The sequence below is a fragment of the Allorhizobium sp. GW101-3B10 genome, from assembly GCF_059424725.1.
This window is the reverse complement of sequence record NZ_JBWKZR010000001.1, coordinates 3,246,889-3,475,837: the sequence shown is the minus strand read 5'-3', so window position 1 is coordinate 3,475,837 and position 228,949 is coordinate 3,246,889. Positions and strand designations below refer to the sequence as shown.

The 228,949-nt window shown below is 63.4% G+C and carries 204 protein-coding genes, 5 tRNA genes, 3 pseudogenes and 1 riboswitch (2 of these 213 running past the window's edge); of the genes and pseudogenes, 121 read left to right on the top strand and 91 right to left on the bottom strand.

Translation table 11 applies throughout. The annotated features are described in order from the left end of the window. The 7 genes from AC07Y0_RS17260 to trmB all read left to right on the top strand — a co-directional run. A protein-coding gene (locus AC07Y0_RS17260; protein ID WP_498678946.1) for a PhoH family protein crosses the window boundary here: on the top strand, positions 1–468 show its final stretch. Its footprint begins 588 nt before the window's first position; the window shows 468 of its 1,056 coding nt (coding positions 589–1,056); its start codon lies beyond the left edge, outside the window; it ends in the stop codon at positions 466–468. Between the two features lie 15 nt (positions 469–483). Further along, on the top strand, positions 484–990 hold the full coding sequence (ybeY, locus tag AC07Y0_RS17255) for an rRNA maturation RNase YbeY (protein WP_498678945.1): 507 nt from the start codon (positions 484–486) through the stop codon (positions 988–990). A 12-nt stretch (positions 991–1,002) separates the two neighbouring features. Beyond that, positions 1,003–2,181, top strand: coding sequence for a transporter associated domain-containing protein (locus AC07Y0_RS17250; protein WP_498678944.1), 1,179 nt, complete (start codon positions 1,003–1,005; stop codon positions 2,179–2,181). A 102-nt stretch (positions 2,182–2,283) separates the two neighbouring features. Then, complete coding sequence (gene lnt / locus AC07Y0_RS17245) at positions 2,284–3,873, top strand: apolipoprotein N-acyltransferase (RefSeq protein WP_498678943.1); 1,590 nt, start codon at positions 2,284–2,286, stop codon at positions 3,871–3,873. 147 nt (positions 3,874–4,020) lie between these two features. Continuing rightward, on the top strand, positions 4,021–4,440 hold the full coding sequence (locus tag AC07Y0_RS17240; protein ID WP_028738798.1) for a helix-turn-helix domain-containing protein: 420 nt from the start codon (positions 4,021–4,023) through the stop codon (positions 4,438–4,440). Positions 4,441–4,607: 167 nt separating this feature from the next. Then, positions 4,608–5,846: a methionine adenosyltransferase gene (metK, locus tag AC07Y0_RS17235; protein WP_498678942.1), complete on the top strand. Its 1,239-nt coding sequence runs from the start codon at positions 4,608–4,610 to the stop codon at positions 5,844–5,846. 6 nt (positions 5,847–5,852) lie between these two features. Beyond that, the gene (gene trmB / locus AC07Y0_RS17230; protein ID WP_498678941.1) at positions 5,853–6,554 is read left to right on the top strand and encodes a tRNA (guanosine(46)-N7)-methyltransferase TrmB; all 702 of its coding nucleotides are present in this window, start codon (positions 5,853–5,855) and stop codon (positions 6,552–6,554) included. A 9-nt stretch (positions 6,555–6,563) separates the two neighbouring features. On the opposite strand, the gene AC07Y0_RS17225 is transcribed toward trmB, so the two are convergent. Beyond that, positions 6,564–6,821 carry a BQ00720 family protein gene (locus tag AC07Y0_RS17225; protein WP_028738801.1) on the bottom strand — a complete coding sequence of 86 codons (258 nt, stop codon included), beginning with the start codon at positions 6,819–6,821 and terminating at the stop codon, positions 6,564–6,566. Between the two features lie 49 nt (positions 6,822–6,870). Further along, entirely contained in the window at positions 6,871–7,296 is a 426-nt protein-coding gene (locus AC07Y0_RS17220; RefSeq protein WP_498678940.1) for an Hsp20 family protein, read from the bottom strand. Positions 7,297–7,450: 154 nt separating this feature from the next. Between AC07Y0_RS17220 and AC07Y0_RS17215 the strand changes: the two genes are divergently transcribed. Further along, positions 7,451–8,395 carry a nucleoside hydrolase gene (locus AC07Y0_RS17215; protein WP_498678939.1) on the top strand — a complete coding sequence of 315 codons (945 nt, stop codon included), beginning with the start codon at positions 7,451–7,453 and terminating at the stop codon, positions 8,393–8,395. 90 nt (positions 8,396–8,485) lie between these two features. On the opposite strand, the gene AC07Y0_RS17210 is transcribed toward AC07Y0_RS17215, so the two are convergent. The 3 genes from AC07Y0_RS17210 to AC07Y0_RS17200 form a co-directional block, all read right to left on the bottom strand. After that, positions 8,486–10,840, bottom strand: coding sequence for a methyl-accepting chemotaxis protein (locus AC07Y0_RS17210; protein ID WP_498678938.1), 2,355 nt, complete (start codon positions 10,838–10,840; stop codon positions 8,486–8,488). A 220-nt stretch (positions 10,841–11,060) separates the two neighbouring features. Next, positions 11,061–11,960, bottom strand: a complete 900-nt coding sequence (locus tag AC07Y0_RS17205) for a ribokinase (RefSeq protein ID WP_498678937.1) — start codon at positions 11,958–11,960, stop codon at positions 11,061–11,063. A 42-nt stretch (positions 11,961–12,002) separates the two neighbouring features. Next, complete coding sequence (locus AC07Y0_RS17200) at positions 12,003–13,220, bottom strand: DNA recombination protein RmuC (protein ID WP_498678936.1); 1,218 nt, start codon at positions 13,218–13,220, stop codon at positions 12,003–12,005. Between the two features lie 315 nt (positions 13,221–13,535). Between AC07Y0_RS17200 and AC07Y0_RS17195 the strand changes: the two genes are divergently transcribed. From AC07Y0_RS17195 to arsH, 8 genes are all read left to right on the top strand, one after another. Then, positions 13,536–15,068, top strand: coding sequence for a methyl-accepting chemotaxis protein (locus tag AC07Y0_RS17195; RefSeq protein ID WP_498678935.1), 1,533 nt, complete (start codon positions 13,536–13,538; stop codon positions 15,066–15,068). Between the two features lie 172 nt (positions 15,069–15,240). Beyond that, positions 15,241–16,356 carry an IS110 family RNA-guided transposase gene (locus tag AC07Y0_RS17190; RefSeq protein ID WP_498675509.1) on the top strand — a complete coding sequence of 372 codons (1,116 nt, stop codon included), beginning with the start codon at positions 15,241–15,243 and terminating at the stop codon, positions 16,354–16,356. Between the two features lie 381 nt (positions 16,357–16,737). Further along, a complete protein-coding gene (locus AC07Y0_RS17185) occupies positions 16,738–18,252 on the top strand; it encodes a methyl-accepting chemotaxis protein (protein WP_498678934.1) in 1,515 nt (504 codons plus the stop codon). Between the two features lie 90 nt (positions 18,253–18,342). After that, complete coding sequence (def, locus tag AC07Y0_RS17180) at positions 18,343–18,858, top strand: peptide deformylase (RefSeq protein WP_454744296.1); 516 nt, start codon at positions 18,343–18,345, stop codon at positions 18,856–18,858. 63 nt (positions 18,859–18,921) lie between these two features. Next, complete coding sequence (gene fmt / locus AC07Y0_RS17175; protein ID WP_498678933.1) at positions 18,922–19,857, top strand: methionyl-tRNA formyltransferase; 936 nt, start codon at positions 18,922–18,924, stop codon at positions 19,855–19,857. Further along, on the top strand, positions 19,857–20,618 hold the full coding sequence (gene truA / locus AC07Y0_RS17170; RefSeq protein ID WP_498678932.1) for a tRNA pseudouridine(38-40) synthase TruA: 762 nt from the start codon (positions 19,857–19,859) through the stop codon (positions 20,616–20,618). The genes fmt and truA overlap by 1 nt, the downstream gene beginning before the upstream one ends. 81 nt (positions 20,619–20,699) lie before the next feature. Then, on the top strand, positions 20,700–21,113 hold the full coding sequence (arsC, locus tag AC07Y0_RS17165; protein WP_498680263.1) for an arsenate reductase (glutaredoxin): 414 nt from the start codon (positions 20,700–20,702) through the stop codon (positions 21,111–21,113). A 2-nt stretch (positions 21,114–21,115) separates the two neighbouring features. Continuing rightward, positions 21,116–21,832 carry an arsenical resistance protein ArsH gene (gene arsH, locus AC07Y0_RS17160; RefSeq protein ID WP_498678931.1) on the top strand — a complete coding sequence of 239 codons (717 nt, stop codon included), beginning with the start codon at positions 21,116–21,118 and terminating at the stop codon, positions 21,830–21,832. 6 nt (positions 21,833–21,838) lie between these two features. On the opposite strand, the gene AC07Y0_RS17155 is transcribed toward arsH, so the two are convergent. From AC07Y0_RS17155 to dapD, 4 genes are all read right to left on the bottom strand, one after another. Next, a complete protein-coding gene (locus tag AC07Y0_RS17155) occupies positions 21,839–22,435 on the bottom strand; it encodes a hypothetical protein (RefSeq protein ID WP_498678930.1) in 597 nt (198 codons plus the stop codon). Next, entirely contained in the window at positions 22,422–23,615 is a 1,194-nt protein-coding gene (gene dapE, locus AC07Y0_RS17150) for a succinyl-diaminopimelate desuccinylase (protein ID WP_498678929.1), read from the bottom strand. Before dapE ends, AC07Y0_RS17155 begins: the two co-directional genes overlap by 14 nt. Positions 23,616–23,722: 107 nt before the next feature. Next, on the bottom strand, positions 23,723–24,106 hold the full coding sequence (locus tag AC07Y0_RS17145) for a DUF805 domain-containing protein (RefSeq protein WP_498678928.1): 384 nt from the start codon (positions 24,104–24,106) through the stop codon (positions 23,723–23,725). Positions 24,107–24,111: 5 nt separating this feature from the next. Beyond that, positions 24,112–24,969 (bottom strand): 2,3,4,5-tetrahydropyridine-2,6-dicarboxylate N-succinyltransferase, encoded by an 858-nt coding sequence (dapD, locus tag AC07Y0_RS17140; protein WP_498678927.1) that lies wholly within the window; start codon positions 24,967–24,969, stop codon positions 24,112–24,114. A 154-nt stretch (positions 24,970–25,123) separates the two neighbouring features. On the opposite strand from dapD, the gene AC07Y0_RS17135 reads away from it, so the two are divergent. Further along, on the top strand, positions 25,124–25,984 hold the full coding sequence (locus AC07Y0_RS17135) for an LOG family protein (protein ID WP_498678926.1): 861 nt from the start codon (positions 25,124–25,126) through the stop codon (positions 25,982–25,984). 71 nt (positions 25,985–26,055) lie between these two features. Here AC07Y0_RS17135 and AC07Y0_RS17130 read toward each other — a convergent pair whose 3' ends face one another. The 3 genes from AC07Y0_RS17130 to AC07Y0_RS17120 form a co-directional block, all read right to left on the bottom strand. After that, a complete protein-coding gene (locus tag AC07Y0_RS17130) occupies positions 26,056–26,874 on the bottom strand; it encodes an EF-hand domain-containing protein (protein WP_498678925.1) in 819 nt (272 codons plus the stop codon). A gap of 110 nt (positions 26,875–26,984) precedes the next feature. Next, positions 26,985–27,704, bottom strand: a complete 720-nt coding sequence (locus tag AC07Y0_RS17125; RefSeq protein WP_498678924.1) for a pyrimidine 5'-nucleotidase — start codon at positions 27,702–27,704, stop codon at positions 26,985–26,987. Positions 27,705–27,849: 145 nt separating this feature from the next. Further along, positions 27,850–28,620, bottom strand: a complete 771-nt coding sequence (locus AC07Y0_RS17120) for an ABC transporter substrate-binding protein (protein ID WP_498678923.1) — start codon at positions 28,618–28,620, stop codon at positions 27,850–27,852. 141 nt (positions 28,621–28,761) lie between these two features. On the opposite strand from AC07Y0_RS17120, the gene AC07Y0_RS17115 reads away from it, so the two are divergent. The 4 genes from AC07Y0_RS17115 to AC07Y0_RS17100 all read left to right on the top strand — a co-directional run bounded on the left by AC07Y0_RS17115 (position 28,762) and on the right by AC07Y0_RS17100 (position 32,525). Further along, positions 28,762–29,718, top strand: coding sequence for a LysR family transcriptional regulator (locus AC07Y0_RS17115; protein ID WP_498678922.1), 957 nt, complete (start codon positions 28,762–28,764; stop codon positions 29,716–29,718). Positions 29,719–29,795: 77 nt separating this feature from the next. Next, positions 29,796–30,917, top strand: coding sequence for an NAD(P)/FAD-dependent oxidoreductase (locus tag AC07Y0_RS17110; RefSeq protein ID WP_498678921.1), 1,122 nt, complete (start codon positions 29,796–29,798; stop codon positions 30,915–30,917). A 66-nt stretch (positions 30,918–30,983) separates the two neighbouring features. Beyond that, positions 30,984–31,898: an EamA family transporter gene (locus AC07Y0_RS17105; protein ID WP_498678920.1), complete on the top strand. Its 915-nt coding sequence runs from the start codon at positions 30,984–30,986 to the stop codon at positions 31,896–31,898. Positions 31,899–31,991: 93 nt separating this feature from the next. Next, positions 31,992–32,525, top strand: a complete 534-nt coding sequence (locus tag AC07Y0_RS17100; RefSeq protein WP_498680262.1) for a methylated-DNA--[protein]-cysteine S-methyltransferase — start codon at positions 31,992–31,994, stop codon at positions 32,523–32,525. Between the two features lie 30 nt (positions 32,526–32,555). On the opposite strand, the gene argB is transcribed toward AC07Y0_RS17100, so the two are convergent. After that, a complete protein-coding gene (argB, locus tag AC07Y0_RS17095; RefSeq protein ID WP_498678919.1) occupies positions 32,556–33,443 on the bottom strand; it encodes an acetylglutamate kinase in 888 nt (295 codons plus the stop codon). 179 nt (positions 33,444–33,622) lie between these two features. On the opposite strand from argB, the gene AC07Y0_RS17090 reads away from it, so the two are divergent. The 3 genes from AC07Y0_RS17090 to AC07Y0_RS17080 all read left to right on the top strand — a co-directional run bounded on the left by AC07Y0_RS17090 (position 33,623) and on the right by AC07Y0_RS17080 (position 35,647). Beyond that, a complete protein-coding gene (locus tag AC07Y0_RS17090) occupies positions 33,623–34,183 on the top strand; it encodes a sigma-70 family RNA polymerase sigma factor (RefSeq protein ID WP_498678918.1) in 561 nt (186 codons plus the stop codon). Continuing rightward, positions 34,155–34,877 (top strand): anti-sigma factor, encoded by a 723-nt coding sequence (locus AC07Y0_RS17085; RefSeq protein WP_498678917.1) that lies wholly within the window; start codon positions 34,155–34,157, stop codon positions 34,875–34,877. Before AC07Y0_RS17090 ends, AC07Y0_RS17085 begins: the two co-directional genes overlap by 29 nt. A gap of 212 nt (positions 34,878–35,089) precedes the next feature. Then, positions 35,090–35,647, top strand: coding sequence for a fasciclin domain-containing protein (locus AC07Y0_RS17080; RefSeq protein WP_498678916.1), 558 nt, complete (start codon positions 35,090–35,092; stop codon positions 35,645–35,647). A gap of 54 nt (positions 35,648–35,701) precedes the next feature. Here the strand turns inward: AC07Y0_RS17080 and yihA are convergent, their stop codons facing one another. From yihA to rpmH, 5 genes are all read right to left on the bottom strand, one after another. Next, positions 35,702–36,361, bottom strand: coding sequence for a ribosome biogenesis GTP-binding protein YihA/YsxC (gene yihA / locus AC07Y0_RS17075; RefSeq protein ID WP_498678915.1), 660 nt, complete (start codon positions 36,359–36,361; stop codon positions 35,702–35,704). Between the two features lie 49 nt (positions 36,362–36,410). After that, complete coding sequence (locus AC07Y0_RS17070; protein WP_498678914.1) at positions 36,411–37,328, bottom strand: DMT family transporter; 918 nt, start codon at positions 37,326–37,328, stop codon at positions 36,411–36,413. Between the two features lie 61 nt (positions 37,329–37,389). Then, positions 37,390–39,255: a membrane protein insertase YidC gene (gene yidC / locus AC07Y0_RS17065; protein ID WP_498678913.1), complete on the bottom strand. Its 1,866-nt coding sequence runs from the start codon at positions 39,253–39,255 to the stop codon at positions 37,390–37,392. Further along, positions 39,255–39,644, bottom strand: a complete 390-nt coding sequence (rnpA, locus tag AC07Y0_RS17060; protein ID WP_454744317.1) for a ribonuclease P protein component — start codon at positions 39,642–39,644, stop codon at positions 39,255–39,257. The genes yidC and rnpA overlap by 1 nt, the downstream gene beginning before the upstream one ends. A gap of 27 nt (positions 39,645–39,671) precedes the next feature. Further along, positions 39,672–39,806 (bottom strand): 50S ribosomal protein L34, encoded by a 135-nt coding sequence (gene rpmH / locus AC07Y0_RS17055; RefSeq protein ID WP_028738831.1) that lies wholly within the window; start codon positions 39,804–39,806, stop codon positions 39,672–39,674. A 211-nt stretch (positions 39,807–40,017) separates the two neighbouring features. Between rpmH and AC07Y0_RS17050 the strand changes: the two genes are divergently transcribed. The 5 genes from AC07Y0_RS17050 to scpC all read left to right on the top strand — a co-directional run bounded on the left by AC07Y0_RS17050 (position 40,018) and on the right by scpC (position 45,899). Next, positions 40,018–40,152 carry a hypothetical protein gene (locus AC07Y0_RS17050; RefSeq protein ID WP_498678912.1) on the top strand — a complete coding sequence of 45 codons (135 nt, stop codon included), beginning with the start codon at positions 40,018–40,020 and terminating at the stop codon, positions 40,150–40,152. Between the two features lie 87 nt (positions 40,153–40,239). After that, positions 40,240–42,264 (top strand): methyl-accepting chemotaxis protein, encoded by a 2,025-nt coding sequence (locus AC07Y0_RS17045; protein WP_498678911.1) that lies wholly within the window; start codon positions 40,240–40,242, stop codon positions 42,262–42,264. A 220-nt stretch (positions 42,265–42,484) separates the two neighbouring features. After that, positions 42,485–43,969, top strand: coding sequence for an ATP-binding protein (locus AC07Y0_RS17040; protein ID WP_498678910.1), 1,485 nt, complete (start codon positions 42,485–42,487; stop codon positions 43,967–43,969). A gap of 136 nt (positions 43,970–44,105) precedes the next feature. After that, positions 44,106–44,182: transfer RNA gene (locus tag AC07Y0_RS17035), tRNA-Arg, on the top strand. Positions 44,183–44,405: 223 nt separating this feature from the next. Then, positions 44,406–45,899 (top strand): succinyl-CoA:acetate CoA-transferase ScpC, encoded by a 1,494-nt coding sequence (gene scpC / locus AC07Y0_RS17030; RefSeq protein ID WP_498678909.1) that lies wholly within the window; start codon positions 44,406–44,408, stop codon positions 45,897–45,899. 57 nt (positions 45,900–45,956) lie between these two features. On the opposite strand, the gene AC07Y0_RS17025 is transcribed toward scpC, so the two are convergent. Beyond that, positions 45,957–46,259 carry an ArsR/SmtB family transcription factor gene (locus AC07Y0_RS17025; protein WP_498678908.1) on the bottom strand — a complete coding sequence of 101 codons (303 nt, stop codon included), beginning with the start codon at positions 46,257–46,259 and terminating at the stop codon, positions 45,957–45,959. A gap of 83 nt (positions 46,260–46,342) precedes the next feature. Between AC07Y0_RS17025 and trxC the strand changes: the two genes are divergently transcribed. Further along, positions 46,343–46,786 carry a thioredoxin TrxC gene (gene trxC, locus AC07Y0_RS17020; RefSeq protein WP_498678906.1) on the top strand — a complete coding sequence of 148 codons (444 nt, stop codon included), beginning with the start codon at positions 46,343–46,345 and terminating at the stop codon, positions 46,784–46,786. A gap of 154 nt (positions 46,787–46,940) precedes the next feature. Beyond that, the gene (locus tag AC07Y0_RS17015) at positions 46,941–48,197 is read left to right on the top strand and encodes an alpha/beta hydrolase (RefSeq protein WP_498680261.1); all 1,257 of its coding nucleotides are present in this window, start codon (positions 46,941–46,943) and stop codon (positions 48,195–48,197) included. A gap of 45 nt (positions 48,198–48,242) precedes the next feature. Here AC07Y0_RS17015 and AC07Y0_RS17010 read toward each other — a convergent pair whose 3' ends face one another. From AC07Y0_RS17010 to AC07Y0_RS16995, 4 genes are read right to left on the bottom strand one after another with little or no spacing between them, the layout of a single operon-like run. Next, positions 48,243–48,647 (bottom strand): acetyl-CoA carboxylase, encoded by a 405-nt coding sequence (locus tag AC07Y0_RS17010; RefSeq protein ID WP_498678905.1) that lies wholly within the window; start codon positions 48,645–48,647, stop codon positions 48,243–48,245. Next, entirely contained in the window at positions 48,644–50,002 is a 1,359-nt protein-coding gene (gene accC, locus AC07Y0_RS17005) for an acetyl-CoA carboxylase biotin carboxylase subunit (RefSeq protein ID WP_498678904.1), read from the bottom strand. Before accC ends, AC07Y0_RS17010 begins: the two co-directional genes overlap by 4 nt. Positions 50,003–50,007: 5 nt before the next feature. Further along, positions 50,008–50,469 (bottom strand): acetyl-CoA carboxylase biotin carboxyl carrier protein, encoded by a 462-nt coding sequence (locus AC07Y0_RS17000; protein WP_498678903.1) that lies wholly within the window; start codon positions 50,467–50,469, stop codon positions 50,008–50,010. Between the two features lie 10 nt (positions 50,470–50,479). Beyond that, positions 50,480–51,244: a LamB/YcsF family protein gene (locus AC07Y0_RS16995; protein ID WP_498678902.1), complete on the bottom strand. Its 765-nt coding sequence runs from the start codon at positions 51,242–51,244 to the stop codon at positions 50,480–50,482. Between the two features lie 128 nt (positions 51,245–51,372). Here AC07Y0_RS16995 and pxpB point away from each other — a divergent pair, with 128 nt between their 5' ends. The 10 genes from pxpB (at position 51,373) to AC07Y0_RS16945 (ending at position 61,070) form a co-directional block, all read left to right on the top strand. Next, a complete protein-coding gene (gene pxpB, locus AC07Y0_RS16990; RefSeq protein WP_498678901.1) occupies positions 51,373–52,050 on the top strand; it encodes a 5-oxoprolinase subunit PxpB in 678 nt (225 codons plus the stop codon). Beyond that, the gene (locus AC07Y0_RS16985; RefSeq protein ID WP_498678900.1) at positions 52,047–53,066 is read left to right on the top strand and encodes a 5-oxoprolinase subunit C family protein; all 1,020 of its coding nucleotides are present in this window, start codon (positions 52,047–52,049) and stop codon (positions 53,064–53,066) included. The genes pxpB and AC07Y0_RS16985 overlap by 4 nt, the downstream gene beginning before the upstream one ends. A gap of 24 nt (positions 53,067–53,090) precedes the next feature. Next, positions 53,091–54,131: a 4-hydroxyproline epimerase gene (locus AC07Y0_RS16980; protein ID WP_498678899.1), complete on the top strand. Its 1,041-nt coding sequence runs from the start codon at positions 53,091–53,093 to the stop codon at positions 54,129–54,131. A gap of 160 nt (positions 54,132–54,291) precedes the next feature. Continuing rightward, on the top strand, positions 54,292–55,008 hold the full coding sequence (locus tag AC07Y0_RS16975) for a Crp/Fnr family transcriptional regulator (RefSeq protein ID WP_498678898.1): 717 nt from the start codon (positions 54,292–54,294) through the stop codon (positions 55,006–55,008). A 199-nt stretch (positions 55,009–55,207) separates the two neighbouring features. Next, complete coding sequence (locus tag AC07Y0_RS16970; RefSeq protein ID WP_498678897.1) at positions 55,208–55,600, top strand: response regulator; 393 nt, start codon at positions 55,208–55,210, stop codon at positions 55,598–55,600. Between the two features lie 27 nt (positions 55,601–55,627). Beyond that, on the top strand, positions 55,628–56,125 hold the full coding sequence (locus AC07Y0_RS16965) for a putative pterin-binding protein (RefSeq protein ID WP_498678896.1): 498 nt from the start codon (positions 55,628–55,630) through the stop codon (positions 56,123–56,125). Next, positions 56,125–58,362 carry an ATP-binding protein gene (locus tag AC07Y0_RS16960; protein WP_498678895.1) on the top strand — a complete coding sequence of 746 codons (2,238 nt, stop codon included), beginning with the start codon at positions 56,125–56,127 and terminating at the stop codon, positions 58,360–58,362. Before AC07Y0_RS16965 ends, AC07Y0_RS16960 begins: the two co-directional genes overlap by 1 nt. Before the next feature lie 17 nt (positions 58,363–58,379). Continuing rightward, positions 58,380–59,465 (top strand): HD-GYP domain-containing protein, encoded by a 1,086-nt coding sequence (locus tag AC07Y0_RS16955; protein ID WP_498678894.1) that lies wholly within the window; start codon positions 58,380–58,382, stop codon positions 59,463–59,465. 87 nt (positions 59,466–59,552) lie between these two features. Next, positions 59,553–60,590, top strand: a complete 1,038-nt coding sequence (gene pyrC, locus AC07Y0_RS16950; RefSeq protein WP_498678893.1) for a dihydroorotase — start codon at positions 59,553–59,555, stop codon at positions 60,588–60,590. Positions 60,591–60,716: 126 nt separating this feature from the next. Next, positions 60,717–61,070, top strand: coding sequence for a DUF805 domain-containing protein (locus AC07Y0_RS16945; protein ID WP_498678892.1), 354 nt, complete (start codon positions 60,717–60,719; stop codon positions 61,068–61,070). Positions 61,071–61,151: 81 nt separating this feature from the next. Here AC07Y0_RS16945 and AC07Y0_RS16940 read toward each other — a convergent pair whose 3' ends face one another. The 3 genes from AC07Y0_RS16940 to AC07Y0_RS16930 all read right to left on the bottom strand — a co-directional run bounded on the left by AC07Y0_RS16940 (position 61,152) and on the right by AC07Y0_RS16930 (position 62,718). Beyond that, positions 61,152–61,304: a DUF3096 domain-containing protein gene (locus tag AC07Y0_RS16940; RefSeq protein ID WP_498678891.1), complete on the bottom strand. Its 153-nt coding sequence runs from the start codon at positions 61,302–61,304 to the stop codon at positions 61,152–61,154. A gap of 16 nt (positions 61,305–61,320) precedes the next feature. Further along, positions 61,321–61,845, bottom strand: coding sequence for a DUF1269 domain-containing protein (locus AC07Y0_RS16935; RefSeq protein WP_498678890.1), 525 nt, complete (start codon positions 61,843–61,845; stop codon positions 61,321–61,323). Positions 61,846–62,154: 309 nt separating this feature from the next. Further along, on the bottom strand, positions 62,155–62,718 hold the full coding sequence (locus tag AC07Y0_RS16930; RefSeq protein ID WP_498678889.1) for a ferritin-like domain-containing protein: 564 nt from the start codon (positions 62,716–62,718) through the stop codon (positions 62,155–62,157). Between the two features lie 517 nt (positions 62,719–63,235). Here AC07Y0_RS16930 and AC07Y0_RS16925 point away from each other — a divergent pair. Beyond that, on the top strand, positions 63,236–63,928 hold the full coding sequence (locus AC07Y0_RS16925) for an orotate phosphoribosyltransferase (RefSeq protein WP_498678888.1): 693 nt from the start codon (positions 63,236–63,238) through the stop codon (positions 63,926–63,928). Between the two features lie 83 nt (positions 63,929–64,011). Continuing rightward, on the top strand, positions 64,012–64,938 hold the full coding sequence (locus AC07Y0_RS16920) for a carbohydrate kinase family protein (RefSeq protein WP_498678887.1): 927 nt from the start codon (positions 64,012–64,014) through the stop codon (positions 64,936–64,938). 27 nt (positions 64,939–64,965) lie between these two features. Here AC07Y0_RS16920 and AC07Y0_RS16915 read toward each other — a convergent pair whose 3' ends face one another. Beyond that, on the bottom strand, positions 64,966–65,175 hold the full coding sequence (locus AC07Y0_RS16915) for a helix-turn-helix domain-containing protein (RefSeq protein ID WP_498678886.1): 210 nt from the start codon (positions 65,173–65,175) through the stop codon (positions 64,966–64,968). Positions 65,176–65,178: 3 nt separating this feature from the next. Continuing rightward, positions 65,179–65,688 (bottom strand): DUF2975 domain-containing protein, encoded by a 510-nt coding sequence (locus tag AC07Y0_RS16910; RefSeq protein ID WP_498678885.1) that lies wholly within the window; start codon positions 65,686–65,688, stop codon positions 65,179–65,181. Between the two features lie 127 nt (positions 65,689–65,815). On the opposite strand from AC07Y0_RS16910, the gene AC07Y0_RS16905 reads away from it, so the two are divergent. Beyond that, positions 65,816–66,418: a hypothetical protein gene (locus tag AC07Y0_RS16905; RefSeq protein ID WP_498678884.1), complete on the top strand. Its 603-nt coding sequence runs from the start codon at positions 65,816–65,818 to the stop codon at positions 66,416–66,418. 3 nt (positions 66,419–66,421) lie between these two features. On the opposite strand, the gene pgi is transcribed toward AC07Y0_RS16905, so the two are convergent. Further along, complete coding sequence (pgi, locus tag AC07Y0_RS16900) at positions 66,422–68,050, bottom strand: glucose-6-phosphate isomerase (protein ID WP_498678883.1); 1,629 nt, start codon at positions 68,048–68,050, stop codon at positions 66,422–66,424. 131 nt (positions 68,051–68,181) lie between these two features. Continuing rightward, positions 68,182–69,897: a long-chain fatty acid--CoA ligase gene (locus AC07Y0_RS16895; RefSeq protein WP_498678882.1), complete on the bottom strand. Its 1,716-nt coding sequence runs from the start codon at positions 69,895–69,897 to the stop codon at positions 68,182–68,184. 316 nt (positions 69,898–70,213) lie between these two features. Between AC07Y0_RS16895 and AC07Y0_RS16890 the strand changes: the two genes are divergently transcribed. The 11 genes from AC07Y0_RS16890 (at position 70,214) to cysG (ending at position 85,323) form a co-directional block, all read left to right on the top strand. Continuing rightward, on the top strand, positions 70,214–70,603 hold the full coding sequence (locus AC07Y0_RS16890) for a PRC-barrel domain-containing protein (RefSeq protein ID WP_498678881.1): 390 nt from the start codon (positions 70,214–70,216) through the stop codon (positions 70,601–70,603). Between the two features lie 283 nt (positions 70,604–70,886). After that, on the top strand, positions 70,887–72,194 hold the full coding sequence (locus tag AC07Y0_RS16885; RefSeq protein WP_498678880.1) for a UDP-glucose dehydrogenase family protein: 1,308 nt from the start codon (positions 70,887–70,889) through the stop codon (positions 72,192–72,194). Between the two features lie 195 nt (positions 72,195–72,389). Then, positions 72,390–72,977, top strand: coding sequence for an ANTAR domain-containing response regulator (locus tag AC07Y0_RS16880; protein ID WP_498678879.1), 588 nt, complete (start codon positions 72,390–72,392; stop codon positions 72,975–72,977). 39 nt (positions 72,978–73,016) lie between these two features. Beyond that, entirely contained in the window at positions 73,017–74,300 is a 1,284-nt protein-coding gene (locus AC07Y0_RS16875) for a CmpA/NrtA family ABC transporter substrate-binding protein (RefSeq protein WP_498678878.1), read from the top strand. Positions 74,301–74,656: 356 nt separating this feature from the next. Next, positions 74,657–75,955 (top strand): CmpA/NrtA family ABC transporter substrate-binding protein, encoded by a 1,299-nt coding sequence (locus tag AC07Y0_RS16870; RefSeq protein WP_498678877.1) that lies wholly within the window; start codon positions 74,657–74,659, stop codon positions 75,953–75,955. A 201-nt stretch (positions 75,956–76,156) separates the two neighbouring features. Beyond that, the gene (gene ntrB, locus AC07Y0_RS16865) at positions 76,157–77,050 is read left to right on the top strand and encodes a nitrate ABC transporter permease (protein WP_498678876.1); all 894 of its coding nucleotides are present in this window, start codon (positions 76,157–76,159) and stop codon (positions 77,048–77,050) included. 13 nt (positions 77,051–77,063) lie between these two features. Then, entirely contained in the window at positions 77,064–77,861 is a 798-nt protein-coding gene (locus AC07Y0_RS16860) for an ABC transporter ATP-binding protein (protein WP_498678875.1), read from the top strand. 5 nt (positions 77,862–77,866) lie between these two features. Next, positions 77,867–80,317, top strand: coding sequence for a nitrite reductase large subunit NirB (gene nirB, locus AC07Y0_RS16855; protein WP_498678874.1), 2,451 nt, complete (start codon positions 77,867–77,869; stop codon positions 80,315–80,317). 128 nt (positions 80,318–80,445) lie between these two features. Beyond that, positions 80,446–80,775 (top strand): nitrite reductase small subunit NirD, encoded by a 330-nt coding sequence (gene nirD / locus AC07Y0_RS16850; RefSeq protein ID WP_454744354.1) that lies wholly within the window; start codon positions 80,446–80,448, stop codon positions 80,773–80,775. A 188-nt stretch (positions 80,776–80,963) separates the two neighbouring features. After that, positions 80,964–83,621 carry a nitrate reductase gene (locus tag AC07Y0_RS16845; RefSeq protein WP_498678873.1) on the top strand — a complete coding sequence of 886 codons (2,658 nt, stop codon included), beginning with the start codon at positions 80,964–80,966 and terminating at the stop codon, positions 83,619–83,621. Positions 83,622–83,649: 28 nt separating this feature from the next. Beyond that, entirely contained in the window at positions 83,650–85,323 is a 1,674-nt protein-coding gene (cysG, locus tag AC07Y0_RS16840) for a siroheme synthase CysG (RefSeq protein ID WP_498680260.1), read from the top strand. A 49-nt stretch (positions 85,324–85,372) separates the two neighbouring features. On the opposite strand, the gene AC07Y0_RS16835 is transcribed toward cysG, so the two are convergent. Further along, positions 85,373–85,448, bottom strand: a tRNA-Thr gene (locus AC07Y0_RS16835). A 134-nt stretch (positions 85,449–85,582) separates the two neighbouring features. After that, a complete protein-coding gene (locus AC07Y0_RS16830; protein WP_498678871.1) occupies positions 85,583–86,542 on the bottom strand; it encodes an NAD(P)H-dependent flavin oxidoreductase in 960 nt (319 codons plus the stop codon). Positions 86,543–86,838: 296 nt separating this feature from the next. Here AC07Y0_RS16830 and AC07Y0_RS16825 point away from each other — a divergent pair, with 296 nt between their 5' ends. After that, positions 86,839–88,065, top strand: a complete 1,227-nt coding sequence (locus tag AC07Y0_RS16825; RefSeq protein WP_498678869.1) for a hypothetical protein — start codon at positions 86,839–86,841, stop codon at positions 88,063–88,065. Positions 88,066–88,082: 17 nt separating this feature from the next. Here the strand turns inward: AC07Y0_RS16825 and ppk2 are convergent, their stop codons facing one another. Beyond that, a complete protein-coding gene (ppk2, locus tag AC07Y0_RS16820) occupies positions 88,083–88,970 on the bottom strand; it encodes a polyphosphate kinase 2 (protein WP_498678868.1) in 888 nt (295 codons plus the stop codon). Between the two features lie 212 nt (positions 88,971–89,182). Here ppk2 and phoR point away from each other — a divergent pair, with 212 nt between their 5' ends. The 7 genes from phoR to phoB all read left to right on the top strand — a co-directional run bounded on the left by phoR (position 89,183) and on the right by phoB (position 96,695). Continuing rightward, on the top strand, positions 89,183–90,436 hold the full coding sequence (phoR, locus tag AC07Y0_RS16815) for a phosphate regulon sensor histidine kinase PhoR (protein ID WP_498678867.1): 1,254 nt from the start codon (positions 89,183–89,185) through the stop codon (positions 90,434–90,436). 193 nt (positions 90,437–90,629) lie between these two features. Next, complete coding sequence (locus AC07Y0_RS16810; RefSeq protein ID WP_498678866.1) at positions 90,630–91,667, top strand: substrate-binding domain-containing protein; 1,038 nt, start codon at positions 90,630–90,632, stop codon at positions 91,665–91,667. A gap of 60 nt (positions 91,668–91,727) precedes the next feature. Next, on the top strand, positions 91,728–93,101 hold the full coding sequence (gene pstC, locus AC07Y0_RS16805; protein ID WP_498678865.1) for a phosphate ABC transporter permease subunit PstC: 1,374 nt from the start codon (positions 91,728–91,730) through the stop codon (positions 93,099–93,101). Beyond that, positions 93,101–94,390 (top strand): phosphate ABC transporter permease PstA, encoded by a 1,290-nt coding sequence (pstA, locus tag AC07Y0_RS16800; RefSeq protein WP_498678863.1) that lies wholly within the window; start codon positions 93,101–93,103, stop codon positions 94,388–94,390. Before pstC ends, pstA begins: the two co-directional genes overlap by 1 nt. Positions 94,391–94,405: 15 nt before the next feature. Continuing rightward, complete coding sequence (pstB, locus tag AC07Y0_RS16795; RefSeq protein WP_498678862.1) at positions 94,406–95,221, top strand: phosphate ABC transporter ATP-binding protein PstB; 816 nt, start codon at positions 94,406–94,408, stop codon at positions 95,219–95,221. Positions 95,222–95,267: 46 nt separating this feature from the next. Beyond that, positions 95,268–95,981 (top strand): phosphate signaling complex protein PhoU, encoded by a 714-nt coding sequence (phoU, locus tag AC07Y0_RS16790; protein ID WP_454744365.1) that lies wholly within the window; start codon positions 95,268–95,270, stop codon positions 95,979–95,981. A 30-nt stretch (positions 95,982–96,011) separates the two neighbouring features. Then, a complete protein-coding gene (gene phoB, locus AC07Y0_RS16785; protein WP_028738869.1) occupies positions 96,012–96,695 on the top strand; it encodes a phosphate regulon transcriptional regulator PhoB in 684 nt (227 codons plus the stop codon). 153 nt (positions 96,696–96,848) lie between these two features. Here phoB and AC07Y0_RS16780 read toward each other — a convergent pair whose 3' ends face one another. Beyond that, positions 96,849–97,385, bottom strand: coding sequence for a GcrA family cell cycle regulator (locus tag AC07Y0_RS16780; protein WP_498678861.1), 537 nt, complete (start codon positions 97,383–97,385; stop codon positions 96,849–96,851). Between the two features lie 437 nt (positions 97,386–97,822). On the opposite strand from AC07Y0_RS16780, the gene AC07Y0_RS16775 reads away from it, so the two are divergent. The 3 genes from AC07Y0_RS16775 (at position 97,823) to AC07Y0_RS16765 (ending at position 101,106) form a co-directional block, all read left to right on the top strand. After that, complete coding sequence (locus AC07Y0_RS16775) at positions 97,823–99,034, top strand: aspartate aminotransferase family protein (protein ID WP_498678860.1); 1,212 nt, start codon at positions 97,823–97,825, stop codon at positions 99,032–99,034. A gap of 8 nt (positions 99,035–99,042) precedes the next feature. Beyond that, the gene (argF, locus tag AC07Y0_RS16770) at positions 99,043–99,960 is read left to right on the top strand and encodes an ornithine carbamoyltransferase (RefSeq protein WP_498678859.1); all 918 of its coding nucleotides are present in this window, start codon (positions 99,043–99,045) and stop codon (positions 99,958–99,960) included. A gap of 147 nt (positions 99,961–100,107) precedes the next feature. After that, complete coding sequence (locus tag AC07Y0_RS16765) at positions 100,108–101,106, top strand: Hsp33 family molecular chaperone (protein WP_498678858.1); 999 nt, start codon at positions 100,108–100,110, stop codon at positions 101,104–101,106. Between the two features lie 52 nt (positions 101,107–101,158). Here AC07Y0_RS16765 and apaG read toward each other — a convergent pair whose 3' ends face one another. Continuing rightward, entirely contained in the window at positions 101,159–101,551 is a 393-nt protein-coding gene (apaG, locus tag AC07Y0_RS16760; RefSeq protein ID WP_454744370.1) for a Co2+/Mg2+ efflux facilitator ApaG/CorD, read from the bottom strand. A gap of 203 nt (positions 101,552–101,754) precedes the next feature. Next, entirely contained in the window at positions 101,755–102,939 is a 1,185-nt protein-coding gene (locus tag AC07Y0_RS16755; RefSeq protein ID WP_498678857.1) for an O-succinylhomoserine sulfhydrylase, read from the bottom strand. A gap of 47 nt (positions 102,940–102,986) precedes the next feature. Then, positions 102,987–103,065, bottom strand: a riboswitch (SAM riboswitch). Positions 103,066–103,139: 74 nt separating this feature from the next. Here AC07Y0_RS16755 and AC07Y0_RS16750 point away from each other — a divergent pair. Further along, on the top strand, positions 103,140–104,237 hold the full coding sequence (locus tag AC07Y0_RS16750; protein ID WP_498678856.1) for a 2'-deoxycytidine 5'-triphosphate deaminase: 1,098 nt from the start codon (positions 103,140–103,142) through the stop codon (positions 104,235–104,237). Positions 104,238–104,304: 67 nt separating this feature from the next. Continuing rightward, positions 104,305–104,378: transfer RNA gene (locus AC07Y0_RS16745), tRNA-Gly, on the top strand. 28 nt (positions 104,379–104,406) lie between these two features. Here the strand turns inward: AC07Y0_RS16745 and AC07Y0_RS16740 are convergent. Both AC07Y0_RS16740 and AC07Y0_RS16735 read right to left on the bottom strand, forming a co-directional pair. Beyond that, entirely contained in the window at positions 104,407–105,630 is a 1,224-nt protein-coding gene (locus tag AC07Y0_RS16740) for an MFS transporter (RefSeq protein WP_498678855.1), read from the bottom strand. Positions 105,631–105,728: 98 nt separating this feature from the next. Next, the gene (locus AC07Y0_RS16735) at positions 105,729–107,618 is read right to left on the bottom strand and encodes a glycosyltransferase family 2 protein (RefSeq protein WP_498680259.1); all 1,890 of its coding nucleotides are present in this window, start codon (positions 107,616–107,618) and stop codon (positions 105,729–105,731) included. Positions 107,619–107,815: 197 nt separating this feature from the next. Between AC07Y0_RS16735 and AC07Y0_RS16730 the strand changes: the two genes are divergently transcribed. Then, positions 107,816–108,691, top strand: a complete 876-nt coding sequence (locus AC07Y0_RS16730; RefSeq protein WP_498678854.1) for a transporter substrate-binding domain-containing protein — start codon at positions 107,816–107,818, stop codon at positions 108,689–108,691. A gap of 120 nt (positions 108,692–108,811) precedes the next feature. Here the strand turns inward: AC07Y0_RS16730 and AC07Y0_RS16725 are convergent, their stop codons facing one another. From AC07Y0_RS16725 to AC07Y0_RS16705, 5 genes are all read right to left on the bottom strand, one after another. Further along, on the bottom strand, positions 108,812–109,225 hold the full coding sequence (locus AC07Y0_RS16725; protein WP_498678853.1) for a tellurite resistance TerB family protein: 414 nt from the start codon (positions 109,223–109,225) through the stop codon (positions 108,812–108,814). Positions 109,226–109,297: 72 nt separating this feature from the next. Then, a complete protein-coding gene (locus tag AC07Y0_RS16720) occupies positions 109,298–110,080 on the bottom strand; it encodes a thermonuclease family protein (protein ID WP_498678852.1) in 783 nt (260 codons plus the stop codon). A gap of 12 nt (positions 110,081–110,092) precedes the next feature. Then, entirely contained in the window at positions 110,093–110,755 is a 663-nt protein-coding gene (locus AC07Y0_RS16715) for a S24 family peptidase (protein WP_498678851.1), read from the bottom strand. A 143-nt stretch (positions 110,756–110,898) separates the two neighbouring features. Next, positions 110,899–111,546, bottom strand: coding sequence for a response regulator (locus AC07Y0_RS16710; RefSeq protein WP_498678850.1), 648 nt, complete (start codon positions 111,544–111,546; stop codon positions 110,899–110,901). An 89-nt stretch (positions 111,547–111,635) separates the two neighbouring features. Further along, a complete protein-coding gene (locus tag AC07Y0_RS16705) occupies positions 111,636–112,055 on the bottom strand; it encodes a hypothetical protein (RefSeq protein ID WP_498680258.1) in 420 nt (139 codons plus the stop codon). Positions 112,056–112,181: 126 nt separating this feature from the next. Between AC07Y0_RS16705 and AC07Y0_RS16700 the strand changes: the two genes are divergently transcribed. Next, positions 112,182–112,529, top strand: coding sequence for a DUF952 domain-containing protein (locus AC07Y0_RS16700; RefSeq protein ID WP_498678849.1), 348 nt, complete (start codon positions 112,182–112,184; stop codon positions 112,527–112,529). Continuing rightward, positions 112,526–113,614, top strand: coding sequence for a quinone-dependent dihydroorotate dehydrogenase (locus AC07Y0_RS16695; protein ID WP_498678848.1), 1,089 nt, complete (start codon positions 112,526–112,528; stop codon positions 113,612–113,614). Before AC07Y0_RS16700 ends, AC07Y0_RS16695 begins: the two co-directional genes overlap by 4 nt. On the opposite strand, the gene AC07Y0_RS16690 is transcribed toward AC07Y0_RS16695, so the two are convergent. From AC07Y0_RS16690 to AC07Y0_RS16680, 3 genes are read right to left on the bottom strand one after another with little or no spacing between them, the layout of a single operon-like run. Continuing rightward, positions 113,590–114,933: an MATE family efflux transporter gene (locus AC07Y0_RS16690; RefSeq protein WP_498678847.1), complete on the bottom strand. Its 1,344-nt coding sequence runs from the start codon at positions 114,931–114,933 to the stop codon at positions 113,590–113,592. The two genes, AC07Y0_RS16695 and AC07Y0_RS16690, sit on opposite strands and share 25 nt — an antisense overlap. A gap of 38 nt (positions 114,934–114,971) precedes the next feature. Beyond that, a complete protein-coding gene (locus AC07Y0_RS16685) occupies positions 114,972–115,478 on the bottom strand; it encodes a CAP domain-containing protein (protein ID WP_498678846.1) in 507 nt (168 codons plus the stop codon). A gap of 1 nt (position 115,479) precedes the next feature. Continuing rightward, positions 115,480–115,746 (bottom strand): DUF6460 domain-containing protein, encoded by a 267-nt coding sequence (locus tag AC07Y0_RS16680; RefSeq protein WP_028738887.1) that lies wholly within the window; start codon positions 115,744–115,746, stop codon positions 115,480–115,482. A gap of 146 nt (positions 115,747–115,892) precedes the next feature. Between AC07Y0_RS16680 and AC07Y0_RS16675 the strand changes: the two genes are divergently transcribed. The 3 genes from AC07Y0_RS16675 to AC07Y0_RS16665 all read left to right on the top strand — a co-directional run bounded on the left by AC07Y0_RS16675 (position 115,893) and on the right by AC07Y0_RS16665 (position 118,323). Beyond that, positions 115,893–116,837, top strand: a complete 945-nt coding sequence (locus AC07Y0_RS16675) for a class I SAM-dependent DNA methyltransferase (protein ID WP_498678845.1) — start codon at positions 115,893–115,895, stop codon at positions 116,835–116,837. A gap of 116 nt (positions 116,838–116,953) precedes the next feature. Beyond that, on the top strand, positions 116,954–117,592 hold the full coding sequence (locus AC07Y0_RS16670) for a DUF6198 family protein (RefSeq protein WP_454744385.1): 639 nt from the start codon (positions 116,954–116,956) through the stop codon (positions 117,590–117,592). Positions 117,593–117,678: 86 nt separating this feature from the next. Continuing rightward, complete coding sequence (locus tag AC07Y0_RS16665) at positions 117,679–118,323, top strand: YitT family protein (protein ID WP_498678844.1); 645 nt, start codon at positions 117,679–117,681, stop codon at positions 118,321–118,323. Positions 118,324–118,356: 33 nt separating this feature from the next. Here AC07Y0_RS16665 and AC07Y0_RS16660 read toward each other — a convergent pair whose 3' ends face one another. Then, entirely contained in the window at positions 118,357–118,818 is a 462-nt protein-coding gene (locus tag AC07Y0_RS16660) for a carboxymuconolactone decarboxylase family protein (protein WP_498678843.1), read from the bottom strand. 24 nt (positions 118,819–118,842) lie between these two features. Continuing rightward, positions 118,843–119,343: an RrF2 family transcriptional regulator gene (locus tag AC07Y0_RS16655; protein ID WP_498678842.1), complete on the bottom strand. Its 501-nt coding sequence runs from the start codon at positions 119,341–119,343 to the stop codon at positions 118,843–118,845. Between the two features lie 91 nt (positions 119,344–119,434). On the opposite strand from AC07Y0_RS16655, the gene AC07Y0_RS16650 reads away from it, so the two are divergent. Both AC07Y0_RS16650 and pdeM read left to right on the top strand, forming a co-directional pair. After that, positions 119,435–121,945 (top strand): ligase-associated DNA damage response DEXH box helicase, encoded by a 2,511-nt coding sequence (locus AC07Y0_RS16650; protein WP_498678841.1) that lies wholly within the window; start codon positions 119,435–119,437, stop codon positions 121,943–121,945. Between the two features lie 228 nt (positions 121,946–122,173). Then, positions 122,174–122,896, top strand: a complete 723-nt coding sequence (pdeM, locus tag AC07Y0_RS16645) for a ligase-associated DNA damage response endonuclease PdeM (protein ID WP_498678840.1) — start codon at positions 122,174–122,176, stop codon at positions 122,894–122,896. 137 nt (positions 122,897–123,033) lie between these two features. Here pdeM and AC07Y0_RS16640 read toward each other — a convergent pair whose 3' ends face one another. Beyond that, positions 123,034–123,471, bottom strand: a complete 438-nt coding sequence (locus AC07Y0_RS16640) for a universal stress protein (RefSeq protein WP_498678839.1) — start codon at positions 123,469–123,471, stop codon at positions 123,034–123,036. Between the two features lie 242 nt (positions 123,472–123,713). Continuing rightward, positions 123,714–124,619 (bottom strand): alpha/beta hydrolase family protein, encoded by a 906-nt coding sequence (locus AC07Y0_RS16635; RefSeq protein ID WP_498678838.1) that lies wholly within the window; start codon positions 124,617–124,619, stop codon positions 123,714–123,716. Positions 124,620–124,761: 142 nt separating this feature from the next. On the opposite strand from AC07Y0_RS16635, the gene AC07Y0_RS16630 reads away from it, so the two are divergent. Beyond that, positions 124,762–125,364: a TetR/AcrR family transcriptional regulator gene (locus AC07Y0_RS16630; protein ID WP_498678837.1), complete on the top strand. Its 603-nt coding sequence runs from the start codon at positions 124,762–124,764 to the stop codon at positions 125,362–125,364. Here the strand turns inward: AC07Y0_RS16630 and AC07Y0_RS16625 are convergent. Next, on the bottom strand, positions 125,340–125,900 hold the full coding sequence (locus AC07Y0_RS16625; protein ID WP_498678836.1) for a dihydrofolate reductase family protein: 561 nt from the start codon (positions 125,898–125,900) through the stop codon (positions 125,340–125,342). The genes AC07Y0_RS16630 and AC07Y0_RS16625 overlap by 25 nt on opposite strands. 99 nt (positions 125,901–125,999) lie before the next feature. On the opposite strand from AC07Y0_RS16625, the gene AC07Y0_RS16620 reads away from it, so the two are divergent. After that, positions 126,000–126,512 carry a winged helix-turn-helix transcriptional regulator gene (locus tag AC07Y0_RS16620; RefSeq protein ID WP_498678835.1) on the top strand — a complete coding sequence of 171 codons (513 nt, stop codon included), beginning with the start codon at positions 126,000–126,002 and terminating at the stop codon, positions 126,510–126,512. Here AC07Y0_RS16620 and AC07Y0_RS16615 read toward each other — a convergent pair. The 3 genes from AC07Y0_RS16615 to AC07Y0_RS16605 form a co-directional block, all read right to left on the bottom strand. Then, positions 126,509–127,312, bottom strand: coding sequence for a TIGR02186 family protein (locus AC07Y0_RS16615; protein WP_498678834.1), 804 nt, complete (start codon positions 127,310–127,312; stop codon positions 126,509–126,511). The two genes, AC07Y0_RS16620 and AC07Y0_RS16615, sit on opposite strands and share 4 nt — an antisense overlap. 2 nt (positions 127,313–127,314) lie before the next feature. After that, positions 127,315–128,232 carry a sulfite exporter TauE/SafE family protein gene (locus AC07Y0_RS16610; RefSeq protein WP_498678833.1) on the bottom strand — a complete coding sequence of 306 codons (918 nt, stop codon included), beginning with the start codon at positions 128,230–128,232 and terminating at the stop codon, positions 127,315–127,317. Between the two features lie 210 nt (positions 128,233–128,442). Continuing rightward, positions 128,443–132,207, bottom strand: a complete 3,765-nt coding sequence (locus AC07Y0_RS16605; RefSeq protein ID WP_498678832.1) for a peptidoglycan-binding protein — start codon at positions 132,205–132,207, stop codon at positions 128,443–128,445. A 412-nt stretch (positions 132,208–132,619) separates the two neighbouring features. Here AC07Y0_RS16605 and AC07Y0_RS16600 point away from each other — a divergent pair, with 412 nt between their 5' ends. The 3 genes from AC07Y0_RS16600 to AC07Y0_RS16590 all read left to right on the top strand — a co-directional run bounded on the left by AC07Y0_RS16600 (position 132,620) and on the right by AC07Y0_RS16590 (position 138,300). Further along, a complete protein-coding gene (locus tag AC07Y0_RS16600) occupies positions 132,620–134,413 on the top strand; it encodes an acyl-CoA dehydrogenase C-terminal domain-containing protein (RefSeq protein WP_498678831.1) in 1,794 nt (597 codons plus the stop codon). 272 nt (positions 134,414–134,685) lie between these two features. Further along, complete coding sequence (locus tag AC07Y0_RS16595; RefSeq protein WP_498678830.1) at positions 134,686–135,894, top strand: acetyl-CoA C-acetyltransferase; 1,209 nt, start codon at positions 134,686–134,688, stop codon at positions 135,892–135,894. 189 nt (positions 135,895–136,083) lie between these two features. Next, entirely contained in the window at positions 136,084–138,300 is a 2,217-nt protein-coding gene (locus AC07Y0_RS16590) for an FAD-dependent oxidoreductase (protein WP_498678829.1), read from the top strand. Between the two features lie 1,001 nt (positions 138,301–139,301). Here the strand turns inward: AC07Y0_RS16590 and AC07Y0_RS16585 are convergent. Continuing rightward, the gene (locus tag AC07Y0_RS16585; RefSeq protein WP_498678828.1) at positions 139,302–139,679 is read right to left on the bottom strand and encodes a VOC family protein; all 378 of its coding nucleotides are present in this window, start codon (positions 139,677–139,679) and stop codon (positions 139,302–139,304) included. 226 nt (positions 139,680–139,905) lie between these two features. Here AC07Y0_RS16585 and AC07Y0_RS16580 point away from each other — a divergent pair, with 226 nt between their 5' ends. The 4 genes from AC07Y0_RS16580 (at position 139,906) to AC07Y0_RS16565 (ending at position 144,917) form a co-directional block, all read left to right on the top strand. Further along, positions 139,906–141,003, top strand: a complete 1,098-nt coding sequence (locus tag AC07Y0_RS16580) for a YncE family protein (protein ID WP_498678827.1) — start codon at positions 139,906–139,908, stop codon at positions 141,001–141,003. Positions 141,004–141,091: 88 nt separating this feature from the next. Continuing rightward, complete coding sequence (locus AC07Y0_RS16575; protein WP_498678826.1) at positions 141,092–142,204, top strand: di-heme oxidoredictase family protein; 1,113 nt, start codon at positions 141,092–141,094, stop codon at positions 142,202–142,204. Positions 142,205–142,221: 17 nt separating this feature from the next. Next, the gene (locus tag AC07Y0_RS16570) at positions 142,222–143,613 is read left to right on the top strand and encodes a M16 family metallopeptidase (RefSeq protein WP_498678825.1); all 1,392 of its coding nucleotides are present in this window, start codon (positions 142,222–142,224) and stop codon (positions 143,611–143,613) included. Then, positions 143,610–144,917: a M16 family metallopeptidase gene (locus tag AC07Y0_RS16565; protein ID WP_498678824.1), complete on the top strand. Its 1,308-nt coding sequence runs from the start codon at positions 143,610–143,612 to the stop codon at positions 144,915–144,917. Before AC07Y0_RS16570 ends, AC07Y0_RS16565 begins: the two co-directional genes overlap by 4 nt. A gap of 125 nt (positions 144,918–145,042) precedes the next feature. On the opposite strand, the gene AC07Y0_RS16560 is transcribed toward AC07Y0_RS16565, so the two are convergent. Further along, positions 145,043–146,142 (bottom strand): IS3 family transposase gene (locus AC07Y0_RS16560; RefSeq protein WP_498673386.1). Its coding sequence is split into 2 segments (ribosomal slippage): positions 145,043–145,890 and positions 145,890–146,142, totalling 1,101 coding nucleotides; the frame shifts between segments, so codons are not numbered across the junction. Between the two features lie 34 nt (positions 146,143–146,176). Between AC07Y0_RS16560 and AC07Y0_RS16555 the strand changes: the two genes are divergently transcribed. Both AC07Y0_RS16555 and AC07Y0_RS16550 read left to right on the top strand, forming a co-directional pair. Next, the gene (locus tag AC07Y0_RS16555) at positions 146,177–146,653 is read left to right on the top strand and encodes a LysR substrate-binding domain-containing protein (RefSeq protein WP_498680257.1); all 477 of its coding nucleotides are present in this window, start codon (positions 146,177–146,179) and stop codon (positions 146,651–146,653) included. A 279-nt stretch (positions 146,654–146,932) separates the two neighbouring features. Further along, positions 146,933–147,820, top strand: coding sequence for a SphA family protein (locus AC07Y0_RS16550; protein WP_498678823.1), 888 nt, complete (start codon positions 146,933–146,935; stop codon positions 147,818–147,820). A gap of 359 nt (positions 147,821–148,179) precedes the next feature. On the opposite strand, the gene AC07Y0_RS16545 is transcribed toward AC07Y0_RS16550, so the two are convergent. Further along, a complete protein-coding gene (locus AC07Y0_RS16545; RefSeq protein WP_498678822.1) occupies positions 148,180–148,848 on the bottom strand; it encodes a TetR/AcrR family transcriptional regulator in 669 nt (222 codons plus the stop codon). A 419-nt stretch (positions 148,849–149,267) separates the two neighbouring features. Here AC07Y0_RS16545 and AC07Y0_RS16540 point away from each other — a divergent pair, with 419 nt between their 5' ends. Further along, the gene (locus AC07Y0_RS16540) at positions 149,268–151,058 is read left to right on the top strand and encodes a methyl-accepting chemotaxis protein (RefSeq protein ID WP_498678821.1); all 1,791 of its coding nucleotides are present in this window, start codon (positions 149,268–149,270) and stop codon (positions 151,056–151,058) included. Between the two features lie 314 nt (positions 151,059–151,372). Here the strand turns inward: AC07Y0_RS16540 and AC07Y0_RS16535 are convergent, their stop codons facing one another. Further along, a complete protein-coding gene (locus tag AC07Y0_RS16535; protein WP_498678820.1) occupies positions 151,373–152,416 on the bottom strand; it encodes a glycerophosphodiester phosphodiesterase family protein in 1,044 nt (347 codons plus the stop codon). 196 nt (positions 152,417–152,612) lie between these two features. On the opposite strand from AC07Y0_RS16535, the gene AC07Y0_RS16530 reads away from it, so the two are divergent. Both AC07Y0_RS16530 and AC07Y0_RS16525 read left to right on the top strand, forming a co-directional pair. After that, on the top strand, positions 152,613–153,728 hold the full coding sequence (locus tag AC07Y0_RS16530; RefSeq protein ID WP_498678819.1) for an MBL fold metallo-hydrolase: 1,116 nt from the start codon (positions 152,613–152,615) through the stop codon (positions 153,726–153,728). Between the two features lie 58 nt (positions 153,729–153,786). Beyond that, positions 153,787–155,547: a glycoside hydrolase family protein gene (locus AC07Y0_RS16525; protein WP_498678818.1), complete on the top strand. Its 1,761-nt coding sequence runs from the start codon at positions 153,787–153,789 to the stop codon at positions 155,545–155,547. A gap of 22 nt (positions 155,548–155,569) precedes the next feature. Here the strand turns inward: AC07Y0_RS16525 and AC07Y0_RS16520 are convergent, their stop codons facing one another. Beyond that, positions 155,570–156,982, bottom strand: coding sequence for a serine/threonine protein kinase (locus AC07Y0_RS16520; RefSeq protein ID WP_498678817.1), 1,413 nt, complete (start codon positions 156,980–156,982; stop codon positions 155,570–155,572). 19 nt (positions 156,983–157,001) lie between these two features. Beyond that, on the bottom strand, positions 157,002–157,742 hold the full coding sequence (locus AC07Y0_RS16515) for a metallophosphoesterase family protein (protein ID WP_498678816.1): 741 nt from the start codon (positions 157,740–157,742) through the stop codon (positions 157,002–157,004). A gap of 235 nt (positions 157,743–157,977) precedes the next feature. On the opposite strand from AC07Y0_RS16515, the gene AC07Y0_RS16510 reads away from it, so the two are divergent. Then, positions 157,978–159,468 (top strand): pyruvate kinase, encoded by a 1,491-nt coding sequence (locus tag AC07Y0_RS16510; RefSeq protein ID WP_498678815.1) that lies wholly within the window; start codon positions 157,978–157,980, stop codon positions 159,466–159,468. Between the two features lie 206 nt (positions 159,469–159,674). Further along, positions 159,675–160,592: a YiiX/YebB-like N1pC/P60 family cysteine hydrolase gene (locus tag AC07Y0_RS16505; RefSeq protein ID WP_498678814.1), complete on the top strand. Its 918-nt coding sequence runs from the start codon at positions 159,675–159,677 to the stop codon at positions 160,590–160,592. A 31-nt stretch (positions 160,593–160,623) separates the two neighbouring features. On the opposite strand, the gene AC07Y0_RS16500 is transcribed toward AC07Y0_RS16505, so the two are convergent. Further along, positions 160,624–164,133 carry a hybrid sensor histidine kinase/response regulator gene (locus AC07Y0_RS16500; protein ID WP_498678813.1) on the bottom strand — a complete coding sequence of 1,170 codons (3,510 nt, stop codon included), beginning with the start codon at positions 164,131–164,133 and terminating at the stop codon, positions 160,624–160,626. Positions 164,134–164,351: 218 nt separating this feature from the next. On the opposite strand from AC07Y0_RS16500, the gene mscL reads away from it, so the two are divergent. From mscL to AC07Y0_RS16460, 8 genes are all read left to right on the top strand, one after another. Beyond that, entirely contained in the window at positions 164,352–164,777 is a 426-nt protein-coding gene (gene mscL, locus AC07Y0_RS16495; protein WP_498678812.1) for a large conductance mechanosensitive channel protein MscL, read from the top strand. A 165-nt stretch (positions 164,778–164,942) separates the two neighbouring features. After that, the gene (locus tag AC07Y0_RS16490) at positions 164,943–166,112 is read left to right on the top strand and encodes a pyridoxal phosphate-dependent aminotransferase (RefSeq protein WP_498678811.1); all 1,170 of its coding nucleotides are present in this window, start codon (positions 164,943–164,945) and stop codon (positions 166,110–166,112) included. A gap of 190 nt (positions 166,113–166,302) precedes the next feature. Beyond that, complete coding sequence (gene galE, locus AC07Y0_RS16485) at positions 166,303–167,337, top strand: UDP-glucose 4-epimerase GalE (protein ID WP_498678810.1); 1,035 nt, start codon at positions 166,303–166,305, stop codon at positions 167,335–167,337. A gap of 185 nt (positions 167,338–167,522) precedes the next feature. After that, a complete protein-coding gene (gene rfbF, locus AC07Y0_RS16480; protein ID WP_498678809.1) occupies positions 167,523–168,293 on the top strand; it encodes a glucose-1-phosphate cytidylyltransferase in 771 nt (256 codons plus the stop codon). Beyond that, positions 168,257–169,372, top strand: coding sequence for a CDP-glucose 4,6-dehydratase (rfbG, locus tag AC07Y0_RS16475; RefSeq protein ID WP_498678808.1), 1,116 nt, complete (start codon positions 168,257–168,259; stop codon positions 169,370–169,372). The genes rfbF and rfbG overlap by 37 nt, the downstream gene beginning before the upstream one ends. After that, positions 169,369–169,932: a dTDP-4-dehydrorhamnose 3,5-epimerase family protein gene (locus tag AC07Y0_RS16470; protein ID WP_498678807.1), complete on the top strand. Its 564-nt coding sequence runs from the start codon at positions 169,369–169,371 to the stop codon at positions 169,930–169,932. Before rfbG ends, AC07Y0_RS16470 begins: the two co-directional genes overlap by 4 nt. Beyond that, positions 169,929–171,158, top strand: a complete 1,230-nt coding sequence (locus AC07Y0_RS16465; protein WP_498678806.1) for a methyltransferase domain-containing protein — start codon at positions 169,929–169,931, stop codon at positions 171,156–171,158. Before AC07Y0_RS16470 ends, AC07Y0_RS16465 begins: the two co-directional genes overlap by 4 nt. A 148-nt stretch (positions 171,159–171,306) precedes the next feature. Next, positions 171,307–172,584, top strand: a complete 1,278-nt coding sequence (locus tag AC07Y0_RS16460) for a glycosyltransferase family 2 protein (protein WP_498678805.1) — start codon at positions 171,307–171,309, stop codon at positions 172,582–172,584. Positions 172,585–172,679: 95 nt separating this feature from the next. Here the strand turns inward: AC07Y0_RS16460 and AC07Y0_RS16455 are convergent, their stop codons facing one another. Genes AC07Y0_RS16455 through AC07Y0_RS16445 form a run of 3 tightly spaced genes read right to left on the bottom strand, consistent with a single transcriptional unit; the run spans position 172,680 to position 175,841 of the window. Continuing rightward, positions 172,680–173,492 (bottom strand): cephalosporin hydroxylase family protein, encoded by an 813-nt coding sequence (locus AC07Y0_RS16455; RefSeq protein ID WP_498678804.1) that lies wholly within the window; start codon positions 173,490–173,492, stop codon positions 172,680–172,682. 25 nt (positions 173,493–173,517) lie between these two features. After that, on the bottom strand, positions 173,518–174,609 hold the full coding sequence (locus AC07Y0_RS16450; RefSeq protein ID WP_498678803.1) for an FkbM family methyltransferase: 1,092 nt from the start codon (positions 174,607–174,609) through the stop codon (positions 173,518–173,520). Continuing rightward, complete coding sequence (locus AC07Y0_RS16445; RefSeq protein WP_498678802.1) at positions 174,606–175,841, bottom strand: FkbM family methyltransferase; 1,236 nt, start codon at positions 175,839–175,841, stop codon at positions 174,606–174,608. The genes AC07Y0_RS16450 and AC07Y0_RS16445 overlap by 4 nt, the downstream gene beginning before the upstream one ends. Positions 175,842–175,957: 116 nt before the next feature. On the opposite strand from AC07Y0_RS16445, the gene AC07Y0_RS16440 reads away from it, so the two are divergent. Genes AC07Y0_RS16440 through AC07Y0_RS16430 form a run of 3 tightly spaced genes read left to right on the top strand, consistent with a single transcriptional unit; the run spans position 175,958 to position 179,134 of the window. After that, positions 175,958–176,854, top strand: coding sequence for an NAD-dependent epimerase/dehydratase family protein (locus tag AC07Y0_RS16440; RefSeq protein WP_498678801.1), 897 nt, complete (start codon positions 175,958–175,960; stop codon positions 176,852–176,854). Beyond that, positions 176,817–177,896: a radical SAM/SPASM domain-containing protein gene (locus tag AC07Y0_RS16435; protein ID WP_028738928.1), complete on the top strand. Its 1,080-nt coding sequence runs from the start codon at positions 176,817–176,819 to the stop codon at positions 177,894–177,896. Before AC07Y0_RS16440 ends, AC07Y0_RS16435 begins: the two co-directional genes overlap by 38 nt. Further along, positions 177,893–179,134 carry a glycosyltransferase gene (locus AC07Y0_RS16430; protein WP_498678800.1) on the top strand — a complete coding sequence of 414 codons (1,242 nt, stop codon included), beginning with the start codon at positions 177,893–177,895 and terminating at the stop codon, positions 179,132–179,134. The genes AC07Y0_RS16435 and AC07Y0_RS16430 overlap by 4 nt, the downstream gene beginning before the upstream one ends. A 20-nt stretch (positions 179,135–179,154) precedes the next feature. Here AC07Y0_RS16430 and AC07Y0_RS16425 read toward each other — a convergent pair whose 3' ends face one another. From AC07Y0_RS16425 to AC07Y0_RS16415, 3 genes are all read right to left on the bottom strand, one after another. Next, positions 179,155–180,282 carry a hypothetical protein gene (locus AC07Y0_RS16425; RefSeq protein WP_498678799.1) on the bottom strand — a complete coding sequence of 376 codons (1,128 nt, stop codon included), beginning with the start codon at positions 180,280–180,282 and terminating at the stop codon, positions 179,155–179,157. A gap of 169 nt (positions 180,283–180,451) precedes the next feature. Then, the gene (locus AC07Y0_RS16420) at positions 180,452–180,790 is read right to left on the bottom strand and encodes a protein tyrosine phosphatase family protein (RefSeq protein ID WP_498678798.1); all 339 of its coding nucleotides are present in this window, start codon (positions 180,788–180,790) and stop codon (positions 180,452–180,454) included. A 137-nt stretch (positions 180,791–180,927) separates the two neighbouring features. Beyond that, the gene (locus AC07Y0_RS16415) at positions 180,928–181,830 is read right to left on the bottom strand and encodes a DUF6030 family protein (RefSeq protein WP_498678797.1); all 903 of its coding nucleotides are present in this window, start codon (positions 181,828–181,830) and stop codon (positions 180,928–180,930) included. A gap of 334 nt (positions 181,831–182,164) precedes the next feature. On the opposite strand from AC07Y0_RS16415, the gene AC07Y0_RS16410 reads away from it, so the two are divergent. From AC07Y0_RS16410 to lepA, 4 genes and pseudogenes are all read left to right on the top strand, one after another. After that, positions 182,165–182,857, top strand: coding sequence for an SH3 domain-containing protein (locus tag AC07Y0_RS16410; RefSeq protein ID WP_498678796.1), 693 nt, complete (start codon positions 182,165–182,167; stop codon positions 182,855–182,857). 96 nt (positions 182,858–182,953) lie between these two features. Next, positions 182,954–183,589: pseudogene (locus AC07Y0_RS16405) on the top strand (integrase core domain-containing protein). A 278-nt stretch (positions 183,590–183,867) separates the two neighbouring features. Next, a complete protein-coding gene (locus tag AC07Y0_RS16400; protein ID WP_498678795.1) occupies positions 183,868–184,389 on the top strand; it encodes a MarR family winged helix-turn-helix transcriptional regulator in 522 nt (173 codons plus the stop codon). Then, the gene (lepA, locus tag AC07Y0_RS16395) at positions 184,343–186,241 is read left to right on the top strand and encodes a translation elongation factor 4 (RefSeq protein WP_498678794.1); all 1,899 of its coding nucleotides are present in this window, start codon (positions 184,343–184,345) and stop codon (positions 186,239–186,241) included. The genes AC07Y0_RS16400 and lepA overlap by 47 nt, the downstream gene beginning before the upstream one ends. A gap of 304 nt (positions 186,242–186,545) precedes the next feature. Here lepA and AC07Y0_RS16390 read toward each other — a convergent pair whose 3' ends face one another. Together AC07Y0_RS16390 and AC07Y0_RS16385 are read right to left on the bottom strand one after the other, a co-directional pair. Beyond that, positions 186,546–186,920, bottom strand: coding sequence for a hypothetical protein (locus tag AC07Y0_RS16390; protein WP_498678793.1), 375 nt, complete (start codon positions 186,918–186,920; stop codon positions 186,546–186,548). Between the two features lie 334 nt (positions 186,921–187,254). Next, positions 187,255–187,329 (bottom strand) — tRNA-Thr (locus AC07Y0_RS16385). Between the two features lie 106 nt (positions 187,330–187,435). Between AC07Y0_RS16385 and AC07Y0_RS16380 the strand changes: the two genes are divergently transcribed. The 10 genes from AC07Y0_RS16380 to AC07Y0_RS16335 all read left to right on the top strand — a co-directional run bounded on the left by AC07Y0_RS16380 (position 187,436) and on the right by AC07Y0_RS16335 (position 193,546). Continuing rightward, a complete protein-coding gene (locus tag AC07Y0_RS16380; protein WP_498678792.1) occupies positions 187,436–187,735 on the top strand; it encodes a hypothetical protein in 300 nt (99 codons plus the stop codon). Between the two features lie 122 nt (positions 187,736–187,857). After that, positions 187,858–189,150, top strand: a complete 1,293-nt coding sequence (murA, locus tag AC07Y0_RS16375; RefSeq protein ID WP_498678791.1) for a UDP-N-acetylglucosamine 1-carboxyvinyltransferase — start codon at positions 187,858–187,860, stop codon at positions 189,148–189,150. Positions 189,151–189,305: 155 nt separating this feature from the next. Then, positions 189,306–189,743, top strand: a complete 438-nt coding sequence (locus AC07Y0_RS16370; protein ID WP_454744430.1) for a DUF2948 family protein — start codon at positions 189,306–189,308, stop codon at positions 189,741–189,743. A 52-nt stretch (positions 189,744–189,795) separates the two neighbouring features. Continuing rightward, positions 189,796–191,094 carry a histidinol dehydrogenase gene (gene hisD, locus AC07Y0_RS16365; protein WP_498678790.1) on the top strand — a complete coding sequence of 433 codons (1,299 nt, stop codon included), beginning with the start codon at positions 189,796–189,798 and terminating at the stop codon, positions 191,092–191,094. A gap of 3 nt (positions 191,095–191,097) precedes the next feature. After that, entirely contained in the window at positions 191,098–191,571 is a 474-nt protein-coding gene (locus tag AC07Y0_RS16360; protein WP_498678789.1) for a UPF0262 family protein, read from the top strand. A gap of 4 nt (positions 191,572–191,575) precedes the next feature. Then, positions 191,576–192,055 (top strand): arsenate-mycothiol transferase ArsC, encoded by a 480-nt coding sequence (locus AC07Y0_RS16355; RefSeq protein WP_498678788.1) that lies wholly within the window; start codon positions 191,576–191,578, stop codon positions 192,053–192,055. A gap of 121 nt (positions 192,056–192,176) precedes the next feature. Beyond that, positions 192,177–192,395, top strand: coding sequence for a translation initiation factor IF-1 (infA, locus tag AC07Y0_RS16350; RefSeq protein ID WP_004435948.1), 219 nt, complete (start codon positions 192,177–192,179; stop codon positions 192,393–192,395). A gap of 34 nt (positions 192,396–192,429) precedes the next feature. Further along, the gene (locus AC07Y0_RS16345) at positions 192,430–193,050 is read left to right on the top strand and encodes a Maf-like protein (RefSeq protein WP_498678787.1); all 621 of its coding nucleotides are present in this window, start codon (positions 192,430–192,432) and stop codon (positions 193,048–193,050) included. 3 nt (positions 193,051–193,053) lie between these two features. Beyond that, a complete protein-coding gene (gene yacG, locus AC07Y0_RS16340; RefSeq protein WP_498678786.1) occupies positions 193,054–193,269 on the top strand; it encodes a DNA gyrase inhibitor YacG in 216 nt (71 codons plus the stop codon). A gap of 201 nt (positions 193,270–193,470) precedes the next feature. Beyond that, a tRNA-Phe gene (locus tag AC07Y0_RS16335) sits at positions 193,471–193,546 on the top strand. A gap of 90 nt (positions 193,547–193,636) precedes the next feature. Here AC07Y0_RS16335 and AC07Y0_RS16330 read toward each other — a convergent pair. The 13 genes and pseudogenes from AC07Y0_RS16330 to AC07Y0_RS16270 form a co-directional block, all read right to left on the bottom strand. Beyond that, a complete protein-coding gene (locus tag AC07Y0_RS16330) occupies positions 193,637–194,572 on the bottom strand; it encodes a tyrosine-type recombinase/integrase (protein ID WP_498678785.1) in 936 nt (311 codons plus the stop codon). 389 nt (positions 194,573–194,961) lie between these two features. After that, a complete protein-coding gene (locus tag AC07Y0_RS16325; protein ID WP_498678784.1) occupies positions 194,962–195,282 on the bottom strand; it encodes a DUF2190 family protein in 321 nt (106 codons plus the stop codon). Positions 195,283–195,284: 2 nt separating this feature from the next. After that, positions 195,285–195,503 (bottom strand): phage head-tail joining protein, encoded by a 219-nt coding sequence (locus AC07Y0_RS16320; RefSeq protein ID WP_498678783.1) that lies wholly within the window; start codon positions 195,501–195,503, stop codon positions 195,285–195,287. Position 195,504: 1 nt separating this feature from the next. Continuing rightward, complete coding sequence (locus tag AC07Y0_RS16315; RefSeq protein ID WP_498678782.1) at positions 195,505–197,265, bottom strand: prohead protease/major capsid protein fusion protein; 1,761 nt, start codon at positions 197,263–197,265, stop codon at positions 195,505–195,507. A 1-nt stretch (position 197,266) separates the two neighbouring features. Next, positions 197,267–198,643, bottom strand: coding sequence for a phage portal protein (locus AC07Y0_RS16310; RefSeq protein WP_498678781.1), 1,377 nt, complete (start codon positions 198,641–198,643; stop codon positions 197,267–197,269). Continuing rightward, positions 198,643–199,182, bottom strand: coding sequence for a hypothetical protein (locus AC07Y0_RS16305; protein WP_498678780.1), 540 nt, complete (start codon positions 199,180–199,182; stop codon positions 198,643–198,645). Before AC07Y0_RS16305 ends, AC07Y0_RS16310 begins: the two co-directional genes overlap by 1 nt. Before the next feature lie 452 nt (positions 199,183–199,634). Beyond that, the gene (locus AC07Y0_RS16300) at positions 199,635–200,597 is read right to left on the bottom strand and encodes a hypothetical protein (protein WP_498678779.1); all 963 of its coding nucleotides are present in this window, start codon (positions 200,595–200,597) and stop codon (positions 199,635–199,637) included. 53 nt (positions 200,598–200,650) lie between these two features. After that, a complete protein-coding gene (locus tag AC07Y0_RS16295) occupies positions 200,651–201,262 on the bottom strand; it encodes a hypothetical protein (protein ID WP_498678778.1) in 612 nt (203 codons plus the stop codon). Between the two features lie 9 nt (positions 201,263–201,271). Further along, complete coding sequence (locus AC07Y0_RS16290; protein ID WP_498678777.1) at positions 201,272–203,041, bottom strand: phage terminase large subunit family protein; 1,770 nt, start codon at positions 203,039–203,041, stop codon at positions 201,272–201,274. After that, complete coding sequence (locus tag AC07Y0_RS16285; RefSeq protein WP_498678776.1) at positions 203,031–203,564, bottom strand: DUF1441 family protein; 534 nt, start codon at positions 203,562–203,564, stop codon at positions 203,031–203,033. The genes AC07Y0_RS16290 and AC07Y0_RS16285 overlap by 11 nt, the downstream gene beginning before the upstream one ends. A 264-nt stretch (positions 203,565–203,828) precedes the next feature. After that, on the bottom strand, positions 203,829–205,907 hold the full coding sequence (locus AC07Y0_RS16280) for an AAA family ATPase (RefSeq protein ID WP_498678775.1): 2,079 nt from the start codon (positions 205,905–205,907) through the stop codon (positions 203,829–203,831). Positions 205,908–206,178: 271 nt separating this feature from the next. Beyond that, positions 206,179–206,409, bottom strand: a pseudogene (locus AC07Y0_RS16275) (hypothetical protein); the annotation flags it as partial. A 60-nt stretch (positions 206,410–206,469) separates the two neighbouring features. Then, a protein-coding gene (locus tag AC07Y0_RS16270) for an IS3 family transposase (protein ID WP_498675171.1) occupies positions 206,470–207,569 on the bottom strand; the annotation gives its coding sequence in 2 pieces (ribosomal slippage) (positions 206,470–207,317 and positions 207,317–207,569; 1,101 coding nt in all). Between the two features lie 671 nt (positions 207,570–208,240). Between AC07Y0_RS16270 and AC07Y0_RS16265 the strand changes: the two genes are divergently transcribed. Then, positions 208,241–209,317, top strand: a complete 1,077-nt coding sequence (locus AC07Y0_RS16265; protein WP_498678774.1) for a glycosyltransferase family protein — start codon at positions 208,241–208,243, stop codon at positions 209,315–209,317. 190 nt (positions 209,318–209,507) lie between these two features. On the opposite strand, the pseudogene AC07Y0_RS16260 reads toward AC07Y0_RS16265, so the two are convergent. The 6 genes and pseudogenes from AC07Y0_RS16260 to AC07Y0_RS16235 form a co-directional block, all read right to left on the bottom strand. Beyond that, a pseudogene (locus AC07Y0_RS16260) lies at positions 209,508–210,639 on the bottom strand (IS3 family transposase). A gap of 163 nt (positions 210,640–210,802) precedes the next feature. Continuing rightward, positions 210,803–211,546, bottom strand: coding sequence for a 4'-phosphopantetheinyl transferase family protein (locus AC07Y0_RS16255; RefSeq protein WP_498678773.1), 744 nt, complete (start codon positions 211,544–211,546; stop codon positions 210,803–210,805). A gap of 35 nt (positions 211,547–211,581) precedes the next feature. Then, positions 211,582–212,337: a 2,3-dihydro-2,3-dihydroxybenzoate dehydrogenase gene (gene dhbA, locus AC07Y0_RS16250; RefSeq protein ID WP_498678772.1), complete on the bottom strand. Its 756-nt coding sequence runs from the start codon at positions 212,335–212,337 to the stop codon at positions 211,582–211,584. Between the two features lie 20 nt (positions 212,338–212,357). Continuing rightward, positions 212,358–213,227 (bottom strand): isochorismatase, encoded by an 870-nt coding sequence (locus tag AC07Y0_RS16245; RefSeq protein ID WP_498678771.1) that lies wholly within the window; start codon positions 213,225–213,227, stop codon positions 212,358–212,360. Between the two features lie 12 nt (positions 213,228–213,239). Then, on the bottom strand, positions 213,240–214,883 hold the full coding sequence (locus tag AC07Y0_RS16240) for a (2,3-dihydroxybenzoyl)adenylate synthase (RefSeq protein WP_498678770.1): 1,644 nt from the start codon (positions 214,881–214,883) through the stop codon (positions 213,240–213,242). A gap of 25 nt (positions 214,884–214,908) precedes the next feature. After that, complete coding sequence (locus tag AC07Y0_RS16235) at positions 214,909–216,084, bottom strand: isochorismate synthase (RefSeq protein ID WP_498678769.1); 1,176 nt, start codon at positions 216,082–216,084, stop codon at positions 214,909–214,911. Positions 216,085–216,165: 81 nt separating this feature from the next. Between AC07Y0_RS16235 and AC07Y0_RS16230 the strand changes: the two genes are divergently transcribed. Together AC07Y0_RS16230 and AC07Y0_RS16225 are read left to right on the top strand one after the other, a co-directional pair. Continuing rightward, on the top strand, positions 216,166–220,626 hold the full coding sequence (locus AC07Y0_RS16230; RefSeq protein WP_498678768.1) for an amino acid adenylation domain-containing protein: 4,461 nt from the start codon (positions 216,166–216,168) through the stop codon (positions 220,624–220,626). A gap of 89 nt (positions 220,627–220,715) precedes the next feature. Continuing rightward, complete coding sequence (locus tag AC07Y0_RS16225) at positions 220,716–222,077, top strand: condensation domain-containing protein (RefSeq protein WP_498678767.1); 1,362 nt, start codon at positions 220,716–220,718, stop codon at positions 222,075–222,077. Positions 222,078–222,162: 85 nt separating this feature from the next. Here the strand turns inward: AC07Y0_RS16225 and AC07Y0_RS16220 are convergent, their stop codons facing one another. The 3 genes from AC07Y0_RS16220 to AC07Y0_RS16210 all read right to left on the bottom strand — a co-directional run bounded on the left by AC07Y0_RS16220 (position 222,163) and on the right by AC07Y0_RS16210 (position 226,314). Continuing rightward, positions 222,163–225,108 (bottom strand): condensation domain-containing protein, encoded by a 2,946-nt coding sequence (locus AC07Y0_RS16220; RefSeq protein ID WP_498678766.1) that lies wholly within the window; start codon positions 225,106–225,108, stop codon positions 222,163–222,165. Positions 225,109–225,203: 95 nt separating this feature from the next. Then, a complete protein-coding gene (locus AC07Y0_RS16215; RefSeq protein WP_498678765.1) occupies positions 225,204–225,461 on the bottom strand; it encodes a phosphopantetheine-binding protein in 258 nt (85 codons plus the stop codon). Between the two features lie 16 nt (positions 225,462–225,477). After that, positions 225,478–226,314 (bottom strand): siderophore-interacting protein, encoded by an 837-nt coding sequence (locus AC07Y0_RS16210; protein WP_498678764.1) that lies wholly within the window; start codon positions 226,312–226,314, stop codon positions 225,478–225,480. Positions 226,315–226,950: 636 nt separating this feature from the next. On the opposite strand from AC07Y0_RS16210, the gene AC07Y0_RS16205 reads away from it, so the two are divergent. Further along, on the top strand, positions 226,951–228,949 hold the 5' portion of the coding sequence (locus AC07Y0_RS16205) for a TonB-dependent receptor (protein ID WP_498678763.1). It continues 71 nt past the right edge of the window; 1,999 of the gene's 2,070 nt are visible here — the first part of the coding sequence; it begins with the start codon at positions 226,951–226,953; its stop codon lies off the right edge, out of view.

The following is a 228,949-nucleotide window of genomic DNA, read 5'->3' as shown; positions in this document are numbered from 1 at the left end:
CTAGGCTTCCTGCCTGGCGACATGAAGGAGAAGGTCGATCCCTATCTTCGCCCGCTCTATGACGCGCTCTACGACATGATCCCCGGGGATAAGGTCGAGCGGGCCATCACCGCCGGCGTCATCGAGATTGCGCCGCTCGCCTTCATGCGCGGCCGCACGCTGGCCAATGCCGCGGTCATCCTCGACGAGGCGCAGAACACCACGTCGATGCAGATGAAGATGTTCCTGACCCGCCTCGGCGAGAACGCCCGCATGATCGTCACCGGCGACCCCAGCCAGATCGACTTGCCGCGTGGTGTCAAATCCGGACTGGTCGAGGCGTTGCAGATCCTCAACGGCGTGGACGGGGTGTCCTTCGTGCGCTTCAAGGACGCCGATGTCGTGCGCCATCCGCTGGTCGGACGCATCGTCCGCGCCTATGACGCGCAATATGCGGTGCAGGACGAAAGCGAGCAGACCGACCGATAGGCCGGATCACGACCCATGCAGCAACTCGACATCCAGATCGCCGTCGAAGCCGATGGCTGGCCGGAAGAAGCGGAACTTGAGACCGTCTCGAGCCATGTGCTCGAGACGGCCGCGGCCTTCCTCAAGGCCGAGGAGAAGCAGCCTTTCCCCGCCGTGCCTCCGGAGGTGTCGCTGGTCTTCTCCGACGATGCGCAGGTGCGGGCGATCAACGCGGAATGGCGCGGTCAGGACAAGCCGACCAACGTGCTCTCCTTCCCGGCCTTCCCGCTCGTCCCCGGTGGAAAGCCGGGGCCGATGCTGGGCGACATCATCATCGCGCGGGAGACGGTGGAGCGCGAGGCGGCCGATCTCGACAAGAGCTTCAACGACCATCTCACCCATCTGATGGTCCACGGTTTCCTGCATCTCTTCGGCTATGACCACATGGATAGCGGAGAGGCGGAAAGAATGGAGAGCATCGAGACTCGCATTTTGGCCACGCTTGGCTTATCTGATCCCTATGCGGGCCAGGACCCGGTTTGACAGTTTGGAATAATGAGCGATTTTTCGACGAGAGTGGCCTCGGAGGCCAATGAGGGATCGGACGGTTCCTCTTCGGAAGAAGGCGGCAGTCCTTCGCGGCCGGAGAGTACCGGCCGAGCACACACTTCCTTTTGGGCGCGAGCCGCCCGCATATTGAGGCCGTCGCAGGCGTCCAGCCTGCGCGAGGACCTGACCGACGCCCTTAGAGCCGATGCCGGCACGGGCGACGTCTTCACGCCCGAGGAACGGGCGATGCTCAACAACATCCTGCGTTTCCGCGAGGTGCGTGTCGAGGACGTGATGGTCCCGCGCGTCGACATCGAGGCGGTCGACCAGAGCATCAGCATCGGCGAGTTGATGGTGATCTTCGAGGAGTCCGGCCGATCGCGCATGCCGGTCTACTGCGACACGCTCGATGATCCGCGCGGCATGGTGCATATCCGCGATCTTTTGTCCTATGTGACGAAGCAGGCCCGCAACAAGCGCCGCAACGGGCCGCGGACGATCCAGGAAAAAGCCGAAAAGTCGGAAAAGCCCGCTCGCGCCGCCAAGACGGATTTCGACCTGGCGCGCGTCGATCTTTCCAAGACCGTCGCGGAATGCGGCATCGTCCGCTCGATCCTCTTCGTTCCGCCGTCCATGCTGGCCTCCGACCTGTTGAGCCGAATGCAGACGGCCCGCACCCAGATCGCCCTGGTGATCGATGAATATGGCGGCACCGACGGACTGGTCTCCCATGAGGACATCGTCGAAATGGTCGTCGGCGACATCGAGGACGAGCACGACGATGAGGAGGCGATGTTCAGCCGCCTGTCGGATGACGTGCTGGTGGCTGATGCGCGCATCGAACTGGAAGAGATTGCCGCGGCGATCGGCTCCGATTTCGACGTTCGCGATCAACTCGACGACGTCGATACGCTCGGTGGCCTGATCTTCGCGGCGCTGGGACGCATTCCCGTGCGCGGTGAGGTCGTCCAGGCCCTGCCGGGCTTCGAGTTCCACATTCTCGACGCCGATCCCCGTCGCATCAAGCGCGTGCGCATCGTGCGCAAGCGCCCGGCGGGCAGGCGACGGGTCTCGAAGGGCGAAGTCGAGGCGCCGGTTCGGTCGGGCAAGACGCGGACCACGACTGCGGCCGATACGGCCGGCATGGACGAGGCCCTTCCGACGGACGCAGACAGCGGCACCTGACGCCCGGATCCCTGCCGTTACCTTCCCTATCCGCACGACAAGCCCGGTGTTTTTTGGAACACTGCGCACGAAACGATTCGCGGATATGGAAGGGGACGAGGCATGGAACGGCTGGCCGGGAGGATCATGCTGCTCGGGGGAGCGAAACGTGCATTTCTGGCGTTTCTCGCCGGAGCGCTCGGCGCACTCGCCCTGCCGCCCTTCGGCTTCTGCGCGGCGATGTTCGTCTCCTTCCCCCTTCTCGTGTGGCTGCTGGACGGCATTTCCGGCAACCCGGACCGCAACCATTCCTTCGGCGTGCGTTCCGCCTTTGTCACCGGCTGGTTGTTCGGCTTCGGCTATTTCACCGCGGGGCTGTGGTGGCTCGGCAATGCGCTGCTGTTCGAGGCCGAGGAATTCGCCTGGGCCCTGCCCCTGGCCGTCCTCGGCCTGCCGGCGGTGCTGGCGATCTTCTACGGATTGGCGACCATGCTTGCCCGACTCGTCTGGTCGGACGGCATGGGGCGGATCGCCGCGCTTGCGGCGGGCTTCGGCCTTGCCGAATGGCTGCGCAGCTTCGTGGCGACCGGGTTCCCCTGGAATGCCATTGGCTATGCGGCGATGCCGATGCCGCTGATGATGCAGTCGGCCGCTCCGCTCGGGTTGTTCGGCGTCAGCACGCTTGCCGTCTTCGTCTTCGCAGCGCCGGCTCTGCTCGGTACCCGAAAGGGGCTGGTTCCGGGGCTCGCGCTGGCGGGGCTGCTCTTTGCCGCCCATCTGGGCTACGGCGCCTTCACGCTGCGGGAGCCTTTGCCGCTCGGCGCAAACAGTGTGACGGTGCGGCTGGTGCAGCCGGTGATCGACCAGGCCAAGAAGCTGGAGAACGCCGATCGCATCGACGTGTTCAACCAGCACCTCGCGCTGTCGGTGCAGCCCGTGGCACCCGGCACGCCGGAGCCGGACATGATCGTCTGGCCGGAAACCTCCATCCCGTTCATCCTGACCGAGCATCCCGACGCCCTGTCGCGGGTCGCCGACATGCTGAAGGACGGCCAGGTGCTCGTGACCGGCGCGGTGCGAGCCGAGGAGCAGGGGGCGGGGCAGGCGCCGCGCTACTACAATTCGGTCTACGTGATCGACGACAAGGGGCAGATCCTCTCCGCTTCCGACAAGGTGCACCTGACCCCGTTCGGCGAATATGTGCCCTATGAGGAGGTCCTGCGCCGGATCGGCTTCGACAATCTGATCAGTCTGCCGGGCGGATTTTCTCCGGCCTCGCAGCGCACGCTTCTCACCCTGCCGTCCGGGATCGGTCTCTATCCGCTGATCTGCTACGAGATCATTTTTCCCGACGAGGTGGACGTCCCCGCAGGCAAGGCCGGCGCCATCGTCAACCTGACGAACGACGCGTGGTTCGGCGCGACGCCGGGGCCCTATCAGCACTTTCTCCAGGCGCGGATACGCGCCGTGGAAGCCGGTTTGACGCTTGTTCGGAGCGCCAACAACGGCATTTCGGCCGTTGTCGATCCCCGCGGGCATATTATTTCTGGGGTGGCGCTGAATGCCAAAGGAGCGCAAGATGCAACCTTCGGTATCATTGCTGTCTCAAATTGGAACAACAGTGATCGCAAATTAAACTTCTGGTTGGTTATGCTTGCCGTCGCATTGGCTGCGGTTATTTCACGCATGGGTTTTATTTTCAGGAAGAATTGACCAAAAACCCCTAAAATTGCATAGTGGATTGAACCATAGGTCCGTACGTATGCTCAAAGTTCATGAATGGCGTGTGCAACGCCACGTTATGGTCCGTTCGGCGCAGAGGGTCATGGTGGAATTGCCAACACTTGTCAGGATCGCAACATGATCGAGAATAAGAAGAAGCCGAACCCGATCGACATTCATGTCGGCAGCCGGATTCGTCTTCGCCGCACCATGCTGGGCATGAGCCAGGAGAAGCTCGGCGAGAGCCTCGGGATCACTTTCCAGCAAATCCAGAAATACGAAAAAGGTACCAACCGGGTCGGGGCCAGCCGCCTTCAGAACATTTCCAACATTCTGAATGTCCCGGTTTCCTTCTTCTTCGAAGATGCGCCGGGCGAGCAGTCGTCGGGTGCCAACGGCATGGCCGAAGCGTCCAGCTCCAACTACGTCGTCGACTTCCTGTCGTCGTCGGAAGGCCTGCAACTGAACCGCGCTTTCGTCAAGATCGCCGATCCCAAGGTTCGCCGCAAGCTGGTCGACCTCGTCAAGGCACTGGCCGCGGAAGCGGATGCTGACTGACCTTAGGGCCAGGCGGGCGTGAAAGAGAGCGGCCTTTGGGTCGCTTTTTTTCTGTCTACGGAGTGTCGAAATGCCGACATAAAGATATATTTATGTCGTTGTGTGCTTGTTTTTCGCGCGTGAACTGACTAACAAGAGCAAGGCCTGTTCTTTGAGGGGAATCCCGAATGCGCGCGAACTATCTTTTCACCAGTGAATCTGTGTCCGAAGGTCACCCGGATAAAGTCTGTGACCGCATCTCCGATGAAATCGTGGATCTGGTATACCGGGAAGCGGCCAAGACCGGCGTCGACCCGTGGGGCGTGCGTATTGCCTGTGAAACCCTGGCAACGACCAATCGCGTTGTCATCGCCGGCGAGGTTCGCCTCCCGCCGAGCCTGATGAAGCTCGACAAGAACGGCAACGAAGTCATCAACCCGTCAAAGTTCAAGTCGGCCGCCCGCAAGGCGATCCGCGACATCGGCTACGAGCAGGACGGCTTCCACTGGAAGACGGCGCGCATCGACGTGCTCCTGCATTCGCAGTCGGCGCATATCGCCCAGGGTGTCGACAAGGCCGCCGATCATAGCAACAGCGAAGGCGCGGGCGACCAGGGCATCATGTTCGGCTATGCCTGCCGCGAGACGCCCGATCTCATGCCGGCGCCGATCTACTACGCGCACCGGATACTCCAGCTGCTCGCCGCCGCCCGCAAGAAAGGCGAGGGCGAGGCTGCCAAGCTCGGCCCCGACGCCAAGAGCCAGGTGACGGTCCGCTACGTTGACGGCAAGCCCTTCGAAGTGGTGTCGATCGTTCTGTCCACCCAGCATCTCGACGAGAGCTGGGACTCGAAGAAGGTCCGCTCTGTCGTCGAACCCTATGTTCGCGAAGCGCTCGGCGACCTGAAGATCGCCGACGACTGCAAATGGTACGTCAACCCGACCGGCAAGTTCGTCATCGGCGGCCCGGACGGCGACGCCGGCCTGACCGGCCGCAAGATCATCGTCGACACCTATGGCGGTGCGGCCCCCCATGGCGGCGGCGCCTTCTCCGGTAAGGACACCACCAAGGTCGACCGTTCGGCTGCCTATGCCGCGCGCTACCTCGCCAAGAACGTCGTGGCCGCCGGCTTTGCCGACCGTTGCACCATCCAGATCTCCTATGCGATCGGCATCGCCCAGCCGCTGTCGATCTATGTCGACCTGCACGGCACCGGCAAGGTGACCGAGGACGAGATCGAGGCTGCGATCCGCAAGGTCATGGATCTGTCCCCCTCGGGCATCCGCCGCCATCTTGACCTGAACAAGCCGATCTATGCTAAGACGTCGGCTTACGGCCATTTCGGCCGCAAGGCTGGCCGTGACGGCTCCTTCTCCTGGGAGAAGCTCGATCTGGTCAAGCCGCTCAAGGATGCTCTCAAGGCTTAAGGCGAAATGACGGAAGCGGAACGCAGGACACGGTCGACCGAAGCCTTCTTCGGTCGACGCAAGGGAAAGCCCTTGCGCGACCAGCAGGTCGAGCGAATGGAAACCCTCCTGCCGGAGCTGAAGATCGACCTGGCGTCCGAGCCGCCGGTCGACATCAAGGCCCTCTTTCCGCACCCCGTGGACAAGGTCCGCCTCGAGATCGGCTTCGGCGGCGGTGAGCATCTCGTCCACCGCGCCCGCACCAATCCCGACACCGGCTTCATCGGCGTCGAGCCTTTCGTCAATTCCATGGCCAAGCTCCTGGCCGTGGTCGAGGCCGAGGGGCTGAGGAACATCCGTGTTCATGACGACGATGCGACCCAGTTGCTCGACTGGCTGCCGGAGGGGTCGGTCGATCAGATCGAGCTGCTCTATCCCGATCCCTGGCCGAAGAAGAAGCACTGGAAACGACGCTTCGTCTCGCAGGTCAATCTCGACCGCTTCCACCGCGTGCTGAAGCCGGGCGGGCTGTTCTGCTTCGCCTCGGACATCGATACCTACGTCAACTGGACGCTGCAGCATTGCCGGCAGCATGGCGGCTTCGATTGGACGGCGCGCAACGCTTCCGACTGGCTCACCCCGTTTTCCGGATGGCCGGGTACGCGCTACGAAGCCAAGGCGAAGCGCGAAGGCCGCGCCTCCGCCTATCTCACATTCCGCAGGATCTGACGGAAACGGTCAGTGAAGGCTGACCGTCTTGAGGTCGTCCTCGGCCGCCTTGTAGAAGGTGCTGGACCGGTTGTCGGTCAGCAGGATCGGCGTGCCGTCCGCGCCGAACAGCGCCCAGAGATCGAGGCTGGGGTCGATATCCGGCGCCTCGGGAAAGCAGCGGGATACTTCTTCCGAGCGCATCTTGCGGATATAGCCGACTTCGCCGGCGCCGAGATGCGCCAGTTCGGATTGGGTCAGGCGCCCGTTTACTTCTCTCATCAACATTCCGATCCTCCGCCACTGAGGGAGCCACGGCACGATCATGCCGTTAACCCTACTGTGCAGCGGAAATGTTAATTTTTCGCACCATCTGTGCCGATTGGGGGCGCACGAGATCGATCGACAGAAGGCCATGGCGCAGCGTCGCGCTGAGCACGTCCATGCCGCTCTCGAGCAGGAATACACGCTGAAACTGGCGGGCAGCGATGCCGCGGAAGAGATAGTTAGGCTCGTCGCGCTCGGCCTGGCGCCCGCGGATCACAAGCTGGTCGGCCTCGACGAGGACCTCCAGTTCGTCTTCGCCGAAGCCGGCGACCGCCAGGGTGATTCGCAAGCGCTCCGCCGCCGTCTCGCCGCTGCCCAGCCGCTCGATATTGAAAGGCGGATATCCATCGCTCGGCCTGATGACGCGCCCGGAAACGGGATCGCCCATTCCAAATCCGATCAGTAGGGGGCGCGCCGATGTCTTGGTGCTTCTCATCGATAGTCCTCGTCCAAGGGGCCGGTTCCGGCCAGGACCGAAATCGTCGCGACCTGAATATGGGTTGGGCGAGACGCCTCCGCAAGCGCTTCGGATCTTGACAAGTGTCGCCGGCGGGCTCAACTGGCGAGCCCTCAAATTCGAGATAGGACGCATGACGGAACGCAGAAAGATCATTATCGACACCGACCCTGGACAGGACGACGCCGCCGCGCTGATGCTCGCCTTCGCAAGCCCGTCGGAACTCGAAGTCCTCGGCATCACCACGGTCGCCGGCAATGTTCCGCTGCGGTGGACCAGCCGCAATGCCCGCATCGTCTGCGAGTTGTGCGGCAGGAGCGATATCCCAGTCTACGAAGGTGCCGACGGGCCGATCGAGCGTCCGCTCGTCACCGCCGAGCATGTCCACGGCAAGACGGGTCTCGACGGCGCCGTGCTCGACGAGCCGACCATGGCGGTGATGCCGCAGCACGCGGTCGACTTCATCATCGAGACCCTACGCCGCGAGCCGGAAGGCAGCGTGACGCTTTGCACGCTCGGGCCGCTCACCAATGTCGCGCTCGCCTTGAAGAAGGCGCCGGACATCGCGCCGCGCATTCGCGAACTGGTGCTGATGGGTGGCGGTTTCTTTGAGGGTGGCAACATCACGCCGGCCGCGGAATTCAACATCTATGTCGACCCGCAGGCTGCCGCGATCGTCTTCGGCTCCGGCATACCGCTCGTCATGATGCCGCTCGACGTGACCCACCAACTGATGACCACCAAGGCGCGTGTGGCGCGTCTTGCAGCGCTCGGCACCCGCCCCGCAAAGGTCATGGTCGAATGGCTGGAATTCTTCGAGCGCTTCGACGAGGAAAAATACGGTTCTGACGGCGGCCCGCTGCACGATCCGACGGTCATCGCCTATCTGCTCAAGCCGGAACTCTTCTCCGGCCGTCACTGCAATGTCGAGATCGAGACGCAGTCCGAGCTGACGGTCGGCATGACGGTCGTCGACTGGTGGCGTGTGTCCGGAAGGGTTGCCAATGCGCAGGTCATGCGCAATGTCGATGCGGACGGCTTCTTCGATCTGCTGGTCGAGCGCTTCGGGCGGCTCTGAATGCCCTGAAACGAAGAAAGGCCGCCGGATCGCTCCGGCGGCCTCTTTTGTTTTCCATCTGCCTGGTCCCGGCTGTCTCCGGTGGACCGCTCAGAATTCCTGCCAGTCTTCGGCCACGGCGGCGGCGGAGCCACCACCGGCAGCGCGCTTCGGCGCGGGGCGGGATGCGGCGGCAGGGGCGCTCGGGGTGGCTGTCCGCATGGTCCGGGCAACCGATGACAGCGACGAGGAGAGGGCCTGCGGCGACGACCGGTAGGTATTCGCACCCGTGACCGTGAAGCGCGAGACGAGGTCTCTCAGGTTCTCGGATTCGCTCCTCAGCGTCATGCTGGCGGCGGTGGTCTCCTCCACCATTGCGGCGTTCTGCTGGGTCACCTGGTCCATCTGGTTGACGGCCGAGTTGATCTCTTTCAGGCCAGAGGCCTGCTCGCTGGCGGAGGCGGAGATCTGGCGGATCAGGTCGTTGATCTGCATGACCTGGCCGGCGATCTTGTGCAGCGTGTGACCGGCCTGGCCGACCAGCTCGACGCCATCCTTGACCTGGGCACCGGAGGTGGTGATCAGCGTCTTGATCTCCTTCGCTGCGCTGGCGGAGCGCTGGGCCAGTTCACGCACTTCCTGGGCGACGACCGCAAAGCCCTTGCCGGCCTCACCGGCGCGGGCGGCTTCGACGCCGGCGTTCAGGGCGAGCAGGTTGGTCTGGAAGGCGATCTCGTCGATCACGCCGATGATGCGCGAGATTTCCTGCGACGACTGGGCAATGCCCTGCATCGAGGTGACGGCCTTCTGCACAACTTCGCCCGAGCGCTCGGCGTCCTCGCAGGCGAGGTTGACGGTCGCCGCGGCCGTGTTGGCGTTGACGGCGCTGGCATTGACCTGCTCGGTCAGTTCGTTGAGGGCTGCTGCGGTCTCTTCGAGGCTAGCGGCCTGCTGTTCGGTGCGCTTCGAAAGATCTGCTGCGCTCTCGGCGATCTCGCCGCTGCCGGCGCCGATGTTGACGACGCTGGAGTTGACCGCCGTGATCGTCGACTCGAGGCTTGCCAGCGCATCGTTGAAGTCGCGCTTGAGGGCAGCGTATTCGCCGGGGAACTCGTCTTCGATGCGGTATCCCAGATTGCCGTGCGACAGCTGCGACAGGCCGGTGCCGAGAACGCTGACGACCTGCTGCTGAACGCCGAGGGAGTCACTGCGTTCCTGTTCCGAGCGGCGGCGTTCGGCATCGGCCGCACTGCGCTGCTGCTCGGCTTCGCCTTCAAGCCTGCGGCTGTCGGCGAGGCGGTGGCGGAAGCCGTCGAGTGCCTTGGCCACCAGGCCGAGTTCGTCGCTGCGTTCCTGGCCCTTGACCGCGGTCTCGTAATTGCCCTGGCCAAGCCGCCCGACATCTTCCAGCAGGGCCTGCAGGGGCTTCTGGGCAAAGGCGCGGACCGCCAGGAAGAGGCTCGCCATAACGGCGCCGAGAACGATGAGGCCGGCGATGATCATGATCGTCGTCTGCGCCTCGACGGCAGCACCGGTGGCGCTGTGGGGAATGTCGACGATGACCGACCAGGTGGTGTTCACGCCGGGAACCTGGAACGGGAAGAGCAGGCGATCGAACGCATCGGCGCCGTTTTCCTCGAGATCCTTCACCAGGCTGCTCTTGCCGGACGACAGGGCGGTCTTCAGCGCGTCGGCGCCGGCCACTTCATAAGGCTTCATCAAGAGGTCGTCGGAGGGGGCGACCAGCCACTGGCTGTTCTGCGCCACCAGCATCACGCGGCCGGTCTCGAAGGGACGAAGGGCCTTGAGCTTTTCCGAAAGCGAGGCGAGTGAGATGTCGACCCCGGTGACGCCGATCATCTTGCCGCCGGAAATGACCGGATACGCGATCGAGCTCATCGTCGTCGGGACATCCGTGCCCTCGGCGAGATAGGGGGCCGTGATCGCGCCCTTGCCGCTCTTTGCGGCCAACGCATACCATTCGGCGGTGTATTCGTTGTTGAAGGTCGAGAACTGGATCGCCCCGTTGCGGTCCTTCGACCAGTAGGGTGTAAAGACGCCGTTGGCATTGGCGCCGAGTTCGGCATTGCCGACCACGTCGTCCTTGCGCCCGTCGAAGGCTTTCTCAGCCTCGGCAAACCAACTGCCGAAGGCAAACGGGTTCTGTTCGAGATTGGCCTTGAGCAGGTTCATCGCGCCCTTGCGGTCGAAGGACTGGCCTTCGTGGCCGCGGCCCAAGACACCCGACATGGTGCGGGCAGCGCTGGCCAGCTCGCCGATGTCGCCGGCGATTTCCTGGGCGATGGCTTCCGCCTCCGCCGTCGCCTGCTGCATGGTCAGCGCCTGGACGCGGTCGCGCGTCTCGTAGATCAGGAAGAGATTGGAGAGCATCAGGACGAAGGCGATCGCCACGCCTGTCACGACGAGCAGCTTCGCCGCGATGGAGCGGGAAATGAACTTCAGCATGGAAACCTCGAAACGCACGGGGAGAGGGCTCAGGGACGCAACCGGGCGGTCCACACCATCATGGTGCGCTAGTACAGCCGTGCCTATTTTGGCCGGATGTACGCCAATCGAAGCCAATAAGAGACCCGAAAGCTTAACGAGATTTGAAGTCGCTCTACATTTTCTTGCCTGTCTTCAGCAGGGAGGAATCATGACTGTCGCGTAATGGAACAAAGTTGTCCTAAACGCGCCCTTCTACCTCGCTTGCTGTCGGAATCGACGGCTGTGCGCCCGGCTTCAGGCAGGCGAGGGAGCCGGCGACGGCGGCGCGGCGCAGGGCCTGCTCGAAAGCGATGCCCTGATCCAGGCTGGCGGCCAGATAGCCGCAAAAGGTGTCGCCTGCGCCCACCGTGTCGACCGGTTCGATGGCCAGACCCATGGTCCGGTAAAGGTTCGAATCCCGGGCGGCGATCACGCCGTCGGCGCCGAGGGTGACGATCAGCGTCTGACCGGTCTCCTTGTGGAGACGCATCAGCGTTTGCTCGCGTTCGGCCGCGTTGAGTTCGTCGCGACCGGCCAGCCGCTCGAACTCCGTCTCGTTGGCGATGACGATGTCGGCCATGCGCCCGAGGCGCGCGGCATCGGCCGTCAGCGGGGCGATGTTGAGAATGGTCGTCACGCCGCGTGCCTTCGCGTCGACCAGCGCACGCTCGACGGAGGCTGCGGGAACCTCCAGCTGGAGCATGAGAAAGTCGCCCCTCTGCAGAGCTGCGACCGCTGCGGCGGCCTCCGGCTCGCCGACCGTGCCGTTGGCGCCGGGAACCACCGTGATCATGTTCTCGCCGTCGCCGCCGACCAGGATGAGGGCGATGCCGGTCGGTCCATCTACATGGCGGACCGCGGAAAGGTCGGTGCCGGCTTCCTCCAGCAGAGCGAGCGCCGGTGCGGCAAACTCGTCGCGTCCCACGGCACCGGCCATGCGCACGGCTGACCCGGCGCGGCGGGCCGCCAGCGCCTGATTGGCGCCCTTGCCCCCGGCCGCCGTCGAAAATCCGGTGCCGGCTACTGTTTCGCCCGGCTTCGGCAGCCGCGGCGTGGTGGCGATGAGGTCCATGTTGATGGAGCCGAATACAGTGATCATGCGTGTTTCCGTCCTTGGTCTCGGTCTTTCGCGGACCCGATCCTATTCTTCGTCGACGATCCTCAGCTTCAAGAGGCCGGTTCGGCTTTCCACCGATCTCTGACTATCCTCGGGCGATGCGGCCGCGGTCGTTTGAAATTCGAGCGCTTCGATCTTCGCGCCCCGTTTCGTCAGTTTGTCGGCCGAGGTGAGAATCATGTCCACATCTTTCTGCGCTGCGAGGAAATGTCCTTGCAGCTTTCTCGTGCGTTCGTCGAGGCGCAGCAAATCTTCCATCAGATGCAGGACCTCGCCCTGGATCAGATGTGCCTGTTCGCGCATGCGCTGATCCTTGAGGACGGCCTGGATCACCTGGATCGACAGCATCAGCAACGAGGGCGATACGATAACCACGCGCAGGCGATGGGCCTTCTGGACGATGGCTTCGAAATGTTCGTGGATCTCGGCAAAGATCGATTCCGACGGCACGAAGAGGAAGGCCATGTCCTGGGTTTCACCCGCAATCAGATACTTCGCCGCGATGTCGCGGATATGCACCTCGATATCGCGGCGGAAATTCTGGCCGGCCAGCTTCTTTTCCTCCGGCGTCTGCGCGTCGCGAATGGCGTTCCACGCCTCCAGCGGAAACTTCGCGTCGATCACCAGCGGTGGCGAGCCGTTCGGCATGCGGATCGTGCAGTCCGGGCGCATGCCGTTCGACAGGGTCGACTGGAAGGCATAGGCGCCCATCGGCAAGCCGTCGGCGACGATCGTCTCCATGCGCGATTGGCCGAAGGCGCCGCGGGTCTGCTTGTTGGACAGGATGGCCTGCAGCCCGACCACGTCCTTGGCCAGCGACTGGATGTTGTTCTGTGCGGCATCGATGACGGCCAGCCGTTCCTGAAGGTGACGCAGGTTCTCATGCGTCGATTTCGTCTGTTCGGTGATGGTCGCGCCGATGCGATGGGTCATGCCGTCCAGCCGCTGGCTGATCGTCTGGTTGAGCTCCGATTGGCGCTTGCCGAACACGTCGGACATCGCGGCGAGTCGTCCATGCATCTCCGCCTGGGCTTTCAGCAGTTCCGAGAGCCGAGCCTCGGCCACCGCCTCGCGTCTCGCCGCCTCCATCTCGAGCGCGATGCGCATGCGGCTGGAGCGGCGGTTTGACACAAGAAGCAGGAGAAGCACGACCAGCAACGCCGCCCCGACGATGCCGGCGAGGACAGTCGGAGGAAGGCCAAGAGTGCCGATGGCAAGCGCGGTAAGGTCGGTGCTGTTCATGGCGGCGGAGACTAGCAGATTCGTGCGGCTGCGACAGATCAAATCAAGAACATTCGTCCGCTGGTCCTGCGCTGGCGGCAGAGCGCGGAGATTTCGTCGTTCGAACGGCCTGTGCCGATCTCGCCTGGCCAAGGACGAACCCCGGCGATCCGTCTCTTCGCCACCCCCGATCCGGGCGCGCGTCGTACGATCTGTTGTCCAGAGGGGTACATTTCGCATTTTAGTTAAATGAAATATTTACCTTTTTTGGTAATCCATAAAAAACTAATTGATACATCGCTGAAATATTCGGCGATCCGGCGCGCGGGGGCGGCTATGACGACACACAATGAGAAAAGCGGTCTTGGTGCCCGCCTCGAGTTCCTCGGGCTTGACGAAAAGGCAAGGCAGACGCTGCGCACGCTCGCGCCCAGCATCGGCAAGAATATCGGCGCAGCGCTCGACGTCTTCTACAAGAAAGTTCGGAGCACCCCGGAAACAGCGGCCTTCTTTCGCAACGAGGATCACCTTCAGGGGGCCAAAAAGCGCCAGGAAAGTCACTGGAGCATCGTCACAGCGGCGCAGTTCGACGACCGCTACGTCGATGGCGTGACGGCCGTCGGGAAGGCGCATGCCCGCATCGGCCTGGAGCCCCGCTGGTACATCGGCGGCTATGCCCTGCTGGTCGAGCAACTCATCCACGCCGTGGTGCGGGAGCGTTGGCCGTCCCGGTTTGCGCGCAAGGAAGGCAAGGTTCTGGGCGAGGAGGTGGGCGTGCTGGTCAAGGCCGCGCTGCTCGACATGGACTACGCCATCACCGTCTATCTCGATATTCTCGCCGCCGAGCGAAAGGCGGCCGAAGATGCGCGCGCCAAGGCCGAGCACGAACAGGCGGTGGCACTCGCCGCCTTGAGCGAAGTCTTGAACAGGCTGTCCGCCGGCGATCTCGAAGCGAAGCTCTCGCCTGCCCAGCCGGAAAACTTTGTCGGCATGGCGCATGACTACAATACTTCGGTCGAGAAGCTCCACGACACGATCGGCACGGTGCGCAGCGCCGCAGAGGAGATTCTGCGCTCAACAACCGCCATTTCGGAGGCGTCCAACCATCTCGCCCAGCGCACGGAACAACAGGCCGCGGGCCTGGAGGAAAGCACAGCCGCGTTGCACGAACTGACCCAGAACGTCACCTTGGCGGCGGATGGCGCGCAGAAGGCGGCGAACGTCGTAGGCATCGCTCTCGACGAGGCGCGGGCTTCGGGCGAAGTGGTGACGCGGGCGGTCAGTGCCATGGGCGCCATCGAGAAGTCCTCCGACGAAATCTCCAAGATCATTGGCGTCATCGACGAAATTGCCTTCCAGACCAACCTGCTGGCGCTGAACGCCGGGGTCGAGGCGGCCCGTGCGGGCGAGGCCGGTCGTGGCTTCGCGGTCGTGGCCCAGGAAGTGCGGGAACTGGCGCAACGCTGTGCCAGTGCGGCACGCGAAATCAAGGGCCTGATTTCCCAGAGTTCCGGACAGGTCGAGACCGGTGTGGGACTTGTCAACAATGCCGGCGAGGCGCTCGACAAGATCATCGTTCGTATCGGCGAGATCAACGGCATCGTCGCCGGTATCGCCAGCGCCGCATCGGACCAGTCCGGCGGACTGCGGGAAGTCAACACGGCGATCGCCAACATGGACACGATCACCCAGCAGAACGCCGCCATGGTCGAGGAGACGTCCGCCCAGACCTTGACGCTGAGAGACGAGGTCGAACGCCTGGTCGCCGCGCTGCGCGGGTTCAAGACGCGGGACGGGGCAGGCGCAACCGCGATGTCTCACGCGCGTGGCGCGCAGGATCGGACGTCGAACTACCGCAATGCCGGCTGACGGCACGGCCGCGCGCCTGGCTGCATGTTCGTGCTGTCAGGCAGGCCCTGCCGTTTGTGATTTCTCGTAAGACCGTATGTCCGTCTTCGCGCCTGAGGTGGCTCGCCCTACACTGGTCTTCCGAGGGTTGCTCGGACGGGCCGAGCCGATCCTCATCACAGGAGGACGAGCCGTGGCAGATTATAGAGAAGCTTTTGTCGGAATCGATGTCGCCAAGCTGAAGAATGCGATTGCTGTTGCCGAATCTGGCCGGGACGGAGAGGTACGCTATTTCGGCGAGGTTGATGCATCCGATGTCAGCATGCGTCGCATAATTCAGCGAATAGCCGCGAAGTTTGATCACGTGCATTTCTGCTATGAAGCCGGCCCGACCGGTTATGGCCTCCATCGGCTGATCAAATCCCTTGGCCATGAATGCATGGTTGTCGCCCCGTCATTGATCCCGAGGAAGCCTGGCGACAGGGTGAAGACGAACCGTCGAGACGCGCTCGCGCTCGCCCGGCTATTGAGGGCCGGCGAGCTCACGGCAGTGTGGGTTCCCGACGAGGGCCATGAGGCTATGCGCGATCTTGTTCGTGCTCGAGCTGCTGCGGTCGAGACATTACGGGTTCATCGGCAACAGGTAAGTGCCTTTATGCTCAAGCATAGTCGCATCTATCCACGCAAGAAGGGCTGGACGATGCGATATCTGTGCTGGCTGCAGGAGCAACAGTTCGATCACCCCGCGCATCAGATCGCTTTGCAGGAAATGGTCGAGGCGGTGCGCCTCTCGAAGGAGCGCGTCGAACGACTGGACAAGGTGATTGAGGAGTTTATCCCCACTTGGTCTCTCGCGCCCGTCGTTCGAGCTCTACAGACGTTACGAGGGGTCGATTTGATCGTCGCCGTCACCTTCGCAACAGAGGTCGGTGACGTCACCCGATTTGAGAGCCCCCGCCAATTGATGGGCTATCTCGGCTTGGTTCCTGGTGAGCGATCAACGGGTGAGATAGTCAGACGGGGTTCAATCACCAAGGCAGGCAATGGGCGTGTTCGGCACATGCTGGTCGAGAGCGCCTGGACATATCGCCATCCGCCGAAGGTTGGCGCGAGGAAGCTGTACCGTATGGAGCAAGCGCCGCCGAAAGTGCGGGAGATAGCATGGAAGGCTCAGAGCCGGTTGACGGCTCGTTATCGAATGCTGACCGGACGAGGAAAGCGAACGACGGTGGTTTGTACCGCCATTGCCCGCGAGTTGAGTGGCTTCATGTGGGCCGTTGCAAGGGAGGCGCAGTCGATCAGATCGTAGATCGCCGCATCGAACTTGCATCTCGCGCATGGGCGGGGGCGGAACAACGGCAGGGGAACACCCGTCAGACGCTTTGTGGCCGGCATTCGACCGACGCCCGCAGTAAGATCGGAATAGCCCCGGACGCACAATCGGGAATGCGGTAGCCAACCCGCGCATCAGAGCTTGATCACCGACGTCCTTGAGTTCCGCCTCCACCCATACGCGATCATCATCATGAACAGCCGTTTCTCCGGAACGGTAGCTTCCTCGCGCCCAACGCATTGACAACGGACATCAGAGCGGTGTTCACGCTCCATTTAGGAATTTCACGAATTGTTGTCGCATATTCCTAAAATTTGGGGTGCACCCTGAGCTCCCCCCGGAAGGCATGGCGATAACATGAGTGTAGAAGCAGACAAGAGTTTGAAGGAACGTCTGGCATTCCTCGAGATTGACCAAAAGACGTCCAAGACACTGAACTCCCTGCGGCCGACACTCGGTGAACTTCTCGGCGGCGTACTCGACAAGTTCTACGCCAAGGTCGGTGCCACGCCGCAGATCGCCCGCTTCTTCAGCGGCAAGGACCATATGGCAGGGGCGAAGAATGCCCAGATGAGCCATTGGGACAAGGTCTCCAAGGGAACCTTCGATCCTGACTACGTCAAGGGCGTGACCGCGATCGGCAAGGCCCATGCGCGTATCGGTCTGGAGCCGCGCTGGTATATCGGCGGCTATTCCATGCTGATGACCGAACTCGTCGCCGGCGTGCTCGTCAAGCATTGGCCCTTCCCGTTCGGCAAACATCATGCGGAGGCGCTGGCCGACAAGCTCGGCGCCCTCATCAAGGCATCGATGCTCGACATGGACTACTCGATCTCGGTCTATCTCGATGCGCTCGAGGATCGGCGCAGGCAACTCGAGGAAGACCGCAAGCAGTTCGAATCGGACCAGCAGCTCGCCATGGAGCATCTGCGCCGTGGTCTCGAAGCGCTCGCCCGCGGCGATTTCGAAAACCGGATGAGCACCGACCTGCCGGATAATTTCAAGCAGATGGCGACGGACTACAACGAGACGATCGTCCGGCTGAGCGAATCCTTCGCCTCCATTCGCCGAGCATCGGAAGAGATTCTCGGCGGCACCGAAACCATCGCAAAGGCCTCCGACGACATTGCCGTCAGCACGGCCAAGCAGGCGGCCGGCGTACAGGAGAGTTCCTCCGCCCTGCAGCAACTGTCCGTGAGCGTTGGCCAGACAGCGACCAATGCAGAACGCGCTTCGATGGCGGTACAGGATACCCAGCAGCAGGCAAGAAACTCCGGCGACGTCGTCGCCCAGGCGATTTCCGCCATGGCGGAGATCGAGAAATCCTCGACCGAAATCTCCAAGATCATCGGTGTCATCGACGAGATCGCTTTCCAGACCAACCTGCTGGCGCTCAATGCCGGCGTCGAGGCGGCGCGTGCCGGTGACGCAGGCAAGGGCTTTGCCGTTGTCGCCCAGGAAGTCCGCCAGCTCGCCCAGCGCAGCGCCGATGCCGCCAAGGAAATCAAGCGCCTCATCTCCCAGAGCAGCAATCAGGTCAACGAGGGCGTCGGGCTGGTCTCCAATACCGGTACGGCACTTGCCGACATGATCAGCCGCATCGACACGATCCATTCCATCGTCTCGGATATCGCCACCGCCGCCAAGGACCAGGCGACCGGCCTCAAGGAGGTCAACCAGGCGACCCAGAGCATGGACAAGCTGACGCACCAGAACTCGACGATGGTGGCCCAGACCTCTGCCGAGACCCAGCGTTTGCGTAGCGAAGTCGTCGGCCTGGTGCAGTTGCTCGCGCAATTGAGCGCGCGTTCGAGCGCCGATGGAGAACATGTCTCCGATCCCCGTCAGGTTTCGCGCAGGCAGGCAGCCTGATCCACGGTACGGCCAAGGTCTTGTCGGAAACGCGGGCGATGTCCGCGTTTTTCGATTCCATCGCCGCAAAAGATGCGTTAAGGGAGCCGCATGACGATCAAGCCCCTCATCATCCTCCCGGATCCCCTGCTGCGCCAGGTTTCCACGTCCATTGAACGTGTCGATGCCGAGCTCCAGAAGCTCGCCGACGACATGCTTGAAACCATGTACGAGGCGCCGGGCATCGGCCTTGCCGCCATCCAGGTCGGCGTGCCGCGCCGCCTTCTGGTGATCGACGTCTCCAAGGAAGGGGAGGACAAGCAGCCGCTGGTCTTCATCAATCCCGAGATCATCAAGTCGTCCGACGAAAGATCCGTCTACGAAGAGGGCTGCCTGTCGATCCCCGACTACTATGCCGAGGTCGAGCGCCCGGCAATGGTGACGGTCAAGTCGATCGACCGCGACGGCAAGGAGCAGATGACCGAGGCCGACGGCCTGCTGGCCACCTGCCTGCAGCACGAAATCGACCATCTGAACGGCGTTCTCTTCATCGACCATATCTCCCGGCTGAAGCGCGAGATGGTGATCAAGAAGTTCACCAAGGCGGCAAAGTCGAAGGCGCTCTGATCATCGGCCGGCGATCCTCGCCGGTGGAGACGGGCGTCGATCGCGGAAGGGGTGGAAACCATCATGGCACTTCGCATCATCTTCATGGGCACGCCCGAATTCTCCGTCGCGACGCTTGAGGCATTGGCTGCGGCCGGCCACCAGATCGTCGCGGTCTATACCCAACCGCCGCGCCCGGGCGGGCGGCGCGGGCTCGACCTGCAGAAATCCCCCGTCCATCTTTGCGCCGAGCGGCTCGGCCTGCCGGTCCTGCATCCGCAGAATTTTCGCGAGGCGGAACAGCGGGACCGCTTCCGTGCCTTCAATGCCGACGTTGCCGTGGTCGTCGCCTATGGTCTGCTGCTGCCGGAAGCGATCCTCACCGGCACGCGGCTTGGCGCCTATAATGGCCATGCCTCGCTCCTGCCGCGCTGGCGCGGAGCCGCCCCCATCCAGCGCGCCATCATGGCGGGCGACGCCGAGACCGGCATGATGGTGATGAAGATGGACAGGGGGCTCGACACCGGCCCCGTGGCGCTCACCCGCACCATTGCGATCGACCCTGACATGACCGCGGGCGAACTGCATGACCGCCTGAGCGTCATCGGTGCCAAAGCCATGGTCGAGGCGATGGCTGCGCTCGAAGCCGGCACGCTGCAGACCGTGCCGCAGGCCGAAGAAGGCGTGCTCTATGCGGCAAAGATCGACAAGGCCGAAACACGCATCGATTTTTCCCGCGACGCCGCGCAGGTGCACGATCACATTCGCGGCCTGTCGCCCTTTCCCGGCGCATGGTTCGAGCTGGAGGTGAACGGCAGGCCCGAGCGGGTCAAGGTTCTCGGCTCGATCCTGGCCGAGGGCGAAGGCGTCGCCGGCACGGTCATCGACCAGGCGCTGACCATCGCCTGCGGAAAGGGCGCCGTGCGGCTAACCCGCCTGCAGAAGGCCGGCGGCAAGCCGCTCGATGCGGCCGATTTCCTGCGCGGAACGCCCGTTTCACCCGGAACGGTGCTTCGCTGATGCCGCGTTTCCGCATGACCGTCGAGTATGACGGTTCCCCCTATGTCGGCTGGCAGCGCCAGGACAACGGCCATTCGGTGCAGACGGCACTCGAAAACGCAGTGCTGTCCCTAACCGGCGAAACCGTGTCGGTCCGCGGCGCCGGCCGCACGGATTCCGGGGTGCATGCCAAGGGGCAGGTGGTACATCTCGACCTGACGCGCGCCTGGGTGCCCTACAAGCTGCGCAATGCGCTCAATGCCTATCTGGGGCTGGCCGGCGAACGGGTGGCCGTGCTGGATGTCCGCGCGGTCGACGACGGTTTCGACGCGCGCTTCTCCGCCATCCGCCGACACTATCTCTATCGCATCATCACCCGCCCCGCCCGTCTCGCGCTCGAAGCTGAGCGGGCCTGGTGGGTGTCGAAGCCGCTCGACCACCAAGCCATGCATGCGGCCGCCCAGCGGCTCGTCGGCCACCACGACTTCACCACGTTCCGCTCCGCCCATTGCCAGGCCAACAGTCCGATGCGGACACTCGATCGGCTGGATGTGACTCGGGAAGGCGATCTGATCGAGATCCGTGCCACGGCGCAAAGCTTCCTGCACAACCAGATCCGCTCCTTCGCCGGCACGCTCAAGCTCGCCGGCGAAGGCAGGATGACGCCCGACGACGTTCAGGCCGCACTCGAAGCGCGCGACCGCGCCGCCTGCGGCCCCGTTGCGCCGCCGGAAGGACTGTTCTTCCTCAAGGTGGATTATCCGGGCGACGAACCCGCCTGAGCGGCGGTCGCGCCGGCGCTTGTCAGGCGCCTGGAAATGACATATCCATATTTCAAGAAATCTCGAAATATGGAGAAACCCGTGGCCGTCACCATCTACCACAATCCCGCCTGCGGCACGTCGCGCAACACGCTCGAAATGATCCGCCAGTCGGGCGAGCAGCCGGTGGTCATCGAATATCTGAAGACCCCGCCGAGCCGCGAGCGGCTGGTCGAGCTGATCGGCAAGATGGGCATTGCGCCGCGCGAGCTGCTGCGCAAGAAGGGCACGCCCTACGAGGAGCTCGGACTCGATGATGCCGGCCTTTCCGATGATCAGCTGATCGATGCGATGATGACGCATCCGATCCTCATCAATCGCCCGATCGTCGAGACGGACAAGGGCACGCGCCTCTGCCGGCCCTCGGAGACCGTTTTGCCGCTCCTGGACAATCCGGTCGACACCTACACCAAGGAAGATGGCGAGATCGTCAAGGCGGGTGGTGCGGCGGAATGAGCATGGACGATACCGATACGCCGAACATCGACGACCGTCAGTTCCGATCCGTCGATGAGTCGCGCCTGTTCCAGCCTGAACGCATGACCCACCCGCCGCGCATCCTGATGCTCTACGGTTCGCTGCGGGAGCGGTCCTATTCGCGGCTCCTGACGGAGGAGGCGGCCCGCATCCTGCGCCGCTATGGCGCCGAAGTCCGCATCTTCGATCCGCACGGCCTGCCGCTCGCCGACGCGGTCGAAGCGTCCCACCCCAAGGTGCAGGAGCTGCGCGACCTGTCCCTCTGGTCCGAAGGCCAGGTCTGGTGCTCGCCCGAGCGGCATGGCGCCATGTCGGGGGCGATGAAGACGCAGATCGACTGGCTCCCGCTGTCGATGGGAGCGATCCGTCCGACGCAGGGCCGGACGCTGGCGCTCATGCAGGTCTGTGGTGGATCGCAGAGCTTCAATTCGCTCAACCAGATGCGCGTGTTGGGCCGCTGGATGCGCATGGTCACCATCCCGAACCAGTCGTCGGTGCCGAAGGCCTTCAGCGAATTCGACGAGGCCGGGCGGATGAAGCCGTCTTCCTATTACGAGCGCGTCGTCGATGTGATGGAGGAGTTGGTCAAGTTCACGCTGTTGGTGCGCGAGCGCTCGGACTATCTGGTCGAGCGCTATTCCGAGCGCGTCGAGACCGCGGCCGAATTGTCGAAGCGGGTCAACCAGCGCGCGATCTGAACCGTCTCAGCGCGGATAGATGTCGAGATAGCGCTCCAGCAGTTCCGACAGGATCATCGTCGGCACGAGCAGCACCATCGTCACCGTCGCGATGGTCAACACATGCTCGCCGAGCACCATGCGGAAGATGCGAAAGAGCGTGATGACCAGGGCCAGCGCCAGCAGGTAGGACAGGATGACGGCGAGCCCGGTGAGGCTCGGCAGCAGCATCATGATCAGCAGCACCACGCCGTATCCGTAAGCCACCGGCAGCGTCAGCCAGTTGGAAATGACCACGATCGACAGGAACTTGTCGCCGATGCCGACGAGCCAGCTGAGCAGGCCGACCAGCACCAGGGGCACGATCCAGTTGGCGACTTCGACCAGCGCGAGCCGGAAGAAGAACAACGCCCCGACGTCCGCCCCCTCGGGCAGGGTCTGCAAATAGATGCTGCGCCACCACAGGAAGGTGAGCAGCGTGGTCGGCAGGACGAAGAATGCCGCCCAGAACGATCGCAAGGCGCCGCGGTCGGAAAAGTCGAGATGGGCAAAGCCCTTGGGGTCCTGCCGGAACAGCAGCCACAGGCCGGTCAGGTAGAACTCGACCTCCTTAAGCGTTGGCATTCGCAAACCACTGTTCAATGAAGGTCTTGTAGATCCGGGTCAGCGTTTCCAGGTCTTCGACCGCGACCCGTTCGTCGACCATATGCATGGTCTGGCCCACCAGCCCGAATTCCACCACCGGGCAGTAGTCCTTGATGAAGCGCGCGTCCGAGGTGCCACCGGTCGTCGACAGCTGCGGGGTCGAGCCGGTCACCGTCTCGATCGCGCCGGACAGGGAGGCGATCAGCGCGTTGTTGCGGGTCAGGAAGACGTGGCTCGGACGTTCCGACCAGACGATCTCGTAAGCGACCGGATCGCGGCCGGGGCGCAGATGGCTGTCCGCCGCAGCCTCGTCGAGCCGGCGCAGGATTTCGGCCTGGACGCTCTCCGCCGTCCACACATCGTTGAAGCGGATGTTGAACTTGAAGCTGGTCGTGGCCGGAATGACATTGGTTGCCGGATTGCCGACATCGATCGAGGTGACCTCGAGATTGGACGGCTGGAAATTGTCGGTGCCGTGATCGAAGGGCGGATGCATCAGCGCGTCGGCCAGTCGGACCGCGCCACGCACCGGATTGTCGGCAAGATGCGGATAGGCCGCATGCCCCTGCACGCCGCGCACGGTGACGGTGGCGGAGATCGAACCGCGCCGGCCGATCTTGATCATGTCGCCGAGCTGGTCGGGATTGGTCGGCTCGCCGACCAGGCAGGCGTCCCAGTGCTCGCCCTTGTTCTTCGCCCATTCGAGCAGCTTGACGGTGCCGTTGACGGCCGGGCCTTCCTCGTCGCCCGTGATCAGCAGCGAGACGGAACCTTTCGGCGGCCCCTTCTCCTCGACCAGTCTTGCGAGTGCCGTAACGAAGCAGGCGATGCCGCCCTTCATGTCGACGGCGCCGCGGCCATAAAGCATGCCGTCGGCGATATCGGCGGCAAAGGGAGGGTGGCTCCAGTCGGCCTCGTTGCCGACAGGCACCACATCGGCATGGCCGGCAAACATCAGGTGCGGGCCTTCGCTGCCGAGCCGGGCATAGAGGTTTTCGATGTCGGGCGTGCCCGGCTCGCTGGCCGTCATGCGCTCCACCTTGAAGCCGAGCGGCTCGACGAGGGCCTGCAGCGTGGTGAGCGCGCCGCCTTCGGCGGGCGTCACGGACGGGCAGCGGATGAGGGCCTGGAGGACTTCGGCGGGATTGGTGCTGTTCATGATCTCTGGGCGCTGTCGAGGTCCGGCAGCATGGCTGCCGCGACCGTCTGGGAGGTTGAGTGAGGTTTAGCCGATCGGCCGGCGCCTGTCACGAGCCAAGGACCGGCTCAGCTTTTCGGCCAGTCCGATGTCGGGCCGTAGGCGTTCGGCCCGGGCATCGAGGGCCAGAGGCAGAGCACGAACAGCATGACGAAGGACACGGCGGGCACGAACAGGACGAAGACGAGGATGCCCGGCAGACCCATGTCATGCAGCCGCTTGATGCTCATCATCATCGTCGAGGCGACGGAGACCGTCAGTCCGGCGAAGAACAGCAGGCTGAACAGCCGGAACAGGTCCTCGTCCTCCTGATGGAGGGCGAGGGAGGCGACGGTGTAGCAGTTGAGCGTCATCCAGAACAGCCAGCCGAGGATGAACACCTGCCGTCCGGCGCGCCCGGACGGGCTGAAGAACAGCCAGCTGACGGTCGGCCGCCGGGCCGGCGCCTGCATTGGGCTCAGTCCCTGAGCAGTTCGTTGATACCGGTCTTGGAGCGGGTCTTGGCGTCCACGCGTTTTACGATGACCGCGCAGTAGAGGTTCGGCGCCGGCTGTCCGTTGGCCATGGTCTTGTCGGACGGCAGCGAGCCGGCGACGACGACGGAATAGGGCGGTACTTCGCCATAGGAGATCTCGCCGGAGGCGCGATCGACGATCTTGGTCGACTTGCCGATGAACACACCCATGCCGAGCACCGAGCCCTCGCGGACGATGCAGCCTTCGACGACTTCGGAACGCGCGCCGATGAAGCAATTGTCCTCGATGATGGTCGGGCCCGCCTGCATCGGCTCCAGAACGCCGCCGATGCCGACGCCGCCGGACAGATGCACATGCGCGCCGATCTGGGCGCAGGAGCCGACGGTCGCCCAGGTGTCGACCATCGTGCCTTCGCCGACATAGGCGCCGAGATTGACGAAGGACGGCATCAGGATGGCGTTCGGCGCGATATAGGCCGAGCGACGTACGACAGCGTTCGGCACGGCGCGGAAGCCGGCGCGCTCGAATTCACTGGTGCTCCAGCCGTCGAACTTGGAAGGCACCTTGTCCCACCAGGTCGAACCGCCGGGGCCGCCGCTCACCACTTCCATGGCGTTCAGGCGGAAGGAAAGCAGCACGGCCTTCTTCAGCCACTGATGAACCGTCCAGTTGCCGTCCTCGCCGCGGGTCGCGACGCGCGCCTTGCCGCTGTCGAGCAGGTTGAGGGAGGTTTCGACGGCGTCGCGGATCTCGCCGCGGGTCGAGGTGTTGACCGTATCGCGATTGTCGAATGCCGCTTCGATGACGTGTTCGAGGGCGCTGAGATCCGTGGCGTTCATCTGAATTCCTTAAACTTCGTTGTTTATCGTTGAACCGGACGATATCCGCATTCGCAATCGGGAACTGACCTTTGCTCTAGCGCATTCGCCCGGGGTTGAAAACAGCCGCCGGCGCATTCGGCGTCTCCGATCGCGACAAAGAAAGGCATGAAAAATGGCAAAACCCTCCAACGGCCGGGAACGGAGCAAGGACGGATCATGGGCCGCGCTGAAGGACAGCCAGACCGACCGCAGACGCGCCGCCGAGGTGCCGCGCACGCCGCAGTCCGAATCCCCGTCCTACCGGCTCGCCTATGTCGACGACGACTTCATGATGCGCGAAGAGCTGCGCCCGGTGCGGCTGCAGCTCGAATTGCTGAAAGTCGAGATGATTCTCGCCGAGCGCGGCATCAAGTCGACGGTCGTCATGTTCGGCGGCGCGCGCATTCCCGAGCCCGGCAAGGATGCCTGGGCCGCGCGCAACGAGACCCAGCGCGCCAGTCTCATGGCGGCATCCGTCTATTACGAGGAGGCGCGCAAGTTCGCCCGCTTGTGCGCCGGATATGCGGCCCAATTTGACCACCATGAATATGTCGTGACGACGGGTGGCGGGCCGGGCGTCATGGAGGCCGGCAATCGTGGCGCCGCCGAAATGGGAGCCCCCACCATCGGCCTCAACATCGTTCTGCCGCACGAGCAGGCGCCGAACCCCTATGTGACGCCGGAGCTCAGCTTCAACTTTCACTATTTCGCCATCCGCAAGATGCATTTTCTCATGCGCGCCAAGGCGATCGTCATCTTTCCCGGTGGCTTCGGCACGCTGGACGAGTTTTTCGAGGCGCTGACGCTGATCCAGACGAAGCGCATGGCGCCGATCCCGCTCATTCTCTTCGGTGAGGCATTCTGGCGAGGCATCGTCAATTTCGAGGCGCTGGCCGAATTCGGCACCATCGCACCGGACGATCTGAAATTGTTGAATTTTGTCGAGACCGCCGACCAGGCCTGGCAGATCATTGCCGACCACTACGAACACTGACGAATCCGCCCGACGAAAAGAGGCCCGCGAGATTGCTCGCGGGCCTCTTTCTCATTCGTGGCAGGTGGCGCCTACTGCATCCAGAAGCCGCGCTTCGGGAAGTCGTCGGCGGTGATGGCGCCATCCTTGTCGGTGTCCATCCGCGTGAACATTTGGTCTGCCATTGCTGCGGCCTCTTCCTTGCTGATCTGGCCGTTCTCGTCGGTGTCCGCCATGCCCATCATGCCGCGCGGACCCATGGCGCCCATGCGGTCGCCCATCGGCCCGCCACGTTCCATGCCGGGACCGCGATTGCCGTCGCGCATGCCGTGATGTCTGCCGTGGCGCTGGTCGTCGTCGCCCCAGCCATGGCCCTTGCTCTGGCGCGGACCGTCGCAATCGTCCCCACCGGGACCGCGGTCGCCGTCAGGACCCCAACCGAACTGGTTGCCCATTCCATCGCGCGGCGGCAGACCGTTCATCGGGCCGGTGCCGTCCTGGGGACCCTGTCCCTGTCCGGCGCCCTGGCCCTGGCCCTGACCTTGCCCCTGACCCTGGCCTGTGGCGGGACCATTGCCCTGAGCCTGTTCGTCTGCCGCCGGTGCATTGGCCTGCATTTCGGCCTGGCGCGCGGCGCGCATGGCCTCGCGGTGCTTGCGGAACTCGCCGGGGATCAGCACGCCGTCCTTGTCGGCATCGATGGTGGCGAACATCTTGTCCCTGGCGGCCATGGCCTCGTCTTTGGAGATCTTGCCGTCCTTGTTGGAATCGAATTCCTGCAGCATGCGCACGAACATGCCTTCGCCGCCCGGACCGCGGCCCATGTCCTGGCGGGCGAGAACGGCCGAAGCCGAGGTGCCGATCAGGAGGCTGCCGATGATCGCTGCGAGGGTCAGTGTCTTGCCGGTCATGGGGTAGTTCCTTTCATCATCTGGTGATGAGAGGAAAATAGGGAGGTCGAGCGCAAGAACCTACTTAAACATCGGTAAGCTGGGTGAAGCTTTGGTAATGTTTGAAATCGTCAGAGAGCGCTGTCGACGAGGTGGCCAAGGAAGCCTGCGAGGTCGTCGGTGACATAGTCAATGCTGGCCGGATCGGTATTGTCCGCCAGTTCCCAGCTTTCCAGCACGACATCGCCGAGATTGTGCGGCACGAGCAGAACCGTCTTCATGCCCAGCGTCTTCGGCACCGCCAGATTGCGCGGCAGGTCCTCGAACATGGCGGCATGGCGCGTGTCGATCCGGTTGAGGCTGGTGAATTTGTCATAGGTGCTGCCGGCGGGCTTCGGCTGGTAGCCGGCCGCGACGATATCGAAGATGTCGTCAAAATGGTCGAGAATGCCAAGCGCCCGCGCGGCATCCTGCGCATGAGCGACCGTGCCGTTGGTGAAGATGAACTTGCGGCCCGGCAGCGCCTTGATCGCCGCGCCGAGCGTCTCGTCGGGCAGCAGCGCCGAATAGTCGATCGCATGGGCCTTTTCGAGGAAGTCGTTCGGATCGACGCCGTGATGCTGCATCAGGCCGGCCAGCGTCGTGCCGTGATCGTGATAGTATCTCTTCTGCAGCACCTTCGCCTCGACCGGATCCATCTGCAGCAGCTGCGCCACGTAAGCCGTCATGTTGCGGTCGATCTGCGCGAACAGATTGATGTGATGCGGGTAGAGCGTGTTGTCGAGGTCGAACACCCAGTCGCGGACATGGGCGAAGTCGTCTTTGTGCGGAAGAAGGGCTTTGTCGGTCATGCTCGCGTTATGACAGGACCGGCGGATTTGGCAAGCCGATCTGCGTCGGCCGGCGGCCCGAACGTGCCCGCATTTCCCGGAGACCAAAGTCCCCCGCGGCGACGGCCACGAGGGGATCCTGTGTCGATCGGGCGAGCGGCCCCGATCACTTCATCTCGTATATGTCGATCGGGAAGTACTTTTTGTTGATCTCGGCATATTTGCCGTTGGCGCGGATGGCGTCGATCGCCGCATTCAGCTTGGCGAGCAGGTCGGTGTCTTCCTTGCGCACCGCAATGCCGGCGCCCTGGCCGATGAACTTCGGATCGGCGATCGGTGCACCGACCAGCTCGCAGCACTTTGCGCCATCGCCCTTCGACAGCCAGTCCATCATCGGCAGCATGTCGCCGATCTGGACGTCGAGACGGCCGTTGATCATGTCCATGTTGACCTCGTCCTGGGTCGGATAGAGCTTGATGTCGAGGTCCGGATAGGTGGCGGTGGCATATTCGGCCTGCGTCGTGCCGGACTGCGCGCCGATCACCTTGCCCTTCAGGCCCTCGTTGGAGAAGTCGGTGATGTTGGCGCCCTTCTGGGCGATGTGGGTCATCGGCGCCTTGTAGTAGGACTTGGTGAAGGCGACTTTCTCGGCGCGTTCCGGTGTGATGAACATCGAGGCGATCATGAAGTCGAACTTCTTCGCCTGCAGCGCCGGGATGATGCCGTCCCAGTCCTGCGTCACGACCTCGCATTCGACCTTCATCTCGGCGCACAGCGCCATGCCGATCTCGACGTCGAAACCGCCGACCTTGCCGTCCGCGGCAACGAAGTTGAAGGGCGGATAGGCGCCCTCGGTGCCGATGACCAACTTGTCGGCCGCCTGGGCGGAAAGCGCAGTCAGGGCAGTGAAGGCCAGGGCCAGAATGGTTTTCTTCATGATCGTTCCCCTTGTTGTGACGCCTTTCGCGGCGCCTTGCCGGCCAGTCTATGCAGCGCTTGAGCATCAGCGAAATAGATAGTTGCAATAGTCGATATCAACGTGATTTATTGGGGAATGCCTTTCCGCGGGACGCCTCCCATGGCCAATAAACGGCTCGAACGCTTCGCCCACAATCTCGACTGGAATCTGCTGCGGACCTTCGCCGTCGTTGTCGAGGAAGGCTCGATCACGGCCGCTGCCTCGCGTCTGCTGTTGCAGCAGCCGGCCGTTTCCATGGCGCTGAAACGGCTGGAGGAAACCACCGGCCACCGGCTGATCGACCGCCGCCCCGGCCGCTTCGAGATGACGGAGGCCGGCGAGCGATTGTATCGCCAGGCGCGCGACATCTTCGCTGCGGTCGTTCGCCTGCCGGATACGTTGGAAGGCGCCGGTGCCGACATCACCGGCCATGTCTCGGTCCATGCCGTCTCCCATGTCCATCACCCCGGCTGGGACGAACGCACCGCCCGCTTCTTCACCGCCCATCCCAAGGTCACGATGAACGTGACGATCGAGACCACGGCGGATGTCATCAGTTCGGTCGAGCGCGGCATTGCCAGCATCGGCATCTGCGACGGCATCATTCCCGATCATCTGGCCAAGGTCCCCTACAAGCTGGAGCGCTATGCGCTCTATTGCGGCGCCGGACACCGTCTGTTCGGTGTGGAGGGCGCATCGCTCAACGACCTGCGCGGCGATCCCTATGTCGCCTTCACCGCCGACGTGCTCGGCGGCCAGCACATGAACGCGGTCACCGCCGTGCGCGCCGTCGGTTCGTTCGGGCAGGAGGTGCGGGCCGTGTCGAGCCATGTCGAGGAGGTGATTCGCATGGTCGCCGCCAATATCGGCATCGGCATGTTGCCCAATCATCTCGTGCGCCCCTGGGTCGAGACCGGTCGGCTCTGGCAATTGCCGCCCTACGGCAGCCTGCCCGTCAGCGAAGTCTTCCTGATCAGCAATCCCAATGCCATGCTCAATCCGGCAGAACAGGCCTTCGTCGCAGCGATGGACGGGCTCGAACTCTTCGAGGACGAAGCGCCGCATCAATTTGCTTGATGCTCGCTTTTCTCTCTATAAATTTGAATGTGGGTGCTCTCCCCGGCTAGCATGCGGCCTTCATTCGGGAAGACCACATGCAGACCTATGACATCGCCATCCTCGGCGGCGGCATCGCCGGCCTATCGCTCGCCTATTTCCTTGGCGCCAGCCGTTCGGTCGTGGTGCTCGAGCGCGAAGAAAACCTCGGCTATCACGCGACCGGCCGCTCGGCGGCGGAATTCGTGCTACGCTACAACAGCCCGGAGGTCTGCACGCTTGCCGCCATCAGCCGCGACTTCTTCGACCATCCGCCCGAGGGTTTCGCCGAGGTGCCGCTGCTGGTGCCGCGCGGCGGGCTGATGATCGCCCATGCGGAAAAGCTCGAACGGTTCGAGGCCCATTTCGCCGCCGAACAGACAAAGGCCGACAATCTCACGCGGCTGACCGTCGAAGAGGCCCTCGCCACGGTGCCGATCCTCGACCCTACCTATGTCGCCGGCGTCTATCACGATCCGGAATTCTGGGACATCGAGGTCGAGAGTCTCCTGCAGGGCTATGTGAAGGGTGCCCGCCGCGCCGGCGTCGAGATCCGCCAGAAGGCCGGCGTGATCTCCGCCCGCGACGATGGCCGCCGATGGGTTCTTGACACCGAGGGTGGCACGATCACCGCGCGGATCGTGGTGAACGCCACCGGCGGCTGGGCCGATCCGACGGCGGAACTCTTCGGCGTCGCACCGGTCGGCATCGTGCCACATCGGCGGACCGCGATCCTCGTCGACCTGACGGAGGGCGTCGATGCCCGCACGATGCCGGAGATCAACGAACTGGACGACGAGTTCTACATCAAGCCCGACGCCGGTCGCCTGCTCGTCTCGCCGGCCGACGAGACGCCTTGCGAGCCGGGCGACGTGCAGCCCGAAGAGATCGACGTCGCCTGGGCGGCGCATCATCTGGAAACCGCAACCACCATGAATGTCAGGCGGATCGCCAGGAGCTGGGCCGGCATGCGCAGCTTCGCGCCCGACCGCCTGCCGGTGATCGGACCGGCCCGCGACAATCCCCGCTTCTTCTGGCTGGCCGGGCAGGGCGGCTACGGCATCCTCAGTTCTCCGGCGCTGGGCGCACTCGCCGCCAGCCTGCTAACCGGAAGCAAGGCTCCCGAGAGCTTCCTGCGGACGGGGCTGACGGCGGCGGCCTTTTCGCCGCAACGTTTCTGAGCCGGCAGGCCGCTTTCCACCATCCGATGGCTTTTCCGCCTCGCCGCCGGGTGCTAACAGCACCTGATGTCCCCCTGGATCCTCATCACCTTCGCCAGCGCATTCCTGCAGAACCTGCGCTCCGTCCTGCAAAAGCACCTGAAAGGCCGAATGGGCACGACGGGCGCGACCTTCGTGCGTTTCGGCTACGGGGTACCTTTCGCGCTGACCTATCTGGCTGTGCTGCATTATGGCCTTGGCCGGCCGCTGCCGGTGCCGGACGGCGCCTTCGCCTTCTGGGCGGTGATCGGCGCCTTTGCCCAGATTGCCGCCACCTTCCTGCTGGTCCACCTCTTCTCGTTCCGCAATTTCGCCGTCGGCACGGCCTATTCGCGCACCGAACCGGCCCAGGCCGCCCTGATCGCGCTGGTCCTGTTCGGCGAGACGATCACCGTCCCGACCCTGATGGCGATCCTGGTCTCGGTGCTCGGCGTCATGCTGATCTCGGTGGCGCGCACAACCCTGACCTTGCCAGCACTTTTTACCTCGGTCGTCAGCCGCACCGCGCTGATCGGCCTGCTGTCCGGCCTGTTCTTCGGCATTTCAGGCATTGCCTACCGTTCCGCGTCGCTCGCCTTGCAGCCGAGCCTGCCCGCGCCCGACAGTGTCATGCAGGCAAGCTACACGCTGGTCGTCGTCATTCTCGTGCAGACCTTCGCCATGCTCTTCTGGATGCTGTGGCGCGACCGCGCCGAGCTTCGCCGCGTCGGTGCAGCCTGGAAGATCGGCATTCTTGTCGGCTTCGTCGGCGCGACCGCCTCCTTCGGCTGGTTCACGGCGATGACCCTGCAGCAGGTGGCGGTGGTCAAGGCGCTGGCCCAGGTCGAGATGCTCTTCACCTTCGCCTCCTCGGTCTTCTTCTTCAAGGAGAAGATCAACCGCCTGGAGGTCGCCGGCTGCGTTCTGATCGTCGCCGGGGTGCTGCTGCTGCTCGTCGTCTGACGGTCCCGTCGCGTCCGGCCTGCCCGCGCCGGTTGCCGGCGCCGGAACGACTCACTATCATCCGTTCCTCGACAGGCGGGAGGCTTGATCCAGGTGACGGAAGCGCTGTTTTGCGAATGGTTCGACACGCCGGTCGGTGATCTGGTCGCCGTCGCCGACGACAGGCATCTGCGGGTTCTGGGCTTCGAGGAGGACGGATCGCCGGCCGAGAGGCTCGAGCGGCAGCGCCGCCGTCTCGGCCGCGACGTCATCGCCGCGGGCAATGCGATCACCACGGCCATGGGGCGGGAGCTCAAGGCCTATTTCGCCGGCGAACTCTTCGACTTCACGCTGCCGCTCGCGCCAGCCGGCAGCGAATTCGAACAGAAGGTCTGGGCGGAGCTGTTGAAGGTGCCGCTCGGCGAGACCTGTTCCTATGGCGATATCGCCAGGAATGTCGGGGGCATGGAAACCGTGCGCGCGGTCGGCAAGGCCAACGGCGCCAATCCGATCGCCATCGTCATTCCCTGCCATCGCTGCATCGGGTCCGACGGTTCGCTCACCGGTTATGGCGGTGGGCTGTGGCGCAAGAAATTCCTCCTGCGCCACGAAGGCGAGATGCGGCCGGTCGGCCTGTTTGCCCGCTGAAGGCTCGGCGTCAGCCCAGTATAGCGTCGATCAGGGAACGATCAGCGTGCCGGCACCGTGCTCGGTGAAGATTTCCAGGAGCACGGAATGCGCCGTCTTGCCGTTGAGGATGACGACACCCTGAACGCCCGCATTGATCGCGTCGATGCAGGTCTCGACCTTGGGAATCATGCCGCCAGAGATCGTGCCGTCCTTGATCAGCGCCCGGGCCTCGGAGACCGAGAGTTCCTTGATCAGTTCGCCATTCTTGTTCAGCACGCCTGGCACGTCGGTGAGGAACAGCAGGCGGGTGGCCCGCAGCGCGCCGGCAATGGCGCCGGCAAACGTGTCGGCATTGATGTTGTAGGTATGGCCGTCGCGGCCGGGCGCCACCGGCGCGATGACCGGGATCATCTCCGACTTGGCGAGCAGGTCGAGCAGCGTGCGGTCGACCTCCACCACCTCGCCGACGAAGCCGAGGTCGAGGACGCGCTCGATGTTGGAATCCGGATCGATGATGGTCTTCTTGGCCTTTTCGGCGAAGACCATGTTGCCGTCCTTGCCGCAAAGGCCGATCGCCCATTCGCCCGTCTGGTTGATGAGGGCGACGATCTCCTTGTTGATCGAGCCGGCCAGCACCATTTCGACGATCTCGACGGTCTTCTGGTCGGTGACGCGAAGGCCCCCTTCGAACTTCGATTCGATGCCCATCCGCGTCAGCATCGCGCCGATCTGCGGGCCGCCGCCATGGACGACGATCGGGTTGACGCCCGACTGCTTCAGAAGGGCGATATCGGCGGCAAAGGCCTTGCCGAGTTCGGCATTGCCCATGGCGTGGCCGCCATATTTCACCACGATCGTCTTGTTCTCGTAGCGCTGCATGAAGGGCAGGGCCTGAGCAAGGAGCCGCGCCTGGGTTTCGCTTTCGGATGCCGTCATCGGATGCCCTCGTGATTGGTTCGCGGCCTTTTAGCGCAAGATCGCCCGCGATGGAATAATCCGGGGAAAGATATGCGTCGCCGATGATCCGGTGATGAACGGATGGCGTAGACGCCTGTAGGACACGACGAAATTGCGCCCGGGGGGAGGGCTGTCTGGAGGAGAGGGCCCGAAAGCCGATGCCTAGCGACGAAATCGCCGTACTGCTGAGCCGAGTGGCCCTCAAGGACCGTTCCGCATTTTCTGTGCTCTATAGCCGTTCCTCGCCGAAACTTTTTGCCATCTGCCTTCGTATATTGCGAGACAGGGCCGATGCCGAGGAGGCGTTGCAGGATGTCTTCGTCAAGATCTGGCAGCGGTCCGAAAGCTTCGCCTCGTCGGGAAACGGTGCCATGGGCTGGCTGGCGGCGATCGCCCGCTACCATTGCATCGACCGCCTGCGGGTGAGACGCCCGCCGGCGGAGGAACTGGAGACGGTCATCGACCTCGCCGACAGCGCGGCCGATCCGGAACAGAGCGCGGTGCTGCGCTCGGAAGGAAAGCGGATTGACACCTGTCTGCAAGCATTGGATCCTGACCGCGCGCGGGCCGTGAGGCATGCCTATGTGGAGGGATTGTCCTATCAGGAACTGGCCGATCGGTTCGCGGTGCCGCTGAACACGATGCGCACATGGCTGCGTCGCAGCCTGTTGAAATTGAGAGAGTGCATGGATGACGACGCCAGACCAGAGCAAGGGTGACCGCTCGCGCGACGAAGTGCTCGCCGGCGAATACGTGCTCGGCGTGCTGGGCGTCGAGGATCGCCTGCAGGTCGAGGAACGGTTGCGCCATGACCGCAGCTTTGCCGTGATCGTTCGGCGCTGGGAGGATAATCTCTCGCAGTTCAACGAGGACTACGGCGTCGAACTGCCGCCCGAAGCGCTCTTCGCCAGGATCGAGGGCAAGATCTACGGCCAGCAGCAGCGCGCTCCGTGGTCGTCGGCATTCGGCGGTCTGTGGAACTCGCTTGCCCTCTGGCGTGGTCTGGCCTTTGCCGGCGTGGCCGTTGCCGCGATCGTCGCCGGAACCGAGGCGGGACTTTGGGACCAGTCGCGAGGCGGCCAGCCGCTGGTGGCGGAACTTGCCGGCAAGGACAGCGTCATCAGCCTCGTCGCGCGTTACGACAGCGGTTCCGGCAAGCTTCAGGTGACGCCCGTCGCGACCGGCGCGCAGCAGCAGAAATCGCTGGAACTCTGGCTGATCGAAGGCGAGGCGGCGCCGCGTTCGCTGGGCGTACTGCCGCAGACCGGCGAAGGCGAGATCATCGTGCCGGCCACGCTGCGCAACCGCTTTGCCGAGGGCGTCATCCTCGCCGTCAGCCTTGAGCCCTTCGGCGGTTCTCCGACTGGCCAGGCCACTGGCCCGGTGATCGCGCTCGGCCCGGCGCATCTGTGACAGGCGCGCCGCCCCGGCGCGCTGGCCAGATTAAAACTATAGAAATTTCAGATAGATAGAGATTCTATTCGGTTTTTTGCGTCTCGCCTGAAACTTCCCCGCATCTGCCCTCGTCCTTTGTAGTGTTCCCGGCAACGGGATCGAAACAACCGCCCGGATGGCAATCCTGCCGCCGAGGACGGATCGAGAACACCAGGACAGAGGAAACCGAAATGTTCAAGACCACCCTTCGCCCGCTCACCCTTGCCGTTGCGCTCGCAGCCGGCACCATTGCCGCCCATGCCGAAAACCCGATGGTCGGCGGCGCCGCCATGTTCGCAGACAAGAACATCGTCGAAAATGCCGTCAACTCGAAGGACCACACGACTCTGGTCGCCGCCGTCAAGGCCGCCGGCCTGGTCGAAACCCTGTCGGGCAAGGGCCCGTTCACGGTCTTCGCGCCTGTCAATGCCGCCTTCGACGCGCTTCCGGCCGGCACGGTCGACACCCTGCTGAAGCCCGAGAACAAGGATCAGCTGACCAAGGTTCTGACCTGCCACGTCGTGGCCGCTGACGCGATGTCGTCGGCCATCGGCAAGATGATCGCCGACGACGGCGGCACCCATCCGGTCAAGACGATCGGCGGCTGCATGCTGCAGGCCAAGATGGACGGCGACAAGATCACGCTCACCGACGAGAGCGGCGGCGTGGCCACCGTGACCATCGCCGACGTCAAGCAGTCGAATGGCGTGATCCACGTGATCGACAAGGTCCTGCTGCCGAAGGCCTGAGCCGCACCTCTGCCCCGCTTTCGGCGGGGCACTTCTTAAGCCGGGCGTACTGCGTCAGGTTGGCTGGCCGATGGCCTCGAGGATTGCCCCGCGCAAATCGTCGAGGCCATTTCCTTTTTCCGAGGAGGTGGCGACGATGAAGGGATAGGCGGCCGGGCGCTTCTTGATCTTTTCCAGGGTTTCCGCGATCAGGCGCGGAACGCCGGCTTCCTTGATCTTGTCGGTCTTGGTCAGCACGATCTGGTAGGACACCGCCGCCTTGTCGAGCAGGTCGAGCACCTCGTCGTCGTTCTTCTTGATGCCGTGGCGGCTGTCGATCAGCACGTAGACACGCTTCAGCGTGGCGCGGCCACGCAGATAGTCGAAGACCAGCTTGGTCCAGGCGTCGACATGTTCCTTCGGCGCCTGGGCATAGCCATAGCCGGGCATGTCGACCAGCGCCATTGGCGGCAGGTCGCCCGCCTCGCCCGAATAGCCTTCCGGAACGAAATAGTTGAGCTCCTGGGTCCGGCCCGGCGTGTTCGACGTGCGGGCGAGGCCCTTCTGGCCGACCAGCGCATTGATCAGCGACGACTTGCCGACGTTCGAGCGACCGGCAAAGGCCACCTCGAGCGGACCTTCGGGGGGAAGGAACTGCATCGACGGCACGCCGCGGATGAAGATCCACGGGCGGCCGAACAGAGGCTGATCTGTCTTCTGCTTGTTGTCTGTCATGGGATCGCCTTTCGCATGCCCTGTGAAATCCGGGTTTTGACCGGCAAAGTCAAGACGCGGTGGGCACGCGCGGCCCCAGTTCGCGGCGCATATGGCCGATAAGATAGGTGAACAGCGCGACAAGCACGATGCCCCCGCCGATCATCGTGCGGAATGACGGCACCTCATCATGCAGCAGAACCATCCACACGGGCGCAAGGATCATCTCCGCCGTGCCGAGAAGCGCCGCAAGAGCAGACGGGATCATGCGGGCGCCCGTCACATACATCGCCATGCCGAGCCCGAGGTTCAGCGCACCGAAGGCAAACAGCAGCGCGAGATCCGGCAGGCTGACGGCGAAGCTCGCGGTCTGGGTGGCCGCGATCGCCGAGGCGATGAAGCAGCCCATGCTGGCCGCGGGCGTCATGCGGATCTCTGGATGCCGCCGCGTCAGCACCGTCATGCAGGCGAAGATCACCGGGATCGATGCCGCCAGCGCAAGGCCGACCATCGATCCGCCTTCGCCGATCGATGCCGACACCATGATCGCAACACCGACGATCACGGTGGCAATCGCCCCCCAGGTCACCGCGGTGATCGGTTCGCCCAAGAGCACCCGGGCGAGCAGCGCGGCAAACAGCGGAATGGCCGCCATGAACAGCACGACATTGGCAACGGGCGTCATGCTGACGGCCAGCACGAAACAGGTCGACACGGCGGCAAAGCCGACGGCGATCATCAGGCCGGGCCATCCCATCGCGCGGAATAGCCGGATCGTCCCGGTCAACCCGTCGCGGATCAGCATGAAGCTCAGGAGGAACAGCCCGCCGAACAGGCAGCGCCAGAAGACGATGGCCCAGCCGTCGTCCATGCGGATGAAACGCTGGATCGCGCCACCATAGCTCCAGGCGGTGGCGGAGCCGAGCACCAGGGCGATGCCGAGCCAGGGGCGGGCGGCGGGGACGGGCGAAGAGCGTAGGGCGGTCATCGGAGCTCGTGAGGGTGGCGGTCATAAAAGAAAGCCCCGGACTGGCCGGGGCTTTCGGGGACTACTTGGTCTTGGCGGGTTTTCGCCGGAACATGCCCTTGAGATTGTCGAACAGTTCGATCTTGGCGCCGTGGCGCTTCATGATGATCGATTGCTGGGCGATCGAGAGCGTGTTGTTCCAGGCCCAGTAGATGACCAGACCGGCCGGGAAGCTGCCGAGCATGAAGGTGAAGATCAGCGGCATCCAGTTGAACAGCATCGCCTGGGTCGGGTCCGGCGGCGTCGGGTTCATGCGCATCTGCAACCACATGGTGACGCCCATGATGATCGGCCAGACGCCGAGATGCAGGAAGGTCGGACCTTCGAACGGCAGCAGGCCGAACAGGTTGATGAACGTGGTCGGATCGGGGGCCGACAGGTCCTGGATCCAGCCGAAGAACGGCGCGTGGCGCATTTCGATGGTGACGTAGATCACCTTGTAGAGCGAGAAGAACACGGGGATCTGCAGGAGCACCGGCCAGCAGCCGGCGATCGGATTGATCTTCTCGTCCTTGTAGAGCTGCATCATCGCCTGCTGCAGCGCCATCTTGTCGTCGCCATGCTTGGCTTTCAGCTCTTCCATCTTCGGCTGCATGCGCTTCATGTTGGCCATGGAGGCATACTGCTTGCTGGCGAGCGGGAAGAAGAGCGCCTTGACGACGATCGTGGTCAGCAGGATTGCGATGCCGAAATTGCCCACTTGACGGTAGAAGAAGTCCATCAGCTTGAACATCGGCTTGGTGAAGAAGTAGAACCAGCCCCAGTCGATCAGGAGGTCGAAACGCGGGACCTCATAGCTCTGAACGGCAGCGGGTTCGCTGGAGCGCAGGCTCGAAAACAGCTTGCCGAACCAGGACTTGTCGAGCGCATAGCCGTCGACCACCGGCACTTCCTTGGCGCCGGCGAAGACCAGCTGCTTGATCGTCGTGCTCTGGCCTGCGGCCACAGTGGCCGGATCGCTCTTGTAGTCGGCCTGGAAGCGCGGCTGGCCGTCGGTGAAGTGCGAGAAGCGGCTTTCATAGGCAAGGGTCTGCTGCGGGATCAGAGCCGAGGCCCAATACTTGTCGGTGATGCCGAACCAGCCGCCCGTCGCCTTCTCGCTGGCAACGGCTTCCTCTTCGATATTGCTGTACTTTTCCTCGATCAGGCCGCTCTGCGAACCGATGACGCCGAGGAAGCCCTCGTGCAGGACGTAGACGGAGGCAGTCGTCGGCTTGTTGTAACGGGTGATGCGGCCATAGGGCGCGACCGTGGCGTTTGCCGTGCCGGCATTCTGGATCGTGTCCTCGACGGTGAACATATAGTGCTCGTCGACGGAGATCTTGCGCAGGAAGGTGAGCCCGGCCTCGTTGGTGAAGGACAGCGTGACTGGCGTTGTCGCCGTCAGCTTGTCGCCTTCGGCCAGCGTCCACACGGTCGTCGGTCCCGGCACCGCCCCGGCGTTCTCGCCGGCGATATAGCCGAGTTCGGTGAAGTAACCGTCCTTGGTGTCCGCCGGGTTGAACAGCGTGATGATCGGGCTCGTCCGGTCCACGGTCTCGCGATATTCCTTGAGCTTCAGGTCGTCGAAGCGTGCGCCGGTCAGATTGATCGAGCCGGCGAGGGCGGGCGTGTCGATGGCGACGCGCGGGGACTTGGCGATCGCCTCCTCGCGGTTGGTATCTGCGGACGCCTGGGCGCTGCTGCCCGGCAGGTTACCGGAAACCGTGCCGGCCGCGGGAGCGGCGGCATTCGGCTGCGCCTGGGTCGTCTGGGCTTCCTGGGCAAGGCGCGCCTCTTCGGCGATGCGCTGCGCCTCGATCCTCGGGCTCATGATGAAATACTGCCAGCCGAGAACGATCAGCACAGACAGGGCAATCGCGATGAAGTAATTGCGGTTGTTTTGCATCATACTTTCCTGGAATCGGTCGCGGAGGACCCTGCGTTTTTCGGTCTGGCCTTGATCCGCTCGGCCAATTGCGCGGCGATCCGCGCAAAGGGTGCGTGGAGCACGTCCCTGCGGGCGACAACCACATAGTCGTGTCCGGGCTGCATTGCAAACGCCGCATGCAGCCGTACGGCTTCTTTTAGGCGCCGCCGCATACGGTTTCGTTCGACTGCGTTGCCGTGTTTCTTGGTGACGGTAAAGCCGACCCGTGCTTCGGTGTCGGGCTGCTGGCGGTCGAGGACCTCAAGGAGGAACAACCCGCCCTTGCGCTTTTCTCCGGCGCGAACGGCAAGAAACTGCGGCCGGCTTTTCAGCCGCCCGACAGTTTGTTTCTTTTTAGGTACATTCATTCGCCCGGTCCCGGGCAAACCCGGCCTTTAGGCCGAGAGACGCTTGCGACCGCGAGCGCGGCGAGCAACGAGAACCTTGCGGCCGCCCTTGGTTGCCATGCGCGCACGGAAGCCGTGGCGACGCTTGCGAACAAGCTTGGAAGGTTGGTAGGTACGCTTCATTTATTTAATACCGCGGTGTGCGGCCCTTCTTGGGTTTGCATTTCTGCAAGAGCGTTGGATTTGACGCACGGCTCCTCATCCGCCACAGGGGCGGGTCGGTCCGAACGTGCGCGGCTTATAAGGGCGATGGGTCGCGGAGTCAATTCCCGCCCGTTTTCCGTGTCGAGGCCGGCCGCGAGATCTTGCCTCGCCCCGTTAACCAGTTTCGCGAATGCTGAAATGCGGCATTGGTCGTTTTGTCCTGCGCAACACCATGTTCGTGATCGAACTTGATCGTTTTGATCTTTCTGGCGCGCAGAATCCGCCGGTGAAACGTCAATTTCGCGAACGCGGCCGGGTATTTTAGCACTGCAACAGTCCGTTAACGACCGGATCGTATTTTACTAAAATTATAGGGGCTCGGAGCCCCTGGGGTTAATGCAGGAGTTCGTCCGTGAAGATCAGCGGAAAAGTCTATTCATTGGTTGGGATTCTCGGCTTTGCGGCCATAGTGATTGGGGCGATGGGGATTTTCGTCACCACCCAGTATGGCGCCAAGTCGGAACAGGTGAGCGAGGTATCCGAGCGCGTCTATCTCGGTGAGCGCCTGAACCGTCTCGTCACCGGCGTGGTGATGGAGGCCCGCGGCATTTATGCCGCGCCCAGCATCGAGAAGGCCGAAGGCTTCGCCAAGGGCCTGATGAAGAATCTCGACGAGATGGACAAGGTGCTGACGGCCTGGCAGCCGCTCGTTCCGGAGGCGCAGAAGGCGACCTTTGATGCGATGCGGGCACGCTCCGCCGAGTTCCGCACCTTCCGCGCGGAAACGGCCCGTCTGGGGACGGCGGTGGACCCGAAGGCCGCCAACGAGCAGGGCAACAACGAAGCCAACCGAGCCAACCGCAAGGCCTTCCAGGCCGAGATCGACGCGGTTGTCGACGCCGACAAGGGCGAGCTTAAGGCTTTGCAGGATTCTCTTGCCAGCTTCCAGCAGACCATGCTGGTCATCATTTCCGGCGTGACCGTGCTGTCGCTGGCGATCGGCGCTGGTCTCGGCATCCATATCGGCGTCAATCATCTCAGTCGCCCGATCCGCAACGTCACGGCTGCGATGAAGAGCGTGGCCGACGGCGACTTCACCACCGAAATCCCTTACGAGGGTCGCGCCGACGAAATCGGCGACATGGCTGCCGCGGTCGAAGTGTTCAAGCGCAACGGTCTTGCCGTCCAGCGCATGAACGCCCAGGAAACGGCCATGCGCGCCAAGAGCGACGACCTGCAGTCCAGCATGTCGGTGGTCGTCGCAGCCGCTGCGGCCGGCGATTTCGCCCAGCGCATCGACAAGGACTATGACGAAGAGAACCTCAACCGCTTCGCAGCCAACATCAATACGCTGCTGTCGTCGGTCGATCAGGGCATTTCCGAAACCCGTCGCGTCATCGCAAGCCTTTCGGCCGGCGACCTGACCCAGAGCATGCGCGGTGAATTCCGCGGTGCCTTCGCCGAACTGCAGACCAACGTCAATGCCACATTTGAACGGCTCCGCCAGACGATGACGGACATCCGTGGCAAGACCGACCTCATCAACGGCAACACCGGCGAGTTGACCTCGGCGACCAACGACCTTGCCAAGCGCACCGAACAGCAGGCCGCGGCACTCGAGGAGACCTCGGCCGCCCTCGACGAGATCACCGTCGTCGTCCGCGGTTCGAGCGAAAGGGCGCAGGAAGCCAGCCAAATGGTGACCGAAGCCAAGCAAAGCGCCGCGCAGTCGGCGATCGTCGTCTCCGATGCGGTCGATGCCATGGGCCGCATCGAGCAGGCCTCGCGCGAAATCTCGCAGATCATCAACGTCATCGACGAGATCGCCTTCCAGACCAATCTGCTGGCGCTGAACGCCGGCGTCGAGGCGGCCCGTGCCGGTGAAGCCGGCAAGGGCTTTGCCGTCGTCGCCCAGGAAGTCCGTGAACTCGCCCAGCGTTCCGCCAACGCCGCCAAGGACATCAAGGCGCTGATCACGAAGTCCGGCCAGGAAGTGGCAGGCGGCGTGAAGCTTGTGCAGCGCACCGGCGAAGCGCTGTCGGAGATCGAGGTTCGCGTCCTCAAGATCAACGACCACATCCATTCGATCGCCGCGGCTGCCAAGGAACAGTCGACCGGTCTCGCCGAGGTCGCCACCGCCATGAACCAGATGGACCAGGTGACCCAGCAGAACGCCGCCATGGTCGAGGAGACCTCGGCTGCGACCTACAAACTGTCAGGCGAGGCCAACGGCCTGGCCGCGTTGGTCGCGCAGTTCCGTATCGGCGACGAGGGACGTTCCCATGCGGCACCCGTCGTCGCTCGGCCGGCGCAGCACAAGCCCGCGCCGTCGCCGGCCCGCCAGATGATGGGTTCGGTGGCCAAGGCGTTTGGCGGTGGCCGCGCTGCCACCGCCAAGGCCGCCGTCCAGGAAGCCGAAAACTGGGAAGAGTTCTGATCCGCCGCCAAGGCGGGAACCATCCAGACAAAGGCGCCGCGACCTCCGGGTCGCGGCGTCACTTTTTTGCAGGCGCGCGCAGCGGGGCGAAGGCTGCCCGTGGCCCTGCCGGAGATGCCATTGGCCAATCCTCCTGCGTCGGCTAATATGACCGCACTGCAAATTGCCGGGCCGGTCGGGAAGCCGCCGGTCCGGACCAGGATGACGACGGGAGTGGGCGATGGCGCGACTGAGCGAAGCCGGTCGGCAAGCCGAATCGAGTGAGCCATCGGTCATGCCGCACCGCTTGCGCGGCCTTTCGGGCAAGCTGCTGTGGCTGACCATGGCCTTCGTGATGATGGCGGAAGTGCTGATCTTCGTGCCGTCGGTCGCCACCATGCGCCTGCGCTGGCTGGAGGATCGGCTGAACACGGCCGCCGCCGCCGGCGTCGTCATCGACGGCCTGCAGCCGGCCGAACTGCCGCGTGCCGTGCAGGACGACACACTGATGGCCACCGGCACCAAGGCGATCGTGCTGCGCAAGGACGGAACCTCGCGCCTGCTGGCGGTCGAGGACATGCCGCTCCAGGTCGACGCGAAATACGACCTGTCCGACGTGCCGGCCCTGCAGTCGATCGCCGATGCCCTTTACACCCTCATCCTCGGCGGCGACCGCATGCTGCGCGTCTACGGACCGGTCGGCGAGAGCGACATGATCATCGAACTGGTGATGGAGGAGAAGAGCCTGCGCCAGGCGATGCTGGCCTATGCCCGCAGCGTCTTTTCCGTATCGCTGATGATTTCGCTCATCACCGCCTCGCTGATCTACATTGCCATCAACCGCATGATGATCCGTCCGATGCGCCGGCTGACAAGAAGCATGCAGGCCTTTGCGGAAAATCCGGAAGATCCGGCCCGCATCCTGCCGTCGGTGCCAGGAGACGACGAGATCGCCTTGGCCGGCCGCCATCTCGCCCTGATGCAGGAGCAGTTGCAGAAGACGCTGAAACAACAACGCAACCTGGCCGACCTCGGGCTGGCCGTGTCGAAGATCAACCACGACATGCGCAATATCCTCGCCTCCGCGCAGCTGATGTCCGACCGCCTCGTCGATGTCGACGATCCCATGGTCAAGGGCTTTGCCCCGAAGCTCGTCCGCACCATCGATCGCGCGGTCGGCTATACCAACGAAGTGCTCGCCTACGGCCAGGCGTCCGAGCCCGAACCCAAGCGCCGCCGCTTTCCCCTGTCGGGGCTTTGCCAGGAGGTGCGCGAGATTCTGGCGATCGGTCCCGAGAGCGGCATTGATTTCGTCGACATGGTCGGCGGCGATATCGAAGTGGATGCCGACAGCGAGCAGTTGTTCCGGGTCATCCACAACATATGCCGCAATGCCGTCCAGGCCTTGGCCAATCACGGCATGGACGATCCCGCCGTGGTGCGGCGCATCACGCTCTGCGGCCAGCGGATCGGCAGCGTCGTTGCCATCACCATCGACGACACCGGCCCCGGCCTGCCGCCCAAGGCGCGGGAGAACCTGTTCATGGCCTTCCGCGGATCGGCGCGCTCCGGCGGCATCGGGCTTGGCCTGGCGATCGCCCGCGAACTCGTGCTCGCCCATGGCGGAACCATTGCGCTGGTGGAAAAGCCGGGTCCGGGCACTCTCTTCCGAATCGAAATCCCCGATCGGCCGGTTGCGCTCGACGACTGGCGTGCCCGCGCCTGAAAAAAGATCGGCCGGAAATGCTGGGCCACGGCTTCCACATGACGGCAAAATGACTCTTTTTTCCGAAAGGTGCTTGCAATCCTTCGCGGCACGTTTTAGAGGATCGCCACGCCGCCGACGACAGTCGGACCGGTACGCACCCGTAGCTCAGCTGGATAGAGCACCAGACTACGAATCTGGGGGTCAGGAGTTCGAATCTCTTCGGGTGCGCCATTTCCTTCTCTTCTGAAATGCCTTTGACTTCCGCGGCATACGGTGCCGCCAGAGTTCTCGTGCGGTAATATTCGTCAGTTATCTGCTATGCGAAAAACGCATGACAGATAAGCGTGCAATGCGACTGAAGAATGATTGCGTTTTCGCGCCGCGGGCCTTTAAGCCATGGCCTCTGCCCGTCGGAGCACGATCGGGCCAATGCGTTGTCTCATGAGGATGGATTATGCTGCGTGACCGGATCAGATTTAAGCCGCTGCTCGACAAACTGGTCAGTGCGGAGGAGGCCGCTGCCTATATCCAGGACGGCATGACCGTCGGCATGAGCGGCTTCACCCGCGCCGGCGAGGCGAAGGCCGTGCCGCTGGCCTTGGCCGAGCGCGCCAAGACCCATCCGCTGAAGATCACCCTGATGACCGGCGCCTCGCTCGGCAACGATCTCGACAAGACGCTGGCCGAGGCGCATGTGCTGGCCCGCCGCATCCCCTTCCAGTCGGATCCCGGGCTTCGCAAGGCGATCAATGCCGGCGAGGTGATGTTCATCGACCAGCACCTTTCGGAAACGGTCGAACAGCTGCGCACCCAGCAGATCAAGCCGGTCGATATTGCCATCATCGAGGCGGTCGCCATCACCGAGACGGGCGGCATCGTCCCGACCACCTCGGTCGGCAATTCGGCGAGCTTCGCCATCCTCGCCGACAAGGTCATCATCGAGATCAACATCTCCCAGCCGGCCACGCTCGAGGGCCTGCACGACATCTATATTCCGTCGCGCCGCCCGACCCGCATGCCGATACCGATCGTCACGCCCGAAAGCCGCGTCGGCCTGCCCTTCATCCCGATCCCGCCGGAAAAGATCATCGCCATCGTCGTCTCGGAAAAGCAGGACAGCTCGTCGACCATCCTGCCCCCGGATGCCGAGACCAGTGCAATTGCCGGCCATCTCAGCGATTTCCTGCTCAACGAGGTCAAGCAGGGGCGCCTGGGCTATGAGCTGCAGCCGCTGCAGGCCGGTATCGGCACGATCGCCAATGCCGTACTGCACGGCTTCATCGATACGCCCTTTCATGACCTGAAGATGTATTCCGAAGTCCTGCAGGACTCGACCTTCGAGCTGATCGATTCCGGCAAGATGACCTTTGCGTCGGGCTCGTCGATCACGCTGTCGGCCGAGATGTACAAGAAGGTCCTGCCGCGGCTATCCGAATACAAGCATCAGCTGATGCTGCGCCCGCAGGAGATCAGCAACCATCCGGAAGTGATCAGGCGCCTCGGCCTGATCTGCATCAACACCGCGCTGGAGTTCGACATCTACGGCAACGTCAACTCGACCCATGTCGGCGGCACCCACATGATGAACGGCATCGGCGGCTCGGGCGATTTCGCCCGCAACGCCTTCATGTCGATCTTTGTCACCAAGTCCATCGCCAAGAACGGTGCGATCTCCTCTGTCGTGCCGATGGTCAGCCACGTCGACCACACCGAGCACGACACCGATATCCTGGTAACGGAAGTGGGGCTCGCGGACCTGCGCGGCCTTGCGCCGCGCGAACGGGCGGCGGTGATCATCGCCAACTGCGTCGACAAGGACTATCGCGATCCGCTGCAGGACTATTACGATCGTGCCGTCAAGCGGGGCGGGCATACGCCGCACGTCCTTGAGGAAGCGCTCTCCTGGCATGTGAACCTGCGGGAGAAGGGCACGATGCGACCGGCGTGATGCTGGCGCACTCCTAATTCTGGAAAAACGAGGCCGCGCCCGTTGCGCGGATGCGGCCTAGACGGCGCAGAAGCTGCCATAGAGCGCGGTGATCACATTGCGCGCCGGTTCGCTCTCGATGTGATACCAGATCGTCTGCCCATCCCGGCGGCCGGAGATGATCCGGTCGCGACGCAACAGCGCCAGATGCTGGGAAACGGTCGAGTCACGGATGCCGAGGAATTCGGCGAGCTGGCCGACCGAACGCTCTCCGTCGATCAACTGGCAGAGAATGAGCAGCCGGTGACGGTTGGCGAGCGCTTTCAGCAACTCGCTGGCGTCGTCGGCGGCGTCCTGCATGGTATCTGGATCAACTTTCATTCTTGCGTATCTACGTTATTCCGAATATATTGTCAAGCCGGTAGCCCCGTTTCATGGGGCTTGGAACTGCAGGAATACGCAAGATGCAGAAAGACAGAAAGATAGTTTGTCCTCAGTGTTCTGCCGTCAACCGCCTGTCGGCCGACCGCCCGGCCTCCGAGGCGCGCTGCGGCCAATGCGGTCATGCGATGTTCGAGGCCCATCCCGCCGATGCCGATGCCCCGACCTTCGAAAAGCATATGAGCCGCAACGAGATCCCGGTTCTCGTCGATGTCTGGGCGCCGTGGTGTGGCCCCTGCCGGATGATGGCGCCGGCCTTCGCAGAAGCCGCCGGCATGCTCGAGCCGGACGTCCGACTGCTCAAGCTGAACTCGGAAAACGAGCCGCAGCTTGCCTCGAAACTCGGTATCCGCGGTATCCCCACCATGCTGCTCTACAAGGATGGCCGCGAAATCGGCCGGGTCTCCGGCGCCATGTCGGCGCGCCAGATCGTCGATTGGACTCGCGCGCAGCTCGGCACCGCCTGAGGCAGGGCAGCGAGCGGCCGAGCGAAAAGGCTGGAAAGCGCATGCCAAGCCCGGTATGACGCAGCTGTAGCTGTCATCGTCCGGCGTTGGAGAGAGCGTGCATCCAAACTGCAACGATATCGCGTCCGCGCCGCCGAAGCCCTGCCGGGCCCCCTTGCGGGCAGCACTTCGGCGCGGCGCGCTGTTCGCCGGCCTTGTCTTGGTTCTCTCAGCCTGTGCCGGGCGGCCGATCGGCGTCATGGAGCCCACCAATCACACCGCCAACGGCACGACCAAGGTCGAGTTGATCGCGGCGACGACGCGGGCACCCTCGGTCGACAAGGCCGTTCTCTTCACCGGCGAGCGCGGTTCCGGCCTGATGATCGACGCGGTGACCCTTTCCATCCCGCCCGACGCCAATCGCGAAATCGGCCAGGTCCAGTGGCCGAAACGCCTGCCCGCCGATCCGCAGAAGGAATTCACCACGGTCGCCATCGATCCGATCACAAACGAAAAGGAAGGCGAGGCCTGGCTGAAGGGGCATGTGCCCAAGAGCCGGCGGGTCCTGGTCTTCGTCCACGGTTTCAATAATCTCTACGAGGAGGCCGTCTACCGCTTCGCCCAGATCGTCCACGACTCCAAGGCGGATGTGGTGCCGGTGGTCTTCACCTGGCCGTCGCGCGGCTCGATCTTCGACTACAATTACGACAAGGAAAGCACGAACTACTCGCGCGATGCGCTGGAGGACCTGCTGACGCAGATCGCCCGCAACCCGGCTGTCGGCGAAGTGACCGTGATGGCCCATTCCATGGGCACCTGGCTTGCGGTGGAAGCGCTGCGGCAGATGGCCATCCGCCACCGGCGGGTCGATCCCAAGATCAGCAACGTCATCCTTGCTGCACCCGATCTCGACGTCGACGTCTTTGCCCAGCAATATCAGAGCCTTGCCGGCAAGGCGCCGCACTTCACCCTTTTCATCTCCCGCGATGACCGGGCGCTGACCATATCGAAGCATATTTCCGGCAATATCGATCGCCTCGGCCATATCGATCCGACGATGGAGCCCTACCGCTCGCAACTGGAAATGGCCGGCATTTCCGTGCTCGACCTGACCAAGCTGAAATCCGGCGATGCGCTGAACCATGGAAAGTTCGCCGAGAGCCCCGACGTGGTGCGCCTGATCGGCGAGCGGCTGATCGCCGGCCAGGCCGTGACCGATTCGTCCATCGGGCTCGGCGAGAGCCTGGGAGCTGTGGCCATCGGTGCCGGTACCACGGTCGGTCAGGCGGCGAGCACGGTGATCAGCGCACCGATCTCCATCTTCGATCCCCGCACCCGGCGCAACTACGGCCGCCAGTGGCTGCTGCTCGGCAACTCCGCCGGCAATACGATCGGCGCTGCCGGCACCGTGCTGACCCCGGCCGCGCCTTAGGCATCGCGACCGGCCGCGACCATGCCTGAAGCGTGGACCCGGCCGCTAGAGGGCCGCTGCGTGCAGGTCGAACAGCGGCATACCGTAGCCCGCAAGCGCGCCCTTGGGGGCCAGCTGGCGTGAAAGCACGCCGTCGGACGGTGCAACGACCGGGCGCAGTAGGTCACCGGCCTTCAGGTAGCCGATGATTTCGCCGCGCCGCACGAGGCGGGGCAAGGCGGCGTTTTTTGGGCTAGATGGATGCTCGGGAAGGAAAAAACCGATATGCGGTGCGGTGACCGTTTCCGCGCGGCGCGGAGCGGGAGCGGCAGGTTCTTGCACCCTCTCCCCCACCTCGAACGCCTCGCCGCCGCTGGCCACGACGTGCCGGGTGTCGTCCTGGTATTCGAATTCCGCGATGCCGTGGCGCCGCATCAGTTCAAGGACGGTTTCGATCCAAGCACTGTTCATAGCGGCCTCCCGAACCCGTCGGCCATCAGCCGCTCCAGATGATGGATGTCGATGCCGCCGCCCGAAAAGCCGGGTTCGTCGAGCAGCTTCAAGTGAAGCGCGCTCGATGTCTCCACGCCCTCGATGGTAAGTTCGCCAAGCGCCCGGCGCATGCGGGCGATCGCCGCATCGCGCGTCGGCCCGTGGGCGATCAGCTTGGCGATCAGCGAATCGTAGTTCGGCGGGATCTCATAGCCGGGATAGAGATGGGTATCGATCCGCACGCCCGGTCCACCGGGCGCGATGAAACGCGTCACCTTGCCGGGCGACGGCGTGAAGTTGAAGGCATGCTCCGCATTGATCCGGCACTCGATGGCATGGCCACTGAGGCGCACCTCGTCCTGTGTCAGCCCGAGCCTCTCGCCCATGGCGATGCGCAGCTGTTCGCGGACGATGTCCACGCCGGTCACCTCTTCGGTCACCGGATGCTCGACCTGCACCCGCGTGTTCATCTCGATGAAGTAGAACCCGCCGTCCTCGTAGAGGAACTCGAACGTACCGGCGCCACGATAGCCGATGGCCAGGCACGCCGCCGCGCAGCGCCGGCCGATCGCGTCGATGGCGGCCGGATCGATGCCGGGCGGTGGTGTCTCCTCGATCAGCTTCTGGTGCCGTCGCTGGGTGGAGCAGTCGCGCGCGCCGAGATGGATCGCATTGCCGTGATTGTCGGCCAGAACCTGTATCTCGACATGGCGCGGGAATTCGAGGAAGCGTTCGACATAGACCTCGGGGTTGCCGAAGGCCCGGCCGGCCTCCTCGCGCGCCATCTGCACGGCCGCGGCAAGCGATCCGGGATCGCGAACGATGCGCATGCCGCGCCCGCCGCCGCCGCCAGACGCCTTGACGATCAGCGGATAGCCCGTTTCTGCGCCGACGGCCGCAATGCGCGCCGGGTCTTCCGGCAGGGCGCTGTCGGGCCCTGGAACGCAGGGCACGCCGGCCGCGATCATCGCCCGCTTGGCAGCGACCTTGTCGCCCATGACACGGATCGCCGCCGAAGGCGGGCCGACGAAGATCATGCCGGCCCGTTCGACCATGTCGGCGAAGTCGGCATTTTCCGAAAGGAAGCCGTAGCCCGGGTGGATCGCGCCCGCGCCGGTGAGTTGTGCCGCAAGCAGGATTTCATGACTGTCGAGATAGCTGCGTGCAGCAGGCGCCGGGCCGATGCAGAGCGTCTGGTCGGCGAGCGCCACATGACGGAGATTGCGGTCGGCCTCGGAATGAATAGCGATGGTTTTCAGGCCAAGGTCGCGGCAGGCCCTGAGTATCCTCAAGGCGATCTCCCCGCGATTGGCGATCAGCACGCTGTCGAACATGCGCATCAGTCCGAGGCAAGCAGGATGAGCGGCGTGCCCGGCGTCACCGGTTCGCCATCTGCGACCATGATAGAAACGATGCGGCCGCCGCGGGGCGCCTCCACCGGATTGAGCATCTTCATCGCTTCGACCAGTGCCACGGTCTGGCCCTCCTCGATCAGGTCGCCTTCCTGCGCATAAGGTTCGGCACCGGGTGCGGGTGCGCGATAGAACGTGCCGGAAAGGCCGGCGACGATCACGGCCTCATCGATCTCGGGGATATCGGGAAGCGCCATCAGCGCGGCGATCTCGGCCGCCGCCATGGCTTCGGGCGTATCGCGACGCGTGGGCATGGCTGCAGGCGTGCCGCCGTTGCGGCCCGCCGTCTTGGCGAGACGGATGCGCATGCCGTTCTCGCTGACCTCCAGCTCGTTGAGCGTGGAGTTCTCCAGCATCTGCATCAGTCTCTCGATCGTCGAAAGGTCCATGTCGGTTCCCTCAACGCAGGAAGTTGGCGATGGCGATACCGTCGGCTTCCAGCGCCGCGCGGATCGTTCGGGCAATGTCGACGGCTGACGGCGTGTCGCTGTGCACGCATATCGAATCGATCGGGGTGACGATGACGCGTCCGGTGATCGTCTCGATCGCGCCGTTCTTCACCATGCGTACCACGCGCGCCGCGGCTGCGTCGGCATCGTGGATGACCGCGCCCGGTTTGCTGCGGTGAACCAGGAACCCCTCGTCGGTATAGGCCCGGTCGGCGAAGATCTCGGAGCGGCATTCCAGCCCCATCTCGCGCGCCAGCCGTTCCTGGTGGCCAAGCGCAATCGTCAGGCAGACGAGCTTCGCATCGACGGCCTTGATCGCGTTGTTGACGGCCTGCGCCACGCTCTCGTCCTGCTGGGTGAGGTTGCCAAGCGCGCCATGCGCCTTCACATGGGTGATCGGGTGGCCGGCATAGGTCGAAAGCGCTTGCGCAGCGCCGATCTGATAGGCGACCAGCCGCTCGATCTCGCCGGCGGAAAAGGGAATGTTGCGCCGGCCGAAACCCCAGAGATCGGGGAAACCCGGATGCGCACCGACGGCGACGCCCTTCGCCTTGGCGATGGAGAAGGTCGAGGCCATGATGTCCGGATCGCCGGCATGCATGCCGCAGGCGATATTGGCCGAACTGACGATCGACAGCATCGCCTCGTCGTCGCCCATGCGATAGGCGCCGAAGCCTTCGCCCATGTCGGAATTGAGGTCGACGCTGAGTGACATGCCGCTTACGATCCCTGTTGACGTGTTCCCGAATTGTAGGTCGAGCCCGAGGGAATGCACAATGGCCGGACGAAGAAATGCTCTTGGTCTCCACCATATTCTGATATATCACCACGCGAGAGACGACGATGAAGGCAGGCATGCAGGAGCACGGCGATAATCCGCGGATCAGCCCGGAAGGGGCAGGGGCGCTTCTATTCGATGTCGCCGGCCCGGTTTTCGATGCGTCCTTACAGGAACGCATCTGGGTCTTTGCCGATGCCCTTCGCGCCCTGCCTGGCGTCTCCGAGGTCGCACCCGGCATGAACAGTTTGATGGTCGTCTTCGACCCGCTTCGCATGGACCCGGACAGGCTCGAAGCCCACATGCTCGGCCAGTGGAAGACGACCATGGCTGCTCCGGCCGCCGGACGTCTGGTGGAGATCCCCGTCGTCTACGGCAACGAAGGCAGCGATCTTGCCGAAGTCGCTGCGTCAAAGGGGCTGACGGTAGAGCGCCTGGTCGCGATGCACGCTGCACCCGTCTATTCCGTTGCAGCCGTTGGGGCGATGCCGGGCTTCGTCTATCTCTCCGGCCTCGATCCGGTCCTTGCGCTGCCCCGCCGCGCGGTTCCCCGCATGGGCGTGCCCGAAGGCTCGGTCATCATCGGCGGCGCGCAGGCGGGTATCATGCCGCTGACGGCACCTTCCGGCTGGCACATTCTCGGCCATACCGATCTTCACCTGTTCGATCCGATGCGCGAGCCGCCGGCTGCGCTACGCGCCGGTGACCGTATCCGTTTCGTCGTCAAGGAGATCCGGGCATGATCGAGATCCTGACGACGGGCGCGGCCAACTCCGTGCAGGACCTCGGCCGCTTCGGCTATCTCGATGCCGGCGTCTCGCGCTCCGGCGCCATGGATGCGCCGGCGCTGGAACTGGCCAACCTCATGATCGGCAATGACGCCAATGCCGCAGCGATCGAAGTGGCGATCTTTCCGTTCCGGCTGCGCTTCGGTCAGGCGACGTTGGTGGCCGTCACCGGCGCGGATTGCCCCGTGAGCGTCAATGGAATTTTCTATCCCTCCTGGTGGGCATTGCCGGTCCGCACCGGCGATGTGCTCGAACTTGGCTTGCCGCGCAGCGGCGCGCGCGCCTATGTCGCCGTCTCCGGGGGGCTTGGCGTTCCCACCGTGCTGGGCTCGGCCTCGACCGACCTGAAGAGCGGCTGGGGTGGCCTGGCGGGCAGGGGCTTGCGTCGTGGCGACCGGCTCGACACCGGCTTTGCACCGATGACCGTGACCGGCCTGCCGACGGGCTTCGGCCTGGATCCTTCGGAGATCGGCAGGTCGGCGACGGACATTGGCGAGGACAGGCCGATCCGCGTCCTGCCGGGGGCGGAATACGGCTCCTTCGAGCCCGCGGCGGTCGCGGCCTTGGAGGCCGCCGCCTGGCAGGTCACGGACGATGCCAACCGCCAGGGCTATCGCCTGTCCGGCTCCCCGCTGACTCTGAGGCAAAAACTCGAATTGCATTCGCACGGCATCATGCCGGGCACCGTCCAGGTGCCGCCCTCGGGGCAGCCGATCATCCAGCTCGCCGAGGCCAATACCTGCGGCGGCTATCCGAAGATCGCCCATGTGATCGAAGCCGATCTCTGGCGGCTCGGCCAGTCCCCGGTCGGCAGCCGCCTGCGCTTTTCCGTGGTGAGCCGAGCCGAGGCCGTCACCGCGCTACGCGCCGGGCGCGAAGCGATCGATCGCGCCGCCGCCTTTTCCGCCCTTGCCCGCAAGGACAAGGCGCATCCCGAACGCCTGGCTGCGCTGGCGCGCGCCAAGACCTGAATTCCTGACTGACGGAGCAAGACCATGAGATGGAAGCGTACTCTTCAGCTGATCGACGTCCATTGCGAGGGTGAGATCGGCAAGGTGGCGGTCGGCGGCGTGCCGAAGATCCCGGGCGAGACGATTGCCGAACAGCTGCACTGGCTGAACAACGACCCCAAGGGGCAAGAACTCCGTCGCTTCCTCGTGCTCGAGCCGCGCGGCGCGCCGATCGGCTCGGTCAATCTCCTGCTACCGGCCAAGAACCCGAAGGCCGATGCGGGCTTCGTCATCCTGCAGCCGGACCAGGCCCATGCGAGCTCCGGATCGAACTCGATCTGCATTACGACAGCGCTGCTCGAAAGCGGTATCGTCGAGATGAGCGAGCCGGAGACGACGGTGGTGCTCGACACCGCCGCCGGTCTCGTGACCGCCACCGCCACCTGCCGCGACGGCCGCTGCGAGCGGGTCAAGCTCACCATGGTGCCGTCCTTCGTGCATGAACTTGATGTCAGCCTCGAGACCGAGCAATGGGGGCGCATCACCTTCGACCTCAGCTATGGCGGCATCTTCTACGCGCTGGTCGACGTCGGGCAGGTCGGGCTCACCATCGACAAGGCGAATGCCCGCGGCCTGGTCGAGGCCGGCATGATCCTCAAGGAGGAGATCAACCGCCGCATTCCTGTCGTCCACCCGGAAATTCCGGCGATCTCCGGCGTTGCCTACGTGATGTTCCGCGACGTCGATCCCGACGGCGCGATCCGCACCTGCACGACCATGTGGCCCGGCCGCGTCGATCGCTCGCCCTGCGGCACGGGCAATTCCGCCAACCTCGCGACGCTTTACGCGCGCGGCAAGGTCAAGGTCGGCGACGTGCTGAAATCCCGCTCGATCATCGGCTCGGAATTCGAGGTGGGCCTGAAGGAAGTGACCGAGGTTGCCGGACGCCCCGCCGTCATCCCGACGATCAGCGGCCGCGGCTTCACCTTCGGCCTGCACCAGGTGGCGCTCGATCCGTTCGACCCGCTGGCCGATGGCTTCGCCCTCACCGATGTCTGGGGACCCTCGGCGGGTTCGATTGGTTAATAGAGTTGCTTTGCGGCGCGCCATTAACCTGGCGGTAATACACTGACAGGTTCTTGGCCGGTCCCGACTTGCACTTGCCGGCGGCGGCGGCTTAAGAAGCGATCCTATTCGCGTCGCCCCGATTGGTGCATGAGCAAGAAAAGTGGAAGATCATTTGTCCGTGGGAGCCCAAACGCAAAACAACGCGCACAGTCCTTCCACGCTGCGCAGCGCCGCGATATTTGCCAGCCTGAGCACAGGCGAAGACAATGATTGGCTGGCGCGCTGTCACACGCGCAATCTGTGCGCCGGCGAGAGCCTCGTCGACTATGAGGACACGTCGAAAGACGTCTTCATCGTGCAGAGCGGTGAGATCCGCGCCGTGCTGCGCTTCACTGTCGGCAAGGAGGCCATTCTCGGCACCTTTCGGCGCGGCGATCTTCTGGGCGAACTCTCCGCAATCGACGAAAAGGCCCGCTCGGCTAGCCTGATGGCGGTCAGCGATGCGGTCGTCACCGTCATTCCCTATGCCGTCTTCCACGACATCTTGCAGGCGCGCCGGGAAGTCTGTCTGTCCCTCATGCGGCTGCTGTCGGGTCGCATCCGTTCGATGAACGAGCGCGTATCCGAGCTGTCTTTTCTCGACACCAAGCATCGTCTCTACAATGCTTTGCTCAGGCTCTCGCGCTTGCGCGGTGACGGTGGGCGAGAGCGGATCATTTCTCCGCCGCTCGTCCATGCAGAGCTGGCCGAGCATATCGGCTCCAGCCGCGAGACCGTGTCACGGGAAATGTCGCGGCTGATCCGCGAGCAGCTGATCGAACGCACCAGCCGCGCCATTATCCTGAAAAATCCGGTCGAGCTGTCGCGGCGCATTTCCCGCGCGCTCGAGGGCTGATCTGCGCATCCTGTGCTTCAGGGACCGGGTCGCGCCAGTCGCGCGACAGACCCCGACGACGATTTAGAACGCTCTAAAAATTAAGGAGAGCTTAAAGTAGCGATCGGTAAAATTGATTCGAAATGGTTCAGCCTATCTCAGCCTCCCGCTGCTAGAAGTCCCTGCAGGGCAAGCGGTTTGGAGCCAAGGAAGAACGGACATGACCATTCTGATCGTAGAGGACAATCCGACGAATGCGATGATCCTGAAGCACCTCGCCAAGAAGGTGACCGATGAGGAGATCCTGATCGAGGCGGATGCGACCAAAGCCCTGACCCTCTGCCACAACCGATTCTTCAGTATGCTGATCGTCGACCACATGCTGCCCGGCATGAGCGGTCTGCAATTCGTAAAGGCGATCCGCATGATGGAACGCTATGACGAAATTCCGGTCCTCATGGTCACGGCAGACCAGGAACCCGGCCTTCGCGAGGCTGCCAGCGAAGGGGGAGTCACGGATTTTCTCACCAAGCCGGTCGAAGCCGTGGCCTTCCGCTCGTTGCTTTCGTCCTATCTGGGCCACGGCGCGGCGCGCCACAGCCTGGCCGGCTGAGGCCGACCCTTTGCGACGGATGCACGCATGAAGCTCCCGTTTGTTATCCTCCTGACCGCCTTGTTCGCCGCAAGTCCTGCAGCGGCTCTTGATGCGCCGAAGGGGCCGGTGATGCTCACCATCGTCGGTGCCGTGACGGAACCGAACCGCGATGGTTCGGCGGTATTCGACCTGGCAATGCTCGATGCCCTCAACGGTCGACGCGCATCGATGGACACGCCCTGGACGCCGGGCGAGGTCGAGTTTTCCGGCCCCCTGCTGCGCGAAGTGCTCAAGGCGGCCGGCGCCGAGGGCAGGCGGCTGCTTTTCCGGGCACTGAACGGCTATTCCGCGGAAGTGCCGATCTCCGACGCACTCTCCCTGGACACTATCCTTGCCACGCGGCTGGATGGCAGGGTCATGACCGTGCGGTCCAGGGGCCCGTCCATGCTGGTCTATCCTTTCGACCAGGACGGCGCGCTCTTCAACGAGAAGTACTTCGCTCGCTCCGTCTGGCAGATCAGGCAAATCGAGGTCATCCGGTGATGCGTGTGCACAGGTCCGGCGACTTCATGCGCAAGGCAGGCAGCACCACGCTGATCCTGCAGATGCTGTCGGCCGTCCTGCTGTTCGTGCTGATCGTGCTGTTCGTCGACATTTCCCGCCAGTTCCGTTATCTCCAGGACGGCATTCGCGAGAACGCGCTCTGGTCAGTCTACCAGCTCGACCGCGAGGCACGCGCGCTCGACTACAGCCTCGCCGAACTGCGCGGTCAGCCGCCGAGCCAGGCCCTGCTCGGCGAACTTTCCCTGCGTTACGACATCCTCTATTCCCGAATCCAATTGGTGATGGAATCGAGGTTCGGCGACTATTTCTCCGACGATCCGAAAGTCGTGAGCATGCTCGGCGAAATCCGCGCGCAAGTCTCCGGCTTCCAGGCGACCTTCGACGCCTACGCCCTGGGGCGCATGCCGACCGCCGCCGAACTCGAAAGCCTCGACCACGCACTGGCCGCTCTTTCGAAGACGACCGAGGAACTGCTGATCCACACCAACATGCAGCTCAGCGCCGACAGGGCCGACGCCCGCGACACCATTCTCGAGCTCGAGAAGACCTCGGCCATCATGCTCGGCCTGTTGATGATCTCGGTGGTGTTCCTGGTCGTGACGCTGCGCCGCCAGCTGAAATCGGTGCGCAAGGCCGGCATCGAGCTGGAAGGCATGGCTCACCGTCTGACCGAAGCCTACGAGGCCGCGGATGCTGGCAACCGCGCCAAGTCGCAGTTCATGGCGACGATGGGCCACGAGATTCGCACGCCGCTCAACGCGATCCTCGGCATGTCGGAACTGCTGGAATTCTCCGAGCTTCCGGAAGATGCCCTGTCGAGCGTCAAGACCATTCGGTCATCCGGCGAAGCCCTGCTGGAGGTCATCAACGAGATCCTCGACTACTCCAAGATCGAACATGGCAAGCTGGAACTCGAAGAGCGTGCGGTCGACATTCGCGCGCTGGCCGAAACCACGGTCAGCATCATCCGCGGCCGCGCCGACGACCACGGCAACACGGTCGTTCTCGACATCCCCTATTCCCTCGATGCGCTTTATGTGCGCACCGATCCGACCCGGCTGCGTCAAGTCTTGCTCAACCTCCTGTCCAATGCGGTCAAGTTCACCAGCAAGGGCACGGTGACGCTGCGTCTTCGCGAGTTCTACCGCCACGGCAAGCTGATGCTGCGCTTCGAGGTCGAGGATACCGGCATCGGCATCGACGAAGCGGGGCTGGCCAAGCTGTTCAAGCCGTTCTCCCAGGTCGATGCCTCGATCAGCCGCAAATATGGCGGCACGGGCCTCGGCCTGACCATCTGCAAGCAGATCGTCGAAAAGCTCGGCGGCGAGCTCGGCATGAGCAGCACGGTCGGCGTCGGCAGCATCTTCTGGTTCGAGCTTGCCGTCATCGCCGTCGGCAAGGACGAGGTCCGCCGCCAGGCGACGGGACAGGACAAGGCGCCGCTGCCGCGTCTGCGCATCCTTCTGGTCGAGGACAATCGCGTCAACCAGCTGGTCGCCACCCGTTTCCTCGACCGGCTCGGGCAGGAAGTCGTCGTCGCCGGCGACGGGGCGCAGGCCGTCTCGATCGCCAAGGAACAGACCTTCGACGTCATCCTGATGGACATGCAGATGCCAGTCATGGACGGCATCGAGGCGACGCGCCGTATCATCGCCGAAGGCGGGCTGTGCTCTGCCACGCCGATCATCGCGATGACGGCCAATGCCTCCGACGACGACCGCCGACGGTGCATCGAGGCAGGAATGGCCGGCTTCGAATCGAAACCGGTAACGATGGAAAGGCTGCGCAACGTGCTACATTCGATCGTGAACGTTCCGGCGAACGGGCCGGACCGGGACATGTCGAACGACATCGGCCTGCCGGAACCGATCATCATCGACGACGTGGATTTTCCCCCGCTGGCGATTGAGGGCCTTGATGAGGCGCGTCAGTCCGAACTCGTCGATGCGCTGGGCGAGGACGTGTTCCGCGAACTGGTCGAATCCTTCTTCAACGACGCGACCAGCCTGATCCAGGATCTGCATGTCGCACTGGCCAATCACGACCCCGAGAAGATCGATCGCGCCCTGCACACGATCAAGGGCGCTGCGGTCAATGTCGGCCTGAACGACATTGCCGACATTGCCCATGCGCTGCGCAGCCATCGTCCGTCGGCCGCCGACGTCGACAAGCTGAGCGGCGAAATCGAAACCCTGAAATTCAAACTTGTCGCTTGAAAGCGAAGGAGGCGTCTATGCGTATCTTGCTTGTGGATGACAACAGCACCAACCTGAAGCTTCTGACGAAACTCGTCGGCAAGCTGGAGAGTTGCGAGGCGCTCGGTTTTGCGAGCCCCGACGCGGTTCTGTCGGCCTTGCCGGATCTCGATTTCGACATCGCGATCATCGACTACCAGATGCCCGTCTACAACGGCGTCGAGCTGTTCACCGAGATCGTGCGTTTCGAGAAATATGCCCAGGTGCCGGTGATCTTCGTCACCGCCGACCAGGATATGACGACGCGCATGGCGGCGCTCAATGCCGGCGCCATCGACTTCCTGACGAAGCCGATCAATCCCGTCGAATTCCAGGCGCGCGTGCAGAACATCGTGTCGCTCGCCCGCGCCCGTCGCCAGCTGGCCGACCAGGCCGAGTGGTTGCGCCGCGAGGTGGACCGGGCGGTCGGCGAGCTGCGCCTGCGCGAGCAGGAGATCATCCATCGCCTGACGCTTGCCGCCGGCTACAAGGATCCGGAAACCTCGCGCCACACGCTGCGCGTGGCCGCCTATTCCGAGGCGATCGCCCTCGAACTCGGTCTTCCCGAACAGCTCTGCAACGACATCCGCCTGGCCGCGCCGATGCACGACATCGGCAAGGTGGCGATGCCGGATACCGTGCTGCTGAAGCAGGGGCGCCTGACCGAGGCCGAGTACCGGCAGATGCAGGCCCATGCGCAGATCGGTAGCGACATCCTTGCCCGCTCGCATTCCTCGCTGCTGCAGCTTGCATCCGAAATTGCCGCCAGCCACCACGAGCGCTGGGACGGCCAGGGCTACCCGAACCGGCTGGCCGGCGGGGCCATCCCGATTTCCGGCCGCGTGGTGTGCATCGCCGACAACTTCGACGCCCTGACGACCGAGCGGCCCTACAAACCGGCCTGGTCGTTCGATCGCACGGTGGAGCATATCCTTGGCCGCTCGGGCACCCAGTTCGATCCCGACTGCGTCGCCGCCTTCGAGCGCGCGCTGCCGAAGATCAGGTCGATCATGGAAAACGACCGGCGCGAACAGCTTGAGGAAGCGGAAAAGACACTTGCGGCTCTTTCCGGCAAGGTCGCCTAGAGCCAGGAAACGCTCCAAAGGCAGGTTTGACCCGCATCGGGAACATGCTATCTGCGGGGTCGAGACCCATGCCCCGGAGGTTCTGTCATGCGCTCGATCACCATCCGCCGCCCCGATGACTGGCACCTGCATCTGCGCGACGGCGCGATGCTCAAAGGCGTGATCGGCGACACCAGCCGGCATTTTGCTCGCGCCATCATCATGCCGAACCTCGTGCCGCCGGTCGTCACGACGGCGGATGCACTGGCCTATCGCGAGCGCATCATGGCCGCGCTGCCGAAGGGCGATCGCTTCGAGCCGCTGATGACCCTCTACCTCACCGAGGATACCAACCCCGATGACGTGGAAGAGGGTGCGAAGAGCGGCCTGATCACTGCCGTGAAGCTCTATCCCGCCGGCGCCACCACCAATTCCCACGGCGGCGTGCGCGACATGGCAAAGGCCATGCCCGTGCTGGAGCGCATGGCGAAGATCGGGCTGCCGCTCTGCGTACATGGCGAGGTGACCACGCCCGAGGTCGACATTTTCGACCGCGAGAAGGTCTTCATCGACACCGTGCTCGATCCGTTGCGCCGCAGTCTCCCGGACTTGAAGGTGACGATGGAACACGTGACCACGTCGGACGGCATCGACTATATCCGCTCGGCCGAGCGCAACATTGCCGGCTCGATCACTACCCACCATCTGATCATCAACCGCAACGCCATCCTCGTCGGCGGCATCAAGCCGCACTACTACTGCCTGCCGGTCGCCAAGCGCGAGAGCCATCGCCTGGCGCTGCGGGCTGCTGCGACCTCGGGCGATCGCCGCTTCTTCCTCGGCACCGATTCCGCCCCGCATGTCGATCCGCTCAAGGAATGCGCCTGCGGCTGCGCCGGCATCTATACCTCGATCAACACGATGAGCTGCCTCGCCCACGTGTTCGAACAGGAAGGCGCCCTGGACAAGCTCGAAGCCTTTGCCTCGCTGAATGGTCCGGCCTGGTACGGCCTTGCGCCGAACGACGAGACCGTCACGCTGGTCCGGCGCGATGCGGCCGTCAGCTTCCCGGCCAAGATCGAAACGGGAGCCGGCCCCGTGACCGTCTTCGATCCGATGTTCCCGCTGCACTGGGACGTCGAGTAGGGGCGTCGACGCCAAGGTTCAGCCCCATCGGCCATTCCTGCACCCATCCGCAGCGCGGGTTGTCGGGGCGTGGCGCATGGCTTAGAAGACTGTGCATTCTGGCGTCTTCAATCGGGGTAGGATTTCATGGGCTTTCAGGAAGCGATTCAGGCCGTTCTGTCAAAATACGCCACTTTCACCGGTCGCGCGGCGCGCCCCGAGTTCTGGTGGTTCATGTTGTTCATCTTTGTCGTCAACGTGGGCACGAGCATCATCGATGGAATGCTGTTTGACGGGCAGGTGCTGAATACCGTCGCCATGCTGGCCATGATCGTTCCACAGCTTGCCGTCGGCGCACGTCGCCTGCACGACATTGATCGTTCCGGTTGGTGGTTGCTGCTGGCGCTCGTCCCGGTCGTCGGCTGGATCGTCCTCATCTATTTCAACGTCCAGCCCGGCCAGCCCGGCGAAAACCGCTTCGGTCCGCAGCCGGTGGCGTGACACATTCCGCTCGAGCTCGGGTGCACGCTCCAGATCCATCGGGACGCCCGAGCCGAAGAGGCCCGAGCATCCCTGAATGGGCTACAGATTGACGTTCATCAGCTGCGGCCAGAGGCCGGTAATACCGACGATGATCAGGTAGATCGCGATCACGTAGTTCAGCAGGCGCGGCATGACGAGGATGAGGATGCCGGCGACCAGCGCGATCAGCGGTTGAAGGGCGATAGCGTTCATTTTCGTTCTTCCTGTCTCAGTTTGTCTCGGGATTGGTTGGGGTATTGGCGGCCATGCGTGCCTTGTCGAAGGCGGCCCGCAGCGCCTGTTCCTTGCTGGTGTCGAGATTGGTGCGGATGATGCTGCCGCCATGGCCGCTCAGCCGGTCGATGACCTTGTCCGAGGCAGCACGGTCGGCGAGGATGAACAGGGCGGCCTGCCCGGGCTGAAGCACGCCCGCGACGTCCTTCATGAAGTTGTCGTTGATCCCGTAATCCGTCAGCGCGCCGGCCAGCGCACCGGCGCCGGCACCGGCGGCAACGCCGACCAGCGGATTGAGGAACAGCATGCCGGCCAGCAGGCCCCAGAAGGCCCCTCCGCTGGCGCCGATGCTCCACATCGACACCATCTGATTGAGCCGGATCTGACCCTTGTCGTCGGCTTCCGCGACGACGGCGTCCTTCACTTCGACAAGATATTCCTTTGCCAGCTGGAAAAGAGTCGCGCGGGCTTCTTCCGCCTTCTGGCTGTTGGGGTAGCCGACTACGATGAGTTCCGACATTGAGGCCTCCTGTTGTTTCCGGCATGCTGTCCTGCGAACATGACAAACATGTGGTCGATGCTGTCTGCCGGAAGGGATCGGAGATTCAATCTAGTCCACCTTTGCGCCGTTGTCTCAATCTGCGCCGACCCGCGCGCAATTTGTCGCTGGCGCGTGCCGATCGTCGACGGGACCGTCCCCCGTGTTTCAACACGACCAGCCCGGCCAGCCGGGCGAAACCACCGTGTCGGCCCGCAATCGGTGGCGTGATCCGCGCAGGAGAGGCTCGACCGGCTGAAACGCCGGCCGAACCGATCCGTCTTTCGGCATTCAGGGCTGGGCTGCATTCCGGCCATGGCCCATTCCCATGCCTTTTCCCTGGCCCATACCCTGTCCCTGCCCGCCGCCGCAGCGCTCGAAAGCCGGCAGGTGCTTGTTTTCCGAGGCGTCCCGCAGGGCGGCGAACACGACCTGGACATCCGCATAGTCCTGAACGGCAGGCATCAGCCTCTTGTCGTAGAGGTCGCGGTTGGCGACTTCCGCATTGACACCGATCTTGCAGGCGGCGGCGAGCGTTTCGGGGACAAGGGCGGCAATCTCTGCGGAGCCCAGATGAGGGTTGGTCGTCTTTCGCTCCAGCCCGTAGTTCTCCAGCAGTGCGTTCAGTTCGGATGCATGCGTCTGCTCGGCGCGGATGATGTTGCGGAACGGCCGGACGTCGCCGAATTTCGTCATGACGGCGGCATAGAAGGCTTCCGCCCGGTGCTCGTCATCCAGCGCCGCTTCGATGGCGGCGCGTGCGCCGTCGGCGAGCGTGGCTGCCTCGGCGGCAATGCCGATTGTCGTCGCTGCGATCAGGCCTGCCGCGATGATCGAGAGGGTCGTTCTGGACATCCTTGTCTCCTTCAGTGTCTTGTTGATTGCAGGATTTGTGTGATCAGTGGCCGTGCCCGCTTCGCCGCACAGGCCGACCGTGCGACCGATTGCGGCTTCGGCGGCCGAAGAGCGACATGAGCCAGATAAAAGATCTGCGAAACATGAATTTCCCCCGCACTTGTCTGACTGCCGAGGACAGCCGCCTCGGCCCAGGATCTCTGCTCTGGCTGTCGAGTTATTTATATATTGAAAATGATATCTATCTGATGGACGGCAGATTAATTCGCGGTAATCCGAACACGATGTGTGCTCGGTGATGGCTGCGCCGAGTCCGATTTTCGACCGCGGTCCGAACACCCGAAGGTCGCGCGGAAAATGGCAAGGGCGGCATGAAACGCTGCCTTTTCGATGCCGAATGTCTGGAAACCGGCACATCTTGCTGCTAAGCCGCGTGGCAGGGGCGCGCCTGAGTTCTGGCGTCGTCTCGACAGCACCGGACGATCGACCCCAGGCAACGCGAACACGAGGAACCGCCATGACCACCACGACCTTTCCCGAGCCGGCCGTCATGGCGGAACTGATGGCGAAGATGCTGTGGGAGATCAAGGCGGTGCATTTTTCCGCCGACAAGCCCTACAAGCTGTCCTCCGGCATGATGAGCCCGGTCTATATCGACTGCCGCAAGCTGATCTCCTATCCGCGCATCCGTTCGGCGATCATGGATTTTGCCGCCGCCACCGTGATGCGCAATGCCGGCTTCGAACAGTTCGACGTCGTCGCCGGCGGCGAAACGGCCGGCATCCCGTTCGCCGCCTTCCTCGCCGAGCGCCTCGGCCTGCCGATGATCTACGTGCGCAAGGCCCCGAAGGGCCACGGCCGCAACGCCCAGATCGAGGGCCATATGCCGGAAGGGGCGCGGGTGCTGGTGATCGAAGACCTGACGACGGCCGGCGGCAGCATGTTCAAGTTCATCGATGCGATCCGCGCCGCCGGCGGCACGGTCGACCACGGTGTCGCGCTGTTCTACTACGACATCTTCCCCGAGGCCGGGGAGCGCTTCACCAACGGCAATGTCAGGCTGCATCACATCGCCACCTGGCGCAACGTGCTGGCCGTCGCTCGCGAGCGCAAGCTGTTCGACGACAAGACGCTCTCCGAGGTGGAAGCCTTCCTCGATGCGCCGCTTGCCTGGTCGGGCCGCAATGGCGGGGTCGCGTCGCTCGGCTGAGGCGGGGCTGGCCTTTTCGTGCTGAATGGATTAAATCGATTGAAATCCATTCAGACAGTGAAGCTTATCGGGAGGACGGTCGGATGATCTTGTGTTGCGGGGAAGCATTGATCGACATGCTGCCGCGGGAGACGACGCTCGGCGAGCGCGCGTTTGCCCCTTATGCAGGCGGGGCTATCTTCAATACAGCGATCGCGCTCGGCAGGCTCGGCATTCCGACCGGCTTCTTCACCGGTCTTTCCGACGACATGATGGGTGACATCCTGCGCGAGACCCTGGCGTCGAGCGGCGTCGACGCGAGCTTCTGCGCAACCGCGTCGCGGCCGACGACCATCGCCTTCGTCAAGCTGGTCAACGGCCAGGCGAGCTATGCCTTCTATGACGAGAACACTGCGGGCCGGATGATTTCGCCAAGTGATCTGCCGGTTCTGGGAGCGGATTGCGAGGCTTTGCATTTCGGCGCGATCAGCCTCATTCCCGAACCCTGCGGCTCGACCTACGAGGCACTGATGGCGCGCGAGCATCACGCCCGCGTCATCTCGCTCGACCCCAATATCCGCCCCGGCTTCATCAAGGACAAGGCCGCGCACATGGCGCGGATCAACCGTATGGCCGCCATGTCCGACATCCTCAAATTCTCCGACGAGGACCTTGAATGGTTCGGCCTGTCCGGCAGCCATGACGATCTTGCCCGGCACTGGCTGGATATGGGCGCAAAGCTCGTGGTCATCACGCGCGGCGCCGACGGCGCGACCGGCTATACTGACCGTTTCAAGGTCCCGGTCCCGAGCCAGCGTGTTCAGGTGGTCGACACGGTCGGCGCGGGCGATACTTTCGATGCGGGCATTCTGGCATCGCTGAAGCGCCAGGACCTGCTGACCAAGGCCCGGGTCGCGGCGCTCGATGAGGCCGCCGTGCGTTCCGCCCTGGAGCTCGGCGCCCGGGCGGCAGCGGTGACGGTGTCACGCGCCGGCGCCAACCCGCCGTTCGCCCATGAGATCGGCTTCTGAAATCGCACCCGCCCGGCCGCCGGCGGTTCAGGCTTCCGGTTGGTATTCGAGGATGTCGCCCGGCTGGCAGCCGAGCGCCTCGCAGATCCGTTCCAGCGTGTCAAAGCGTACGCCTTTGACCTTTCCGGATTTCAACAGCGAGATGTTCTGCTCGGTGATTCCGACGATCTCCGACAGTTCCTTCGATCGCATTTTTCGTTTGGCCAGCATTACATCCAGATTGACGATGATCGGCATGCGCTAGACGAAGCTCCGGTTGTCGGCTTCGATCCCGACCGCGATCACCATGATGTGGCCGAGAACGAATAGCAGCCCGGCCAGGATGAACAATCCGATGTTTGTGCTGGAAATGCCTATGGAGAGCATCTTCTGTCCCGGAGGATTGTCATAGGTGGCCACCAATATCGCAAGCGTGTGCGATAGCAAACTCGAAATGCCTCCGATCAGGGCAAGGTAGCCGGTGCGGCGCAGAAGCACACCGCTTCTCTCCGAGAATATGTCGCCCTTCTCGAAATGGTCGAACATCGCCCAGAGCGTCCAGATGCCGGCGGCAATTAACATGCTGTTCGCGACAGCGAGAGCGGCAAGCCCGCCAAGGGCCCTTGTGCTCAGGGTAAGCGGGAGCGTCCCGGAAAGCGGATAGCGGGCGATCAGGACCTTCAGCCCTTCGATGTCGAACGCGACCATCCAGGCAAGATAGGCAAGAGCGGCGGCAAAACCGGCCGCAGCCAGGGCTATCAGCAGTTTCATCTTCCGGCTCAGGGACCTGATGCGGGTGAGTGGGGTTTGTGTCATCGAAAAAATCTCTTATCGAGGGGATTGTAAAAATTATTGTATTACAATAATTAAATCTCGTCAATCATTGTGAGGTATCTTCATGAAGAACGCTTTCGTCAGCCTCGTCCTGATTGCTTCGGCCCTTGCCGGGCTGCCGTCCTGTGTGTCGAGCAGCATATCCAGCGCTGCCAAGTTGGCTGCGCTCTCACCACTCGATGCCAATCCGGCGGAATTTCGCGTCGCGCTTTTTGCGCCAGCTGCTTTGCGGTTGAAGACGGGCGATGTTCGCCTCGGGTTTGGTTGGGCAGAAACGGGAACGCTCGCCAGCGCCAAGGTATTTGATCTGGAGATAGTCTCAGGAAATGCAGCAGCTTTGCAGTCATTGCCGCCTCCGCGCCTCAGCCAGCAAGCCATGATGCTCAGTCTCGGCGCTCGCGAAGTTGAATCCGTCCTGAAATTCCAGCAAGCCGTTCGCGAGGCAAGAAAGCTCGGCCGCAATGGCAGCGGCAACCTTTCCGTCAGTCTAGCCGGTGGATGCTGGACTGAGCCGTTTCCGGCCGAAGGGCAGCCATTGCCCTTGGATATCTGGCTGCAGGCAAGCGCAGGCAGCGAATATCTGCCGGTCATTCGCGGCATCGATTTGCGGACCATCCTGAAACAAGCCGGCCTCAAATCGGTGCCGCAGTGCGTGAACGCGCCTTAGGCCTCAACCTTGCGCTGCGGTGAGCAGAGCCTTGATGAGCCCGGCGGTCGAGCTGTCATGGCCGGTGGCTGTGACCTTGCCCTCGACGACCGGCAGGAGCCCGGTCGCCAGTTCCTTGCCGAGTTCCACGCCCCACTGGTCGAAGGAGTTGATGCGGAAGATCACCCCTTCGACAAAGACGCGGTGCTCGTAGAGCGCGATCAGTCGGCCGAGCGCATGGGGCGTGAGCTGGTCGTAGACAAAGGTGATCGAGGGGCGGTTGCCGGAAAACACGCGGTGCGGCGCGAGGAAGTCGGCTTCCTCGTCGGGAACACCCTTGGCGGTCAGCTGCGACTTCGCCTCGGCAAGCGTGCGGCCCTTCATCAGCGCTTCGGACTGCGCCAGGCAATTGGCGATCAGCAGTTCGTGCTGGTGCCTGAGGTCCGGCTCGAAGCCGCGCGCGGCGATCAGGAACTCGGCCGGGATGACGCTCGTACCCTGGTGGATCAGCTGGTAGAAGGCGTGCTGGCCATTGGTGCCGGGCTCGCCCCAGACGACCGGGCCGGAGGCACCCTGGACGGGCTTGCCGTCGATGGTGACGCTCTTGCCATTCGATTCCATGTCGAGCTGCTGCAGATAGGCGGGGAAGCGCGACAGCCTCTGGTCATAGGGCAGGATGGCGCGCGTCTGGTAGCCGAGCACGTTGCGGTGGTAGACGCCGAGCGCGCCGAGCAGCATAGGCAGGTTCTGCCCGAACGGCGCGCTACGGAAATGCTGGTCCATCGCATGGCCGCCGTCGAGGAAGCGCCCGAAGTCCTCTTCGCCGATGGCGATCATCAGCGGCAGGCCGATCGCCGACCAGATCGAATAGCGCCCGCCGACCCAGTCCCAGAAGCCGAACACCCGCTCGGCATCGATGCCGAAGGCGGCGACCTTGTCGAGCGCGGTCGATACCGCGGCGAAGTGCTTGCCGACCGCCGCTTCGCCGAGCTTTTCGGCGACGAACCGGCGGGCCGTCTGCGCATTGGTCATGGTTTCGATCGTCGTGAACGTCTTCGAGGCGACGACGAACAGCGTCGTCTCGGCGGCAAGCGTCTTCAGCGTGTCGCTGATGTGGGCGCCGTCGATATTGGAGACGAAATGCAGGCGCGGACCGTCATGGAACGGGGCGAGCGCCAGTGTCGTCATCACCGGTCCGAGGTCGGAGCCGCCGATGCCGATATTGACGACATCGGTGATTGGCTTGCCGGTCGCGCCGGCGAGCGCGCCCGAGCGGATCCCTTCGGCAAAGCGGCCCATGGCGGCGAGAACCGCATTGACGTCGGGCATCACGTCTCGGCCGTCCACCATGACCGGCGTGTTGGACCTGTTGCGCAAGGCGGTGTGGAGCACTGCTCGCCCTTCGGTGAAATTGATCGGCGCGCCGGAGAACATCGCGTCGCGCTTGTCAGCGACTCCCGCTGCGACGCAGAGCTCCTCGAGCAGGGCCATGATCTCCCCGTTCACCGCGCATTTGGAATAGTCCATCAGCAGGTCGTCCAGCGTAGCGCTGAAACGGGCGAAGCGCTCGGCGTCGGCGGCAAAGGCGGCGCGCAGATCCTCGGCACGGGTGGCCGCGGCGGTGCTCGTGAGTTTGTCGATGATAGCCTGCATTTTAGTGTCCCTGATTTGGCGGAGATGGGGGCGACACTATTCCGGGCGATGCCGCCGATCAAGCGCACGAAAACGCCCGGATTGCGCAAGGCAAATCCGGGCGTCGGATATGGAGCGGCCAGACTCGACCTTTACTTGGCCGGTTCGCTGTCGCGCAGCTCGCGCCGCAGGATCTTGCCGACATTCGACTTCGGCAGTTCGCTGCGGAATTCGATGAAGCGCGGACGCTTGTAGTTGGTCAGGTTGGCGGCACAATGGGCCTTGAGGTCGGCCTCGGTGAGGGCCGGGTCCTTCTTGACGACGAAGATCTTTACCGCCTCGCCGGAATGCGCATCCGGAACCCCGATCGCTGCGCATTCGAGTACGCCCGGATGCATGGCCGCGACTTCTTCGATCTCGTTCGGATAGACGTTGAATCCGGAGACGAGGATCATGTCCTTCTTGCGGTCGACGATCTTGACGTATCCGCCCTCGTTCATCATGCCCATGTCGCCGGAGCGGAAGAAACCGTCGTCGGTCATGACCTTGGCGGTTTCTTCCGGGCGCTGCCAGTAGCCGGCCATGACCTGGGGTCCGCGAATGCAGATTTCGCCGACTTCGCCGATCGGCAGCGTGGCGCCCTCCTCGTCGCGGATCTCGATGTCGGTCGAGGGCAGGGGCAGACCGATCATGCCGCTGAATTCGGTACTGTCGAGGCGGTTGACGGTGGCAACCGGTGAGGTCTCCGAAAGGCCGTAGCCTTCGGTGATCGGGCAACCGGTCATCTGGTACCAGCGTTCCGCCACCGGCCGCTGTACGGCCATGCCGCCGCCGAGCACCAGCAGGAGCGAGGAAAAGTCGAGGTTCTTGAAATCCGGATTGTTCATCAGCGCGTTGAACAACGTGTTGAGGCCCGGGAAGATATGCGCCTTGTGGTTCTGCAGTTCCTTGACGAAGGCGGGAATGTCGCGCGGATTGGCGATCAGCACATTGTGGCTGCCGGTGGCTATGCCCATCAGCGAATTCACGGTGAGCGCGAAGATATGATAGAGCGGCAGGGCGCAGATGAAGGTCATGACCTCCGGCCGACCCTTGATCGCAAATGCCGCCTCGAGCCAGATGGCGATCTGCTGCTTGTTGGCGAGCAGGTTGGCATGGGTCAGCGTCGCGCCCTTGGAAACGCCCGTGGTGCCGCCGGTATATTGGAGGAACGCCACGTCGCTCGCCACCACGTCAACCGGCTTCAGCGTCTGGCGGGCGCCCTCGGAGAGAACGGTCTTGAAGCTGGTGTGGCCGGGGATCGACCAGGCCGGAACGAGCTTCTTCACCTTGCGCACGACGAAATTGACGATATGGCCCTTCAGGCCCAGCATGTCGCCCATGGTGGCGACGATGACATGCTTGATCGGCGTATTGGGCAGGACCTGCTGCACCGTGCCGGCGAAATTCTCCAGCACGATGATTGCCTTGGCGCCGGCATCCTTCAACTGGTGCTGCAGCTCGCGGGGGGTGTAGAGCGGATTGACGTTGACGACCGTGAAGCCTGCCCGGAGGATGCCGTACACAGCGACCGGATTCTGCAGGATGTTCGGCGTCATGACGGCGACGCGGTCACCCTTGACGAGCCCCTTGGCCTGAAGCCAGGCGCCGACCTTGCGCGACTGGACCTCCAGTTCGCGGAAGGTCATGCCGCGGCCCATGCTCGAAAATGCCAGGCGGTCGGCATAGGTGGCGCAACTGCTCTCGAACAGACTGCCCAGCGACGGGTGGGCATGGGGCGCGATCTCCGCGGGCACCGCCGGCGGATATGAATCGAGCCAAATTTTCTCCGATGCCCGGCCACTGAGGCGGCTCGTTGCGTCCGTCATGTATTCCCCTCCCGACGTCCATTGTGCCATGTCTGCCGTGTGCGGCGGACCTGCGATCCTCCCAGATGCTTTAGCGAGCTTATGCGTTTGGCAGTCCGGTTCAAGTCCCTAGCTCTATATAACCTTGACGTAAGCGTCAATAATCCACCGGCCACCATCCAAGGCTTTGACGGAACTCACCGTGGCAAAGCAAAGAGCCGAGGCAACGTCACCGATCGGGTCTGGCGAAGGGTTGCCACGCTTTCTGCCCGTGGGAACTTTCTCGCCGCCGCGACCGTTTCGCCTTCATCGCCACACTGGAACAGGAGGGTGCATCATGCATCAGAATACGCAAGCGGCCGATCGTGATCCCTATGTCAAGGACACGGCGTCCCTCATCGCCAGCGACAAGGTCGACGGCACCGCCGTCTACGGTGCTGATGGGGAGCGGATCGGCTCGATCAAGCGCATCATTCTCGAAAAGCGCGGTGGCCGCGTGGCCTATGCCGTGCTCAGCTTCGGTGGCTTCCTCGGCATCGGCGACGACTACTACCCGCTGCCCTGGGAAAAGCTCACCTATGATGAGTCGCTTGACGGCTATCGTATCGACCTCACCAAGGAGCAGATCGAGCGCGCGCCGCGTCTGAAGGACGATGATCGAGATTGGTATCGCGACAACGGCCGCAACGTTTACGACTTCTACGGCGTGCCGCCCTACTGGATCTGATCGATTCCACAATGACATAGGAAGGCTCCGCTTCGGCAGAGCCTTTCCTTGTTGGCCGGCTCTCGGCTAAATCTCTCCCCTTTGCCGTCCGCCCGGATTGGCCTGCGGATGCTCTTGGTTTTCATTTTGCGATGCGGTAAGTATCTTGGCTAAATCAATATTTCTAATTAACGGCATAGAAGTCGGCATTCGTTCTTCTTCCTCAATTCTCCGCTTTCACTGTAAATCGGACCAGGTTTGAACGGATACACCTTCGGCCGATCGAGCCAAATGGAGTTTGGGCGTGCGCATTGCAATTATCGGTACGGGTTATGTCGGACTGGTTTCGGGTGTCTGCCTGTCGGATTTCGGCCACGACGTCGTATGCATCGACAAGGCGGCTGAAAAGATCGCCCAGCTCAACCGCGGCGAGGTGCCGATCTTCGAGCCGGGCCTCGATGATCTCATCCACAAGAACGTCGCGGCCGGGCGCCTGCGGTTTACCACGGACATTGCCGAGCCGGTCGCCAATGCCGATGTGGTGTTTCTCGCGGTCGGCACGCCCTCGCGCAAGAGCGACGGTCATGCCGACCTGACCTATGTCTTCGCCGCGGCACGCGAAGTGGCCGCTGCTGTGCGCGGCTTTACCGTGATTGTCACCAAGTCGACCGTGCCGGTCGGTACTGGCGATCAACTGGAACGCATCATCCGCGAGGCCAATCCGGATGCCGACGTGGCCGTCGTCTCCAACCCGGAATTCCTGCGCGAAGGTGCTGCCATCGACGACTTCATGGCGCCGGACCGCGTCGTGGTCGGCATGAACGACGATCGGGCCCGCTCCATCATGGCGGAGGTCTATGGTGCCCTCGACCCGGTGCGCCATCCGGTCCTCTTCACCTCGCGCCGGACCGCGGAACTCACCAAATATGCCGCCAACGCCTTCCTGGCGCTGAAGCTTGCCTATATCAACGAGATCGCCGATCTCTGCGAGCAGGTCGGCGCCAATGTGCAGGACGTGTCCCGCGGCATGGGCCTGGACAGCCGCATCGGGCTCAAGTTCCTCAACGCCGGTCCGGGTTACGGCGGCTCCTGCTTTCCCAAGGATACGCTGGCGCTGGTCAAGACCGCGCAGGATCACAACAGCCCGATCCGCCTGATCGAGACGATCGTCGGCATCAACGAGACCCGCAAGCGCGCCATGGCCCGCAAGGTCGAGCGCGCCCTCGGTGGCGAACTGCGCGGCAAGACGATCGGCATCCTCGGCCTGACCTTCAAGCCGGACACCGACGACATCCGTGAATCGCCGGCCTTGTCGATTGTCCAGGCGTTGCTCGACAAGGGCGCCTCGCTGAAGGCGCACGATCCGGAAGGCATGCCGGCCGCCCGCCATGTCATGCCGGAGCTTTCCTACCACGACGACGTCGATGCGGTTGCCGACGGCGCCGATGCGCTGGTCATCATCACCGAATGGAAGCAGTTCCGCTCCCTCGATCTGCCCCGCCTGAAGGGCATGATGAGGCAGCCGGTTCTTGTCGACCTGCGCAACATCTACACGCCGTCCGAGGCGCGCAGGCATGGTTTCGTCTACGAAAGCGTCGGCCGCGCGGAGTAATACGTCTCCGCCGATCGGCTGATGATAAAGTCGGCGCCGCCCCCGTGGGCGGCGTTGTCGTTTGTCGCAAGGCGCCGCTTACCCGGCCCATCGCGCCTCTGCGAGGCATGTTTAATTTCTGTGCAGATTCAATTCGGCATATTTTCTAGGCAATGCCCGCTTGCCAAGCATTTTGCGCTGCGGCATTTATAGGACATGATGCACTCTGACCTCACTGTCCTCGTGATCGATGAGAACGCCATCCGCGCTTCCATTATCGAGGAAGGCCTGCGGGAGGCGGGGCACCTGCGCGTCACGGTCGTGCATGAAGTCAACGGCATCGCCCGGATCATCGAGAACCTCAAGCCCGACGTCATCATCATCGATCTGGAAAACCCGAACCGCGACATGATGGAACACCTGTTCCAGCTGACCCGTACCGTCGGCCGGCCGATCGCCATGTTCGTCGACCGCTCGGACACGGCCTCGATCGAGGCCGCCGTCGATGCGGGCGTCTCGGCCTACATCGTCGACGGCCTGAAGAAGGAACGGGTCAAGCCGATCCTCGACATGGCGGTGAGCCGTTTTAATGCCTTCAGCCGCCTGCAGCGCGAACTGGCCGATGCCAGGAGCGCGCTGGAAGACCGCAAGGTGATCGAACGGGCCAAGGGCATCCTGATGAAGATGCGTGGGCTCTCCGAGGAGGAGGCCTTTGGACTGCTGCGCCAGACGGCGATGAACGAGAAGAAGAAGCTGTCCGACATCGCCCAGAGCGTGGTGACGGCGGCGGGATTGCTGATGTGATGGAGACCCTGACACAGGTCGATATCCGGAGAAGCCGGGATGAATGACATGACGCGACTGAGCGATAGCGAGACGAGCGTGCCCCTGCCGGCGATCGGCACCGGAAGCGGCGCGAAGGTGCTGCGCGCCGGCTTCATCCCGCTGATGGATGCCTCGGTGCTGATCGTCGCGGCCGAACTTGATTTCGCCCGCAAGGAAGGCCTGACCCTCGATCTGGTGCGCGATGTCTCCTGGGCCAATGTCCGCGACCGGCTGGCCTTCCGTCAGTTCGACATCGCCCATATGCTTTCGCCCATGCCGGTCGCCTCCATGCTGGGCCTGGGCTCCAATCCATCGCCGACCATCACGCCTTTCTCTCTGGGCCGTGGCGGCAATGCCATTACCCTGTCGCTCCGGCTATTCGAGCGCATGCAGGCGCTGACCGGTCTCGACGAGGCGGCGTCGGCGCTCGACAGCGCCCGTGCTCTGGCCTCGGTCTTGTCGGACATGCGTGCCAGGGGCGAACAGCCGCCGACGCTTGGCATGACCTATCCATTTTCCTCTCACAATTACGAGTTCCGCTATTGGCTGGCCGCCGGCGGTATCGATCCGGACCGCGACGTCAAGCTGGTTGTCGTGCCGCCGCCGCTCACGTCCGATGCGCTGGCCGCCGGCGCGATCGACGGCTTCTGCGTCGGCGCACCGTGGAACATGGTGGCGTCCGAGCGCGGCGTTGGCCGCATCGTTGCTGCCAAGCAGGACATCTGGCCTTCGGCGCCGGAGAAGGTGATCGGCATGCGCCCCGATTGGGCCGAGGCCAACCCCGAGACGGTGTCGCGCCTGATCGTTGCGCTCGATGCGGCGGCGCGCTGGTGCGACGACGGCACGAACCACGACACGCTCGCCGCGCTGCTGGCCGAACCGCGCTACATCGCCGCCCCGGTCGGCATCATCCGGCGCGTCCTGGCCGGCGAGTTCAGCCTGGACGCCAAGGGCAATCTGCGCACGATCCCCGACTACTTCGTCTTCCATCGCGATCACGCCAATTATCCCCGCCCCAGCCAGGCGCTCTGGATCTACAGCCAGATGATCCGTTGGGGGCAAGCGGATTTCAGCGAGGGCGGGGCAAGGACGGCGGCCGCCGCCTACCGGCCGGATCTTTATCGGGCCGCCCTCGGCACAGCGAACGGACCGGCGGATGCGGATGTGCGGGTGGAGGGCGTCGCCCCCGGCGATCGTTTCATGGACGATCACATCTTCGACCCGGACCGCATTGCCGCCTATGTCGCCGCCTTCCCGGTACGGGCCCAGGGCTCCTCGATCGGCGACGACGAGGACGCCTGACGGCGAGCGCAGTGCACAATTCGCCAGCGTCTTTGCGGCCGTCCAGAGAGCAGTCGCACAATTGTTCGGCAGTGCCTTCTTTGGGGCAGGTGCCGGTCCCAAACGGTCCGGTGAATATTTCTCCAGTGGAAACATTGCGTTACGCGCGAAGCGAAAAACTGGCACGCCGATTGCTTGGGTAGTTACGCACCGGTCAATGGCGACCGGACGCAGATGAGCGCCTAGTGCGCATTCACATCCGACACCGACGTCGCAAGGTTTTTGCTGTCCGGGGCTCCTCCTCCCCCGCTGACGCATCCACCGAGCGGCGTTTTTTTCGTTTTCCGGCTCTCCGTCTCCAGCAAAGGGAACAGCACATGACGAAGACTACAGGAATGGGCATCAGCCGCCGCAGCATTCTCAAGACCTCCGCTGCCGCCGCCGTGATCGGCGCCGCGCGCACGCTTCTGCCATCGGGCGCCTTTGCCGCCGGTGCCGGCCCAGAGGTTGCCGGGCTGAAGCTCGGCTTCATCGCGTTGACCGATGCCGCACCGCTGATCATCGCCAAGGAAAAGGGCCTGTTCGACAAGTACGGGCTGACCGAGGTCGAGGTCCTCAAGCAGGCATCCTGGGGTGCGACCCGCGACAATCTCGTGCTCGGTGGTGCTTCCAACGGCATCGACGGCGCCCATATTCTGACCCCGATGCCCTACCTGATCTCGACCGGCAAGGTGACGCAGAACAATGTGCCGGTGCCGATGTCGATCGTCGCCCGCCTCAATCTCGACAGTCAGGGCATTTCGGTCGCCAAGGAATATGCGGAAACGGGCGTGCAGCTCGACGCCTCCAAGCTCAAGGAGGCCTTTGCCGCCAAGAAGGCGGCCGGCAACGAGATCAAGGTCGCCATGACCTTCCCCGGCGGCACCCACGACCTGTGGATCCGCTACTGGCTCGCCGCCGGCGGCATCGACCCGGACAAGGACGTCTCCACCATCGTCGTGCCGCCGCCGCAGATGGTCGCCAACATGAAGGTCGGCAACATGGACGCCTTCTGCGTCGGCGAGCCGTGGAACGAGCAGTTGGTGAACCAGGGCATCGGCTTCACCGCCTGCACGACCGGGGAACTGTGGAAGGGCCATCCGGAAAAGGCGCTGGGGCTTCGCTCCGACTGGATCGAGAAGAACCCGAACGCCGCCAAGGCGCTGATGATGGCCGTCATCGAGGCCCAGATCTGGGCCGACAGCATGGACAACAAGGAGGAGATGGCGGCGATCCTCGGCAAGCGGCAATGGTTCAACGTGCCGCCGAAGGATGTGCTCGGCCGTCTCAAGGGCGACATCAACTACGGCAATGGCCGGGTCGAGGAGAAGACCGGCCTGGAGATGAAGTTCTTCAAGGATCACGCTTCCTATCCGTTCAAGAGCCACGACACCTGGTTCCTGACCGAGAACATCCGCTGGGGCAAGTTCGCCCCCGATACCGACATCAAGGCGCTGGTCGACAAGGTCAACCGCGAGGACATCTGGCGCGCCGCCGCCGCGGATCTGGGGCTTGCAGCCGCCGACATCCCGACCTCCACCTCGCGCGGCGTCGAAACCTTCTTCGATGGCAAGGTCTTCGATCCGGAAAACCCGAAGGCCTATCTCGACAGCCTGACGATCAAGGCCGGCGCGTGATTTCCCTTCTCCCCAGCGGGGAGAAGGTGGCCCGGTAGGGCCGGATGAGGGGGAGCGAAGCTCACGCGATGTTGTGCCCTTGGCCCCCTCATCGCCCCGCATCCGCTCGGCACTTCTCCCCGCTGGGGAGAAGAGGAAATGAACGGATCCGCTCGCAGCCCCAGACAAAGACCGATGACTGTAACCGTTAAGGACCAGACCATGACCGCAACTGCCCGCAAGACCGAGGTACCGATCCCCACACTGACGACCGGGGGCGGCACCGTCGTGCAGATGGTGAAACGCCCGGCTCGCAAGCTCGATTTGAGCCGCATTGGCGCAGGCATGGCCCGCAACGTCGTGCCGCCGCTCGTGGTCGCCGCGCTCCTGCTGGCGCTCTGGCAGCTGACCTGTTCGCAGCCCGGCTCGAGCCTCCCGCCGCCATCGCAGGTCTGGATCGATAGCTTTGACCTGATCGCCTACCCCTTCTTCAACTACGGTTCGCAGGACATCGGCCTGGCTTGGCGCGTGCTCGTCTCGCTGGAACGCGTGGCAATCGGCTTCGGACTTGCGGCTATCGTCGGCGTCCTGCTCGGCGCCGTCGTCGGCCAGTCGGTCTGGGCGCTGCGCGGTCTCGATCCGATCTTCCAGATCTTGCGCACTGTGCCGCCGCTCGCCTGGCTGCCGCTGTCGCTCGCGGCCTTCCAGGACAGCAATCCCTCGGCGATCTTCGTCATCTTCATCACGTCGATCTGGCCGGTGATCATCAACACCGCCGTCGGCGTGCGCAACATTCCCGACGACTACCGCAACATCGCCCGCGTGCTGCGCCTCAACCCGCTGGAATTCTTCGTTCGCATCATGGTGCCCGCCGCAGCGCCTTACATCTTCACCGGCCTGCGCATCGGCGTCGGCCTGTCCTGGCTCGCCATCGTCGCGGCCGAAATGCTGACCGGCGGCGTCGGCATCGGCTTCTTCATCTGGGATGCGTGGAACTCGTCGCGCCTCTCCGACATCATCGTGGCGCTCGCCTATATCGGCGTGACCGGCTTCGTCCTCGACAAGCTGGTCGCCCTCTTGGGCGGCGTCGTCACCCGCGGCACAGCGGCTAACTGAGGAGACGACACCCATGAACGCCTATCTCAAGATCGACCATATCGACAAGAACTTCGAACGCGCCGGCACGAAGACCGAAGTGCTGAAGGATGTGACGCTGACCATCGCCAAGGGCGAGTTTGTCTCGATCATCGGCCATTCCGGCTGCGGCAAGTCCACCCTGCTCAACCTGATTGCCGGTCTGACGAGGGTCTCCTCCGGTGCCGTCCTGCTTGAAAACATCGAGGTCAACGCACCCGGCCCGGAACGCGCGGTCGTCTTCCAGAACCACTCGCTGCTGCCCTGGTTGACCGTCTACGAAAACGTCAATCTCGCCGTCAACAAGGTGTTTGCCGGCCGCAAGTCCAAGGCCGAGAAGCATGAATGGGTCATGCGCAATCTGGATCTCGTGCAGATGGCACACGCCAGGGACAAGCGCCCGGCAGAGATCTCCGGCGGCATGAAGCAGCGCGTCGGCATCGCTCGCGCCTTGGCCATGGAGCCAAAAATCCTGCTGCTCGACGAGCCCTTCGGCGCGCTCGATGCCCTGACCCGCGCCCATCTGCAGGATGCGGTGATGGAAATCCACGCCCGCCTCGGCAATACCATGATCATGATCACCCATGACGTGGACGAGGCGGTGCTGCTCTCCGATCGCATCGTCATGATGACCAACGGCCCCGCCGCCAGAATCGGCGAAGTGCTGGACGTTCCGATCCCGCGGCCGCGCGACCGCATCGCGCTCGCCTCCGACCGCACCTATCTCAAATCCCGCGAAGCCGTGCTGAAGTTCCTCTACGAACGTCACCGCTTCGTCGAAGCCGCGGAGTAAGAACCATGGCAGAAAAACTCGTCATCATCGGCAACGGCATGGCCCCCGGCCGCATGCTGGAGGAACTGTTCGAAAAGGCCCCCGGCCTCTACGACGTGACGATCTTCAACGCCGAACCGCGCGTCAACTATGACCGCATCATGCTCTCGCCGGTCCTTTCGGGCGAAAAGACCTACGAGCAGATCGTCATCCACGGCGACGGCTGGTATGTCGACCACGGCATCATGCTCTACAAGGGCCACAGGATCGTCGCGATCGACCGCGAGAAGAAGACCGTCACCTCCGATCACGGCGTGACGGAGAGCTATGACAAGCTGGTGATCGCGACGGGCTCCGTGCCCTTCATCATTCCCGTCCCGGGCAATGACTTGGCTGGGGTCATCACCTATCGCGACCTCGACGATGTGCAGGCCATGCTTCTGGCCGCCCAGTCCCGCGACAGGGCGGTGGTCATCGGCGGTGGCCTGCTCGGTCTCGAAGCCGCCGCCGGCCTTGCCCAGCGCGGCATGGACGTGACGGTGCTGCACGTCATGCCGACCCTGATGGAGCGCCAGCTCGATCCGGCCGCCGGCTACCTGCTGCAGAAGGCCGTGGAGGAGCGCGGCATCAAGGTGATCTGCAAGGCCAACACCAAGGCGATCGTCGGCGACGGCAGGGTCGAGGGCGTCGAACTCGACGACGGCCGGATCATCCCGGCGACGCTGGTGGTGATGGCCGTCGGCATCCGCCCGAATGTCGGGCTCGCCCGCGATGCGGGTCTCGCCGTCAACCGCGGCATCGTCGTCGATGCCGGCATGCAGACTTCCGACGGAGACATCCTGGCGCTCGGCGAATGCGCCGAAGTTGGCGGCATGGTCTACGGCCTCGTCGCCCCGCTCTACGAAATGGCACGGATCGCCGCATCGCATCTCTCCGGCGACCGCACACCCGCCTTCGTCCATTCCGACACGCCGACCAAGCTCAAGGTCACCGGCATCGAGCTCTATTCGCTCGGCGATTTCGCCGACGGCGACGACCGCCAGGAAATCGTGCTGCGCGATGCGACGGCCGGCGTCTACAAGCGCCTCGTCATCAGGGACAACCGCATCATCGGCACGGTGCTCTATGGTGAAACCGCCGACGGCGCCTGGTTCAACGACCTGAAGAAGAAGGGCACCGACATCTCCGCGATGCGCGACACCCTGATCTTCGGCCAGGCCTATCAGGGGGGCAGCCCGCTGGACCCTATGGCGGCCGTTGCAGCCTTGCCGGATGATGCGGAAATCTGCGGCTGCAACGGCGTCTGCAAGGGCAAGATCACCGGCGCGATCACGGCCAAGGGCCTGACCTCGCTCGATGACGTCCGCGCCCACACCAAGGCGTCTGCCTCCTGTGGCAGCTGCACCGGGCTGGTCGAGCAGCTGATGGCGTTGACGCTCGGCGACAAGTACAATCCCGCCGCGGTTACGCCCATGTGTACCTGCACCGAGCTTGGCCATGACGACGTACGCCGCCTGATCAAGGCCAAGGGGCTGAAGACCATCCCGGCGGTGATGCAGGAACTGGAGTGGAAGACCTCCTGCGGCTGCGCCAAATGCCGCCCGGCGCTGAACTACTACCTCGTCTGCGACTGGCCGGACGAATATGCCGACGACTACCAGTCGCGCTACATCAACGAGCGGGTGCACGCCAACATCCAGAAGGACGGCACCTATTCGGTCGTGCCGCGCATGTGGGGCGGCGTGACCAACGCGGCCGAACTGCGCGCCATCGCCGACGTGGTCGACAAGTTCGAGATCCCGATGGTGAAGGTCACGGGCGGCCAGCGCATCGACCTGCTCGGCATCGAGAAGGAGGATCTGCCCGCCGTCTGGGCTGATCTCGGCAAGGCCGGCTTCGTCTCCGGCCAGGCCTATGCCAAGGGCCTGCGCACCGTGAAGACCTGCGTCGGCTCCGACTGGTGCCGCTTCGGCACGCAGGACTCGACGGGGCTCGGCATCCGCATCGAGAAGTTCATGTGGGGCTCCTGGACCCCGGCCAAGCTGAAGCTCGCCGTCTCGGGATGTCCGCGCAACTGCGCCGAGGCGACCTGCAAGGACATCGGCGTCATCTGCGTGGACTCAGGCTTCGAGATCCACTTCGCCGGCGCCGCCGGCCTCGACATCAAGGGCACGGAGGTGCTCGGCCTGGTCAAGACCGAGGACGAGGCGCTCGAACACATCGTCGCGCTCACCCAGATGTATCGCGAACAGGCCCGCTATCTCGAGCGCATTTACAAATGGGCGAAACGCATCGGCCTGGACGAGATCCGCCGGCAGATCATGACCGACGCGGAAAAGCGCAAGGCCTACTACGAGCGCTTCGTCTTCTCCCAGAAATTCGCCCAGGTCGACCCGTGGTCGGAGCGTGTTTCCGGCAAGGACAAGCACGAATTCAAGCCCCTGGCGACCGTCGGTTATTCGGCGGCGGCGGAATGACTCCTTCTCCCCGCCTGCGGGGAGAAGGTGCCCGAAGGGCGGATGAGGGGCCGTGCAGCATTGCCCCTCACCCTGGCCTTCTCCCCGCAAGCGGGGTGAGGGGAAGAGACAACAAGGAAACGAAACCCATGAACTGGATCACCATCGGCCATATCGACGAAATCCCGTTGCGCGGCGCGCGCTGCGTCAAGACGCCTGAGGGCAAGATCGCCGTGTTCCGCACGGCCGAAAACGAGGTCTTCGCCATCGAGGACCACTGCCCGCACAAGGGCGGGCCGCTCAGCCAAGGCATCGTCCACGGCAAGGCCGTAACCTGCCCCCTGCACAACTGGGTGATCTCGCTTGAAACCGGCCGCGCGCTCGGTGCCGACGAGGGCGAGGTGAGGACAATCCCGGTGCGCAACGAGGGCGGCCACCTGTCGATCGCACTGGAAAGCCTGATGATGGCGGCGGAGTAGGCGGATGGCGCGCGCCCTGCGGACAGTGCCCCTCATCCCCCTGCCGGGACCTTCTCCCCGCAGGCGGGGAGAAGGCGGATGGAACGCCGACGGTGCCACAATTCCCTTCTCCCCGTCGGAACGGGGAGAAGGTGGCGGCAGCCGGATGAGGGGCAAGGGTAGTCTGAGACAACAGAGGATGACTGCGAATGTCCACTGAAACCCGCACCACCTGTCCCTATTGCGGCGTCGGCTGTGGCGTGATCGCTAGCGTCGACGACACCGGCAAGGTGAGCGTCAAGGGCGACCCGGACCATCCGGCCAATTTCGGCCGCCTGTGCTCCAAGGGCTCGGCGCTGGCCGAAACCATCGATCTCGACGGCCGCCTGATGACGCCGGAGATTGCGGGCGCACCGGCCAGTTGGGACGCGGCCTTCGACCTTGTGGCGGAAAAATTCTCGCAAGCCATCGCCGAACAAGGCCCCGACTCGGTCGCCTTCTACGTCTCCGGCCAGCTGCTGACCGAGGACTACTATGTCGCCAACAAGCTGATGAAGGGCTTCATCGGTTCGGCCAATATCGACACCAATTCGCGGCTCTGCATGGCATCCTCGGTTGCCGGCCATCGCCGCGCCTTCGGCGCCGACACGGTGCCCGGCACCTATCGGGATCTGGAACTGGCCGACCTGATCGTTCTCACCGGCTCCAATCTCGCCTGGTGCCATCCGGTGCTCTACCAGCGCATCGCCGCCGCCAGGGCGGCCCGACCGGCGATGAAGATCGTCGTCATCGATCCGCGCCGCACCATGACCTGCGACATCGCCGACCTGCACCTGGCCGTTCGCCCCGACGGCGATGCCGCGCTGTTCAACGGCCTGCTCGCCCATCTCGCCCGAAGCCCGGCGCTCGACCAGACCTATATCGGTGCCCATACGAACGGCTTTGCCGAGGCCTTTGCCGCGGCCTCGTCCCTTTCCATGGCCGACCTGATCGAGGCGACCGGCCTGCCGGCCATGCAGATCCGCGAATTCTTCGCCCTGTTCGAGCGCACGGAAAAGACGGTCACCTGCTACAGCCAGGGGGTCAACCAGTCCTCCATCGGCACCGACAAGGTCAGTGCCATCATCAATTGCCATCTGGCCACCGGCCGCATCGGCCGTCCCGGCATGGGGCCTTTCTCGCTGACCGGCCAGCCCAATGCCATGGGCGGTCGCGAGGTCGGTGGCCTCGCCAACATGCTCGCCGCCCACATGGCGATCGAAAACCCGGAACACCGCGACCGCGTCCGGCGCTTCTGGAATGCGCCGACCATGGCCGAGAAGCCGGGCTTCAAGGCCGTCGACATGTTTCAGGCGGTGGCCGACGGACGCATCAAGGCGCTGTGGATCATGTCGACCAATCCGGTGGTCTCCATGCCGGACGCCGATGCGGTGAAGGCGGCGATCGCGGCCTGCCCCTTCGTCGTCGTCTCCGACATCATCCGTGACACGGACACCACAAGGCTGGCCCACGTCCTGCTTCCCGCCACCGGCTGGGGTGAGAAGGACGGCACGGTGACCAACTCCGAGCGCCGCATTTCCCGCCAGCGCGCCTTTCTTCCCCCGCCCGGCGATGCCCGGCCGGACTGGTGGCAGCTGGCCGAAGTCGGCCGCCGCATGGGCTTTGCCAAGGCCTTCGCCTTTGCCTCGCCGGCCGAGATCTTTGCCGAGCACGCGGCGCTCTCGGCTTTCGAAAACGACGGTAACCGCGACTTCGACATCGGCGCCTATGGTGACATCGAGGAGACCGGCTTTGCCGGGCTCGACCCCTTCCAGTGGCCGCAACCGGCGGGAACCGGACGGCAAGAGACCCGCTTCTTCGCCGATGGTCGGTTCTATCATGCCGATGGCAAGGCCCGCTTCGTCGCGGTCGAGTCCGAAGTGCCTGTCCGGACCTCCACCGACTTCCCCCTGGTGCTCAACACCGGCCGGGTGCGTGATCACTGGCATACCCTGACCCGCACCGGCAAAAGCGCCCGCCTGTCGGGTCATCTGGCCGAACCCTTCGTCGAGATCCACCCCGACGACGCCGCCAATCTCGGCATCAGCGACGCCGATCTGGTGCGGCTCGAAAGCCCGCACGGCCACATCATCGTGCGCGCCCTGCTCACCGCCCGGCAGGGGAGGGGCGGGGTCTTCGTGCCGATGCACTGGACGGACGAATTCTCCGCCCGCGCCCGCATCGACACGCTGCTGTCGTCGATCATCGATCCGGTCTCCGGCCAGCCGGCCTCCAAGCATGGCGCGATTGCTGCCCGTCGCTTTGCCGCCGGCGCCTATGGTTTTGCTGTGAGCGCGGTGAAGCCCTCCGGTCTCGACGCGACCTACTGGGCGCTCGCCCGGGCCGAGGGCGGCTGGCGCGTCGAACTCGCCTTCGACGCGCCGCTCTCCGATGTCGAGGCCTGGTGCCGTGTCCATTTCGCCTTGCCCGACGCCGCCGAAAGCCTCGGCTACAGCGACCGTGCCAGCGGCGAGGCTCGCATCGCCTTTTTCCAAGGAGATGCCTTGCTGTTCGCCCTGTTCCTGGCGCCCGATCCGGTCTCGGTGTCGCGCAACTGGGCGATTGCGCAGCTCTCCGAGCCGCATGCCGACAGCCGCACCCGCTTCGCCGTCGTCGCCGGCCGTCCAGGTGCGGGTCGCAGCGATCCGGGGGCCACCGTGTGCTCGTGTTTCTCCGTCGGCGTCAACCAGATCGTCGGCGCCGTTCGTGGCGGTTGCCTGACCGTCGAGGCGATCGGAGAGACACTCTATGCCGGAACCAATTGCGGCTCCTGCCGCGCCGAAATCAGGGGGATCATCGATGGATGCCAGGTCGCTGCCGCTGAATGACAAGGTCGCAAGGCCCGCGCCCGCCCGCATGGCTCCGCTCGCCAAGCTGCCGGTCTTCTGGTCGCTGGAAGGTAAACCCGCCGTCGTCGCCGGCGGCTCGGACGCCGCCGCGTGGAAGGTGGAACTGCTCGCCGCCTGCGGAGCGGAGGTGCACGTCTATTGCGCCGAGGACGAGCTGTCGGATGTCATGCGGGGGCTGATCGGGCAGGCGATCGCTCCTTTACCCGAAAGTATCCAGCCGCCACCCCCTTCTGTCCTGCCGGACATCTCCCCCTCAAGGGGGGAGATCGGCAAGACGCGCCGTGGTCGCTCCCCGTCCTCCGTCGGATATACCGACCCATGTGCCGCGAAAACATCTCCGGCTTCCGGCGAGGGTCAGAACTGGGTGACGGCGGCTGCCGTCCAGCCGATCTCCCCCCTTGAGGGGGAGATGTCCGGCAGGGCAGAGGGGGGAAATCACGCGCGCCGTGGCCAAATCCTCCACCACCCCGAACACTGGCATCCGGATATTTTCGGACATGCGGCTTTGGCCCTTGCCGACTGCGAAACCGACGAAGAAGCCCGTGTCTTCTTCGCCGCCGCCGTTGCCGCCGGCGTGCCGGTCAACATCATCGACAAGCCCGCCTATTGCCAGTTCCAGTTCGGCTCGATCGTCAACCGCTCGCCCGTCATCGTGTCGATCTCGACCGACGGTGCCGCCCCGATCCTCGCCCAGGCGATCCGCCGCCGCATCGAGACCCTGCTGCCGGCCGCGCTGAAGCAATGGGCGAAGCTGGCCCAGACGCTGCGGGAGCGCGTCAGCGACAGGCTCGCCCCCGGCCAGCCGCGTCGCGCCTTCTGGGAACGCTTCGTCGACCGGGCCTTTGCCGGAAACCAGCCGCCAGGCGAGGATGCCGCTCGAACCCTCCTCGCCGATGCCGAAAGGCTCGGCGGCGCGCCAGCCACCGGCCGCGTCACGCTGGTCGGCGCCGGCCCCGGCGATGCCGAGCTTTTGACGCTCAAGGCCGTGCGCGCGCTTCAGGCCGCCGATGTCATCCTGTTTGACGATCTTGTGTCGGAAGAGGTGCTTGAGCTTGCCCGTCGTGAGGCCAAGCGTCTGCTGGTCGGAAAACGCGGCGGCCGGACAAGCTGCAGGCAGGAGGACATCAACGACATGATGGTCAGGCTGGCCAAGGCCGGTAAACGCGTCGTGCGCCTGAAATCCGGCGATCCGATGATTTTTGGCCGGGCAGGGGAGGAGATCGCACGGCTTGAGGCGGAGGGCATTCCGGTCGATGTCGTGCCGGGCATCACGGCCGCCAGCGCCATGGCCTCGCGCCTCGGCCTGTCGCTCACCCATCGCGATCATGCGCAGTCGGTGCGCTTCGTCACCGGCCATTCGCGCGACGGAGGGCTGCCGAAGGACATGGACTGGTCGGCGCTGGCCGATCCGCACACGACCAATGTCTTCTACATGGGCGGCCGGACTGCGCCGCTGATCGCCGCGCGGCTGATGGGCGAAGGTGCAAGCCCCGCGACCCCCGTCGTCATCGTCAGCAATGTCAGCCGCCCGACGGAACGCCAATGGCGCGGCACGCTGGAGAACGTCGGCGAGGGAATTGCGCTCATCGGTTATGACGACCCGGTCCTGATCGCCATCGGCGGCAGTCTCGCGGCCTCAGTCTGCGTCGCGCAACACGCGGCAACCATCCAGGCGCAGTGACGAACCGGCGGTCGGATACGGATGGATATCGGGAGACAAAGGAAGAGAGTGGTGCCGCTTGCAGGACTCGAACCTGCGACCCCATCATTACGAATGATGTGCTCTACCACCTGAGCTAAAGCGGCCAACGCGAACCGCAGCGCGTGCGGTTCGTTGATCTGTCGGCGCTGATACAGGCATCGCGCCGGAAATTCAAGCCGGGAATTTCGGCTCCCGCGGTTTTCCCGCTTCCATGGCTCTGACGCTGCGGATGGGCGCCCTAAAGGGCGAGGCGGGCGCGGGCGGCCTGGTATTCGCTCTCCAGCCGGTCGACCACGGCGGAGACCGGTTCCACCGCCTTGACCGCGCCGATCCCCTGGCCGCAGCCCCAGATGTCCTTCCAGGCCTTGGCGCCGGTGGTCGCCTTGTCGAAATCCATCTTCGACGGGTCGGCGACCGGCAGGTTGTCGGGGTCGAGGCCCGCGGCGGCGATCGACGACTTCAGGTAATTGCCGTGGATACCGGTGAAATAGTTGGAATAGACGATGTCGTTGGCATGGGCCTCGACGATCGCCTGCTTGTAGGCATCCGATGCGCGCGCCTCGGTCGTGGCGATGAAGGGCGAGCCGATATAGGCCATGTCGGCGCCCATCGCCTGGGCGGCGAGAATGGCGCCGCCGGTCGAGATCGCGCCGGCCAGCAGCAGCGGCCCGTCGAACCATTCGCGGATTTCCTGGATCAGCGCGAAGGGCGACAGCGTGCCGGCATGGCCGCCGGCCCCGGTCGCCACCGCGATCAGGCCGTCGGCTCCCTTGCGGATCGCCGAATTGGCGTGGCGGTTGTTGATCACGTCGTGCAGCACGATGCCGCCATAGGAATGTACGGCGGCGTTGACCTCCGGCACCGCGCCGAGCGAGGAGATGACGATCGGCACCTTGTATTTCACGCACATCATCAGATCATGCTCCAGCCTCTTGTTCGAGGTGTGGACGATCTGGTTGACGGCGAAGGGGGCGGCCGGGCGATCCGGGTTCTTGGCATTGTGGCTCGCCAGTTCCTCGGTGATCTCGGCCAGCCATTCGTCCAGCTGGGCCTCCGGCCGGGCGTTGAGCGCCGGGAAGGAGCCGACGATGCCGGCCTTGCACTGCGCCAGCGTCAGCGCGGGATGGGAGATGATGAACAGTGGCGAGGCCACCACCGGAAGCCTGAGATGTTCGGAAAGGACCGGCGGAAGCGCCATGGGAAACCTCGCTAGATATTACGTTTACGGAAACGTCAATAAACTAGCAGAAGCCGCGCCGGAGGAAAAGACCGTCGGCGGTGTGCCGGCGTCGAAGTGCCCCGTCTCTTGCCCGATGGCGCGGTCTCCGGGGCAGCCACGGGGGCGACGAACGGTCCTCACGACCGCCACTTTCTTCTGCGTATCCGGTGTAACACAGATGGCGGGGCTTGCGGATTGCGCCTCCAGCCGTTACCGAATCGTTAAGACCACAATTGTGGGCGGAACAGTTGCCGCCGGCAGGAGCAGGATCGCCTTTGAACGGATTGGAAACGGCAATCAGAAACGCTCTCGAGCGCTCGGATCGCACCAATGCGGAAACCCGCGCCCGGATCTACCAGTCGGCGCGCCAGGCGCTGGAAAGCGGGTTGCGCAAGCAGAACATCAACGACGCCGAAACGGTCGCCCATCAGCGCCACCGGCTCGAGGCGCTGATCCATGCGATCGAGCAGGAGGAGCGCAGCCGACTCGTCGACGCCGTCAGTCCCCCGGAACCGCCGATGCGCCCAGCCGCCGCCGAAGCGCCGGCGCCCGCTCCCGTTTCCGCCCCGCCGGTCGCATCGCCCATGACAGCCTCGCCCCGTGCCGAACCCCGTTTCGGCGAGCCGGCTCCCCAGCCGCGTTCGCCCGCCCATACCGGCGAAGGCCTGGCCGTATCCCGCGACCATCGAGCCGAGCCGTCGATCGACGAACCGGAGCGTCGCCCCTCCATCGAGGAGGTCGATCAGGCGATCGAGGTGCGCGCCGAGGCGCCGATCCGGCCGCGCAAGCCGCGCCGCGGCGTCTATTCGCGCCTGTTCGCACTCTCCATTCTGTTCGCCACGCTCGGCATGGGGGCCTGGTGGGTCTATTCGACCGGCCTGCTGCTGTCGGAGTCGGAGCGCGACACCAGTGTTCCCAACCCGCCGCCGCGTGCCGAGGAAGAGGACTTCACCGGCGCTGAGCCGGCGGCACAGCCGGCCGGTCAGCCGACCGCGGATGAACCGGCCGAAACGACCGCCGAGCCGCGCACGCTCGACACCCAGAGCGGCTTTTCCGACAGCTGGCTGCAGGTGTTCGAGCCCAAGCAGATTTCCGCCATCCGCGCCCGTGGCAATGCCTTGGTCGATGTCGTCTCGGCAAGCGACGGCACGGCCGTTCAGGTGACGTCGCGCAGTCCCGATGATGACGGCAGCGCCGAGATCACCGTGCCGACCGAGGTGTTGCAGGAGATGGCGGGGCGCACCTCGACGATCGCGCTGACCCTGCAGTCGGCCGACGACAAGCCGGTGCAGATTTCCGTCTCCTGCGATTTCGGCCGGCTCGGCGACTGCGCGCGCCACCGCTTCACCGTCAATGCGGAAAGATCCGACGTGCTGTTCCGAGTCTCGTTCGATCGCACCATGGCGCCCGGCACCGCCGGCCACCTGCTGTTGAACGCCGATCTCGGCGGCACCGGCCGCGGCGTCAATCTCTATTCCGTGCGCATCCTGCCGGGCGAATAGACCGCCCGGCGGCCGCCTCAGCCCTTGTTCAGGAAGTCCGGGCCTGTGCCGATGATCTTCTTGTCGATCTTGCCGATCTTGCCTTCGTCCTTGCCCTCGTAGTCGAGCGACAGAAGGATGTGGCGAATGAGGTTCAGCCGCGCGCGCCGCTTGTCGTTCGCCTTGATCACCGTCCAGGGCGCATGGTCGGTATGCGTCTCCTTCAGCATGCGATCGCGCTTTTCCGTATAGTCGTCCCACTTGTGCAGCGCGGCGATGTCCATCGACGACAGTTTCCACATTCTCAGCGGATCGTGGCGCCGGTCGTGGAAGCGTTCCAGCTGCATCTTGCGGCCGATGTCCAGCCAGAACTTGAAGAAGTGGATGTCGTCCTGCTCGACGAGCTTTTCGAAGCGCGGCGCCTGCTTGAGGAAATCCTCGTATTGCTCCGGCCTGCAGAAGCCCATGACCGGCTCGACGCCGGCCCGGTTGTACCAGGAGCGGTCGAACAGCACGAATTCGCCGCGGCTCGGGAAATGCGGGACATAGCGCTGGAAATACCATTGCCCGGCTTCCGTCTCGGTCGGCTTGGTCAGGGCCACTACCCGGGCGGAGCGCGGATTCATGTAGGAGAGGGTCGCATGGATCGAACCGCCCTTGCCGGCGGCGTCGCGCCCCTCGAGCAGCGCCATCACGCGCTGGCCGGTCTTCTGCTGCCAGAACTGCACCTTGACGAGTTCGATCTGCAGCTTTTCCAGGTCGCTCTCATACTCGTCCTCGTCCATCTTCTTGTCGTAGGGAAAATTCCCCGAGGCGAGCGATTCGTCGTCTATCCATTTCGGCAGTTTCGGATCGTCGATGTCGAAGATGCGCGTCTCGCCGTCGATCTTCAGTTCGACGGCGCGGCTTTCCGGTGCTGTGTTCATGCTTTTTCTCCCGCGCGCCGCGGCTGGCGCCGGGCGAAGTCTAGTCAGGCCATATTTGCCGCACGGATTCAAGCCCTTGCTTATATCCGCCGGCGGCGCGACGGTCGGGGAAAATCCCGGTCCGTTATGGTGCGGCCCGCAAACATCTGTCATGAATCGACGCTATGAGGGCAGTTTGATGATCGGGCACGAAACATGAAGGCGGACGCCTCTTGAGCGGAAATTCCTTTGGCTGGCGAATTCTGGTGCGGCGTGCCGCGTCTGGCTGGGCCTATCTCGTCGCCGCCGCACTTGTCTCGCTCGCGGCCTATCTCTCCGGGGCGGAGTCGGCTTTTGCCGCCATTCTCTTCGGCCTCGCGGTCGTCGCCATCCTGCTGCGCAATGGCGCGGACCAGCCGGTCGTCCGATCCGAGACCACACCTGCGCCGGCGCCAGTGGAAAAGGTCGACGCGTCCGGTCCGGTGATCTCCGCCGTCCTCGGCGCCATCGAGCTGCCGGTCTTCGTCCTTGGTCGCGACGCTGTCCTGCGCGAGCAGAACCGCGCGGCGGAAAAGGCCTTCGGCGCGCTCGAGCCCGGCCTTCATATTTCGGCGCGCTTCCGCTCGCCGAGCGTCCTCGACATGGTGCGCGAGACCATCGCCACCGACGAGCCGAACCAGATCGAGCATTCCGAGCGGCTTCCCTCCGAGCGGGTCTATATCGTCCGCATCGCGCCGCTCCATATAGAAGGCGCGCGGGAGGACCTGTTCCTGCTGTCGTTCAAGGACATATCCGAACTGCGCCGCATCGACCGGATGCGCAGCGATTTCGTCGCCAATGCCAGCCACGAGCTGCGCACGCCGCTCGCCTCCCTGCGCGGCTTCATCGAGACCATGCAGGGGCCGGCCCGCGCCGACCCCAAGGCGCAGGAGCGCTTCCTCGCCATCATGCTGGACCAGGCGAACCGCATGAGCCGTCTGGTCGACGACCTGCTGTCGCTCTCCAGGCTGGAGCTCAAGGCGCATATCGCTCCCGACCAGATGGTCGATCTCGTGCCGGTCATCGGCCATGTGCGCGACAGCCTGGCGCCGCTCGCTTCGGATCTCGACGTCGAAATCCGCCTTCACGTGCCAGACGGCAAGGTCGAGGTGCTGGGCGATCGGGACGAACTCGTCCAGGTGTTCGAGAACCTGATCGAGAATGCCTGCAAATACGGCCAGGAGGGCAAGGTCGTCGACGTCTATGTCCGCAATCCGGCCGGCGGCTCCGTCGAAGTCAGCATCGTCGACCACGGTCCGGGCATCCCGGCCGAGCATGTCCCGCGCCTGACGGAGCGCTTCTACCGGGTGAGCGTGACCGACAGCCGCTCGAAGAAAGGCACCGGATTGGGGCTGGCGATCGTCAAGCACATCCTCACCCGCCACCGGGCCAGGCTGATCGTCCGCTCGGAAATCGACCAGGGAACCGAGTTTACCGTGCGTTTTTGACATAAAACTCGGGCGTCCGGCTGCCCCATTCTAAAAATCATAGAAAAATCAGTATGATGCATTGTCACAAATGTTTCATCGAACTGACATAAAAGCGTGGGGGAAGGGTCGGTATGAACGGCGTGCTGATCTTTGGCGGACAACGCTGAACTTGGTCGCATCGACCCACCAGCCCAATGACGGGAGAAATCTAATGAACGTTTTGAAACTTTCGGCGGCAGCCCTTGTTGCCTCGGTCGCCTTCGTCGGCGCCGCTGTCGCCCGTGACCAGATCAAGATCGTCGGCTCCTCGACGGTTTTCCCTTACACCCAGGCCGTATCCGAAGAATTCTCCACGAAGTCCGGCAAGCCGGCTCCCGTCGTTGAATCGACCGGCACCGGTGGCGGTTTCAAGGCTTTCTGCGGCGGCGTCGGTGAAGAATTTGCCGACATCACCGGTGCATCGCGCGCCATCAAGTCTTCGGAAGTTGAACTCTGCGCCAAGAACGGCGTCGACAACATCACTGAAGCCATGATCGGCTATGACGGCCTCTCGATCGCTCACGCCCGCAGCGCTCCGGACATGAACCTGACCGAAGAGCAGATCTTCAAGGCACTGGCTGCCGAACTTCCGGATGGCAAGGGTGGCTTCGTTGCCAACCCGAACAAGAAGTGGTCGGATGTCGACGCTTCGCTCCCGGCTTTCGACATCGTTGCCTTCGGTCCTCCGCCGACGTCTGGCACCCGCGACGCTTTCGTCGAGCTTGTCATGCATGACGGTTGCGGCAAGCTCGAAGGCATGGCCGATCTGAAGAAGGCCGACGAGAAGAAGTGGACCGAAGTCTGCTCGCGCATGCGTCAGGACGGCCCGTTCGTAGAAGCCGGTGAGAACGACAACCTGATCGTGCAGCGTCTGGAAGCCGACGCCAATGCCGTCGGTATCTTCGGTTACTCGTTCCTGTATGAAAACGAAGACAAGCTGAAGGCAGTCAGCGTCAACGGCATCGCGCCGACCTTCGACACGATCGCCGACGGTTCGTACCCGGTCGCTCGTCCGCTCTTCATCTACATCAAGAACGCACACCGCGACGTTATCCCGGGCATGAAGGAGTTTCTCGAAGAATACGTCTCCGAGGCTGCCCTTGGTCCGGATGGCTACCTCGCCGAGCGTGGCCTGACCCCGCTGGCTGACGACCTGCGCGCCAAGGTTGCCGAGGCCGTCACGTCTGCTACCAAGTACGTTGCCAAGTAAATCGTCAAGAACCGACCGCACGCCAATCGGCGTGCGGTCTCTCCTTTGGTGAGGCCCCCCATGACTGCTTCCCTGCTGTTGGCGATCCTGGCGCTTGCGCTGTTCGCGGCATTCGTTTCGTCCGGCAAGGCTAAGGCTGTTCAGGCCGCTCCGTCTGCCGGGAAAGCCCATTCCCGCCCGATCTATCATGGCTTGAATGCGGCCATCTGGACCGGCGTGCCGGCGGCCGTGCTGATCCTCGTGTGGTTGTTTGCTCAAGGGTCGATCATCGATTCCTACGTTCTGTCGCAAATGCCTGCGGCCGAGACGGCGTCCGCGTCGGAGCGCGCCCTTCTGATGAGCGAAGTCCGCCAGCTTGCCGCGGGCAATTCCTTCAAGGAGCCGACGCCCGACATTCGTGCCGGCGCCGCCGTGCTCACCTCCGTCCGGTTTGCCGTCCAGTGGGCCATGGTTGTCGTCGCTGTCGCTGTGGCTGTCGTTGGCGCGTTCCTCGGCCTGAAGGTTGTGACTCCGCGGTTCCGCGCCCGCCATTCGGTCGAGCGTGCGGTGACCTTGTTCATGATGTTCTCGTCGCTGGTCGCGATCATCACGACAGGCGGCATTGTTGCCTCGCTCCTGTTCGAGGCCGGACGCTTCTTCCTCAAGGTTCCTGTCACCGAATTCCTGTTCGGGCTGCGCTGGGAGCCGCAGATTGCCATGCGCGCCGACCAGGTGGCCGGCCAGGGCGCCTTCGGCGTCATTCCGGTTCTGTTCGGCACCTTTGTCATCTCGCTCCTCGCCATGCTCGTGGCCGTGCCCGTCGGCATCCTCTCGGCCATCTATCTGACCGAATATGCGCATCACAGCGTGCGCGCCGTCGTGAAGCCGTTGATGGAAATCCTCGCTGGCGTACCGACGGTCGTCTACGGCTTCTTCGCGGTTCTGACCGTGGCGCCTGCGATCCGCACGCTCGGCATGAGCATCGGCGTGACGGCATCGCCGAACAGCGCCTTGGCTGCGGGCCTTGTCATGGGTATCATGATCATTCCGCTGATCTCCTCGCTTTCCGACGATGCTTTCGCTGCCGTTCCCCGCGCCTTGCGGGACGGATCCCTGGCGCTCGGCGCCACCAAGGGCGAGACCATCCGCAAGGTTCTGCTCCCCGCAGCCTTGCCGGGCATCGTCGGCGGCGTTCTTCTCGCGCTCAGCCGCGCCATCGGCGAGACCATGATCGTCGTCATGGCGGCCGGTCTGATCGCCAACATGACGCTCAACCCGTTCGACTCCGTGACGACCGTGACCGTTCAGATCGTAACTCTGCTGACGGGTGATGCCGAGTTCGACAATCCGAAGACGCTGGCCGCCTTTGCGCTCGGCCTGATCCTCTTCATTGTCACCCTGATCCTGAACATCATCGCGCTGGGCACCGTGCGCAAGTACCGGGAGAAATACTGATGAACCCGACCGCAGAGCAGACCGCCCGCTCGGTGAATTGGCAGTCCAAGGAGATGGCGGCGCGACGCAAGGCGCGCTATGCCGCCGAAGCGCGGCTGAAGATCTACGGCCTCGCGGCGATTGCCGTGGCCCTGGGCTTCCTCGCCTTCTTGCTGATCTCGCTCACCTATACCGGCCACAAGGCCTTCATCCAGACAGAGGTGGTCATCGAACTGGACCTGTCGGCCTCCGGCGTCGATCAGTCCAAGATCATGGACGCCGACTGGCGCGGCATCGTCCGAAAGGCTCTGTTGCAGGAAGTCGGCGACATCCCGCGGAGCGAGCAGCGAGAATTTTTCGGTCTCTTCACCGACCAGGCGGCCTACATCGTCCGTGACGAGGTCATTGCCGACCCAAGCAAGCTCTTGGGCAGGCAGGAGTTCACGGTCCCGATGTCCGATCCGGCCGACCAGTTCGCCAAGGGCGAAATCAGCCGCGAAACGCCCGAAAGTCAACGCCGCATGTCGGATCGACAGATCGCCTATTTCGATGCGATGGTCGAAAAAGGCTCGATCACGCAGCCGTTCAACTGGGCTCTCTTCTTCAGTCCCGACAGCCGTTATCCCGAACTTGCGGGTCTTGCCGGCGCGATTGCGGGTTCGTTCTGGACTCTCGTCGTCTGCCTTGTCATTTCCTTGCCGGCCGGCATCGCAGCCGCGATCTATCTTGAGGAATTTGCGCCGAAGAACCGCTTCACCGACCTGATTGAGGTGAACATCAACAACCTCGCCGCCGTTCCCTCGATCATTTTCGGTCTGCTCGGCCTGGCGGTCTTCCTCGGATGGTTCGGTCTGCCGCGTTCGGCGCCGCTGGTCGGCGGCCTCGTCCTGTCGCTGATGACGCTCCCCACGCTCATCATCACGACCCGCAACTCGCTGAAATCTGTGCCCTCGTCCATCCGCGAAGCCGCGCTCGGCATTGGTGCGTCGAAGCACGAGGCGATCTTCCACCACATTCTGCCGCTTGCCATGCCGGCCATCATGACAGGTACGATCATTTCCCTGGCGCGCGCGCTCGGCGAAACCGCTCCGTTGCTTCTGATCGGCATGAATGCTTTCATCACCTCGGAACCAGGCGGCGTCATGGATGCTGCGACTGCCCTTCCGACCCAGATCTACATCTGGGCGGACAGCCCCGAGCGCGGCTTCGTGGCGCGCACCTCGGCGGCCATTCTGGTTCTTCTTGGGTTCCTGATCGTGATGAACGGGATAGCGATCTATTTGCGTCAACGCTTCGAGCGGCGCTGGTAACGGGAGCCAAGAGAGATGAACATATTGTCCGACGCAGCGGTTGAGAAGGCACTGGAACAGAAGATGACCGAAGTTGACTACAAGATGATCGGCCAAGACGTGTCGGTGTACTATGGCGAGAAGCGTGCGCTTTTTGACGTCAATCTGAACGTTCGCAAGAACACCGTGACGGCGCTCATCGGTCCGTCCGGCTGTGGCAAGTCTACCTTCCTGCGGTGCCTGAACCGGATGAACGACACGATCGACGGCTGCCGGGTCACCGGCAAGATCACACTGGATGGCGGGGACATTTACGACCCGTCCATCGACGTCGTCGAACTGCGCGCCCGCGTCGGCATGGTCTTCCAGAAGCCGAACCCGTTCCCGAAATCGATCTACGAGAACATCGCCTACGGCCCGCGCATCCATGGCCTCGCCCGCTCCAAGGCCGATCTCGACCAGGTCGTCGAAAGCAGCCTGCTCAAGGCCGGCCTGTGGAACGAAGTGAAGGATCGGCTGCAGGAGTCCGGCACCGGTCTCTCCGGCGGCCAGCAGCAGCGCCTTTGCATCGCCCGTGCCGTCGCCGTGAGCCCTGAAGTCATCCTGATGGACGAACCCTGCTCGGCGCTCGACCCGATCGCCACCGCCAAGGTCGAGGAACTGATCCACGAGTTGCGCGCCAATTTCACCATCGTCATCGTCACCCACTCGATGCAGCAGGCCGCCCGCGTGTCGCAGCGCACCGCGATGTTCCACCTCGGCCTGCTGGTCGAGGAAAACGACACGGACAAGATGTTCACCAATCCGGACGATCAGCGCACCCAGGACTATATCATGGGCCGCTTCGGCTGAGCCGGCGCTTCCATCCGAGCGGACACCAAATTCAAGGACAACGAACATGTCGGCATCGCATATCTACACCGCCTATGACGAAGAACTGAAATACCTGATGCGCCGCATCACCGAGATGGGCGGCCTTGCCGAACAGATGGTCGCCGACAGTGTGCGGGCGCTGGTCAACTCCGACGCGGCGCTGGCGCAGAAGGTCATTTCCGATGACGTGATCATGGATGCGGCCGAGCGCGAGATCGGCGACAAGGCGATCATCACCATCGCCCGCCGCCAACCGGTCGCCGCCGACCTTCGCGAGATCATCGGCGCGCTGCGCATCGCCAACGACCTGGAACGCGTCGGCGACCTCGGCAAGAGCAATGCCAAGCGCGTCATGGCCATCCAGGCGACCGGCGTGCCGCGCAAGCTGGCCCGTGGCCTCGAACACCTCAGCGAACTGGCCCTGATCCAGCTCAAGGAAGTGCTCGACGTCTACACGACGCGCTCCGCCGAAAAGGCCAAGTCGATCCGCGACCGCGACGAGGAAATCGACGCCATGTACACCTCGCTGTTCCGCGAGCTGTTGACCTACATGATGGAAGATCCGCGCAACATCACCAGTTGCACCCATCTGCTGTTCTGCGCCAAGAACATCGAGCGCATCGGCGACCATGCCACCAACATCGCCGAGACCATCTACTACATGGCCACGGGCGACCAGCCCGAAGGAGAGCGTCCGAAGGACGACCTGACCTCCTCCTTCGGTGCCATCACCGAATAATCCGGCTGCATCGAGAGGTTATCGACCGACATGCTTCCCAAAATCGCCGTCGTCGAGGACGAGGAAGCCCTCAGCGTCCTGCTCCGCTACAATCTGGAGGCTGAAGGCTACGAGGTTGAAACGATCCTGCGCGGGGACGAGGCGGAGCTTCGCCTGCAGGAACGCGTTCCCGACCTGCTGATCCTCGACTGGATGCTGCCCGGCGTGTCCGGCATCGAGCTTTGCCGCCGTCTGCGCATGCGCCCCGAAACCGAGCGCCTGCCGATCATCATGCTGACGGCGCGCGGCGAGGAGAGCGAGCGGGTCCGCGGGCTCGCCACCGGCGCCGACGACTATGTCGTCAAGCCGTTCTCGACGCCGGAGCTGATGGCCCGCGTCAAGGCCATGCTGCGCCGTGCCCGCCCGGAAGTGCTCTCCAGCGTCCTGCGCTGCGGCGATATCGAGCTGGACAGGGAAACCCATCGCGTTCACCGCAAGAGCCGCGAAGTGCGCCTCGGCCCGACCGAATTCCGCCTGCTGGAGTTCCTCATGGCTTCGCCTGGCCGTGTCTACTCACGTTCGCAGCTGCTGGACGGAGTCTGGGGCCACGACATCTATGTCGACGAGCGCACGGTCGACGTGCATGTTGGACGGCTGCGCAAGGCGCTCAACTTCTCCAACCTGCAGGACGTCATCCGCACGGTCCGCGGCGCGGGCTATTCGATGGAAGCCTGAAGGGCGCAGTCGATCCCAACGGACAAACAGAAAACGGGCCCGCGTGGCCCGTTTTTCGTATCCGCCGGCATCAGATGGCCGGCCAATGGGTCGTGTCTCGCGACAGGGCCAAGTCCGGGCGGCAGGCCGCCCGGCACTTCTGTCCGATCCGCCTTAGCGGGCTGCCGCGTTCGCTGCCTTGCGGCGCTCGCCGACCGGCTGATAGGCCAGCTTGGCGTGATAGCCGCAATAGGGCGAAGTATCCGCGGATTCGCAGCCGCAGAAGTGGAAGTCGTCCTTCATCGGGTCGCCGATCGGCCACTTGCAGGTGCGTTCGGTGAGTTCGGTCAGCGCCAGCTTGCGCGAAATCGGCAGGACGACGCCACGGCTCGGGGCGACTGCGATCTCCTCGATGCCGTCGATTTCGATCTCTTCCTTGAGCATGTTGGTGCCCGAGGCGCGGGCGACGGTGCGGGTCGTGACGCGCGACGCGAAGGTCGTGGCGCGCGGTGCAGCCGCCGGGCGCTTGGCTGCCCGCGTCGCAGCCGAGCTGCCGCCGGCCTTGGCGCGGCCCGGAAGGTTCAGTCGGTGAACCTTGCCGATGACGGCATTGCGGCTCACACCGCCCAGTTGTGCTGCGATCTGGCTCGCGCTCAAGCCTTCCGACCAAAGTCGCTTGAGTTTTTCCACGCGCTCATCTGTCCAATTCATGCCGTTATCTCTCCGCCGCTCGCGATTTGTGATGGCAGAATCGCTCACCGTTGCTTCGGAAGGATCCGAAACAAACTCGCCTCGATACTGTCGGTGACTGGTTCCGCCGCATGCAGTTTCTTTATTGACTATTAACCTAGTGCCGGGCTGACTCCGTGACAAGAGTCGGTCGAATCATCGCGAATCGATTCTGGAGTTTTCCCCAACTTGCTACCCTGGCGCGTCGCGGCCGCTCGCGTGGTCAAACGACGCGGTCTTGCTCCCGGCATGGTCGAAAATTCAGGCGCGCCGCGCTGTTTCGTTGACAGGCAAGGTCGAAATGTCGATAGTGCCCCCGCCGCCGCAAGGCGGCATTTTTGATTTTTCAAGGCACCGTTCGCCGGGAGATCAAAAGCGTCCGTCGTCCCGTCAAGCCCTCCCGAAGGAGTGTTTTCATCATGGCAGAAGCCTCTCCCCTCTATCAGACCTATATGCGCGCGCCCTTGCGGTTCGAGCGAGGCGAGGGTGTGTGGCTGGTGACCGAGGGTGGCGAACGCTATCTCGACTTTGCGGCCGGTGTCGCGGTCAATTCGCTCGGCCATGCCCATCCGCACCTGATCGAGGCGCTGACGACGCAGGCCGGCAAGGTCTGGCATCTCTCGAACCTCTATGACGTCCCCGGCCAGGAGACGCTCGGCCGCCGGCTGACCGAAGCGACCTTCGCCGATCGCGTCTTCTTCACCAATTCTGGCGCCGAGGCGCTGGAATGCGCGATCAAGACGGCGCGCCGCTATCAGTTCGTCAAGGGCCATCCCGAGCGCTTCCACATCATCACCTTCGAGGGCGCCTTCCACGGCCGCACCATCGCGACCATCGCCGCCGGCGGCCAGGAGAAATATCTCGAGGGCTTCGGCCCGAAGGCGCCCGGCTTCGACCAGGTGCCCTTCGGCGATCTCGATGCCGTCAAGGCGGCCATCACCGATCAGACGGCCGCGATCCTGATCGAGCCGGTACAGGGCGAGGGCGGCCTGCGCACCGCGTCGAACGAATTCCTCCGGGCGCTCCGCCAGATCTGCGACGAGAACGAACTGCTGCTCGTGCTGGACGAGGTCCAGTGCGGCGTCGGCCGGACCGGCAAGCTGTTCGCCCACGAATGGGCCGGCATTACCCCGGACATCATGGCGGTCGCCAAGGGCATCGGCGGCGGCTTTCCGCTCGGCGCTTGCCTCGCGACAGAAGAGGCCGCCTCCGGCATGAAGGCCGGCACTCATGGCTCGACCTATGGCGGCAATCCGCTCGCCATGGCCGTCGGCAATGCCGTGCTCGACGTCGTGCTGGCCGACGGTTTCCTCGACCACGTCCGCGAAGTGGCGTTGATCTTCCGCCAGGGTCTCGCTTCGCTGAAGGACCGTTATCCCGATATCATCGAGGAGATCCGCGGCGAAGGCCTTATGCTCGGCATCAAGGCCAAGGTGCCCAACACCGACCTGCTGATGGCGATGCGCGAGGAGCATGTGCTGGGTGTTCCTGCCGGCGACAACGTCATCCGTCTCCTGCCGCCGCTCATCGTCACCGTCGAAGAGGCCCGCGAAGGGTTGAAGCGCATCGAACAGGCGGCCGAGCACCTGCAGGGCAAGCTCGCAGCGGCGTCATCGAACCAGGGCAGGTAAGCAAAGACATGGCATCTCCGAAGCATTTTCTCGATCTCTCCGCCATGACGGCGCCCGACCTCCGGCTGATCCTGGAGGACGCCAAGACGCGCAAGCAGTCGACCAAGGCCGGCACCGCCGAAAAGCCGCTTTCCGGCAAGATGCTGGCGATGATCTTCGAAAAGCCGTCGACGCGCACCCGCGTCTCCTTCGACGTCGGCATGCGCCAGCTCGGCGGCGAGACGCTGTTCCTGTCCGGCACCGAAATGCAGCTCGGCCGCGCCGAAACGATCGGCGACACGGCCAAGGTCCTGTCGCGCTATGTCGACGCGATCATGATCCGCACCACCGACCACTCGCGTCTGCTGGAAATGGCCGAGTATGCCACCGTGCCGGTGATCAATGCGCTCACCGACAGCACCCATCCCTGCCAGATCATGGCCGACGTGATGACCTTCGAGGAGCATCGCGGCCCCATCAAGGGCAAGACCATCGCCTGGACCGGCGACGGCAACAATGTTCTGCATTCGCTGGTCGAGGGCTCGGCCCGGTTCGGCTACCGCATGAACATGGCCGTGCCGCTCGGTTCCGAGCCGGACGACAAGATCCTCAACTGGGCGCGCAACAATGGCGGCGAGATCATGCTGTGCCATGACGCGGACCGCGCCGTGGACGGTGCCGACGTGGTGGTGACCGATACCTGGATCTCCATGAACCAGGAGCACAAGGCGCGTGGCCACAATGTCTTCCAGCCGTTCCAGGTCAATGCCGCGCTGATGAAGCAGGCCCAACCGAACGCGTTGTTCATGCATTGCCTGCCGGCCCATCGCGGCGAGGAAGTGACCAACGAGGTAATCGACGGCCCGCAGTCGGTCGTGTTCGACGAGGCGGAAAACCGTCTGCATGCGCAGAAGTCGATCCTCGCCTGGTGCCTCGGCGCCATCTGATCGCGGCTGCAGCAGCCTGAAGATGACGCGGCGGAACGACAGCTTTCGCCGCGCTTGATCTTTTTCCGCCCGGTTCCCATTTGTGCCATTGAGAAAGAGGCCCTGCGCCTCGCCATGTTCGAGCGCCAAGGCGCCAGGAGTACAATGATGATGAACAGGCCTGCCGAGCTCGGCGAATTCGGTTTCGCCGGTGATGACCGGGTCGTGCCCTTCCAGGTGGAAGGTCTCGACGTGCGCGGTCGCGCCGTGCAGATTGGTCCCTTGCTGAATACCATTCTTGCCCGCCACGACTATCCCGAGCCGGTCGCCCGGCTGCTGGCCGAGGCGATCGTGCTCACCGTGCTGATCGGCACCTCGCTCAAGTTCGAGGGCAAGTTCACCGTCCAGACCAAGAGCGACGGTCCGGTCGACCTGCTGGTTGCGGACTTCGCCTCGCCGGAAAATGTCCGCGCCTATGCCCGCTTCGACGAGGAGCGTCTGGCCGAGGCGGTGGCCGCCGGCCGCACCTCGCCCGAGCAGTTGCTCGGCGCGGGCGTGCTGGCGCTCACCATCGACCAGGGCAATTTCATGCAGCCCTATCAGGGCATCGTGCCGCTGGACGGCGCCTCGCTCGAGGATATTGCCGGGGTCTATTTCCGCCAGTCGGAGCAGATCCCGACGCGTGTGCGCCTTGGTGCCGCCGAGTTCTTCGATCGCGACGAAGACGGCCGTCCGCGCCGCACCTGGCGTGCCGGCGGTCTGATCGCCCAGTTCCTGCCCGAGGCGCCAGAACGCCTGCGGCACTCCGACCTGCATGGCGGCGACGGCGACAATGGCGACAATGGCGACCGGCCGCACTCGGATGACGATGCCTGGGCGGAAGCGCGCATGCTGGTCGACACGGTCGACGCCGACGAACTGACCGATCCACAGATCGGTGTGGAACGCCTGCTGTTCCGCCTGTTCCACGAGCGCGGCGTGCGGGTCTATGAGCCCCATGCCGTCTATGACCGATGCAGTTGTTCGCGCGAGAAGATCAAGGGCGTGCTGTCGAGCTTCTCGCAGGAGGAGATCGATGCCAGCCAGACGGACGGCGCGATCACGGTCACCTGCGAGTTCTGCTCGACGACCTACCGCTATGAGGCGGCGGAAGTCCTGAACGCCTGAGCAGGGCCGAAATGGAATGATGCGAGCGGCAGGGTCCTTGGCCCTGCCGTTTTCAGTTCAGCACCCGGACCATGCCCGGCGCATCCAGCGAAAACGCCGGAATGGCGACTTCGAAGACCTCGCCGTCGTCGGCTTCCATCTGGTAGTGACCGAACATCATGCCCGACGGTGTGTCGAGCGGGCAGCCGGACGAATATTCATAGGTGTCGCCGGGGCGCAGCCGCGGCTGCTCGCCGATCACGCCCGGTCCGTGCACCTCATCGACCTGGCCGTTCTGGTCGGTAATGTGCCAGTAGCGATGCATCAGCCGCACGGGCCTTGTCGAATGGTTGGCGATTACGATGCGGTAGCCCCAGACATAGCGGCTGTCTTCCGGATCGGATTGCTCCTCCAGGTAATAGGGTTCGACACTGACCTCGATGTCGCGTGTCACGGCGCGATACATGCACGGGACCTTTTTAAAGCTTCGCTAAGCATAGCCTACAGCATGGCGCGATGAAGGAAAAATACAAGCGCACCGGCAGGCGAAAGCGACCGGTCCGGCAGAGATTTCGTTGTTAATGCTAATGGTTGGGGTTAAGGGGCCTGGTCCGGGCGCGCAAGACGCTCACCCGGACTTTTCTGGGGCCTTGGCCGTCGTGGCCGGGCTCAGGCGCCGACGGACGCGATGGCGCGGGCAAAGTCCTCCAGCAGGTCGTCCGTGTCCTCGATGCCGCAGGACAGACGAACCGTGCCGCCGGACATGCCGAGTTCGGCGCGTGCCTCGTCGGTGAGGTTCTTGTGCGTCGTCGTGGCCGGATGGGTGATCAGGCTCTTGGCGTCGCCGAGATTGTTGGAGATCTTGACGACGTCCAGCGCGTTCTGCAGCTTGAACGCCGCGTCCTTGCCGCCCTTCATCTCGAAGGCGACCAGCGTCGAGCCGCCGGTCATCTGCTTGGCGACGATGTCGGCCTGCGGATGGTCGGCGCGGCCCGGATAGATCACCCTGGCGACCTGCGGCTGCTCGGCCAGGAAGTCGGCGATCGCCGCGGCATTCGCCGTCTGCTGTTTGACGCGCAGCGGCAGCGTCTCGACGCCCTTCAGAAGCGTCCAGGCATTGAACGGCGACATGGCCGGACCGGTATGGCGGAAATAGTCCTGCAGGTTCTCGGTGATCCAGTCCTTCGACGAGAGCACGACGCCACCGAGGCAGCGGCCCTGTCCGTCGATATGCTTGGTGGCCGAATAGACAACGACATGGGCGCCGAGTTCGAGCGGCTTCTGGAAGAGCGGCGTGGCGAAGACATTGTCGACGATCAGCGTGGCGCCGACCTGGTCGGCGAGCTTGGCGACGCCGGCGATGTCGACCACTTCGAGCGTCGGGTTGGTCGGGCTTTCGAGGAACATGACCCTGGTGTTCGGTCGGATCGCCGCTTCCCAGTTCTTCAGGTCCCGGCCGTCGACCAGCGTGCATTCCACGCCGTAGCGCGGCGCCAGCGTCTCGACGACGTAGCGGCAGGAGCCGAACAAGGCGCGGGCGGCGACGATATGATCGCCGGCCTTCACCTGGCAGAGCACGGCGGCGGCGACCGCGGCCATGCCCGAAGCCATGGCGCGGGCGTCTTCGGCGCCTTCCAGGAGGCACATGCGCTTTTCGAACATGTCGTTGGTCGGGCTGCCGTAGCGAGCGTAGATATAGCCGTCCGTCTCACCCTTGAAGCGTGCTTCCGCCGCTTCCGAGCTTTCGTAGACGAAGCCCTGCGTCAGGAAGATCGCCTCGGAGGTCTCGCCATAGGGCGAGCGAAGAGTTCCACCATGGACCAGTTGGGTTGCCGGACGCCAGTTCTTGCTCATGCCTTTCAGCCTTTCGAATACAAAAAAACCGGTCGCGAAATCGGACCGGTTTCTAGCACCCGGTCTCTTTAGCCATTTGTTTAACGTGGCTGCAAGCCGACCGGCCAAATCACCACGGGATAAGCTTGCCATACGCCCATCGCGGGCTTGCGTCAATTCCTCGACTTTGGTTTTGTCTGGCCCAAACAGGAAGACGCAAGATGACCAGGACCACGGGCATTCTCTCGGACAGCGCCATCGGCACGCTCTTCGGCGAGGGCCGGCTGATGAGCGAGACGATGCTCGATCATGACCAGATCCAGCCCGCCAGCCTCGACCTTCGGCTGGGCGCGAAGGCGCTGCGCGTGCGTGCGAGCTTCATGCCAGGGCGCGCCCACACCGTCGCCGACAAGCTCGAACGGCTGACCCTGCACGAGATCGACCTGGAAAACGGCGCCGTGCTGGAGACCGGATGCGTCTATATTGTCCCCCTGATGGAGAGCCTCGACCTGCCGGCCGCAATGTCGGCCTCGGCCAATCCAAAGAGCTCGACCGGCCGCCTCGACATCTTCACCCGCGTCATGGTCGACCATGCCCAGGAATTCGACAAGATCCCGGCCGGCTACAAGGGACCGCTCTACCTGGAAATTTCCCCGCGCACCTTCCCGGTCATCGTGCGGCGCGGCTCGCGCCTGTCGCAGATCCGTTTCCGCGTCGGCCAGGCACTGCTCGGCGAGCGCGAACTGCTCGACCTGCATGCGGCGGAGACCCTTGTCGCCAGCGAGGCGCCGAACGTCTCGGGCGGCGGCATCGCGCTGTCGATCGACCTGAAGGGCACTGGCGCTGACGGCCTGATCGGCTATCGCGGCAAGCACCATACCGGCGTGATCGACGTCGACAAGAAGGCCGCCCACGACGTGCTCGACTTCTGGGAACCGCTCTACAGCCGGGGCGCCGACGAACTCATCCTCGATCCGGACGAATTCTACATTCTCGTCTCCAATGAGGCGGTGCATGTGCCGCCGCTGTATGCCGCCGAGATGACGCCCTATGACCCGCTGGTCGGCGAGTTCCGCGTGCACTATGCCGGCTTCTTCGATCCCGGTTTCGGCCATGCCGCCGCCGGTGGCTCGGGAAGCCGGGCGGTGCTCGAAGTGCGCAGCCACGAAGTGCCCTTCATCCTCGAGCATGGCCAGGTGATCGGCCGTCTCGTCTACGAGCACATGCAGGAGCGCCCTGAAGGCCTCTACGGCTCGGGCCTCGGCTCCAACTACCAGGCCCAGGGCCTGAAGCTGTCCAAGCACTTCCGGCTCGGTTGATCGGCGTCCGCGCAGGTCAGTTTCGCCCTTGACAGAGCGCCGCATCTGTTGGAACTGTGCGGGCCGCGCGGGTGTAGCTCAATGGTAGAGCAGCAGCTTCCCAAGCTGAATACGAGGGTTCGATTCCCTTCACCCGCTCCAGCCTTATCCAATCATCAAGATCGTCCGCTCACCGCGCCACGCCATTGCGCCGGCGTCTGGCTTCGAGCAGCAAAAGGCCCGCGAGCGTCAGCACGGTGAAGCCGGCGCCGCCAAGGAACGTGCCGGTCGGGCCGGTGGCGTCCCAGAGCAGACCGGCGATGACGCTGGCCGCCAGCAATGCGACGCCGGTCACGAGGTTGAACATGCCGAAGGCCGTGCCGCGCAGTTCCGCCGGCGCGGTGTCGGCGACGAGGGTTGCCAGCAGCCCCTGGGTAAAGCCCATGTGCAGGCCCCAGAGTGCGGCCCCGAGCGCAAGACCGGCGAGACCCGAAGAAAAGGCGAGCACCAGATCGGCGGCGAGCAGCAGCACGAGGCCGGCGACGAGCAGTCTCGTCCGGCTCATCCTGTCCGACAGCGCCCCGACCGGATAGGCCGAGAGGAAATAGGCGGCATTCATCACCACCATCACCGCCGGCACGAAAGCGAGCGATAGTCCGATGTCCTGGCCCTTCAGCACGAGGAAGGCTTCGCTGAACCGGGCGAGCGTGAAGGCCGACGCGACCGCGAGCACCCACCAGTAGCTGGCGCTCAGCCGCCGAAGCTCGCCGCGGCTGAGCGGCATGCGCACCTTGCGCACGGGCGCCGCCCGCTTCGGCTCCTTCACCGCGACGATTATCAGCCCGGCCGAGACGAAGGCGGGAATGACGGCGATCCAGAAGACCAGCGTGAAATCGTTGTGGAGCGCCCACATGAAGACGATGGCAAGCAGCGGCCCGAGCAGGGCGCCGAGCGTGTCGAGCGACTGCCGGAGCCCGAAGCTTGCGCCGCGCAGCTCGGGCGGGGAAATGTCGGCAACCAGCGCGTCGCGCGGCGCGCCGCGGATGCCCTTGCCGATGCGGTCGACGAAGCGTGCGGCGATCAGCCAGGCGACGCCCGGTGCAAGCGGGAAGATCGGTTTGGTCAGCGCCGCAAGCCCGTAGCCGAGGGCGGCGAGCAGCTTTCGCTTGCCCAGCCAGTCGCTGAGCGCGCCGGAAAACACCTTGGTGATCGCCGCGGTCGCCTCCGCGATCCCCTCGATGATGCCGACGGTGAGTGTCGACGTACCGAGCACGGTGACCAGATAGAGCGGCAGGATCGCATGGATCATCTCGGAGGAGACATCCATGAACAGCGAAACGAAGCCGATCGCCCAGATGCTGCCGGGGAGCCTGCGCCAGGTCGCCGTGTCGCTCCCGCCCTGTCTCTCCGCCAAGCCGGTCTCTCCCGATGATTGGGCCCCCGCCGCGCTCTCCGCTGGGCGCGGCTTCTGCGGACCCCTCGGCAAATCTCTGCGCGCTCGCCCGTTTGCGGTCAAGACGGCTGGCGGGTGGGATCACAGGCTTCGCTGGCGCGAACCGCCTCGGCTTGTGTCTGCGCATGAGTCTCGCGCGGCTCGTGCGTCTCGTGCGGCCGGTGCGGCGTCTTGTTCCAGAAGAAGGGCTTGCAGCGCAGCTCGACGACGGCCTTCCAGGCCGCAAACGAGGTCATCATCCAGTAGAGCGGGACCCCCATCCACCGGTTGCCCACCATTTTCCTTTCGTGCCCTGTCATCGTCGTTGCGCCGAGCGTCACGAAGGCCGCGTAGCTGCCGAGAATGTTGGTGATGTCGATGATGAACAGGATTGCCTCGAACAGGCCGATCGTTTCGGCTGGCTTCTGCAGCATGGCGACCGCCGATGTGGCGATGAAGACCAGGATGAGCGGATGGCTGAGTGCCGAGATCAGCATGCCACCGATCAGCAGCTGGAAGGTGGCGAAGGCGGCAAATCCCATTTCGTCGACCGTCCGGGCCGGATCGCGCATCAGCACCAGCCATGTCTGCAGCCAGCCCTTGAACCAGCGGGTCCGCTGGCCGAGCCAGACGGCGCCCGTCGTCGGCGCGTCCTCCAGCGTCTGCCGGCGGATCGTGGCCGAGCGGTAGCCGAGCCGGTAGAGCCGCATGCCGAGATCGGCGTCTTCCGTAACGTTGAACGGATCCCAGCCGCCGACCGCCTTCAGCGGGCCGATGCGAAAGTGATTGGACGTGCCGCCCAGCGGAAGTGGCATGCGGTAGCGCGCCAGGATCGGCAGCATACGGCGAAACAGGGCGGCATATTCGAGCGCAAACAGCGCGGTGGTCCAGGATTGGCGCATGTTGGCGATCACCAGCGGCGCCTGCAGGCAGGCAAGATTCGCGGGTGCTGTGCGGAACGTATGGTAGGCTTCCTTCAACTGGCCAGGATGCGGCCGGTCCTCCGCATCGAAGATTGCCACATAGTCCCCGCGCGCGCCGGGAAGCGCATAGCTCAGCGCCTTCGGCTTGGTGCGCGGCGCCATCGGCGGCACCTCGACGATCTCGAAATGCCGGGGCGGGTCGAGCGCCCGGATCGCCGAAAGGGTCGCCATGTCGTCGGCCTCGCAGACCAGCTTGATGTCGAGCCGGGCGCGCGGCCAGTCGAGCCGCTCGAGCGAGCCGATCAGCTGGGCCGCGACCTCGGCCTCGCGGTAGAGCGCCACCATCACCGTATAGACGGGCAGGGTCTCTTCGCCGCTGACGACCGGCAGCGCGGCTGGCCTTTGCCGCGCGCGTCCGGAGCGCCGGCCATGCACCAGGGCGGCCATGCGCAGGCACAGCGCCGCGAGATAGAGCAGCGACAGCGTGAGATGCAGGACGGTAACTGCGATCGCCGGCGCACCGAGGAGCAGCGCAATCACGCCGCTCGTCATCGCGCCTGCCCAGAAGCCCTGCCGACCGGTGAGAACCGTGCGGGCGGAGAAGTCCGGTCGCGCCTCGAACAGCGCATCGACGGTCGCCTTGACCCGCCGATCCGCCCCGGCCTGCCAGGCGGCGCGCCGGATCGACGACGCAGAGGCGATGGCGAGCGACCGGCGAAGCCCCGGATGCCGCTCAAGGCTGGCGAGCAGGTGGTCGATGCGCCGCGCCTCGGGGGCGATCACCGTGAGCGGCGGGCGGGTCTTGTCGTGCAGCCGTACCGAGCAGGGCCGGGCGAGCTGGCTGTCCAGCCCTTTGCCGTCGATAACCGCGCCGTCCGGGATGGCTTCGAGAAAGGGCAGGCCCGCCAGCCGCGCCAGCGCGCCGTAATAGGCTTCCTCCTGCACATGGCCGCTCGCCAGCAATTCCTGTTCGATGGTCGTGCCGTGGCTCGCGGCGCTTCTCGCCATGCGGGCGATCAGGGGTTTGGATAGCCCGAGCGATTTCATCACCAGCGCTTCGTCGCGCAATGCGGAAAGGGCCGCGCCGTCCTCGGGCCGTTCCCCGGGGACAGGCACTCCATGCGATGCAGCATTGGATCCCCCGGCGGTCGCTTCAGCGCGGCCGCCATATTCCCCGATTTGCATGACTCTGTTACACCGTCATCGGGAGATGACGCCCCGGCTGTCCCTGGAAATGGATCATAATGATACGCATGGTAGTTTCATCCCTGTATTTGCAGGGGTTGCGCTTTTTGGTTGTGGCGACGTGTGCGATTCTTGCGGCTGTGTCCTTGCCGCATCCGGCGCGGGCCGGGGATCTGCCGGTGCTGTTCGATGCCCGGGAGCGCCTGCCGCGCCCTGATCTATCCGGCTTGCTGCGCGTGCGCTTCCTGACGACGACGGATTTTCCGCCCTTCAATTTTGCCGACCAGACGGGCCGGCTCGCCGGCTTCCACATCGATCTGGCGCGTGCCATCTGCGCCGAGCTCGGCATTGAGGCGAAATGCCAGATCCAGGCGCTGCCCTATGGAGAAATCGAAGCGGCGCTCGCCGCCGGTCAGGGCGAGGCGGTGCTGGCGGGCATGGCGGTCAGCGACGGCCTGCGTGCCCGCTTCGCCTTCAGTCGGCCCTATATGCTGCTGCCGGCGCGCTTTGCCCGCAACAAGGCGGTGGAGCTTGGCGGTGAGAATGCCGACGCGCTGTTCGGCCGCCGCGTGGGCGTGGTCGACGGCACGGCGCACGAAGCCATGCTGAAAGCCTTCTTCCCCGACATCCAGGCGATCCCCTTTGCCGATCGGGGAAAGATGCTGGAGGAGCTGAAGGCGAAGAAGATCGATGCCGTGTTCGCCGATTCGCTGCAGCTGTCCTTCTGGACCGCCGGCGATGCCGCGGGCAATTGCTGCGCGCTGTTCGGCCAGGCCTATGTCTCGGAGCGTTTTCTGGGGGAGGGGCTGACGATCATGCTCCGCCGCGACGATCCGGTGCTCGCCGCGGCCTTCGACAGTGCCTTGGCGGCGCTGTCGCGAAACGGCCGGCTGCAGGAAATCTACCTGCGCTATTTCCCCTACGGCCTGTTCTAGAACCGGCGACCATGCGCGCGGTTGCGCTCCCCCGGCTCTGTTCGGGGGGCTCGGCAGCTGTACCGTTCAGGGGATCCGGAGGGCATCCCCGGCAAGCACCGGGGCGGCCGCGTCGCGGGGTCACATCGGGCGGTAGCGGGCAATGGCGCTGTGTTCGATCGCAGCGCAGGTCAGCTTGTTGAGGCCAAGCCGGTCGCGCAGCAATTGCAGGAACCGGATCTCCTCGGGCTTCACGGTCATGTCGACCGCCATGACCTCGACGGCCAGCGCATAGACGGTGTCGTAGGAGCGGGCCGGTACGGCGTCGCGGATGACTTCGAGCGCGATGTCGAGGCCCTCGGGGCCGGCCAGGATATCGGCGCAACGCTTGGAAACCTCGACGACGCTGTCCTTGTCGAAGCCGTCGAAGATCGGCAGCAGGTCGATCAGCTGGCCGATGCGGCGCAATTCCTTGTCGTTCATCGAATTGTCGACGGCGGAGGCCATCACCATGACGAAGATCAGGGCGTCGTGCGGCGTTACGGGCGTTGTCATCGGTCGGGCATTCCTCGTTGTTTTGTGGGAGAGTAGGATCTGCCGGCCTGGCTTTCAAGCCAGGCCCCGGGCTTACCGCTGGTCGTCGCCGAAAAGCCCGCGGCGCTCGGTGCGCGCCTTGTCGGTGAGCGCGGCGAGCGGCGAGCCGGCCGGCGCCTCGGCCCAGCCGTTCTCGGCCAGCCACGTGGCGATGTCGAGTTCGCCGACGCGGCAGCGGGCCTCGATCGTGCCCTTCCAGTCGGCGCTGTCCGTTTCGCAGGCGATCGTACGGTTGCGCAGGAAGAGCCGCTGCTGCGTGCGCGCCACCATGCCGCAGGGCCAGTCGCCGCCCTTCGAGGTCGGGCACATGCGCATCCGGTCGGTGGTGGTGATGTCGGCGAGCTTGAGGTTTCGCGGCCCGAAGGCGATCAGGCCGGCCGCGACGGATTCGGGTCGCGGCAGGAGCACGACCTTCACCCGCTCGGTCTCCAGCTGTACGGTGTCGAGCGGCGCGCGCGGTTCGATGCGCTCGAGCTTCTGCGGCTCGGCGGCAAGCGGTGAGGCGAAGAGGTCGGGATTGACCGGGCGAACCCCGGCCTCTTCCGTCGCCGCAGCCGTATCCTCAGTCGGCGGCGCCGGCCCGCCGGCCGGCCGATCGGCCTCGACGGAGATCTCCGGCGCGTCGTCCGCCGATACCGCCTGCTGCTCCTCTGAGGCGTCCACCGGCGCATTCGGCTCGGCCCATTCGACCGGCATGTCCTCGATCTCGAAGCCCTCGGCTTCGCTGTCGGCCATGTTGCGGCCGGCGACGCTCAGCAAGACGGCCCACAGGGCGATGCCGGCGATGCCGGCGACGATGGTACCGAGAGGACGCATAGGCCGATTTTCCTACTGGCTGGCCCAGATGATCCGCGCGATCCATTCGACGTCCGTCATGTCGAGGTTGCGGTTCGGATGCTCCGGGTTGAGCGATATCAGTTCGATGGTCTTGGCCGACTGGCGTGCCAGCACCTTGGCCATGACCTCGCCTTCGCGGGTCTTGACCACCACGCGGTCGCCGCGCCTGACCTGGGCGCCAGGCTCGACGATCAGCACGTCGCCGTCGCGATAGAGCGGCTTCATGCTGTCGCCCTGGACCTCCAGTGCATAGACGCCGGCCTTGCGGGCCGGCGAGGCGGGAAATTCGACCACGTCCCATCCCTGGCCCGCGGGAAAGCCGCCGTCATCGAAGAAGCCGCCGGCGCCAGCCTGGGCAAAGCCGAGCAGCGGGATCGACCCGGCCTGCGGCGGAAAGCCGCCGTTCGGCGCCGTGCCGCCCGTCTCCGGCTGGATGAGGCCCATGAACTGGTCGATGCCGGTTCCGGTCGCCTCCAGCACCTTGGATATGGATTCGGTCGAAGGCCAGCGCATGCGCCCGTCCGGGCCGGTCCGTTTCGACTTGTTGAACGATGTCGGGTCGAGGCCAGCCCGCCGCGCCAGGCCTGACGTGGTCAGCTGGTGGCTTTCGGCGAGCCTGTCGATCGCGGCCCATATCTTGTCATGCGAAAGCATCGTCGCTCATGCTCCAGGGCCGGCTGCAACGGCAATGGAATGCCCTGCCCCGGCGAGATACCGGGACTTTAACCAAAGCACATTGTCCAGTAAAGGTGAAAAGGAATAAAATCCTCCTCGCAAGGGCGTTTGGCGTCCTTGCGTCAGGCGACCATGGCCATGTTGATCTTGCCGAGCTGGATGACGGCCTGGGTGCGGCTGTCGACCTTGAGCTTCAGCAGGATCGCCGAGACATGCGCCTTGATCGTGGCTTCCGACACGCTGAGCTCATAGGCGATCTGCTTGTTCAGCAGGCCTTCGCCGAGCATGCCGAGCACGCGGCTCTGCTGTGGGGTGAGCGTCCTCAGTCGACTGATCAGGTCGGCGACGTCCGGATCCTGCTCCTGGCCGCCCTGATAGTTTTTCGGAGTCCAGATGTCGCCTTCCAGCACGGACTGGATGGCGGCGCGGATGTCCTCGATGCCGGACGACTTGGAGATGAAGCCGGAGGCGCCGAGTTCCAGCGCGCGGCGAATGGTGGTGGGGTCGTCGCTGGCTGAGACGATGACGATCGGCAGGCTGGCGAATTCGGCTCTGAGCGCCATCAGACCGGAAAAGCCGGATACGCCCGGCATGGACAGGTCGAGCATCATCAGTTCGGCGTCGGAATGGGTGGCTGCCGCCTTGCGGGCGGCTTCGAAATCACCGGCTTCGATGATCGTCTGCTCGCCGTCGATGCCGCTGACAGCCTGACGCAGGGCGCCGCGGAAGAGCGGATGATCGTCTGCAATGATGAAGGTCGATGCCGTCATGTCGAAGCCCCCTCCCAAGAGCGATGTCTTGCACGCCGCGTCCGCGGCTCTTCATCTATTTAGCGATAGCTGGGAATATATACAATAGTCTATGTTTTGTCGGGCGTTGTGCCTTCTTCCCGTTGCTTGAACTCTTCCACGAGGCCGAAGAAGCTTCGCATGAAGCGTTCCATGATGCCGATCGAGCGCTCGACTTCCTCGTCGCTGGGCAGCGGTTCGCCTTTCGCCAGCGGGCGGCCCGTGGCAAGGCTCTTCTCCAGCGCCTCCACGCGTTTTTCCAGGCGGGCAAGATCTTCCTCGTAGGCGGCCCGCTCGTCGGCGGCCATGCGGCAGGTGAGCGTTCCGTCGCTCTCCTGGCAAAGCGTCAGCGCGCCGGTCTTGCGGTCGAGACGGACAAAGCCGCCATCGGTCTTCTCCAGCGCGAAGCGCGCGACGTCGGTGTCCTCGGCCAGGGCCGGCGCGGCGAAGCCGGTCGCGATCATCAGGAAAAGGGTCGTTGGCATGGGCATCGGGCGCATCGGCGATCTCCTCGAATTCGTCACGGTTGGCTCGTCCACCGGCTTAACAAGCGTGGACAAGCCGGTCGGTTTGCGGCAAACCGCCAGCGAAGACTCCGCTGACGGAAGGACAGGCCCTTGGATCGGATTATATACAAGATCGTGCCGCGCGAATTATGGCAGGAAGCGCGCGACGAGGGAGTATTTCGTGGGGCGGCGATCGATCTGCACGACGGCTACATCCATTTTTCCACCGCCGCCCAGGCGGTCGAGACGGCGGCACGCCACTTCGCCGGCGTCGAGGGTCTGCTGCTGGTCGCCGTCGATGCCGCATCGCTCGGCGAGGCGCTGCGCTTCGAGCCTTCGCGCGGTGGCGATCTCTTTCCGCACCTCTATGCCAACCTGCCGCTCGATGCCGTCCTGTGGGAAAAGCCCCTGCCGCTCGGCGGCGACGGCCAGCATGTCTTTCCGGAGATGGACCGATGATCGATGCCTTCAAGACGATTGCCCGCCGCGGCCTCTTCCTGTTCGACGCCGAGACCGCCCATGGCCTGTCGATCGCTGCGCTCAAATCCGGCCTCGTGCCGGGCTGCGCGCTGAAGGCCGATCCGCGCCTCGCCGTCACCGTCGCCGGCCTCCAATTCCCCAATCCGCTCGGCATGGCCGCCGGCTATGACAAGAATGCAGAAGTGCCCGACGCGCTGCTGCGTCTCGGTTTCGGTTTTGCCGAGGTCGGCACGCTGACGCCGAAGCCGCAGGCCGGCAACCCCAAGCCGCGCATCTTCCGGCTGGAAAAGGACCTGGCCGTGATCAACCGGCTCGGCTTCAACAATGAGGGCCATGCCGCCGCCCTTGCCCGGCTGCTGGCTCGCAGGCCTGCCGGCATCGTCGGCGTCAATATCGGCGCCAACAAGGACAGCGCCGACCGCATCGCCGACTATGTCGAGGGCATCCGCCGCTTCTCGGGCGTCGCCTCCTATTTCACCGCCAACATCTCCTCGCCCAATACGCCGGGCCTGCGCGACCTGCAGGCCCGCGAGAGCCTGTCGACGCTCCTGTCGGCCGTGCTCGCCGCGCGCGACGAAATCGCCGCGGCATCGGGCGTGCGTCGCCCGGTCTTCCTGAAGGTCGCGCCGGATCTGACCGAAGAGGGCATGGACGACATCGCCGCCGAAGCGCTGGCGCACGAGCTCGACGGGCTGATCGTCTCCAACACGACGCTGTCCCGCGACGGCCTCTCCGATCCGCGTCTCGCCGGTGAGGCGGGCGGGCTGTCGGGCAAGCCGCTGTTCGAAAAGTCGACGGCGGTGCTCGCCCGCATGCGCAAGCGCGTCGGCCCGGCCATGCCGATCATCGGCGTCGGCGGCGTGTCCTCGGCCGAGACGGCACTGGAGAAAATCCGCGCCGGCGCTGATCTGGTGCAGCTCTATTCCTGCATGGTCTATGAAGGCCCCGGCCTGCCGGCACGCATCGTGCGCGGCCTGTCGGCGCTGCTCGACCGCGAAAAGGTCTCCTCGATCCGCGAGCTGCGCGACACCCGGCTCGACTACTGGCTCGCCGCGAAGGTCTGATCGAGTTTCGGCTTGAGCCGCGACAGCAGCAGCAGGCCGCGCAGCGCCAGAAACACGTTGAGCGCGATCCACAGCCCGTGATTGCCGAAGCTCGGCACCAGGGCCGCCAGCGTCGCGAGATAGCCGGCCAGCGCCACGATCATCATGTTGCGCATCTCGCGCGACCAGGTGGCGCCGATGAAGATGCCGTCCATCTGGAAGGCGAGCGCCCCGGTCAGCGCAGTCAGCGCCGCATAGGGCAGATAGAGGTCGGCGACGATGCGAACCTCCTGCGCCGTGGTGATGATGCCGATGATCGACTCCCCGAGCCCGAGAAAGAAGGCAAGGCTTGCAAGCGCCAGCCCGAGCGACCAGATGCCGGTGAGCTTCACCGCGCGTTCGAAGCCCGGCCGGTAACGCGCCCCGATCGTCTGGCCGGCGATCTGCTCGGCCGCGGTGGCAATCCCGTCGAGATAGAAGCTCGAGATCATGAAGAAGTTCAAAAGCACCGCATTGGCGGCGAGCGTCACCGGGCCGAAGCTTGCGCCCACCCGGGTCATCACGGTGAAGGCGGTGATCAGCGAGAAGGTGCGGATCAGGATGTCGCGGTTGAGATGGAAGAGCTCTCGCAGCTTCGCCGCGTCGGTCAGCCTGGCCAGCCGCGGCATCGCGGCCGATCCGTAGCGCCGGAAGACGAAGGCGAGGCCGGCGAGTGCCGCCACGGTCTCGCCGATCACCGTTCCCCAGGCGACGCCGGCGATGCCCCAGCCGAAGGTCAGGCCGAGCAGGATGGACATGACGATGTTGATGCCGTTCAGCAGGATCTGCAGCCCGAGCCCGACCGATCCGAGCCCGCGCCCCAGCACGAAGCCGAGCAGGGTGAAGTTGGAGAGCGTGACCGGCGCGGCCATGATGCGGATGGCGATATAGGTGGCCGACGCCGTCGCAACGCTGCCTTCGGCGCCCATCATGGCAAGCCCGCCGGAAATGATCAGCGGCGACAAGGCGAGAATGAGCAGGCCGAAGCCGACGGAAAGCGCCATCGAGCGCCAGAACACGGCAAAGAGTTCGTCCCCGTCGCCGCGTCCCTGAGCCTGGGCGACGAGCGCCGTCGTCGAGGCGCGCAGGAAATTGAGGCTGCCGAACAGCAGGTCGAAGAGCGCAGCCGCAATCGCAAGCCCGGCCAGCGCCGCCGCCTCGCCGGTGCGGCCGATCACGGCGGTGTCGGTGAGCCCGAGCAGCGGCGTGGTGACGTAACCGAGCGTCATTGGCACGGCGATCGCCAGCACCGAACGATGCGTCACTTCGATGATCCGAACCGGCTGGCTTCTCGTGTCCATGCATGCGCCCACTGACTTTGCGCCGGGGCGGGAATCGCTCAGGCCGACAGCACCATGGCCCAATAAGGGCGGTTGGCGGAAGAGGGATGGCGCGCAACGGCAACCCCGAGGCCCTGATAGGTGCCGAGCATGTTCTCGAGATGCTTCTTCGAATCGATCCAGGCCTGCACCGCGCGCTCGACGCTGTCCTGGCCGGTCGCAATGTTCTCGGCGGCCGGCAGCGGCACTTCGGTGGATTTCATGCGGTCGAGGAAACTGTCGTTGAAGCCGATCAGATGCGCCATCTTTCCGGCCTTGGCCATGCGCCTCGCCTGGACGAGAGCCGCGACCTCGGCCTCGGGCTTGCGGGCGAGGCCCGCCAGTCCCTTCTTCTGCCGCAGGGTGTTGACGATCGGCAGCGCGCCCTCGGTCTGCACCTCGGAGAGGTCGTCACCGGTCGGCAGGACGTCCGCGGTGCGGCAGCCGGCAAGCGCGGCGGCAAGGCTGCCTGCCGACAGGATCAGAAGCATGCGCCGCGGAAGGGGCTGGACGGTCGCAGGCCGCATCTCAGTTCCTTGCACTGATCAGACGCAGCACGATGAAGACCGGGATGACGATCGTCGCGCCGAGCAGGAGATAGTCGCCGACCCGTCCGAGCGCGGCGAAACCGCGATACCAGAGCTCGATGAAGAAATGCCGGATGCCTTCGAGGATGTCGACCGGATAGATGCCGAACACATGCATGATGAAGCCGACGATCAGCGAGACGACGACGAGCTTGATGATCGTGCGGCCCGGCGTGTCGCCGAGAAATCTGTTGACCTGATCGGCCATGGCAATCTCCTGTTTGTCCTCACATAGGAAGCGGCGCCGTTTCCCGCAAGCAAGGCGCGCGAGCGCTCGGCTTTGCGCCGGACAACTTAGCTCTTGTGTTTTTTCGGCCCTTCGGTCAAGTGCCGCCTGATCCACGGGATTTCACCATGCAGCCCACCCAGTTTTCCTCCGGCGACGTCATTGCCGACCGTCGCGCCGACTATGCCCGGATGCTCGCCGAAAGTGGCGATCCTGCGGCGGCGGCCGAATTGATGGAGCAGGCGCTGGAGCTGGCGCCCGCCTGGGCCGCCGGCTGGCTGCGGCTCGGCGAATATCGCGAGAAGGCGGGCCTTGGCGCAGAGGCGGCGGAAGCGCTCCGGCAGGTGCTGGCGCTCGATCCGGAGGATATCTTCGGAGCCGGCCTGAAGCTCGCCCTCCTCGGCGCCACCGAGACGCCCGACAAGCCGCCGAGCCGCTATGTCGAGGCCCTGTTCGACGACTATGCCGACCGCTTCGAGGCGGCCCTCGTCGAACGGCTCGACTATTCCGTCCCGGGCAAGCTTGCGGCGCTGGTGCGCAAGGCGCGCGGCGAGGGCGGCCGCTTTTCCTGTGCCGTCGACCTTGGCTGCGGCACCGGCCTGTTCGGCGTGGAGATCCGCTCCGGTGTCGGGCGGCTCGAAGGCTTCGACCTCTCGGCCAACATGCTCGCCAAGGCCGGGGAAAAGGCGATCTACGACCACCTCGCGCGCTCCGACCTCTCGCTCGATGCCGAAGGCTCCCGGCTTTTCGACGGCGGTTTGACGCGCGGCCGCGCCGATCTCGTCGCCGCCGCCGATGTGTTGATGTATCTCGGCGACCTGTCGAACGCCTTTTCCCTTGCCGCCGAACTCGCAGCCCCCGGCGCGCTCTTCGCCTTCTCGGTCGAGGATGCCGGCACTCCGGACGGCCTTCATCTCGCCCCTTCGCTGCGTTATGCGCATTCCGAAGCCTATGTCCGCGCCGCCCTCGCCGCCGTCAGCTTCGAGATCCGCGAAATGGAGCGCACGACCATTCGCATGGATGGCGGAAAACCGGTCCTCGGCATTCTGTTTCTTGCGATCAGGACGCGTTGATCGGATCGAAAATTGCGAACTTTTCGATAGGTCAGTATTCCTTACCTATCACCCTTGCGTCCCAGGACATCCGGAGTATTTATTGCACTGCGGGAGGCCATTTTCGGAGACGTGTCATGGCGCATTTGACGAGCATGCTGGGTATCTGGAATTCCAATCCGGCCCGCCACACGGCGGCCGAGGATCTGCAGGGTCTGATCGCCGGCAGCATGATCGCCGCGCTCGGCCTCTATCTGCTCGCCAAGGTCGGGCTTCTGACTGGCGGCATGGCGGGGCTCGCCTTCGTCCTGCACTACTGGAGCGGCCTCAGCTTCGGCCTGCTGTTCTTCGTGCTCAACCTGCCGTTCTACATCCTGTCGCTGCGCCGCGTCGGTGTTGATTTCACCCTGAAGACCTTCGCCGCCGTCGGCTTCACCTCGTTCCTCGTCGAAATCGAAAGCCGTTTCCTGGTGATCGAGAGCATCGCCCCGGTCTGGGCTGCGGTGCTTGGCGGCCTGCTGCTCGGTTTCGGCCTTCTGGCGCTCTACCGCCACCGCGCCAGCCTCGGTGGCTTGGGCATCCTCGCCGTCTATGTGCAGGATCGTTTCGGCATCCGCGCCGGCCTTGTCCAGCTCGCCTTCGACCTCGTGGTCATGGCCACCGCCTTTGCCGTTGTCAGCCCGCAGGTGGTCGCCTATTCGGTGCTCGGTGCCGTCGTGCTCAACCTCTTCCTCGCCATCAACCACCGCTCCGATCGTTACATCGCCCTGCGTTGAGACATTCGGACGGTATGCCCCTTGAGATCGGCGCGTCGCCGCGCTACCGACTGGGCAAGCAAGCGCACTGAACGGCAGGATGTGACATGGCCAATGTCGAAGTAAAGACCCGTCTGAAGGACATGATAACCTCCTCTTCGGAGCGCCATTCGCTCGTCGATGATGTCCAGGGTCTCGCGGCCGGCTCGATGATGGCCTCGCTCGGCGTCCTGCTGCTGTCGAGCGCCGGCCTGCTCACCGGCGGCACCACCGGCGTCGCCTTCCTGCTGCATTATGCCACCGGCTATGCCTTCGGCCTCTTGTTCTTCATCATCAACCTGCCCTTCTACTGGCTGGCCTTCCGCCGCTTCGGGCTCGGCTTCACGCTGAAGACCTTCTCGGCCGTGGCGTTCACCTCCTTCCTCACGGAAGCGGTGCCGCGGGCCATCGGCTTTTCCCACATCGACCCGCTGGTCGCGGCGATCTTCGGCGGGCTGGTCATCGGCGCCGGCCTCTTGGCGCTCTTTCGCCACCGCGCCAGCCTCGGCGGCTTCGGCATCCTGGCGCTCTACCTGCAGGACCGCTTCGGCTGGCGCGCCGGTCTGGTGCAGCTCGTGTTCGACGGCACGGTGCTGGTCTTCTCCTTCTTCGTCGCCACGCCCTTCATCATCTTCTGCTCGGTCGTCGGCGCCGTGGTGCTCAATCTGACGTTGGCCATCAATCATCGAAAGGACCGCTACATTGCGATGTAACGGTCCTTCGGTAACAGGGCGGTAGTCGGCTGATCAGGCGGCAACGGCTGGCTGATCGATCGGATGCATGGTCCGGAAGCCGACGCAGATCCGGTTCCAGACGTTGATCGTGCCGATCGCCACGGTGATGTTGGCGATCTCGCCGTCGGTGAAATGCACCTTCAGCGCTTCGAAGGCCTCGTCCGGCGCGCCGGTGCCGGCAATGTTCGTCACGGCATCGACCCAGCCGAGCAGGGCGCGTTCGCGCGGCGTGTAGAGGGGCGATTCCCGCCAGACCGACATCATGTTGATCCACTGTTCGGACAGGCCGTCATGGCGCGATTCCTTCACATGCATGTCGACGCAGTAGGCACAGCCGTTGATGATCGAGGCGCGCAGCTTGATCATGTGGATTTCGGCGCGGGAAAGCCCGCTGGTCTGCACGTAGTTTTCCAGGCCGAGCACGGCCTTGTAGGCGGCGGGGGCCGCCTTTGCGATGTCGAGGCGCGGGTGCATCTTGTCTTCCTTTCGGTTTGCCCTTCAGCGGGTGGTCTTGCGTTCGTGGATTTCCAGGAAGGCGCAGCCGCGTGCCGCGATCCCTCCGTCGTCATTCGACTTCAGATCCGAGATCAGATCCGCGATGCTCGTTTTCTTGAGTTCGGCCCGATAAACCCGCTCCGCCGCCAGCATCGCCGCCGCAATCCCGCATGGTTTCTCGAAGTACCGCTGGGGGAGGGGATCAGGCCCCCTTTGGCGGATCTCGCGACAGCGGAAGGCCGGCTGCGGCCCTTCCACGGCAAGCAAGATGTCGAGCAGGGTGATCGCCTCGGGCTCGCGTGCCAGGCGATAGCCGCCCTTCGGCCCCGGAACGGTGTCGACCAGGCCGGCGCTCGACAGCGCCTGGAGATGTTTCAGCAGGTAGCTCGGCGAAACCCCGTGGAACTCCGCAAGCGCGGCCGCCGAAAGGACCCCGTCCTCGGGCAGGGTGGCCAGCATGGTCATGCTGTGGATGGCCTGTTCGACGCCGTCGCCTAGTTTCATCACGCACTCCTATCGTGGATAAAATATATCTATGATTCATTCGTCCGTCAACAGCGCTTCTTTTTTGAAGCGACTCCGCTAGGTTTACCCTGTGTCCATCAGCGAGCGCGCCATATCCCTCCTGCCCAAGCCCTTCCTCCGCTGGTTCGCGGAAAAGGGCTGGCAGCCGCGCGCCCATCAGCTGGAACTGCTTGCCCGCGCGGGCGCCGGGGAGGGCCTGCTGCTGATCGCCCCCACCGGCGCCGGCAAGACGCTCGCCGGCTTCCTGCCGTCGCTGACCGAACTTGCCGAGCGCCGCCGCCCGGCCCCGGGCACGCCGTTTACCGGCATCCACACGCTCTACATCTCGCCCTTGAAGGCGCTCGCCGTCGACATCGAGCGCAACCTGATGAAGCCCGTCACCGAGATGGGCCTGCCGATTTCCATCGAGAACCGCACCGGCGACACGCCGAGCGGAAAGCGCCAGCGTCAGAAGCTCAACCCGCCGGACATCCTGCTGACCACGCCGGAACAGCTCGCGCTTCTGATCTCGGCCAACGACGCCGAACGCTTCTTCAAGGATCTGCGTTATGTGATCTTCGACGAGCTGCATTCGCTCGTCACCTCGAAGCGCGGCCACCTGCTGTCGCTCGGCCTCGCACGGCTGAGGAAGCTCGCGCCATCTCTGAGCACCATCGGCCTTTCGGCGACCGTCGCTTCACCGCTCGACCTGCAGCGCTGGCTGGTCGCCCAGCTGCCCGAGGGCGAGCACCATGCGGGGCTGATCACGGTCGACGGCGGCGCCAAGCCCAACATCACCATCCTGACGACCGAGGAGCGCATCCCGTGGTCGGGCCATTCCGCCCGCTATGCAATGCCCGAACTCTATGCGGTGCTGAAGGACTTCCAGACGACGCTGATCTTCGTCAACACCCGCTCCCAGGCCGAGATGCTGTTCCAGGAACTCTGGACGATCAACGATGACAACCTGCCGATCGCCCTGCATCACGGCTCGCTCGACGTCGCCCAGCGCCGCAGGGTGGAAGCGGCGATGGCCGACAACAAGCTGCGGGCCGTGGTCGCCACCTCGACGCTCGATCTCGGCATCGACTGGGGCGATGTCGATCTCGTCGTCCATGTTGGCGCGCCGAAGGGGGCCTCGCGCCTGGCCCAGCGCATCGGCCGCGCCAACCACCGCATGGACGAGCCGAGCCGGGCGATCCTCGTGCCGGCCAATCGCTTCGAGGTCATGGAGTGCCAGGCCGCCCTCGACGCCAACTATCTCGGCGCCCAGGACACGCCGCCGGTCGGAGAGGGGTCGCTCGACGTGCTCGCCCAGCATGTGCTCGGCATGGCCTGCGCCGCCCCCTTCCTTGCCGACGAACTCTATGCCGAAGTGGTCACCGCCTCGCCCTATGCGGCGCTGCCGCGACACAGCTTCGACCGCATCGTCGATTTCGTCGCCACCGGCGGCTATGCCCTGAAGACCTACGAGCGCTATGCCCGCATCCGCCTGACCAAGGACGGCCGCTGGCGTGTCTCCAATCCGCAGGTCATCCAGCAGTATCGCCTGAACCTCGGCACCATCGTCGAGGCGCCGATGCTCAATGTGCGCCTGGTCAAGCGCAACCATCTGGGCTCGCTCGGCCGCGGCGGCATGATGCTCGGCAAGGTCGAGGAATATTTCTTCGAACAGCTGAGCCCGGGCGACACCTTTCTCTTTTCCGGCAAGGTGCTGCGCTTCGAGGCCCTGCGCGACAATGAATGCCTCGTCTCCAATGCCTTCTCGCAGGATCCGAAGATCCCGGCCTATGCCGGCGGCAAGTTCCCGCTCTCGACCTATCTCGCCGAACAGGTGCGCGCCATGCTGGACGATCCGGAGCGCCGCCGGGGCCTGCCCGATCAGGTGCGCGACTGGCTGGAGATCCAGCGCGAGAAGTCGGTCCTGCCGAAGCACGGCGAACTGCTGATAGAGACCTTTCCGCGGGGAAACCGCTTCTTCCTCATCGCCTATCCCTTCGAGGGCCGGCTTGCCCACCAGACGCTCGGCATGCTGCTGACCCGCCGGCTGGAGCGCATGGGGGCGAAGCCGCTCGGTTTCGTAGCGACCGACTATTCGCTCGCCATCTGGGGGCTGGAAGACATGGGCACGATGATCGCCTCGGGGCGCTTGGCGCTCGCCGATTTGTTCGACGAGGACATGCTGGGCGACGACCTCGAGGCCTGGCTTGCCGAATCCTGGATGCTGAAGCGCACCTTCCGCACCTGTGCCGTGATTGCCGGCCTGATCGAGAAGCGCCATCCGGGCAAGGAGAAGAGCGGCCGCCAGGTCACGGTGTCGGCCGACCTCATCTACGACGTGCTGCGCAGCCACGAGCCCGATCACATCCTGATGCAGGCGACGCGACAGGATGCCGCCGCGGGTCTTCTGGATATTGCCCGGCTCGCCGATATGCTAAAGAGAATCAGGGGCCACATCACCCACAAGCGGCTGGAGCATATCTCGCCGCTGGCCGTGCCGGTGATGCTGGAGATCGGCCGAGAATCGGTCGCCGGCGGCGAGGCTCACGAACACGTGCTGGCCGAAGCCGCTGACGACCTGATCGCCGAGGCCATGGGGTAAGGTTGATGCAACGGTGCGTGGAGTGAAGACCCCTCCCCACAAGGGGGAGGGACTTAAACCACGGCAACGCCTCGCCCTTCACTTGGCGTTGAAACGTCCTCGACGCGAAATAGGCCGAGTGGGCGCCACGCGTTTTCTCCCCCCTTGTGGGGGAGATGGCCGGCAGGCCAGAGGGGGTGTTAAAAGCCTCGAAGTAAGGATCGCCGCCCAAGCGGCCGGGAACACGGAATGACCAGTTTGACAGCACGACGCCTTGCCGCCGACGAGACGCCACCCCCGGTGGAGATCGCGTTTCACGGAGTGAGCGCCGTCTGCGATCCGTCCGGCGCGCTCTACCTGCCCGATCTGTCCATGCTGGTCGTCTCCGACCTGCACCTGGAGAAAGGCGCCGCCTTCGCCCGGCGCGGCCAGCTTCTGCCGCCCTATGACACGCTCGCGACGCTGAAGATCCTCGAAGGGGTGATCGTCCGCCACGATCCGAAGATCGTCGTCAGCCTCGGCGACAATTTTCACGATCAGGTCGGTTCGGCGCTGATGCCCGAGGCCTATCGCCAGCGCATCGCGCTGATGGCGGCCGGCCGCGAATGGATCTGGATCAACGGCAACCACGACCCGGACGGCGCGTCCAATCTGCCCGGCATTTCGGTCGACGAACTCGCCTATGGCGGCCTGACCTTCCGCCACGAGCCGAGCCTTGCGGCGGGAAGGGGCGAGGTTGCCGGCCACCTGCACCCCTGCGCCACGGTCCGCCGCCGTGAAAAATCGGTCCGCCGTCCCTGCTTCGCCAGCGACGGCATACGCCTGATGATGCCGGCCTTCGGCGTGCTGACCGGAGGCCTCGACCTTCGCCATAAGGCCTTCACCGGCCTCTTCGACCGCGCCGCCCTGATCGCCCATCTGCTCGGCCGAGACCGGGTCTATTCGGTGCGTTTCGCCAACCTCATCGGCTGATCGGGATTTCGCCCCTGTCGCACGAGCCCGGCGACAGGCTCTGCGCGCCGCCGCCTGACTTCGCAGGGCGGTCGCACGCCCCCCCGGCTGGGGCCGGTCTCAGCCCGAGCCGCCAATTTTCAGAGCCGACCCCGCTGTCACCGATAGACCAGCACCGGGATCTTCGAATGCGTCAGCACCTTCATGGTGACGCTGCCGAGAACCAAGGCGCTGACGCCGCGTCGACCATGCGAGGCCATGGTGATCAGGTCGCAGTTATTCCTGACCGCCGTATCGATGATGCACTGATAGGGTTCGCCGCTGACGGCATGGACCGCCTCGCAGGCGACGCCCATCGAACCGGCCTTTTCCTTTAGGCCGGCCAGATGCTTTTCGGCTTCGGCCTTGGCGTGCTCTTCATAGGTGCTGCGCGTCCCGGCAAGCTGTTCGGCATTGGCCGAGAGGATGTGGAACGGCTCGATCACTGTCAGCAGGGTAACCTTCGCGCCGATCTCCTTGGCGAAGGAAAGACTGTTCTCCACGGCCGCCGTCGAGAGTGGCGACCCATCCGTAGGCACGAGCATGTGTTTATACATGGCAATGTCCTCCCAGGCGGAGGATCATACACCTCAATCGCCCCGGGCGCATGGACTTTGATGAATCGCCACGCGCCGCGCCGCGGCCAGGGGGAGGAGGCAGGTACCTGCTGCCTGCATCCCCGGGCCACCGTGCTCCCACGCGAAGAGAAGGCCCGCCGTCCCGGCTTCGTCACTGATGGTACCTGATGATGCCGGCCTTCGCGTGCTGACCGGCGGCTCCGACCTCCGCCACGAGGCCGTCACCGATCTCCGGAGCGATCCGGCCACGGATTGATGCCGTCCCGCAGCCAGAGCAGCGCGTCGAGCCAGAAACCGTTGGCATGGCGGGCATGGAAGAGGTCGAAATGCCCGATCCTGTCGAAGCCGAGATCGGACGGCTGGAGAAGGGCCTCGCTCGGCACGGCATTGCGATAGTAGGCGAGCGCCCGCCGAATGGCCGGCACGGTCCCCAGTTCGTCGTCCGACACGGCAATGGCCAGGATCGGCGCTCTCACGGCGGCGAAGCGCCGGAGCACCTCCGCCCTCTCGTGCGGCGGATGGCTGAGTTCCATGCGCGCCCGGCGAAAGCTCCATTCGTTGGCGACCGGCCCCGGCAGGTCTTCCAGCCAGCCGAGGCGCCTGCCGGGAAAAAAGCCGAACAGTGCGGTCAGTACCGGCATGGCCACGTGCCATTTGAAGAACAGCCGCCATCTCCCCTCCGCCGCATAGTCACGCCAATAGGCATATTGCGCGCCGACCGTCAGCATCCGGTCGATCCGGTCGACATTGCACGCCAGACCGGGCAGAAAGCCGCCTATGCTGTGGCCGACGACCAGGAGCGGTCCCTCCTTGCACCGGGCCGACATGAATTCGACGGCGGCTTCGAAATCGCATTCGCCCCAGTCGCGCCAGCGGTAGCCGCAACCCTTCAGTCGCGCCGGCCGGGAGAGGCCGATCCCGCGATAGTCGTAGGTCAGGACCTGAAAGCCGTGGTCGGCCAGGAAGCGTGCGAAATAGTGATAGTAGCGCGCAAGCACGCCGGTCGCCGGATTGATGATGACCGTGCCGTTCGGCGCGTCCTCCGCTCCGCCCCAGACATGCCCGCCGAGCATGACCCCGTCCCGGCAGGCGATCTCGACGGCGGTTCCCTCGGTGGGCTTCGCCATCCCCTTTGCCCCGGTCCCGACCCACGCCACGCCGGCCTCGTCCCGCCGTCCCATGCCCTTGCCTCCGCAATGTTCTGCCATCACGCAAGGCTAGCAAAATGAGCGGATTGTGCACACTCACTGGTCGGTATACATTGCCTGCATGACAGCGCCACCGAGACAGACCCGGGAAAGCATCATCTCCGCCGCCGCGAAGCTCTTCTATGACGAGGGCATCCGTCGCGTCAGCGTCGACGCGATCGCCGACAAGGCCGGCATTACCAAACGAACGCTCTACTATCACTTCGAGAGCAAGGACGATCTGGTCGCCGCCTATCTCGAACAGCGCGACCAGCCGAGCTTCGCCAGGTTCCAGCAATGGTTCGCCGAGGCGGAAGGTCCCTTGCCGGAGCGGATCAGGACCATCTTCGTCCGGCTCGCGGCCTTCGCCCGTCACCCGAAATGGAAAGGCTGCGGCTTCCTGCGCACCTCCGCCGAGCTTGCCAATATGCCCGGTCATCCGGCGATCAAGATCGGCGCGGCCCACAAGCGGCGGGTCGAGGACTGGCTCGCAGGGCTGTTCGAAGCGGACGGATTGCCCGAACCGCGCATGCTCGCCCGCCAGATCATCCTGCTGTTCGACGGCGCCTTCGCCGTCGTGCTGCTCAATCGCGATCCGGGTTATATGGAGACCGCGGGCGACGCGGCTGCGACCCTGGTCCGCGCTGCATCGTCTAGGCTTCAGCCTCCCGGCGCAGGCGCATAGCGCAGGATCACCCCGCCGGTCTTCAGCGGCCGGGTCTCGAGCAGCGTGAACACCCTCGGCGTCTCGGCTGCCTTGAAATGCGGATTGCCGCCGCCGAGCACGACCGGCACGATGCAGAGCCGGATCTCGTCGACCAGCCCGGCCTTGAGCAGGCTGTCCGTGAGTTCCGCACTGCCGAAGACGAAGATGTCCTTGCCCGGCTGCGCCTTGAGCGTGGTGATTTCGCCGACGATGTCGTGCACGATGCGGGTATTGTTCCAGTCCGCCCTGTCGAGGCTGCGGCTGGCGACGATCTTGGCGATCGCGTTCATGTAGTCCTTGATCTCCAGTTCTTCGCTTGCGTCGATCCAATAGGCCGCCATGCCCTCATAGGTCTTGCGGCCGAAGACGAGCAGGTCCGCCTGCCGGCCGATCTCCAGTGAATAGGCTCTCAATTCCTCGCCCCAGGCGAGTTGGTGATAACCGAGATCCCAGGGCGACTTGCCCTCGAAATAGCCGTCGAGCGTCATCAGGTTCCAGATGATCAGTTTGCGCATGGGGTCCTCCCTTTGAATGGCAAAAACTGATTGCGATATGCAAGCGGTTGTCTTTTAGCTCAACTGATGGCAGATCGCAACTGGTCGAGAGGAGACGCCATGTCCGAAACCCACCGCTCCGGATGCCCGATCAATCTGACGCTCGAGGTTCTCGGCGACCGCTGGAGCCTGATCGTCATCCGCGACGTCATGTTCGGCAACCGCCGCCACTTCCGCGAACTTTTACAGAATTCCGAGGAGGGGATCGCCTCCAACATTCTCGCCGATCGCCTGAAGAAGCTGGTCGACAAGGGACTGCTCAGCCGCGCCGACGATCCGAGCCACAAGCAGAAGGCGATCTACAGCCTCACCGAAATGTCGATCGACCTCGTGCCGCTGTTCGCCGAAATGGGCGCCTGGGGCCGCAAATATCTGGACGTGTCGGAAGACCTGGCCATCCGCGCCGAACTTCTGGAAAAAGGCGGGCGTGACCTCTGGCGGGATTTCATGGCCGAGCTTAAGGCCCTGCATCTCGGCACGCCGATGCCCGCCGGCACGCCGTCGGCGCTCGCGCGGCTGACCGCGGCCTATCTCGAGGTCAAGGCGAAGATGGAGACGGCCGAACGGGACTAGTCGCGGCGGAAGATCAGGCTCGCACCCCAGCCGGTGATCAGCGCCAGCAGCACCGAAAACATGCCGTAGGTCAGCGGGTTCTCGTGCGCCGCCTGCGAAATGGAATCTTCCAGGCCAGTCTTGATCACCCGGAGCGGCAGCTCCCGCTCGGCGATGAACTCGCCGGTCTTGAACAGATAGGCATGGGCGATGTGCACCCCGTCGGGAATATTGGCCGGCAGCCGGAGCGTCGCCTTGAACAGGCTGGAGCTGACGAAGCGCACGCCCGCCTCTTCGCCCTGGTAGAGGCCGCCTGTCTGCTTCAGTCGCCGGAACGCCTCGCGGAAATCCTTGAGATTGGCGGCATTGCTCAGGTAGCCGGTCGGCGTCAGCGCCATGTGGTCGGTACCGATGCCGAGCTGGGTCAGCGTCTGCGGCTTGGTGACTTCCGAAAGCGCCCGCGTGCTCGCCAGCGAATAGGAGGTCGGCATGCGCTCGAAGGTCATGGACGTGCGGTTGACCCAGATGCCGAACAGCCGGTCCTTGCGCCGCACCGTCGTGTCGTCGCGCGGCCCTTCCAGCGTCACGACCACGTCATACTGGCCGATCGCCAGCAGCAGCGTGTCGGTGTTGGTCACGGCGCCGAAAATGGTAAGATCGGCGCCGCGGAAATCCGAGGTGATGGCGATTTCGCTGGTGGAGGTGCCGATGTCGAGGCCCTCCTTGCCGGTCATGTCGGTCGCGAGCGGCACCTGGGCGCGGCTTTCGCTGCCGAGGAGAAGGACGGCCACGGTCGAGACTGTGAGGAGGAGCCGGCGCATCGTCAGCCTCCGATCGCGATGGAATAGAGGTCGTCCGGCGTAACCACCAGCTCGACCGCGAGCCTGAGCCCCACCGCCAGGACCAGCAGGCCGAGCAGCGCGCGCAGCTGTTCGCCGCGCAGCTTCTGGCCGACGCGCACACCGTATTGCGCGCCGATGACGCCGGCGAGCATCAGGATGAAGGCGAGCACGATGTCGACCGAATAGTTGGTCGCCGCCTGGACGATGGTGGTGTAGGCGGTGGTGAAGATGATCTGGAACAGCGAGGTGCCGACGACGACGCTCGTCGGGATGCGCAGCAGATAGATCATCGCCGGCACCATGATGAAGCCGCCGCCGACGCCCATCACCGACGTCAGGATACCGATGGCGAAGCCGAGCGCGATGATCGGCAGAACGCTCAGATAGATCTTCGACTTCTTGAACCGCATCTTGAAGGGCAGGCGGTGCACCCAGTTGTGCTGGCCGGGGCGCTTGAGGCTCACCGGCTGGTTCCGCGCCGCCCGGCGCATGGCGTTGAGGCTCTCCATCAGCATCAGGATGCCGACGGTGCCGAGAAAGACGACGTAGAGTAGCGAAATGACGAGGTCGAGCTGGCCCTGCCGCCTCAGCCAGGAGAAGATGAACACGCCGATCGAGGCGCCGGCGAGACCCCCGACGAGCAGCACCAGCCCGAGCTTGACGTCGAGCGTGCCGCGGCGGAAATGCGTAATCGCCCCGGAGACCGAGGAGGCCACCACCTGGTTGGCGCCGGTCGCAACGGCGACCACGGGCGGAATGTTGTAGAAGATCAGCAGCGGCGTGATGAGAAACCCGCCGCCGACGCCGAACATGCCGGACAGAAACCCGACGGCGGCACCCATTCCGAGAATGATGAAGATGTTCACCGACAGTTCTGCGATCGGCAGGTAGATCGTCACGCTCGGACCTCAAATGCGCCAGCCCGCCGAAGCGGGTTCAAAAGGGGGTCAAGTCGGGGATGCCGCCTGTGTTCGGCAGAAAGCGAAACAGGCTCAAGTCTTTGATCGGACTTGACCTATATCAGTTCTTTCTTGCGCCCCCAAGCAGGGTGAGTCAATTCTTGGGCCTGCCTTACGCCGGCTTTTTTCCATTTTTATGACGCGCCGCCTTTATTTGTTGCGCGCCAGCAGTTCGTTGACCAGCTTGTCCGTCACCTGGCCGGTCGGTTCCTGGCCGATCGACTTCTGGAAGGCCTTGATGGCGGAGACGGTCTTTTCGCCCATCACGCCGTCCGGCGTGCCGGCATCGAAACCGTTCCTGCCCAGGATCGCCTGAATGTTGCGGATCGCCTTCTTCATGTCGACGCTGGCGGTTTTCAGGCCCTTGCCGACCCACTCGTCCGGGATGTTGGCGGAGTTTGCGTCGACGTCGAGGGGCTTGGCCTTCCACAGGTCGACCTGGGCGCGGGCCCGCTCCAGCTGATCCGGCTTCATGGCATTGGCCACTTCGTCGCGCTTCTGGGCAGCGTCCTTGTCGCCTTCCTTGGCGACCAGCGCGAACCACTTGTAGGAAGCCTCGAGGTCCTGCGGCACGCCATTGCCGCGCGCATAGAGGATCGCCAGGTTGAACTGGCTGTCCGAGACGCCGAGATCGGCGGCCTTGCCGAACCATTCGGCGGCCTTGGCATAGTCCTGCGCCCCGTCGCTGCCCGAGGCGTAGAGGACGGCAAGGTTGTGCATGGCGCTGGCATTGCCGGCGTCTGCGGCCTTCTGGTAGAGCGCCTTGGCGGCTGCGATGTCGCGCGGCACACCGGTGCCCTTTTCCAGGAGGTTGGCGAGTCGGTACTGGGCCGGGGCGAAACCCTTGTCGGCCGAGAGCCTGTACCACTTCGCCGCTTCGGTGAAGTCGCTTGCCACGCCGCGGCCGTCGGTATAGCGCGCGCCGATTTCGAACAGCGCCAGCGGGTCGCCCTGCTTGGCGGCAAGCGACAGCGACGGCGGCGTGATCTCCGCCGGAACGACGATCTCGGCGGCCGGAGCCGTTGCCGGCTGGGCTGCGGTTTCGGCCTGCGGAGCGGCAGCGGCGACGGCGTCTTCCGGCAGTGCTGCCTTTGGCGCCGGGGCAAAACCGTCGGTCTGCTCGACCTGTTCGGATCCGGCCGGCGTTAGCGTCTGCGGCGCGCCGTCATCCAGTGGAGCATGCTCGGCGAGTGCGGCCGCCGCAGGGGCAGGCGCCTCGGTGGTGATGGTCGGTTCGGCCGGAACGGAGGTCGCGGCGAGCTGCTCCTCGGTCGCTGCGGACGGTTCGATCGCGGTCTGCGCGGCCGTTTCCTTGTCGTCGGCGACCGGCGCCATGCTGTTCTCGACGGTCGGTGCGGTGATCGTCGGCGGCGACTTCTCGCCCCGGGTCAGCGTATTGACGAGCGGCAAGGCCATGGCGGCGAGCAGGATCGCGCCGACCGCCATCAGGATAGGACGGCGATAGCGGGCAAGGGCAGAAACCTTTTCGGCAGCGTTCGACGGCATGGCCGAGGTGGTTCTCGGCGTATGCTCCATCTCGAGCGCGGCGGCCTGAGCGGCGCGGCGCGCGGCGGCGATATAGTCGGCCCGGTCGGCATCGGCGTCGCCGGCCGCCTCTCCACGCTGGCTGGCCTGGCTCGCCCGGACGCGTTCGAGGATCTTGCGGACGTCCGGCGCGCCGGAGCCCGGTTCCAGCAATTCGTTTTCTTCTTCCGAGGGCATGACCTCGGCCGGATCGATCGACGGCGCCTTGTCGATGTGGCGGCGGCCTGACGCGGCCTGCACGTCCTTCTTCTGGCCGGGCAGCAGGCGCTTGCTGAGGCCTGCGAGCAGGCTCGGCTTTTCTGCCTTCTTCTCCGACCGCGCCGCTTCGATCATCGGCGCTTCGGTCAGCAGCGTGTCGACCTGAACGGTTGCTGCGGCCTCGTGTTGTGCCTGAACCGTGTCGATGGCGGGCGCGCTCTCCGCAAAGGCCTGGGTGACTGGCTGCGCCCGTGCAGACTGGTCGACAGGCTGCGACCGCGGCGGGGCCTCAGGCGCGGCGGCGGCCTCATGCGCAAGACGCTGGCCGCTTTCACCCAGCTGGTCGAGCCGAGTGGCGATCTGCACCAGCGTGTCGTGCAGGGCCTCGAAGGTCCGGTGCGTGCGCTCCTCGGAATGGCGGCTGAAATCCTCGAGATGGCGCAGATGGTCGGACAGCGCGGAAAGTGCCGCCACGTCGGCCGTGCTGCCGCCCTGCGCCGGCGCCTGCCGTGCATAGGTTTCCATCACGGTTTCCGCCGCCTGGCGCGCCGCTTCGATGATGTATTCGTCGCTCGTCGCCATATAGTCTTCGAGCGCCGAGATGCGCCCGGCAAACTGCGTGCCCGAGCCGCTCTCGGCCGAGGGGCTGCTGATCAGCGCCGACAGATGGGCGATCTGCTCCTCGAGACCGCGCAGGCTGGCATTGTCGCCAGCCGGCGTCGCGTTCGTTTCTTCGAGCCGGTCGACCACGGCATTGAGGCGCTGTTCGAAATGCCGAAGCACGCTGTCGTCGATGCGGGCGGGGCTCGCCTCCGGGACGTCGATTTCCTCGATGCGGCGGGCCAGAAGGTCCAGCCGGTCGGCCAGCCGGTCGTTGACTTCGCCGTGGTCGAGCGCGTCGATCTTGCGGGAAATGTCGGCGAGATAGCTGGTCAGCTCCGGCTGCGGCACCGGCTTCTGCGCCCGTTCCAGTAGCTGCGACAGGTGGTCGAGGCGTTCCTCGAGTCGGTTGGCGGCCTGCTCGGCGGTCAGTTCCTCGATGCGCGCGGCAAGGGATTCGATCCGTTCGCCGAGATCGCTCGCTGGATCTTCCTCTGGGCGCTGATGCTGGGCGAGAAGCTCGATCTGGCGGGCAAGACCGGTGATGCGGTCCTCAATGCGCTGGAAGGTCGTGTTGTCGGGCGTATTGGCGACCGTGCGGCTACCGGCGGCGATCGCCCGGGTGATTTCGTCGAGCCGCATGTCGATGCCGGCAAACTGCTCCGTCAGCATGCGTTCGCTCGGATCGATATGGGCGCCGATATGTTCGAGGGCCGCCGCCAGCGTCACGAGCTTGTCTTCCAGCGCGTGGATGGCGCGATTGTCGCCCATCGTGCCGAGATGCGCCTTGATGTCGTCGAGCCGGTCGGCGAGCCGCACGAGTTCGTCCCTGAGGGTTGCCGGATCGGCATCCTCCAGCCGTTCCTCGATCTGCTCCCAGCGGCTTTCCATGTGGCGCACCGAATCCTCGCGCGCCAGACCGTCCATCAGCGAACGCAGTTCCTCGAATTCGGCGCGCAGCCCGTCGGCGCCCGGCGCCCGGACCTGGCCCAGGTGCTGGATGCTGTCGGCAAGGCGGGCAATGTCCTCGCGCACGTCGTCGGACGGGCGCTGCTGTTCGGCAAGGCTGCGGATGCCCCGCATCTCGTTGCGCAGGCCGCTGATCTCGCGGGCAAGCCCCTCCGAAATGTCCTGCTTCAGTTCCTGGCGCAGCCCGAGCAAGGCCTGGGTGATGTCGCGGGTAATCGTCTCGGCCGGAAAGGCGGCCGGCTGCTGCGGCTGGATGGAAGCGGAGCGCGGCTGCGGTGCCGGCATGTAGGGATCGGCGCGTTCGGCCGTGCGGGGCGCGGGTACGGCGCGTTCCAGCGGGCGCGAGCGGCTTTCCTCGAGCATGCGCTGGCGCTGGCGGATCTCTGCGAGCGGATCGGGGCGCTGGTCGCGCTCGGAGCGCAGCAGGCGTTCCTCGACGCGCTCGCGCACGCCTTCGCGTCTCGGCTCCTCCGGCAGGCGCGGACGCGCCGTGGTCCCCATCAGGCCTTCGATGCGCGCCTCCAGCCCTTCGATCGTGCGGTTCAGCGCGTCGAGCGATGAAGCGCCGCCGGGGCGGGAAGGAGTAGATCGCGATCCGTTCATGGTCTTGCTCGCTTCGGTTCAGGTCGCCCCGGACCGAAGGTCCCGGGGTGTGGTGATGCTCGGCGATGGTCGGCTCCGGTCGCTTGGCCGGAACAGATGCCCGGCAGTGGCTTGGGACCGGATATCCGGAGGCCGCCGCGACGCAGTGCGGATCATCACCTTTCGCCCGCAACAATTCACGAAACGTGGTAAACAACCCGTTAACCGGACTGAAAAAACTTTTAACGCTTTCTGAATTATCCTGCGCTGGGGGGCTCGTGGATTCGGCTGCGCAGATGCGACCCGGCGGCGGGAAAGCGCAAAAAATCCTCCGCGCTGCAGATTTTGACGTTTACGCAAACGTCAATATTTTATATATAGCCTGAACCCATCCGGACCCCGTCCGGCATCTAGTCTCGGAGGAAGATGATCCATGCCTGTCTACAAGGCCCCGGTAAACGATACGCTTTTCGTTCTGAACAATGTGCTCGGCCTCGACCGCTACCACAATCTGCCCGGTTTCGAGGACGCCACGCCGGACATGATCGAGGCCATTGTCGGCGAGGCTGCGAAGCTGGCCGAAGGACAGCTCTTCCCGCTCAATCTCTCCGGCGACCAGGAAGGCTGCAAGCGCAACGACGACGGAACCGTGACGGTGCCGAAGGGCTTCAAGGAAGCCTATGACGCCTATTGCCAAGGCGGCTGGATCGGTCTCGCCGTGCCGCAGGAATTCGGCGGCCAGGGCCTGCCCTACACGCTGCACGCCGCCGTCGGCGAATACATGTCGTCCGCCAACATGGCGTTGATGATGTATCCGGGCCTGACCCAGGGCGCGATCGCCGCGATCCTCGTGCACGGTTCGGACGCGCAGAAGCAGACCTACCTGCCGAAGATGGTTGAGGGCACCTGGTCCGGCACCATGAACCTCACCGAACCCCATTGCGGCACCGATCTCGGCCTGCTGCGCACCAAGGCGGTTCCGCAGGGCGACGGCTCCTACAAGATTTCCGGCCAGAAGATCTTCATCTCGGCCGGCGAACACGGCATGACCGACAACATCATCCATCTGGTGATCGCCCGCATCGAGGGCGCGCCGGAAGGCACCAAGGGCATCTCGCTGTTCATCGTTCCGAAGTTCATGGTCAATGAAGATGGTTCGGTCGGCGCGCGCAACACCGTTTCCTGCGGCGCGATCGAGCACAAGATGGGCATCCACGGCAACTCGACCTGTGTGATGAACTATGACGAGGCGACCGGCTATCTGCTCGGCGCCGAGAACAAGGGCCTTGCCGCCATGTTCGTCATGATGAACGAGGCCCGCCTCGGCGTCGGCCTCCAGGGCCTGTCGATCGCCGAAGTCGCCTACCAGAATGCCGTCAACTATGCGCGCGAGCGCATCCAGGGCCGCTCGCTGTCGGGCGTCAAGGCGCCGGACAAGAAAGCCGACCCGATCATCGTTCACCCGGACATCCGCCGCGCGCTTCTGACCATCAAGTCCTTCACCGAAGCCGGCCGCGCCTTCACGCTGTGGACCGCGCTGAAATCCGACATCGCCCACCGTTCCGGCGACGCGACCGAGAAGCAGACGGCCGACGACCTGCTCGGTCTCGCCACCCCGATCCTGAAGGGTGTTCTGACCGACAAGGGCTTCGATCATGCCGTCATGGCGCAGCAGGTCTTCGGCGGCCACGGCTATATCGAAGAGCACGGCATGAGCCAGTATGTCCGCGATGCCCGCATCGCCATGATCTACGAGGGCGCCAACGGCATCCAGGCGCTCGACCTCGTCGGCCGCAAGCTCGGCGCCAATGGCGGCCGCGCCGTCATGGCCCTGTTCAAGGAGATCGGCGATTTCTGCGAGGAAAACCGCGCCGACGAAAACCTCTCCTTCTTCACCAAGTCGCTGAAGAAGGGGCTGAACGACCTGCAGGCCTCGACCATGTGGTTCATGCAGAACGCCATGGCCAAGCCCGACAATGCCGGCGCCGGCTCGACCGACTACATGCACATGTTCGGCCTCGTCGTGCTCGGCTACATGTGGGCGAAGATGGCCAAGGCCGCCAATGAAAGCCTGGCCGCCGGCACCGGCGATGCCGACTACTTCAAGAACAAGCTGCTCACCGGCCGCTTCTTCATGGAGAAGATCATGCCGGAGACGGCACTGCGCAAGATCCGCATCGAGGCCGGCGCCGACAGCGTCATGGAAATGGCCGCCGAAGCGTTCTGATAGTGGCTGAGGACGCCCCCTCACCAACAAAATCGGGCACTTAGCTGCGCTAAGCTGCCGATTTTGTAACCTCTCCCACAAGGGGAGAGGGGGGCGCCGAGCTCGCGGAGCCGGCATCTCTCCCCTTGTGGGAGAGAAAGCGATTTCAACATCTTAGCTTTAGCTAAGTGTTAGAAATCGCAAGTGAGGGGGTGCTTGAAGCAAACGCCGGGCCAGCCTGTCGGCCCGATAGAATTCCACGGCAACCCGGTTGCTACCAAGGGAGAGAACCAATGACCGACGTATTCATCTACGATCACGTGCGCACCCCGCGCGGCCGTGGCAAGAAGGACGGCTCGCTGCACGAAGTGCCGACGCCCCGCCTTGCCGCCAAGGCGCTGGAAGCCCTGCGCGACCGCAACGGCCTCGACACCGCCACCGTCGACGACATCATCTTCGGCTGCGTCGATCCGGTGATGGAAGCCGGCGCCGTCATCCCCAAGGCTGCCGCCTTCGAAGCCGGCTATGCCTTTGCCGCCCCCGGCATCCAGATCTCGCGCTTCTGCGCCTCCGGCCTCGACGCCATCAACCTCGCCGCCGGCAAGGTCATGGCCGGCTCCGACGACATCGTCATCGCCGGCGGCGTGGAGAGCATGTCGCGCATCGGCATGGGCATGTCCGGCGGCGCCTGGTACATGGACCCCTCGGTCAACTTCCCGGCCTATTTCATGCCGCAGGGCGTTTCGGCCGACCTGATCGCCACCAAATATGGCTTTACCCGTGACGACGTCGACGCCTATGCCGTCGAGAGCCAGAAGCGCTCCGCCGCCTCCTGGGAAAAGGGCCATTTCGCCAAGTCGGTCATCCCGGTGAAGGACCAGAACGGCCTCGTCATCCTCGACCGTGACGAGCACATGCGCCCGAGCACCGACATGCAGTCGCTGGCGAGCCTCCAGGCTTCCTTCCAGATGCCGGGCGAGATGGGCGGCTTCGAAGCCGTCGCCATCCAGGCCCATCCGGAGATCGAAAAGATCTCCTACGTCCACCATGCCGGCAACTCGTCGGGCATCGTCGACGGCGCCGCCGCCGTGCTGGTCGGCTCCAAGGCCGGCGGCCAGTCGATGGGCTTGAAGCCGCGCGCCCGAATCCGCGCCTTCACCAACATCGGCTCCGATCCGGCCCTGATGTTGACCGGCCCGGTCGACGTCACCGAAAAGCTCCTGAAGCGCTCCGGCATGAAGATCTCCGACATCGACCTGTTCGAGCTGAACGAGGCCTTCGCCGCCGTCGTGCTGCGCTTCATGCAGCATTTCAACGTCAGCCACGACGTGATGAACGTCGCCGGCGGCGCGATCGCCATGGGCCATCCGCTCGGCGCCACCGGCGCCATGATCCTCGGCACCGTGCTCGACGAACTGGAGCGGCGCGACCTCAACACCGCGCTCGTCACGCTCTGCATCGGCGCCGGCATGGGCACGGCGACGATCATCGAGAGAGTCTGAGGCTTTCCGCCATGAAAGCCCCTCACCCCGCCTCCGCTTCGCTCGGCGCACCCTCTCCCCGTAAACGGGGCGAGGGGACCGAAAGCGTCGCGGCCCGTCCTTTCTTCCCGCCTGCGGGGAGAAAGTGCAGGCAGGCGGATGAGGGGTCAGTGCGCCGCTAACGAAATTCAAGGGAAGAGGAATCCCAGCATGAGCACCTACAAGAACTTCACCATTGAGACCGACGCCGACGGCATTGCGCTGGTCACCTGGAACATGCCCGACAAGTCGATGAACGTCTTCACCGTCGAGGTGATGGACGAGATCGAGGCGATCGTCGATGCGACCGTCGCCGATGCCGCCGTCAAGGGTGTGGTCTTCACCTCGGGCAAGTCGACCTTCTCCGGCGGCGCCGACCTCACCATGATCAAGGGCATGTTCGCCATGCTCGAGGCCGAAAAGGCCAAGGATCCCGACACCGCGATCAGGAAGCTGTTCGACGCCGCCGGCCGCATGTCCTGGCTGTGGCGCAAGGTCGAGACCAACGGCAAGCCTTGGGTCGCCGCGATCAACGGCACTTGCATGGGCGGCGCCTTCGAGCTGGCGCTGTCGTGCCACGGCCGCGTCGCCTCCAATGCCAAGTCGGTCAAGCTGGCGCTGCCGGAAGTCAAGGTCGGCATCTTCCCCGGCGCCGGCGGCACCCAGCGCGTCTCGCGCCTTGCCGGCACGCAGGACGCCCTGCAGATGATGACCACCGGCCAGTCGCTCACTGCCTCGCGCGCCAAGGCGATGAACCTCGTGCACCAGGTGGTCGAGCCCGACCAGCTGATCCCGGCCGCCAAGCAGATGATCAAGGACGGCCTGAAGCCCGTCGCCCCCTGGGACGAAAAGGGCTTCAAGGCCCCCGGCGGCGGCATCTGGACGCCGGCTGCCGCCCAGCTCTGGCCGGCCGCTTCCGCCATCCTGCGCCGCGAAACCGCCGGCAATTATCCGGCCGCTCTCGCCATCCTGAAGAGCGTCTATGAGGGTCTGCAGCTGCCCTTCGACACCGCGCTCAAGGTCGAGCAGCGCTATTTCACCGAGATCGTCCAGACCACCGAAGCCTTCTCGATGATCCGCTCGCTGTTCGTCTCGATGCAGGAGCTCGGCAAGGGCGCCCGCCGCCCGGCCGGCGTGCCGAAGTCGGAATTCAACAAGGTCGGCGTCGTCGGCGCCGGCTTCATGGGCGCCTCGATCGCCTATGTGACGGCAGCCGCCGGCATCCCGGTCACCCTGATCGACCGCGACATCGAAGCCGCCACCAAGGGCAAGACCCATTCCGAGGGCCTGGTCGCCGGCGCCGTCGGTAAGGGTAAGATGTCGAAGGAAGACGGCGAAAAGCTGCTCTCCCTCATCACGCCGTCCGCCGACTATGCCTCGCTGTCGGATGCCGACCTCGTCGTCGAGGCCGTTTTTGAAGACCGCGACGTGAAGAAGGCCGTCATCGAGGCGGTCGAGGCCGTGCTGCCCGAGGGCTCGATCTTCGCCTCCAACACCTCGACCCTGCCGATCACCGGTCTGGCCAAGAACTCGAAGCGCCCGGCCCAGTTCATCGGCGTGCATTTCTTCTCGCCGGTCGAGAAGATGATGCTGACCGAAGTAATCCTCGGCAAGGAAACCGGCGACAAGGCCCTGGCCGTCGCGCTCGACTATGTCGCCGCGATCAAGAAGACTCCGATCGTCGTCAACGACACCCGCGGCTTCTACGTCAACCGGTGCGTCTTCCGCTACATCCACGAAGCCTATGACATGCTGATCGAGGGCGTGCCGCCGATCATGATCGAGAATGCCGCCAAGATGGCCGGCATGCCGGTCGGTCCGCTGTCGCTCAACGACGAGGTGGCGATCGACCTGTCCCAGAAGATCCTCAAGGCCTCGATCGCCGATCTCGGCGAGGCCTCGGTCGAGCCGAAGCACATGGCGCTGATCAACAAGCTGGTCGACGATCTCGACCGCCGCGGCCGCAAGAACGGCAAGGGCTTCTACGAATATCCGGCGAAGCCCGCGAAGAAGTTCCTCTGGCCGGGCCTGAAGGACATGTTCGCCCAGAAGAAGGCCGACGAGGTCGACGTCGAAGTGCTCAAGCAGCGCCTGCTCGTCACCATCGCGCTGGAGGCGGCCCGCACCATGGAAGAGGGCATCGTCACCGACCCGCGCGAAGCCGATGTCGGCTCCATCCTCGGCTTCGGCTTCGCCCCCTATACCGGCGGCACGCTCAGCTACATCGACGGCATGGGCGTGAAGACCTTCGTGGAACTCTGCGAAACGCTCGCCGCAAAGTACGGCGACCACTTCCAGCCGACCCCGCTCCTCAAGGAAATGGCCGCCAAGGGCGAAACCTTCTACGGCCGCTTCGACCCCTACGGCGCAAGCGCGAAAGCGGCGTGAGGCTTCCCCTTCTCCCCGCCTGCGGGGAGAAGGTGCCCGAAGGGCGGATGAGGGGCCAAGCGCCACGCTCACCGCGAGACACATCACCCGGCATCAGGCCAAAGGCCAGGTGCCGGTTTTTTTGCCTGAGCGGACCCGACCCCTCTTGGCCGTCATCCTCGGGCAGGTTTTGACTGAGACCGACACTTCTTGACTATAGAGATTTGGAGCCAGCCCCCGCAACCAGTTCAGACATAAAAGCCTCACCGCTCCCGTATAGGGGGCGATTTTTGCGTTCAAGGGGCTACAGATAAATTGGACAGCTCGAATTATCGCCTTTCCGCGACTGACGGTATGATTTGAGGAAAATGCCACCTCTTCCTGGTAAGGCAGGCAGACAGGCAAAACCCTTCATGTCACGTCAGGAACGGGCCTCCGGTATCGGCATGGAGCGCCGCCGCGGCCCATCGCTGGGTTATCGTCGAAGATCCATGAGGCCGTCGGCAATCCCAGGCGTTCATAAGACCAATGTCAACCTTGAGTCCGCTCAGATCATTGCCTACTTCGTTCGACGCTGGCAAATCAAGGTCACCTTCTCCGAAACGCGGGCGCATCTTAGTGTGGAAAACTCAACGGCAGTGGAGTGAAAAAGCCATCGTGCGCACGACACCATCGCTGCTGGCGCTTCAAAGTCTCGACACTCTGGGCATGCCAAGTGCTCGGCCCAGGCGCTCTTCCTTGTGCCGCAGCATGGTACAAGAAAACAGACTTCACCTTCTCCGGTGTAATCGGCGCCGTTCGCATGATTTTGTTGGGGTCAGGACATTTATCGACAGTACCCGCGAGACCCCGACATTCCCAAAACCCAAACAGAACGCCTCAAGCGCACGGCACAGGCGCTTTGCTTCGCCGCACAATGTTGCAAAGTCAAGCTTAACATTTGCGGTGGTATTTATAGGCATGCTTGCTCTTCAGTCCATCCACCATCGCCGATGTTTCTTCAGCTTTCCCATTGATTGCGCTCATCTCGTAGTTTGAGGTTGGAATAACTCGATAGGATTACCGGATGGGTCCTCAATAAGAATCTGTGTTCCACCTGGACCTGTGGTAATGTCGCTTCTAAATGTAACGTTGGCGGCGCGCAAATTTTCAGCGGCAGCCTTTACATCGTCAACGGCCACCACCAGCCGGTTCCAACCTCCGGGTTCGGGAATTTCGCCGCTATCTAATGCTCGCGCAGCTGAACTGGCTGGCCCACTTAACCACAGCGATAGATTGCCGCGTTTCAATGAAGCAAACGGTGGCCCCCAACTCTCCTCCAAAGAGAAGCCTAGGTGCTTTGTGTAAAACAGTACTGCCGCGTCTACATCGGCGACGAGATAACGAAAGATCGTACTCATTCTAGATCGTCCCGGCTGAATGATAAAGTCCTCACAACACTATCACCATCTTCGAACATCTTGCAACCTCTAATGGCAACCAATTGACTCGCGTTAGGGCGTAGTGTATATAAAAACCGCAATGAGGAAACGCCATGATATATTAATGCTCTCTGTCAGCGTTAATTGAATGCTGACAGCGTATAAATTTCGCTGAAACAGCTATCAACGCACACGGAGACTTGCTATGTCTATCTTGAATTCTTCAAGTGGAAAGGTTTTTCTGTTGCTTTCCGCATTTACACTTACAATGACATCTACATTCGCCGGCTCATCAAACAATACCGCTGGCAGATTTGTCATCGCCACCAATTGGGCGGAGAATACACTTTCACTAGTTGACATCGATAATGGCATTGAAAAAGCCAAGATTAGGGTTGGGGCCAAGCCCTACGATATCAAAATTGACAAGGACGGGCGGTTTGCATTTGTGGCGTTATCCGGGAGCAAGAACATCGAGATTATAGACGTTCAAGCTAATCTCGCATTCGGTGCAATACCAGTAGGTGAAAGCCCGCGTGATCTTGCAATGACTTCAGACTACGGACGCATTGTGGTTGCAAATTCTGGTAGTAATTCCATATCAATAGTTGACGTCGCATCTCGCAAGGAATTATTTCAGGTTCCTGTTGGACTGGTTCCTTATGGTGTAGCACTTGCCAAAAACGACACATTGGCAGTCATTACCAACTGGGGCGAGGGAAGTCTGTCGATTGTTGATATCAACGCCAGGCGAGAAGTTTCTCGCTTTAGAGTAGGTAATCTTCCCTATACTGTCGTTGTACCGAAGGATAGTTCAATAGCATACGTTAGTGTCTTTGGGGACGATGTCATCGCAACTGTCGATTTAGATAAGTTCGAACTTAAGGACAAGATTGCTGTCGGCCGGTCTCCTTGGGGATTAACCAGTTCTCCCGATGGAAAACGGCTCGCTGTAGCCAACTTCTATGGTAACAGCATATCAGTTATAGATGTACCGGATGACAAAACCGCAACTCCAAATGTTAAAACCTATTTGGCGGGGGCACAGCAAGATTCTGTGACCACAGATACGGAGTCGGATGGAGCCAAGGAGGCTCCTAACTTCCCAGAATCGATGCGGATGAAGAACGTCTCCATGCGCAATGACGGCCGTATCGCTTTTACAGACTTGGCGAACAATGCCGTTGGGACATTTGACATCGAGTCGGGCAAATATCTGACATATACGCCAGTAGGGCAGGCGCCTTATGGCCTGGAATTTCTACCAAATCCTGCTGGAGATAAAAGAGCAGCGCTCGAATAGCCGATTGAACCCATGCCGGTCTCACAATTCGCCACATATCGAATTGTGAGACCGTATTTGTTGTCAAACAGCGATGATGGGGCACAAATTGAAACGAGTACTTTTTGTATTCTTCCCTGTGGGAATATCCCTATCAGCTATTTTCGCCTCTATGGGGGGAACAGTTGAGCAAGATTTTGGTGAGCAACGTCCAGTGGGCTTCTCCTATTTTGGTGAACCGGTTAAAGGACTCTCAAAACAAGAGCTTGCGCAATTCAAGCGTGGTTTGATGATATTCTCTCGTGCTTGGCCAACAGAAGGTGCACTTGTGAAACCTTTTAACGGTGCAAGTTGCTCCTTTTGCCACTCTGTGCCGATGACTGGTGGGAGTGGTTTGACCTCTATGACATTCGTTCCTGAGTTCGATGCTTCTGTTCGTTTGAGTCGATTTCATATGGATGTTGATAAGACCGTTATCTTCTCCAATTTTCCTTCAAATACTCACTCTAGGCGGACGCCCGGACTATTCGGCCTTGGGTTGCTTGAGTTGATCTCAGATGAACAATTGTCTGCGGGGACCGCGTCTGACGGTACGCACACCGACAATTCTCGACGTTGGGGAGGAAAAGAAAACAGCACAAAAATTGGACGTTTTGGCCTTAAAGCATCACAAGCCAGCATTACTGAGTTTGTTTTGACAGCGCTCAACCGTGAGGTGGGAGTTTCCCTGCAACATCAAGCGGATCCTGGGTATGCTTATATAACTGAAGATGAGGTCTTGGATTTGACGGCCTTTGTGCGATTCCTGAGCGCTCCGCGAAGAAGTAGGCCGATCACCGAATCCAGCAAAAAGGGCGGTAACGTTTTCATTCAACTAGGTTGCTCATCCTGCCATCGCCAGAGTTATACTGTAACGGCATCATGGCTCAATAACGGAGCCGAAACGGAAATCATGCCTTATACAGATCTGGCTATTCATGACATGGGACCAAGCCTAAAAGGTGGAGTTGCAGAGGGAAAGGCATCTGATAGCGAATGGCGTACGGCTCCCTTGTGGGGGATCTCTTCTCTTGGCCCCCCCTATCTCCACGACGGACGAGCGACGACGGTTGAAGAAGCGATAATCTTGCATGGCGGAGAGGCAGAATTGTCTCGCCAGAAATACGTAACAGTGAATCAACGGGATCGCGAAGCTCTTCTTGCATATCTAGACACACTATAGCCAGAAAGGACAGTTCAATGGTTGGCCCCAACATAGTCAAAGCTCTGACGCTTTGCCTGTTTGCCATATCAATCACGAGCTTGTCCTTTGTCGCATTTGGCGAAGAGACCAAGCGACAACTTATCACAAACAATTTTGTCCAACTTGAATTAGCCAATGGTTTAAAGATTGTTATATTGCGTCAAGCACGGTTCCCTATCGTCGCACACCTAGTGATCTATCTCGCGGGTTCAGATGCCGATCCTCCAGGGAAAAGTGGCCTCGCGCACTATGTTGAACATCTTACTTACAAGGATAACAGAGTAGGAGGCACGCAGACGTTAAAAAATACAGTATATTCATGGGGCGGATGGCAGAACGCCTATACGACCTATAACTCAACTTCCTATTTCCAAACTATTCCGCCGCAAGCGTTACGGGACGTTATGCTCCTAGAAGCAAAGCGAATGTCCGGTCTGGAGATAAATGCCAGCTCGGCGGATGACGAAAGAAAAATAATCCTAAACGAGCGCCGTCAGCAAATCGAGGTTGAACCTATGGCGCTGCAAAATGAACGCACGCGTCAGATACTTTTTTTGGGACATCCATATGCAACACCCGTCATTGGCTCTGAAAGAGACATCAACAATATCGCAATGACAGATGTTCTTTCATTTTATGAAAAATGGTACAGACCCAACAATGCCGTTGTTCTAATATTTGGCGACATCAACCCCAGTGTCGTTAACAAAATGGCAGTAGAAATCTATGGTGTAGTTCCTAAAAAGAATGGCACTGAGAATATTGCCTCTGCTGACAACCTGCTGCCTTTGCAAGGTAAAATACGGTTTAGCGATCGTGATGCGTCGGGAGCTTCTCGAATACTATCTATGAGCTTTGCAACAGAAAGCTATGGAAGGATCACAGAAGCCGAGGTCTTGGCAAAGCGAATTGCGGTTGCAGCCATAGGGGGTGGGCAACAATCTATACTTTATAAGTATTTGGTGATCGACAGAAAACAGGCGCTCTACGCAAACATGTATTTTAGATATGCAAGCAAGCACTGGGGTTTAGTCAATGTTATTGCATCACCTCGTGATGCTGTAAGCATCCATGAATTGGAATTAGCAATTGATTCAACCCTGTTGAATGTTCACAAGAATGGCCTGACCAGAGAAGAATTTGAAGTTGCCAAACGTTTGATCGAGAGAACCATCAGGTTTCGGCTTGATAGTAGCAGAGTTAGGGCTTTCGAAATCGCGGAGGCGCTTGCGTTGGGTGTTGATGCAGCAGCGGCCACCGCCCCACTAATAGCAATTGAAGCCGTAACCTACGATCAAGTCAACGCCGTGGCAAAAGCCATCACAAAGGAAAACTTAAGGGTAGTTAGCACCCTGAACGATGACGATCTTGGGCGTGTTTCCGAATGAAGCAATCAACCTCGATCTATTTTTTTGCTCTCATTTGCATCATTCTTTTGTTTACAGGGATCAGTGCTTTTGCAAATCCCAAAGAGGTTCTCTCAAAGAGTGGTGTTCGAGCTTGGCTCGTAGAGGACTATTCGACCGATGTTATTGCCTTGCGTGCGGAGTTTGATGGAGGCTTTGCACTAGAATCTCCTCATAAAAAAGGACTAGCACTCCTTGTTGGTTACCTGCTTGATGAGGGAGCGGGCAACTATGATGGCGCAGAATACCGGAAGCAGCTTGAAGAAAGCTCAACAAGTATCAGCTTTGAAAGTGATTTTGAAAAATTTGCTATTATGTTGAGAACTACAAGTTCAGGACTGGAAAAGGGTGCCGAATTACTTGCCACGTCGCTACGATCTCCTACCTATGATAATGCAGCAATAGAGCGTGTGAAGAAGCAGTTAGTGTCGTGGATTGAAGGTAAATTGTCCCAACCCCGATCAAAGGCTGATATAATTTGGGGTAATTTAGGCTTTGGACAAAACCTCCTTACAAAGTACCCTGATGACACGCGAGAAATACCTGATATTAAAAAGGATGATCTTCGGAATTTTTCAAATCAACAGTTCCAGCGACAGCGCCTAACGGTCGGCCTGGTGGGCCCAATCAATGTGATGCGAGCTGGCAAAATACTTGACCTCATATTCGGTCAACTTCCGTTAGTGGAAGGCAAGGACGTCGTCCCGACGGTGCGAAATTTTGGCGCAAGCGTTGTCTCTTCCAATCTGATTGCAAACCAAAGCTTCTTCACGTTTGGTCAATTATTTCTAAATCTTAGCTCTGAACAGCGTGAGGTGTTGCATCTCGCGGCCGCTGTTTTAGGAGCAACTCCCTATTCACGGCTGCCCTCGAGTCTTAGATACCAGGATAGTCTCGTATATGCTGCAAACGTTCAATTTCAAGACACCCATTTTGGAGGAATCTTCTATGGCCGCACATCTGCCCGATCGCAAGATGCGGATCAGGTCGTTGCCACAATTGAACGCGAGTGGAGCCGGATAACAAGAGAAGGTATTACTTTTGAAGAATTCGAACGTTACAAACAAAACCTATCCGGAGCCCATCTTGTAAGTTTGGACTCCTCCCTCAGTCTTGCGGAAGATTTAGCTTCTTCTCAGCGCCGTGGAATTTTGCTGAGCGAATGGCCGAATGTGCATAGTCTCGTAGGCAATCTCAGTTACGAAGAGGTACAATTTCTTATCAAACAGACGCTATCGTCCACCCCTCTATTGATTTCGTTTGTTGGCATTCCTGCGCGACAATAATGCAGGTAGAGGGTCTGCGGCGTCTCCGCCCCATTGAATATGCGGTTGCATCGGTCAGGTCGTGGGTGACCTGAGACCCACTTTCCCTCCAGTTTTCGGGAGAGTCTTGGGTTTTTAATCTGGCCTCATGCGGCCTGTTTTTCCATAGCCATTTTCATTGCGAACTCGCTGGGGGTGATATTGCCCAGCGACGAGTGGGGTCTGCTCCTGTTGTAATCCTCCTTCCATGCGTTGATGGCGGCTCGGGCCTGAGTGAGCGACGAGAACAGGGTCTCGTTGAGGCACTCGTCACGGAAGCTGCCGTTGAAGCTTTCGACGAAGCCGTTCTGCATCGGCTTGCCTGGGGCGATGTAGTGCCATTCGACCTTTGCTTCCTGGCACCATTTGAGGATGGCCATACTGGTCATCTCCGTGCCGTTGTCCGAGACAATCGTCCTCGGCTTTCCCCGTCTGGCGATGAGACTATCCAGTTCGCGGGCAAGCCGTGCCCCCGACAGGGATGTGTCGGCGACCAGGCACAGGCATTCACGGGTGAAGTCGTCGACCACCGCCAGAACACGGAACCGGCGGCCGTCGGTGAAGGCATCGCTGACGAAGTCCAGGCTCCAGCGCTCGCCCGGACGCGACGGCAGAGCCAAAGGACGTCTCGTCCCCAAGGCCCGCTTTCGGCCGCCGCGCTTGCGCACCGTCAGCTTCTCCTCGCGATAGAGACGTCGAAGCTTCTTCAGGTTCATGACCATCCCCTGCCGGTCGAGCATCACGTGGATACGGCGATAGCCGAAGCGACGACGCTCGGACGCCACCTTCTTCATCGCCTCGCGGATGGACGCATCGTCCGGCCGCACGCTCCGATATCGCATGCTCGAACGATCCACCGATAGAACCTCGCACGCCCGACGCTGGCTCACCCCGTGCTGCGCACAGACGTGAGCCACCGCATTCCGCTTCACATCGGGCGTCACCATTTTTTTGCAGCGACATCCTTCAGGATCGCATTGTCCAGCATGGCCTCGGCGAGCAGCTTCTTCAGCTTGGCGTTCTCGTCCTCGAGCGCCTTCAGCTTGCGGGCATCGGACACGTCCATGCCGCCGTACTTCGCCTTGTATTTGTAGAAGGTTGCATCCGAGATGCCGTGCCTGCGGCAGACATCGACTGTCTTCGCGCCCGCCTCCTGCTCCTTCAATATTCCGATGATCTGTTCTTCCGTGAACCGTGAACGCTTCATTCGTCCGTCTCCTTGATGTGACGGACTCTACCAAATTCTGGAGGAAGTTCAGGGTCTCAGGTCACTTGAGGACCGGCTTTGCTGCGTCGTCGATGCGGATGGGCCGTTCTCCACCGGTGTGATGTCGCAGGCCGACTTTCTGTCCGCTGGCCACGTCGTGATGCAACCGCCCAACGGCGGGGAAAGCTTCGCCCAACGGGCCTTCGATCGCGTCGGTATCAAGCTGAGGATCGAGGTGACCACCTATTTCTTCACGTCGCTGCCGCTGCTTGTTCGCGGAAGCCGAAGGGTCGGTCTGGTGCAGCGGAGCCTGGCGCAAGTCCTGTCGAAGCTCGGTGGCATCAAGATCGTGGAGCCGCCGTTTCCGCTGCCCGCGCTGCAGCAGTCGCTTCAGTGGCACAGTTACCGGACACGTGATCCGGCCCTCTCGTGGATCCGCGAGCAGATCCACGAGACGGTCCGCTCGATCGCTGAGGGTGGCGTGGTCGAAGGCATAAACCCTGCGACGTGATGAATATGTCCGAGCCGGGTATTTATTCTGCGAATAGCTCGTATTGCCAATGACCATTTTACATTCGTCAAGTGCCGGCTTAGTCCGGATTTCAGGTGGTATCGGGTTTCCTTAAGGGTCTCGATGCGCCGGTGGCGAGGTGGCCGCCGAGGGGGAAGGACAGCAGACAATCTGGATGACCAGACTCGCTTACCGCGAGGACGACGTCGTGCGCGCGTTTGCGACCCGGAGCCCTTCTCGCGGGTATCGTCGTCGTTGTTCATGTGAGGAGGATGGATAATGAAATTCAGGAAATTCGGGCTTGCCGCGGCACTATCGGCAACAACGCTCTGTCAGGCGCAGGCTGCCGAGAACGGCAACACGCAGTATTCGCCGGGTTCGCCGCAATTCTTTGCTGCAGGCATTCCACCCTACCCCGGTCTCTATTTCCTTTCCCAGACCAACTATTTCACCGCCGACCGGACCAACGACTCGAACGGCGACAGGGTGCCGATCGACTTCGAGGTCAAGGCGCTGGCGGAAACCTTCCGCTTTCTCTACGTCAGTGACATCGAAATCGGGGGCGCCCAGCTCTGGGGGCAGGTCGTCGTTCCGGTCGTCCATCTCGACATGTCGCTGCCATTCGGTGAGGACACCACGCTCGGCCTCGCCGACATTACCACCTCCGTGGGGCTCGCCTGGCACCCGGATCGCAACAACACGTTCGTCGTGGGTGTCGACGTGGCAATGCCGACCGGCAAGTACGACATCTCCGACATCGCCAATATCGGCGTCAATCACTGGTCCGTTCAACCGACCGTCGGCTATCACTATTCGGATCCGCAGGGTCTCGAGGTCGCCACCACGGCTCGTCTGATCTTCAACACGGAAAACACCGAAACGGACTACAAGTCCGGCACGGAATTCGTCTGGGACTATGCCGTCGGCTGGAATTTCGACAAGATCCGCCTCGGCGCGGTCGGCTATTACCTGGAACAGTTCACGGACGATACCGGCCCGACGGCCGCGGCCGACGGGCATCGCGGCAAGGCTTTCGCCATTGGTCCCTCCGTCACCTATTCCTTCAATCCGGGCATGCAGATTAGCGCATCATGGCAGCATGATGTCGTCGCCGAAAACCGCGCCCAGGGTGATGCGGTCTGGGTGAACTTCGCAACCAAATTTTGACGATAGGTTTCGATTTGCCCTGAGAAGTAGCCCGGCATGGCGGATACTTCCAACGAGAACCAGTGGCCGGCCGGCGGTTTCCCAACAGGTGCCATCGGTCGGCCGCTCGCAAGCCTTTGCTGCGGCGAGGGCGTAGGCGTCTTCGCGGTCGGCCTCAGGGCGAAATTGCGGCCGGTCGCCCGTCCAAGGCAAGTCCGCGATGACGGACGATATGGCCAAGCCGGACGGTTCACCGCTTCCGGGTGAGAGAACATCGTCGCCAAAGCGCTCGGCAAAGACCCGTTGGCCACATGGCGCCGTGTCGCTGTCGTGCGTGCCGGGATGGTGTTTGTGCGAGGGAAGTGGACCCGCTACGATGCTCAGCAGCTGGCAGCGGATGTCCGTTGCGCAAAGGCGTCAGCATTGCGTGCAGCCTCGTCGGTCCGCTTTGTCGCGTCATCCGGCGCGCATCCCATCGCACGCAGGATGACGCGCACGATATCCGGCACGGACGTCGCGTCGATCCTGCTCTCGCTGAGAAGCCAAGAAGCCTGCTCGACAAGCGCGACGACGAGGTGTGCGGCAAGGTCGACGGACCCGACCGCCAGCAGGCCGGCGGCTTGGGCGTCGGCAAGGTCCCGCCGCAGGCGGGCCTGCACCGCCGGGGCGATGTCCGGAAGCATAGCAGCCGCACGTGCTGCCAGACGTGCTTGGGTCGGCTCGGCCGCCAGGTCGCGGAGCAAGAGGGTCACGACCGTGGCCATGCGGGTCAGCGGGTTGTCGACGGTTAGACGGGCGGGGTCCAAACGCTCGCTCAGCTCCGTGAGAAACGTTTCGCCCAGCTCTGCCTCCAGAGCCGCAAGGTTCTCAAAGTACAGGTAAAAGGTCCCCTTGGCCAAGCCTGCCGTCTGGGTCACCGCCTCCACTGTCGCCGAGGCTGCGTCCGGGGCGGAATAGCATGCGCGTGCGGCTTCGAGGATCGCCGCGCGGGTGCGGGCACGCTTCGCCTCGCCGATTGCTGCCCGACGCTCCAGGTTCACTCGTGCCATCATCGCTCCTTGGCCCGCGCGTCAGCCGCCTCCGGCCTCCAGTTTGGCCCGGAAGGCGAAAGCGGCCTTGGCGGGAATTGCTCCCAGTCCAGGCTCGGACGTTGTCTGCCCTGCTGTCTTCCCACGTTCGACACGGCCGTCACGTAAGTCAGGGTTGCCGGGAATTTGAGCGCGCAATTTAGTCGTGCTGAAGTTCCTTGTCGATACGCAAGAAATGTCGGATTTCTGCCGGTTCTGCATGCGGTTTGCGGAATATTCAGACATCCTAAAGCATTTCCCAAGAAAATTATCAACATCAGGATTCTTGAGTAACGTATTGAAAGCCCTAGGCTTCTGCGCTGCTCGAACAGCATACTCCGCTGCTATGTCAGGTTGTCGTCAGGCGCGGATCATTTCGCTCTCTAAGGGAAATCTACACCATGTTCGGATTAAATTCGGCGGCTGAAAAAGCAAAGCTCAGCGCGATCGATATGATCAGCTCCAAGATCATGATCGCTGATGAAAAGCTCAATATCACGTACATGAACCCGGCAACCCGAGAGCTCCTCGCGGAAGCAGAAAGCGATCTGAAGAAAGAGCTGCCAGGTTTCAATGTGTCGACCCTGATCGGCTCGAACATCGACATCTTTCACAAGAACCCTTCCCACCAGAGGAACATGCTTGCGGCACTGAAGACCCAGCACAAGGCGACCATTTCGGTAGGCCAGCGGGCCTTTGATCTTATCGTGACGCCGCTGCGTGAAGGAAACAGGGTTTCGGGCTTTGTCGTCGAATGGGCAGACGCGAATGTTCGGCTCATGAACCTCGACTACCAGGGGCAGATCGAGGCCATCGGCCGCGTGCAGGCGGTCATCGAGTTCACGCTTACAGGAGAAGTCCTCAGCGCCAACCAGAATTTTTGCGATGTGCTCGGCTACCGCCTGGAGGAAATCGTAGGACGGCATCACAGCATGTTCGTGGACAAGGCCTATGCCTCGTCCGCCGAATACCACCAGTTCTGGGAGCAGCTCAGATCCGGCCGTTTTCAGGCGGCTGAGTTTGTTCGCCATGGCAAGGGCGGGAAACGGGTGGTCATCAATGCCTCCTACAACCCCATATTCGACGAGAAGGGCCGGGTGGCCAAGGTCGTGAAGTTTGCGACCGATGTTACGGGCCGTGTCGAGAATGTGGATCAACTCGCAGGTGCCCTCAAGGCGCTGGCGGACGGCGACCTGACGCCGACCCTCGGAACACCGTTCCTGCCCTCACTGGAGACGCTGCGGGTGGACTTCAACGAGGCCTCGTCGAAGCTTCGCCTGGCGATGCAGCAGATATCACAGAATGCCGGGGCAATTGCTGCGGCATCGCAGGAGATACAGTCGGCGACGAGCGATCTGTCAAAGCGCACGGAGACTCAGGCCGCCTCGATCGAGGAGACCGCCGCCGCACTTGAAGAAATCACGACGACCGTCAGCGACTCCAGTCACCGCGCCCAGGAAGCCGGCGAACTCGTACGCAAGACGAAGAACAGCGCCGAGCTTTCCGGCAAGGTCGTTGGCCAGGCGGTTGAGGCGATGGGCAAGATCGAGCAGTCCGCCGGGGAAATCGCCAATATCATTGGCGTGATCGACGAAATCGCCTTCCAGACCAATCTTCTGGCACTCAATGCGGGCGTCGAGGCGGCGCGTGCCGGCGAGGCGGGGAAAGGCTTTGCCGTTGTGGCCCAGGAAGTTCGCGAACTGGCCCAGCGTTCCGCCAAGGCGGCAAAGGAGATCAAGGAACTGATCAACACGTCGAACGAGCACGTCAAGAGCGGGGTGGCATTGGTCGGCGATACCGGCAAGGCGCTGCAGGAGATCGTCGTCCAGGTTGTCCAGGTCGATGGCAATGTCGGCGCGATCGTCGAGGCGTCCCGCGAGCAGGCAACCGGCCTCAGGGAAATCAACACCGCCGTCAACACCATGGACCAGGGAACGCAGCAGAATGCGGCAATGGTCGAGGAAACGACCGCCGCGGCCCATGGCCTTGCCAAAGAGGCGGAGCAGTTGTTTCAACTGCTGGCGCAGTTCAACATCGGGGCCGGGGGCAATCAGTATCGTGCGGCCAAGCCCACAGCCCAGCGGCAATCCGGACCGGTGGCAGCGCCGGCGCGCCAGACGACGGCCAAGGTGGCCCAGGCATTCAACGGCAATGCCGCCCTCAAGGGCGGCGAGGGCTGGGAGGAGTTTTGATGTCGCAGATCGCGCGTTAGATCGGTTCTCCACCGGCCAGGCGGAGCAAGACCATGCCGAACGGCATGGTCTGGGCCTGACCTGGAATGGAGGAGATATCCATCGCCCACATCACCCTTTGACGCCGACGCTCTTTGCCTCCGGCTCTTGAACATCTGAACCGCGAATTGGCCAAGTGGGGAATGCTTAGTCCGCACCCACCATGCTGCCATCGCTACGAGAGCCCAAGCCAACGCCTGATGAAGTGGCTGTGCGAGGGCGCCGCCGAGGCGGCCGGACAGGGATGAGGCGCGACCCGTCTGCGGGGCGGTCGCTCAGCTGCCGGCACCACCATAGTGCCGGCCCAGGCCCTGGCGGTCCAGCCAGTCGATCAGCGCCTTCGGCTCGTCGGTCTGGATGATGGTCGCGCCGCGGGCGATCCAGAAGCCGTAGACTTCGTCCGGTTTTCCGCCGGCAATGGCAAGCCCGTCGCCGCGCCCGCCGGCGACCATGCCCTCGGGCCGGTCGGTGATCGGATAGGTGTTGATCCACAGGTGGAAATCGTCGCGGATGGCCGCCGCGCGTGCCTGCGGCGAAAACAGCGGCCCGCCGGTTTCGGTGAGCGGTTCGGAGGCGTCCTTGCGCCAGTGGATCATCTCGGTGGCGCGGGTGGAAAAGGCCCGGGCGACCCGCTCGACGAAGGCCGCGTCGCGCACCGCGTCGTCGGCAAGGATCGGCATGAAGGCGACGTCCGGGCCGATCCGGTCGAGCACCGCCCGGGCGCGCTCCAGCCGCTCGTCATTCCAGATCGCCGTCTTGATCAGGATGCCGTCGGCCGTGCCGAGCCCACGCGCGGTCGCGACGATCTCGACGAGGTCTTCCGGCTCGAGCTTGTTGTCGATGTTGACGAAAATTCGGCCGCGGGCATGGACCAGCATCTCGGAAAGCGTCGGCACCGCCTCGTCGGTGACGATGCCGCTGCCCTCGACGATCAGCCGACAGGCTCTGAGCGTGGCCAGCGTCGTGTCGGAAACCTTGCCCCGACAGGTCGTGGTCCGCTCCAGCGTCGCGTCGTGCATCACGACCAGCACGCCGTCCTTCGACCGGCGCACGTCGAGCTCGACCATTTCCACGCCGATCGCTGCGGCATTGTCGATCGCCGCCTTCGAATTCTCCGCCCGCACCACCTCGCCCATTTCCTTCCAGCCGGCGCGGTGGGCGACGACCATGATGTGGTCGCGCCACTGGTTGGCGTTCGAAAGCCGGTCGCGGATCAGGCTGGCATGGCCGGCCGGTGCGGTCGGGCCGATCGAGGCGTCCGAGGGCAGAAGCGGAACGAGCGAGAGAAACGCGGCGAGAATCGGGGCGGTCAAGCGCATGGCGGCTCCTGGTCCGGATGGTTGCACGCAACCGCCTTAGATTGCGTCGGTCACAGGCCGATGAAGAAACGGTGACGGTTCGGTGACGGACGAAAGGAGGAGAGCGCGAGAGGCCGTTCCCGCTTGCAAAGGCAAGGGCGATGCGGCTCTATGGAGCGGGGATACCCCGGCAAATGCAGGGGCTTTGGGGAACGGCATGGGCAAGGGGCAGGGGCGCGCCGGCGCTGCGGCAACATCCGGCGACCGCCGGGGTGGGCAATTGCGCGCGTCGGCGGCTCGGCTGTTGCGCGTGTTGGCGGTCGGCGTGAAACGCCTGCCGGTCGTTGCCCTGTTGGGTGCGGTGCTGTGCGGCTGCCACACGCTGGGGGAGGGCGATCCTGCCCAGCGGCATCCGGGCCTGCTGCCGCTCGGCCTGTGCTCCGCCGGCCTGGCGCTGCATCACCTCAACATCGCCGCCGGCCTCTATGTCCACCGCGCGGAAGCGGACGACGGTCTGGTGCTGCCGCGGCAACAGGCACTTGCCGGCCTCGGCATCCGCGGCGACAGCGTGACCTGGCTCGGCCATTCTTCGGTTCTGCTCAGGCTCGGCGGCATGACCATCCTGACTGATCCGGTCCTTGCCGGCGGCTTTTCGCTCGAAAGCCCGCTACCGCACCGCCATGCAGCACCTCCGCTTGCGCTCGACGACCTGCCGCCGATCGACATCGTCGTCATCTCCCATGGCGACTACGACCATCTGCACACCCCGTCGCTGAAGGCCATCGCCGCGCGCTTTCCGAAGGCCCGCATATTGCTGCCGGACGGGCTGGAGAAATACGGTGAGGAGGCCGGCTTCGCCGCGGTCGATCATCCGGTGGTCGGCGAGACGGTGGTCGCCGGTCGCGCCCGGCTGACGGCGCTGGCGGCCGTGCATGGCACCCGCCGCAACCTGCTCGCCAAGCTCGACGGCGAGGCCTATTCCTGGGACATCCGCATTCCCGGCCGCGCGGCCCTGTTCGTAGGCGACAGTGCCCATGACGGTGCGGTTTTCGGCGAGATTGGCCGGACCCGCGGTCCCTATGACCTGGCCCTGGTGCCGATCGGCGCCTTCGAGCCGTCGCCGCTGGTCGCCGACATGCATTCGACGCCGGAAGATGCCGCCCTTATTCTGGCCGAACTGCGCGCTAAGCTCGGCATCGGTATTCATTGGGGAACCTTCGCGCTCTCGCCCGAACCCCTTCGCGCACCGGCCGACCGCTTTCTCGCCGCGAGCGACGGCCATCGCCGCGCCCGGGTGCTGCGGATCGGCGAAACGCTTGCCCTCGGTCATTAGGGAACCGGCAGGACGACCCGGTCGTTGTCGAAAGAAAACGAAGCGGAAGGACGAGCCCATGGCGCAAGAGAACGGCGATTCCCCGGCAACGACCGGCAGGGCGTTGGCGCAAAGCGGTGATTCCGGGCCGGATGAGGCCGACACCCTGCGCATCATATCCGCCGATCTTCCGGTCAACGCCACGCTGCATCTGTGGCTGAAGGCCGCGCATGCCGACAAGCCTGGCTCGGTGTCGCTGCACAGCGCCAATGGCAAGTTCGGCGAGGTCCAAGCGGTCAATGCCGAGGAGAATTCCTTCCGCATCTACCATGTCTTCGGAGGCGGCCGCATCGAGCTGCGCTACGACAGCGCGGACACATCGGTGTCGGTCGCCTACTGGTTCACCGCCGCCGACGTGCTGGAGACCGGCATCACCGTGCTGCATACCAATCCGGTCAACGCCCCGCCGGATCTGCCCGCCGGCTATCATTTCCGCCCGCCCTTCGGCTGGATGAACGACCCGAACGGTTTCGGCCGCTTCGGCGGCCGGCCGCATCTGTTCTACCAGCACTATTCGCATGGCCGCATGTGGAACAACATGCACTGGGGCCACGCGGTCTCGTCCGACTATCTGCGCTGGCGTCACCTGCCGGTCTTCCTCTTCCCCTCGGAGGAGCTGTCAGCGCGCCCAGACAAGCGCGGAGGGGCCTTTTCCGGTTCTGCCATTCCCCTGCCCAGCGGCCCGGGCATCCGGGTGTTCTTCACCGAGAAGGTGAGCGAGCGAAAACCCGAGCAGGAGATCCAGATGTCGGCGGTGTCCGCCGACCTGTTCAGCGCCGGCGAGGCTTCGGTCATCCTGCCGCACCGGCCGGACGGCGAGGGGCTGACGCTCGATTTCCGCGATCCTTACGTCTTCAAGGGTCCCGACGGGCGCTGGAAGATGCTGCTTGGCAGCCAGAGCGACGAATGCGGCGTGATCCTGCTCTACGAGACGCAGGATCCGCAGGCAGCCGGCGGCTGGACCTATCTCGGCAAGCTGATGGTCGAGACGCGCCACAGGACCACGGCGATCGAATGCCCCTGCCTGCTGCCGCTCGACGGCGAAGCGACGGACCCCGCCACCCGCTGGGCACTGATCTATGGCCTGATGAACGGCACGGACGAGCGCACCGGCCGGCAGAATCTCACCATGGTCGATGTCGGCTGGTTCGACGGCAGGGCGTTTTCGCGGGAGTTTTCCCGGGAACTCGACTTCATCACCGACAACTATGCCTTCCAGGCCTTCATGGATGGGGCGAACCCGGTCGGCATCGGCTGGCTCGGCAACTGGGCGGATACCGGCCCGGCGGTCGACTTTCCCTCGGCGATGACCCTGCCGCGCACGCTGAAGCTCGAGGGAGGGCAGCTGCTCACCCCGCCGATCGGCGCGGCGGAAAGCCTGCGCAGCCACATCATCGACCGGACGCGGCTGGCGGCCGGCGAAACCGTTGCCTTCGTCAATGGCGCGGTGGAGCTGCTGTTCGAGCTGCGCGAGGCCGGGCTTCCCTTCGACCTCACATTCGACCATCCTGGGGTCACGCTCGGCCTGGTGCAGGACGAGACCGGGCTCTGGCTGCGCTATGAGCGGCAGGGCCGCATCGCGCCGCGCTACATCGTCGAGGGGGCACAGGTGTGCCGGGTGCGCATCTTCCTCGACTACGGCTCTATCGAGGTCTTCGTCGATGACGGCCGGATCGCCGGTTCCAAGCGCATCGACGGCTTCGAACCGGTCCGCTCGGCCCGTCTTTCGGCGGCGCCCGATGCCGTTCCCCATGCGACGGTCTGGTCCTTGCGCCTCTAGCCGAAACCGTTCCGGCTACGGTTCATTCCGCCGGCTCGGCGGCGTGGCGCACCCGGACGACGGTCACGGTGCAAGGCGCCTGGGCCGCCACTTCGCCCGACACGCTGCCGAGCAGCGAGCGCATGGCGGAATTGGCGCGGGCGCCCATGACGATGTGGTCGACGATGTTCTCGCGCGCATAGTCGAGGATCGCCGCGGCCGGCGAGACGGCTTCGATCACGTGATAGGTGATCGAGCCCTCCGGCGCCTTCAGCGGTTCGGCCCAGTGCTTGAGCTGCACCAGCCGCGCCACGTGCTTGTTGTTGCCCTCGGCGTCGAGGTCGCTTTCCAGGCTGATGCGGGCGATCTTCAGCACGTTCAGGCAAGCGATGCGGGCATTGGGCGTCTTCTCGATGATGCGGCTGACGCTGAGGCGCAGCGCGTCGGCGAGTTCGGCGGAACCGTCCGAAAGGTCGATCGCCACCATGACGATCGGCGCGCCGGCCGCACTTTCCGCGGCGGCTTGCGGGCGCAGCAGTTCCATCGGGTCCGGGTTGAAGCGCCGCTTGATGACCGCCCCCCAGCCGTCGCGCCTCAGCTTTTCGCTCCGCGTGGTCAGCGTGACCTTGGAGAGATCCTGCAGGTCCATCATCAGCTGTGCCGCCGTCGGATAGCGGCGGGCCGGGTTGACCTCGAGGCAGCGCAGGATCACCTCCTGCAGCGGCTTGGGCAGGTCGGGCGCCAGTGCCCGCGGCGGCACGGGATCGCGCCAGAGCCGCTTCTTCAGGCCTTTCAGCCTTTGCGGATCGCCGAACGGGCGCTTGGTCGTGGCGAAGAAGTACATCAGCACGCCGAGCGCGAAGATGTCGCTGCGGAAGTCGCTGCGCACGCCGAGGATCTGCTCCGGCGCCATATAGGGCGCCGTGCCGTAGGGCAGGCGAAATTCCTCGTCCATCAGGTCGGGCAAAAGCAGGTGGCGGGCAAGGCCGTAGTCGATCAGCACGGCCTCGCCGGTCTCGCGAAACATGATGTTCGACGGTTTGATGTCGAGATGGACGACGTTCTGACGGTGCAGGTCGACGAGGGCCGCGGCGATCCGGCAGCCGAGCGAGGCGACCTCCTCGGCCGGCCGGGGCAGATCGTCGAGCATCGGATAGAGCGATTTGCCGGTGAGCCGTTCGAACACGATATAGGGCTGGGTGGCGAAATCGCCGTTGGCGACGAAGCGCGGCACATGGCGGCCCGTGAGACGGGGCAGGATCATCTGTTCCATCTCGAAACCGACGATCATTGCCGGATCGGTGCCGGCCCCCATTTCAGGCACCTTCATCAGCATGGGGAAGTCGTGGTCCGGGTGGGTGACGCTGAAGAGCTGCGCCATGCCGCCGCGATGGGCGAGTTCGCCGATCGTGAAGCCGTCAATCACGTCGCCCGGATGTACTCTGACCTTCGGCATGCGCTCCCGTCCCCCCGGATCATTTGCCCTTGAACAGCCTGGTGGCCAACCCCTCGGAAAGCCCCACGGCCCTGATTTTCGCCGCCGCGCCCTCGATGTCGTAGCCGACCCGGTGATATTCGAGTTCGCCCCGGTCGGTGTCGAGAATGCCGTAGGCGGCGGCGGGATTGCCGTCGCGCGGCTGCCCGACGGCCCCCATCACGGCCAACCACCGGCGCTGCGGCAAAAGCGGAATTCCGGTCGAGGACGAGGGGGCAAACGGCGTGGTCTTGCCGTTCGCGCCCAGACAATAGAGCGCCGGACGGTGGATATGGCCGCAGAAGCTGACCCGGGCGCGGCAGGCCTGCAGATGCGCGGCCGCGGTCTCCGCGTCGCTGACATAGTGAAAGCGGGCAGGCGCGGATGCGTCGGCATGCACATAGAGCCGTTCGCCGTCCTCGATTTCCAGCGGCAGCCCGGCGAGATAGGCCTTCTGCGTTTCGCTCAGCTGGGTGCGCGTCCAGTCGATCGCCGCACGCGCGGTCTCGTTCATCGACACCGACGGATCGGACACGGCTTGGTCATGGTTGCCGCGAATGACGATCGCGCCGCCGCCAGCGAGCTCCATCGTCTTGTCGACGCACCAGACCGGATCGCCGCCATAGCCGACGATGTCGCCGAGGATCACGTGACGCGTCGCGCCCCGCCCGCTCGCGGCGGCGAGAACGGCCTCGAACGCCTGGCGATTGGCGTGAATGTCCGACATGATGGCGATCCGCATGGCCCCTCCCTGGCGATGAACGATCGGACGGACAAACTAGGGGGGATTTGCGCCGCGCGCTATTGGCCGGAAGGAGGGGGCGGTCGTTTTCCGAGGCGATCGGTCGCATGCGGATTTCGTCATATATCGTTCAAGACGATCGGTTAGAATGTCTTTTGCCTCCGTATGCCCATGCAGCCGCATCCTCCCAAGCACTGCCGGCGGTGGGAACGGGTGGCGGAAGAGGGGAACGTGCATGAACAGCCAGGATTTCCGTCGCGAGGCATTGCAGGCCTCTGCCCTGCTCGATGAACTGCTGGCGCTGCGGGTGTCCGTGGTCGAGGCCGCGACGCCGCTGATTGCCGGTTTCTGCGAAAGCGAAGGGACCCCGGCCGACCCCGCGATCGCCAACCTCGCTCACTATCTCTGCCTGCGCCACCATGATCTCCGGCCGCTGCAGCGTCGCTTGATGTGCCTTGGCCTGTCGTCGCTCGGCCGGCTGGAAAGCCGTGTGCTGCCGACGCTGGATGCCGTGATCGTCGCGCTTGCGGCGCTCGCCGGCCGCGAAAAGCCGATGGCCATGCCGTCCGAGGCGGAGTTCTTCGACGGCGAAGCGCGCCTCGGGGAGGCATCCTCGGCGCTGTTCGGCAAGCCGCCGGCCAATCGCCGCACCCGGATCATGGTCACGCTCCCGAGCGAGGCGGCGGACGGCCCCGACTTCATCTTCGACCTCGCCCGCCGCGGCATGGACGTGGCGCGGATCAATTGTGCGCATGACGGCCCGGACGCCTGGCGGGCCATGGCCGGCTTCGTCCGCGCAGCGGCGAAGGAGACCGGCCGCGACATCACCGTGCTGATGGATATTGCCGGACCGAAGATCCGCACCGCCGCCGTCGCCCTGCCGGACAAGAAGGCGAGGCTCCAGGCCGGGGACCGCATCCGCCTCGTCGCATCGGGCGTGCCGCGCACTTGCGCGGATGTCATCTATTCCGCCGGCGTGTCGCTGCCGGAAATGGTTACCCGCCTCTCGGTCGGCGACCGCGTGCGCTATGATGACGGCAAGCTGGAAGCCGTGGTGGAAAGCCTCGGCGACGGCGAGGCGGTGATCCGCGTCGAAAAGACCAAGGCGCGCGGCTCGAAGCTGAAGCCGGAAAAGGGCATCAATCTGCCGGACACAGCACTCGGCCTGTCGCCGCTGACGGCCAAGGACGAGACCGACCTCGTGACCGTGATCGAATGCGCCGACATGATCGGCTATTCCTTCGTCAGCCGCCCCGACGACATCGACCTGCTCGACAGTATGCTCGTCCGCCATGGCATGGCCGACCGCACGCTCGGATTGATCGCCAAGATCGAGCAGCCCGAGGCCGTACGCAACCTGCCGGCCCTGATCGCCCGGGCGCGGCGGCGAGGCCCCTTCGGCGTGATGATCGCGCGCGGCGACCTTGCCGCCGAGATCGGCTTCGAACGGCTGGCCGAGATGCAGGAGGAGATCCTGTGGATCAGCGAAGCCGCCTCGGTACCCGCAGTCTGGGCGACGCAGGTTCTCGAAGACCTGGTGCGGGAGGGCATACCGACCCGTGGCGAAATGACCGATGCGGCCATGGCCGCCCGGGCGGAATGCGTCATGCTCAACAAGGGCCCCGCTGTCGGCCAGGCGGTCGAACTGCTGGACCGGCTGCTCGCCCGCATGGACGAGCACATGTTCAAGAAGACGCCCACGCTGCGGGCGCTGAAATCCTGGTAATTCCGGCGCGGACATGAGACCTTCGGCCAGTTCCCACGCCGATTGATTTGCCGCGCGCGTCGGACTAGGTATCTGCAAGAGTTTGGATGAATGGTGCCGGCGCGCGGATCGGGGTCCGCGCAAGGGTGGGGACAGGCCTTGCTTCCGCATGACAACTGCTTCTATGCGCCGTGTTTTCCGGCGTTCCCCCAGCAATGGGGGTGATCATGGCATCTGACATCTTGACGCTCGTTCGTCCGCTGGCGCGCGCCCTCTTCCTTGGCCTGGTGCTGTTCGTTTCGGCCTGCACGACCGTCCAGAAGCCGTCGCCCGTCCCGCAGCCGGGCGACGTCCGGCTCGGCGATTGCTGCCAGCGGCCGGAACGCTACCCGAATGGCCTCGTCACATTGGCTGAACCGTTCGCCCCGGCGATCGGCAAGCTGGTCGCCGCCACCGTCTGGCGCAAGGGCTACCTGCTGCGCCACGAGCCGGCCATGGGGACCATCCTGGCAGGGCTCCAGCCGCTCGACATCGTCACCGTGAACAACAAGGGGCGCCTGTCGGGTCACGCCATCCCCGGCCATTTCGGCCATGCCGCCATCTATGTCGGCACCGAGAGGCAGTTGCGCCGCGCGGGTGTGTGGGATCAGCCGGCGATCCGCAAGCATCATGATGCCATCCGCAAGGGCGCGCTGTTCATCGAGGCGGACAACAAGGGCGTTCACCTGTCGGACGCGCCGCTGGCGCTCGACGCCGATGCGATCGCCCAGTTGCGGCCGACCGGCCTCAGCCCCGCGCGCCGGCGCCAGGCGCTGATCGAGTTCTACAAGCGCGTGGGCATGCCCTTCGACTACTATTTCGATCTCGACACCACGGCCTGCACCTTCTGCACCGAACTGGTCAACACCGTGTTGCCGGAGATGCGATTGCCGCAGCGTCGGGTCTATGGCCGGCGTCTGATCCTGCCCGACGAGGTCGTCGCAGCCACCCTGCGCGGCCGCACCGGCTTTGCCTTCCGGCGCTATGTAAAGGCCGATCGCGATGGTTGGGAAACGTTGGGCCGCAAGGCGGTCACTGCCGATCTTCGTGCCGCGTGGCCGGCGCCGGAGCGTCCGCCGCAGGTGGCTGCCATGGCCGGCAGATAGGCGGCCGATCCCGGCTGGTGCGCGGCAAGGCCTATTCCGCAGCCGTCCGTTTAACGGCGGAGACCTGCGTGATGAAGGCCCGCAGTGCGGCCGGCCGCACCGGCTTGTGCTGCAGGGTGATGTTCTGCCGCTCCGCTTCCGCGCGGACCTCCGCCGTACGGTCGGCCGTGATGAGCAGGGCGGGAAGGTCGCTCTCGTAGAGCGCCCTGAGCCGCAGGATCGCGCCGATACCGCTGCCGTCGCCGAGATGGTAGTCGGCGATGATGACGTCGGGCGGGGTCCTGTCTGCCGCGACGATCGCGTCGAGCGCTTCGATCGACCCGGCGGAGGTGACCGTGCAGCCCCAGCCCGACAGCAGCAGCTCCATGCCCTCGATGATCTTGGGCTCGTTGTCGATGCACAGGACCCGCAGGCCCTTCAGCGGTATCGCTCCCTTGCTGCCGGCCGGCATGTCCGACACCGTCGCCGTCGCCGGTGCCGATTGGTCGAGCGGCATGACGACGCGGAAGGTGGTTCCTTTGCCCTGCTTGGAAGAGAGCTGTACCGGGTGGTTGAGCACGCGGGCGATGCGGTCGACGATCGACAGGCCGAGCCCGAGGCCCGACGCCGTGCGCATGCCCTCCTCGAGACGGGCAAATTCCTTGAACACGGTGCGGAATTTCGACGCCGGAATTCCGATGCCCGAATCCATCACCTGGATGACGACCTCCTGGCCGGCGCGCCGCGCGCCGACGAGCACGCGGCCCGACGGGGTATATTTGATGGCGTTGGAGACGAGGTTCTGCACCAGCCGCCGCAGCAGGTTCGGGTCGGAGCGGACGGTGAGCGAGGTCGGCATGACCACCAGCTTGAGGTTCTTCTCGCGGGCGATCGGCGCGAAGTCGGTCTCGATGCGCTCCAGCAGCCCTTGGAGCGGCACCGTGGCGAGCCGCGGCTTCATCGCGCCGGTGTCGAGCCTTGAGATGTCCAGCACGGCGCCGAGGATGATCTCGACCGATTCCAGCGCGGAGTCGATGTTACGCACCAGCGCGCTGTTGTCGGAATCGCCGAGCCGCTCGACCAGCGACGAGGAATAGAGCCGCGCTGCATTGAGCGGCTGCAGGATGTCGTGGCCGGCCGCGGCGAAGAACCGGGTCTTGCCGATATTCGCCTCGTCTGCCGCGGCCCGCGCCTCGGCCAGCGCATGGTTGACCCGCGTCAGCTCGGCCGTGCGCTCGCTGACCCGCTGTTCGAGCGTCTCGTTCGCCTGCTTCAGTGCCTTGTCGGCCGCCACCTGGCTGGTGATGTCGGTGAAGGTCGCGACGAAGCCCTTGTCCGGCATCGGATTGCAGCGCGCCTCGATGATGCGCTCGCCGGCCGCCGTGACCAGCCGGAACGGCTTGTCGAACTGGTGGAAGCGCTTGACCAGCTGCGCCTGGTCGCCGGCGGCGACGTCGCCGCGCTGCGCGAGGATAGCGACCATTTCGGTCAGCGGGAAGCCGACCTGGCCGACATGCTCGGGCAGGTCGAGCAGGCTGCGGAACCTTCGGTTCCAGATGGTCAGCCGGTTGCTCGCGTCGAACACGGCGATGCCCTGGTCCATCTGCGACAGCGCGGTCTGCAGCATGTCCTGGTTATACTGCAGCGCCTCGCTCGCCTGGTCGAGCAGCCAGGCCGTGTCGGCCGACGTGTCCTCGGCCTTCTGCAGGATCAGCGACAGCACGAGCCGGGCCGAGGACGAGCCGATCGCGCTGCCGAGCAACTGCTCGGAAAAGTGGATGAAGGCCATGTCGGCCGGGCTGTCGTCGTCCAGCCGCCGGCCGGCCGCCCGCTCGTAGGAGCGGAAGGAGCGCGTCATGCGCTCGTCGCCGAGATAGCGGGCGATGGCGGCCTTGAGGTCGCCGACGGTGACCCGCGTCTTCCAGCCGCGCGTGGCGAACTGGGAGCGGGGATGACGCTTGACGAAAATGCCCGACTGGATGCGCTCGACAGGCCGCGGATTGCGGCTGAGCGAGCCGATGATGAAAGCGGCGGTGTTGAGCAGCAAACTGAGAAGAGTCGCATTGACCAGCGGATCGGCATGGGCCGGGCTGAACATCTCGACCCCGGGGATGAGGAAACCGAGGATCGACGAGGCGATCTGCGAGTTGTCCTCGGCGCCGAGGCTTGGCAGAAACAGCAGGTAGGCCCAGACGAAGATGCCGGTGCTGAGCCCGGCGATGGCACCGCGGGCATTCGCCCGGCGCCACAGAAGTCCCCCGAACAGGGCCGGGGCGATCTGGGCGATGGCGGCGAAGGCCAGGAGACCGATCGAGGCGAGCCCTGTCGTGTTGTCGGCGGAGCGGTAATAGACATAGCCGAGCAGCATGACGGCGAAGATCGCCGAACGGCGGATGTGTAGCAGCGTCTTGGCAAAATCGTCGCGCTGGCTCGGCCGCGTCAGCAGCTTCTGCCGAAGGAAGATCGGCAGGATCATGTCGTTCGAAACCATGATCGCCAGCGCGACCGAGGCGACGATCACCATGGCAGTCGCGGCGGAGAAGCCGCCGAGGAAGGTGATGAGCGAGACGATCCGCATCTCGCCATGCAGGGGCAGCGACAGGACATAGAGGTCGGCGTCGCCGCCGCCATCGAAGGTCATGATCCCGCCGATGGCGGCCGGCAGGACGAAGATGTTGATCGCCACCAGATAGAGCGGCATCAGGATGCCGGCGAGCTTCAGTTCGCGGTTGGTGCGGTTCTCGACCACGGTGACGTGGAACTGGCGCGGCAGCATGATAATGGCGAAGGCCGACAGCGCGATCAGCAGCAGCCACCGGCTGATCGGCGTCTGGTGCGACAGCGCCGTCATGACGGCCTCGTTCGCCGTGGCCTTCTGCCAGAGGTCGGCCGGACCGTTGAACAGGAAGAAGACCACGTAGATGCCGAGCGTCCAGAACGCCACCATCTTTACGACCGATTCCATGGCGATCGCGAGGATCAGCCCGTCCTGGTGCTCGGTCGCGTCCGTGTGGCGCGTGCCGAAGACGACAGCGAAGCAGGCGAGCAGGAAGGCGACCACCAGCGGCAGATCGATGAAATAAAGATTGCCGGTGCCGATGCCGTATTCGGTCGGGTCGACCATGGCGGAGACGGAGCTAGAGACGGCCTTCAGTTGCAGGGCGATATAGGGAATGGTCCCGACCAGGCAAATGATCGTCACCAGCATGCCGACGATCGGGTTCTTGCCGTAGCGGGCGGCGATGAAATCGGCGCCGGAGGTCAGCTTCTCCGCCTTGGCCAGATCGATGATCCGCCGGACGATCGGCATGCCGATGGTGAACATCAGGATCGGGCCGATATAGATGGCGGTGAATTCCAGGCCGTGCTCGGCCGCAAGTCCCACGCCGCCGAAATAGGTCCAGGAGGTGCAGTAGACCGCGAGGCTGAGCGCGTAGACAATCGGCCGGCCGTTCTCGGGCACGCCATGGGTACGGGTCTTCCGGTCGCCGTAGCTCGCCACCGCGAACAGCAGCAACAGATAGGCGAAGGCCGACGCGAAGATGATCCATCCTGGAAGCACGCTTCCTCCTCTAGAACGGCGTTCCAATGTCAGGCAGAGCTTATGGTAAGTTCTGACGTTTTGAAATCGCTTGCGAATTGACCTTAAGTCGAACGCGGCCGAAAGCGCAGCGCAATTTCACGGTTCCCGAATGGTTTGTCTTTCGCTAATCATTGGGAAGCCCGGGCGCCGCAGAAAAAGACGGCCACGGATCGTCGACGAGTTGAAGGAGATGGGAAATGCTGAACGAGTTCAAAACCTTCGTTGCGCGCGGCAATGTCATGGACCTCGCGGTCGGTGTGATCATCGGCGGGGCGTTCGGCTTGATCGTCAATTCGCTGGTCCAGGACATCGTTATGCCGCTGGTCGGCGTCGTCTTCGGCGGCTTCGATTTCTCCAACTATTTCCTGCCGCTGAGTTCCAAGGTGACCGCCACCTCGCTCGAAGCTGCCCGCGAACAGGGCGCGGTCTTCGCTTATGGCAATTTCATCACCGTCATCATCAACTTCTTGATCCTCGCCTGGATCATCTTCCTCATGGTCAAGGGCGTGAACACGCTACGCGCCTCGCTCGACAAGCAGGAGAAGAAGGAGGCGGACGCCGCCCCGCCGCCGGCCGACATCCAACTCCTGACCGAGATCCGCGACCTGCTGAAGTCGCGCTGACATCGGCATCCGCAGAGGCTTGCCTCCCGGCGGTGCCGGGAGCGGGCCGTTCGCACATCCATCACCGGAATCGATTCTGCCCTCAAGGATTGTCATGGGATTTTCCCGGCGCAATCGGCTAGACCTCTTGGCTTACGAACAAACGCCGAATTGAAGAGGCTTGCCATGTCGCTTGTGAAGGATCTCAGCCCGCGCGCCCTTGCCGCCCCCGAAAGCGGGATCGTCGAGATCATCAACTATGCCCGTGGACGCGACGGGCTGCTGCCACTCTGGGCGGGAGAGGGCGATCTTCCCAGCCCCGAATTCATCAACCGCGCGGCGAGCGATGCGCTCCTGGGCGGCGAAACCTTCTACACCTGGCAGCGCGGTATCCCGGAGCTGCGCGAGGCGCTGTCACGCTACTATGCCCGCCATTTCGGCGTCGAGCTTTCGCCGGAACACTTCTACGTCACCGGCTCGGGCATGCAGGCGATCGCGCTTGCCGTCCAGGCGGTCACAGAGCCCGGCGACGAGATGATCTACTTGTCGCCGGCCTGGCCGAACATCATCTCGGCCATCGAAATCGCCGGCGGCCGCGCCGTCGGGCTTCCGCTCACTTTCGCCAATGGCCGCTGGTCGCTCGACATCGACAAGCTGGAGCAGGCGATCACGCCGAGGACGCGTGGGCTGTTCATCAACACGCCGTCCAATCCCACTGGCTGGACGGCAACCCACGAAGACCTGAAGGCGATCCTCGAACTCGCACGCCGCCACGGCCTGTGGATCCTCGCCGACGAGATCTATGCGCTCTACTACTATGGCGGCGGACACCGCGCGCCGTCCTTCCTCGACGTCATGGTCGAGGGCGACCGCGTGCTGTTCGCCAATTCTTTCTCCAAGAACTGGTCGATGACCGGCTGGCGAGTCGGCTGGATCGTCGCTCCGCCGGAAACCGGACAGGTCTTCGAAAACCTCATCCAGTATTCCACCTCCGGGGTTGCCCAGTTCATGCAGCGCGGCGCGGTGGCGGCGCTCGATCTGGGTGACGGCTTCGTCCGCGAGAACTTCGAACGCGCGGCGAAGTCGCGCGACCTGTTGTGCGACGCGCTGATCGCCACCAACCGGGTCGAGACCCTGAAGCCCGAAGGCGCACTTTACGCCTTCCTCAAGATCGACGGCATCACCGACAGCCGCCAGGCGGCGCTCGACATCGTCGATCGCACCGGCGTGGCGCTGGCACCGGGTTCCGCCTTCGGCAAGGGAGGCGAAAGCTTCCTGCGCGCCTGTTTCCTGCGCAATCCGAAACAGATCGAGGAAGCGGCCGACCGGCTGTGCCGCTACATCCTGGCGCTCTGATCTCCGGGATGGCGCGCGGGTTTCATCCTTCGCACCCCGATCGATAAAATTCTAGCGAAATTTGCAATAGTGTGTTTTCTATACTTGGAATTAAACTGTATCAATACTGAGCATGACTGCGGATTGTAAGCAAAATTAAAGCGGACATTGCCTAGGTTCCTCCCGTGAATGAATTGCGGGAAGTACGAACATGGCGATCTTGGTAACGGGTGGGGCCGGCTATATCGGAAGCCACATGGTCTGGGCTCTGCTGGATGCGGGCGAGGACGTGGTGGTCATCGACCGGCTGTCGACAGGTTTCCGCTGGGCCGTCGCGCCTCAGGCGCGGTTCTACCTCGGTGACATCGGCGACGCGGATCTGTTGCGGCAGGTCTTCTTCGAGAACGAGATCGAGGCGATCATACATTTCGCCGGTTCGATCGTCGTGCCGGAATCGGTGTCCGATCCGCTCGGCTATTACGAGAACAACACCGGCAATACGCGAAACCTGCTGTCGGCGGCCGTCAAGGCCGGGATCGACAAGCTGATCTTTTCGTCGACGGCCGCCGTCTACGGCACGCCTTCGGCCGCCGAGCCGGTCAAGGAAACCGCGCCGCTCCTGCCGGAAAATCCCTATGGCCAGTCCAAGCTGATGAGCGAACTCATGCTGCGCGACACCGCCCGCGCCCATGACTTCCGCTATGTCGCGCTGCGCTATTTCAACGTCGCCGGTGCCGATCCGAAGGGCCGGACCGGCCAGTCGACCGACCGTGCGACCCATCTGATCAAGGTGGGCTGCGAGACCGCTCTCGGCAAGCGGCGATCGGTCGCGGTCTACGGCACCGACTACCCGACACACGACGGCACGGGTGTTCGCGACTACATCCATGTGAGCGACCTGGTTCAGGCGCATCTGCGGGCGCTTGCCTATCTGCGTCGCGGCGAGCCGTCGCTGGTCGCCAATTGCGGCTATGGATCGGGCTATTCCGTGCTAGACGTCCTGGGCGCCGTGGCCCGGGTCTCCGGCCGCCCGTTTGCCGTCGAATACTGCCCGCGCCGCGCCGGCGACGCAGCCTTCATCGTCGCCGATTCGACGCTGGCACGCCAGACGCTCGGCTGGGTGCCGCACTATGCCGATCTCGACGTGATTGTCGAAACGGCGCTGGCCTGGGAAGAGCGCCTCACGCAGGACACCACGAACGACATCGGCGCGCTGCGCCGCCGCCTCGCCGCAGGCGGGTTCTGAACGGGCGGCGGCCCCCGGCCGCCGAACCCCCTCTCGCTCGTCAAGTTTGACGACAGCTTCGTCCGCTAGCCTGCGCCCACGATGGAATGTTCGTGGGGCGTGGGACAAATCATGGGTTTTGCTGCGGGATACGATGAACGGGGTGCCGGCAAGCCGGTATCCGGTCTGGCCGACGGGCGTTTTCAATGAAGGCCGTCATTCTCGCCGGCGGTCTCGGTTCGCGTATTGCCGAAGAAACCCACCTGAAGCCCAAGCCGATGATCGAGATCGGCGGGCGGCCGATCCTCTGGCACATCATGAAGCTCTATCACGGCCACGGCATCCGTGACTTCATCATCTGCTGCGGCTTCCGCGGCTATGTGATCAAGGAATATTTCGCCAATTACGGCCTGCACATGTCGGACATCACCTTCGACCTGGCCGAAAACCGCCTGCAGTTCCACCGCAAGAGCGCCGAGAACTGGCGGGTGACGCTGGTCGATACCGGCGAGAACTCGATGACCGGCGGGCGGCTCAGGCGCGTCGCCGACTATCTCAAGGACGAGGAAGCCTTCTGCTTCACCTATGGCGACGGCCTGTGCGACGTCGACATCGGCGCGACGGTTCGTTTCCACAAGAGCCACGGCCGCCAGGCGACGGTGACGGCGGTTCGCCCGCCCGCCCGCTTCGGCGCGCTGAAGCTCGATGGCGACACGGTCGAAGGCTTCGTCGAGAAGCCCGAGGGCGAGGGCGGCTTCATCAACGGCGGCTTCTTCGTTCTCGACCCGAGATGCATCGACCGCATCGCCGACGATTCGACCAGCTGGGAGGCCGAGCCCCTGTCCGGGCTCGCCAATGACGGCCAGCTCAAGGCCTTCTTCCACACCGGCTTCTGGCAGCCGATGGATACGCTGCGCGACAAGGTTCATCTGGAAAGCCTGTGGAACAGCGGCAATCCGCCGTGGAAGACGTGGTGACCATGGCCAATCCCGCGTTCTGGAAAGGCAAGCGTGTCCTCCTGACCGGCCATACCGGCTTCAAGGGAAGCTGGCTCGCGCTGTGGCTCGCCGAAATGGGCGCCAAGGTGACCGGCCTGTCGCTGGTGCCCGAGACCTCCCCGTCGCTCTTTGGCCTGATCAACGGCAAGCCGGTGGCGGCCGAGATCTGCGACCTGCGCGATCGCCATGCAGTCGCGGCCCGCGTCATGCTGGCCAAGCCGGAAATCGTCCTGCATCTCGGCGCCCAGGCACTGGTGCGCGCCGGCTACCGCGATCCGATCGGCACCTACGAAACCAATGTCCAGGGCACGGCCAACCTGCTCGATGCGCTGCGCATCGCCCCCGACGTGCGTTCGATCGTCGTCGTCACCACCGACAAGGTCTATGCCAATCCGGAGACGGCAGTTCCCTTCGTCGAAACCGATCCGCTCGGCGGCCACGACCCTTACAGCGCCAGCAAGGCGGCCGCCGAGATCGTGACCGCCAGCTATCGCTCCTCCTTCTTTTCCGCCCGCGGCATCGGCCTTGCGACCGCGCGTGCCGGCAATGTGATCGGTGGCGGCGACTGGGCCGAGGATCGCCTGATCCCCGATGCCGTCCGGGCCTGGGGCGCCGCCCGCCCGCTGATGGTGCGCCGTCCTCAGGCGGTGCGGCCCTGGCAGCACGTGCTGGAGCCCCTGAACGGTTACCTGATGATGGCGGAGCGGCTGTGGGATCAGCCGTCTTTCGCCCCGAGCCTCAATTTCGGCCCCGACCACCAGGCGGCGGCAACGGTCGCGACCGTGCTCGACAAGGCTCAGGCGGCCTATGGCGGCGGCACGGTCGTTCTCGGCGACGGCTCGGAAGGGCCGCACGAGGCGGGCTACCTGATGCTGGATTCGTCCAGTGCCCGCGACACGCTCGGCTACCGGCCGGTCTGGAACCTCGACGAAACCGTGACCCGGACGATGGACTGGTATCGCCGGCTTGCCTCGGGTGGGTCGGCGCTCGACCTCTGCCGCGCCGATATCGCCGCCTTCGAGGCGGCCTACGACCTTCCCCTGAGAGCGGCCGTATGACCCCGCGCTTCGAAGTCGAGACGACCCCGATCGAGGGACTGCTGGTCCTGAGAAGGCGCAAGATCGCCGACGAGCGGGGGCATATCTCTCGCCTGTTCTGCGCCGAGGAACTGGCCGAAATCGGCTGGCGCGGGCCGGTCGCCCAGGTCAACGAGAGCGCCTCGCGCTTTGCCGGCACGGTTCGCGGCATGCACTTCCAGAACCCGCCCTACAGCGAGATCAAGCTCGTGACCTGCGTCGCCGGCCGCATCCTCGACGTGGCGGTCGACCTCAGGCAGGGCTCGCCGACCTTCCTTAATCATGTCGCGGTCGAGCTTTCGGCCGACAATGCCTGTTCCTTCCTCATCCCCGAGGGCTTCGCGCACGGCTTCCAGGCGCTGAGCGACGATGTGCGGATGATCTACGCCCATTCGGCCCCCTATCGCGCCGAGGCGGAGGGGGGGCTGAGCCCGACCGATCCGCGGCTCGCCATCGCCTGGCCCCTGCCGGTCGCGCACCTGTCGCCGCGCGATGCGGCTCACCCCCAGCTTGGCATCGACTACCGAGGACTTGCCGCATGAAGTGTCGTCACTGCCAGTCGCAGAACATGGGTCCCTTTCTCGACCTCGGCACCGCGCCGCCGTCGAATTCCTATGTCCGGCAGGGCGATCTCGGAAAGCCGGAACTGTGGTATCCGCTGGTGATCCGGGTCTGCAACGAATGCCTTCTCGTGCAGACTGAGGATTTTGCCTCGCGCGAGACCTTCTTCTCCGAGAGCTATGCCTATTTCAGCTCGTTCTCGAGCTCGTGGCTCGGCCATGCCGAGGCCTATGTCGCGTCCATGGCCGAGCGTTTCGGGCTTGGCCCGACCTCCGGCGTCGTCGAGATCGCCGCCAATGACGGCTACCTGCTGCAATATGTGAAGGCCCGCGGCATTCGCTGCCTCGGAGTCGAGCCGACCACCAGCACGGCGACGGCGGCGCGCGAGAAGGGCATCGAGATCGTCGAGGATTTCTTCGGCGTCGAGCTTGCCGCGCGCCTTGCGGCCGAGGGCTGGGGCGCCGACCTGATGGCGGCCAATAACGTGCTCGCCCATGTGCCCGACATCAACGACTTCGTCGCCGGCTTTGCCCGGCTGCTGAAGCCGACGGGTGTTGCCACCTTCGAGTTCCCCCACCTGCTCAACATGGTGACGGAAGCGCAGTTCGACACCGCCTACCATGAGCATTACTCCTACCTGTCGCTGACCGCCGTCGAGCGCATCTTCGCCGCCAACGGCCTGCGCGTGTTCGATGTCGAGACGACGCCCTGGCATGGCGGAAGCCTCAGGGTCTTCGCCGACCGCGCCGATACGGCCGCCCATCCGGTGAGCGAGAGCGTTGTCGTCATGCTGGATACGGAGACGGCGGCGGGTATGCGCGAACCTGCCTTCTATGCCGGTTTCCAGGCCACCGCGCAGCGCGTGCGCAACGACTTCCTGGAATTCCTGATCGACTGCCAGCGCCAGGGCCTCAGGGTCGCCGCCTATGGCGCGGCGGCCAAGGGCAACACGCTGTTGAACTTTGCCGGCGTGAAGCCGGATCTCCTCGCCTTCGTCGTCGACAAGAACCCGGCCAAGCAGGGCACATTCCTGCCGGGCAGCCGGGTACCGGTCGTTTCCGAGGACGTCCTGAAATCCGAAAAGCCTGAAAGGGTGGTGATACTGCCATGGAATCTTCAGACAGAAATCAAGCGACAGCTTTCGTATATAACCGGCTGGGATGGGAAGTTCGTGACGGCAGTGCCGAAATTGACGGTTCATCCCTGATCGAACCGCTGCCGAAGAGCGATGCCCCGGCTATCAAGGTTGCGACGCCGCCATTGCGCGGAACGCTTCGGCCGGAGTGACGGGGTCGTGGGTGTCGAACCGTCGACCAATAAGCGGAGCCGCCGACGGATCCGAAGCGGAGAAGACCATGGCTGAGAAGACGCGCCTGTCGATCTGCGTGCCCTCGCGCAATCGCCAATACTATTTCCAGAAGACCATCGAAGGCCTGCTGCGCACCGGGCGCGACGACATCGAATTCGTCTTCGTCGACAATTCCGACGATCCGTCGGTGATGAACGACTACATGCGCGCCCATGCCGGCGATCCGCGCATCGTCTATCTGCCGTCGACCGACCGCACGCTGCCGATGATCGAGAACTGGGAACGCACGCTCGCGGCTGCGACCGGCGACTGGGTGACCGTGATCGGCGACGACGACTATATCGACCCCGACGTCATGATCGTGCTGAAGAAGGTGCTGGCCGCCAATCCGGAGACGGAGGCCTTCGCCTGGGGCGTCGCGACCTATAGCTGGCCTTCGCCGGGCCAGAGGAACACCAGCATCCACGTGCCCTTCAATTCCTTCGTGGTGAAGGTCCCGCGCGATCAACTGCTCAAGCGCATGTTCGGCTGGTTCGAGGCGACCACCGTTCCGACCTCCGGCTACTCGATCTATCATTCGGCGGTCTCGCGCCAGCTGCTCGACCGCATCCGTCGCAAATATGGCGGGCGCTATTTCGAGCACCCGGTCATCGACTACGACATGGCGATGAAGGTGATGGTCGAGGGCAAGCATTTTGCCTTCTGCCAGAGGACCTTCTCGGTCATGGGAAGCTGTCCGGAGAGCAATTCCTATTCGATCGGCAAGCTCGCTGACATCAAGAAGAAGGTCGACATCTTCATGGCCGAGCTCGGCCGCAACTTCGACGACGACCCACTCCTGCGGGACTTTCCCTTCCAGAGCATATTGGGGGTCACCGCCTCCATCGGCATTTGCCAGCAATGGTTCCGCGCCAAGTACAAGCTGACCTATGACGGTTGGGAAAAGAATTTCGCCAAGTCCTGCGCCCTCAACACCGAGATGTTCCGCGACGAGGAATCGTTCAACATCGTCCGGGAGGGTTATGCGACCGCCTTCAGGAACTGGCGCCGGGGAAAATTCCTCGAACACTTCCAGCCCGTGTTCAAGGACATGCGTTTCAGCCTGCAGATCAGCGGCTCGAACCTCGCCGGTACCTTCATCCGCTCCGACATTGCCGGCGTGAAGACGCCGGTGGAACTGCTCGACGTCATCAACGGCCTGATCTGCCCGGCCGACCAGGTCGAGGTCCGGCCGGACGGCCTGCGTTTCCCCTGGGAAGAGGAACTGATGACGCCCGTCGGCGAGAAGCGGCCGATCCAGACGACCCAGAAGCGCATCGCCTGAATCCAGCTGACCGCCGTGGCGGCCGAAGCGGAAACGAAAAGGCCGCGGTCACGACCGCGGCCTTATTTGTTTTCGGGACCGAATTTCGCCGAGGCTCAGACGCGCTTCAGGAAGCCGTCCGGCGAGGCGGTGATGGTGATCTTGTTCTCGATCGTCTTGTCATAGGCGAATTTCAGCGGCTCGCCGTCGCGCGCCGTGCGGCCTTCGCTCTCCAGCAGCTTCATGTATTCCCAGACTGCGGTCTTTGGGTTGTCGCCCTTGCCCCAGGGGCGGTCGTTGCACATGTCGGCCGGCAGGTCTTCGACGCCGGTGTCCCAGACGACGCAATAGGAGCCCTTCGAGGTGAGCGGCGCATAGAGCTCAAGCTCGGCGAGCACGTGTTCGTGCGTGTGGTTGGAATCAAGGAAGACCATGACCCGGTCATATCCCTCGGCATGGGCCTTGACCTGGGCGAAGACGTCGTCGGCGACCGAGGAGCCCTGGATGGTGTGGATCTTGTGGGTCAGCGGATGGGCTTCGATCGCGGCGCGGTTGTGGGCGCGGATGTCGATGTCGACGCCCACCACCTTGCGGCGGCTGGCCTTCGGATCGAGCACGGTGCCCGCCTGCACGGCGTCGCAATAGTCGAGCATGGCGAGCATCGATGCGCTCATCACCAGCGAGCCGCCATGGGCGATGCCGGTTTCGATGACCAGATCGGGACGGCAGGTCCAGATCAGTTCCTGGATCGCATAGGTATCCTGCGGGACCTGGATGATCGGCCGGCCGAGCCAGGTGAAATTCTGCGCATAACGGTGGCGGATCGATTCCCGCACCCAGATGTTCGACAGGCCGATGAAATCCCGGTCCTCGCCGATTTCCCGGATATTGTTGGCGACGTAGTCGCGGAAGTGTTCGACAGGATCCATGGGTAACTCCTCTTGAATGGCCGCTTCACTCTGTCCAGGCGTAAAGCACGGTTTCCATGAGTTGCGGGGAATGGTGGCGCAGGGCGAACCGGTAGTCCGGTACCAGCGATTTCAGGTAGCTCGAGATTTGCGGTATGTCGGACGGATAGTGATAGACGCAGATGGCGAGCTTTGGGCGGCAGCGCGCAATCGTCTCGGCCGCCCCCTGCAGCAGGGCCATTTCCATGCCCTCGACATCCGCCTTGATGAAGCTGGCCGGCGCGCCGTCCAGATAGCGGTCGAGCGAGGTCACGGTAACCGCACCCGCGCCTGCACCCGCCGTGCCGAGTGCCAGGCTCTGCAGCTGTCCGCTCTGGCTGGCGCTCGCCATCTGCGCCTCGCCGGCGCCAAGCCCGCTGCGGTTGATGACAATCGCCTGCGGATCGAGCGCCCATTCCTCGACGAGCCGATCCGTCCTCGCCTTCAGCGCGCGATGCTGGCGCGCACCGGGCTCGAAGGCATGGATCCTGGCGAACACGCCGTAATGCGTCCAGATGAAGCGTTCGACACTGTCGCCGACATAGGCGCCGGCATCGATGAAGATCTCCTTCTCCACGCCGCAGAAGCGCGGCAGGCAGAAATACTGGTCCTTCTCGAATACCGCCTCGCAATAGGATTTTTCGCCCGTCAGCATCGCGGCCAGGACGGCGCGCAGCACGTCGCGCGAGCGCTCGTCGTCGAGAAGCTCGTGGACCGCGGCAAAGGCCTCGAAATGCAGCGCGGCATAGAAGGCGTCGAAGGACAGGCCGGCGACACCCAAAGTTTCGAGCCTGGCGCTGACCGGACCGATCGCATGGCGCGCGGTGATGAGCGTCAGTTCCGGACCGATTTCGCCGATTGTTTCCGGCGCATGGACGGGTAGGCCCTGGAACTGGGTGCCCGCGCGTTCGGGATTGCCGTCGAAGCAGGCGACGAGGTCGAAGCCGTTGTCTTTCAGCCAGGAACAGGCCCAGGCGCCGAGAAAGCCGGTGCCGTAGATCGCCGTGCGCGGACGCTGCGGATTGGGCAGCGACAGCGCGAAGGCGCGGATATCGGCTGAGGTGCGGGCAAGCTGGTCGAGGCTCGGAATGATCGTCATTGCCGTTCTTCCGGTATGGCGTAGACGACCGCACCGGTGCCGCACCAGCTGTGCAGCCGGAACAGGAAACGGTAGCCGTCGAGATTGTCCATCAGCCAGGCGGGCGTGGCCTGGATCCCGTCGGCGTCATGATAGACGGTCGCGACGATGATCGGGCGATATTTGCGCAGGGTCGCGATGCCGCCCTTGAGGGCGCCAAGTTCTCCGCCTTCGAGATGCAGCTTCACGAAGCTCGGGGCAGCGCTAAGTGCGTCGAGCGTCTGGGTCACGCGTTCGTCCGTTCCGGTGGGTGAGATCTGCGAGGCATAGCCGAGGCCATCATGAAAGCGGACGGTTCGGCATTCGCTGTCGAGCAGTGCATCGCTGACGGTGATGCGGCTTCGCTGATCCGAGGCGAGGCCGTCGAGGGTCTGCTCGAGTACGGCGCGGCTTTCCTCGTCCGGTTCGATGGCGAGGATCGAGGCGAACTGGCCGTCCGTTTCCGCGATGAAGCGCGCCGTGACGCTGCCGTGATGGGCGCCGGCATCGAGCAAGCGCTCGTTCGGTCTGAGCACACCGAGGATCGGCGGAATGAAGAAGCGGTCGTCGATGGTCACCGGCGCGCCGTCGAAGCTCCATTCCTGCCGAAGGCGGCGCCAGGCGATGAACTGCAGATGATGCGCGCGCGACAGGTCGTCGTCCCAGGCCGAGAGAACCGCGCCGACGGCCGCGACGTCATCGTCGGAGAAGGGCTCGGCGAACCAGCCGTTCGACAGCGGGTGGCGGTCGCGGAAGGATTCTGCGATGTCGTAGAAGGGCACGATGTCGCGCCAGCCTGCAGCCGCAAGGGCGGCCTGGAGCGGGACATAGGGGCTGGTGACGATGCTGACTGCGAGCATGGCCCGGGCCTTCGTCTCGGCATCGACCGCGTCAGGATGGACGAGCCGGGTGCCGGCCCATTCGCCGCCAGCCGCCAGGGCCTCGGCATTGCGGTCGACGACCAGGTCGAAATCCTCGCCCACGGCGCGCAGGTGGTCGCGCGCCAGCCGCCCGAGATTGCCGGCGCCGTAGAGCGCCAGCGGCTGGCGCGGGACAACCGGGCCCGGCGTGCAGGTGTTGTCGGCGATGGCGCGAAGGAGGGCGAGCGACGCAGACCGGTCGGGCAGGGCGGCGAGGGCGCGCGCAACCACCGCCGGTCGTTCCGGCGATGCCACGACCGGCACCTGTGCCCCTGTCTGCTTGGCTTCGATCATTTCCGTCCGCAATTCGCCCGGCTCGTCTAAACTGTCATCCCGGATGATTCGAACAACCTGCCGGTCCGCCTGCCTTTGGTGCCATCTATCAGGCGTGACCTTTCCCGGAGCTTGTCATGACAAGGATCGTGTTGACCGGTGCCACCGGTTTCGTCGGCCGCCAGATCCATCGCCGGCTCGCCGAAGCGGGCCATGACGTCGTTCCGGTGCTTCGCCCCGGCAGCGCGGCACGCCTGCTGGAGGGCGCAAGGGCCGAGCATGCCATCCTCACGGCGGATCTCTTTGCCGAGACCGCCGACTGGTGGGCGGAACGACTGGAGGGCGTCGATTCGGTCATCCACGCCGCCTGGTATGTCGAGCCGGGCAAATATCTCGATTCCCCGCTCAATCTCGATTGCGTCACGGGAACGCTGGCGCTCGTCCGGGGCGCCACGGAAGCCGGAATCCGCCATTTCATCGGGGTCGGCACCTGCATGGAATACCGCCTGCCGTCGGAGCGGCTGACGATCCACGCGCCGCTTGAGCCTGCGACACTCTATGCGGCGTGTAAACTTTCCGTTTACCATATGCTGACAGAGTACTTCGCGACGACGGAGGCGACCTTCTCCTGGTGCAGGCTTTTCTACCTGCACGGCGAGGGGGAATATGCCGCCCGTCTCGTGCCTTATATCCGCGAACGGCTTGGTCGCGGCGAAGTCGCAAGACTTTCCGCGGGAACGCAGCTTCGGGACTTTCTCGACGTGCGGCAGGCTGGGGCGATGATCGCCGATGTGGTTGAGACAGGTCAGCCTGGCGCAATCAACATTTGTTCTGGTATCCCGACGACGATACGCCAGTTGGCGGAACGGATCGCCGACGAATACGGCAGGCGCGACCTGCTGGAGTTCGGAACGGCGGCGATCCATCCCTCCGATCCGGCGGCTGTGGTCGGTCTATGCAATGCGATCACTCCTACCCGAATGCCGGAGACGCTGAATGAAAGCCCAGTTGAAGCCGCGGATCAATCTCGATGACCGGACCCCGCTCGAGACCGTCATCCCGCTCGAAACGCCCTTCATCGTCTTTGTCGATCCGGCGAGTTCCTGCAATTTCAAGTGCACCTTCTGTCCGACGGGTCACCGCCAGCTGATCGCCGATACCGGCCGCTATCAGGGCGCGATGAAATACGACGTCTTCACCAAGACGATCGACGATCTGGCCGGCTTCGGCAAGCCGATCAAGGTGCTGCGCATGTACAAGGACGGCGAGCCCTTCCTGAACAAGCGCCTCGCCGACATGATCGCCTATGCCAAGAAGAGCGGCTATGTCGACTATATCGACACGACCACCAACGGCACCTTCCTGACGCCGGAGCGCCTCGGCCCGGTGATCGAGGCAGGTCTCGACAAGATCAACATCTCCGTCGACGGCATGACCCGGGAGACCTATCAGGAGTTCACCGGCTTCGACTTCGACTTCGACAAGTTCGTCGCCGGCGTGAAGTGGCTGGACGCCAACAAGGGCGACATGGAAGTGTCGATCAAGATCCCCGGCGAACTCATCACCGAGGCGCAGCGCCAGGAATTCTTCGACACCTTCGGCGATTATTGCGACCGCATCTTCATCGAGAACTTCGCTCCCTGCTGGCCGGAATTCGACGTCGAGGAACGCTCGGGCATCAAGATCGGCGAAGTCGGCATCTACCAGCAGGAACTGAAGCCGACCGATACCTGCCCCTATATCTTCTACGCCATGAGCGTGAACGCCGACGGCCTCGTCTCGTCCTGCTTCCTCGACTGGGGCCGTAAGCTCATCATCGGCGACGTGCGCACCACGCCGCTCAGCCAGATCTGGACCTCCGACGCGATGAACGCGCTGCGCCTGCAGCATCTCGAAGGACGCCGCTGCGAGAACAAGGTCTGCGGCAGCTGCGGCCAGCTCACGCACTGCCTGCCGGACAATATCGACAATCACCGCGAAATGCTGCTCGAGCGCTTCCGCGAGAAGGTGACGATCAACCCGGCCGTCAAGGCGCCGGGCGGTCTCAAGCCGATGGCCCCCATCGCCGCCGAATGAAGGTCTTGCACATCACGCCGCATCTCGGCGGCGGTGTCGGCAAGGCCCATGCGGCCATCCAGGGCGCGACCGACCCGGCGGTCGGGCGCGCCTATTATCTCCTCGAAGAACCCCGTGACCGCCGCTATGCCGACCTCGTCGAGCAGGCGGGCGGCCGCCTCCATCATGCCGGCCAGGGCGTTTCGCTCGCGCACCTGATCGAAGACGCCGACATCGTCCAGATCGAATGGTGGAACCATCCGCGCCTCTACCATCTGCTCGCCACCACCGAGCTGCCGCCGATGCGCAGCCTTTTCTGGGCCCATGTCTCGGGGCTTTTTGCGCCCTACATTCCCACCGGCCTGATCGCTGCCACCGGGCGGTTCGTCTTTACCTCTCCCTGTTCGCTGCAGGCACCGGATATCGCCACCCTACCGGGCGCGGCGCGCGCGCGTCTCGGTGTCGTCGGTTCGGGCTTCGGCTTCGAGGATGGACGCACCGCGGATGAGATGCCGGCGAGCGAGACGTCGGCAGCGATCGCCTATCTCGGCACGGTCGATTTCGTGAAGATGCATCCCGCCTTCTTCGACATCGTCGACGCGGTGGACCATCCCGATATCCGCGTCTCTGTCTGGGGTGGCTTCGACGTGCAAGGCGAGCCGGCCCGCCGCGCCAGCGCCATGCGGCATCCCGAACGGGTGCGGCTGGAGGGCCAGACGGCGGATCCGCGCGCCGCGCTGCAGGCTGCCGGCATTTTCTTCTATCCGCTCCGCGAGGATCACTACGGCACGGCGGAGAACGCCCTGATCGAGGCGATGTCGCTGGGGCTGGTGCCGGTGGTGCTGGCCAATCCAGCCGAAGAAGCCATCGTCACCGATGGCGTCAACGGCGTGGTCGCGGTCGATCCGGCCGATATGGCGGCAAGGCTCGGGCATCTGCTGGCGGAGCCGGAGGAGCGGACGCGCCTGTCCGCGGCTGCACGGGCGACGGCGCGCGACCGATACCAGCCGCGCCGTTCGGCCGGCCTGCTCGAAGAACACTATCGCGCGCTGATGGGCGAACCGAAGACACGCATCGATTTTGCCGGTGTGCTCGGCTCCAAGCCGGCCGACTGGTTCCTCTCCACGCAGCAGCGCGATCGGGAGAGCGGGACGGGACGGATGTTTGCTGCCGGCGGCGGCCTGTCGAAAGGCAGCATCGACCATTTCCTCGCGACTTTCCCGGACGATCAGGGACTTCTGGCGCTGTCGGCCCGCTGAGGGCCGACGAAGAAGCGGCCCTAGTCTTCCCGGATGGGTACGAAGTCGGTGATGACGAAGATCGGCGCGAGCATCGCGTCGACCACCTCATAAAATTCCTGGGCGGTCTGGGCATTGCCGATGAAGCGATCGACCAACAGCATCTGCGCATGCAGGCCGCGCCGGCTATCCTCCGGCGGCTGCGGGAAATATTGCGGCCGGAACTGTTCGGACAGCGCAATGCCGCCGGGCATGCGGCGGATCGCCTCGAAATAGGCCTGGCCCTTCTGCTGGAACGCCGCCTCGTCATGCTCGCGCATGCAGTCGATGACGCAGGCCTTGACGAAATCCTCGTTGAAGCCGGCCCAGCTGGCGCCGAGTTCGTGCAGCACGCGGGCCTGGACCTCGGCAATCGTGGCGGTGAGGCCGATGCGGGCGTCGAAGGGAAAACCCTCGAGCGCCGAGGGCACCGGCATGGGGCGGAACGGCGTGGCGCTGATCGCCGAAAGCGGCCGGTGCGACAGCAGCAGCCCCTGCGAGAAGATCAGCACGCGGGCCGCCCATTCCCATCGCGGCAGCGGCGTCAGCCAGCTGAGTTCGCCGCAGGAGGAGAGCACGGTTTCGAGCAGCGAGCGCCTGACCGTGCCGTGATAGAGGCCGAACGGCATGCGCGGCGTGTTCTGGCTGCCGGTCCACTGGAAGAAGGCTTCCAGCATGCGGGATTTTTCGATGTCGGCGAGATGGTGGACGATCGGCACAGCGACCGTGGCGCTGATCGTTCGTGGCGCTTCGGGCGCGATGGAAAACGCATTCCAGCCGAGCGTGTCGGCATCCGGATGCTTGTCCTCGGCATAGGCGACAAGCTTGGGCAGGTCGGGCTGGATCATGTCTTCGGGGCCTATCAGCGAGACCCAGTCACCCGTCGAGGCGGCAAGCGTGCCGATCCACAGGCTGGCGGCCGACAGTCCGGCCGGGGCGGTGGGCAGCACGCGCAGCCGCGGATCCTCCGCGGCGCGGGCCTCCAGATAGGGCCATGCGCCCGCGCGCACGCCGCAGGCGGCGACGATCACCTCGATGCTGGAATCGGGTTCCTCGAGCAGCCGGTTGACCAGATAGGTCGGGGCCGGCTGGCCGGGTTCGACGGGAATGCAGACGGATAGTTTGGGCATGACGGCCTCGCATAAATGCCCCTTCCGCGGGATCGTGCGCGGAAGGGGCTGAACAGGCGCTTCGGGCTGACCATACGACTGGCGAATCGTCGGGCACCGAGCTGCTTGTTTGCTTAAGCGGCCGAACTGGCGCGAGGCTTAGCAGTCGCGAAGCGGCGAGCCGGCCGCCTCAGCCACCGATCTGCTCGGCCATCTGGTAGAGGCCGGCGCAACGCGCGCCGGAGGCGCAAAACGCGAGGACCGGGCCCTCGGTTTCCTTGAGCAGGCCGCGCAGCTTGCGCGCCTGTTCCATCGGCACGGCCGAGCCGCCGACCGGCAGGTAGTAGGCCTTGAGATTGGCGGCCTTGGCGGCTTCCTCGATCGCCGAGAATTTCGGCTGGCCCCAGCCTTCGCCGTCCGGACGCATGCAGATGACCGCGGCATAGCCCGCCTCGGCCACCTGGCCGAGATCCGTCGGCTTCAGCTGGCCGGTGACGTGATAGTTGTGCGTGACGGGACGGATATGCATCGGCGGGATTCCTTCGCTGGCGGCTTGCGCATGGGTAGGAGGCCGAGCCTGACTCGTCCCGAGGGACGTACAGCCGACGACCTTTCGCCAAATACATAATGATAATCATATGTATATTCAAGCGCCGATGCCGGCCGCTATGGGGTCGGCGGGGAGGTGAGGGCCGGCCTCATCGTCTTGCGCGTTGACGGCGCGGGCGCGGGTGGGGCGCCGGGGTCCGGAGTGGACGACATAGGCTTTGTCGCCACGACATGCGGCCGCAGATATTCGGGAAGCCGGGCAATGACGGAGGGAAGCGGCAGCCATTGCAGCGTGTCGAAGTAGGCGCGGCTGCGCTTGACGGTCGGATCCTTCGAGGTCGGCAGGACGATCAGATTGTAGCTTCTGGGCGCGGTGAATTCATGGGTGAAGCGGAAGGACATGCCGAAGCGCACCGCGGTGAAATCCGCAAGCGCCTCGGCGTTGGCGATGGCGGGGGCAAGATCGAGCCACCGCGCCTGCTCGATCAGCTGTTCAAGCGCCTTGACCAGCAGGTGATGCACGGTCTCGCCGTCCTCGGTTTCCGGCGCGACCAGCTTCATGCGGATCGAGCCGACCTCACCCTCGGGCGTGCCCTTGGCGATGAAGAAGAACGAGGCGTTCTGGCGGCCTTCCTCCGTCGCCGGCAGAAGCGTCTCGGACAGGCATTCATAGGTCTTGCCGTCGAACTGGCTGGGTTGCCAACCGCCATTGTCGACGCCGGCCGCCTTGAAGGCGCCGCACAACTCGCTTCCGCTGGCCCTGACCTCGCGCACGAAGGCGCCGATCGCGGCGTTTTCCGGGCCGGCAAAGAACCGTGTGGGTATGGCGACTGCAACCGGCGCCAGCCGGCGGCCGCGCAGGGCGCGCGTCCCGCGCGGCTCGTCCGTCGCCGGTTCCAGCAGCCAGTTCAGGTCGTAGCGGTCGAGCAGGATGCGCAGGTTGCGCCGGTCATTGGCCAGCAGCAGCGTGGCGGCGATCGCCAGGGCAAAGGCGACGAGCAGCACGGCGAAGAGCAGCATCGCGCTCTTCCTCGGCGGCGCGGGCTTGGGCGGGGTGCCGCGCAGTCCGCTCGTATCCTTGTCGTCGCCCCTCGGCATGGAGACCTTTATTGCAGTGCGGTTGTGACCTGCTTATGCCACGAATTGGTTTGGGACACGTATACTTATCCTGCGAGTTTGTGACTTCGTGGCGAGGCTTGTCATCGCCATGCGTCGGCAGCGCCGCGGGCAGGGGCAATGTGCGCAAGCGTCCAATTCTGGGCACGCCATGGGAGCGGCGGCGTGGAACATTGACGAGGGGCCGGCCGGTTCCTTAGCTGGCCGCATTTCACGCCCGACCGGAGGACGCCCGCCCATGTTGAAGATCGATGTCCGCAAAGGACTGCTTGTCGCCGCCACGCTGCTGGTGGCGCTGCCGGCCCATTCCGCCGAGCCGGAGATCTGGACGATGACCACGCCCCAGGGAAGCTGCCGGCTCTCCTTCGAGGAGGACCCGGTCGCGGAAGGGGTGCTCTCGACGCTCTTCCATGACGGTTCGTGCTTCGACTTCACCAATCCGGTGACGGGCTATTCGATGAACAACGGCGATCACACGATCATCCTCTATTCGACGAAGGACGGCCTGACGATGGTCGGCCGTGCCGACCTGGAGGAGCCGGGACATTATGTCGGCGTGATCGGCGACGGCGAGGAACTGACGCTGGTCCAGGATGGCGGCAAGCCGGCGCCGCGTCCGGTGGCTACGCCCGCAGGCCCTTGCCCGGCCTATGTCGACGGCGGCTGCGCTCAGCCGAGCGACGTCGGCTCCCCGGACGTCGCCGCCGGCGTCACCTCGATCCAGGCGCTCACCCGCATGAACATCCGCGCCATGCCCGACCGTTCCGGCGCCGTGCTCGGCAAGCTCGAGCGGAACCAGTGCGTCACCGTCATCGGCTGCGTCGAGCAGAACGGCACCACCATCTGGTGCGAGATCGAGATGGGAACCTATCGCGGCTGGGTGCTGAAACGCGATGCCGGCAAGATCTACACCCGCAACGCCTGCGGCTGAGGCGAGGCAAAACCACTGATTCGAAAAGAGCATCGCGGCTTGTTTAGTCCCGTCATTTGGTGGTGCATTATTCAGCCAGGAATGGAGAGATGCGCTATGGGTCAAATTCTACACGGGAGCGCCCGCACGACGGAAGCAGTCCGTCGAGCGATACACATAGTCAAGAGAGCCTGAGGGTTCTGGCGAAACGCTATGGGATCAACCAGAAGACCGTAGCGAAGTGGAAGCGGCGCACAGCGGTGAAGAACCTGCCAACCGGTCCGAAAGGCGCGCACTCAACGATACTTTCAATCGAAGAAGAGGCAATCATCGTTGCTTTCCGCCGGCACACACTGCTGCCACTGGATGACTGCCTCTATGCCCTACAGGCCACGATTCCGCATTTGACCCGCTCGTCCCTCCATCGCTGCTTACAACGGCATCGAGCACAGGCTCACCAAAATCAAGCATCCCTGGACCAACGGCCAAGTCGAGAGAATGAACCGAACGATCAGAGACGCGACTGTCAAACGGTATCACGACGACAGCCAGGACCAGCTAGCCGCCCACCTCCATGACTTCGTCGATGCCTACAACTACGGCCGTCGGCTAAAGACGCTGCGCCACCTCCCACGGATTGATGACGTTCAGCCCGGCAGCCTCCATGAGCCTCTCTATTCCACCCGTTTTGTCTACGATGCCGGACCAGCTGAACATGGTCCCCCGCAGCGCAGTCGAGGCGGAGTTCACTGACACTTTCGCCAACGGATTTGACGTCGCCCGGATTTCCGATTGCGAGGCGGTTGATGGGCTAGAAACTCGAGCGTTTGTACGATGATTGCGCAAGCGCGTGATTCCATCGGCAAGATCAAGGTTCCGCGCATCGAGTACACAGGTGGATGTAATCCATTGTTGCCAATCTGTCAGGCAGCCGAGGTGGCAGGGCGCACGACATCGGCGAAAGCGGCACGACCTCTTGCAAACTGGTACGGAACCATCTAGTAAGGCGCCAAACTACATTGGATGTCGTCATGCTCAACGCCAAGAATAGATCGCTCTATGAAGAAGCCCTGCGCCGGGGCCGGACGGACTACCGGCAGATCAAGCTTTGCGGCGGGGTCCTCAGCCTTGCCTCCGCGATTGATGCCGATTGCGCTCGGCGGCTTGCCCGTCATCAGCTGTCAGACAGCAAGTTCGTCATGCTTATTGTATTGCATGAGGCGAAGGACGGCCTTGCACCCAACGAGCTTGCCACACGCTGCGGCGTGACGCGCGCCACCATGACCGGCCTGATCGACGGGCTGGAGCGAGATGGACTTGCCCGCCGGGATGCCTACGAGAAGGATCGGCGTAGCGTCAAGATCCGGTTGAGCGACAGGGGCGAGCACCTGGCACGCACCGTGTTCGACGAACATGCCGAATGGCTGGGCTCGGTCTTCGGTGGATTGGATCGGGAGCAGTCGGAGCTTCTGACCTCGCTGATACAGGCGATCTGGCAGAAGACCGATGCCGGGAAACTGGCTGCCGCCCCGCCGGGCGACGAGCTCGCTTGAGCAACTTCCTTTTCTTCTTCTTATGCTTCGACCGGATCAGACCCTCAGCAAGGCCCCACCCATGCCTCTCTCCGCCATTCGTAATTTTTGCATTATCGCCCATATCGACCACGGCAAGTCGACGCTTGCCGACCGCTTCATTGAAATTACCCAGACGGTACCCGGCCGTGACATGCACGAACAGTTGCTTGATTCCATGGATATCGAGCGGGAGCGCGGTATCACGGTGAAGCTGCGCACGGTGCGCATGCAGTATCGCGCGGCGGATGGCATAGACTACCAGTTCAACCTGATCGATACGCCCGGCCATGTGGATTTCTCCGCCGAAGTGAGCCGCAGCCTTGCGACCTGCGAAGGCGCCATCGTGCTGATCGATGCGACGCAGGGAGTGCAAGCCCAGACGATTGCCAACGTCCGGCTGGCGCGCCAACAAGGGCTGAAACTGCTGGCGGTTCTCAACAAGATCGACAGTCCGCTTGCCGATCCGCAGCGCATCATCCGCCAGCTTTACGATGTGGACGGTCTCGATCCGGATACGGTGATGCTGGTATCTGCGCGAAACGGAGACGGCGTTCGCGAGGTGCTGGAGGCGATTGCGACCACGTTCCCGCCGCCGGTAAGCCAGCAAGAGGTGCTGCGCGCGCTCGTCTTCGACAGTTACTATGATCCTTACCGCGGCGTGGTTCTGTCGGTCCGCGTGGTAGACGGCACCCTGGCCGCCGGTGATCGCATTCGCTTCATGTCGGCGCCAACCGGCTTCGAGGCCACCGAAGTCGGTATATTCAGGCCGGAGCTATTGCGCTGGAACGGGCTTTCGGCCGGAGAAGTTGGCTATGTCGCAACCGGCATCAAGGATCCGTCCTTCATCCGCCTCGGCGATACGCTGACCTTTGTGGACACGCCTGCACGTGATCCGGTTGCCAGCTACCGCCAACCCAAGCCCATGGTTTTTGCCGGACTCTATCCCTCCGGCGACATGACCATCAACACCCTGCGCGACGCAGTGCAGAAGCTCGCGCTCAATGATGCGGCCTTCCGTACTGAAGCTGAAGTCTCGGAAGCGCTGGGTGCCGGCTACCGCTGCGGTTTTCTCGGCATGCTGCATCTGGATATCGTCAAGGAGCGGTTGAAACGCGAATGTGGCGTCGATGTCATCACCACAGCACCGAGCGTCGTCTATCGGGTGACGTTGAAGAGCGGTGAAGTCCTGTTGATCGACAACCCCGCGCACTTTCCCAATCCCGAAGCGATCGCGATGGCTGAGGAACCCATGGTGTCAAGCATGATCCAGACGCCATCCGACTATATCGGCGCGGTGATGGAGTTGTGCGGCCGCAGCCGCGGGATCTTCGGCACGCTGGATTATGGCGATGACGGCTACGCTCGCATCGCCTACGAACTGCCGATGAGCCAGATGGCCTTCGGCTTCTTTGACAGCCTCAAATCGTTGACCCAGGGCTATGCCACGCTCGACTACGAGTTTTCCGATTACCAGCCGACCGATCTGGTGCGGGTGGACATTCTCATCGAAAGCCAGCCGGTCGACGCCTTTGCCTTTGTCACCGTCCGTGAACAGGCTTACGAGAAGTCCGCCGATATCGTTCACCGGCTAAAATACGTGATGCCGAAGAAGCTCTATCCCGTGCCGCTGCAGGCCGCCATCGGCAGCCGGGTGATTGCCCGCGAAGATATCCCGCCCTTGCGCAAGGATGCTCTGGCCAAGGGTTTCGAGGGAAGTGTCTCGGCAAAGCGCAGGCTCGCCAGGAAGGGCAAGGAGAACAAGGGCAGGCGGCACGGGCTTTCGCGCGGCGACATCCCGCAGGAGGCATTCCTGGCGATACTGGCGGTTTGAGCGCGGTGTGGAGATGATTCGTGTACTGAGGAGGCGCCCGAGCGTGCTCTCACGCCTGCGCACGATGCTGCTACTGCGGGCCAACTTGGCGGCGCGGGCGCTTTTACCTCTTCTCGGTTGTTCCATGACCGACGACCAAGAGCGCATTGTTGAATTTGATGTTCTGTTCGAATCCGTTGGCGGTTTGGGCTCGCATGCGACGGGGATGAGGAACATGTTCGGATCGGCCGGGCTCTTGCGATCACGCCCAAAGCCTCACCGAGGTGCAGATATGGGCAACTGCGGCAAGAATGGTCCCTGCCCTTCAGGCAAGAGGCGCATGGCGGACCAGTCCCGGGATCATTCCAGGGTGCGCCCGGCGTTCCTCGTTGCGGTGTCTCTTGGCCGCTGCGGCGCGGACGCTCGCGCTGAGGATTGCACGGATCAGCTTCGGCCAACTCGGGGACTCTGGGTTGAGCTTCAGGTCGACGTTATTCCATTTCAAGACTTCCTCGGCTTCAGTTCGGGCATAGCCAAACGGGTAGCCTCGAGCGATCCCTTGCTGATTGACGTGGTCCATGTTGTCGGTCAGCCGTTGATAGCCTTCAAGCTCGTCGTCGGTCATTCCCTCCAGACGGACATCATTGTCCTCATCCAGGAGGTGGGCGAAGTAAACGTCCTCGACGTGCTTGATTCGCACGTCAGACAGCTCGGGGAGCGCGGGCTCTCGCTGCCGGACCAAGGTCGCCCATGCTCTTCAAAGCGCTCGTCCACTTCGGCCGAAGCTTTCCTCAGCTTCTTGAGCACATCCTGATAGTCCCGGATCTCAAGTGAGAACGTTTCTTCGGTCTTCGGATACGATTTTTTGATGTCGCGGGGGGATGGAGCATCTGTACCAGTGGACGTTTCCACGCTTGGTCAGACGAGAGGGCAAGGGCATGTCGTTCATCGCTCCGCTGTAGCCGTGAGCTGTAACAAACGGAACTGTAACCCATTGATCTTGCGCTAAGTCCTTGTGAATAAACAAGGAAAAATGGTGCTGCTAGAGAGACTCGAACTCTCGACCTCTCCCTTACCAAGGGAGTGCTCTACCACTGAGCTATAGCAGCTTGCGAGGCCCGGTGCATTTGCGCCGTCTCAAGCGAGCCGCCTATTGCCACAGCTTCCGGGGGGATGCAAGCCGCAAAACGAACTTCGCTTGAAGAAAACCATCTCATGCGCAGAACACTTCCGGAAAAGGTGGATTTCGGCTATCACCCCGGCATGGACAAAGAGCGGGACGAATTAAGGCCGGGGGCCGAGGCGGGCGAGGGGGCAGGGGATGCCGCCGCGAGCGGTGGCGAGCGCGGCCTGCGCCACGCCGACATCGCGGCCGCGCAGCGCAAGGCGCGGGCGGCGAACACGCTGAGGGAAAACCTCCTGCGGCGCAAACTGCAGCAGCGCTCCCGCCGCCAGGGCCAGGCCGACGAGACGGATGGCCTGCCTGCCGCAAATTCGCCGAATCGCGATGATTAACCGTTGCTGAACCGGTGAATTGAACCCGCCGTGCTTTTCGTCTAAAGACCCCACCCGGCCGGGTGGCGGATTTTCCACCCATTATCAGGAAAGGCGGGTCTTGACCCGTAGCGTAGGCTTACATGGATCGTATCAGGATTGTCGGCGGCAACGAGCTCAACGGGGTAATCCCGATCTCCGGCGCCAAGAATGCCGCTCTGCCCCTGATGATCGCCTCGCTGCTGACCAGCGACACGCTCACCCTGGAAAACGTGCCGCATCTCGCCGACGTCGAGCTTCTGCTGCGCATCCTCGGCAATCACGGCGTCGACGTCTCGGTCAACGGCCGGCGCGAGCGCCAGGGCGAGGGCTATTCGCGCACCATCCATTTCACCTGCCGCACCATCGTCGACACCACCGCGCCCTACGAGCTGGTCTCGAAGATGCGCGCCAGCTTCTGGGTCATCGGCCCGCTGCTCGCCCGCGAGGGCAGGGCGCGGGTCTCGCTGCCGGGCGGCTGTGCCATCGGCACGCGTCCGGTCGACCTGTTCATCGAGGGCCTGACCGCGCTCGGCGCGACCATGGAAATCGACAGCGGCTATATCAATGCCACGGCGCCGAAGGGCGGCCTGATCGGCGGTACCTATACCTTCCCCAAGGTTTCGGTCGGCGCGACCCATGTCATGCTGATGGCGGCCTCGCTGGCCCGCGGCACGACGGTGATCAACAATGCGGCGCGCGAACCGGAAGTGGTCGACCTTGCCAACTGCCTGAACGCCATGGGTGCGAAGATCTCCGGCGCCGGCACCTCGACCATCACCATCGAGGGCGTGCACAGCCTGTCGGGCGCCCGCCACCGCGTCCTGCCGGACCGCATCGAGACCGGTACCTATGCCATGGCGGTCGCTATGACCGGCGGCGACGTGACGCTCGAGGGCACCGATTTTGCCCTGCTCGACACAGCGCTGGACGCCGTCCGCCGCGCCGGGGCCGAGATCACGGTCACGCCGTCGGGCCTACGCGTCGTCGGCCACGGCCATGCCATCCGCCCGGTCGATGTGGTGACCGAACCCTATCCCGGCTTCCCCACCGACCTGCAGGCGCAGTTCATGGGCCTGATGACGCGCGCCAACGGCGTTTCCCACGTCACCGAGACCATCTTCGAAAATCGCTTCATGCATGTGCAGGAACTCGCCCGTCTCGGCGCGCGCATCACACTCTCCGGCCAGACGGCGCGGATCGAGGGCGTGACCCGCCTGCGCGGTGCGCCCGTCATGGCGACCGACCTGCGCGCCTCGGTGTCGCTGGTCATCGCCGGCCTTGCCGCCGAGGGCGAAACCACGGTGTCGCGCGTCTATCACCTCGATCGCGGCTTCGAACGGCTGGAAGAGAAGCTGACCCGCTGCGGCGCGGTGGTCGAGCGCATCACCGACTGAGTTTCTTGAGGTCCGGCTGCCTGCGACCGGTTGCCTCTTGCATTGCGGCGACCTATGTCGAAAGGATGATGCGTGATCGGTGCGGGCCAGGCGTCAGCCTTTCCTCCTTCACCCGGTCTCGCGCGTGATCTGCTGGCCAATCGGACAATGATGACATGACAAGCCTGAAGCTCCTTGCTCTCGACACCGACGACCTTGCGGTCATGTCCGCCCACATGCAGGACGCGGTGTTCAAGGTCGCCGACATCACCTTCCAGGCGCGGCCCGGCCTGTTTGCCCTCGCCGTCAACCGCTTCGTCTGGGAAGGCGCGGGCGCAAAGCGCCGGAGCTACGAGCGCCGCCGCGCCATGCTGTCCTTCAAGCGCGTGAGCGCCGTGCGCTCCATGGGCTTCGACCGCCGCAAGGGCGACGACGTGCTCTCGCTGCTTGCCATCCGCTTCCGCATGGAGGGCGAAGGGCCGGAGGGTGTGGTCGAACTCGTACTGTCGGGCGGCGGCATGATCGCGCTCGATGTCGAATGTATAGAAGCACAGCTTGCAGATACCGGCGGAGCATGGGAAACCAGCCACAAGCCCGGTCATCCGGGCAATTGACCGGCTCGGCCGGAAAAGTGCGTGAAGGCGGGGCAGGAAGGAAGCAGGGGACGTGGCGATCTGGTTGGATCAGGCATCGGAAGGGTTTGGCGAGACGTTTGCCGCCTTCCTGACGACGAAGCGCGAAGTGTCGGACGACGTCAACGACGTGGTGAGGGCGATCATCGCCGATGTCCGGGCGCGCGGCGACGCGGCGCTGGCCGAATATTCCCTGCGTTTCGACGGCATTGATTTCTCCCATACGCCGATGCGTGTCACGCCGGCGGAAATCGACGCGGCGGCGGCCCAGGTCTCGCCCGAGGTGATGGATGCCCTGCGGCTTGCGGCCGAGCGCATCGAAAAACACCATGCCCGCCAGATGCCGAAGGACGACATCTACGAGGACGCGCTCGGCGTCGGGCTGGGCTCGCGCTGGACGGCGATCGAGGCGGTCGGCCTCTATGTGCCGGGCGGCACGGCAAGTTATCCGAGTTCGGTGCTGATGAATGCCGTGCCGGCGAAGGTCGCTGGTGTGGAGCGCATCGTCATGGTCGTTCCGGCCTCCGGAGGCGCGATCAATCCAACGGTCCTTGCGGCCGCCAAGATCGCCGGCGTCGAGGAGATCTACCGGATCGGCGGCGCCCAGGCGGTGGCGGCCCTCGCCTACGGCACCGAAACCATCGCCCCCGTCGCCAAGATCGTCGGACCTGGCAATGCCTTCGTCGCCGCCGCCAAGCGCCATGTCTTCGGCACGGTCGGCATCGACATGATCGCCGGGCCGTCCGAAGTGCTGGTGATCGCCGACGCCAACAACAATCCCGACTGGCTGGCCGCCGACCTCCTGGCCCAGGCCGAGCATGACCCGGGCGCCCAGTCGATCCTCATCACCGACGACGCCGAACTCGGACACGCGGTCATGGCTGCCGTCGAGCGGCAGCTGAAGTCGCTCAGCCGCTCCGAGACGGCCGCCGCCAGCTGGCGCGATTTCGGCGCCGTCATCCTGGTCAAGTCGCTTGCCGACGCCATCCCGCTCGCCAACCGAATCGCCGCCGAGCATCTGGAGCTCGCCGTCGACGATCCGGATGCGCTGATGGCCGGCGTGCGCAATGCCGGCGCGATCTTCGTCGGCCGCCACACGCCCGAAGTGATCGGCGACTATGTCGGCGGCTCCAACCACGTTCTGCCCACCGCGCGTTCGGCGCGCTTCTCCTCGGGCCTCTCTGTACTCGATTTCGTCAAGCGCACCTCGATCCTGAGACTGGGACCGGAACAGCTGCGCAAGCTCGCCCCGGCGGCGATCGCGCTGGCGAAAAGCGAGGGGCTCGATGCCCATGCGCGCTCCGTCGCCATCCGGTTGAACCTCGAAGGCTGACCGATGGCGAAGGGCGACTTCCGGCTCTGCGATGTTGTGCTCGACGAGACGATCGGCCGCTCGACGCCGGACGTCGAACACGAGCGCGCCGTCGCCATCTTCGACCTGATCGAGGAAAACACCTTCGAGCCGGTCGGCCACCCGGGCGGCCCCTACCGGCTGCTGCTGTCGCTGGTCGACAGCAAGCTGGTCTTCTCGATCAAGACCGAAAGCGACGAGGCGGTCGCGACGCACATCCTGTCGCTCACCCCGTTCCGGCGGATCATCAAGGACTACTTCATGATCTGCGAGAGTTATTACGAGGCGATACGCTCCTCGACGCCGTCGCAGATCGAGGCGATCGACATGGGGCGCCGCGGCATTCACAACGAGGGTTCGCAGACGTTGATGGACCGGCTGTCGGGCAAGATCAAGCTCGACTTCGACACGGCCCGCCGGCTGTTCACCCTGGTCTGCGTCCTCTATTGGCGCGGGTAGCCTGATGGCCACCGGCGCGGATCCCGATACCCAGGGGCGTCTGCCGGGGGCGATCCTGTTCGTCTGCGGCATGAACGCGATCCGCTCGCCGATGGCCGAAGCGATCGCCCGGACCCTGCTGCCGGCCGGTACCTATCTCGCCTCGGCGGGGGTGAGGGCCGGCGAGCGCGATCCCTTCGTCGATGCGGTGCTCGACGAGATCGGCCTGACGCTCGGCAGGCGCCAGCCGCAGACGCTGGACGAACTGGAGGACGACTATTTCGACATGGTCGTCACGCTGGCGCCGGAGGCGCATCACGCGGCGCTGGAACTCACCCGTTCCTCCGCCGTCGAGGTCGTCTACTGGCCCATGCCCGATCCGACGGTGGCGACCGGCACGCGCGAGCAGATCCTCGAGGCCTATCGCGAGGTGCGCGACCGGCTGAAACGGCTGATCGAGGAGCGCCTGCTGTCCCGCGAAAGGCTGTCTCCGGGTCCGCTTTGAAACAAATTCGAAAAGCCCGATCTACAAGGTTCACAAAACCGCGGTGATTGTGTAGTTTCCGCCCACATTTTCGGGCCCCCGACCGGCGTCCCGACCAAACCTCAAGAAAGACAAGCGTTCAATGGCTAAAGAAGAAGTCCTCGAATTTCCCGGCGTCGTCACCGAATTGCTGCCCAATGCGACGTTCCGGGTGAAGCTGGAAAACGAGCACGAGATCATCGCCCATACCGCGGGCCGCATGCGCAAGAACCGCATCCGCGTTCTCGCCGGCGACAAGGTCCTGGTGGAGATGACCCCCTACGACCTGACCAAGGGCCGCATCACCTATCGCTTCAAGTAGTCGCCGGCTGCCGGTGAAGGCTGCGAGAGGGTCGATGGAACTGAGACAGAAGCTGATACTGGCCTCCGGGTCGCCGCGCCGCCTCGACCTGCTGAAGCAGGTCGGGATCGAGCCCGTGCGCCTGATGCCGATGGACCTCGACGAGACGCCGAAGAAGTCGGAACATCCGCGCTCGCTGGCGCGCCGCCTGTCGGCCGACAAGGCCAAGGCCGCCTATGGCGAGATCCGCCGCGATCCGGTGTGGAACGACAGCTATATCGTCGCCGCCGACACCGTGGTCGCCGTCGGCCGCCGCATCCTGCCCAAGGCGGAATATCTGGAAGAAGCCTCCTCGGCCCTGCATCTCCTGTCGGGCCGCAGCCACTGGGTGTTCACCGGCGTCTGCCTGATCACGCCGGGCGGCACGGTGCGCCAGAAGATCGTCGAGACCAAGGTGCGCTTCAAGCGCCTGTCCGGCCTCGACATCGAAAGCTATCTCGCATCCGGCCAGTGGCGCGGCAAGGCCGGCGGCTATGCCGTGCAGGGCATTGCCGGCTGCTTCGTGCAGAAACTCGTCGGCTCCTACACCAATGTCGTCGGCCTGCCGCTGTTCGAGACGCTGCAGATGCTCTCGGGCGAGGGCTTCACCGTGCAGTCCGGCTGGACGGAGGGCTGAGCGATGGCCGGGACCGAAAACCTCGGCCGCTCCGCCAAGGTGGAGCCGCTGCGCAAGGCGCGCCCGTGCCCGGAATGCCGCAGGCCCTCGCAGCGCGAGCACTATCCCTTCTGCTCCGACCGCTGCCGCAATCTCGACCTGTCGCGCTGGCTGAAAGGCTCCTATGCCATTCCCGTCGTCGACGACGAATCGAAGGCCAACGACGACCAACCCGACTGAGACGATTGCCGGGCGGTTCGGCGAATGGGCCGGAAGTCGTTCATTTGATTGGATTTTCCGGCATTTTCGCAAAGCTGTCAAAAAAGTGCCGAAAGGCGCTGGACATGCCGAAACAAGATGCTATAACGCCCTCGCTTCCGGGGGAAACTTCTCCCCCGCCGGTCGGAACCATCCGCCGGATGGCTTGTCAAAAGGCCTGATGCCCGGATAGCTCAGTTGGTAGAGCAGCGGATTGAAAATCCGCGTGTCGGTGGTTCAAATCCGCCTCCGGGCACCATTCTAAAATTTCCTCGTTATATTTCAGTATTTTATTGGGCGGTATCGTCCCACCGTATGCAATCACCTTAAAAGGTGGGACACTTTTGATCTATTTCTGTTCCTCCGATAGCCGTCTCATTGCGCTGGTCGCTCGTATCTTCTGATTAGCTGCGCGGGTGTAGCGGGTGACTTCCTTAGATGTGGAGTGGCCCGTGACAGCCATGATTTCGAACTCTGTGCATCCAAGCTCGGCAAGGCGAGACGCTGCCGCCTTGCGAAGCCCATGGGCACTGCATTCTTTTAGGCCAGCTTCGTTGCACCGCTTGCGGAACCAATTGCCAAATCCATTGGACGTGAACGGCCGGTCGAACTCCGTTACAAGAAACGTGAGATTTCCGCAGGGGCTCGCATCGATAATTTTCCGCAGTTCGGGAATGATCGGGATTTCGAGCCGCACCGGCTTACTGTTCCGATTCTTGTGCTGAGTGAACGTCAGCCAGCCATCCCGGACGTGTTGCCGGCCGAATGAAATGATGTCGCTTCTGCGCTGCCCAGTGTAGAGCATCAAGGCGAAGGCCAGTCGTGCTTTTGTTCCAATCGGATGACGCTCCTCAAACTTGCGAAGCTCGTCCACCGACCATGCATGAAATCCTTCGGGGTTCTTGCTCTTCAGGTATTCGACATCCATGGCCGGGTTGCGGTCGTGATGGTCATAATCAATCGCGAATTTGAAAAGCTGGCGTACCGCCTTCAGCATGCCATTGGCCGCTTCGGGTTTCTCGATAAGGTCATCGCGGCGTTGCCTCAAGTGTTTCGGTTGCAGCAACCGGAAGGGCTTGTCGCCGTCTCCGTTGCGCTGGCAAAAGCGCTCAAGCAACCCGCGCCGCACATATTGGGTGCGCGGATCAAGCTCGCGAAAAGGGGCCGATTTGAAGTATTCTGAACAGAGCCAGCGAATGGAGCCGGGCACGATAGCTCCGGTCTTTAGCCGTTTCGGTTCCTTCGCATGAGCCGAAGGGCTTGCCGCCGCCTTATAGGCGGCCATGAAGTCAGGTGATCCCATCGGGCCGGGCAGACGGATTTTCGGTTGCCCTGCTTTTCGAAAGTAGAGCCTTACGTTTCCGTGCCTATCCGTGTCCTCTACTACATACTTGAGCCGGATTTGCATTTGTCCCTCTTGAGGCTTTAGCCGTCCCACGGATTGTTGCTGTCGTTGCCGTCAGAAGGCAAGGCTTCGAAGCTGGCATCTAGCGCTCTCACGTCCCAAACCTTTCTTGAGTCAATCCGCTTTGGCTTGGGCATTCTGCCGTCTCTGACCATTTCATCGAACTTGGTTTCACTGATGCCGATATAGTCAGCCGCCTCGACGCGATTCAGCCCCCGCCGTGACGGCGGAGGTAGAGTCTTCACGTGTGGGGCAGCTCCGGTCATGGCTTAGGTCAGCTTCACATTCACCGCGCCGCTTGCGACCGCAGCGACAGTGACGACCACGCCGATCTTGGTATTGCCGCTCGCGGTGGACGTGACGCGCTTCGCGGTTCCGTCCCAATAGGCCGAATCGCCGATGGCGAATTCGTCCGCCGCGACCTTGGGCAATTCGAAGACACCTTCGGTCACCACGTCGCAGTCTTCGCCCGTAGCGGCGTTGCCAGCCGCGATCCCATAGATTTCACCGATCACCACGACATCACCGGAAAGGATCGACGCTGGGGCCGGAAGGGTCAGGCTCTTCCCTGCCTGTACATAGTTTTTCATGATCAAAGCCCTTTCGAGGTTCGGAAAAGAATGGTGTTGGGAGACCGGCCCGACCGCATGGCGACAATCGCGGCATCGGCGGCGCGGATGGCAGCCGCCATTTCGGAGTCGGACTTGTAGACGACGGTTTCGCCGTTCTGGTCGCGGAACTCGCGAACGCCACCAAGGCGGGCTTGTATAAGTCCGTCCCGCCAAGCGATCAGTTGGGCCAAGCTCGCCATGCTATTCGCCCGGATTGAAGTAAGCGCCGCGCCAATCGACCGCACCGCAACCGAAGTCGAGCACGACGCGGAATTCCATGCCCAGCACGTCCCAGCCTTCGCGGCTCGACATCTGCGGACCGGGAGCGGAGGCGAGATAGGCATATTCGAGGATCGGCAGCACAGCCGGATCGGCGAAGACGTACCAGCCGGGGCCAGTCAGGCGCGGTTCGACCAGAAGCGTCAGGCGACCGGAGAACACATTGGCGTCCGCCGTGTTGCTGGCATAGATTTCCGACAACAGCTTTTCGGCGGCGGTCTCGTATTCGGGCGCGACCAGCAGATACTTCGGCGTCGCGTTGACCGGCGTCTTGCCGTCCAGCCCCTTCATGCGGCGAAGCGAAAGGCGTGCTTCATCGAATCCTGCCCCGGCAACGTCCAACGCGTAGGGATCGCCAAGGTTGCCGTGAGCGTCATGGAAGAGCGCCTTGCCGTCTTCACCCATCTTTGGATTGGAGCGCAGCAGGTTGACCAGTAGATTCGCTTCGGTTTCGCCCGCCATACGCCCGGCGGTCATACCCCAATCGCGGAACGCGCCCAGGTCATCGTTGATCAGCGCCTTGCGGGAAAGGGCGAACTTGGTCGCGTAGGTGTCGAGAGCATAACCTTCGGTAGCTTCACCGCGCGTCGTGCTCTTGATTTCGCCACTCTCCGAAACCTTCTGAAGCATACCGACATCGGAGAGTTTCAGCTTCGTCCCGGCGCGGAAATCGCCCAAGGTCGCCTGCCGTGCCAGCGCCTTCAGCGGCGACTGCGCAATCTGATAGGCGCTCATGAGCGTGCGATTGCCAACACCCGTCAGCAACTGCGGGAAATCGCTGGTCGTGTGCATGGCCGCCCGGAAGAGCTGATCATTGTCCATGCCACGGGTGGAAATGCCGCCCGCCTCGACGCACGCGCGGGCATGATCGCGAAGGGAGTCGCTCATGAAGGGGCGCGCGGAATCCGCCGGGGACGTCCCGCTGACGCGGGCGTAAAGCGCCTCTTCGCGACGAACGCGGATCGCCGCCGGATCGTCGTGGGAGGTGACCACGCGAATTCGGGGCGTGTTGCGGCTTCGGGTCTGCATGGCCTCGAATGCTTCGGCGCGGGCCTCAATAATGGACAACCCCCGGCCGATCATGTCATCGGCCTGTTCGGCGGTCATGTGGGCGGCTTGCGCGACCTGCCGGATTGCGGCGCGCGTCTGCGCAACGGTCGCTTCCGCTGCGGGCGGGTCGAGAACGTCGGTTTCGTCTTCCATGGTGTTGCTCCTGAATGTTGCTCCCGGATCAGCCGGGACCGGCACGGCGGAAGCCTCGAAGATCACCCACGCCGCCGCCGTGCGGACGCGAGCCTTGGTGACGGGATCGGTGGTGTCCGACCAGCGGGAGACGCGATAGCCGACAGAAACGCCGCGAAGGGTTCCCTCCCGGATGCGGTCGCGGATCGGCGCGACATCGGCGGCTTGGCTGATCTTGATTGTTGCGACCAGCGCCGCGCCTTCGAACCGATATGCGGTAATCACGCCAATGGTATCGCGGGCGCTGCCCTGCCGATGGCCATCAAGAACGGGAGCGCCGATCAGCCGGGAAGTATCGAGCCCGGCGGGATCAAGCCGCTCGACATAGGCCCCGCGAGCGTCGCGACGGTTCACGTCGGCAAAGGTGGAAATCACAGCTTCAACGGTCTGCGCTTCGGCGTCATAGGTCTGCGGGCTGATTTCCGCGCGGCGGGTCAGCATCTCAAGCACCGGCATCGGCAGGCTCCTTCTTGCTGGTTGCGGCGAAGGCGAGCCCAAGCCCGCTTTCGCGGGCGCGGTCTTCGGCGATCTCGGAATCGAGGCTGTCCACGTCCCAGCCGCGTTGCGCGGCAAGCTTCTTCCGGCTAGTCAAGCCCGCGTTCAGTTCGGCGACATCGGCGGCAACGGCCTTCTCCGGGTCAACCTGCTGCCAAGCGGGCGGCAACCATTCGGCATGCGGAACCGCATCAATCTCGCCAGTGAGCAAGGCGAAGCCATGCACGCGCCGCCAAACCGGGTTGAGAAGCTGCGGGACAAGCGTGTGATACTGGATTTGCTCGACACGCTGGCGAAACGGCAAAAGTCCGGCCCGGAGGCTGGAATAGTTCGCGCCGGTCAGATCGCCGTCCAGATAGTGGGAAGGAAGGCCAAGCCCGGCGGCAAGCTGGCGAACCTGTGCCTTCATGAATTCGGCGGTCTGCTGCGCCTGCTGCGGCGAATTGAACTTGATGTCATAGCCGGTCGGCAGGCGCTTCAGCGTCCCCGGCTCGAGTCCGGTTTCCATGATGCCGTTGGCACCCGTCCCGTCATAGGGCTCGCCCGAACCGTTCTGATCGACAAGGAAGCCCGCATGCATGGCGGCGACCTTCGCGCCAACCAACAGCGCGTCAATCAACTGGTCCAGTTCATTGGCGGGAAGGATGACCGGCGCAAGCCACGAAATGCCGCGCACCTGCCCGATGCCCAGCGGCTTGAAGATATGAAGGATTTCGGAGGCGGGGACGCGGACTGGCGCGGCATAGCTCGCGAACTGGTCGGTCGGTCGCGCGGGCAAGACGTGATAGGCCACACGAAGACCATCGGCATCGAACTCAACACCGTTGACGACACAACCGCCACCGACCAAATCCAGCGTCTTCGACTCGTCCACCAGTTCGGCGGGGATCAGGCGAAGCCGCAAACCGCTTTCGTTCATAATGAGTTGCACGAAGGCTTCGCCATCAACGACCATCGCGCGGGCAATGTCCGCCTGAAGGCCCCAAAAGTCGGTGCGCTGTTCGGCGTCAGCCGTGTCCGCCCAAGCGAGAAACGCTCCAACCCCATCAGCCGCGCCTGTCGGTACTATTCCCGCTCCGACCAAGGCCGCGACCCAATTGGCAACCGCGTTCGAAATGAGGGGATTGTTCGTGGTTAGATAGCGTCCCCGGCTGCGGACGACATGCGCCGCCGCCGACACTTCGGTCTGCGTTCGCCCGAAGGTCCCGAAGCCAAACCCGCGTCGCCCGCTGGCCGCACCATCGAAACGGCGGACATCGGTATCCGCCGCACGACGGGAGGCGCGGTTGAACATGTTAAAGGGGTTCGGCAGGCGGACTGGCATCAGCGGACTTTCAGAACCGCAACGATGTCGCGGATCAACCGTCCAGCATCAAGCGCAAGAACAGTATCAGCATCTTCTTCAGGCTCTACCGAAGCCAAGATGGCACGGGCGTCATCGTCCATAGTTTCAGCCAGAAACCAAGCCTTCGGCCTTGCACGGCCATCGCGGCCAAGTGCCAAACCCATCTTGAAGTCTTCACCTGCACGTGCCCGCTCGACTGCTTCTTCGATGCGGGAAAGTGTAACGTTGTAGCCATTCCGTCGTTTGACACGGGTCGAGTGCATCGGGGCACTCTGGACAAAGCGGAGGAAGTCTTCGAGCACGTGGCGGGCGATGCCAAAAGCATCCATTCGTGCAGCGAAGCGCAATGCGCAAACGGTTTCTATTGAGTAGAGGTCGGCCCTACCGTCGCGCGCGGAAGGCGAAAGGTAGTGCCGCTGGGTCGTGTTACGCAGCAACTTATCAAGTTGGGGCACCTTGTCGTCAGGCAGGCCGTCAATCTTAGCGAAGGCAACGGCCACCTCGGAAATACGATACATGTAGGGTCTCCTGATTAACTTTAAGACTCAATAACTCAGTTCGAGTTGAAATGCAATCGGCAATATGTGATGGTGTCGTAGTCGGTGGGCCAATCGCCACAGCAGCCTGCTCGAAGTGCCCCTGGCGCAATGTCCCGCGATGCGACAACATTAAGAGGAAGACAATGTCAGAGATAAAATTCGCTGAACTGAAATACGAATCAAGGCAATTGATCGCCGAGTGCCAAGCCCGGAGGCTACCTTTGCTCATGGCGATTCTTGGTATTCGGCAGCTATGCAAACAATATGGCTATCCGCAGCCGCCTAATCCTATAGAATTTGCACTTTCGGAATAAGTGCGGCTACAAATTGCAGTATTCGCGTAAAGTTCGAACCCGCTCTCGCGACTAACCCGGATATAAAGAATGTTTGAGGTCAAAAAAGACAAAGATTCCAGAAGTTTAGCGCTTAGGCTATTTGTTGGGTTGCCGTGGGTGGTGCGCGCCTTCTTGAATCTTTTTATTATCCTGCTGCTTGGCGTTCTGGTCTTCAGCATTTTGGGGAAAATCTACCAAATTCCAGCCTTCGATAAGGTCTCGGAAGAACTCACGAGCTTTCTCAAAATTGTCATCGGAGCAATCGTCGGTTCGCTTTCCAGCGAGGCTAAGGAATACCTTCAGCGGAAGAAGCCCGATGAGGTCATTAGTGACAATCGGTCCGATCTTGGTGAAAACTAGGCCGCCGGCCGTAAAAAAGGATTGAAGCGCCAGATCAGGATAGCTCATCGTCAACGCCGGGGATCTTCTTATCCAGCGGTACAGATTTTGAACAGAAAACATTACGAAAAAAAACGCCGAAAATAGTGGCGGCAATAAAGATGTGATGTACCCACTTAAGGAGAAGGTGATATACGATATGAAAGTAATTGACGTAAAAAATTCTATAATAAAACTCGCTCTAAATCTGTCGGTATATTTGCCGTGAATAATATTTAGGCCACCGATGATGAGCTGTAGTTTTGGGGGGAGTCGTTGCCTGCTTTTTGATCCGGTGTCTATGCGTTTTCTTTGCTGAGTCATTTCACTGCTGAATTTGTGAAGCTCAGTTGGACCCATTCGGACAATTATTAGGCGCGTGCCTTTTGCTACCGCACGCAATGTGTGCATCTTCCCGCCGGCTAAGGTCATGTGACCTACCTTGCCGTCGCCGCCATAAATCGCAGCATGATCGACATTTGAAGAAGCATAGTACATCAGCGCCCATGACCAAAACGAATCCAAACGCTGCGTGAAGATCATGTCGCCAACATTGAGTTGCCTGACTATTTCGTCGGGCACGGCATCGACAAAGCCCAAAGCCATCTCATTGTTTTGGCTTTCGGAAAATCTGCCTTTACGTCGCCGATAAAGATAGTAGTCCCAAGCAGCGAAAAACAATTCACCTCCAAACCGGAATTAAATCCCGGCATTTTGCGTTTATTTGCAGAACGTCATGGCATGAAACCTATTCGCTTTTTGAATGACGACAGAAAAAGTTGTTTTTCCTGAGCGAAATCACGAACAAAACGGTGTTCTGCGAACATTGGAGGCATTGCAAAGTTGATGACCCATTCGACAAGCTTTTCGTCCGGCTGAGCTAGATCGAACCACTCCTTCTCTTCAGGCTTCCATACTATATTGTTAGGGAGCAATCGCTTAAGAAAAACAGCATCCTCAGACAGAAGACACCAGATTTTAGCCCCCACCTCAAGCGCTGTATTATCTATTTTAGAGAGCTTCTCTAGCCGACCCAATAGTGCCGCAAATAAGAACCAAGCGAATCGCCGTGAGTTGACTTCATCACCAGCGGAAGCCTGCATTTTCGCCACAACTTCGGGGATGAAGTCATCCAATGAGAAATCTTCACCCTTTTTCCGAGCCTCCGAATACATGATGGAAACAACTGGAAGCAGGTTCTCATAGGCGACAAGAATATGCGCTCTTGTGGCGGAATCCATCTCAGAGAATAGATGGTCTATCGACGACGCATAACGTGCAGCATCGAACTTCAGTAATGCCACAAACTCATTTTCGGGCTTCCTCTTTTTGAATAACCCCCACATCGGCTTCCCCTAGCGATTCAACCAAGTCGATTTTATCACATTCTCAGGTTGCTTAGGCAAGGCAGCGCTACCCAGCTCCTCTTTGCGGCGATGGACATTGGCCTTCAGCAGACTCCGTACAGCCATCGCATAAATCACGCAATCAAGGCTCTCGGCTCGCCGCCCCGGAATTCGCTCCCATTGTCGAACCGGAGCGCCGCGAATATAGCGCATAACAAGCCGTTCGCTCGCCAATTCTTCATAGAATCGCCCGTCGAGGCTATTCGAGAACCGGACGGTACGTCCGCGCGTCAGTCGGCTTGCCAATTGCGCCTTCACGCCGTCCACGCCGACGATGAAAAGCTTGGTTCCCTTGGTGTCGCTGGCCTTGATGGCCGGTCGGTTGCCAGACGCTCCTTTGATGGCGTGTACACGCAAGCCATAGCGGGGCCGCGTGAAGGCCATCACCCTGTCCATGGTCTCGCCATCGCCCGCGTCTATCGCTGCCGCGTCCACGCGCAAGATACCGCCTTTCGGATGCCGCCATACGGTGCGAAGCAAATCGTTCAATTCAGTCCATACGTCGTCACGTTGCGGGTCCCCGTAGATCACCGTTTGCGCGAGAACGAATATCTCGTCGCGCGACCAGCCCAAGAACACGATTTCGAGGCGGTCGCGTTGGACATCAACGCCCGCCGTGATCATCAGGACTTCAGACGGAATGCTATCGAGGCCGAACGGTTCGGCGCGGGCTGCGAGCGCGGTTTCGTCAATCTCTTCGGCGGCTTCCCGCCATCCTTGCGCAAGGATCGTGTTGACGAACACCTGAAGCGTGTCAGGGCTCTTCTTTGCCGCGACAAATTCCTGCGCAAGCTTTCCCCAAGAGGCATTGGCAAGGGTCGAGACAAGGGCGTTGAGCCGGAAGCCCGCATGGCCGCGAACATGCGGTGCGGTTGCCCGCCACCGCCCTTTCTCGACCATCGCCGCCTTGTGGCGCTCCTCGATCACCGAACCGCATTCGACGCAGACATAATGCGCCTTGTGAGGCTCGCCTTCAGGCCAATGAATATCCGCCCAGGTGATTTCGTGCCAATGTCCGCAGTCCGGGCATGGCACTTCAAAAACGCGCATGTCCGACTGCGCATAGGAGCGCAGTACATTGCTCGTCTCCTCAATCGTCGGCGTGCTTCCCAAGATGATCTTGCGGTTTGCGAAAGACAGGGTACGGCGTTCGGCAAGCGTGATCGGGCTGCCTTCCGCTCCCGGCTCCATGGCGTCCGCTTCATCGATCAGCAGGACGCGGACGTTGTGGCGGCGAAGGTTACGCGGCGACTTGGCGGCGACCACCTTCAGCGATCCTCCCGCGAAGCGCCGCGACATGAGCGTATTGCGCCCGGTCTCGTCAGCTTCGGCGGACAGTAGACCATGCAGTGCGGGTGTCGCCTCGAATATCGGTTCAAGGTCGCTCACCACATAATCGCGGCAATCCGCTTCGGTTGGCAGCAGCGCCAGAATAGGGGAAGGCTCATTGGCTACGTAGGAAGCGAGCGCCCCTGTCAGAAGCGTGGTGAAGCCGACACGCACCGGCTTAACCAGTGTCACCCGCTCAAGTTCGGGGTCGCTGATCGCGTCGGCGATTTCCCGCTGATAGGGCCAAAGGTTCACGCGCCCCGGAAGAGCGGACACACCTTCGGGCAATCGCATATGGGTTTCGATCCACTCCGAAAGCGGCTGCCTTGGCGGCGGCATCAGGGCGCGAAGAGCACGGCGGCGAGTTTCTAGCAGAGCGTCAGTTTCCATTGGCGATTTCCGAAAGCACGTCCCGGATTTCCCGGTCGAATACGGTCATGTCGTGGGTCGTCAGATGCCCAAGGCGCTGCTGCAAGCGCGAAGGCAGGGCCAACAGAGCAGCGCGTACGTCTCGCAGGATAGCCGACCACTCACGTTCGACATCGGCGGCGGGAATCAATTCGTGCCGCGCAATCGCGTTCTGCATCTCCGCCTTGTCAGCCTGTTCGCGAGCAAGGCGGGTCTTCTGTTCGGTCAATTCTGGATTCGCCGCACCGCGCCCGGACGCCTGCTTGCGGATATGCTCGCAGTATCCGCGCACCGCTTCCCGCCGGTCGAACCGCCCTTTGGAGACACGTGGAATATGCCCCTGCCGAACGAGAACGTTGACGCGATTGGCCGTCAGTCCCAAGAGGTCGGCAAGCTGGTCGGTGGACGTGTCGCCACGGTCGAATTGCTGCCGATCTGACGGTCCGCCGCCGACATAACGGGCAATGGCTTCCTCGACTGTGAGGGATTCAAGATCAGTTTCCATTTTCAATTTTTCCTCGCAGATCGAAACGTCGGGGCTCCGCGTCCCCCGCGATCAGCCACCGTGGGGAAGGACCCATGTCGGAAATCGAGTGACGGGGAGACGGGCATACGGGCGCTGTCGGTAAAGAGGCATCGGCTTTCTTCCCATCGGGCATCGGACAGACGGACATCCCTTAAGGGATATGTCCGTGTCCGTCCGGCTATGCCCGGCAGGGGGGCAGGCGGGACATGGTGGACATGTCCGATCAATGTCCGTGTCCGTCCGCTAGTCTTCATCGACATCGAAGGCCTCCCTCGTCTTTGCAACCATGGAATAAAAGCCGTCATCGAAAACCAAGACGCCTTTGCGGATTAGTTCTGACACTGCACGCGAGAAGGCTTTCCGGCGGCTGTCCGGCTTCTCGGCGGGCGAGACATCCCTTCCAGCGACGCAGGCTTCCCGCCAATCCTCTTCGCTGATCCGGTCGTTACCCGCTGTCTCGTCCTTGAAGACCTTCAGCGCCGCCGATGCCGAAGGCGTCATGCGCTCCTCTTTGTGAGCACTGCCGCTCGGCAACTCCCGGCAATATGCTGTCGTGATCGGATCGCCATCTTCGTCGGTGCCCAAGGTGACGACGCCGATGGTGAATGCGATGTCGCGGTCGCAAGAGCCGTTGCGGTTCTTGGTGAGCTTGGCCCGCACAATGCCGTCGCTTTTGGTGAGGTGGATTGATACGTCCAGCGCGCCGTTCAAAAGCGAATGCCCGCGCGGCAATCCCTGCTGCCCGTCCTTGGTGTCGTGATGAACCAGAATGACAGCCGCTCCCCATTTCGTCAGGGACTTGGCAACCGCAACGACCCGGCTCATGCCTTCGGCGCTGTTCTCTTCCAATCCGGGGAACGCCATTGCCAGCGTGTCGAGCACGACAAGTTTCGGACGCCGTTCCTTTACGGCTTGCCGGAGCTTCTTCAGATGTTCGCTCCCCTTGGCCAGCAGGTTCGAAACGCCACCTACCAGACAAAAGTCGGCAGCGTCACCGTGCTTGCGATACAGAGCACGGACACGCCCTCTCATGCCGTGCTCGTCTTCGGCGGCGACGTAAAGAACGCCGCCCTCCTTGACCCGCATCCCGAAAATGTCGGTGCCTTGAGCGACGGCATAGGCGAGGCGCGGTGCCAAGAGTGACTTACCTACGCCGGGTGCGCCGACGATGCAGGCAACATCGCCTTCGGCGATCAGCCCCTTAACGACATAGTGGCGCGCCTCCGATTGTTCGCATTCAGCCGGTGAAATGAACGTCAGACCAGAGGATTTGGCTTCTGTCTCCGGCTGGTCCCGCTCTCCCTCAAGCGGTTCGACAGCTTCGTCAAACAGCCCGAATAGCCGTTCAAGGTCGCGCCAGCCATGCTCTCCGGCAAGCTTGAAAATATGCTGTATCGTCCGCACCCGGCCTTCGTTGCGGCGAAAGGAACGCCACGCCTTTTCGGTCGCATCGGAATCGTAGCCGGGCCACTCCTGCGACCATGCGTCGAAGAACACGAAGCCTTCCGGCGAGTCTCCGTATTCGTGATGCAGCGCCATCCCCACCTCAAGCCACCAGTCTCGCGAGTGGTTTTCGGAGATGCTGCCATCGTTCGGAATTGCCATCAGGGCTTCGTAGACCACATCAATCCGATGGCTCGAATTCGGGCTCCCCTTGTCGTGCTCGCGGTCTTCGGTTCCGGAAAAAGCCTTTGCTCTCGCGACAACCGATTTCAGATTGGCAAGCGGCACAAGCCTTAGCTGGTCGTTTGCGCCGACGTATCGGGTGACAATAGGGTCGGCACCGTACTCTTGGCCCGTCACCGTGAAATAGCTGTTGGACAGGTGAAGTTCGATGCCGTAGTGCGACGCCCCCTTTTTCCACTGCTGACGATGTTCCGCACCAAGGGTTCGGCGTAGCGCGGGAAGGTCGGATGTCTTCACAAGGAAGAAGATTTTTGCCCCTTCGCCGCTAGGGCTGATTTCGGTATAGGAAGCCAGCTTGGCCCTGATCTCTTCGGCCCACGGTTCAAGCGTGCCGTCAACCATGCAACCGTCCAGATCAACCCCGCAAAGTGCAATTCTCTCGTCAAGCGGACCCAAGACGATTCCGACGCCCGGCTTGCTTCCCGGCGATTTGAGGGTGCGCGCATGCCGTTCCGCCTGCGCTTTCGAGCCCCAAGTGGCCGGCCGATTATTTGCTGCCAATTGACCCGTCTTCGGGTTGATAGGGGCCTTGTCGATTTTCCCTACTTTGACGGGCTTTCCAGAGTAGGAAACCCAACGATTCAAGGTGTTTAGGCTATGCAGCCGAGCATAGTTATGATATACAGTATCATGCATTTGAAGCTTTCCTTCGGTGCTGCTTTTGCTATGCCGCTTCGGGTCGTTGATCTCCCCCGAGGCGGCATTTTTGTTTTTGAGGAAAGTTTCGGAATCGCTTCAAGGCGCGCAAAAATGGTGGGACAATAATCCCGAAAACTACAATAAAACTATGAGACGTTTCGGTGTCCCACTTTCTTTCAAGTTGTTGTTTTATTGTGGTTTCTGCGCTCCGCCTCCGGGCACCATTTTTCAAAATGTCCATACCGAAGACATAGGTAACATCGTGTACCTAAGACATGGGCGACAACCTCGTGCCGAACGGGTTGTCGATGGTTTGCAAAGTCCTCTGCTCCAGGTCGATATATCCCAGATCATAATGCATGAAGCTGACGAGCCAAATGCCGTCATCGACTTCCTTGATGCCGAGCCTTTGGCCGGCCATGACGATTGAGATGTTGATCTTCTTGCGATGCATGCAGATGCGTCCGCACGTGGTCACGAGGACATCTCTGTCGTGGAACTGACCTGAGACCCACTTTCCCTCCAGTTTTCGGGAGAGTCTTGGGTTTTTAATCTGGCCTCATGCGGCCTGTTTTTCCATAGCCATTTTCATTGCGAACTCGCTGGGGGTGATATTGCCCAGCGACGAGTGGGGTCTGCTCCTGTTGTAATCCTCCTTCCATGCGTTGATGGCGGCTCGGGCCTGAGTGAGCGACGAGAACAGGGTCTCGTTGAGGCACTCGTCACGGAAGCTGCCGTTGAAGCTTTCGACGAAGCCGTTCTGCATCGGCTTGCCTGGGGCGATGTAGTGCCATTCGACCTTTGCTTCCTGGCACCATTTGAGGATGGCCATACTGGTCATCTCCGTGCCGTTGTCCGAGACAATCGTCCTCGGCTTTCCCCGTCTGGCGATGAGACTATCCAGTTCGCGGGCAAGCCGTGCCCCCGACAGGGATGTGTCGGCGACCAGGCACAGGCATTCACGGGTGAAGTCGTCGACCACCGCCAGCACCCGAAAGCGGCGGCCGTCGGTGAAGGCATCGCTGACGAAGTCCAGGCTCCAGCGCTCGCCCGGACGCGACGGCAGAGCCAAAGGACGTCTCGTCCCCAAGGCCCGCTTTCGGCCGCCGCGCTTGCGCACCGTCAGCTTTTCCTCCCGATAGAGACGTCGAAGCTTCTTCAGGTTCATGACGATCCCCTGCCGGTCGAGCATCACGTGGATACGGCGATAGCCGAAGCGACGACGCTCGGACGCCACCTTCTTCATCGCCTCGCGGATGGACGCATCGTCCGGCCGCACGCTCCGATATCGCATGCTCGAACGATCCACCGATAGAACCTCGCACGCCCGACGCTGGCTCACCCCGTGCTGCGCACAGACGTGAGCCACCGCATTCCGCTTCACATCGGGCGTCACCATTTTTTTGCAGCGACATCCTTCAGGATCGCATTGTCCAGCATGGCCTCGGCGAGCAGCTTCTTCAGCTTGGCGTTCTCGTCCTCGAGCGCCTTCAGCTTGCGGGCATCGGACACGTCCATGCCGCCGTACTTCGCCTTGTATTTGTAGAAGGTTGCATCCGAGATGCCGTGCCTGCGGCAGACATCGACTGTCTTCGCGCCCGCCTCCTGCTCCTTCAATATTCCGATGATCTGTTCTTCCGTGAACCGTGAACGCTTCATTCGTCCGTCTCCTTGATGTGACGGACTCTACCAAATTCTGGAGGAAGTTCAGGGTCTCAGGTCACTGACTTCACTCAACTATTTTTCGGTCAGGCTTGAGAGCACTGATAGCAGCAGAATCAGAATACGTCACTCACGAACGCAATCTGCTTGAAATTCAGACCCTCTTCAATTTAATCATAGCTGGACGATAGAGAGGCATAGATGAAAGTACCGAAGAGCTTCTTCGCATTGTTTTTTTCTTGGCGGCCTTCATGCCATTGCTGACTGAGCTCGTATACGCCGATTCACCAAAGCGGATCGATATATTCTGGCGATGCTTATAGGAATTTCGGGCGAGCGTAGCGAGAAACGTATATATTTCAATGTTTCGCGACCTCGTAGGTGATGAGGTGATTACCTGAGCATTGAACTGATCGGGCTTCGTAAATCTCGTCGCTGCTATGATCTGGTTGTCATGAATATCGATCGGTCCTAGGCGAGTCGGACATCGCATCGAGCGTGTTCGCAAGCCAACGTTCTCAATCCCGATTGGAGATGCCAATTCATCGTTTGTCTGGTGAAGGGTTGCGAGTCTTGACTTAGCTATAACTGCGACCTATCCGCTTCGTAAAAGGTCGATTGACGGCTTGGCCTGAGCTGATGTGAACAAGACGAGTAGAGGAGGCAGCATGCCGCGCCATGACGGGTTGTTGTCGCCGCTTGCGCGGTATTTGCCTTTCCCCCGGTTGCGACCCGGCGCAACTGGAGGCGCAAGGCGACCGGTGAAGCGTATCGTCGTTTTCGGACGCCATCCGAACCCGTCGTCCGACTACTATTTTGCTGCTCGCCTTGCCGCGCGAGGCATGCCGCCATGCGCGTTTGTGGATGTTCGCAACGAAGATTTAAGTAGACTCGACTCCGATGGAACCTTTGCCATCGTCTGTCGCTACGCGTCGGCATCGGTCTTGAACTGGATCGAGGCCGAGAGCGGTCGTCTCGCCGGTGTCGGGCTTTTCCTCGATGATGATATCGCTGCGGTCGTAACCGGACGGGACGCTACTATTAGCTACCGATTTCGGTTGTTCGTGCGGGCCCTTTGGCCGCTCCGGCGCCTGAACCGCCATCTCGACATCGTCTGGGCGTCGACACCCCGGCTTGCCGACCGTCTCGCCCTTGCGCGTGCTCGTGTTCTGTTGCCCGCTCCATCGGAGACGCTGTGGAGAAAGTCGTGCCCATTGCAGCGGCCGGATGACTCAGTCCTCATCGCCTATCACGCGACGGGCGTCCACGTGGAGGAGCACCGATTTCTGCAGCCAATCGTCCGTGAGGTTGTCGCCCTGCGGCCGAACGTAAAGTTCGAGGTCTTTGGGAGCCCGACGGTCGAATCCATCTGGCGCGGCATAGAACGGGTAAGCCTGCGTCGTCCGATTTCCTGGACCGAGTATCTCCGTGAGGCTCTGAGCCGGCATATCGACATCATGTTGGTGCCGCTTACCCCCTCGGCTGTCAACGATTGCCGGTCTCCAACCAAACGCATTGACGTGGCTCGCGCTGGGGCTGCCGGCATCTTTTCGATTTCGAGTGCTTACGGTCTGCCAGGCGATGACGCAGAGGTTATTCTGCCGTACGATAAAAAAGTATGGCGCGATGCCATTCTGGCGCTCGTCGATGACCCAGACAAACGCAGAGCAGCGGCTGCGGCGACAGGGGTACGCGTCGCGGCGATGACGCAAGCCGCGGCGGCCGGTCTGGATCTCTCAGCTTGACAATCCCACCATCGCCGGAGCTGCCAGCCGGCATGGAGCGTCACGCAGGCGATCACGGAGAGGGTGGGCGCGTACGGCCTTGCCGAAGCGCATTGTGGCAATTGTAGCCGGCATCAGCGATGATGTGGGGGAGGTGGCTCGGTTTGTCTGAACAGTTTCGGGCGTGTTTCTAAGTGGATTTCCGCCTCGATTATGCCGCCACCATCATTGGTGTCAGCGCCCTGACGTAAGCCTGATCGGGGGGCTGCCGGTCAAGGGATGAATGCGGACGTCGGGTATTGTACAGAGGTACGTATCGGCCAATGCCCGTCCTAGCCTCCGGCACGCTTACAAAGGCATGAAGATAGACCTCCTCGTATTTGATCGACCAGCGAGCCGTTCAACAAAAACATTGTCGCGCCAAGCGCCATTGCTGTCCATCGAGATGGCGATCTCAGCCTTCTTCAACGCAGCGGTGAAGTCGACGGAGAAACTGCGAACCCTGATCTGCGCTGAAGATGCCGGGCTTGCCATGACGGGCAAGCGCTTCCTCGACCGCTTCGATGCAGAATGCCGTCTCCAGAGTGATCGACAACCTCCAGGACAAGACGCATCGGCTGAACCGGTTCACGACGGCGGCCAGAAAGACGGAACCCCGAGCCATCGGAATATAGGCTATATCCATCGCCAGACCTGGTTGGGCCGGGTTACGGGCCGCTTACGCAGCAGATAGGCATAGATCTTCTGCCGTAGTGCTGACTTCGACGTGTTGGGGGGACGGCAGACCGCCTCTATGCCCGTCTTCTTCATCATAGTGCGACGTGCAGACGCCCGGTTTGCAGACCTTCTGGCTTCAAAAGCCCCTGCAACATCCGACTTCCGGCGAACTGGAAATCGAGATGCAGTTCGTCGATCCGGCGCATCAAGGCAAGGCCTGTAGCAGGCGTCGTGCGCGGCAGGGAATACACGCTGCCACGGCTGAAGCCTAAAAGCTTGGCCTGGTGAGGAGGGAGAGTTTGTGTGCGCGATCGATCATTTCTTTCCGCCCAGCAATCCCCGCCTTGCCGAGCGCTCCGGCTAAGAAAACGTTCTCCAGTGTCAGTTCGCCGATCTTGGCGTGCAGCGTTTTGACATCGACAGTCGGCGCCGTGGTTTCCGCCTTGGCTTCATCGCCGAAAACGCCGTCGCTCATTCAAGCAGTTGGTCTTTCCATTGTTTGATCTGATTGGCGTGCACGTCGAACTGCTGGGACAATTCCACCAGCGTCTGCGCGCCCCTGATCGCGGCAAGCGCCACTTCGCCATGAAAGCCGGGCTGTGGTTTCGGCTTGGTCGTCTCGTCATGGTTTCTCCTGTCTCCGGCATTTAAGCCGAAGTCAGGCAGAAACTCCATTTATCCCGGCTGTTCGGAATTCCCGAACCACCCGTAACGGTGCAACACGCCTTGCCAGTCACCGAGCGACGACTGCCGACGGGAGCCGTTTTCGGACGGCCTGCCGTCCTCGGCCTAAGTGAAATCCGGGTTGATCGCGGCGAAGGTGGCGAAAAGGCCGTCGAATTCGTCAAGACGGACGGGAAAGACGCGGTTCGAATGCCAGCGTGGCGATTGCGCCTGGCGAAGGCGGAAACGCGCGGTCCCCTTGCCCAAGGTCACGAGCTCGAAAGCCGCGAAGAAGGGAATGGGGCCTGTCAGGCGCGAGAGAGCCTTGAAAAGGCTCTCCTTGGCGGAGAAGACCAGGGATACGACCTTCTCGTCAAGGCGCGTTCCGAGCCGCTGTCGCTCTGCATCGGTCAGCACCAGTGGTGCGATTTCATCGGCTTCGGAGATGCTCAGGTGCCGTTCGAGATCGATGCCGAGGCCAAGATAGCGGTCGGCGGCCCCGACGACGGCAATCGCCCTGTCGCCGCAATGGGAGATGGAGCCGACGATGCCTTCGGGCCAGACCGGTGCGCGATCGGATCCCATGCCGGGCGTCATGGCCTTTGCCGTCAGGCGCCGCACGGCTTCGCGGGCGCAGGCGCGCCCGGCAACGAATTCCGTCAGCCGTCGGCTTCCGGCGCGGGCCAGGGCCTGAGGGATCGGGATGCCGGCGCAGAAGGGGGATGACCGGTAAAGATCGTCGTCGACGAAACGGATGGAGACCCAGCTAAGGTCGTGCGCCCGACCTGACCGCAAGCCGCTTGCTGCTTCGACGATCGCCCTGCCGCAGTCGGCCGGATCGGCAAACAGCGTCATCGCGCTCTCGTACATTGCTTCTCGTCCTTTCCGCTGGCCGCCCGCATCGTTCAGGCGGCCAGCGTCGCTCCGCCGTCGACGACGATGTCCTGGAGGGTGACATGGCCGGCCCGTTCGGATGCGAGGAAGAGCACGACGTCGGCAATGTCGTCGGCACGGGCGATCTTGCCGAGGGGAATGCCGAGCTTGAACTGCTCGGGCTGTCCGGAAATGAGCCGCGCGTAGCCACTTTTGCCCTGCATCATGCCTTCCAGCATCGGCGTGTCGGTGGAGCCCGGCGAGACGACGTTGCACCGCACGCCGAAAGGCGCAAGCTCGAGCCCGACGGTGTGGCTGAGGCTGACGAGTGCCGCCTTCGAGGCGCAGTAGGCCGCCATGCCGACCCGCGGGACATGGGCCGCATTGGAGGCGATGTTGACGATGGCCCCTGAACGCTGGCGCTGGAATGCGGGGATCCATGCGCGCATCAGCAGGAAGGCGCCGCCGGCATTGACCTCCATGCAGGCACTCCAGTCCTCCGGCGTCAGCGTCTCGGCACTGCCAAGTCGCAGCACGCCGGCGCCGTTGACCAGGATGTCGAGCCGGTCCGCCTCCGCCTCAAGACCACGGCAGACCGCGGCGACGCTTGCCGGGTCGCGGATGTCGACCGACAGCAGACGGAAGGGCAGTGTGGAGCCCCCCCGGGCAAGATCCAGTCCCACGACGTCGGCACCGGCGAGGCTGAACCGTTCGGCAATGCGGCGGCCGATGCCGCCCGCCGCGCCCGAGACCAGCACCCGTTTGCCGGAAAAGTCGAGGTCCTGCATGGCGTGTGTCTCCCCTTCCATCACGCTGCCAGTCGCCTGCTTTCGATCAACGACCACCAGCCGTTGAGCGTCGGCACGCGTGCCAGTTCATCGAAGCCGACGGCCACGCCGAACGCCTTGAGTTCGGCTGCGAGCATCATGACCTGGAGGGAATCCAGCCCATAGAAGATCAGGTTTTCGTCCGGATCGATCTCGGAACCGTCCTCGACCAGTTGCTGTACCCGCCCTTCGAGCCAGGCCCGGCTGGCCGTCTTCTGCGGTTTCCCGGTTAGGCTCGCGGTGTCGATCACCGCGCCGCAGCGGGTTGCGACATATTGCAGAGCCATGCGGTGTTCCGCTTCGGAGAAGTCGGCGACGGCATCGCCGACCATGAAGGCCTGGATATCCTTCATGAAAGCCTCGACTGCGGTGACCATGCAGCCGATATGCGCATAGACGCCACCGATCACGAGCTGGTCGCGGTCCCATCCACGCATGCGCTCCCGCAGGTCCGACCGCTCGAAGGCGCTGTAGCGCCATTTGGCCAGAACCGTGTCCGAAGGCCTCGGGGCCAGCGCCTCGACCACCTGTTGAAGCGACGGATCGGCGGCGGTGAGACCCGGGCCCCACATGTCGTTGAGCAGGGCGCGGTCGGCCGGCGGCTGGTCATGCGGCTGCGCGGTGTAGATGACCGGCACGCCATTTTCGCGCGCCCAGGCGATCAAGCGCGCCAGGTTGTCGATGAGCACGCGCATCATCTGACCCTCGGCATCATAGAAGCGCAGGAAATAGCGCTGCATGTCGTGGATCAGCAGGACGCAGCGGGCCGGATCGGGTTTCCAGCTGGTCTTGTTGGCCGGAAAGCTCTCGGCCTTCGGCATTGGATAGTCGGCAATGGACGGAATGGTCATGGGGCACCTCGGTTAGGTCAGGACTGGGGCTGCGGCAGCGGACTGCGCGAGCAGATCGCGCAGCTTCTTCTTGTCGATCTTGCCCACGGCGGTCAGCGGCATCGCCTCGATGAAGCGGACACGATCGGGCAGCTTGTATTCGGCGACACCCAGGCCCATCAGATATTGCCTGAGCGCCGGCGCCTTCAGGGCGGGATTGCGCGAGACCACGAAGGCGCAGCTTTTTTCGCCGAGCAGCGCGTCCGGCATGGCGACCAGCGCAGCGTGGGTCACGTCCGGATGGCGCAGCATCAGGTCTTCGACCTCTTCGGCTGCCACCTTCTCTCCGCCGCGATTGATCTGGTCCTTCACCCGACCGACGACCTTCAGATAACCTTCCGGCGTGCGTTGCACGAGGTCTCCGGAAGCGTAGAAGCCGTCGGCATCGAAGACCCGGGCATTGTGTTCGGGGCTGCGATAGTAGCCGCGGAAGGTATAGGGCCCGCGCGTGGCAAGCAGGCCTGCTTCACCTTCGGGCACGGCCTGGCCGTCCTCGTTGAGGATGCGGATCTCGTCATCAGGGCTGATCGGCCGGCCTTGCGTCGTGAAGACCAGCTCGTCCGGGTCGTCGAGGCGGGTATAGTTGACCAGGCCCTCCGCCATGCCGAAGACCTGCTGCAATCCGCAACCGAGAACCTCCGGTACCTGGCGCGCCAGGGCCTCGGCGAAATTGGCGCCGCCGACCTGGACAAGCTTCAGCGAGCCGAGCGCCTTGCGATGGGCGGGGGCCGCCTCCAGCCAAAGGGCGACGGCGGGAGGAACAAGCGCGACGATGTCGACGGCATGGCGCTCAATCAGCGCAAAACAGGCAAGCGGCTCAGGATTGGGCGCCATCACCACCGTTCCGCCGGCGTGGAAGACGCCGAGGGCGCCGGGCGAACTCATCGGATAATTGTGGGCGGCGGGCAAAGCGCAAAGATAGCGGGTCTGCGCCGTGAGGCCGCAGATTTCGGCGCTGGCCCGGACGCTGTAGTCATAGTCGTTGTGGGTGCGGGGAATGAGCTTCGGCGTGCCGGTGCTGCCGCCCGATAGCTGGAAGAAGGCGACATTGCCGGCCAAGGACGGCGAGAAGGATATGTGTTCCTGTGGCGCCGTCTCTATCCAGTGCTCCAGCCCGGCTTCGGCGGAGGCGTCGCCGAGCAACAGCGTGACGACAAGCCGGGGCGACAGGGCGCGCAAGTCGGCGAGAAAAGTGTCGTCGGCGAAAAGCTCATGACGGCGGGACGCGATCAGCAGCCGCGGTTCGATCTGGCGGGCATAGGCCGTCATCTCCAGCCGGCGATGGCTGTAGAGGGCATTCACCGGGGCGACGCCGATCTTCAACAGTGCGAAGAACACGATGTAGAATTCGGCGACGTTCGGCAACTGCACCAGCGCCGTGTCGCCGTGGCCGAGGCCCCTTTCCGCCAGCCGCGCGGCAAGGTTGGTCGACAGCGTGTCGAGCGCTGCATAGCTCAGGCTGCGCTCGCCGCAGATTACCGCGACGGCATCGGGACGTGCGGCGCGCTGCTCGTCGAGAATGCGGGTCAGCGGTTTGTCGATCCAGTAGCCGCGCTCGCGGTATCGCCCGGCAAGGTCCGCCGGCCAGGGGTGAAACTCGATACTCGTTTCGGTCATGCTTTCGGTTCCGTCATCGTCCGGTTCAGTCTTGAAGGCCGCAGGCGCTCAACATGGTGCCGAGCTTGGTCTGCACCTCGGCCCATTCGGAGGCCGGCTCCGAGGCTTCGACGATTCCCGCGCCGGCAAACAGGCGAACCGTGTCGCGCCTCACGGTTCCGCAGCGGATCGTCACCACCCATTCGCCATTGCCCTCGGCGTCGCACCAGCCGACCATCCCGGTGAACAGCCCGCGGTCGAAAGGTTCGACGAAGCGGATCAGCCGACGGGCGCGCTCGGTCGGGAAGCCGCAGACGGCGGGCGTCGGATGCAGCAGGCAGGCAAGTTGCAGCGCATTCATGCTTGGATCGGCGACGCGGCCGTCGATACGGGTCGAGAGGTGCCAGAGTGCCGCGGTGTTGATCAGCGAAGGGCGCTCTGGAACGGTCAATTCGGCGCAGCAAGGCGTGAGCAGAGAACGGATGTCCTCTACGACGAGGCTATGCTCATACTGGTCCTTCTCGGAGGCGGCGAGCTTTGCGGCGTTTGCGCTGTCGGCCTCAGGGTCTGCCATGCGTTTGGCCGAGCCGGCGAGCGGGTTGGAGACGATCCTGTCGCCATGCTTGCGCATCAAGAGTTCGGGACTGACACCGACCAGTTCGCCGCCATCGGGCATGGCGATGCGGAACTGGTAGCCTTCGCGGTTGCGGATCCTGAGATTGGCGAGGAGCCGGTCGACGTTTACCGCCTCGGCGAAGGTCAATTCCCGCATCACCGAAAGAACCGCCTTGCGCACGTCGCTGTGGCGGAAATTGACGATCGCGTGTTCGACCGCGCGCTTGAAGCCGTCTTCGTCAGGAATGCTGCGCTGGCCGAGCAGGGCCGGCATGGGGGCTTCCACGGCGGCCGGAGTTGTTTCCTTTTCCTGCCACTCATGATTGTCGGGTACGTAGAGGCATGAGGGCTCGTTCACGTCGAACGGGATGGCGCCGATAACAATCGGGTTCTTCTGCCCGGCTCTGTAAGCGCGCTCGAAGGCTTCGTTCAGGCTTCGCTGCAACGGACTGCCGAATAGCTCCCCATCCTTCGCCGGAGCAGTGATTCGCTCTCGGCTTCCCGTGGCGCGAAGTTCCCGCTTCCCCGAGGTAAAGACGAAAAGCCTATGTAAATCAGTAGATTCAGATATTGAAACCTCGTTCGTCCTCAGCGCTCCGGTTCTCATGGGATACCTCCTGTGCGGGTGGTTGACGATGATTTATACTTGAGTATGATGATCATGTTTTGTCAACCGCTGCGAGTCCATATGCGTGAATTAACACCGATGCAGGCCGCCGGCTGGGTTGGTCGCGAGGCGGGCGACGTGCTCGGAAGGGTTGTTTCGCATCTCTACGCCGAATTCGACGGTCCGGCCGTCGAGCCGGAACGGCTGCGGCGGGCGCTCGCGCGTCTCGGCTGCGTCCATCGTATGCTTCACCTGTGTGTCGACGGGGACGGCCGGCAGTCCGTCGAACCGACCCCGGCGCCACTGCCCCTGGACGTGGAGGATCTTTCCGACCTCGATGAACCTATGGTCGCGGCTCGGCTGGCGGCGAAGCGTCGCATCTGGACGCACCGCCGGCTCGATCTGGCGTCGGGCCAGGCGGCCGCCTTCGGACTCAGCCTGTTGCCGGGCCGTCTTTCCCGCCTGCATGTCGACACGGACATGATCGCGGTCGATCCGGAGAGCTTTCGGATCGTGATGGAGGATCTGGCGCGCTTCTACGAGGCTTGCGAGGGGGAGGGGCCAGCCGAGGTTGCGCAGTTCTTCGAATGGCTCGACACGGCGAATTCCGATCCTGATCTCCAGCGCCGGCGAGAGAGAGACCGTCTCTGGTGGCGAAGCCGGCTGGCCGACATTCCGCCGGCACCGCCCTTGCCGACCGTGGAAAAAGCCGGCGAGGTCAACAGCGACCGGCTTGCCGTCCGGCTTTCGGCCGAGGAGCGTCACTCGCTCCAGCAGACCGCGCGCCGGTTGCGCGTGACGACCGCCACTCTCATGCTGTCGCTCTTCGCCTTCACGCTCGGGCGGGCGACCGGAGCCGGCCGCTTCCGTCTGTCGGTGCCGACGTTCTTCCGCCAACCGGTGGTTGAGCGGGTCGATCGGATTGTCGGGGATTTCTCCAACCTGCTCGTCCTCGGCGTCGAACTGAGGCCCGAGGATTGCCTGGCGACGCTCGCGAGCCGTCTCGGCGAGGAGATGATCGGGCTGCTGGCTCATTGTGCATACCCGGGCGTCAGCGTCATGCGCGATCTGTCGCGCCACCGCGGATCGGTGCAGACCTCGCCGGTGGTTTTCACGGCGGGGCTCGATCTGTCCGGTGGCGAACTCTTCTCCGCACGCGTTTCTCGAGTGTTCGGCCAGATGAACTGGGCGGTGTCGCAAGGGCCGCAGGTGGCGATCGATGCGCAGGTGGCGGCGGCGGACGGCGGCTTGTTGATCAATTGGGACATCCGCTTCGACGCCTTGCCGAAGGAATGGGTCACGGCGCTGTTCGACGGTTTCGTGGCGCTTGTCCGCCGCGTTGCGGATGCGCCCGATGCCGTCGACCTGCCGTTGTCTGGATTGCTGGCGCCGACAGGCGCCGAACTCCGGAAGACCGAGCCGTTTTCGCAAGGAGATACGATGGAACACCCCCTCAACGCCCTGCAGCAGGCCTATCTCCTCGGGCGCAGCGAGCATCTCCCCCTCGGTGGCGTCGCGATGCAGGAGTTCCGTGAATATCGGGGGCATGTCGATTTCGACGCCCTGCCTCGGCGCCTGGCGGAGATGGTCGGGCGGCATGAGAGCCTGCGGACCCGGATCGACACGCAGCGTCTGAAGGAGACCGTGTCAGGCGGGAGGACGGTGAACTATCGCCTGATCGACCTTGGCGATCTCGCTTGCGAAGATGCCTTGCGGCGTGTCGAAGCGCTGCGCGACGATTACGCGCATGGGATCTTCGATCTCGATGGTCCGCCCTGGGACGTCACCGCCTTCCGGCTGCCGCAGCCGCTGGTGCCGGGCGGCGATACCGGGGTCGTCTTCGTCCGCTTCGATGCCCTGATCGTCGATGGCCGGGCCATTGCCGCATTGATGGTCGAGTTGTTCGGAGATGCCCCGCCGGATGACATCGCGAGGTCGGATGCGCCCGTTGCCGAGCCGCCCGCGGCAACGATCCGGGAGGCTGATGCCGCCTATTGGGCGAAGAAGCTCGCCGGGGTCGAGGGGCCGCCGCAACTGCCGTGGTTGAAGCCGATCGAAACCATCAAGAGTTCGCGCTACGGCCGGGAGAGCCTGACGGTCGAGCGCGAGCGGTTTGCGGCGCTGGCGAGGGTCGGCGCGAGGCAGCGGCTGTTCAAGAATTCGATGCTGACCGCCGTCATTCTCGAAGTCCTGTCGCGTTGGGTTAGCGAGGGCGGGCTGTGCGTCGGCATTCCCGTCGCGCCGCAAAGCACCGGCCCGCTCGGCAATCGTTCGAGTTTCATCGCCGTCCATTGGGATCGTCGGTCCGGCACTTTTGCCGAGCGATCCGAGCGTCTGCAGGCGGATGTGCTTGAGGGGCTCGAACATCTTGCCTTTTCCGGCGTCGACATCAGCCGATTGCTGATGGCCGCCCATCCCGGCAATATCGCACTGCCCGTCGTCATCACCAACGGCCTGTCCTGGCCGGTGCTTTCGCCGGACCGTTCGGTCCGTCTGTCGAGCGGGCTGACGCAGACGCCTCAGGTGGCCATGGACATCCGTTTCTCGCAGGACGGCGCAGGCCATCTGGTTCTCGATGTCGATTATGCCCGCGAGGCGATCGACATATTCGTCGTGCGCGCCTTTCTCGACGCGATGGACCGCGCGATCACGGCGATCGTGGAGCGGGGCGCCTTGGCGCTCTCGGCCCAGGATTTCATCACGCTTCACCACTACCACCGCAATGGCGCGGTCAGCGACTTTGCCTGCGATCCTTTCCTCGAACGCATTGCCGGCCATCTGTTCGATGGGCATGGCGGCAAGACGGCGCTGATTTCGGGTCCGCGCCGGATCTCCTATGCCGAACTGGGCGAGATGGTGTCGCGGGCGATGGCGGGGCTGAAGGCATGGGGCATCGGCAAAGGCAGCGTCGTGGCCGTATGCCTTGGGCGAAGCCCGGAGCATACTGCGGTGACGCTGGCTGCGGCGCTTGTCGGAGCGATCTGGGTTCCCATCGATGCCGGTTCTCCTGCCGACCGGCTGGCCTATCTGCTCGAGAACTGCCGGCCCGATCTGATCGTCGCGACCATGGTCCCCGAAGGTTTCAGCGCCATCGCCCCGGAGCGATTGCTCGAAGCGGAGAGGCCGGACGATCCGCGTGCGCTCACCCTGCCGCTCGATGCACTGTCGGCAAGCGAGGAGCCCGCCTACTACCTCTACACCTCGGGAACCACGGGCAAGCCGAAATGCGTGGTCCTGGCCAATCGGGCAACCGCCAATGTCATCGGCAGCACGCTGAGAGAATGGAGTGTCACCGAGCAGGATGTCTTCATCTCGGTCACGCCGTTGCATCACGACATGTCGGTGTTCGACGTCCTCGGTTGCCTGACCGCGGGCGCCACGCTGGTCCTGCCGGCGCCGGGCGAGGAGAAGGACGCGATCCGCTGGAACCAGTTGGTCGCCGAACATGGTGTCACGCTCTGGTGCTCGGTGCCGGCGATCCTGGAAATGCTGCTCTCGTGCCGCCGCGGTGACGAATTGGGTTCGCTGCGGCTGGTCGCCCAAGGCGGCGATTACATCAAGCCGGCGGTGATCGCCGAACTGCGGCGCCTGAAACCGGACCTGCGCCTGATTTCGCTGGGTGGGCCGACCGAGACGACGATCTGGAGCATCTGGCACGAGATCGCGCCGGAGGATACGGATCAGGTTCCCTATGGCCATCCGCTGCCGGCCAATCGCTATTTCCTGCTCGATGATGCCGGCGAGCACTGCCCGGCCGGCGTGGTCGGGCGCATTCACACCGCGGGCGTGAATGTGGCGATCGGCTATCTGGAGGGCGGCGTCGTCAGCCAGACCGACTTCGTCATGGTCATCGACGAGGCCGGAAACCCGGTCCGCGCCTTTCGCTCCGGCGACCGGGGACGCTACCGGTCCGATGGCAAGATCCTGTTTGCAGGCCGGGTCAACGGCTATGTGAAAGTGCGCGGCGTGCGGGTCTCGCTGCCCGACATCGAGAATGAACTTGTCGGCCATCCGGCCATCCGCCGCGTGCTGGTCGTCGACTATGGCGCCGAACAGAGCGGCGAGGCGGCGATCGGTGTGCTCTACGTCGCTGATTCCGAGGCGGGCCTGACGGCTTCCGAACTGCGCGCCTTTGCACGGCGGCACCTGCCGGAATCGCATGTCCCGACGCGTCTCATTGCGGTCGATGATCTGCCGCTTTCCGCCAATGGCAAGCCGGACCGGCGCCGCGCCCGCGAACTCATGACCTTGGCGAGTGCGTCCGAGGCGCCAGCGGGCGCATCGCAGGCCGCAACACGGCGGACCACGGCGACGAAGGACAGGCGGGTGCTCGACATCTATCTCGGAGTGCTGGGCAGGCCCGGCAGCCCGGATGTCGACGAGACGACGGATTTCTTGGCGCTCGGGCTTCTGCCATCGCATCTCAAGGCGATTTCGACGCGTATCCGCAACGAACTGGGCGTCGAGCTTGCGCTGCCCCAACTGGTCCGTTGCCGCAATGCCGGACAGGTTCAGGCCCTTTTGCCGGGCGGGCCGAGCTGAGAAGCGACGGTCGCGTCGGACATCGAAGCGCCCGAAAATTGCCGTCTCGCACCCGCTCGCGCCGACCACAGATGATGAGGAGAATTTCCGTGTCGCATATCGAATCCACCGGCGGCTGGATGCCGCTGACCCTGCCGCAGCTCGATTTCTGGGAGGAGTTCTCCTTCCACCCGGACGAGCCGGTCTCGACGGTCGCCCATTGCGTCGAGCTCAAGGGCAATGTCGACGAGGACGCGTTGATCCGGGCGATATCCCGCACCGCCGCCGAGGCCGAGGTCTTGTCGGTGCGCTTTCGCGCGGGCCGAGACGGCGAAGACCCGATACAGATCTTCGATCCGGAGTGCCAGCCGATCCTCGAGACGGTGGATCTGCGCGACCATGCCGATCCGATGGCCGAGGCTCAGCGGCGCATGGAGGCCGATATCGAGGCGCGGCTGGACCTCAGGACCGACAGGCTGTCGGCCCAGTTGCTGTTCCGTCTCGCTGAAGATCGCTATCTCTGGTACGTCCGTGCCCATCACATCATCATTGACGGTTATGGGCTTGCTCTGATCGAACAGCGCTGCGGGCATCTCTATCGCCATTTTCGCGATGGAACGGATGCCGGGCATCCCTTCCATTCGTTTGCCCTTTTCCTCGCCGAGGAGGAGGCTTACCGCACGAGCCGCCGTTTCGCCGCCGACCGGGACTTCTGGGCCGCCTATCTCGACGGGCCGATCGACCTTCCGGTCTTGCACAAGGGAGTGGAGGATTATTGCGGCGGCGGCTTGCACGGCGCGGCGAAGCTGTCGTCCGATCTGCCGGCCTCTCTCCTTGATGTGTCCAAGGCGCTCGGCATCGGCTGGCCGGATCTGCTCGTTCTCCTGTCCGGTCTCTATCTCTACCACGACCAGCCACGCCAGAAGGCACCGGAGGGCGAGGTGCTGACCTTGTGGCTGCCGTTCATGAGCCGCTGGGGCAGTGTCGGCGCCCATATGCCGGGCATGCTGGTCAACATCCTCCCCTTCTTCCTGACGGTGGAAGCGGGCGAGACGATCGGGGCATTTCTCGTCCGCTCCACCGGAATACTGCGCAAGCAGCGGCGGCATGGGCGCTACAGGATCGAGCAGATCGCGGCCGACCGCGATATGCCGGAGGCGAGTCGCTTCTTCTTTTCTCCATTGATCAATGTCCTGCCGTTCAGTTCGCCGGAATTTGCTGATTTGCAGGTCTTCCGGCATATCCTCGCCAACGGACCGGGCGACGGCTTCAATCTGACCTTCCGCGGCGAAGACGATGGCGGGGGACTGACACTCCAGATCGATGCGGATTCCGCCATGACCGATCCACGTGATTTTGAACGGCGGAGGGTCGAGTTGCCGCTCTTTCTCGCCTGGGCGCTGTCGCCGGCGGGACGCGCTGCGTCCGCGGCGGAGCCGACGAAGGATCATCTTGCCGGCGTGACCGGCTGACATCGGCAGGCAGCCCCAAGGAAAGGCCGGCCTCGATTGATCGAGGTCGGCCTTTGTCGCCCCGGTCGTGTGATCCCGGCCGGTGTCAGCCGATCGCGAGCAGGCTCGAAACCGGTTCGTTCATGGCGCCGGGATGGGCGAACCGGGCGAACACGTCGCGGGTGGTGGTGCGGATCGCTTCGACCTGTTCGGGGCCATAGTGTTCGGTGCGGTAGCTCATCAGCACCCGGATCGAACGTTCGCCGGCGATCATTTCCTCCATCACCTCGAAATGCAGACCGAGCAGCGATTCATGCCGCTCCGGATCGACCTGGCGGAACTCGATGGCCCTGCCGTCTGCCGTCTGCAGCGTGCCGTTCAGCTTGTTCTTCGCATGGATCTGGATGAAGACCTCGAACAGGTGGTCGCGGCCGGGCGTCATGCCGAGCGCCTCCTCGATCAGGTCGATCGGGATTTCGGAATGCGGCAGGGACTCGTTGACGGTGTTCTTCACCGTCGCGATCAGCTCGCCCAAGGTGGTTGCCGGGCTGAAGCGGAGGCGATGAGCGACCACGGTGGTGAAGTACCCGACCGTGTCGAAATAGGCCGGATCGATACGGCCCGAGGCCGAGGTTCCGACCACGAGGTCGCAGACCCCGCCGAGCCTGTTGAGCGACGCGGCGATCGCCGCATAGGCAACGTTGAACAGCGAAGCACTGCTTTCCTTGGCTGTGGTGTAGAGCCCTTCGGTGACGGCGTGGTCCAGTTTGAACTCGACCCAACCGCCCGCAGCCGATGACTGTGATTCTGCGTCCGGCGCGGACCGCTCCTGCGCAGCGCCAAGCATGGGCAGGCCTTTGGGCGCGTCGCGCAGCATGTCCGTCCAATAGGCGAGATGGTCGGCATTGACCCCGGCGGCCGCCTGCTTTCGGGCGAATTCATGGAACGGCGCGGGCTCCGTCGTCCAGCGCGGAGCCTTGCCGGCGGCGCGGGCGCGATAGGCTTCCGCCAGTTCGTCCATCATCAGGTTCACCGACCATTCGTCGAGTACGATGTGGTGGAAGAGGAAGGAGAGCGTCTGTCGGCCGTTGGCCGGATCCTTCAGGAAACGCAGCCGGATCGGAAGTTCCTTTGCCAGGTCGAAGCGATGGCCGGCCTCGCTGTTGCGCGCGACGTCCGCGCTTTCGTCGCTGCTCCAGAACCATTTGTAGCCGGGCAGGTCATACATCGGCACGACCTGTTGCAGCACCGTATCGCCGTCAGCGTAAAACAGCGTCCGTAGGCCCGGATGGCGTTCGACGAGGTCGAGGAAGGCGCATTCGAAGACGCGCTCGTCGACTGGATCGAGGAAATCGAGCGCAAAGGGAATGTTGAAGATCTCGTTGAAGCCGAAGGCGGCATAGGCTTTCCACAGCGACATCTGCGCCAGTGACAGCGGTGCCGTCAGTGAGCCGGACGCACCGGCGACCTCCGGCAATCCGATCGCCTGTGCCTCGCTGCGTCGTGCATGGCGGGCAAGCGAGGCGGCCGTCGGATAGCTGAACAGGTCGTTGAAATGGACCTCGATGCCATGATTGCCGAGCAGCCGGCCGATGATCCGGGTCGCGATCAGCGAATGGCCACCGTGGTCGAAGAAGTCGTCCTGCGGACCCATCTCCGGCGATGCCAGGGCCTCGCGGAACGCGGCGAGGATCAGCGCTTCGATCCCGTTCGCCTCGTCTGACGGGGCGCTCTGCTCCACAGGCGTTCCGGCTGTCGATCGCAAAGGTGCCGTTCCGCGGGCAGGCAGGCTCTCGAGGATGGTGGGGTCGTCGAGGAAGGCGACGAAGCGGTCGATGAGCAAGGCGCCCGCATGGGCGGACACGGCTTGCCCCGTCGTCAGTTCCAGCAGCAGGTGGCCGTCGGCTGTCCGGCCGACGCCGAGGTTCAGGTCGGCGAGCGGCTCGAACGTCGGCAGGGGCAGGCGCTCGAGCCGCAAGTCCCCTGCATCGAAGAAATCGTTGGGATCGGCAAGCCAGGTGACAGTGACCTCAGGCAGTCCGGATATCGCCGAGGCTCCGCCGCTGGCGATCTGGGCAAGGATCGCTGCCGTCGTCTCCGTCACCGGGCGCCCGACTGCAACGGCCAGGCTGGCGCGATCACGCGCGGAGTAGCCAAGTCCCGGTTCGCCAAGGGTCGATCCGGGTTGGCGCGGCACGGCAATATTGATGGTTTCATGCCCGCCCAGCAGGGCGACAAAGAGGGCAAAGCGCGCCGCGACCGACGCCAGAAGGGCGGCCGGAGGGGGCAGTTCCGTGACATCGCTGCCGAGTAGGCCGGTGGGCGCCACGGTGCGGTGACGCGTGGCTGTCGCGCCTGAGGCGTCGGGAAAGGCAGTGCCGGAAACGGCCGGAAAGAGGAATTGTGCGCCTTGGTCGCCACGGTGCAGCCAGGCGATCGGTGCCATCCCGCCCGAAGCGCTCTGCACCGCAATCGCCGGTGTCGGAACCCGAGGGATCGGCAGGCCTTGATAGGCGGCGGCAAGGCCGCGTAGAACCGATTCGGCCGGGCAGCTCTCGTCGAGCAAGCGGTGCAGGAGCATGACCAGCAGCGCTTCCGTCTCGCATAGGATCAGCAGAAGCTTGAACGGGGCCTCCGCTTCGGGGTCGAAAGGTGCGGCCTGATGGCTAAGCGCCAGACGGGTCGCGTCGATCAGTGTGTTCGCCCGCAGGATCTCGATGGCGCCAAAGGTATTACCGTCTTCCTGTCGGCGGAGCTCCCCCTGCTCGTCGAAGCGATAGCGGCTGTTGAGAGCGGGCCAGCGGGTTGCCAGCGTGCGAGCGGCCGCGACCAATCTGGCGATGTCCGGCGTGCCGGTAAGGCTGTAGGCGAGCAGGTGGCGGTGAATGCCTTCAGGCTTCTGCATCTGCGCGAGCCAGGCGCGCTCCTCGTATTGCGAGGGCGCTGCGGCGCCCGGCGACATGCGGCTGATGTCGGCATGCGCCTTTTCCAGCCCTCCGTCGAAACTCTCCATGTCCACATGCACCTGGCGGCGGTCGGATTCTCCGGCCATGTCAGTCTCCTCTTTCATCGCTTGTCGGCCGGCTGCAGATCTCTCTGCGATCCGTGTTCCGACTAGATTGCATCCTGTGGTGTCCGTCCGCTGCGTCACGTGCCGCGCGGCATTGTCCGACCTGAGCGAGCGCGATCGATCAGCCCTTGCCACGCGGTGAGCGTCGGTTGTCGTGCGAGATCGGCGTAGTCGAGCGGCGTCCCCGCCAGCGCCGAAAGTGGGCCGATCAACTGCATGATCGCCAGCGAATGCAGGCCGATTTCGATCATGTTGCGATCGGGCTCATGTCCGTCGAGCGTGTCGTCGAGGACGCGGGCGACTTCCCTCCTGATCTGCTCGATCAGCGTGCACATGGTCGGTTCTCTCCGCTCATTCGTCGAAGTGATCGTGCACGCCGGTCTCGCCGCGTCGCCAATAGCCGGAGGCCCGGATCCATTTCGGATTGGCACCGCGCTCGGCGACGAGGATCGTCCGGAGTTCCTTGGCGATTTGCGATTCGCAGCCGATCCAGCTGAAGAAGTCACCCGGCGGAAGAGAGGTCTGGGAGAGGGCGTCCACGAGGGTACGGCTTTTCCCCGCAGGCTCGCCGTTCCGGTGAGCCCAGACGATCTTGGCTTCTGCCGTGGTCTCGATCCGGATCTGCTCCGTCGGTCCGTCCACTTCGATCAGGGCGATGGCCCGCGTGCCGGCCGGCAGCTCTTCCAGCCGGCGGGCAAGCGCCGGCAGGCCCGTCTCGTCGGCGATCAGCAGATGCCAGTCGAAGTCGAAGGGTATGACGAAGGATCCGCGCGGCCCGGCGATCCAGGCGAGGTCGCCGGGTCTTGCCGTCCTGGCCCAATTGCTGGCGGGGCCGTCGTGATGGATGGCGAAGTCGATTGCCAGTTCCCCCTTTGTCGCATCATAGCTGCGCGGGGTGTAGTCGCGGCCGAGGGGGCGGCGGCCTTCTTCCGGCATTTCAAGCCCGTTCGGTCCGACCGTCGGCAGGCAGGGCTCGGCTTCGCCCGGCGCCGCGAAGAAGATTTTCACATGGTCGTCGAAGCCAAGGCTTGTGAAACCGGCCAGTTCCGGGCCGGTCAGGATCACTCGCACCAGCGCAGGACCGATCGTTTCGACCCGGCTTACCGCGAGGCGGCGCAAGTGCACGGGGTGACGGTGTCTTTTCGGCATGCGATCGGCTGTCGGCGCGGTGAGAGGCGACGGTGTCATCAGGTCGGTCCTTTTGGGGATGTCGGTAGGTGGACGAAAGCGGATAACCGCAGGCTTACGCCCGAACGGAAGCGCCTGGTCCTCGATGTGCAAGCGAAGTTGTCTGCGTCGAATTTTCCCAAGTCATGGCGTTTATCCGGAGTTGCGAGACGTATCGATGAAAACCTTAGCAGGCAGTTTTGGCTGGCGCAACATAAGTAGTCTCAAATTATCAAGTTTATTGACGGCGAGCCGAAACCATGCAAACTGCGGAAACGACCGAAAAGGCTGTAATCGGAAATACAATCGAAGATTGCCGATCTCGGGAGCTCATCAGGCATCTGTCGCGACCGCGTGCTTGGGCGTGACCGGCTTGCGGCAGGGCATGCGCTGGGCGGGAATATCGAAAATAAGTTATATAAATCATAGCCAATGGTGAGTCGCGACGGACTTTCCCGCCGCGCCGGCTGTCGTGCGGATTCGCTGCTCTGGCGTGAGCCACCTTTGATGTGTGGCAGAACAGTTACAATCAACGCACAACCTATACGCATTGCTCTCTCGGCGATTGACATGGCCTTTTTATGTTGATTATTTCACTCAACTTTAAGGTCGCGAATTCGGATTTCGCGTCATGGTTTTTCAGCTAAGGGGCTCTCCATGTCATTACGATTGAACAAGACACTGATGCTGGGTGTCAGCGCGATCACGCTGTCACTGACGGCAAAGGCGGCCGTCGCCCAGGATGCGGAGGGCGTAACGCAACTCGGTGCGATCATTATCACCGGCGAGAAAGTCGCCCGCAGCCTGAGTGACACGGCCTCGTCGGTCACGGTGAAGGATGCGGAGGATCTTGAAGAGGAGTCGATCGGCAACAGCTCGGTCGCAGAGGCGATCACCGACGTTCCCAATGTCTTCTATACGGACAATGTCGGTGCGCCGATCATCCGCGGGCAGGACGCGCAGGGTCCCAATACGGGCTCCGGGGCCTTCTTCGCCGGCACGGTGCCGCGTGCGACCGTCAATCTCGACGGCCACTATCTGAACTATTTCGAATCCATCTATGGTTCCACCTCGATCTGGGATCTCGAGTCCATCGAAGTGTTCCGCGGCCCGCAGACCACGTCTCAAGGGGCGAATGCGATCGCCGGTTCGATCATCGTCAACACCAAGGATCCGAGCTTCACCCCGGAAGCATCCTATCAGGCCGAGATCGGAAGTTACGACACCAAACGGGCCTCGCTCGCGGTCTCGGGACCCATCATCGCAGACGAACTCGCGGCACGCCTCGCGATCGACTATTCGGGCCGGGACACCTTCATCGACTATGTCAATTCCGGTTTCCTGCAGGGCGACACGGACCAGCGCTTCCGCGCCTTCAATGCGCGCGGCAAGCTTCTTTGGGAGCCGAGCGAGATTCCCGGGCTCTCGACGATGCTCACATATTCCCATAGCTCCGGAAATCGCCCCACCCAGGAAGCCGCCCAGGCCCCGTTCGACGATCTCGAAAGCCTGACGACGACGATGCCGAGCTGGGACCAGCACACCAACACCCTGATCCTCGACATCAACTATGATTTCGAAAACGGCGTGAAACTGTTCAACCAGACGCAGTATTCGAAGTCAGAAGTCGAACGCGTGGCCGAACCGGCGACCAATGGCAACGCGGAAGTCGAGCAGGCCAATATTTCCCACGAGACGCGGGTGACCTTCGGCGACGAGGACGACGTGCTTTCCGGTATGGCCGGCGTCTTCTACTCGCACACGGTATCGGACGAATACCTCAACTTCAGCGGCATCACGACCTTTGACGACACCAAGGACAATCTCGGTGTCTTCAGCGAACTGAGCTACAAGCTGACCGACCAGTGGACGCTGACAGGCGGCCTGCGTTACCAGCGCGACCGCATCCAGCGCTACGGCACCTATACCGGTATCGGCGAGCTGGACTATGACGAGACCTTCGATGCGCTTCTGCCGAAGTTGACGCTTGCCTATGACGTCACGCCCGACTGGACCGTCGGCGGTCTGGTCAGCCGCGGCTATAATCCCGGCGGTGCATCCTTCCGGCGCAGCCCCAATGCCTGGTTGACCTTCGAGGAAGAAACCAGCTGGAACTATGAGCTTTTCACCCGTGCCGAGCTCATGGAGGACAAGCTCTTCGTGACGGCCAACCTGTTCTACATGGATATCAAGAATGCACAGCGGCCCTTCGGCGAAGTCCTGGCAAGCGGTGTCACCCAGTATTACACGGTCAATGCCGAAAAGGCGCATGCCTATGGGATGGAAGCCGCTTTCGAGTATCGGGCCCTGGACAATCTGACCCTCAAGGGTGCGGCAGGCGCCCTGCGCACGGAGATCGACGAGATGTCCTATGACTCCGGCTCGCTGGAAGGCAATGACTTCCAGAAGTCGCCGGGCTACATGCTGAGCTTCGGTGCAAGTTGGGACGTCACCGAGAAGTTCAATCTCTCGGCTGAGGTCCGCCATACGGACGGATACTATTCGGACGACGCCAATTCCTCGGTCTATGCGATCGACCCTTACACGCTGGCCGACGCCCGGGCGAGCTACAAGTTCCGGGAGGAACTGGAGGTCTACGGCTTCGTCAAGAACATCTTCGACGAGCGGGTCCCGACCTACATGCAGTATAACCGCG

Bases quoted from the DNA above. Each gene is read 5' to 3' on its own strand.
- AC07Y0_RS16430 (WP_498678800.1), top strand. From the start codon at position 177,893: ATGAAGGTCTTGCACATCACGCCGCATCTCGGCGGCGGTGTCGGCAAG.
- pxpB (WP_498678901.1), top strand. From the start codon at position 51,373: ATGAAGGCAGGCATGCAGGAGCACGGCGATAATCCGCGGATCAGCCCG.
- AC07Y0_RS16240 (WP_498678770.1), bottom strand. From the start codon at position 214,883: ATGACCGAAACGAGTATCGAGTTTCACCCCTGGCCGGCGGACCTTGCC.
- AC07Y0_RS16685 (WP_498678846.1), bottom strand. From the start codon at position 115,478: ATGCGGCCTGCGACCGTCCAGCCCCTTCCGCGGCGCATGCTTCTGATC.
- AC07Y0_RS16535 (WP_498678820.1), bottom strand. From the start codon at position 152,416: ATGCGCTTGACCGCCCCGATTCTCGCCGCGTTTCTCTCGCTCGTTCCG.
- AC07Y0_RS17070 (WP_498678914.1), bottom strand. From the start codon at position 37,328: ATGACCGCCCTACGCTCTTCGCCCGTCCCCGCCGCCCGCCCCTGGCTC.
- AC07Y0_RS16750 (WP_498678856.1), top strand. From the start codon at position 103,140: ATGACCAGGACCACGGGCATTCTCTCGGACAGCGCCATCGGCACGCTC.
- dapD (WP_498678927.1), bottom strand. From the start codon at position 24,969: ATGAACGCCACGGATCTCAGCGCCCTCGAACACGTCATCGAAGCGGCA.
- argB (WP_498678919.1), bottom strand. From the start codon at position 33,443: ATGACGGCATCCGAAAGCGAAACCCAGGCGCGGCTCCTTGCTCAGGCC.
- AC07Y0_RS16460 (WP_498678805.1), top strand. From the start codon at position 171,307: ATGGCTGAGAAGACGCGCCTGTCGATCTGCGTGCCCTCGCGCAATCGC.
- AC07Y0_RS16655 (WP_498678842.1), bottom strand. From the start codon at position 119,343: ATGAAACTAGGCGACGGCGTCGAACAGGCCATCCACAGCATGACCATG.
- AC07Y0_RS16370 (WP_454744430.1), top strand. From the start codon at position 189,306: ATGACAAGCCTGAAGCTCCTTGCTCTCGACACCGACGACCTTGCGGTC.
- AC07Y0_RS16640 (WP_498678839.1), bottom strand. From the start codon at position 123,471: ATGTATAAACACATGCTCGTGCCTACGGATGGGTCGCCACTCTCGACG.
- AC07Y0_RS16660 (WP_498678843.1), bottom strand. From the start codon at position 118,818: ATGCACCCGCGCCTCGACATCGCAAAGGCGGCCCCCGCCGCCTACAAG.
- AC07Y0_RS16930 (WP_498678889.1), bottom strand. From the start codon at position 62,718: ATGTCCAGAACGACCCTCTCGATCATCGCGGCAGGCCTGATCGCAGCG.
- rpmH (WP_028738831.1), bottom strand. From the start codon at position 39,806: ATGAAGCGTACCTACCAACCTTCCAAGCTTGTTCGCAAGCGTCGCCAC.
- lepA (WP_498678794.1), top strand. From the start codon at position 184,343: ATGCCGGGAAACTGGCTGCCGCCCCGCCGGGCGACGAGCTCGCTTGAG.
- phoB (WP_028738869.1), top strand. From the start codon at position 96,012: ATGCTTCCCAAAATCGCCGTCGTCGAGGACGAGGAAGCCCTCAGCGTC.
- phoU (WP_454744365.1), top strand. From the start codon at position 95,268: ATGTCGGCATCGCATATCTACACCGCCTATGACGAAGAACTGAAATAC.
- rfbF (WP_498678809.1), top strand. From the start codon at position 167,523: ATGAAGGCCGTCATTCTCGCCGGCGGTCTCGGTTCGCGTATTGCCGAA.
- AC07Y0_RS16915 (WP_498678886.1), bottom strand. From the start codon at position 65,175: ATGCCGATCATCGTCAATCTGGATGTAATGCTGGCCAAACGAAAAATG.
- AC07Y0_RS16605 (WP_498678832.1), bottom strand. From the start codon at position 132,207: ATGAACGGATCGCGATCTACTCCTTCCCGCCCCGGCGGCGCTTCATCG.
- AC07Y0_RS16325 (WP_498678784.1), bottom strand. From the start codon at position 195,282: ATGAAAAACTATGTACAGGCAGGGAAGAGCCTGACCCTTCCGGCCCCA.
- pyrC (WP_498678893.1), top strand. From the start codon at position 59,553: ATGCGCTCGATCACCATCCGCCGCCCCGATGACTGGCACCTGCATCTG.
- accC (WP_498678904.1), bottom strand. From the start codon at position 50,002: ATGTTCGACAGCGTGCTGATCGCCAATCGCGGGGAGATCGCCTTGAGG.
- AC07Y0_RS16995 (WP_498678902.1), bottom strand. From the start codon at position 51,244: ATGTCACTCAGCGTCGACCTCAATTCCGACATGGGCGAAGGCTTCGGC.
- AC07Y0_RS16675 (WP_498678845.1), top strand. From the start codon at position 115,893: ATGCAGCCCACCCAGTTTTCCTCCGGCGACGTCATTGCCGACCGTCGC.
- AC07Y0_RS17085 (WP_498678917.1), top strand. From the start codon at position 34,155: ATGACGACGCCAGACCAGAGCAAGGGTGACCGCTCGCGCGACGAAGTG.
- AC07Y0_RS16735 (WP_498680259.1), bottom strand. From the start codon at position 107,618: ATGAAATCGCTCGGGCTATCCAAACCCCTGATCGCCCGCATGGCGAGA.
- AC07Y0_RS17080 (WP_498678916.1), top strand. From the start codon at position 35,090: ATGTTCAAGACCACCCTTCGCCCGCTCACCCTTGCCGTTGCGCTCGCA.
- AC07Y0_RS16925 (WP_498678888.1), top strand. From the start codon at position 63,236: ATGACCACCACGACCTTTCCCGAGCCGGCCGTCATGGCGGAACTGATG.
- AC07Y0_RS16545 (WP_498678822.1), bottom strand. From the start codon at position 148,848: ATGGCACGAGTGAACCTGGAGCGTCGGGCAGCAATCGGCGAGGCGAAG.
- AC07Y0_RS16440 (WP_498678801.1), top strand. From the start codon at position 175,958: ATGACAAGGATCGTGTTGACCGGTGCCACCGGTTTCGTCGGCCGCCAG.
- AC07Y0_RS16720 (WP_498678852.1), bottom strand. From the start codon at position 110,080: ATGCGTCCTCTCGGTACCATCGTCGCCGGCATCGCCGGCATCGCCCTG.
- AC07Y0_RS16875 (WP_498678878.1), top strand. From the start codon at position 73,017: ATGAATGACATGACGCGACTGAGCGATAGCGAGACGAGCGTGCCCCTG.
- AC07Y0_RS16315 (WP_498678782.1), bottom strand. From the start codon at position 197,265: ATGCTGACCCGCCGCGCGGAAATCAGCCCGCAGACCTATGACGCCGAA.
- AC07Y0_RS16525 (WP_498678818.1), top strand. From the start codon at position 153,787: ATGGCGCAAGAGAACGGCGATTCCCCGGCAACGACCGGCAGGGCGTTG.
- galE (WP_498678810.1), top strand. From the start codon at position 166,303: ATGGCGATCTTGGTAACGGGTGGGGCCGGCTATATCGGAAGCCACATG.
- AC07Y0_RS17040 (WP_498678910.1), top strand. From the start codon at position 42,485: ATGGCGCGACTGAGCGAAGCCGGTCGGCAAGCCGAATCGAGTGAGCCA.
- AC07Y0_RS16945 (WP_498678892.1), top strand. From the start codon at position 60,717: ATGGGCTTTCAGGAAGCGATTCAGGCCGTTCTGTCAAAATACGCCACT.
- AC07Y0_RS16980 (WP_498678899.1), top strand. From the start codon at position 53,091: ATGAGATGGAAGCGTACTCTTCAGCTGATCGACGTCCATTGCGAGGGT.
- AC07Y0_RS16755 (WP_498678857.1), bottom strand. From the start codon at position 102,939: ATGAGCAAGAACTGGCGTCCGGCAACCCAACTGGTCCATGGTGGAACT.
- AC07Y0_RS16620 (WP_498678835.1), top strand. From the start codon at position 126,000: ATGTCCGAAACCCACCGCTCCGGATGCCCGATCAATCTGACGCTCGAG.
- AC07Y0_RS16410 (WP_498678796.1), top strand. From the start codon at position 182,165: ATGTTGAAGATCGATGTCCGCAAAGGACTGCTTGTCGCCGCCACGCTG.
- AC07Y0_RS17000 (WP_498678903.1), bottom strand. From the start codon at position 50,469: ATGGACCTTTCGACGATCGAGAGACTGATGCAGATGCTGGAGAACTCC.
- AC07Y0_RS16670 (WP_454744385.1), top strand. From the start codon at position 116,954: ATGGCGCATTTGACGAGCATGCTGGGTATCTGGAATTCCAATCCGGCC.
- ntrB (WP_498678876.1), top strand. From the start codon at position 76,157: ATGACCGCAACTGCCCGCAAGACCGAGGTACCGATCCCCACACTGACG.
- AC07Y0_RS16955 (WP_498678894.1), top strand. From the start codon at position 58,380: ATGCGTATCTTGCTTGTGGATGACAACAGCACCAACCTGAAGCTTCTG.
- AC07Y0_RS17115 (WP_498678922.1), top strand. From the start codon at position 28,762: ATGGCCAATAAACGGCTCGAACGCTTCGCCCACAATCTCGACTGGAAT.
- AC07Y0_RS16380 (WP_498678792.1), top strand. From the start codon at position 187,436: ATGCGCAGAACACTTCCGGAAAAGGTGGATTTCGGCTATCACCCCGGC.
- def (WP_454744296.1), top strand. From the start codon at position 18,343: ATGACGATCAAGCCCCTCATCATCCTCCCGGATCCCCTGCTGCGCCAG.
- AC07Y0_RS16615 (WP_498678834.1), bottom strand. From the start codon at position 127,312: ATGCGCCGGCTCCTCCTCACAGTCTCGACCGTGGCCGTCCTTCTCCTC.
- AC07Y0_RS16425 (WP_498678799.1), bottom strand. From the start codon at position 180,282: ATGCCCAAACTATCCGTCTGCATTCCCGTCGAACCCGGCCAGCCGGCC.
- argF (WP_498678859.1), top strand. From the start codon at position 99,043: ATGGCATCTCCGAAGCATTTTCTCGATCTCTCCGCCATGACGGCGCCC.
- AC07Y0_RS16590 (WP_498678829.1), top strand. From the start codon at position 136,084: ATGAGCACCTACAAGAACTTCACCATTGAGACCGACGCCGACGGCATT.
- AC07Y0_RS16895 (WP_498678882.1), bottom strand. From the start codon at position 69,897: ATGACGGACGCAACGAGCCGCCTCAGTGGCCGGGCATCGGAGAAAATT.
- AC07Y0_RS16515 (WP_498678816.1), bottom strand. From the start codon at position 157,742: ATGCGGATCGCCATCATGTCGGACATTCACGCCAATCGCCAGGCGTTC.
- AC07Y0_RS16280 (WP_498678775.1), bottom strand. From the start codon at position 205,907: ATGCATGATACTGTATATCATAACTATGCTCGGCTGCATAGCCTAAAC.
- AC07Y0_RS16845 (WP_498678873.1), top strand. From the start codon at position 80,964: ATGTCCACTGAAACCCGCACCACCTGTCCCTATTGCGGCGTCGGCTGT.
- infA (WP_004435948.1), top strand. From the start codon at position 192,177: ATGGCTAAAGAAGAAGTCCTCGAATTTCCCGGCGTCGTCACCGAATTG.
- AC07Y0_RS17105 (WP_498678920.1), top strand. From the start codon at position 30,984: ATGTCCCCCTGGATCCTCATCACCTTCGCCAGCGCATTCCTGCAGAAC.
- AC07Y0_RS16540 (WP_498678821.1), top strand. From the start codon at position 149,268: ATGTTCGGATTAAATTCGGCGGCTGAAAAAGCAAAGCTCAGCGCGATC.
- yihA (WP_498678915.1), bottom strand. From the start codon at position 36,361: ATGACAGACAACAAGCAGAAGACAGATCAGCCTCTGTTCGGCCGCCCG.
- AC07Y0_RS16890 (WP_498678881.1), top strand. From the start codon at position 70,214: ATGCATCAGAATACGCAAGCGGCCGATCGTGATCCCTATGTCAAGGAC.
- AC07Y0_RS16360 (WP_498678789.1), top strand. From the start codon at position 191,098: ATGGCGAAGGGCGACTTCCGGCTCTGCGATGTTGTGCTCGACGAGACG.
- AC07Y0_RS16715 (WP_498678851.1), bottom strand. From the start codon at position 110,755: ATGCTTTCGCATGACAAGATATGGGCCGCGATCGACAGGCTCGCCGAA.
- scpC (WP_498678909.1), top strand. From the start codon at position 44,406: ATGCTGCGTGACCGGATCAGATTTAAGCCGCTGCTCGACAAACTGGTC.
- AC07Y0_RS16920 (WP_498678887.1), top strand. From the start codon at position 64,012: ATGATCTTGTGTTGCGGGGAAGCATTGATCGACATGCTGCCGCGGGAG.
- lnt (WP_498678943.1), top strand. From the start codon at position 2,284: ATGGAACGGCTGGCCGGGAGGATCATGCTGCTCGGGGGAGCGAAACGT.
- yacG (WP_498678786.1), top strand. From the start codon at position 193,054: ATGGCCGGGACCGAAAACCTCGGCCGCTCCGCCAAGGTGGAGCCGCTG.
- dhbA (WP_498678772.1), bottom strand. From the start codon at position 212,337: ATGCAGGACCTCGACTTTTCCGGCAAACGGGTGCTGGTCTCGGGCGCG.
- AC07Y0_RS16810 (WP_498678866.1), top strand. From the start codon at position 90,630: ATGAACGTTTTGAAACTTTCGGCGGCAGCCCTTGTTGCCTCGGTCGCC.
- AC07Y0_RS16400 (WP_498678795.1), top strand. From the start codon at position 183,868: ATGCTCAACGCCAAGAATAGATCGCTCTATGAAGAAGCCCTGCGCCGG.
- apaG (WP_454744370.1), bottom strand. From the start codon at position 101,551: ATGTATCGCGCCGTGACACGCGACATCGAGGTCAGTGTCGAACCCTAT.
- pdeM (WP_498678840.1), top strand. From the start codon at position 122,174: ATGACCAGTTTGACAGCACGACGCCTTGCCGCCGACGAGACGCCACCC.
- AC07Y0_RS17130 (WP_498678925.1), bottom strand. From the start codon at position 26,874: ATGACCGGCAAGACACTGACCCTCGCAGCGATCATCGGCAGCCTCCTG.
- AC07Y0_RS17155 (WP_498678930.1), bottom strand. From the start codon at position 22,435: ATGCCAACGCTTAAGGAGGTCGAGTTCTACCTGACCGGCCTGTGGCTG.
- AC07Y0_RS17125 (WP_498678924.1), bottom strand. From the start codon at position 27,704: ATGACCGACAAAGCCCTTCTTCCGCACAAAGACGACTTCGCCCATGTC.
- AC07Y0_RS16960 (WP_498678895.1), top strand. From the start codon at position 56,125: ATGCGTGTGCACAGGTCCGGCGACTTCATGCGCAAGGCAGGCAGCACC.
- cysG (WP_498680260.1), top strand. From the start codon at position 83,650: ATGGCTCCGCTCGCCAAGCTGCCGGTCTTCTGGTCGCTGGAAGGTAAA.
- AC07Y0_RS16830 (WP_498678871.1), bottom strand. From the start codon at position 86,542: ATGGCGCTTCCGCCGGTCCTTTCCGAACATCTCAGGCTTCCGGTGGTG.
- AC07Y0_RS16210 (WP_498678764.1), bottom strand. From the start codon at position 226,314: ATGACACCGTCGCCTCTCACCGCGCCGACAGCCGATCGCATGCCGAAA.
- AC07Y0_RS16725 (WP_498678853.1), bottom strand. From the start codon at position 109,225: ATGACAACGCCCGTAACGCCGCACGACGCCCTGATCTTCGTCATGGTG.
- AC07Y0_RS16600 (WP_498678831.1), top strand. From the start codon at position 132,620: ATGCCTGTCTACAAGGCCCCGGTAAACGATACGCTTTTCGTTCTGAAC.
- AC07Y0_RS16625 (WP_498678836.1), bottom strand. From the start codon at position 125,900: ATGCGCAAACTGATCATCTGGAACCTGATGACGCTCGACGGCTATTTC.
- AC07Y0_RS16550 (WP_498678823.1), top strand. From the start codon at position 146,933: ATGAAATTCAGGAAATTCGGGCTTGCCGCGGCACTATCGGCAACAACG.
- yidC (WP_498678913.1), bottom strand. From the start codon at position 39,255: ATGCAAAACAACCGCAATTACTTCATCGCGATTGCCCTGTCTGTGCTG.
- metK (WP_498678942.1), top strand. From the start codon at position 4,608: ATGCGCGCGAACTATCTTTTCACCAGTGAATCTGTGTCCGAAGGTCAC.
- AC07Y0_RS16695 (WP_498678848.1), top strand. From the start codon at position 112,526: ATGATCGATGCCTTCAAGACGATTGCCCGCCGCGGCCTCTTCCTGTTC.
- AC07Y0_RS16940 (WP_498678891.1), bottom strand. From the start codon at position 61,304: ATGAACGCTATCGCCCTTCAACCGCTGATCGCGCTGGTCGCCGGCATC.
- AC07Y0_RS16305 (WP_498678780.1), bottom strand. From the start codon at position 199,182: ATGTATCGTATTTCCGAGGTGGCCGTTGCCTTCGCTAAGATTGACGGC.
- AC07Y0_RS16985 (WP_498678900.1), top strand. From the start codon at position 52,047: ATGATCGAGATCCTGACGACGGGCGCGGCCAACTCCGTGCAGGACCTC.
- AC07Y0_RS16730 (WP_498678854.1), top strand. From the start codon at position 107,816: ATGATACGCATGGTAGTTTCATCCCTGTATTTGCAGGGGTTGCGCTTT.
- pstC (WP_498678865.1), top strand. From the start codon at position 91,728: ATGACTGCTTCCCTGCTGTTGGCGATCCTGGCGCTTGCGCTGTTCGCG.
- AC07Y0_RS16580 (WP_498678827.1), top strand. From the start codon at position 139,906: ATGTCTATCTTGAATTCTTCAAGTGGAAAGGTTTTTCTGTTGCTTTCC.
- AC07Y0_RS16870 (WP_498678877.1), top strand. From the start codon at position 74,657: ATGACGAAGACTACAGGAATGGGCATCAGCCGCCGCAGCATTCTCAAG.
- AC07Y0_RS16345 (WP_498678787.1), top strand. From the start codon at position 192,430: ATGGAACTGAGACAGAAGCTGATACTGGCCTCCGGGTCGCCGCGCCGC.
- AC07Y0_RS16330 (WP_498678785.1), bottom strand. From the start codon at position 194,572: ATGGCCGCCTATAAGGCGGCGGCAAGCCCTTCGGCTCATGCGAAGGAA.
- AC07Y0_RS16310 (WP_498678781.1), bottom strand. From the start codon at position 198,643: ATGCCAGTCCGCCTGCCGAACCCCTTTAACATGTTCAACCGCGCCTCC.
- AC07Y0_RS16520 (WP_498678817.1), bottom strand. From the start codon at position 156,982: ATGCCGAAGGTCAGAGTACATCCGGGCGACGTGATTGACGGCTTCACG.
- AC07Y0_RS17240 (WP_028738798.1), top strand. From the start codon at position 4,021: ATGATCGAGAATAAGAAGAAGCCGAACCCGATCGACATTCATGTCGGC.
- pstA (WP_498678863.1), top strand. From the start codon at position 93,101: ATGAACCCGACCGCAGAGCAGACCGCCCGCTCGGTGAATTGGCAGTCC.
- AC07Y0_RS16910 (WP_498678885.1), bottom strand. From the start codon at position 65,688: ATGAAACTGCTGATAGCCCTGGCTGCGGCCGGTTTTGCCGCCGCTCTT.
- AC07Y0_RS16445 (WP_498678802.1), bottom strand. From the start codon at position 175,841: ATGATCGAAGCCAAGCAGACAGGGGCACAGGTGCCGGTCGTGGCATCG.
- AC07Y0_RS16530 (WP_498678819.1), top strand. From the start codon at position 152,613: ATGGGCAAGGGGCAGGGGCGCGCCGGCGCTGCGGCAACATCCGGCGAC.
- AC07Y0_RS16220 (WP_498678766.1), bottom strand. From the start codon at position 225,108: ATGGCCGGAGAATCCGACCGCCGCCAGGTGCATGTGGACATGGAGAGT.
- AC07Y0_RS16215 (WP_498678765.1), bottom strand. From the start codon at position 225,461: ATGTGCACGCTGATCGAGCAGATCAGGAGGGAAGTCGCCCGCGTCCTC.
- AC07Y0_RS16905 (WP_498678884.1), top strand. From the start codon at position 65,816: ATGAAGAACGCTTTCGTCAGCCTCGTCCTGATTGCTTCGGCCCTTGCC.
- AC07Y0_RS16765 (WP_498678858.1), top strand. From the start codon at position 100,108: ATGATGAACAGGCCTGCCGAGCTCGGCGAATTCGGTTTCGCCGGTGAT.
- AC07Y0_RS16295 (WP_498678778.1), bottom strand. From the start codon at position 201,262: ATGTGGGGGTTATTCAAAAAGAGGAAGCCCGAAAATGAGTTTGTGGCA.
- AC07Y0_RS16665 (WP_498678844.1), top strand. From the start codon at position 117,679: ATGGCCAATGTCGAAGTAAAGACCCGTCTGAAGGACATGATAACCTCC.
- AC07Y0_RS17025 (WP_498678908.1), bottom strand. From the start codon at position 46,259: ATGAAAGTTGATCCAGATACCATGCAGGACGCCGCCGACGACGCCAGC.
- AC07Y0_RS16235 (WP_498678769.1), bottom strand. From the start codon at position 216,084: ATGAGAACCGGAGCGCTGAGGACGAACGAGGTTTCAATATCTGAATCT.
- AC07Y0_RS16595 (WP_498678830.1), top strand. From the start codon at position 134,686: ATGACCGACGTATTCATCTACGATCACGTGCGCACCCCGCGCGGCCGT.
- AC07Y0_RS16570 (WP_498678825.1), top strand. From the start codon at position 142,222: ATGGTTGGCCCCAACATAGTCAAAGCTCTGACGCTTTGCCTGTTTGCC.
- AC07Y0_RS16965 (WP_498678896.1), top strand. From the start codon at position 55,628: ATGAAGCTCCCGTTTGTTATCCTCCTGACCGCCTTGTTCGCCGCAAGT.
- arsH (WP_498678931.1), top strand. From the start codon at position 21,116: ATGGACGATACCGATACGCCGAACATCGACGACCGTCAGTTCCGATCC.
- AC07Y0_RS16705 (WP_498680258.1), bottom strand. From the start codon at position 112,055: ATGCCCATGCCAACGACCCTTTTCCTGATGATCGCGACCGGCTTCGCC.
- AC07Y0_RS16420 (WP_498678798.1), bottom strand. From the start codon at position 180,790: ATGCATATCCGTCCCGTCACGCACAACTATCACGTCACCGGCCAGCTG.
- AC07Y0_RS16505 (WP_498678814.1), top strand. From the start codon at position 159,675: ATGGCATCTGACATCTTGACGCTCGTTCGTCCGCTGGCGCGCGCCCTC.
- AC07Y0_RS17110 (WP_498678921.1), top strand. From the start codon at position 29,796: ATGCAGACCTATGACATCGCCATCCTCGGCGGCGGCATCGCCGGCCTA.
- AC07Y0_RS16415 (WP_498678797.1), bottom strand. From the start codon at position 181,830: ATGCTGCTCTTCGCCGTGCTGCTCGTCGCCTTTGCCCTGGCGATCGCC.
- AC07Y0_RS16935 (WP_498678890.1), bottom strand. From the start codon at position 61,845: ATGTCGGAACTCATCGTAGTCGGCTACCCCAACAGCCAGAAGGCGGAA.
- AC07Y0_RS17205 (WP_498678937.1), bottom strand. From the start codon at position 11,960: ATGATCACTGTATTCGGCTCCATCAACATGGACCTCATCGCCACCACG.
- ybeY (WP_498678945.1), top strand. From the start codon at position 484: ATGCAGCAACTCGACATCCAGATCGCCGTCGAAGCCGATGGCTGGCCG.
- AC07Y0_RS17185 (WP_498678934.1), top strand. From the start codon at position 16,738: ATGAGTGTAGAAGCAGACAAGAGTTTGAAGGAACGTCTGGCATTCCTC.
- AC07Y0_RS17050 (WP_498678912.1), top strand. From the start codon at position 40,018: ATGCTGAAATGCGGCATTGGTCGTTTTGTCCTGCGCAACACCATGTTC.
- truA (WP_498678932.1), top strand. From the start codon at position 19,857: ATGCCGCGTTTCCGCATGACCGTCGAGTATGACGGTTCCCCCTATGTC.
- AC07Y0_RS17195 (WP_498678935.1), top strand. From the start codon at position 13,536: ATGACGACACACAATGAGAAAAGCGGTCTTGGTGCCCGCCTCGAGTTC.
- AC07Y0_RS16450 (WP_498678803.1), bottom strand. From the start codon at position 174,609: ATGACGATCATTCCGAGCCTCGACCAGCTTGCCCGCACCTCAGCCGAT.
- AC07Y0_RS17145 (WP_498678928.1), bottom strand. From the start codon at position 24,106: ATGCAGGCGCCGGCCCGGCGGCCGACCGTCAGCTGGCTGTTCTTCAGC.
- AC07Y0_RS17090 (WP_498678918.1), top strand. From the start codon at position 33,623: ATGCCTAGCGACGAAATCGCCGTACTGCTGAGCCGAGTGGCCCTCAAG.
- AC07Y0_RS16510 (WP_498678815.1), top strand. From the start codon at position 157,978: ATGAACAGCCAGGATTTCCGTCGCGAGGCATTGCAGGCCTCTGCCCTG.
- AC07Y0_RS16290 (WP_498678777.1), bottom strand. From the start codon at position 203,041: ATGGAAACTGACGCTCTGCTAGAAACTCGCCGCCGTGCTCTTCGCGCC.
- AC07Y0_RS16470 (WP_498678807.1), top strand. From the start codon at position 169,369: ATGACCCCGCGCTTCGAAGTCGAGACGACCCCGATCGAGGGACTGCTG.
- nirD (WP_454744354.1), top strand. From the start codon at position 80,446: ATGAACTGGATCACCATCGGCCATATCGACGAAATCCCGTTGCGCGGC.
- AC07Y0_RS16690 (WP_498678847.1), bottom strand. From the start codon at position 114,933: ATGGACACGAGAAGCCAGCCGGTTCGGATCATCGAAGTGACGCATCGT.
- AC07Y0_RS16490 (WP_498678811.1), top strand. From the start codon at position 164,943: ATGTCGCTTGTGAAGGATCTCAGCCCGCGCGCCCTTGCCGCCCCCGAA.
- AC07Y0_RS16630 (WP_498678837.1), top strand. From the start codon at position 124,762: ATGACAGCGCCACCGAGACAGACCCGGGAAAGCATCATCTCCGCCGCC.
- trmB (WP_498678941.1), top strand. From the start codon at position 5,853: ATGACGGAAGCGGAACGCAGGACACGGTCGACCGAAGCCTTCTTCGGT.
- AC07Y0_RS16860 (WP_498678875.1), top strand. From the start codon at position 77,064: ATGAACGCCTATCTCAAGATCGACCATATCGACAAGAACTTCGAACGC.
- AC07Y0_RS16255 (WP_498678773.1), bottom strand. From the start codon at position 211,546: ATGTACGAGAGCGCGATGACGCTGTTTGCCGATCCGGCCGACTGCGGC.
- pgi (WP_498678883.1), bottom strand. From the start codon at position 68,050: ATGCAGGCTATCATCGACAAACTCACGAGCACCGCCGCGGCCACCCGT.
- AC07Y0_RS16245 (WP_498678771.1), bottom strand. From the start codon at position 213,227: ATGACCATTCCGTCCATTGCCGACTATCCAATGCCGAAGGCCGAGAGC.
- murA (WP_498678791.1), top strand. From the start codon at position 187,858: ATGGATCGTATCAGGATTGTCGGCGGCAACGAGCTCAACGGGGTAATC.
- AC07Y0_RS16355 (WP_498678788.1), top strand. From the start codon at position 191,576: ATGGCCACCGGCGCGGATCCCGATACCCAGGGGCGTCTGCCGGGGGCG.
- AC07Y0_RS17220 (WP_498678940.1), bottom strand. From the start codon at position 7,296: ATGAGAAGCACCAAGACATCGGCGCGCCCCCTACTGATCGGATTTGGA.
- AC07Y0_RS16680 (WP_028738887.1), bottom strand. From the start codon at position 115,746: ATGGCCGATCAGGTCAACAGATTTCTCGGCGACACGCCGGGCCGCACG.
- AC07Y0_RS16230 (WP_498678768.1), top strand. From the start codon at position 216,166: ATGCGTGAATTAACACCGATGCAGGCCGCCGGCTGGGTTGGTCGCGAG.
- mscL (WP_498678812.1), top strand. From the start codon at position 164,352: ATGCTGAACGAGTTCAAAACCTTCGTTGCGCGCGGCAATGTCATGGAC.
- AC07Y0_RS16320 (WP_498678783.1), bottom strand. From the start codon at position 195,503: ATGGCGAGCTTGGCCCAACTGATCGCTTGGCGGGACGGACTTATACAA.
- AC07Y0_RS17120 (WP_498678923.1), bottom strand. From the start codon at position 28,620: ATGAAGAAAACCATTCTGGCCCTGGCCTTCACTGCCCTGACTGCGCTT.
- AC07Y0_RS17010 (WP_498678905.1), bottom strand. From the start codon at position 48,647: ATGAACAGTGCTTGGATCGAAACCGTCCTTGAACTGATGCGGCGCCAC.
- AC07Y0_RS16635 (WP_498678838.1), bottom strand. From the start codon at position 124,619: ATGGCGAAGCCCACCGAGGGAACCGCCGTCGAGATCGCCTGCCGGGAC.
- AC07Y0_RS16970 (WP_498678897.1), top strand. From the start codon at position 55,208: ATGACCATTCTGATCGTAGAGGACAATCCGACGAATGCGATGATCCTG.
- AC07Y0_RS16710 (WP_498678850.1), bottom strand. From the start codon at position 111,546: ATGACGGCATCGACCTTCATCATTGCAGACGATCATCCGCTCTTCCGC.
- AC07Y0_RS17225 (WP_028738801.1), bottom strand. From the start codon at position 6,821: ATGTTGATGAGAGAAGTAAACGGGCGCCTGACCCAATCCGAACTGGCG.
- AC07Y0_RS16455 (WP_498678804.1), bottom strand. From the start codon at position 173,492: ATGGATCCTGTCGAACACTTCCGCGACTACGTCGCCAACAATATCCGG.
- AC07Y0_RS16285 (WP_498678776.1), bottom strand. From the start codon at position 203,564: ATGGAAACTGATCTTGAATCCCTCACAGTCGAGGAAGCCATTGCCCGT.
- AC07Y0_RS17200 (WP_498678936.1), bottom strand. From the start codon at position 13,220: ATGAACAGCACCGACCTTACCGCGCTTGCCATCGGCACTCTTGGCCTT.
- AC07Y0_RS16435 (WP_028738928.1), top strand. From the start codon at position 176,817: ATGAAAGCCCAGTTGAAGCCGCGGATCAATCTCGATGACCGGACCCCG.
- AC07Y0_RS16465 (WP_498678806.1), top strand. From the start codon at position 169,929: ATGAAGTGTCGTCACTGCCAGTCGCAGAACATGGGTCCCTTTCTCGAC.
- AC07Y0_RS17135 (WP_498678926.1), top strand. From the start codon at position 25,124: ATGGCAAAACCCTCCAACGGCCGGGAACGGAGCAAGGACGGATCATGG.
- AC07Y0_RS16585 (WP_498678828.1), bottom strand. From the start codon at position 139,679: ATGAGTACGATCTTTCGTTATCTCGTCGCCGATGTAGACGCGGCAGTA.
- AC07Y0_RS16880 (WP_498678879.1), top strand. From the start codon at position 72,390: ATGATGCACTCTGACCTCACTGTCCTCGTGATCGATGAGAACGCCATC.
- AC07Y0_RS16565 (WP_498678824.1), top strand. From the start codon at position 143,610: ATGAAGCAATCAACCTCGATCTATTTTTTTGCTCTCATTTGCATCATT.
- AC07Y0_RS16780 (WP_498678861.1), bottom strand. From the start codon at position 97,385: ATGAATTGGACAGATGAGCGCGTGGAAAAACTCAAGCGACTTTGGTCG.
- pstB (WP_498678862.1), top strand. From the start codon at position 94,406: ATGAACATATTGTCCGACGCAGCGGTTGAGAAGGCACTGGAACAGAAG.
- AC07Y0_RS16775 (WP_498678860.1), top strand. From the start codon at position 97,823: ATGGCAGAAGCCTCTCCCCTCTATCAGACCTATATGCGCGCGCCCTTG.
- AC07Y0_RS17210 (WP_498678938.1), bottom strand. From the start codon at position 10,840: ATGCTGAAGTTCATTTCCCGCTCCATCGCGGCGAAGCTGCTCGTCGTG.
- dapE (WP_498678929.1), bottom strand. From the start codon at position 23,615: ATGAACAGCACCAATCCCGCCGAAGTCCTCCAGGCCCTCATCCGCTGC.
- rnpA (WP_454744317.1), bottom strand. From the start codon at position 39,644: ATGAATGTACCTAAAAAGAAACAAACTGTCGGGCGGCTGAAAAGCCGG.
- AC07Y0_RS17250 (WP_498678944.1), top strand. From the start codon at position 1,003: ATGAGCGATTTTTCGACGAGAGTGGCCTCGGAGGCCAATGAGGGATCG.
- fmt (WP_498678933.1), top strand. From the start codon at position 18,922: ATGGCACTTCGCATCATCTTCATGGGCACGCCCGAATTCTCCGTCGCG.
- AC07Y0_RS16265 (WP_498678774.1), top strand. From the start codon at position 208,241: ATGCCGCGCCATGACGGGTTGTTGTCGCCGCTTGCGCGGTATTTGCCT.
- AC07Y0_RS17215 (WP_498678939.1), top strand. From the start codon at position 7,451: ATGACGGAACGCAGAAAGATCATTATCGACACCGACCCTGGACAGGAC.
- trxC (WP_498678906.1), top strand. From the start codon at position 46,343: ATGCAGAAAGACAGAAAGATAGTTTGTCCTCAGTGTTCTGCCGTCAAC.
- ppk2 (WP_498678868.1), bottom strand. From the start codon at position 88,970: ATGAACACAGCACCGGAAAGCCGCGCCGTCGAACTGAAGATCGACGGC.
- nirB (WP_498678874.1), top strand. From the start codon at position 77,867: ATGGCAGAAAAACTCGTCATCATCGGCAACGGCATGGCCCCCGGCCGC.